This window comes from Streptomyces mutabilis, from assembly GCF_046628145.1.
GTDB lineage: Bacteria > Actinomycetota > Actinomycetes > Streptomycetales > Streptomycetaceae > Streptomyces > Streptomyces mutabilis.
Genome location: NZ_CP176874.1, coordinates 6,856,673 through 7,083,065, shown reverse-complemented (window position 1 = coordinate 7,083,065; position 226,393 = coordinate 6,856,673). Strand labels below are relative to the sequence as shown.

Below are 226,393 nucleotides of genomic sequence, written 5' to 3'. Positions count from 1 at the left end.
TCCACCTGCGCGACGTACGGGAGAACCTCGCGGGGCTGGCCCGGGAGGCGGGCGACGTCCTGCACACCGTGGCGGCCGGCCTGCCGGAGTCCGAGTGGGACGCGCAGACCGCGGCCGGCTGGTCGAACGACGCCGCGCGGCTTCAGCGGCGGCTGAAGGCCCTGGAGTCGGCCCGGTCCTGGAGCCAGGAGAGCCTGCGCCTGACCTCCGGTCCGCTGCGTGCCCTGCGCCGTGTGCCCACCGCCGACGTCCCGCCCGAGGAGGAGGACCAGCGCTGGAGCCGGGTCACCGGGAACATCTCCGCGCTGATCCGGACGCTCGCCGTGGCCGCCGACGAGAACCGGACACCGGCCCCGCCGCAGGGCCCGGTGCTGGACCTGTACGCACGCCTGCTCCGGCTGATCGGCGACTCCTGCCGTGCGGAGGCCGACCGCCTGCTGGGCGAGGCCACCGACCCCCGGCCCGAGGAGGCGACGGAGGCGACCATGGAGGAACTGCACCGGCGGCTTCAGGAGGGCCTGCGCGAACAGGCCGGGCAGGGGGCGGCGCGGACGGCGGTACTGGGCACGCTGCTGCTCCAGGCCGAGAACCTGTGGGCCGAGGTCGTTCCCGAGCCCAGTCGCGACAACCCACCCCGTGGCGCCGGCACACCATCGCAGTGACACACATCACCCCAAAACGCGACAGACGGTGGAACACCGGAAGACCCTCCCCCGTTGAAGAGGGCGTGGGTACGGATGGGACAGTGTCCCCGGGCCTCACCTATCGCCCACAGGGAAGATCGTTCGGCTGAAGCCCTGTGGAGCCCTTCGCCGAGAGGCGACCGCCATCCGTACCCATCTCGAACCGCCCCGACCGTGATTCCCCCGTCGCGGTCGGGGCTTCTTCTCGTTCGCCTCCTCCTTGGGCCGTCCTGCGTGCCCGGCCCGCCACGCGGGTACCCGGTGACGTCCGCACGGGCAAGTCGCCGAGAGGAGCGCAAGGTGAGCAGCACAACGGGCACGAGGATCGTGGTCACGGGCGCCACCGGCAACGTGGGCACCAGCGTGGTACGGCTGCTCTCGGAGGATCCGGAGGTCGCCTCCGTGCTGGGCCTGGCCCGGCGGATCCCCGAGTGGTCGCCCGCCAGGACGGAATGGGCCGCGGTCGACCTGGCCTCGGACCGGGCGGACCTGACCGGACACTTCGCCGGCGCCGACGCCGTGGTGCATCTGGCCTGGGCCTTCCAGCCGACGCACGACCCGGCGACGACCTGGCGCACGAACGTGCTCGGCTCCATCCGGGTCTTCGAGGCGGTGGCCGCGGCCGGAGTGCCGGCGCTGGTGCACGCCTCGTCGGTGGGCGCCTACTCACCGGGGCCGAAGGACCGCGCGGTGGACGAGTCGTGGCCGACGCACGGCTGGCCCGACGCCGCGTACTGCCGGGAGAAGGCCTATCTGGAACGGGCCCTGGACACCTTCGAGCGCGACCACCCGGGGATCCGGGTGGTGCGGATGCGGCCCGCCTTCCTCTTCAAGCGCGAGTCGGCCAGCGAACAGCGCCGGATCTTCGGCGGCAGGTTCCTGCCGGGCCCGCTGGCGCGGCCGGAACTCCTGCCGTTCCTGCCGGACGTCCCCGGCCTGCGGGTGCAGGCCCTGCACACCGACGACGCGGCGAACGCGTACCGGCTCGCGGTGCGCTCCGGGGACGCCCGGGGCCCCTTCAACCTCGCGGCCGAGCCTCCGGTCGACGCGGCGCTGCTGGGCGAGATGACGGGCGTACGCCCGGTGCGGCTGCCCCGCACCGCGGCCCGCTCCGCGATCGCCGCCGCCTGGGGGCTGCACCTGCTGCCCGCCTCCCCGCACCTGTTCGACGCGGTGCTGCGGCTGCCGCTGATGGACTGCACACGGGCCCGGGCGGAACTGGGCTGGCGTCCGGTCCGCACGGCCACGGAGGTGCTGGAGGAGTTCCTGCGGGGCTTCCAGGAGGGCGCGGGAGCCGCCACCGAGCCGCTGCGCGGGCGCAAGGTCGGCTGAGCGCCGCCCGCTGCGCGGGGACCGGGACCGGAGTCCTCAGCCGGAGGACTCGTCGGGCACCGGGTGCTCCGGGTGCACGGCGCCCGAGTGCGGGGCGCCCTGACGGCCCGTCCCCGCCTCGTCCGTGTCGGGTACGTCGGCGCCGGCGTCGTCGTCGGCCTCCTCTTCACCTTCGGGGCGCTGCCCCTGCTCCAACTGCTCCCGGGTGGGCGCGGCGGCCTCCCAGGGGTCGTCACCGGTCCCTGCCTGCTGGTCCGGCATGTCCCGGGGGACGGGGTCGCCGTTCTCCCCCGGTCCTTCGAGGCGGTGGTCGGTCACGGCGCACTCCCTTTCTGCGGTCGCTGCGGTCGCCGGTCGTTCCGGCCGTCCGAACGCCTGCGGGTACCACCCGCGCCGGCCTGCGAAACGTCGGGGTGACGCCCGTCGGCAAATTCACTGGCACGCCTCCCGCACGGCTATCTACGCTAGGTGGAAACCTAGGATTCCTAGGTTTCCAGTTCCGCCCTCCCGAACGCAGAAGGCATGGGAAGACCATGAGACCACTCACCGAGCAGGACGTCCGAGGCTCCTTCATCAACTGCTCGAAAGGCGAGGCCAAGCGCCTGGCCGTCCCCCGTGACCTCGACGAGCGCCCCTGGGACGATCTCGATTTCCTGGGCTGGCGTGATCCGGGAGCGCCCGACCGCAGCTATCTGGTCGTCGAGCAGGACGAGCGCCTCACCGGTGTGGCCCTGCGCTTCCAGCCGGGCCGGAGCGGCTTCTTCCAGCGCAGCCTGTGCGCGCTGTGCCTGACGACCCATCCGCGGGGCGGGGTGTCGCTGATGACGGCGCGCAAGGCGGGCCCGGCGGGCCGGGAGGGCAACTCGGTCGGTCTGTACATGTGCACCGACCTCGCCTGCTCCCTGTACCTGCGGGGCAAGAAGGCCCCGGAGGGCGGCGCCCGCTTCGAGGAGAGCCTGACCCTGGAGGAACAGGTCGCCCGGACCCTGGGCAACCTGTCCGCCTTCCTCGCCAAGGTGACGTCCTGACGATCACGGAAGCACGGCGGCGCACGGCGCGTGAGATCCCTTCCCACCCCCTTCGTCCGGTTACCGTCCTGTCCGGATACGTTCGAGGCGCCTGGGGAAGGGAACAGCCCGAGGATGCGCGATGTACGTGAGAGAGCCGCGTCGGCCCTGCGGCGGGTGAAGTGGCTCAGGGACCCCATGGTCGTGCAGGCGCTGCGCTCGGCCACCGCCGCGTCGATCGCCTATGTGATCGCCGTGCGGCTGACCCCCGACAAGTCGGCGGCGCCGCTCACCGCGCCCCTCACCGCGCTGCTGGTCGTCCAGGTCACCCTGTACGCCACGCTCAAGATGAGTTTCCGCCGGGTGAACGCCGTGGTGGCCGGCGTCCTGGTCGCCATCGCCTTCAGTCAGCTGGTCGGACTGAGCTGGTGGAGTCTGGCCCTGGTGATCGTGGCGGCGCTGGGCGTCGGACACCTGGTGCGGGCGCACGAGTTCGTGGCCGAGGTGGCGATCAGCGCGATGCTGGTGCTGGGCGTGACCTCACACGGGTCCCTGGCCTGGGCGCGGGTGGTGGAGACGCTGATCGGCGCGATCGTCGGCCTGGCCTTCAACCTGGTGCTGGCGCCGCCGGTGTGGGTGGAGCAGGCGGGCGAGTCGATCGAGGGGCTGGCCCGGCGGGTGCGGCAGCTGATGCTGCGGATGGGCGAGGAGGCCTCGGGCGCCACGGCGTTCCACGAGGCGGCGGCCCGGCTGCACGAGGCCCGCCGCCTCGACCACGAGATCGGCGAGGTGGACGAGGACCTCCGGCAGGCGGAGGACAGTCTGCGGCTCAATCCCCGTGTGCGCGAGGGGCTGCTCCACCGGGTGGTGCTGCGCTCGGGTCTGGACACGCTGGAGATCTGCACGGTGGTGATGCGGGTCCTCGCCCGCACCTTCACCGACCTCGCCAAGGAACGGGAGCCCGAGCCGCTGTTCCCGCCCGAGACGGGCGCCACCGTCGAGCAGCTCCTGTCCGAGATCGCCGACGCCGTCGTAAGCTTCGCGGTCCTGGTCACCACCAGCGTCAGCGATGACGCCGAGTCCGCCGAGGAGCGGCTCTCCGCCCAGCTGCGGCAGGCCGCGGTCACCCGCGACCGGCTGGCCGGGCTGCTCCTCGAAGAGGTCCGGCGCGACCAGCGGCAGTGGCAGTTGCAGGGCGCGGTGCTGACCGAGGTCAACCGCATCATCGACGAGATGGACACCGAGCACCGTTCGCGCCGGCTCCTGGAGGAACTGGACCGGCACACGCGCGAGCAGCGCGAACGCATGCCTCGGCTGACCCAACTGCGCGACCGGGTGCGGTCCCGGCTGCGGAAGCGCAAGCGCGGCACCGCTACGCGGCGTTCCCCCTGAGAACGCCGTACAACGACGGCCGTACAACGACGGTCGCAGAACGACGGCCGTACGAAGTAGCGCCGGCCGGAACAACGGGGGCCGCGGCTCGCGGTGCCGTGCCGCGGGGCTCGGGTCTCCCGGCGTCGTCGGCGCGTCCGCGGCGGCGGGGTGGCCCCGCCCGCCTCAGCCGTCGCCGTCGGCGCGCTGCCGTTGCAGGGTCCGGGGGCGGGAGGCCGCGCCGGCCTGGGCCAGAAGTACGTGCATCCGCTCCGTGAGCTGGGCGATGTCGTCGGCCGGCCTGTGGAAGGGCAGCCGTACGTCGCCGTGGGCGCGGACGCGCTCGATGCGCAGCGTCAGTCCGTGCCGGTCGACGGCGAGGGGCCGCACCCGGACCGCGCCGTGCAGGCTGTCGGCGTCGACGAGCCGGGTCAGCCGCTCCACCGCGTCGCCGTGGCAGTCGGCGAGATGGGTCAGCAGCCGGGCCTCGGCGAGCGCCAACGGATCGGGTGCGGCGGCGGCGAAGTCGTCGAGGTCGACGACCACGGCACCGGACGGCTGCCGCAGCACCACGCGCGTGGGCCGGAACGCCAGGTGACCGTCCTCCGGGGCGAACCAGCCCGCGAGCCAGAGCCGGGCCCTGATCCGGCCCCGGACCGGCACGGGCGCCACGTCGGCGAACTCCAGCACCGCGGACGGCTCCCCGCGGGGCGCGCAGATCGCCGCCGCGAGCAGTGCGCTGTCCTCGGGCACATGCAGCAGCACCCGGCCGTCGTCGGCGACGCCGTGCGCGCCGACGAACTCCTCGCGTCCGCCCTCCGCGGTCACCGCACAGGACCAGGCGGCGGCGAGCACGGAGCGGGCCCGTTCCGCAGCGGCAGGCGCGGCCGTCCAGGTGTGGCTGTCACCCATCCCCAACCTCCGTCGTCAATTCAATCGTTCAGTTCATTAGGTAAGGCTCACCTAACCTATCGGAGATCGGGGTGTGCGCCAACCAGGACGCCGGATCTTTGCGAGACTTCTCAGCGCGCCGGACGGCGCATTTCAGCGGCCTGACGGCGCGTTTCGGAGTGCAACGGGGGCGCTCACGGCGCGATGGCACCGAGCAGGGACCGTGCGCACAGGTCACGCACCTGCTCCAGGGCCGGCTCCGGGTCCCGCAGCCACTCCAGGCAGACCGCGGTGGTGAACGCCAGCCAGCCCCGCACCGCCAGCCGCACGTCGGCGCGCTCCCCGAAGGCCGGTCCGAACTCCGGGTCGGCGGCCAGGGCGGCGAGGATCTGCCGCTCCTGCGCGGCCAGCGCCTGCCGGTAGACCCTGCGCACCGCCTGGTCCCCGGTCGCGTCGGCGCGATGGAAGGCGCGGTAGCCGTGCGCGTGGGCCCGGACGTACTCCAGGTACGCGTCGAGGCCCGCGGCGAGTTGTTCCCGGACGGGCACACCGGGCACGGCCGCCGTCATCCGCAGCATCCGCTCGCTCTCGCGCTCGACGACCGCCGCGAAGAAGTCCCGCTTGTTCGGGAAGTAGTGGTACAGCAGCCCCCGGGAGACCCCGGCGATCTCGGCGACCCGCTCGATCCACACGTCGTCGTAGGGACTCTCCGAGAACAGCCGCGCGCCCACCGACAGCAACTGCTCCCGGCGCTCCTCGGTACTGAGCCTGCGGCGGGTGCGCTCGCCCTGGTTCGCGGCCATGTCCGCACCTTACTTGACGCCGATTCAACAACGGGACGAGACTGGGGCGCGCTATTGAATCCATGTACAACACGCCTGCCCGGCACGTGCAACACGCCGCTGCGTCAAGGGAGATCGCGTCATGGCCCGGACGACGGACCGACTGGCACCGGACGGACTGCCGAAGGGCTTCCGCAGCGCCGAGCTGGGCTGGCCCGAACTGCACCGCATCCCCCGCCCGCCCTACCGGCTCCCGCTGCTCGGGGACGTGGTCGGGGCGAGCCGGAGCACCCCGATGCAGGACTCGCTGCGCTACGCCCGGCGACTGGGGCCGATCTTCCGGCGGCGGGCGTTCGGCAAGGAGTTCGTGTTCGTGTGGGGCGCCGCGCTCGCCGCCGACCTGGCCGACGAGACGCGGTTCGCCAAGCACGTGGGGCTGGGCGTGGCCAACCTGCGGCCGGTCGCCGGGGACGGGCTGTTCACGGCGTACAACCACGAGTCCAACTGGCAGCTCGCGCACGACGTGCTGGCCCCCGGGTTCAGCCGGGAGGCCATGGCGGGCTACCACGTGATGATGCTGGACGTGGCCGCACGGCTCACCGAACACTGGGACCGGGCCGTGGCCGGGGGCCGGTCGGTGGATGTGCCGGGTGACATGACCAAACTGACGCTGGAGACGATCTCGCGCACCGGATTCGGGCACGACTTCGGTTCCTTCGAGCGCTCCCGCCCGCATCCCTTCGTGACCGCGATGGTGGGCACGCTCGGCTACGCACAGCGTCTGAACACGGTGCCCGCGCCGCTGGCCCCCTGGCTGCTGCGCCGCGCGAGCCGGCGCAACACCGCCGACATCGCCTACCTCAACCGCACGGTCGACGACCTCGTGCGCGCCCGCCGGACCGGCGGCGGGAGCGGCACGGGTGACCTGCTCGACAGGATGCTGGAGACGGCCCACCCGGAAACGGGCGAACGGCTGTCGGCGGAGAACGTCCGCCGACAGGTCATCACCTTCCTGGTGGCCGGCCACGAGACCACCTCGGGCGCGCTCTCCTTCGCTCTGCACTACCTCGCCCGGCACCCCGAGGTGGCGGCCCGGGCCCGCGCCGAGGTGGACCGGGTCTGGGGCGGCACCGAGGCGCCCGGCTACGAGCAGGTGGCCAAACTGCGCTATGTGCGCCGGGTGCTGGACGAGTCGCTGCGGCTGTGGCCGACCGCGCCCGCCTTCGCGCGCGAGGCCCGCCGGGACACCGTGCTGGACGGTACGCATCCGATGCGGCGCGGAGCCTGGGCGCTGGTGCTGACCGGCATGCTGCACCGCGACCCTCAGGTGTGGGGGCCGGACGCCGAACGGTTCGACCCGGACCGCTTCGAGGCCAAGGCCGTACGGTCACGCGCCCCGCACACCTTCAAACCGTTCGGCACGGGCGCCCGGGCGTGCATCGGGCGGCAGTTCGCGCTGCACGAGGCGACGCTGGTCCTCGGGCTGCTGCTGCGCCGCTACGAACTGCGCCCGGAGCCGGACTACCGGCTCCGGGTGACCGAGCGGCTGACGCTGATGCCGGAGGGGTTGCGGCTCCATCTGGAGCGGCGGCCCGCGACCGGCCGGCCCGCGGCGACGGACGGCGCGCCCCTGTCCGAGGACGCCGCCTCAGCCGCCCGCTGTCCAGTGCACCGGGTGGGTGACTGAGCCCGGCAGCCTGGTGCCGGCGCTGCCCCGGGCCGCGGTGAGCTGCGGCTGGGTCAGGAAGAAGGCTCCCGTCAGGTCCGCGTCCGTGAGGTCGGCGTCGCGCAGGTCCGCGCCGATCAGGTCGGCGCCCCGCAGGTCGGCGCCGGTGAGGTCGGCGGCGATGAGATAAGCGCCGCGCAGGTCCGCGCCGCTGAGGTCGGCGCCCTTGAGGCGGGCGCCCATCAGGTCCGCGCCCCGGCGGTTCTTCTTCTTGCCGCGGGTGCCGGCCCGCGCCAGCTCGCTGGTGCGCAGCAGGAGCACGTTGACCCGCTGCCGGTGCGCGGCCACGTCCAGGGTGGCCAGTTCCTCGGGGGTCCCCTCGGCGAGCCGCTCGGTGTCGGCCAGGAGCCGGCGCAGGTCGGCGTGGACGGGGCGGGCCGCGGGCAGGCTCAGCGCCTCGGTCAGGTACCAGAGCAGCTCGTGCAGCTGGCGGACGACCGGGAACACGTCGAACATGCGGCGGGTGCGCTCCGGCGGTCCGCTGCGCCAGTCCCGGCCGCCGAAGGTGACCTGCGAGACCCGCTGCCCGGCGCCGAAGCAGTCGTAGACCGTGCAGCCGGTGAAGCCGGTCTCCCGCAGCCGTGCGTGAATACCGCAGCGGTGGTCGTCCTGGAGGTTGGTGCAGGGCTTTCCGGCGTCCTTGTCGACCGCGAAGTCCCTGGACCGGGCGAAGGGCAGGGCCACGCAGCACAGGCCGAAGCAACGCTCGCAGTCGCCGCGCAGTTCCGCCTGGTCAGCCGTGTGATCTCGCATGACGTCGAGCATACGGCCCGCCGGAGAGGGCGCCTGCGGGCCCCGGTCCGGCCGGCGCTCGGTCAGGCTTCCAGGCCGGACACGTCCAGGCGGGCCAGCCGGTCCGGGTCGGCCAGGATGTACAGGCCGGTGATGAGACCGTCGACGACGGTGACGCAGGTGACCGACCGCGGACGTCCCTCCACCACGGCGGCGGTGCCGACCGTGCCGTTGACCAGGACGAGCCGTGCGAATCCGGCGAGGTGCCGGAAGTGGAACGCCCCGGTGGCGACCGTCCGGGCCCCCCGCAGCACCTTCGAAGCCGCCGCTCCGGAAGCCAGTGCGCCGGCGTCGGCCCGCAGCACCACGTCGGGGTGGAGCACGGACACCAAGGCGTCGAAGTCGCCGGCCCGGCTCGCCGCCAGGAAGGCCTCGACCACCCGGCGCTGTCTGCCGAGGTCGGGGTCGGCCGCCGGGGTGGCGTCCCGGACCCGGCGCCGGGCGCGGCTGGCCAGCTGCCGGGTGGCGGCCGGACTGCGTTCGAGGACCGGCGCGATGTCGTCGAAGGGCACGGCGAACATGTCGTGCAGCACGAACGCCAGCCGCTCGGCCGGCTCCAGGGTCTCCAGCACCACCAGCAGGGCCACCCCGACCGAGTCGGTGTGGAGGGCCTCCTCCTCCGGGTCGCCCTGCGGCAGCGCCCTCAGCACGGGGTCCGGTACGAAGGTGTCGAAGCCCTCGGTCATCGGCTCCTCGCGGCGCGCGGTGCGGGAGCGCAGCAGATCCAGGCAGACCCGGCCGGTCACCGTGGTGAGCCAGGCGCCGAGGTTGTCGATACCGTCGGCGCCGGCCCGGTCGAGCCGCAGCCAGGCCTCCTGAACGGCGTCCTCCGCCTCGGTCAGCGAACCGAGCATGCGGTAGGCCACGGCCTTCAGCTGCCCGCGGTGCTCCTCGAACCGCTCCGCGAGCCGCTGGTCCCCCTGCTTCCCCGCCATGTACTCCCCCGTCACGCTTTCCCCCACGTGCTACCGACCGAAGACTTCGAAGGTCACCGCGGGCTTCCCGCCGAACCGCTCCCCCGCGGACTCGGCGAAGCCGACGAGGAAACCGCGCACGTACGTCTCCGGGTCCTCGTCGGTCAGCGCCTCGATGTAGGTGCGGTGTTCCAGCAGGGAACGGACCGCTCGCTCCAGGCCCGGTGTGGCGTCCACGGCGTGCGTGGGCGAGGAGGAACCGGCGACCGCGACCCAGCGCACGCCGTCCCAGGGCTCGAGCCCCCGCTCGGTCAGCTCCGGGAAGATCCACCGGTTGCCGGCGTCCCCCGCGGCGTCGAGGGTGGCCCGCCCGACGGCGACGTGGTCCGGGGTGTTCCAGGCGACGCCGCCCCAGGTGTCGCGGTGGTTGAGGGTGATGACCAGCTCGGGCCGGTGCCGGCGGATCGCTGCGGCGATGTCCCGGCGCAGTGCGGTGCCGTACTCGATCACGCCGTCCCGGTGGTCGAGGAACTCCACCTCGCTCACCCCGACGACGGCCGCGCTCGCCCGCTGCTCACGCTCCCGCAGCGGGCCGGCCTCGGCCGGCGCCAGGGTGTCGATGCCCGCCTCGCCCCGGGTGGCGAGGACGTAGGCGACCTCGCGGCCCTCGTCGGTCCAGGCCGCGATCGCCGCCGAGCAGCCGTACTCCAGGTCGTCCGGGTGGGCGACGACGGCCAGGGCGCGCCGCCAGTCGCCGGGCATGGGCTCCAGTTGCGTGATCGTCGGCTCCGTCATGCCCGCACACTAACCCGTGCCGCCGACATCCCACCCGGAATTCGAACCCGGCGCCGTTCAGGCCTCGTCGCGGGCGAGGGCGAGCAGCCGGTCCAGGACGCGGGGGCCGCCGGCCCGGACGCCGTCGTGCTCGAACTCGTCGGTGACCCAGGTGCGCAGGCGGATCGTGCGGGCGGTGGTCAGCGCGTGGGCGGTGTCGACGTACATGTCGTCGTGGTAGACGGCCGCGGCGGCCGGCACCTCGTTGGCGGCGAGGCGGGCGGGGTCGTAGAGCGGGGTCCAGTCGGTGCGGGCGGCGAGCAGTTCGGCGGTCTCGCGCAGCGGGCGCAGCGCCGGGTCGCAGTCGAACATCCAGGGGTGGATCGACTCGCCGGTGAACAGCAGCGGTTCGTCGCCCGCGAGAGCCTTGGCGGCGTCGAAGCGCGGGAACTCGGCGCGGACGCGCTCGGCCGACCAGTTCGTGGGGCGTGCGTCCTGGCCGTAGATGGCCTCGTGGACGAGGGCGTACAGCGGGTGGCCCGCGTACGAGAGCAGGGACTGCGCCTGCTCCTGGAAGGCGTCGGACAGCTCGTGCCCGCGCGGGGTGCGGACGAAGGCGTCCTCCAGCAGGAAGTGCAGGCGGTGGCTGCCCTCGCTGCCGCCGAGCAGGATGCCCAGGGACTGGAAGGCCTCGACGGTGAGCCGGTAGCCGTTCGGCAGGACGACGTCGTGGGTGAGCAGGTGGTCGGCGATGCGGCGGGCGCGCTCGACGTCCTGCGGGTAGCGGGCGTAGTGCGCGGCGACCTTGCGCTCGATGCGGGGGTAGGCGGCCCGGTAGACGTCGTCGGCGTGGGCGTCCAGGGAGGGCAGGCCACCGGTGATCAGGGCGGTGCTCAGGCCCTCGGGGGCGAGCGACAGGTAGGCGACGGTGCAGAAACCGCCGAAGCTCTGGCCGAGGACGGTCCAGGGGGCGCCCCCGGTGATCTGCGGCCGGATGGTCTCGCAGTCGCGGACGATGGAGTCGGCGCGGAAGTGGGTGAGGTAGTCGGCCTGCTCGGCGGGACCACCGCGCAGCGGGAGCGTCTGGCGGTTGGCGGGCGTGGAGGCGCCGGTGCCGCGCTGGTCCAGGAGGAGGACGCGGTACTCCTTCAGAGCGCGGCCGAGCCATGCGGGACGGCCGATGAAACGGTTCGCCCCGAAGCCGGGGCCGCCCTGGAGGTAGACCAGCCACGGCAGGTCCCGGTCCGCCTTGTCGCTCGCGACGGCCTCGCGGGCGTACAGCTCGATCGTCTCCCCGCCGGGGTCGGCGTGGTCGAGGGGCACGGTGAATCGGCGGTCGGTGAGGACGACGCCGGGCTGGCGGTAGCTGACGCTCAACGGGGGCTCCCGGGACGGACGGATCGCACGGTCGGACCGTGCGAACGGATCTTTCGGCCGTGTCCCAGTTCAGCACACGTCCTTGCGGAGACCGACCCCCGGGACCGGGATTCGTGCTGAACGGACGGTCAGCGGGCGGCGAGACTGGAGCGCCGTACCACCAGTTCCGGCTGGAGGACCACCCGCCGGTGTGCGTGGGTACGGTCCGTGCCCTCCAGCTCCGTCTCCTCCAGGAGCAGTTCGGCGGCCATGGCGCCCATGGTGACGGCGGGCTGGCGCACGGAGGTGAGGGGGACGGCCGCGGCGGCGGCGAACTCGATGTCGTCGTAGCCCACGATCGCGAGGTCGTCGGGGACGCCGACGCCGGCCGCGTACAGGGCCTGGAGAACGCCGAGGGCGAGCAGGTCGTTGGCGCAGAAGACGGCGGTGGGCCGGTCGGCGAGGCCGAGCAGGCGGGCACCGGCGTCCCGGCCGGCGGCGACGTCGAGCCGTTCGGTGGGCAGCTCGCGCAGGGCGTCGGGGCCGAGGCCGGCCTCGGCGAGGGCGTTCAGGGCGCCGGTGCGGCGGTCGCGCACCTGATTGAGGCCGGGCGGGCCGCTGACGTACGCGATGGAGCGGTGCCCGGCGTCCACCAGGTGCCGCACCGCGAGGGCGCCGCCCGCGACGTCGTCCACGGAGACGGAGCACTCGGTGGTGCCCTCGGCGACCCGGTCGACCAGCACGAAGGGGATGTTGTGCCGGCGGAAGCCCTCGATGTTGCGGCCGGTGGCGTCGGCCGGGGTGAGCAGGACGCCCCGCACCCGCTGCTCGGCGAAGAGCGAGAGGTACTCGGCCTCCTCCCCCGGGTTCTGCGCGCTGTTGCAGACCATCACGCCGAGACCGGCGTCGCGTGCGGCCCGCTCGGCGCCGCGCGCGACGTCGACGAAGAAGGGGTTGCCCATGTCCAGGACGAGCAGCCCCATGATCCGGCTGCGGCCCGCGCGCAGCTGGCGCGCGGACTCGCTGCGGACGTAGCCGAGCCGGTCGATCGCGGACAGCACGCGCGCGCGGGTCTCGGTCGCGACGGTGTCGGGGCGGTTGATGACGTTGGAGACCGTGCCCACGGATACTCCGGCGGCGCGGGCGACGTCCTTGATACCCACCGAATGGGCCATCGGGCAGGGACCTCCAGGGTCGGGCTGGGGAGCGTGCGCCAGGGACGCGGGGCGGCCGGGAGACCTTCACATTACCCGCGCCGTCCTGGGAAGACCTTCGTGGGAGACCTCCGTGGGCAGACCTCCGCGGGAGACCTCCGTGCGCAGACCTCCGTCAGGCGGGCAGCCGGAAGTCGACGACGTGGAGCGCCGAGGGTGCGGTGCCGCTCGACCTCTCCTGGTACATGACCGAGAGCACGCCGTCCCGGGCGACGCGCGTCTCGTCGACCAGCACCTCGCCGAAGGCGTTCAGCCCGGACCCGTCGTACAGCAGCCGCCAGTCGGTGTACCCGGACGCCGCGGAGGCGCCGGCGATCCTGCCGTACGGGAACACCGCGTAGGCGTTGTCGTACCGGTCCAGGACCAGCCGGGTGCGCTGGCTGGAGTTGAGCGGTACCGGTATCTCGGTCTTGCGCCATGCGCCGGAGGCGTCCTTGCGGAGGTGGAAGGCGCGGCCGTGCGCGGTGCGGTCGGCGACGTAGTCGGTGGTGCACCGGCCGAAGCGGCCCGGGACGTAGGAGATGATCGCGTGCGGCCGGCCGGCGGAGTCGGTGCTCTGGCTCTCCTGGTTCATCAGGGAGTGATCGGGGCTCAGGGGGTCCACGACGAGGCCGGCGTCGGTGACGGAGACCCGGTCGGCTCCGCCGGTGGTGCCGACGACCGTGCCGGCGTCGTTGCGCCAGGTGCGGCCCCGGTCGTCCGAGTACACGTAGCCGGTGTCGTGGTTGGTGATGCCGCCGCCGGAGCACATCACGGCGCCGCTGCGCTCGCGCCAGGTGAAGAAGGCGTGCAGGCGGCCCCTGCGGTCGTAGTCGATGCCGTGCAGGTACATGTTGCGGGCGGTCGAGGAGCCGTGCTCGCTGCGGTAGGTGCCGGTGGAGCTGGACCACTCCCCCAGCTCGGTCCACCGGCGGCCGTCGTACTCGGCGAGCGCGTTGCGGCCGTCGCCGGAGACGCCGGCCCGGTAGCTGAGCTGGAGCCGTCCGTTCGGGGCGGCGACGAACTGGGGGTAGGTGAACTGCGGGGTGAGGGTGAGTCCGTCGAGGGTGGACCGCGGGGCGCCGAAGCGGCTCGCGGTCCAGCTGAGCCCGGTCGGGTCGTCCAGGAGGTGGGCGGCGGACTTGACGTAGGTGAAGCCGTCGCTGTGGGAGTCCATGTGGAGGTGCAGGCGGCCGTCGGTGCGGGAGACGCCCATGGAGATGACGTTGTGCGAGTCGTCGTACCGGAGGGTGTGACCGACCCGCACCGTCTGCCAGGTGCCCGCCCCGAGCGCGCGGCGGGCGACGACGGCGTTGCGGTCGGCGGTGTACCAGGCGGCGTACTGGTGGCCCTTGTGGGTGAGGATGCCGTTCTTCTGGAAGGAGTTGTTGTTGACCAGGCCGTCGTAGGAGACGAAGTAGATCGCCCGGCTGTCGAGCGTGGTGCGTCCGGCCGGGGTGACCGACGGGCCGGGGACGGCGGCTGCCCGCGCGGTCGTGCCGGCGGTCGCCAGGACGGGGACGGCGAGGGCGCCGGTGAGGAGGGTGCGGCGTCGCATGACGGGGGTGTCTCCGTTCTCGGGCAGGGTCTCGGGCGGGGACTCAGGCGAGGTGGAACACTTCGGTGAGCGGTTTCATCGCCTCGTCGGGGCGGTCGCCGTCGAGGGACTCGAAGAGGGGACCCATCTCGGCCTGCCAGCGGGCGTTGACCTCGGTGGCCTCCATCCCCGCCCGGGCGGCGGCGAAGTCCTCGGTCTCCAGGTAGCCGACGAGCAGGCCGTCGTCGCGCAGGAAGAGCGAGTAGTTGTGCCAGCCGGTGGCCGTCAGTGCCTCGCACATCTCCGGCCACACGGCGGCGTGGCGTTCGCGGTACTCCGCGATCCGGTCCTGACGGACCTTGAGCAGGAAACAGACGCGCTGCATGGAGTACCGCCCTCGTGTCGAAACGTATGTGTCAGAAGTCGTACTGGTCGATGTTCTCGGCGTTGAACACGGTCGGCTTGCCGAGGTCGATCACGCCGTCCTCGCCGATGGTGTACTCGCCCATGGCGCCGGCCTCGAAGGTCTCGCCCTCCTTGCCGGTGATCTGCCCGGAGGCCAGCGCGACGGCGGTGCGCGCGGCGAGTTCGCCGAGCTTGGCGGGGTCCCAGAGCTCGAAGGCCTCGACGGTGCCGTTCTTGACGTACTTGCGCATGTCGTTGGGGGTGCCGAGGCCGGTCAGCTTGACCTTGCCCTTGTACTTGGAGCCGGACAGGTACTGGGCGGCGGCCTTGATGCCGACGGTGGTCGGGGAGATGATCCCCTTCAGGTCCGGGTACTCCTGGAGCAGGCCCTGGGTCTGCTGGAAGGACTTCTGGGCGTCGTCGTCGCCGTAGGCGACCTTGACCAGCTTGATGTCCTTGTACTTGGGGTCCTTGAGCTCGTCCTTCATGATCTCGATCCAGGCGTTCTGGTTCGTCGCGGTCTGCGCGGCGGAGAGGATCGCGATCTCGCCCTTGTTCCCGATCTGCTCGGCGAGCAGCTGCACCTGGGTGCGGCCGAGGTCGTCGGCGGACGCCTGGGAGACGAAGGCGTTGCGGCACTCGGGGTTGGTGTCGGAGTCGTAGGTGACGACCTTGATGCCGTTCTTCATGGCCTGCTTGAGCGCGGTGCACAGGGCGCCGGGGTCCTGCGCGGAGACGGCCATGGCGTCGACCTGCTGCTGGGTGAGGGTGTTGACGTAGGAGACCTGGCCGGCGGTGTCGGTGCCGCTGGAGGGGCCGACCTCCTTGTAGCTGGAGCCGAGTTCCTTCAGGGCCTTCTCGCCGCCCTTGTCGGCGACGGTGAAGTAGGGGTTGTTGACCTGCTTGGGCAGGAAGCCGACGGTCAGGCCCTTCTTGATGGGGGCGTTCGGGTCGGCCTTGCCGGCGGTGGCGGCGGAGGCGTCCTCGTTCTTGACGTCCTCCTTGGTGGTGCCGCCGCAGGCGGTGGCGGCCAGGGCGAGGGAGGTGACTGCGGCGAGGGCCGCGCAGGTGCGGCTCAGGGACTGCTTGCGCATGGCGGATTCCTTACGGGAGCGGGCGGGGCCGGTTACGGGGTCGGCGCGGGCGCCTTGGACGGGGGCGCCGTTGCCGCCCGGCGTCCGGCCCGCGCGACGGAGATCTGCCGTGCGACCCGGGGGCCGAGCACGGAGAGCACGAGCAGGACGCCGGTGACGACGATCTGCGACTGGGCGGAGACGTCCTTCAGGCTCATCACGTTCTGCAGCGCCCCGAGCAGGAACACCCCGGCGATCGCGCCGCCGAGCGTGCCCTTGCCGCCGTCGAAGTCGATGCCGCCGAGCAGTACGGCGGCGACGACGGAGAGTTCGAGGCCGGTGGCGTTGTCGTAGCGGGCGCTGGCGTAGTGCAGGGCCCAGAAGACGCCGGTGAGGGCGGACATCAGGCCGGTGAGGGTGAACAGGATCAGCTTCTGCCGCCTGACCCGGATGCCGGCGAACCGCGCCGCCTCCTCGCCGGCGCCGATGGCGAACAGCGACCGGCCGAACGGCATGGCGTGCAGGGCGATGACGGCGATGGCGAACAGCACGAGGAAGGGCAGGAAGGCGTACGGGACGAAGGTGCCCTCGATGCGTCCGGCCGCGAAGTCCAGGTACTGGGAGGGGAAGTCGGTCACCGCGTCGGAGCCGAGCACGATCTGCGCGATGCCCCGGTAGGCGGCCATGGTGCCGATGGTGACGGCGAGGGAGGGCAGGCCGAGCCGGGTGACGAGCAGCCCGTTGACCAGGCCGCACACGACGCCGAGCAGCAGGCAGATCGGGATGATCGCCTCGATGGCCATGCCCTGGTTCCACAGGGCGCCCATCACGGCGCCGGACAGGCCCGCGGTGGAGGCGACCGACAGGTCGATCTCGCCGGAGACGACGAGCAGGGTCATCGGCAGGGCGATGAGGGCGATCGGCAGGGTGTTGCCGATCAGGAAGGACAGGTTCAGGGCGTTGCCGAAGCCGTCGACGAAGCCGAAGGAGAGCAGCAGGACGACGACGAGGAGCGCGCCCACGGCCCCGTCCCACCTCGAGGAGGCGGACCGGCGGACGGCGCGCATCAGGGAGCGGTCAGCCATGGCGGGCGTTCCTCTTCTTCAGGGCCTTGGCCACGCGCAGCGCGACGATCCGGTCGACGGCGATGGCGAGGATGAGCAGCGTGCCGTTGATGGCCAGCACCCACACGGAGCTGACGCCGAGGGCGGGCAGCACGCTGTTGATCGAGGTGAGCAGGAGTGCGCCGAGGGCGGCGCCGTAGACGCTGCCGGAGCCGCCGGTGAAGACGACGCCGCCGACCACGACCGCGCTGACGACGGTCAGTTCGTAGCCGTTGCCGGTGCCGGAGTCGACGTTGCCGAACCGGGCCAGGTAGAGGGCGCCGGCGAGTCCGGCGAGGGCGCCGCAGAAGGTGTAGGCGGTGAGGACGCGCTTGCGGACCGGGATGCCGGCCAGCCGGGCGGCCTCCGGGTTGGAGCCGAGCGCGTACAGTTCGCGTCCGCTGCCGAAGTGCTTCAGGTAGTACGCGGTGGCGACGAGCACCGCGAGGGCGATCAGCGCCAGCCACGGCACCGCGGAGACGCCTCCGGAGCCGAAGTCGACGAAGCCGCCGGGCAGGTCGGCCGCGGTGATCTGGCGGGAGCCGACCCAGATGGAGTCGATGCCGCGGATGATGTAGAGGGTGCCGAGGGTGACGACCAGGGCGGGCACCTGGCCGAGGCTGACCAGCAGGCCGTTGAGCAGGCCGAAGCCGACGCCCATCAGCACCGCGAGGAGGACGGCCACGGCACTGTTGCCGCCGCCCTGGAGGTAGGTGCCGGCGGCGAAGGCGCTGATGCCGAGGGTGGAGCCGACGGACAGGTCGACGTTGCGGGTGATGACGACCAGGGACTGGCCGGTGGCGACCAGGACGAGGATGGTCGCGTTGAGCAGCAGGTCCTTGATGCCCTGCTCGGACAGGAACTCGCTGTTGCCGGCCTGCGTGACGGCGATCATCACCAGGAAGACCAGGAGGATGGCCAGTTCGCGCATCTTGAAGATGCGGTCGACGAGCCGGGTGGCGCCGGCTTTCGGCACGCCGGTGACGGGGGCCTGGTCGGGTGCGGTGACCGTCATGCGGCGGCCCTCCCGGTGACGTGCGGGGGCGCGGGGGCGTCGGTCATGCGGCGGCCCTCCCCGTGGCTGCGGCCATCACGGTCTCCTCGGTGGCGTCGGTGCGGGCGATCTCCGCGGTCAGCCGGCCCTCGTGCATCACCAGGACGCGGTCGGCCATGCCGAGGACCTCGGGCAGGTCGGAGGAGATCATCAGGACGGCCACGCCGTCGGCGGCCAGCTCGCTCAGCAGCCGGTGCACCTCGGCCTTGGTGCCGACGTCGATACCGCGGGTCGGTTCGTCGACGATCAGCACCTTGGGGCCGGTGGCCAGCCACTTGGCGAGGACGACCTTCTGCTGGTTGCCCCCGGAGAGGGTGGCGACGGCGTCGGCGATGCGGGCGTACTTGACCTGGAGCCTGACGGCCCAGTCGAGGGAGCGGCTGCGCTCGGCGCCCCGGTCCATCAGCCCCGCCTTCACGGTCGTACGGAGCCCGGTGAGGCCGATGTTGCGCTCGATGGACATGTCCATCACCAGGCCCTGGGCGCGCCGGTCCTCGGGGACCAGGGCGAGACCGGCGGCCATGGCGATGGACGGGGCGCCGTTGACGAGGGGCTTGCCGTCGACCTCCACCTCCCCGGCGTCCCAGCGGTCCACGCCGAAGACGGCGCGGGCGACCTCGGTGCGGCCGGCGCCGACCAGTCCGGCGAGGCCGACGATCTCGCCGCGCCGCACCTCGAAGGAGACGTCGGTGAAGACGCCCTCCCGGGTCAGGCGGCGCACGCTGAGGGCGACCTCGCCGGGACTGACCTCCTGCTTGGGGTAGAGCTCGTCCAGGTCGCGGCCGACCATACGGCGGACCAGGTCGTCCTCGGTCATTTCGGCCAGCGGCTCACTGGCGATCCAGGCACCGTCGCGCAGCGTGGTGACCCGCCCGCAGATCTGGAAGATCTCCTCCAGGCGGTGGGAGATGAAGAGCACGGCGGCGCCCTGCTCGCGCAGGGTGCGCACCACGCCGAAGAGGCGGGCGACCTCGCTGCCGGTGAGGGCGGCGGTCGGCTCGTCCATGATCAGGACGCGGGCATCGAAGGAGAGGGCCTTGGCGATCTCCACGATCTGCTGGTCCGCGATGGACAGGCCGCGAGCGGGGCGGTCGGGGTCGAGTTCGACGCCGAGCCGCCGCATCAGTCCGGCCGTGGCGGCGTGGGTCGCCTTGTGGTCGATGCGGCCGAGGGCACGCCGGGGCTGCCGCCCCATGAAGATGTTCTCGGCGATCGACAGGTCGGGGAAGAGGGTCGGCTCCTGGTAGATCACGGCGATACCGGCGTCGCGGGCGTCGCCGGGCCCGTGGAAGACGACCGGCGCACCGTCGAGCAGCACCTGGCCGGCGTCCGGCCGGTGCACTCCGGCGAGCGTCTTGATGAGGGTCGACTTGCCGGCGCCGTTCTCACCGGCGAGGGCGTGCACCTCGCCGGGGAACAGTTCCAGGGAGACGTCCCGCAGGGCGCGGACCGCGCCGAAGGACTTGGAGACGTCCCTGAGCGCCAGAACCGGGGCCGTACCCGTGTCGGACGGGTGGGTCATGGGGGCTCCTCGACGACGCCGGGCGGGACGGCCCTCACGGCGTCGTGAAAGGTTTCAACTGGATTGCCGGGACGTTAGGCAGGCAGGGCATGTCACGTCAATGGGTCCGGGTCGAAAAAGTTTCGATAGCCGAAGGTCACGACCGAGTCACGGAAAGCCGGGATGAGCAGAAGGGTTGACACCCTTTCGGACGGCTCATAGCTTCACGTTCTGAATCGTTTCATACATGGTCGTGCACCGTCGGTCCCGGGACCGGCCGCGACCCGATGTCACAGGAGCGCCGAAGTGACCGAGCTCGCCGCGGTGAAGGCCGCGCTCAAGACCCAGGCAGTCGAGACGCCGTCGTGGGCGTACGGGAACTCCGGCACCCGGTTCAAGGTGTTCGCCCAAGCGGGCGTGCCGCGGGACCCGTTCGAGAAGCTGGACGACGCCGCGAAGGTGCACGAGTTCACCGGCGTGGCCCCGACCGTCGCGCTGCACATTCCGTGGGACAAGGTCGAGGACTACACCGCGCTGGCCGGGCACGCCGAGAAGCGGGGCGTGCGGATCGGCGCGATCAACTCCAACACCTTCCAGGACGACGACTACAAGCTGGGCAGCATCTGCCACCCCGACGCCGCCGTGCGCAGGAAGGCCGTCGGCCACCTGCTGGAGTGCGTCGGCATCATGGACGCCACCGGGTCGCGGGACCTGAAGCTGTGGTTCGCCGACGGGACGAACTATCCGGGACAGGACGACGTGCGCTCCCGGCAGGACCGGCTGGCCGAAGGGCTGGCCGAGGTGTACGAGCGGCTCGGCGAGGGCCAGCGGATGCTGCTGGAGTACAAGCTCTTCGAGCCGGCGTTCTACACGACGGACGTGCCGGACTGGGGCACGGCGTACGCCCACTGCCTGAAGCTGGGCGAGAAGGCGCAGGTCGTCGTCGACACCGGACACCACGCGCCGGGCACGAACATCGAGTTCATCGTGGCGACGCTGCTGCGGGAGGGGAAGCTCGGCGGGTTCGACTTCAACTCGCGGTTCTACGCGGACGACGACCTGATGGTCGGCGCGGCCGACCCGTTCCAGTTGTTCCGGATCATGTACGAGGTGGTGCGCGGGGGCGGGTTCACCTCCGACGTGGCGTTCATGCTGGACCAGTGCCACAACATCGAGGCGAAGATCCCGGCGATCATCCGGTCGGTGATGAACGTGCAGGAGGCGACGGCGAAGGCGTTGCTGGTCGACGCGGAGGCGCTGTCCGCCGCGCAGGCTTCGGGGGACGTGCTCGGCGCCAACGCCGTGTTGATGGACGCGTACGACACGGATGTGCGGCCGCTTCTTCGTGAGGTGCGGCAGGAGATGGGGCTGGACCCCGAGCCCCTCAAGGCGTACGCGGGGTCCGGGTACGGCGAGAAGGTTGTCGCCGAGCGCGTTGGTGGTCAGCAGGCGGGGTGGGGGGCGTGAGCGTCTGCCGGGTTCTGTGATTCGCGGGCTGCGGGCCGGGTGTGGCTGGTCGCGCAGTTCCCCGCGCCCCTTTTCAGGGGCGCTGTCTCCCACCTCGTTGAAAAGGACTGTCAGACATGGGCAACCACCCCTCGGCCGACGCCCTCCTCGCCCGCTCCCACCGGCTCGGCTCCGATCCCCGCAACACCAACTACGCCGGCGGGAACGCCTCCGCCAAAGGAACCGCCACCGACCCCGTGACCGGGGGTGATGTGGAGCTGATGTGGGTCAAGGGGTCCGGCGGTGATCTCGGGACGCTCACCGAGGCGGGGCTCGCGGTGCTGCGGCTGGACCGGATGCGGGCGCTCAAGGACGTCTACCCGGGCGTCGAGCGCGAGGACGAGATGGTCGCAGCGTTCGACTACTGCCTGCACGGCAAGGGCGGCGCCGCGCCCTCGATCGACACGGCGATGCACGGGCTCGTCGAGGCCGCGCACGTCGACCACCTCCACCCGGACTCCGGGATCGCGCTGGCCTGCGCGGCGGACGGCGAGAAGCTGACCGCCGAGTGCTTCGGCGACACCGTGGTGTGGGTGCCCTGGCGGCGGCCCGGGTTCCAGCTGGGGCTGGACATCGCGGCCGTGAAGGAGGCCAACCCGCGGGCGATCGGGTGTGTGCTCGGCGGGCACGGCATCACCGCCTGGGGCGACACCTCCGAGGAGTGCGAGCGCAACTCGCTGCACATCATCCGCACCGCCGAGGCCTTCCTCGCCGAGCGCGGCAAGGCCCAGCCGTTCGGCGCGGTGATCGACGGGTACGAGGCGCTGCCCGAGGCTCAGCGGCGGGAGCGGGCGGCGGCGCTGGCGCCGTTCGTCCGTGGCCTCGCGTCCCAGGACCGGCCGCAGGTGGGGCACTTCACCGACACGGACACGGTGCTGGACTTCCTCGCCCGTGCCGAGCACCCGCGGCTCGCCGCGCTCGGCACCTCCTGCCCCGACCACTTCCTGCGCACCAAGGTGCGGCCGCTGGTGCTCGACCTGCCGCCCACCGCGCCGCTGGACGAGACCGTCGCCCGGCTCAAGGAGCTGCACGCGGCCTACCGCGAGGAGTACGCCGCCTACTACCGGCGGCACGCCGAGCCGGACTCCCCCGCGATGCGCGGTGCCGACCCGGCGATCGTGCTGGTGCCGGGTGTGGGCATGTTCAGCTTCGGCAAGGACAAGCAGACGGCGCGGGTGGCCGGCGAGTTCTACGTCAACGCGATCAACGTGATGCGTGGGGCGGAGGCGGTGTCGACGTACGCGCCGATCGAGGAGTCGGAGAAGTTCCGCATCGAGTACTGGGCGCTGGAGGAGGCCAAGCTGCGGCGGATGCCGAAGCCCAAGGCGCTCGCCACGCGCGTCGCGCTCGTCACGGGTGCGGGCAGCGGGATCGGGAAGGCGATCGCGGGGCGGCTGGTCGCCGAGGGCGCGTGTGTGGTGGTCGCCGACCTGAACGCCGAGAACGCGGCGCGGGTGGCCGAGGAGCTGGGCGGGGCGGACAAGGCCGTCGCGGTGACCGTCGACGTCACGTCCGAGGAGCAGATCGCCGAGGCTTTCCGGGCGGCCGTCCTCGCCTTCGGCGGGGTCGACCTGGTGGTCAACAACGCGGGCATCTCCATCTCCAAGCCGCTGCTGGAGACCTCCGTCAAGGACTGGGACCTCCAGCACGACATCATGGCCCGCGGCTCCTTCCTCGTCTCGCGCGAGGCGGCCCGGGTGATGACGGCTCAGGAGATGGGCGGCGACATCGTCTACATCGCTTCCAAGAACGCCGTGTTCGCCGGTCCGAACAACATCGCCTACTCCGCGACCAAGGCCGACCAGGCCCACCAGGTGCGCCTGCTCGCCGCCGAACTGGGCGAGCACGGCATCCGCGTCAACGGGGTCAACCCGGACGGCGTGGTGCGCGGTTCGGGCATCTTCGCGGGCGGCTGGGGCGCGAAGCGGGCGGCCGTGTACGGGGTGCCGGAGGAGAAGCTGGGCGAGTTCTACGCGCAGCGGACGCTGCTGAAGCGCGAGGTGCTGCCCGAGCACGTCGCGAACGCCGTGTTCGCGCTGACCGGCGGCGACCTGACCCACACCACCGGCCTGCACGTCCCGGTCGACGCCGGCGTCGCCGCCGCGTTCCTGCGATGAGCACTGCCGTGGACGTCAAGACGTACGCCGCGGTCGACCTCGGCGCGTCCAGCGGGCGCGTCATGGTCGGCCGCGTGGACCCGGACCGGCTGGAGCTGACCGAGGCGCACCGTTTCCCCAACCGGCCGGTCCGTACGCCGGAGGGGCTGCGCTGGGACGTCCTGGCGCTGTACGCCGGTGTCCTGGACGGGCTGCGGGCGGCCGGGCCGGTGGACTCCGTCGGCGTGGACAGCTGGGCCGTCGACCACGGCCTGCTGGACGCCGACGGGGCCCTGCTCGGCAACCCCGTGCACTACCGCGACGCCCGCACCGAGGGCGTCGCGGAGAAGGTCTGGGCCACGCTGCCCGCCGGGGAGCTGTACGCGGCGACCGGGCTGCAGTACGCGCCCTTCAACACCCTGTACCAGCTCGTCGCCGCCCGCGGTACGGCCCAGTTCGCCCAGGCGCGTCGGCTGTTGCTGATCCCGGACCTGCTGACGTACTGGCTCACCGGCGAGCAGGGCACGGAGCTGACCAACGCCTCCACCACCCAGCTGATCGATCCGCGCACCCGCGACTGGTCGAGCGACGTCGCGGACCGGCTCGGGATCGACCTCGGCCTGTTCGCGCCGCTGCGGCGGCCCGGCGATCCGGCGGGCGTGCTGCGGCCGGCGGTGCTGGAGGAGACGGGGCTGCCGGGGCCGGTGCCGGTGACGGCGGTCGGTTCGCACGACACGGCGTCCGCGGTGGCCGCCGTGCCGGCCTCGGGCGAGCGGTTCGCGTACATCTGCACCGGGACCTGGTCGCTGGCCGGGCTGGAGCTGACCGCTCCGGTGCTGACGGAGGAGAGCCGCGCCGCCAACTTCACCAACGAACTCGGGCTGGACGGCACCGTCCGGTACCTGCGCAACATCATGGGGCTGTGGCTGCTCCAGGAGTGCGTACGGGCCTGGGGCGAGCCGGATCTGGGGGAGCTGCTGCTCGCGGCGGCCCGGGTGCCGGCGCTGCGGTCGGTGGTGGACGCGGGTGACGCGGCGTTCCTCGCGCCGGGTCGGATGCCGGAGCGGATCGCCGAGGCGTGCCGTGTCTCGGGGCAGCCGGTTCCCGCGTCGCCCGCCGAGGTGACCCGCTGCATCCTGGACTCGCTGGCGCTGGCCCACCGCAGGGCCGTCGAGGACGCGCAGCGGCTCGCCGGGCACCCGGTCGACGTCGTGCACGTGGTCGGCGGCGGCACCCGCAACGCGCTGCTGTGCCAGCTGACCGCCGACGCCTGCGGGCTGCCGGTGGTGGCGGGGCCGACGGAGGCCGCCGCGCTCGGCAACGTCCTGGTGCAGGCCCGCGCCCACGGGCTGGTCGGCGACCTCGCCGGGATGCGCCGGCTGCTGGTGCGCACCCAGTCGCTGACCCGGTACGAGCCGCGCGGCGACACGGCGCGCTGGCGGGCGGCCGAGGCCCGACTCGCCGACCGGTGACCGGGGTCTCCCCCGGCCTCCCCGTGCGGACTACCCTGCGTTTCATCCGATGATCAACAAGTTCCATCGATCACAAGGAGCCGCGATGCGTGTCGCCCTGTTCCTGACCTGCGTCAACGACACGCTCTATCCGGAGACGGGCCGTGCCGTCGTCAAGCTGCTGACCAGACTGGGCGTCGAGGTCGACTTCCCGATGGGCCAGACCTGCTGCGGGCAGGCGCACTACAACACCGGGTACCGGCACGAGGCGGAGCCGCTGGCCCGGCACTTCGCGGAGGTCTTCGGTGAGTACGACGCGATCGTGACGCCGTCGGGCTCGTGCGGGGCGATGGTGCGGGAGCTGTATCCGCGCATGGGCGAGCGGGCGCGGGCGGAGGGGCGCGGGGACACGCTGGCGGCCACGCTGGCGCCGGTGGTGCCGAAGACGTACGAGCTCACGGAGTTCCTGGTGGACGTGCTGGGGGTGACGGACGTGGGGGCGTACTACCCGCACACGGTGACGTACCACCCGACCTGCCACGGGCTGCGGAGCCTCGGTCTCGGTGACCGGCCGCGGCGGCTGCTGGAGGCGGTGAAGGGGCTGGAACTCGTGGAGTTGCCGGGGGCGCAGGAGTGCTGCGGATTCGGCGGCACCTTCGCCGTGAAGAACGCGGACGTGTCGGCGGCGATGGGCGCGGACAAGGTGCGCAACGCCGAGTCGACCGGCGCGGACGTGCTGTGTGCGGCCGACAACTCCTGTCTGATGCACATCGGCGGCACCATGGCGCGGCTGCGCACGGGCATGCGGCCGGTGCACATCGCGGAGATCCTGGCCGGCACGGAGGAGGCGGTGACCGTATGAGCGGCACGTTCGTGGGGATGCCGGCCTTTCCCGAGGCGGCGCGCACGGCGGTGCGCAATCCGACGCTGCGCGGCAATCTGCGCCACGCCACGCACACCATCCGGGACAAACGGGCCCGCGCGGTCGCGGAACTGGACGACTGGGCGGCGCTGCGCGAGGCCGGCAAGCGGATCAAGGACCACACGCTGCGCCACCTCGACCGCTACCTGGTGCAGCTGGAGGAGGCGGTCACGGCGGCCGGCGGGACGGTGCACTGGGCCGCCGACGCCCAGGAGGCCAACGCGATCGTCGCCCGCCTGGTCAAGGAGACCGGGGAGTCCGAGGTCGTCAAGGTCAAGTCGATGGCGACGCAGGAGACCGGTCTCAACGAGGCCCTGGAGGCGGAGGGCATCCGCGCCTACGAGACGGATCTCGCCGAACTGATCGTGCAGTTGGGCAAGGACCGGCCCTCGCACATCCTGGTCCCGGCCATCCACCGCAACCGGGGCGAGATCCGGGACATCTTCCGCGCCGAGATGAGCGAGTGGGGCCGCCCGGCTCCGGAGGGCCTGACCGACACACCGGCCGAACTCGCGGAGGCGGCGCGGCTGCACCTGCGGGAGAAGTTCCTGCGGGCCAAGGTCGGCGTCTCCGGCGCCAACTTCATGGTCGCCGAGACCGGCACCCTCGTGGTGGTGGAGTCCGAGGGCAACGGCCGGATGTGCCTGACCCTGCCCGAGACGCTGATCTCGGTCGTCGGCATCGAGAAGATCGTGCCGAAGTGGCAGGACCTGGAGGTGTTCCTCCAGACCCTCCCCCGCTCCTCGACGGCCGAGCGCATGAACCCGTACACGTCCATGTGGACCGGCACCACCGACGAGGACGGTCCGCGCACCTTCCACCTGGTGCTGCTGGACAACGGCCGTACCGACACCCTCGCCGACGAGGTCGGCCGCCAGGCGCTGCGCTGCATCCGCTGCTCGGCCTGCCTGAACGTCTGCCCGGTGTACGAGCGGGCCGGCGGCCACGCCTACGGCTCGGTGTACCCGGGTCCGATCGGCGCGATCCTCAGCCCGCAACTGCGGGGCACCGGCAGCGAGATCGACGCCTCCCTGCCGTACGCGTCCTCGCTGTGCGGAGCCTGCTACGAGGTGTGCCCCGTCGCCATCGACATCCCCGAGGTGCTGGTGCACCTGCGGGAGCGGGTGGTGCAGGGCGGGCCTGCCGTCCGGCAGGGCAACAGGGTGGTGCTGAAACCGGCCAGGGGACATGCCGCCGAGCGGGCGGCGATGCGGGCGGCGCAGTGGGTGTTCACGCACCCGGGCGCGCTGCGCACCGGCCAGCGGCTGGCTTCGCGGACCCGGCGACTCCATCCCCGTACGCTTCCCGGACCGGGCCGGGCGTGGAGCGGCAGCCGGGATCTTCCCGAGGTTCCCCCGGAGCCGTTCCGCGACTGGTGGCAGCGCACGCGCGGCGGTAAGGACGGAGCGAAGTGAGCAGCAGGGAACGCATCCTGGGCCGGGTGCGGCGCGCACTCGCGGACGTGCCGGCCGACGAGGCTCCGCTCGCCCGGGACTATCTGCGCGAGCACGGGCGGCGGAGTACCGAGGAGACGGTCGAGCTGCTCGCCGAGAACCTGGCGGACTACCGGGCGATCGTGCACCGGTGCACGGACGGGCAGTTGCCCGAGCTGCTGACGCGGCTCCTGGCGGCGCACGGCTCGGGGAGCGTGGTGGTCCCGCCGGAGCTGCCCGCGTACTGGCTCGAGGCGGTCGACGCGACCCGGGTCCACGACCGCGCGGTGAACACCCCGCAGGAACTGGACCGGGTCGACAGCGTGGTCACGGGCTGCGCCGTCGCCGTGGCCGAGACGGGGACGATCGTCCTGGACGGCTCCCCCGACCAGGGCCGCCGCCGCATCACCCTCGTGCCGGACCACCACGTCTGCGTCGTACGGGTGCCGGACCAGGTGGTCTCCTCCGTCCCCCAGGCCCTCGAACGGCTCGACCCGACGCGCCCGTTGACCTGGATCTCCGGCCCGTCGGCGACCAGTGACATCGAGCTGGACCGGGTCGAGGGCGTGCACGGTCCGCGCACCCTGGAGGTGGTGCTGGTGGAGGGGTGAGGGTGTCACTGGGTACACCTCCCGATACGGGTCCTGCGCCCAGTGTGCCCGAGGTCCGCGCTCCGTAGCGTCGTCGGCGAGGCACCGCACAGGGCGTGCCGTACGGAAGGTGATGACGATGTTCCGCACCGGCGCACGAGGCGACCACGACCCGGGCCCCGCCCGCGAGGCGCTCCGCCTCGTCAAGGTCACCAGGACCTACGGCACCGCCGAGAACGCCGTGACCGCGCTGGACGGGGTGACGCTGAGCCTGGGGCGCGGCACGTTCACCGCGGTGATGGGGCCGTCGGGCTCGGGCAAGTCCACGCTGTTGCAGTGCGCGGCGGGGCTCGACCGGCCGGACAGCGGGGTCGTGTGCGTGGACGGCAAGGAGCTGACGGGGGGCGGCGAGGCGGAGCTGACCAGGTTCCGGCGCGGCCGGGTCGGGTTCGTGTTCCAGCAGTACAACCTCTTGGAGACGCTGACGGTCGCGGAGAACACGGTGCTGCCGCTCAAGCTCGCCGGGCGCCGCGTCGACCGGAAGCGGGCGCGGGAGATCCTGACCACCGTCGGCCTCGGGGACCGGCTCGGTCACCGTCCCGACCAGCTCTCCGGCGGCCAGCGGCAGCGGGTGGCGATCGCCCGTGCCCTGGTCACCGAGCCCCGGGTGATCTTCGCGGACGAGCCGACGGGCGCGCTGGACACGCGCAGCGCGCGGCAGGTGATGCTGCTGTTGCGGGAGGCGGTGCGGGTGCACGGGCGGACCGTGGTGATGGTGACGCACGATCCGGTCGCCGCCTCGTACGCCGACTCGGTCGTCTTCCTCGCCGACGGGCGGCTCGCGGGGCGGATGGACGCCCCGACGCCGGACGCGGTCGCGGAGCGGCTGGCGCATCTCGGCGACGACGTGCCGGCGGGGGTGTGAGCGATGCTGGTACTGGCCCTGCGGTCGATCCGGCGGCGCCCGGGACGGTTCCTCGCCACGCTGCTGTCCGCCTTCCTGGGCGCGGCGATCATCATGACGTTCAACTCGATGCACGACACGGCCGGGCAGGGCGGGGTGGACCCGGTCAGCTCGGAGACGCTGGGCACGGCGGCGGGGGTGGTGGGCGGCTACGGGACGCTGCTGGTGTTCTTCGCGGTGGCCTCGACGCTGACGGTGAACGTGCGCCAGCGCACCGCCGAGCTGGAGCTGCTGCGCTGCTCCGGCGCGACCCCGGCGCAGATCAAGCGGATGGTGGTGGGTGAGGCGGTGGCCGTGGCCCTGGTGGGCGCGGCGCTGGCGATCGGCCCGGCGATGCTCGGTGGGCGTGCGCTGCTGGAGATGTTCCAGGACAGTGGCCAGGTGGCGGGGTCCGTGGAGTACTCCTTCGGGCCCGTCGCGCTGCTGAGCGGCGTGGACATCACTCTGCTGGCGTCGGCGGGCGCCGCGTTCCTGGCGGTGCGGCGGGTGACGCGGGGCGGCCGGGACCGGACCGGCGTCAAGCGGTTCCTGGCCTGTGCCGCGCTGGTCACGGGGGCCGTCGGCGCCGGCGCCACCTTCCTGTTCTCCGCGACCGACGAGGCGCTGATGGCACCGCCGGCCTACGGGGCGATCCTGCTGTCGGTGGGCTTCGCGCTGCTGTCCCCGCGGCTGCTGAAGGGCGTGCTCGACCGGCTGCCGCTGAACGGCGCGAGCGGCTGGCTGGCCGTGCGCAACCTGCGGGAGCGGGCGGATCACCTCGCCGGGATCCTGGTGTCGCTGATCCTTTTCACGGCGGTGTCGACGGCGACGGTCACCATGCAGGCGGTGGAGAGCGACACGGTGAAGGCGTCCGGCCTGGTCAAGTCGGTCGACGCCAAGAACCTGGAGACGCTGAACCTGACGGTGGTCGGCATCATCGCGGTGTTCGTCTGCGTGATGCTGGTCAACTCGCTGTACGCGGCGACGACGTACCGCTCCCGGGAGTTCGGGCAGCAGCGGCTGGCGGGTGCGGTCCCGGGGCAGGTGCTGGGCGTGGTCGGCGCCGAGGGCGTGGTCCTGACGCTCACCGGGGTGTTCTTCGGCTCGGTGGCCGCGCTCGCCGGGGTCGTGCCGTTCACGGTCGTGCGGACCGACGCGGTGCTGCCGGAGCAGTTCCTCCCGGTGTGGCTCGCGATGGTCGCGGTGTCGGCGGCGGTGACGCTGGGGACGAGCCTGGGGACGGCCCGGCGGGTGCTGCGCGCACCGGCGGTGGGGGCGGTGACCCTGGCCGCCTGAGCGATCGGGGGAAGGAGAGGAGGGGCGACCGGGGCGACGGTCGCCCCTCCTCGTCGTACGACTTGTCGTACCGCTCCTAGTCGGCCTTGGCGTACTCCTTCGCCATGGCGCCCGCGAAGTCGTACACGACGCACTGCGCGTCCCCGACGACCCAGGCGTCGTGGCCGGGCGAGCAGACGAAGACGTCGCCCGGGCCCACCTCGCTCTCGGCGCCGTCGTCCATGCGGACGCACATCCGCCCCTCCACCACGTAGCAGTTGTGGTGGATCATGCAGCTGTCGGTGCCCGCGATGGGCGCCACGGACTCCGACCAGCGCCAGCCCGGCTCGAAGGTCGCGACGGCGAAGTCGAGCCCTTCCATGTGCACGGCCTCGATGTGCCCGCGCGGGAAATCGCGCCGCTCGTCCGGCTTGTCGAGCGTCTTTGCCTCGAACATGACGCTCCTCCTTTCCCTGGCCCCACCACCCCATCGTCCGCCTGTCAACTCGGCGCCGCCATCCGGGGACATCGCCCGGACGGCGGCGCCGGGTCGACAGCCCCGTAGCACCCGATCACACTTGTACCAATGCATTAGTCAAAGCAGGGAAAGGTCGACGTGGTCGAGTACCGGATCGACCGGCGGAGCGGCGTACCCGCGTACGTGCAGATCGTGCGGCAGACCGAACAGGCGCTCCGGATGGGCGTGCTGCGGGCCGGGGACAGGCTCCCGACGGCCAAGGAGGTCGTCGCCGCCACCGCCGTCAACCCCAACACCGTGTTCCGGGCCTATCGGGACCTGGAGCAGGCCGGTCTGGTGCGGTCGCGGCGGGGGCTCGGCACCTTCGTGACGCGGTCGCTGGCGCGGCCCGGCGCGGAGGACGACTCGCCCCTGCGCGCGGACCTCGCCGACTGGGTCGCACGGGCCCGCTCGGCCGGACTGGAGCGGGACGACGTGGTCGCCCTGGTCACGGCGGCGCTGGACGCGTACGAGACCCACGGTCACGAGCGACACGAGCACGAGCCGCACGCGCAGGACCCGGGTGCCCCGGGGCGGAGACAGGAGGACGACGCATGACCGGTTCCGACTGTCGCTCCGCCGCCGGACCTGACACCCTGTCCGGCACCCTCCTGTCCGCCCCCAGCCCCTCAAGGGAGGCCGATCCGTCATGCCCGAGGACGCCAAGTCCCCGAAGAAGCTGCGCAGCAACCGTGCCGCGCTCGCCCACAAGGTCGGGTACGCGCTGCGCCACCCCGATCGCGTCGGCCCCTACGTCCGCCGCGCCGGCCGCGACACCTGGCTGCGGCTCAGGCACCCGGACCACGTCGGCTACTACCGGGCGGTGATGAGCTCCGACGCCCGCCGGAGCCCCGAGGCGGCGGTCGGCAGCCGGACGCACGACCGCTGGCTGGCGCTCGGACAGATGCAGTTCGACTACCTGATCGAGCACGGGCTGCGCCCGGAGCACCGCATGCTCGACATCGGCTGCGGCAACCTGCGCGGCGGACGGCACTTCATCGACCACCTCGACACCGGCCACTACTACGGCATCGACATCTCGCCGGACATACTGATCGCCGCGAAGAGGACACTGACCGAGCACGGTCTCCAGGCCAAGCTGCCCCACCTGACCCTCACCGGGGACCTCAGGCTGGACTTCCTGCCCGACGGCCACTTCGACGTCGTCCACGCGCACAGCGTCTTCTCTCACTCGCCGCTGAGCGTCATCGACGAATGCCTCGCGCACGTCGGCCGCGTCCTGACCGACACCGGATTCTTCGACTTCACCTTCGACCGCACCGAGGGCACGGAGCACCAGGTGCTCCGCGAGGACTTCTACTACCGCACCGACACGCTGCTCACGCTGGCCGCCCAGCACAATCTGCACGCACGGTTCATGGAGGACTGGGAGAAGCGGCCGCACGGACAGTCCAAGATCCGCGTCAGCCGCTCACCGCTGACGTCGTGACCCCGAGCCCGAGACCCTGGGCGGTGCCATGAGGACGCCGTCTAGGGCCTCGGGTCGATGTGCCGCCGCCGCGGCCGGTCACCCGCTCGCCCGCGGCCGGCCGCCGCCGCGCAGCGCGGGCAGACCCGGCGGACGGCGTCGGCCGCGCCGCCGGACTCCGGAAGGACGTCGGTCCAGTCGACGCCCGGGAACCTCAAGAGCTGCGAGCGGTGCAGGGACAGGCCGCACACGGTCTCGTTCATGCCCCGCTCCCACGCGTGCACCTCACCGGCCGGCAGCCGGCGGTTGTCCTCCTCGTCCCACCAGCGACCGGAGGCCGCCACCCCGTAGCGCTTGGTCCTGGCCATCGGCTCCGCCCACCGCCTTCCTCTCCGTACACCCCAGTCGCCCCCTCGCCGCCCGTCCCGAGTGCCCAGGGGGCCGGGCGTCCACACGCGCGTACGTCCTCCTGTGTGATCACTCCGCAAGCCCTGCCGGTTTCGGGCGTTTTGTCTGCTTAGCATGCGGGGTCCGCGCATCCCGGGCAGGACGCCCGCCCCGTACGAGAGGACACCAGATGGCGCCCACGGGCCGTCACCGCCGACTGGCCGAGCACGCCTTCTCCCCGCACGACGCCGTGATGGGCGCCGCCGCACGGCACCTTGCCCGCCGGCGTTTCCTCACCGTCACCGCGGCCGCCGCGGCACTCGCCTTCTCCACCAACATCCCGGCCCGCGGCGCGGTGGCCGCACCCGAGCGCACCGCCCGGATCACCAAGGACCCGTTCACCCTCGGCGTCGCCTCCGGCGATCCGCTGCCGGACTCGGTGCTGCTGTGGACGCGGCTCGCGCCCGAGCCGTTCCTGGAGGACGGCGGGATGGGCACGGAACGCGTCACGGTCGAGTGGGAGGTGGCCGTCGACGAGTACTTCGCGGCCGTCCTGTTCCGGGGCACCGCCGACGCCCACGCCGAGTACAACCACAGCGTGCACGTCGACGTGAAGGGCCTGACACCGGGCACGGTGTACTACTACCGCTTCCGGACCGGCGCCTGGATCAGCCCCACGGGCCGCACCCGCACCGCGCCGCCCGCCGACGACGAGACGGCCTCGCTGAAACTGGGCGCCGTCGCCTGCCAGGCCTACCAGGACGGCTACTACACCGTGCTGCGCCACCTGGCCCAGGACGACGTCGACGTGGTCTTCCACCTCGGCGACTACCTCTACGAGTACGCGGTGAACTCGGCGGGCGGCGAGCGCCGCTACACGGACATCGTGCTGCCCGACGTCTTCAACCGCGAGACCATGACCCTCGCGGACTACCGGCTGCGCTACTCGCTGTACAAGAGCGACGAGGACCTCAAGGCGGCCCACGCCGCGCACCCCTTCGTGGTCGCCTGGGACGACCACGAGACCGAGAACAACTACGCCGACGACATCCCGGAGAACGCCGTCCCGCCGGAGGAGTTCCTGCTGCGGCGGGCGGCCGCCTACCGCGCGTACTGGGAGAACCAGCCACTGCGCGCCGCCCAGTTGCCCCAGGGACCGGACGCCCGGCTGTACCGCAGGCTGCACTGGGGCACGCTCGCCCAGTTCGACATCCTCGACACCCGGCAGTACCGCTCCGACCAGGCCTACGACGACCGGCCGCACCCGCCCGGGCCCGAGTCGGACGACCCGGCGCGCACCATGACCGGCGCCGCACAGGAGCAGTGGCTGCTCGACGGCTGGCTGAGTTCGACCGCGCTGTGGAACGTGATGCCCCAGCAGGTGTGCTTCTCGCAGCGCAAGTTCGACGTGACCGCCGACGCCCCGCTCTCGATGGACGCCTGGGACGGTTACCGCGCCTCGCGCGCCCGGGTGGTCGCCGGGGCGCAGGCCACCGGGGTGGAGAACTGGCTGATCCTCACCGGTGACGTGCACGTGGGCTACGCCCTCGACGTCAAGGAGGACTTCGACGACCCTGAGTCCGCCACCGTCGGCACCGAGGTCACCTGCACCTCGGTGGCCAGCGGCCGGGACGGCGTGGAGCAGCCCGCCAACTGGGACCTGTACATGCGGGCCAACCCGCACATGAAGTTCTACAACGGCAAGCGCGGATACGTCCGCGTCGGACTCGACCGCGAGGCGGCGCGCCTGGACTTCAGGACGGTCTCCGCCGTCACCACGCCCGGCGCCCCCGTCACCACGGCCGCGTCCTTCGTCACCGAGGCGGGCAACCCGGGACTGACCCCCGCCTGAGACCGGCCCGTCCCGCTCCCCGCGTACTGCACTTGGCACCCACCGCGTCCCCCATCGCGCGAAAGACGCCCGGTCCGCACATGGCCGCGGAGCGTTCCGGCAAGGACTGTGACTTCGCCGCACGCACCGTGACCCACGGTCACCCACCGACACCCGCTGTCTCGCACAGCCCTCGAAGGAGGCACATCGCATGGTCGGCAGACATGCCGCGCGCAGCCGCCGCGCCGCCCTCACGGCGCTCGGCGCCCTGGTCCTGACCGCACTCCCCGCCGCCGCGTCGGCCGCCCCGCCGCCCGCTCCGGGACCGGTCTCCGCCGCCCGGACGCCCGGCGCGGAGAAGCCCCCGGCGCAGGTGCTGCGCGCCCTGCAACGGGACCTGAAGCTGACGCCGGACCAGGCGTCGGCCAGGCTGGTCAACGAGGCGGAGGCCGGCACCCGCGCGGGCATGCTGCGCAACACGCTGGGCGACCGCTTCGCCGGGGCCTGGGTGAGCGGCGCGACCTCCGCCCGACTGACCGTCGCCACCACCGACGCCGCGGACACGGCCGCCATCGAGGCCCAGGGCGCCGAGGCGGCGGTAGTCGAGAAGGGGCTGGCGGAGCTCCGCTCGGTCAAGGAGAAGCTGGACGCGGCCGCCGTCCGCACCGAGATGCGCGAGACGCCCGTCTGGTACGTCGACGTCAGGACCAACCGGGTCATGGTCCAGGCCACCAGCGGGTCGGCCGCGGCGGACCTCGTCGAGAGGGCCGGGCTGGAGGGCCGGGACGTCGGCGTCCGGATCTCCGCCGAGCGTCCGCGGGTCCTGAAGGACCTCGTCGGCGGCGACGCCTACTACATCAACGGTCAGGCCCGCTGTTCCATCGGCTTCTCCGTCACCAAGGACCAGCAGCAGGGCTTCGCCACGGCCGGCCACTGCGGCGAACCCGGCGCGACGACCACTGGGTCCGACGAGACCGAGCAGGGCACCTTCCAGGCGTCCACCTTCCCCGGCAAGGACATGGCCTGGGTCGGCGTCAACGCCGACTGGACCGCCACCCCGGACGTCTACGGCGAGGGCGGCCGGAAGGTGCAGGTCGCCGGCTCGGTGGAGGCGCTCGTGGGCGCGTCCGTCTGCCGCTCCGGCTCCACCACGGGATGGCACTGCGGCACGGTCCAGCAGCACGACACGAGTGTCAGCTACCCGGAGGGCACCGTCGACGGGCTGACCGAGACCACGGTGTGCGCCGAACCCGGCGACTCCGGCGGCCCCTTCGTCGCGGGGACCCAGGCGCAGGGCACGACGTCCGGCGGCTCCGGTGACTGCACGAACGGCGGGACCACCTTCTACCAGCCGATCAATCCGCTGCTCAGCGACTTCGGCCTCACTCTGAAGACCACCTCCGCCGCGGCCGGCACGCCCGCGCCGCAGGACAACGCGGCGGCGGACGCGTGGGCCGCGGGCCGGGTCTACGAGGTCGGGGCCACGGTGTCCCACGCGGGGCTGCGCTACCGGTGCCTGCAGAACCACCAGGCGCAGGGTGTCTGGTCGCCCGAGGTCACGCCGGCCCTGTGGCAGCGTGTCTGACCGACGGTGAGCCGTCGTGAGGCGTCGGCGCGGGGCCGTGCGGGATGCGGCGCCGCGCCTTCGTCATTGCTCGGCCAGGAGCGCGTAGGCGGTGGCGACGAACGGGTCCCGGGCGCGGAACCGCCGGGTGCAGACCGCGGCCAGGGCCGTGCCGGTGTCGGGCCGGAAGCCGAGGAACGCCTGCTGGCCGATGGTGGCACCGCTGTGGAAGTACATCGGCCCGCCGTCGGTGGGGTGCCGGAACCACGTCACGGTGTGCACGTGCCGGTGTCCCAGCCCGCGGCGGAGCACCGGCACGCGCACCGACCGCAGCGCGGCGGCGGCCGGTGAGCGGGCGGGGTCGAGGTGCGCTTCGAGGAACGTGAGCAGGTCGTGCGGGGTGGAGCGGACGGCGCCGGCCGCCTGGAAGCCGCCCGCGTCGAAGGGCGGGACCGGGGTCCGGCCGTCCTTGCGGTGGCCGGTGGCGTCGGTCTTCCCGTCCTCCGCGCGCAGGGCGGTGCCGCTCAGGCCGAGGGGGCGCAGGACCTGCCCGGTGATCAGGTCCTCCCAGGCCGTGCCGGTGGCGGCGGCGACGGCGTGTCCGAGGACGGAGACGCCGTAGTTGGAGTAGTGCCAGCGGGTCCCGGGGCGGTGCCTGGACCCGTGGCGCAGGAAGGCGGCGGTCACTCGCTCGGCCGGGTAGCGGGCGTAGGGGTTGGTGCGCCAGGCGGGCAGGGCGCGGGGGACGAAGTCGGCGGGCAGGGCCGGGAGTCCCGCGGTGTGGGTGATGAGGTGGGCGAGGGTCACGGGGTGCGGGTCGGCCGGGCGGCCCGGGTCCAGGCAGCCGGCGGCGGGTTCGGCGCCGGTGAGCACGCCGCGCCGGATCAGCACGGTCAGCAGCAGTCCGGTGAGGGTCTTGGAGGCCGATCCGATCTCGTAGCGGAGGTCTTCCCGGGGGACGGCGGGCGGCGGAGCGGTGCCGCCGCTGTGCAGGGTGCGCCGGCCGTACCGGGAGACGGCGAAGACGGCGTCGGGTGCGTCTGAGGCGTCGACGGCCTCGGCGAGCCGGTCCCGCAGGGCCGCCTCGTCGTCCGGCCCCGGCACGGGGGGCGGCGCGAGGGGTTCGTCTTCGGGATCGCCCGGCCAGGGCGCGGGACGGACCGTCATGACGCGGTGTGCGCCAGCTCGCTGAGGGCGCGGGAGGTGGCCAGCGCGGAGGCGAAGGCGGCGACCAGCGTCGGGTGGTAGATCATGTCGAACACCGTGTCGGGGTCGCCCTCGGGCATCGTCCGTACGGCGGGCATGGCGCCGTCGGGCTGCTGCGCTGCGGCGAAAGCCTGCCACGCGGGTTCGTCGAGGGTGGGCCGGGGCAGGCAGGCGTCCACGACGAGGAGTTCGCCGAGCAGGTCCCAGCGCTCCAGGTCCAGCCAGTCGTCGATCCACACCGGGAGCCAGGTGGCGAGGTAGTCGGCGATCGGGTCCGGCAGTCCGTCGGGCCGCTCGCCCCAGTCGGTGAGGTGGAAGACGGTGTGGGTGATGTCGTAGGCGGTGTGGCCCTCGACCGTCCACGGTTCGGGGGTGCCGGCCAGCCAGGTGTTGCCCACCAGGTCCGCCTCGGGCGGCCGGGCGGGCAGGCCGAAGCGGCGCTGGAAGGCGGACAGGCCCAGGCGCCGGGTGGCGTCCAGCGGGAAGCGTACCCAGCTGTCCAGCCGGTGGTTGAGCACGGTCGCCCGCTCGATCTCGGGCTGGCTGTAGCCCAGCTCCTTGAAGGGCAGGTACACCTCGAAGGGCACGGGTGAGAACGGTTCGATGCGCTGCCCGCGCACCAGCATGCGGCCGCCGTCCAGGGTGTCCCGCCAGACGTGGTCGAGCAGTTGGCGGGCCAGTCGTGCCTGCCGGGAGCCGGCGACGTCCTCCCGGAAGAGCACCTTGCAGATCAGGGCGAGTTCACCGATCGGCTTGAAGCGCTCCAGGAAGCCGATCTCGGGGTCCACGTCGGGCTCCAGTCGGAAGCCGTCGCGGTGGGCCCAGAGCCATTCCAGGGCGTCGACTCCGACGCGGTGGATCAGTCGGGTGTCCGTCATCCGGGCACTCCTTGTCCGGCGTGCTCGGCTTCTCTCGGCCGTGCCGTGGTGAGGGCCGCGGCGAACACGGCCATCAGGGTGGAGTGGTAGCAGTCGGTGAAGGCGTAGGGGTCGTCCTGCCCCGGTGGGGCGGCGTCCTGGGCGGAGCCCTCCTCGGGGATCGCGCCGCAGGCGTGCTGTGCCGCCGCGACGCGCTGCCAGGCGTCCTCCAGGACGGCAGGCTCGGGCGGGCTCGGCAGGCTCGCCGCCACCGCCAGGAGCTCGCAGCTCAGGTCCCACATGCGGGCCTCGAGGCAGGTGTCCAGCCAGGGCGGCAGCCAGTGCCGCAGGTAGTCCGCCAGGTCCGGTGGCACGCCCTGGGGCGTGCGCCCCCACTCGGTGAGGTGGAAGACGACGTGGGTCAACGCGTATCCGGCCGCGCGTTCGAAGGTCCACGGCTCGGGCAGGCCGCCCAGCCAGGTGCGGTCCAGCGCCTGCGGCACCTTGCCGTGCGGGCGCAGGCCGCTGCGCCGCTCGGCCTCGATGACGCCGAGCCGCCGGGTGGGGTACTGCTCGGTGAGCCGCCAGCCGCGGGTGCGGGCCACCACGGCGGCGGACGCCTCGTAGCCGGGGTGACGGTAGCCGGCCGAGGCGAAGGCCGCGTACACCTCCAGCGGGTAGGTGGCGAAGGGTTCCAGCGACTGCATGAGCGGGAACATCTCGCCCTTGTGCGTCTGCTGCCAGGCGAAGTCCAGCAGTTCGGTCACCCGGGCGTGCAGCGGGTCGGACCGCGGGGTGCCGACGGAGACGGACGCGCACACCTGGGCCAGTTCGCCCAGTGGCTTCCAGGTGTGATTGACCTGGCCGTCAGCCGCCAGCGCGTCCTCGCCGAGTGCGAAGCGGTCACGATGGGCGCACACCCAGTCCAGGGCGGCCTCCTCGACCAGCCGGGCGCTCACAGGAGCACCCCGGCCGGCATCAGGCGGGCCGCCTCCAGCTGGAGTGCCACCCGGGGGTCGCTGCCGCCCATGAGCCGCACGAAGTCCAGGCCGGCTTCGAGACCGAGGGTGGCGGGCACCCCCTCCAGGAGGGTGAGCCAGCGTCCGGCTCCGGCCGCCTGCTGCCAGTCACGGCGGCGTACCGCCCGTACGAAGCCGCGGGCGACGTCCACCGGCCGGCGCCGGGCGGCGCGCATCACCGCGCATTCCTCGCCGGGCAGCGCGAGCGGGGCGAGGACGGCGAGCTGGTGGGTCAGGTACTGCCAGCCGGCGTCGTCGAGCCAGCGGGCGTCGGGTTCCGTGCCCGCGTCGTCGGCGAGCGGGCCGGTCGGGGGTCGTCCCAGCCGGCGCAGGGCCCGGGTCATCGCCCAATGGCTCCATACGACGGTGGGGGCCGCGTCGTCGCGCGGCGGGTGGGCCGCCACGGCGTCCTGGAACACGGCGAGTTGATCGGGGGCGGGCTCAAGTCTCAGCAGGGTGGCGGGCAGCAGCAGGTCGGCGCCCAGGACGCGTACCGCCGCACGCGCGACGCCATCGCCCGCGCTCACTCCCGCAAGGGTGCCCCCCGCTCGCACGTGGTCTCCGCTCCGAAGAGCGGAGACCACGTCGGAAGCGAGGTCCAGCACCGTTCCCTGAAGAAGGGCTGACGTGCTCGACTGCTCCATCTCACTGCTCCCGTCGGTCCGTCAACCCTTCTTGGGGCGCGGGGTCGGCGGGGAAAGCAGCAGCTTGGTGGCTCCGGACTGCAGGGCGAGCGCGGCGCACTCGCGGCTGTCCCGGAAGACTCCGTCGGGCTCGACGGGGTCGAGTACTGCTTCGATGTCGATGTTCTCGGTGCGGACTTCCTCGAGCACCTTGTCCTTGGAAGGCATTTCACCATCTCCCTCTGGTAGCCAATGGCCTTCACACCACAGGTGTCCGGCGAGCCACAAAACATGCCTCTCTTCTCAAAATTCACAGGAGGTAACTTTTTCAACAAATCGGACATCTGTGGTGACGTTCGCCGCTCCAGCGCCTAGGGGCGGGCGCGGGCGGGCTCACACCCGGCGCAGGCGCCACACGTGGTCCTCGCGGAAGCCCTCCACACCCTCGGGCGAGACGCTCGGCCGGCGGACGGTCTCCTTGGTCTCGATCATCCACTCGCCGTCCGGCAGGGCGAGCTCGGCGAGGACCCCGTCCAGGGTGGGGAAGACGGCGTCGAACGGCGGCTCCGTCTGCCAGGAGGGCCAGCCGGCGTGCAGGACGAGCAGCAGGGTGCCGCCGTCCGCCACGGCCCGCGCGGCGTCGCGCAGCACCGCCCGCTGGTCGAGTTCGACCGGGGACTGCAGGAACTGTGCGCTCACCAGGTCGAAGGAACCCTCGGGGAACGACCGGCCCAGCTCGTGGCGTTCCCAGACGACACGGTCGCCGACCCCGGCGTCCGCGGCGTGTCCGGCGGCGCGTTCGAGTGCGGTGCCGGAGATGTCCACGCCGGTGACCCGCCAGCCGCGCGAGGCCAGCCACACGGCGTCCGCCCCCTCGCCGCAGCCCAGGTCCAACGCCGTACCCGGAGCGAGGTCGCTCGCCTCACGGACCAGCAGATCGTTGGGGCGGCCGCTCCAGACGCGGTCGGTGTCGCGGTACCGGGCTTCCCAGAACTCCGCCGCGGGAGCCGTCGCGGGGGTGTCGGTCATGATGCCTCCTGGGGCGGACGGGCCGTCTGCTCGGCCGGGCGCACGACGGTCGCGCGCCGTACGTGCAGGCTGCCCCCGCGAGAGCCGGAACGACAAAGAAGTTTGCCGTTCCGGCAACACGCCGCCCGGTGCGCCGGACGTCGGGCGGTCCGGTGCCCGGCGTCAGCGCGCCATGGCGTCGACCCCGGGCTCCCCGGCGTCCGTGCGTACCCAGACCGTCCGCTGCGGGAAGGGAATGTCGATGCCCGCCTCGTCCAGGGCCTCCTTCACGCGGCGGCGCAGCTCGCGGGTGACGCCCCACTGCTGGAGCGGCACGGTCTTGACCGCGAGCCGCACGACGACCCCGTCGGCGTCCAGGGACTGCACGCCCCACACCGCCGGGTCCTCGAGCAGTACGTCCGCGAAGTCCGGGTCCTGGCGCAGGGCGCGGCCGGTGTCCTCCAGGACGCGGTGGACCGTGTCGAGGTCGGCGTCGTAGGCCACGGCGACGTCGAGGACGGCGCGTGCCCACTCCTGGCTGTCGTTGCGGACCCGCAGGATCTCGCCGTTGCGGATGTGCCAGAGTCCGCCGTTGAGGTCGCGGACGTGCGTCAGCCGCAGACCGACGTGCTCCACCTCGCCGACGGCCTCCCCGAGGTCGACCGAGTCGCCGACGCCGTACTGGTCCTCGACCATGATGAGCAGGCCGGAGAGGTAGTCGGCGACCAGGCTCTGGGCGCCGAAGCCGATCGCCAGGCCCACCACTCCGGCACTGGCCAGCAGCGGGCCGAGCGCAATGCCCACCTGGTCGAGCACCATGGCCACGCCGATCATGAACAGGACGATGGTCACGGCGCTGCTGAGTACCGAGCCGATGGTGCGGGCGCGCTGTTCGCGCCGCTGCCGCGCCCGGGAGCGGTCGCGGTGCAGTACGGCGGCCCCACGGCCGGAACGCCGGGGCCGGCTGCTCTCGGTCTCGCCGGCCGACGGTTCCAGCACGCGCTGGACGACCCGGGTGATGGCCCGTTTGGCCACCGCGCGCAGCACCAGCAGGACCACGACGATGAGCGCGATGCGCAGCGGGATCCCGATCAGTGCCGCGGTGTGGTCGCCGATCCAGTCCGGCCAAGTGGCCGCCGACTGCGCGCCCGTGTCCGGGCCGGTGGGTGGTGCGGTGTGCGACATCGGCTCGAGTGCTCCGTTCTCGGGGGTTGCGGCTTCGCCGTCGGGCCCGCCTACCCACGGACGTCTCGAACATGACGCCCGGCACACTCATCCCCCTTTCTCCCGCTTGCCCCTTATGCCCGACGGTCGCGTCATCTTCACCCGTCGGCCGCCCATCACCGTCGCCGGTCCGGGCACCCGGAAGGGCATCATCCACAGCGGAGGGGGACTTGCGGCGTGGTTACCGTTGCCGTCCTGCTGCTGCCCGGACTGGGGCTGCTGTTGTTCACCATGACGTACCTGGAGGACCGGCTCTTCGGCGATCCGGAGCCGCCCCGGCACGCCCGGCGCCGGCATCTGCGGCTGATTCGGGGCGGCCGGGACACGGCCTCGCCGGCCCGGCGACCGAAGCCGGCCGAGAAGGACCGTTCACCGGGCCGGCACGCCGCCTGACGCCGGGCCGAGGCGCGGCCGAGGGCGGGGAAGGCCCAGCTCGGGCGCGTCGTAGGGTGTGGGAGTGCCCGAGGTGACCGGAGCGGGGGGACGGCGCCCCGCGGCTCGGGCCGGGAGAGTCGATGGACATGGACGAACAGCCCGACGGTGACGCCGAGTTCGTGGCCTTCTGGCAGGAACGCCGGGTGTGCTTCCTGTCCACGCCGCGCGCCGACGGCACCCCGCACCTGGTCCCGGTCGGGGTGACGTACGACCACGCCACCCGCACGGCACGGATCATCACGAGCCGTGGCACCGCGAAGGTGCGCAACGTCGAGCGGGCGGGCTCCTCCCCCGTCGTCGCCGTCGGCCAGGTGGACGGCAGGCGCTGGTCCACGCTGGAGGGCGTGGCGACCGTGCGCCACGACGCCGAGGCGGTCCGCGACGCCGAGACCCGCTACGCGGCCCGCTACCGGCGGCCCCGGGCGAACCCGGAGCGGGTCGTCATCGAGATCGCCGTACGACGCTTCCTGGGCACGGTGCGCCCTCTCGCGAGGATGCCGGAGGCCTGAGGGCCCCCGGCGGTTCCGTCACTCGCCCCGGGCCGGTGTGCGGTGGCCGAGCCTGCCGGGCCACCACGCGACGGCGCCGATGTCGCGGGCGAGCGCCGGAACCAGCAGCGAGCGCACCACGAGCGTGTCCAGAAGCACCCCGAAGGCCACGATGAAGGCGATCTGCACCAGGAAGGCCAGCGGGATCACCCCGAGGGCGGCGAAGGTCGCGGCGAGCACGACACCGGCCGAGGTGATGACGCCCCCGGTGGCGGTCAGCCCCCTCAGGATCCCCTCCCGTACGCCGTGCTCCAGCGACTCCTGCCGCACCCGGGACATGAGGAAGATGTTGTAGTCCACGCCGAGGGCGACGAGGAACACGAACCCGTACAGCGGGACGGAGGCGTCGGTACCGCTGAAGCCGAACACGTGGGTGAAGACGAGCGCCGAGACGCCCAGGGTGGCCACGAAGTTGAGGGCCACCGTCGCCACGAGCAGCAGCGGCATCAGCAGCGAGCGCAGCAGGGCGACGAGGATGACCAGGATGATGGCGAGGACGACGGGGACGATGAGCGCGCGGTCGTGCTCGGCGGTGCGCTGGGTGTCGTACTGCTGGGCGGTGTAGCCGCCGACGAGCGCGTCCGCGCCGGGCACGTCGTGGACGGCCGACCTGAGCCGGGCCACCGTGCTCTTGGCCGCGTCGCTGTCGGCCGGCGCCTGGAGCGTCGCGTCGATCCGCACCCGCCCGTCGACCACCTTCGGGTCGCCGCCTCCGGGACGGCCGGAAGCGGTCACCGCGTCGGCGGAGGCCACGCCGCGGGTGTCGCGGGCCGCCGCGAGGACGGGGTCGAGCCGGTCGGCGTCCGCGATGATCACGGCCGGGTTGCCTGAGCCACCGGGGAAGTGCCGCGCCAGGGTCTGCTGGGCGGCGACCGAGGGGGCGTCGTTCACGAAGATCTCGTCGAGCGGCACGCCCTTGGAGGTCAGGGTGGGGGCGAAGGCTGCGCAGGCGAGCAGCGCGGCGAGGGAGATCGCCCAGATGCGGCGCGGGGCCCGGTCCACCCGTTCGGCGACGCGGTGCCACAGGCGGTGGCCGGCCTCCGGGTCCCCGGCGCGGACGGGCTTGGCCGGCCAGTAGGCGGCCCGGCCGAGCAGGACCAGGACGGCGGGCAGGAAGGTGAGCGTGCTCAGGACCGCGCAGACGATGCCGATGGCGCCGACCGGTCCGAGGGCGCGGTTGTTGGTCAGGTCGCTGAGCAGCAGCGCAAGCAGGCCCAGGGCGACGGTCGCCGCGCTGGCGACGACGGCTCCCCAGGAGGCGCGCAGCGCGGCGCGCGCGGCGCCGAAGCGGTCCGGATGGCGGGGCAGTTCCTCGCGGAAGCGGGCGGTGAGCAGGAGCGCGTAGTCGGTGGCGGCGCCGATGACGAGGATGGAGAGGATGCCCTGGACCTGCCCGTCGACGCGGACGACGTCGCGGTCGGCGAGCGCGTAGACGACCGCGCAGGCCAGGCTCAGCGCGAACACGGCACTGATGATGATCACGAGCGGCAGCAGGACGCTGCGGTAGACGAGCAGCAGGATCACCAGCACCGTGACCAGTGCGACACCGAGCAGCAGCCCGTCGATGCCCGAGAACGCGTCGGAGAGGTCGGCCTGGGAGGCGGCCGGTCCGGCGAGCTGTGCCCGGGTGCCCGGCACCTTCCCGGCGGCCTCCTGGATGTGCTCCAGGACGTCGGGCAGCCGGTCGCCGAGCTCGGGGTCGACCTGGACGACGGCCTGGAGTGCCTCGCCGTCGCGCGAGGGCACGGCCGGGGAGCCGGGGCCGACGATGCCGGGCTCGCCCTCCAGACCCGCGACGGAGCGGGTGGCCGCTTCCCGGTGAGCGGTGGCGGCACCGTCACCGTCCGCGGTCCACACGACGATCACCGGAAGCGTCTCGTCCTGCTGGAAGGCCTTCTGCGCGTCGATGACCTGCGTCGACTCGGCGCTGCGGGGCAGGAAGGAGGCCTGGTCGTTGGTGGCGACCTCGCCGAGCTTCCCGGCGTACGGGCCGAGCGTGCCGCCGATGCCGAGCCAGACCAGGAGCAGGACGAGGGGGACGAGCCAGCGGGCCCGGCGGGAGGGGTTGGCCATCGGTTTCAGGTCTCCAGGTCCTCAGCGGCGCGGAAAAGTGGCTCGATCATAAACAATCTCAATGATTGAACTAATTCGGGGTCGTAGTCCGTGTCGTGCCATGCCTACTACTGCCCGGACCCGTCCGCCGGATGCGCCACGCGCCGGGCGATCAGCGGTCGTCCGACCGCACCAGGCCCAGTTCCTCGTTCATGGCCGCCAGGAAGCGCAGCACGAGGGCCAGTTCCTCGTCGTCGAAGCGTGCGCGGGCGGCGGCCGCCGCGTCGGCCAGCGGACGGAAGTACGTCCGGGCCGCGGCGCGGGCGTCGGGCACGTAGTGCAGATGGACGACCCTGCGGTCGGTGCTCTCCCGGACCCGGCGCACGTGCCCCGCCCGCTCCAGCCGGTCCACGCACGCCGTCACCGCGCCCGAGGTGAGCCCCAGGTGCTCGCGCAGCCGTCCCGGCGTCATGGGCTCCCGCGCGTCCAGGATCGCCGCGAGCGCCTGGACGTCGGTGGCGTGCAGGCCGTGGGTGCCGGCGAAGCTCTGCACGAGGCGGTTGATCTCGCCGTTCATCCGCCGCATCTGCACGGCCAGGGCCTGGAGGTCGCCCGCCTCGGACCCGGTGCCGGTCCCCCGCTCGCGCGCGTGCTGTCCGCGCTGGTTCGCTGTCGCCACGCGATCAGCGTATAGAAGCCGTCACCCTCCCCGCGGGGCTGCCCGGGACGTCAGGTGAACGGGCCGTTCGGCGGGCGGGTGCCGGGGCTGTCGGGGCGCGCGGTGTGGTCCGGGTGGCCGCGGGTGCGGCGGTCCTCCTTCATCTCCGCCTCGTACAAATGGTCGCGGCCCTCGGCGAGCCGGTCCACGGCCTCGCGTTCCAGGGTCTTGAACGCCTCGTAGTACGTCCGGTCGTACGCCTCGACGATCTGGAACGTCCAGTGGCCGGGGATGACGTTGCGTCCGAGGATCTCCCGCTCCACCCGCTCCGCCCACTCGGGGTGGCCCGCCTCGCGCAACAGCCGCACCGCGCGGTCCAGTTCCAGGTCGGCCGTGCCGGTGAGCTGGTGGAAGGAGAACAGGTGGCCCCGGGCACGCTCGGTCGTCTCCAGCGCCTTGGACAGGGAGCCGAGGGCCGCCACCGTGCCGTCGCTGACGCCCTCGGGACGCCGGTGCGGGTCTTCCATACGGGTGTTCTCCTTCCGGTCAGGCCAGCGGGTCGTGGCCCCAGTTCATGAGCGAGTAACGCCAGCGGGTGTCCTCGATGTCACCCGAGGGGCGCTGGGCCAGGTGGCGGCGGATGTAGCCGACGACCTTGCGCATGTGCCGGTGGTCGTCGTCCGAGAGGTCGCCCTTCTTCTTCCGCAGGATGTCCACGATGCGGCGTCCGGAGGCGTGCCCGGTGGACTCGCCGCCGTCCTTGTGCTGTCCGGCGTCCTCGGAGCGGTCGGAGGCCAGCCACTTCTCCAGGTCGGCCGCCGTCATGTTGACCAGTTCGCGGAACTCGTCCCAGGTCTTCTCGCGCTCATCGGCGTCCACGGCGCCTCACTTCTTCTTGAGCGCGGACGGCTTGTGCACCGCGGACTTGCCCGACTTGTCGCTGCGGACCTGGTACTGCGGGTCGTCGGAGGAGGCGTCGACGGTGCGGCCCGCGGCCTCGGTCCGCTCGGTGATCTTCTTCTCCACCTCGCCCTCGGTCTCGGTGCCGTGGGTGCTCCAGGCGACCTTGTCGCCCTTGCGGAGGCCGTCGCCGTCGTCGCGCTTCGTCGCCATCTCGGTGCTCCTTCGCTCGCGGATCGCTCGGGGTGGAGGGAGGGCGTCCTCACCTACGGCCGCCCCCAACAGCCTGAGCCCCGTGCGCGGGTCACACCACTCGGAGGGGGTCCGCGGGCCGTCGTGCACCGGTCGGCCCGGCGGGCACGGGCCCCCACGGGGGCGCCGAAACCGTCGTTCACGGCCGAACTATCCTGGCCCCGGTGCCGCGTCCACCGCCCCGCCCGTCGCCGCCGCCGTTCCAGGAGCAGCCCGTTGAACACCAGCACAGCCACCCCGGACAGCTACTACGAGCGCATCGACGAGCACCGGTACAAGCCCACCCCGCACGCGGGCGGCGCGTGGAGCGCGGACGAGCAGCACTTCAGCCCGCTCGGTGGCCTGATCGTCCACGCCTTGGACCGCCATCTGGCCGGACGTGCCGGTGCGGCCATGTCGCTGAGCCGGATCAGCTTCGACATCCTCGGCCGCCCGGCGCTGGACGAGTGCGAGATACGGGTGGAGACCCTCCGGCCCGGCCGCACCATCGAGCTGGTCGAGGCGACCGTGTTCATCGCGGGCCGCTCGGTGACGCGGGCCAGGGCCTGGCTGCTCGCCGACGTGGACACGGAAGCGGTCGCCGCGGGTGCCGCGGACCCGCTCACCCCGCCGCGGGATCTCGCGCCCTGGCCCATGGCCGCCCAGTGGCCCGGCGGCTACATCGCCTCCCTGGACGTACGCCCGCTCGCCCCGCCCCGGCCGGGCCGCACCACCGCCTGGGTCTCCACCGGCCTCGACCTTGTCGCCGGCGAGGCGGCGAGCCCGCTGGCGTCCTACGTGGCGCTGGTCGACACGGCCAACGGGATCGCGGTGCGGCAGTCGCCCGCGGAATGGATGTTCCCGAACGTCGACCTGACCCTGCACCTGCACCGCGCGCCGCGCGGTCGCTGGACGGGCCTGGACACCACCGTGGTCTTCGGCCCCACCGGCCAGGGCATCACCAGCACGGTGCTGCACGACCTGGACGGCCCCGTGGGTCACGCCCAGCAGATGCTCACCGTCCGCCCGCAGCCGTGAGCGAGGGGCGCCGGGGTCGACGCGGGACGTCGTCTCAGCCCCGGCCCGCGGGCGGGTCGGCGAAGACGCCCTCCAGCATGCCGGTGGCCTGGCCGACCTCGATCAGGTAGCCGTCCGGGTCACGCAGGTAGCAGCGGATCTCGGCCTTCCGGTCGATCGGCGGCGTGAGGAACTCGGCGCCCAGCGCGCTCCACTCGCGGTAGCAGCGGTCGATGTCGGCGACCCGGATGTTGAGGAAGCCGGTGGCCTTGCCCGAGTCGGAGGGCGGCGCCAGCGTGACGTCGGGTTTGTCCGGGGTCGGTCCGCCGCCCGGGTTCATGATGAGCCAGCTGTTGGCGAGCTTGACGATGCACGGGTTCTCGTCGAGCACCACCTCTCCGCCGAGCACGTCGGAGTAGAAGGCTCGCGAGCGCGGCACGTCGGCCACGGTGAGGAAGTGGGTGAGCAGCAGTCCCGATTCGGGTGCCGGCAGGTCTTCGCGGCGCATTCTTCGCATCCCCACGCTCGGTGACGGGTCTCCTCCATGGTGGGCCCCGGCCGCCGGACCCGAAAGACGATCAAGAGGGCATGAGGGCCCCCGGCCGCGCACCTCGCCGGCCTCCGGCCCCGCTGTGGGCGTCCGCTCCGGCGGCGCGGACCCGTCGCCGAACATCCGGACGGTGGATCGCGGTGCCGAAGTGCGGCGCCTTCACCCTTGAACCGAGCGGGACGGCACCTCGCGGGCACCGGCCCGGCGGGCGGATCCGGCCGACGGGCGCCCGGCCGACGCGCGCAGCCTGCGGCCACGCCGGGTGAGGCCCCATGGCTTGAGGAGCGAGATCACCGTCATGAAGACGTAGGCGGACAGCGAGACGACCGGCCCGAACAGTACGTCGCCGGCGTCGGGGAGCGGTCCCCCCGCGGCGACCTCGGCCACCGCCGCGTTCACCCCGGGGCGCAGTGCGAAGACGGTGGCGGTCGTCGTCGCCGGCGTGAGCCAGAACTTCGTGAACACCCAGCGGTGCCGGGCCAGGCCCCAGGGGGTCCCCAGGGCCAGCACCACACCGCTGACGAGGGTGAGGAGGGCGATCGGGAGCAGGAGCCAGTCGGCGAAGAGCTTCATGGCACGGACACCGGCCTCCACGGCCACCGGGGAGGCGGTGGTGGCGGCGGTGACTCCGAGCGCCAGCAGCCCGAGCGAGAGCCCGAGCCAGCCGGCGGAGGCGACGACATGGACGACGAGGAAGGCCCGGCGTGCGGGGCGGCTGAGTTTCACACCACCCACGCTGCCGGGCGAGGGCCGCTCGGGCGTCCCGCGACGGGAGTAACCGCGTGTACCGACGCGGGCGTACGCCACGGTGGGCGGCGTACGCCCCGGTGACCGTGCCGTGCCGGTCGGCGAGGTGACCGGGAGGACAAGGGGAAGCGTCTCCCGCATTAACCAGGAATTGCGGAATGCATAATGCTGCGCGATTCCGTTCGACCCGGCACGAAAAAGCTTCGGATCCCTACGGAAAACATCTGGAGATCATTATTCTGGGACCGCTTCGCCGAGGTGGCGCAGCCGCTGCCGATGCGCCCGGGGAGGGGCGCGGACGCGGTCGTCGGGGGGCAGAGAATTGGGGGGATCACGTCGCCGTGCACGGTTTGCGATTACCGTCCGCACGGCGCGGGCCCTTTCCTCGCCGCCCTGATTCCATATGAAGAAAGCCGAGGAATTCCCGTGAGACGCATGACCTCCGTCGTTCTGTCCCTCAGCGCCCTGCTGGCGGTCTCCGCCCTGTCCGCTCCGGTGGCCGCGGCGGCTCCGTCGGCCGACCGGCCGGCCGGCGTGCCCGCCGGCTGGGAGGCGGTGGACGCCGCCGAACTGGCGCGCATCGGCGAGGAGGCGGACGCGCGGCGGGCGCCGCTCGCCGCGGAGGACGCGGCCGCGGCCGCCGAGCCCGAGCTGCTGGCCGTGGAGTCGGTCGCCAACGGACGGTTCGCGGCCACCGAGGTGAACTACGCCGCCCCGAACACCGGTGTCCTGCGGGCCCGTTCGGCCGAGTTCGGCGGCTCCTGGGAGAGCTTCGCCTTCGAGTGGGACGAGACCACCCAGACGTACGCCCTGAAGTCCCTGGCGAACAACCGCTACGTGGCGGTGGAGAAGAACTACACGGGCAGCGCGCAGAACGTGCTGCGCGCCCGTTCCACGAGCGTGGGCGGCTGGGAGCGGTTCGTCCTGTACTACAACGAGAGCCTGGACCGCTACGCGCTCCAGTCCACGCTGAACGGCCTCTTCGTGACCATGGAGAACAGCTACACCGGGACGCTCCAGTACGCACTGCGCGCCCGCTCCGCCGACATCACCGGTTCCTGGGAGGAGTTCGTCCTGCACCCGCTCGCCGCCTGATGAGGCGGACCGGCCGGACCGCGGGTGCCCGCCACGGGGCACCGGCGGCCCGGCCGGCGTCAGACCGCGGGTGCCGCCCGTACGGTGATGCCGTTCCGCTCGAGCAGCGCGGCCGTCACCCCGTCCCCCGGCACCAGTTCCCCGGTGAACGAACCGTCGTACACACGGGCCCGTCCGCAGGACGGGCTGCGCGGCATCAGCAGGGCCTCGGTACAGCCGCCGCGCCGCGCCGCCTCGAGGGCGCGGTGGGCGCCGGCGACGAACTGCTCCGTCACATCGTTCCCCGTGTCCTCCACGACGCGTGCGGTGCCGTCCAGGACGTCGTGTCCGTCGCCGCCCACCAGTTCCGCGGGCCGCCGCGGCGTGGCGAGCCCGCCCGCGACCTCCGGGCAGAAGGACACGACCGCACGGCCGGCCACCGCCTCCTCGACCTCCGGCGACGCCTTGTGGCGACCGTCGAACCGGCAGGGCACCCCGCGCAGACACGCGCTGACCAGGATCGCTTCCATGCTGTCACTCTACGGTCCCGCCTCGGCCGCCCCCGTGCGCCCGCCGTCCGGCCTCGGCGTCACGGACGTGGGGCTCGTGGTGCGCGCGGGGCGTGAGTCTCGCCGCGTGCCTTCATCACCGCCTTGTTCAGCACCCACAGCGCGATGCCGATGGCCAGCAGCACGCCGGCCCGGATGTAGACGTCCGCGGGCCGGTCGGACAGGGGGCTGGCCAGGATCAGGGAGGTGATCGCGCCCAGCACCGGCAGGACGGTCGGCGTGCGGAAGTGCTTGTGCTCGACCCGGTCGCGGCGGAGCACCAGGACGGCGATGTTGACGACGGCGAAGACGCACAGGAGCAGGAACGCCGTGGTGTCGCCGAGGCCCGCGATCTCCCCGGTGGAGACCAGGCCGATGGCGAGGAGCGAGACGAAGACGATGCCGACGACGGGCGTGCGGCGCCGCGGGAGGACCCGGCCCAGGGCGCGGGGCAGGATGCGTTCGTTCGCCATGCCGTAGCAGAGCCGGGACGCCATCATGATGTTGATCAGCGCCGAGTTGGTGACCGCGAACAGGGCGATCAGCGCGAAGAGCTTCGGCGGGAAGTCCAGCCCGCCGGCCTTGACGACCTCCAGCAACGGGCCGCTGGAGCCCTCCAGGACGCGGTAGTCGACGAGCAGCGAGGAGACCAGCGCGACCAGGACGTAGATGGTCCCGGTGACGGCGACGCCGGTGAAGATGGCGCGCGGGAAGGTGCGCACCGGATCCTTGGTCTCCTCGGCCATGTTGACGGAGTCCTCGAAGCCGACGAAGGCGAAGAAGCCGAGGGCCGTGGCCCCCAGCACGCTGGTGATCAGCGCGTAGCCGGTGCCGCCCGCCTGGAACTCGCCGAGCCGGGAGGGCTCGCCCTCGCCGGTGAGGACCGCCCAGGCGCCGACGGCGAGGATGACGAACAGGCCGGTCAGTTCGACCACGGTGAGGACCACGTTCGTCTTCACCGACTCGGAGACGCCGCGCAGGTTGAGCGCCGCGAGGGCGAGGATGAAGAGGATCGCGACGAGGGTGGGCGGGAAGAGGTCCGTGAACTCGCCGAGGTAGTCGCCGCTGAAAGCGCGGGCCGCCGCGCTCGCCGACGACAGCCCCGAGCACATGACCATGAAGGCGACGATGAAGGTGAGGAACGGGACCTGGAACGCCTTCTGGGTGTAAAGCGCGGCCCCGGCCGCCTTCGGGTACTTGCCGACGAGTTCGACGTACGAGGCCGCCGTCAGGATCGCCACGACGAAGCCGATGACGAACGGCAGCCACAGCGCCCCGCCGACCTTGCCCGCGACCTGACCGGTGGTGGCGTAGATGCCGGTACCGAGGATGTCGCCGACCACGAAGAGGATCAGCAGCTTGGGACCGATGGCCCGGTGCAACGGGGTGTCGTCGGCACCCTCCGGCACGGCAGTGGCATCCCTTCCGCCTGTGGCCACGGACGCTCCCTCCTGAGGTGTTCGGCGTTGAACAACCTGTCCCCTGCCCGGTGAGCCCGTGGGACATGCCCTCGCATACTGCAATCGGAAGCACCCGCACCGTGCCGGGCACCTGCCCCGGGCCGCCGGAAGCCGTGAACACAGATGGTGGAATGTTCAACCACCCGGGGCGGTTGGAGTGGGTCGAAGGAGGTCACCAGTGGACACGACGTACTACGACCACGGAACGCCGGCGGAGCGCTGGGAGCGCGCCGGGATGTTCTTCGACGCCAAGGACTACGCCGCCGCCGCGCGCGTCCTGAGCGGGCTGGTCGAGGAGGTGCCCGAGCAGACCGGGCCGCGGCTGCTGCTGGCGCGCGCCTACTACCACTCGGCACAACTGCGGCGCGCGGAGACCGAGCTGAGGGCCCTGCTGGAGAGGGACCCCGTCGAGCGGTACGCCCGGCTGATGCTGGGGCGCACGCTCGAACGGCAGGGACGGCAGGAGGAGGCCGACGCGCAGCTGCGGATCGCCGCCGCCCTGGCGGGCGATTTCGCGGGGCTCTGAGCGGCCACGCCTCGGTGAAGCGGTGAGCGGTGAAGCGGTGAGCGGTGAGCGGTAAGTACGGTGGCGGTCCGGGCGGGGACCGTTTCCCCGCCCGCCGCTCACCGCTTCGCCGTGCGGCTCACTTCTTCGCCGTGACACCTCTCGGGTACGTCCGCCGCCCCCGCCGGTGGGCGATCTCGCCGAGTACGACGTCGGTGGCGACGAACGCGGCCAGGGGGATGCCGAGCAGCGGCACGAAGTAGCCGAGGACGGCGACCGCCGCCAGCAGCGGGACGAGGAGCGCGGGCGGGACCTGCTGCCACGCGCCGCGCGGGACGGGGCGGCCGAAGGCGGAACCCCGGCCGCGCTGCCACCACATGCGGTAGCCCCAGACGATGAGCAGGATCAGGGAGGCTGCCAGCAGCATCAGGGCGATCTGGTTGGGCAGGCCGAACAGGCTGCCGGTGTGCAGGTCGATGCCCCAGCGGCTGAGCTTGGCGAGCACCGGGTAGTCGGCGAAGCGGAGTACGTCGGTCACCTGGCCGGTCGCGGGGTCCACGGCGACCGAGTCCTGCTTCTCGGGCCAGCTGCGCTGCACCTGCTGGACGACGTACGCGGAGGACGCGTCGGCGGGCGGGACGATCTCCACGGGGTCGCCCAGGCCCTCGGAGCGCGCGGCCGCCAGGACCTTGTCGAGGCCGACTCCGTGCCCGGCGTCCCCGCCGGCGCCCGACGCCGCGCCGTGGCCCGCGTGCTCGCCTCCCCCGGTGGCCGACGCCGACACGGACGGGGTGGTCTGGCCGAGCGAGGCGCGCAGGTCCGCGATGTTCGCCCCGGCGTACGTCGACCAGGTGAGGCCGGTCGCCGACAGGAACACGAACCCGGCCGCCACCCAGGCGCCGACCGTGCCGTGCAGGCCCAGGGTGCGGCGCCGGCCACTGGTGCCGCGCAGCTTGCGGCGGGCCCGGCGGCGGGAGAACCACAGCACCAGGCCGCCGCCCGCGATCACCCACAGCCAGCTGGCGGCGAACTCGCTGTACAGGCGGCCCGGTTCGCCCAGGTGCAGGTCCCGGTGGAACTCGTCGATCCAGGTGCGCAGGGGCAGCGCGCCGGTCGAGCCGTACTGTTCGAGGGCACCGCGCACCTTCGCGGTGTACGGATCGACGAAGACCGCGAGCGTGTGGTCCGGGTCCACGCCCTCGACGCCGGACAGCAGCACCCTGGTGGTGGCGTCGGCCTCGGGCGAGGGGCGTACGGCGGACACCGTGCCCTCGGGATGCGCCTGCCGGGCCGCGGCGACCTGCTCGGAGACCGGCAGCTTGCGCTCGCCCACGTCGGGGACGGTCAGCTCGTGCGCGTAGACCGCCTTCTCCGCCTGGAACGAGGCGGCGTACAGGAGCCCGGTGACCGCCGCCACCAGCAGGAAGGGGGCCACGAACAGGCCGGCGTAGAAGTGCAGGCGCAGGACGAGCGGGCGCAGCGTGGACCATCCGCCGGGTCTCGGAGGCGGGGACCCCGCTCCTGGGGCCTCTTCCGTGGGGGTCGGGGAGGTGGTCGTCATCGATGGCGCTCCGGGGCGTCGTGGGGGACGGGGTGGTCCCAGTGGTCGGGATCGGAGCGCGTGAGGTTCCCGCCCTCAGAAGTGGCGTACGTCACACGCCGGGGAGTGAGAGGGCGTGCGCCATGGAATCCTGGCGTGATGGGAACTCCGAGTGATCGCACACCTCTTGCCGAGCGCGTCGAGGAACTGCTCGCCGTCGGTGGGCCGTTGCCGATCGTCGAGGCCGGTGATCCGGTGCTGCGGCGCGTGGCCGAGCCGTTCGACGGGCAGTTGGCGCCGCCGCTGCTGGCACGGTTCGTCGAGGCGCTGCGCCTGACCATGCACGCGGCGCCGGGTGTCGGTCTGGCGGCGCCCCAGGTGGGAGTGGGGCTGAGGATCGCGGTGATCGAGGATCCGGCGCCGGTGCCGGAGGAGGTGCGGGTGGCGCGGGGGCGGGTGCCGCAGCCGTTCCGGGTGCTGGTGAATCCGGCGTACGAGCCCGTCGGGGACGGACGGGCCGCGTTCTTCGAGGGCTGCCTGAGCGTGCCGGGCTGGCAGGCGGTGGTGGCGCGGCACGCCGAGGTGCGGCTGCGGGCGTGGGACGAGCACGGGCGTGCGGTGGACGAGGTGTTCGCGGGGTGGCCGGCGCGGATCGTGCAGCACGAGACGGATCATCTCGACGGTGTGCTGTATCTGGACCGGGCGGAGACGCGGTCGCTGGCGTCGTCGCGGGCGATGGCGGAGCTGTGGGGACAGGCCACGCCGGAGCGGGCGGCTGCCGCCCTGGGCTTCGGGCTGCCCGACCCGGCGTAGCGAGGTGCGGCTGGGGGCCGGGCGTTGTGCGACCCGGCGTCGCGAGGTGCGACTGGGGGGCCGATCGTTGCGCGGCCCGGCGTCGCGGGGTGCCGCTGGACTACGGGGTGGGCGCGCAGCCCGGCGTCGCGGGGTGCCGCTGGACTACGGGGTGGGCGCGCAGCCCGGCGTCGCGGGGTGCCGCTGCGCCCACCCGTGCCGCCCCAGCGGCACGACTGCCCGCAGCTGCGGCGGCGTGGTGGGGCGGAGCGACCGTGTCGTCAGTTGTCGCGGTAGGCCTCCAGCAGGCGCAGCCAGACCTCGCTGATCGTCGGGTAGGACGGGACCGCGTGCCACAGGCGGCTGATCGGTACCTGGCCGGCGACGGCGACGGTCGCGGAGTGGATCAGTTCGCCGACGCCGGGACCCACGAAGGTGACGCCTCGGACGATCTCGTCCTCCAGGTCGACGACCATGCGGGCGCGCCCCTTGTAGCCGTCGCCGTAGAGGCTCGCGCCGGCCACCGTCGCGAGGTCGACGTCCACGGCTCGGACCCGGTGCCCGGCCCGTTCGGCCTCGGCCAGGGACAGACCGACGGACGCCGCCTCGGGGTCGGTGAACACCACCTGGGGCACGGCGTCGTGGTCGGCGGTCGCCGCGTGCGCGCCCCACCGGCCGGACTCCAGGTCCGGGTCCCCGGAGGCACGCGCGGCGATGGCGGCGCCCGCGATGCGGGCCTGGTACTTGCCCTGGTGCGTGAGCAGGGCGCGGTGGTTGACGTCGCCGACGGCGTAGAGCCAGTCGTGGCCCTCGACCCGCAGGCTGTCGTCGACGGAGAGCCAGGAGCCGGGTTCCAGGCCGACGGTCTCCAGGCCGATGTCGGCGGTGCGGGGCACGCGGCCGGTGGCGAAGAGGATCTCGTCCGCCTCGACGCGGTCTCCGGCGTCCGTGACGACGACGACGGTGCCGTTCTCACGGGTCACGGACTCGACGGAGGTGCCGGTGCGGATGTCGACGCCGGCCTCGGTGAGCGCGTCCGCGACCAGCTCGCCGGCGAACGGCTCCATGCGGGCGAGCAGGCCCTCGTCGCCGCGTACCAGGAGCGTCACCCTGGAGCCGAGGGCCTGCCAGGCCGTAGCCATCTCGACGGCGACGACCCCGCCGCCGACCACGACGAGCCTGCCGGGCACGCTCTCGGCGGCGGTGGCCTCCCGGCTGGTCCAGGGACGTACCTCGGCGAGCCCGGGCAGGTTCGGCAGGGCGGCGCCGCTGCCGGTGCAGACGGCGACGGCGTGCCGGGCGGTCAGCACCCGGCGGGTGCCGTCGGGCGCGGCCACCTCGACCGTGCGCGGGCCGGCGAGCCGCCCCTGTCCGCGGTACAGGTCGGCCCCGATGCCCTCGACCCACCGGACCTGGCCGTCGTCCTTCCAGTGGTTGGTGAACTCGTCGCGGCGGCCGAGGACCGCCGCGGCGTCCAGGGGCTCTCGCGCCGCCCCGCTCAGGCCGGGCAGGCGGCGTGCGTCCGCGCGGGCGATGACGGGGCGCAGCAGGGCCTTGCTGGGCATGCACGCCCAGTAGGAGCATTCACCGCCGACCAGTTCGCTCTCCACGATCGCGGTGGTCAGCCCGGCCGCGCGGGTGCGGTCGGCGACGTTCTCCCCCACGGGGCCCGCGCCGATCACGACGACGTCGTACGCGATGGAATCCGTTTGCGTCATGGGGTCAGTCTGGTGGGTGGTGTGCGACGTGGCCACATGGGTACGTGCGCGGAATACCCACCAGGTCGGCAGTGTTGTGCCGACGGCTTACGCCCCGAACCCAGGAAGAGGGATCACCCATGACCAGCACCGTGGAGCTCACCAAGGAGAACTTCGACCAGACGGTCACGGACAACGAGTTCGTCCTGATCGACTTCTGGGCGTCGTGGTGCGGTCCGTGCAAGCAGTTCGCGCCGGTCTACGAGAAGGCGGCCGAGGCCAATCCCGACCTCGTGTTCGGCAAGGTGGACACCGAGGCGCAGCCGGAGCTGGCCCAGGCCTTCGGCATCCAGTCGATTCCGACGCTGATGATCGTGCGGGACCAGGTGGCCGTGTTCGCGCAGCCGGGTGCGCTGCCCGAGGAGGCGCTGACGGACGTGATCGGTCAGGCCCGACGGCTGGACATGGACGAGGTCCGCAAGGCGGTCGCCGAGCAGCAGGCGCAGGCCGGCGGTCAGGGCGGTCCGGCGGGCCAGTAGGGCACGGTCAGCTCGACTCCCGGTGCACCACCGCCGCGCCCAGCACCTCGTGCCGCTCGGGCGCGGCGCCGGGGTCGTGGACCGCGCGGTCGACCAGCGCGGCCAGGTCGCGGCCGGAGGGCAGCTCCAGGTGGACGGTGCTGAGGCGGGGCCGCAGCAGACGTCCCAGCATCAGGTCGTCGGCGCCGATCACGGCGGTGTCGGCGGGCACGCGGACGCCCTCGTCCTGCAGGGCGCGCATCAGCAGCATCGCGTACTCGTCGTTGTACGCGAAGACGGCGTCGAGGCCGAGTGCGTCCCAACGGGCGGCCAGCCGGGCGGCGGCCCCCTCGTCGTAGGCGAGGGGCAGTTCGGTGACGGTGGCGTCGGTGTCGCGCACCGCGCGGCGGGCACCGGCCAGGCGCGGCGCCGAGAAGACTTCCAGGCCGTCCTCCGCGGGCACGACGACGCCGATCCTGCGGCGTCCGCGGTCGTGGAGGTGGCGGACCGCGCTGTGCCCGACGATCGCGTGGTCCATGAGCAGGGCGTGCGCCCCCTCGACGGCCTCGTGGCCGAGGGTGACGACCGCGCGGGCGCCCGAGCGTTTGAGGATCTCCACCCCGCGTGGGCCCGGTCCGGAGCCTGGTACGAGTACGGCGACCGGGCGCAGTTCCGCCCAGGCACGGGCCGCCTCGTCGCCGCGCAGGCCGACGCTGCCGTACTGCACGACGGTGTAGTCGAGGCGGCCGAGGGCTCCCTGGAGTTCGTCGAGGAAGCGGCTGTAGAGGGGGCCGGCCGGGAAGGACGGCGCGGGCATCAGGACGGTTCGGCTGTGCCCGGCGCGCAGGGAGCGGGCGGCCGCGTGGGGGACGTAGCCCAGTTCGCTCGCGGCGTCGTGGACGCGGCGGCGGGTGGGCTCGCTGATCCGGACGGCGCTGGTGTTGTTGAGGACGTAGGAGACGGTCGCGCGCGAGACGCCGGCCAGGCGGGCCACATCGGCGCTCGTGGGGGCGGAGCGCGGTGCCAGGGGCTCGGGGGCGGGCGGTTTCGTTATCTGCACCATGACGTACGGCATCTTGGCAGAAGCCGGGTGCGGCGCGCCGGGCGGGGCGGCCCCGTCCGGACCGGACGAATTCCCCACCGCCGCAAGGGGGTTGGTCGTCGGCACCGCCGCAAGGGGGGTTGGCCGTCGGCTCAGGCCGGGCGCTCGGTGCGGGTCACCCGTGCGACCAGGTCCAGCCAGCCGGCCCGCAGCCGCTCCGGGGGCATCCCGCACTGTTCGGTGAGGTGGTGGACCAGGGCGGCGTCGAGGTAGGCCAGCAGGGTGTGGGAGAGCAGCTCGCTGTCCGCGTCCGGGACCGCCTGCCGCAGCAGCAGCGCCACGTGGCCGCGCAGGAAGCGGCGCGGTGCGGAGGTGTAGCGGCGTTCCGCGCTCGGCTCGGCGGCCAGTTGCAGTTCCAGTTCGTCGATGGAGCGGCGCAGCATCGCGCAGCCGAAGGCGCGCAGCCGCTCGACGGGCGGGGCCCCGGGGCCCAGGGGCGGCGGGCCGCCGAGGAGCGCGGCCTGGAACTTCTTCTCGGAGTGGTCGAGGAGCGCCATGAGCAGGCCGGTGCGGTCGCCGAAGCGGCGGAAGACCGTGCCCTTGCCCACCGAGGCGGCGGCGGCCACGGCCTCCATCGTGACGGCGGCGGCGCCGTGCTCGGCGACCAGCCGTGCGGCGGCCTCCAGCAGCCGGGCCCGGTTGCGCGCGGCGTCGGCGCGCAGGCAGGGCTCGTCCTCCTCGGTCCCCGTGCCGAGTTGCAGCAGCTCGGGCGGGCCGACGGTCTCCTCGGGGTGCGGGAAGGGCGGCGGGGCGGCGGACATGAAGCCAGCGTAAAGCATCGGGAAGAAAACTGGACCGCGGTCCGTTTGGGATGTTAGAAATTAAACGGACCCCGGTCCGGATCGTTACGGCAGTGTTTCAGCAGCGTCTGCTCCGCAGCGTCTGCTCCGTCAGTGGGAGTACTCATGTCTGTCCGCATCCTTGCGCTCGTCGGCAGCCTTCGCGCCGGTTCGCACAACCGCCAGCTCGCCGAGGCGGCCGCCAAGTTCGCACCGGAGGGCGCCGAGGTCCAGGTGTTCGAGGGGCTCGCCGACATCCCCTTCTACAACGAGGACATCGACGTCGAGGGCAGCGTCCCGGCCGCCGCGGTGAAGCTGCGCGAGGCCGCCCAGGCCGCCGACGCCTTCCTGTACTTCTCGCCCGAGTACAACGGCACCATCCCGGCCGTCCTGAAGAACGCCATCGACTGGCTGTCCCGCCCGTACGGCGCGGGTGCCCTCTCCGGCAAGCCGGCCGCCGTCGTCGGCACCGCCTTCGGCCAGTACGGCGGCGTGTGGGCGCAGGACGACACCCGCAAGGCCGTGGGTATCGCCGGCGGCAAGGTGATCGAGGACATCAAGCTGTCCATCCCGGGTTCGGTGACTCGTTTCGCCGAGACCCACCCGGCCGACGACGCCGAGGTCGCCGCCCAGCTGACCGAGGTCGTCGCCCGCCTGCACGGCCACGCCGGCGAGGCCGTCGCCGCCTGACGGCCGCGCCGCACGCCCATGGGACCGGAGCCGCGTACGGCTCCGGTCCCGACGTGCGTCAGGTGACCGCCGTGGCGGCCAGCGTGCGCAGCTCCTCCATCGCCGCCGCCACCGCCGGGCGCCGGTGGCCGCCGCTGCGGGTACAGGTCAGCAGCTTGCGGTGCGGCCGGCCGGCGCAGGGCACCCGCACGATCGGCAGCCGCGGGGCCAGCCGGGCGAGCCTCGGGACCAGCGCTACGCCGAGCCCGTGGGCGACCAGATGGGCGGTCACATTCCAGTCCCGCGCGAGATGGACCACGTCGGGCGTGAACCCGGCGGCGCCGCACGCCGAGATCATGTGCGTCCGGCAGGGGCTGTCGGCCATGGGGGCGATCCAGGGCTCGTGCGCGACATCGGCGAGGTCGGCGCCGTCCCTTCCGGCCAGCGGATGACCCTCCGGAACGACCAGGTCGAACGGGTCGTCCAGGAGCGGCCGCTGATCGAAGCGCGCGTCCGCGGCCGGCGGGTTGGCCGGGGTGGCCTCCACCACCGCCAGGTCCACCTCCCCCTCGAAGAGCAGGTCGAAGCTCTCCACCACCTCGACCTCCCTGATCAGGACCGACAGCCGCGGATGCCGCTCGCGCAGGCGCGCGGCCATCGGCGCCAGCAGCACCGCGACGGCCACCGAGAGCCCCGCCACCCGCAGCGGCCCGGCCGGCACCCCCTCCCCCGCCCGCAGATCGAACTCCGCCTCGTCCCAGCGGGCCTCGATGGCGTCGGCGTGCGCCAGTAGGCTCTCGGCGGCCGGGGTGAGCCGCACCCCACGGCCCTGCGGCTCCAGCAGGTCGACGTCCAGGTCGCGGGCGAGCGACCGGATCTGCTGGGACGCGGCGGAGGGCGTGAAGTGCAGGGCGCGGGCCGCGGCGGTGACCGTGCCGTAGTGGGAGACGGCCCTGAGGACGTGCAGCCTGCGCAGGTCAATCATGAAGTTCACGCTTCACGGTCGAGTCCGTGAAGTCAACCTGGACGTGAACGGACTCGGGGCCGCACCCTTGCGGTGACGGGACGGCCGATCAAGCGCCGCGCACCGGCCGTCCGACGTACCGCCCCCACGCGGCACCCCGACACACACGAGGAGAAGTCATGTCCAGCACGACCGGTGTCGCCTGCCCGCACTGCGGGTGGCCCGACGGTGCCGAGCCCTTCCAGGTACTGTCCGCGCACCCCACCGCGGCGGGCGGCACCCTGTGGACCCGGTGCGCCTGCGGCTCTCTGCAGGCCCGCGTCGTCGACGGCCACGGCACCCGCGTCGTCTCGCGCGGCAGGCCCACCCCGGCGGGCTGCTGAGGCGCATGCGCGCCGGGGTGGCGACCCCCGGCGCGCGTCGAAGCGGGCGAACGCGGGGAGGGCGACCCTGACACCTGCGAGGTTCACGCGGCAGCCGCCGCCCCGTTGACTGGTCGCGCAGTCCAAGTCGCACCACGACCTCACGGGAGTACGCATGCGCCGCACGAAGAACCTCGTCACCGCGGGCCTGGCCGCCACCGTCTCGGCCCTGGCCCTCACGGCCGCCGGCTTCGCCGTCCCCGCCCAGGCCGCCCCGGCCGCGGCCGGCGTGGACTGCGACGGCTGGGTGCACAACAACAATCCGGACCACGGCATCGCCGGCTGCAGCAACAACACCGACCGGACCATCACCTTCCGCGCCGAGGTGGTCTGCGGATGGGCGCCGGACGTGTCCGGCCAGTGGGTGACGCTGGCGCCCGGGCAGTACGGGGAGTCCTCGGGTGTCTGCGCGATCTACAGCTCGGGGGTCGGCAGCGTGGGCTGGACCATCCAGTAGGCGTGGGTCACACCTCCCGCTCCTCCTGCTTCCTCGCGGCCACCAGGCTGGTCACCGTGGTGACCGCGAGGACGAGCACGATGAAGCCCAGGGAGAACGGGATGCTGATCTCGGGGACGTGGACCCCGGACTCGTGCAGGGCGTGCAGCACCAGTTTCACGCCGATGAAGCCCAGGATGATCGACAGTCCGTAGGAGAGGTGGACCAGCTTCTTCAGCAGGCCGCCGATGAGGAAGTACAGCTGGCGCAGACCCATCAGGGCGAAGGCGTTGGCCGTGAAGACGATGTACGGGTCCTGGGTCAGGCCGTAGATCGCGGGGATGGAGTCCAGGGCGAACAGGACGTCGGTGGAGCCGATCGCCAGCATCACGACCAGCATCGGCGTCATGACGCGCTTGCCGTTCTCCTCGATCCACAGCTTGGTGCCGTGATAGCGGTCGGCGACGCCGAAACGGTGCTCGATCGACTTGAGCAGCTTGTTCTCCTCGTACTCCTCGTCGTGCCCGCCCTTGCGGGCGTCCTGGACGAGCTTCCAGGCGGTCCAGATCAGGAAGGCGCCGAAGATGTAGAAGACCCAGGAGAAGGCCGAGATGATCGCCGCGCCGGCCGCGATGAACGCGGCGCGCAGCACCAGGGCCACGATGACGCCCACCATCAGCACCCGTTGCTGGTACTGCGAGGGCACCGCGAACTTCGCCATGATCAGGACGAAGACGAAGAGGTTGTCGACGCTGAGCGACTTCTCGGTGATGTACCCGGCGAAGAACTCGCCGGCCGGAGCGCCACCGGCGGCCACCAGCAGCCCCACACCGAACAGACAGGCCAGGACCACCCAGACGGCCGTCCAGATCCCCGCCTCCCGGATCGACACGTCGTGCGGCTTGCGGCCGATGAAGAAGTCGGCGGCGACGAGGACGCACAGGCCCGCGACGGTCAGCAGCCAGGCCGTGAGCGATACGTTCACTGGTGCTCCTGATGCGGTGGGGGACGGACACGGTACGGGGGCGGGGCCACGAACGGGTTCTTCGACAGGGTGTTTCCGCGAGGCGGCACAGGCAACCCGGCACCGTGCCCGATCTGCGCGATCTGCGCACCGAGGCCGGCGGGCCGGCCCATCGCGACCTGACGGGAGCCCCCGGATGACCACTGCCCCCTCCCATCCGCACCCCGCCCGGCCGGGTCCACGCATCGGCGTGCTCGGTTCCTACGGCGGCTTCAACACCGGCGACGAGGCGATCCTCACCTGCGTCCTGAGCTGCCTGCGCGCCCAGCGGCCCGACGCGCGCCTCGTCGTCATGAGCCGCAACGCGGAGCACACCCGCGCCCATCACCCGGACGCCGACGAGGTGGTGCCCTGGGAGGGCGTCAGCCGCAACCACGTCCTGGACGTGCTGCCCGGCCTGGACCTGCTGGTGCTGGGCGGCGGCGGGATCCTCTACGACGGCGAGGCGCGGCGCTACCTGCGGCTGGTGCGGGCCGCGCAGACCCGCTCCGTGCCCACCTTCGCCTACGCGATCGGCGCCGGGCCGCTGACGGAGGCGGAGGACCGGGAGGCGGTGCGCACCGTGCTCGCCGACATGGACGACGTCGTGGTCCGGGACGAGGAGTCCCGGCTGGTGCTGGAGGAGGTCGGCCTGGAGCGCGAGGTCGCGGTCACCGCGGACCCGGCCCTGCTGCTGGGGCCCGAACCGTTCACCGAGACCATGATGCGCGACGAGGGCATCCCCGCCGGCGCCCGGCTGGTGGGGATGTCGGTGCGCGAACCGGGCCGGGCCGCCGAGAAGCTGGACGAGGGCGACTACCACGCGCTGCTCGCCGACGTCGCCGACTTCCTCGTGCGGCGGCTGGACGCGCACGTGGTGTTCCTGCCGATGGAGCGGCACGACGTACGGCACGCGCACGCCGTGCTCTCCCACATGACGGCGCCCGACAAGGGCCGGATCCTGCACGGCGACTACAGCCCCGGGCAGGTCCTCGGATTCATGCGCCACCTGGACGTGGCCGTCGGCATGCGGCTGCACTTCGTGATCTTCGCGGCGCTCAGCGGTGTGCCGGTGCTGCCGCTGCCCTACTCCGGCAAGGTCTTCGACTTCGCGCGCCGGCTGGGCGCCCCGGCGCTGGTGGGGGTCGCGCGGGAGCAGGCCGGGCTGCTGCTGGCGGAGGTGGACCGGATGTGGGACGAGTACCCGCGGCGCCGGGACGACCTGCGGTCGCGGATGCGGGAACTGTCCGCCGCGGCCCGCGAGACCTGCGTGCGCTGCGGCTCCCTGCTCGACGCCCTCGGCGAGGGCGGGGGGAGCGAAGACGGTACGGCGGCCGGGGATGCGCCGTACGTCGTCGAGCCGCGCCCCCTGCACGCCTGACCGCCCGAGGAGAGCGATGCCGGTACTGGAAGAGCCCCGCGAGCCCCGTGAGGTCACCCTGCCGCCGCGGTCCGCGCGGCACGGGGGCCGGTGCGACGTGCTGGTGGTGGGCGGCGGCCCCGCCGGGTTCGCCGCCGCGGTCGGCGCGGCCGACACCGGCGCCGACGTGGTCCTGGTCGAGCGGTACGGGTTCCTCGGCGGCAACGCGACGGCGGCGCTGGTGATGCCGCTGATGTCGTTCCACAACGAGCACAAGCAGGCGGCGTTCACCGAGGCCGGGGACACCTCCCGGCTGCTGCCCACCGACCACGGCGAGGGCGAGCCGGTCGTCGCGGGCGTGCTGTGGCAGCTGCTCGACCGGCTGATGGGCCGGGGCGGTTGCCTTCCGCCCTCCCCGAAGACCGGGTACACGGTCCCCTTCGACCCGGAGCTCTTCAAGTTCTCCCTGCTGGAGATGATGGACGAGGCGGGGGTGCGGATGCTCTTCCACTCCTTCGCGTCCGGCGCGCTGCCCCTGGACGACGGCTCCGGCTGGCGGGTCGTGTTCGAGACCAAGTCGGGGCCGGTGGTGATCGACGCCGGGGTGGTCGTCGACGGCACGGGCGACGGCGACGTGGCGACCGCCTGCGGGGCGCCGTACGAGATCGGCCGACCCGAGGACGGGCTGGTGCAGCCGATGACGCTGATGTTCCGCGTCGCGGACTTCTCCCGGCCGGACTTCGCGGACTACGTGCGGGAGAACCCCGACCAGTGGCGTGGTGTGCACGGGCTGTGGGACCTGATCGAGGAGGCCAGGGCGGCCGGCGAACTGCGGCTGCCGCGCGAGGACATCCTCTTCTTCGCGACCCCGCACCCGCGCGAGGTCGCCGTCAACAGCACCCGGGTCAACCGCGTCCTGGGCACCAGCGTGTGGAACCTCACCCGCGCCGAGTACGCGGCCCGGCGCCAGCTGGCCCAGATCGACCGCTTCCTGCGCACCCGCGTCCCGGGCTTCGAGGAGTCGTACGTCGTGCAGAGCGGCACCCACATCGGCGTGCGGGAGAGCCGGCGCGTCCTCGGCGACTACCAGCTCACCGGCCACGACATCCTGGCCGCGCGCACCTTCCCGGACGTGATCGCGCACGGCGCCTACCCGGTCGACATCCACAACCCGCGCGGCTCCGGCACCGTCCTCAAGCGGGTCCCGCGGGGCAGCTTCTACGACATCCCGCTGCGCTGTCTGGTCCCCCGGGGCACGGAGCGGCTGCTGGTGGCCGGGCGCTGCATCTCCGGGACGCACGTGGCGCACTCGTCGTACCGGGTGATGCCCATCGCGATGGCCACCGGTCACGCGGCCGGGGTCTGCGCGGCGCTGACCGTCCGGCACGGGCGCGGGCCGCGCGGCCTGCCCTACCGGATGGTCCAGCACGAGCTGCTGCGGCAGGGGGCGCGGCTGCGCACGTAGGGCCCCGGTCCGTCAACTCGCCCAGTCGAGGAGCCGGTCCCGGGTCTCGGGGGCGCGCAGGTGGTCGAGGGAGGCCTTTTCCAGCTGGCGGACGCGTTCCCGGGTCAGGCCCACGTGCTGGGCCACCTGGTGCAGGGTGCGCGGGCGGCCGTCGTGCAGGCCGTAGCGCAGGCTGAGGATCAGCGCCTCGCGGGGCGCGAGGGTGCCGACGGCCTCCCGCAGTTCCGCCGCCAGCGCCTGGAACTCGGCGACCTCGGGGGCCTGGAGCACCTCGGCGTCGGGGATGAGGTCGCCGACGACGGTCTCGCCGGTCTCGTCGACCGGGGTGTCGAGGCTGACGGCGTCCCGTCCGACGCGGCGCAGCCAGACGACCTTGTCCCCGTCGATGCCGCTCTCGGCGGCCACCTCGTCGGCGGTCGGCTCGCGGTCGAGGCTCGACCGCAGCTTCCGTTCGACCTTGGCGAGCTTCTGCAGCTGCTCCACGACGTGCACCGGCAGCCGTACCGTGCGCGCGTGCGTGGCCAGTCCCCGCTCGATGGCCTGGCGGATCCACCAGGTGGCGTACGTGGAGAACTTGAAGCCCTTGGTGTGGTCGAACTTCTCCACCGCCCTGATCAGGCCGAGGTTGCCCTCCTGGATGACGTCCAGCAGGGGCAGGCCGCGGTGGGCGTGCCGCTTGGCCATCGAGACCACGAGCCGCAGATTGGCCCGCACCATGTGGTCCTTGGCGGCCTGGCCGTCGTGGACGGTCTCCTCCAGTGCGCGGCGCCGGGCGGGCGTCGGGGCGGGTTCGCCGGTGTCGGCGGCCTCCAGTTCCTCCATGGCCAGGACGCCGGCCTCGATGCGCTTGGCCAGCCGCACCTCGTCCTCGGCGGTCAGCAGCGGGGTGGCGCCGATCTGGGCCAGGTACTGGCCGAGCAGGTCGGGTTCCTCGTCGGGTTCGGGGATGCGGCTGCGCAGCCGCGCGGTGCGGGCGGGGGCGCGGCGGTCCTCGGTGCCGGCCCCGGGCGTTCGTGCCAGGGGAGCCATGTCGCTTCCTCCTCCGTCCCCTCCTCGGGTTCTCGGATCAGTGCGGGACCGTCCCGGCGCGTTCGCGGCGCAACCGGCGGGCCACGACCAGCAGGTCCGATGCCGCGAGCAGGGCGAACGCCAGGCACACGACGGCGAGGACGACCAGACCGCCGCGCCCCGGGATGTCACCGGGACCGGCGTCCGCGGCCCACACGCCGAAGTACGCGGCACCGGCGAGGAACAGCGGCAGGAACACTGCCGACAGGAGCAGCCGGAGCCCCAGCGCGCTCTGTGCCGTGGCCGGTTCGGTGCCGGTGCGCGGGCGGCGGCGGCCGACCGCGCCGGAACTCGCGCGCGGGCCGCCTCCCGTGGCCCCGTGGGGGTGCCGTCGATCGCTCATGCCGTGCCTCCTGCGTGGCCGGGTCCGGGGACCGTCAGTGGTCCGGCGCGGCCCTGCTGATGTCCGCCAGGGCGGAGTGCGGGTCGTCGGCGGCGGCGAGGTCGCCGAGGGTGACCACGCCGACCGGGACGCCGCCGTGCTCGACGACCGGGAGCCGCCGGACGGCGTGGTGCCGCATCAGTTCGGCCGCGCGGTCGGTGGTGTCGTCCGGTTCGAGGGTGACGACGGGCGGGGGCGTGCACACCGAGCCGACCGTGGTGGTCTCGGGGTCGCGGCCGCCGGCGACGCCCCGGAGCACGATGTCGCGGTCGGTGAGCACACCGAACAGGTCGCAGTCGTAGGTCACCAGGATGTCGCCGACATCCTCCTCGCGCATCAGCCGGGCCGCCCGCGCCACGGTGGTCATGGGCTCGACGGCCACGGGGGCCGGTGACATCACGTCTCGGATGCGCCGTGTCATGGTCGCGCCTCCAGGTCGATCAGGGCGAGTCCGATCTCGGGTCGGTGGGTCTTGGCGAGTTCCGCCGGACTGTCCCGGACGACGACCTCCAGCGTGGGCCACACCCGGCCGGACAGCAGGTGGCCGCCGCGTGTGGAGCCGTCGGAGAGACCCACCACGGCGTGCAGGTGCGGGGTCGGTCCCTCGTCGGCGACGGCGATGTCCCCGATCAGGGACAGCACCTCGCACTGCTCCCCCACCGGGATGCGCCGGTAGTCCTTGGCGTCCCGGTCGAACCAGCCGACGACCGCCTCGGAGAAGGCGCCCACGGCGGTGACCTGGGACGCCCCGAGCGACCGGTCGCGAGCGAAGGCGGTGAGCTCGGTGACCGCGTCCTCGCCGGGGTCGAGCACCACCACGTACACCGCGGACGGTCCGTCCTGCACCTGCTGCCACTTCATGGGCGCCGGGTACCCGACGGGGGCCGGGGCAACCCGGTGCCGGCCGGCCCGGCGCCCTTTCCGTCCGACCGGGGGTTCACGGGCCGAGGGCGCGCCGGACCGCGGCGAGCCACGTGTCGACCGGCCCGAAGGTGAGCAGCCCGCTGCCCGCGCCCGCGATCTCGCCGGAGGCGGGCAGCAGCCTGTCGTACGTCCGCTCCAGGGCCGCGCGGTCTCCGAGTTCGAGGGCGAGTGCGGCCTCCGCGCAGCACAGGGCCTCGTACAGGAGGTCCGGCGGCGGCTGCGCGAGGGACCGCAGGGCCGTGCGGGCCTCGGCGGCCCGGCCGTCGGCGAGGAGGGCGAAGGGTTCGGCCCAGGGCCGGTACGGGCCCCAGTCGGCGCGCGGGTCGACGTCGGCCGGCCGGCCGCGGGACAGGCGCAGGCCCAGCAGGGCCAGCGGCAGCAGTCCGCGTTCCAGGCCCGGCATGCCCGCGCCTTCCAGGCGCGCGGCGGCGGACCGGTAGGCGGCCTCCGTACGGTCGTACGGGCTGCCGGTGACGGCGTGGCGCAGGGCGCGGTACCACGCGGTGAAGACGTTCACGAGCGGTCGTTCGTGGCGTTCGGCCAGCCGGTCCGCTGCGGCGGCGTGCTCGTCGGCGGTGGTGAGGTCGGCGAGGGCGGAGCGGGCCTGGAGCCGGATCAGGTGACCGAGGACCAGGTGGTTGACCAGGCCGTGCCGGGCGGAGAGCGCGAGGAGTTCGGCGCCGACGGCGTCGCGGCGGCGGGCCAGTCCGGCGGTGGTGCAGGACTGCATGAAGGTCCCGTTGAGGGCGAAGGCGAGCAGCGCGGGATCGTCGAGGCGGCGGGCGATGCGCTCGGCCTCGTGCGCCGCCCGCGGTCCGCGCGGGGACCTGACGCCCCGGGACTCGACGGCGACGGTGGCCAGCAGGCGGCAGCGGGCCGCGTCGGCGGTGGGGTCGTCCGGCAGGGCGGCGAGGGTGCGCTCGGCCGCCGCGACGATCCGCCGGGCCGCTTCGGGGTCGTCGCCGCGGGTCCAGTTGGCGGGTACGTCGTAGGCGCCGATCACCCGGGCGGTCAGTTCGGCGTCGCCCGTCTCCTCGGCCGCCGCGATCGCCGCCACGCGCTGTTCGCGGGCCGCCCGGAGGCCGCCGCCGCCGGTGACCGCGAGGCCCCGCAGCAGGCCGACGGTGGACTCCAGCCGGGCGTGGGCGCCCGCGGCGACCGTGCGGTCGTACGCCTCCGTCGCGCGGGCCCACAACCGGGCCGCCGCCTCGGCGGGCTCGCCGGGCGGGTCCAGGTCCGGGTCCTGCGCGAGGACGCGGGCCTCCAGGCGGCGCAGGCGGGGCCCGGGGTCGACGCCCAGCTGTCCGGCCAGCAGGTCGCGGGCGCGGCGCAGCACCGCGAGCGCGTCCGCCTGGCGTCCGGTCCGGTACAGGGCCAGGGCGAGCAGCCGCCAGGCCTCCTCGCGCCACGGGTGTTCGGTCAGGTGCGCGTCGAGGTCTGGGACCGCTTCGGCCTCCCGTCCCAGGTCCACCAGGAACTCCGCCCGGCGTTCGACCGCGCGCAGCCGCAGTTCGGTCAGGCGGGAGCGCTCGCCCCGTGCCCACGCCTCCCCGGCGAACTCGGCGTAGGCCGGTCCCCGCCACTGTCCGAGCGCCGCCTCGATCCGCTCCGGGGCCCGGTCGGCCGGCAGCCGGTCGGCCTCCGCGACGGCCGCCTCGAAGCGCCAGGCGTCCACGGCGTCCGGGGCCGCGCGCAGGGCGTATCCGGGGCCTTCGGTGACGAGCAGCCGGGCCGGGGCGCGCGGCGGACGGTCGGGCTCCAGTGCGCGGCGGAGGTCGCCGACGAAGGTCCGCACCGCGCCCACGGCCCGCGGCGGCGGTTCCTCCCACAGGTCCTGGACCAGGCGGTCGAGCGGGACGACGCGCCGCCGGGCCAGGATCAGCCGGGCCAGCACGGCGCGGTGCCTGGGTCCCTTGAGGGCGAGTCCGGCGCCGGCGCGTTCCGCGGTGACCGGCCCGAGCACACCGAACGTGACCGCTTCCATGTTCCGCCCGCTCCGATCCGTACCGCTGCCCACCGCCGCCCACGGTACGCGTGCTGATCCGTTGCTGATTCGCGCCCGGGAGGCTCGGAACCGTCACCAGCACGCCGTGGAAACAGGCTCGGCGTGCGACGAGAGGCACGGAGCAGCCATGGCACCGACCATCCCCGACTTCACCTACGACCGCTTCACGGTCGCCGACGGCGTCGCCCTGAACGCGGCCGTCGGCGGCTCCGGCAGCCCGGTCGTCCTGCTGCACGGTTTTCCGCAGACCCACCTGATGTGGCGGCACGTCGCCGCCGACCTCGCGGCCGACCACACGGTCATCTGCCCCGACCTGCGCGGCTACGGCGCCAGCGACAAGCCGGCCGACCCCGACGGCACCGCCTACGCCAAGCGGACCATGGCCGCCGACGTCGTCGCCCTCGCCCGCGCGCTCGGGCACGAGCGGTTCGCGCTGGCCGGGCACGACCGGGGCGCGCTGGTCGCGGTGCGGGCCGGGCTGGACCGTCCGGACGCGGTGACGCACCTGGCCGCGCTGGACGTGCTGCCGACCCTGGACATGTGGGACGTGCTGCGCGGCACGTCGGCGGCGGTGGGCTTCCACCTGTACCTGATGGCGCAGCCGCCCGGGCTGCCGGAGCAGCTGATCGGCGCGGCGCCGGACGCGTTCTTCGGTCACTTCCTCGACGTCTGGACCCGGGACCCGGAGGCCCTGCCCGCCGACGTCCGCGCCGCCTACCTGGAGGCGTCCCGCGCGGCGGTGCCGTCGATCGTGGCCGACTACCGGGCCTCGGCCGGCATCGACGTCGCCCACGACCGGGCCGACCGCGACGCCGGGAACCGGCTGCGGATGCCGGTCACCGTCCTCCAGCAGGACTGGGGCGCGGCCCTCGGCTACGACGCCGCCGCGCTGTGGCGGGCCTGGGCCCCGGACCTGAGCCACGAGACCGTCGGCTGCGGCCACTTCATGGCGGAGGAGGCGCCGGGCGAGGTCGCCGGGGCACTGCGGAAACTGCTCGTGCGGTAGGGGCGGGCGGGCGGCGTACAACGAAGGGTTGTACGCCGGCCCCGGCCCGTTGTTTGATCCGCGGGTACCGCGCTCGCTTGGATGTCGGGCGTGTCGGTGTCGGGTGCGGTGAGGGGCGGCAGGTCGCTGGGGCGGCCGTTCGGGTGGCTGTGGGCGGCGTACGCCGTCAGCACGTTCGGCACCCGGCTGGCGTTCGACGCCTTCCCGCTGATCGCGGTCGTGGTGCTGGGCGCCGGGCCGCAGCAGGTGGCGGCGCTCGCGGCGGCCGGGCTCGCGGTGGGCGCGGTGGTGGCGGTGCCGCTGGGGCCGTGGGTGGAGTTCCGGCGCAAGCGGCCGGTCATGGTCGCGACGGACCTGGTCCGGTGCGCGGTGCTGCTGAGCGTGCCCGTCGCGTACGCGTTCGGCCGGCTCTCCTTCGCCCAGCTGCTGGTGGTGTCGGTCGTCGTGGCCGCGGCCGACATCATGTTCAGGGCCGCCGCCGGGTCCTGTCTCAAGGCCCTGGTACGGCCGGAGGACCTGCTCACCGCGAACGGCCGGTTCGAGGCGACGACCTGGACCGCGACCATGCTCGGCCCCCCGGCCGGCGGGGCGGCGATCGGGCTCTTCGGCCCGGTGGTCACGGTGACGGTCGACGCGGTGAGCCACCTGCTGTCGGCGCTGGGCATCCGGGCCGTCGGCGGCGACGAGCCGCGCCCCGTCCGCACCGGCCCGGTCCGGCCCCGGGCGGGTGACCTGCTGGACGGCTGGCGGTACATCCTCACCTCCCCGGGGCTGCGTCCGCTGTTCCTCAACACGCTCCTGGTCAACGGTCTGATCATGGCGACCGCGCCGCTGCTCGCCGTGCTCATGCTGGGCGATCTGGGCTTCGCACCCTGGCAGTACGGTCTGGCCTTCGCGGTGCCGTGCGCCGGCGGGCTGCTCGGCTCGCGGCTGGCCCGTCGGCTCGTGACGCGGTTCGGCGAGCACCGGGTACTGGTCGGCAGCGGGGTGCTGCGCGTGTGCTGGTCGGTGGGGCTGGCCTTCGTGGGTCCGGGCACCGCCGGGCTCGTCCTCGTGATGGCCGTCGAGTTCGGGCTGATCGCCTGCGCGGGCGTGTTCAACCCGGTGCTCGCCACGCGCCGCCTCGAACTGACCCCGGCCGACCGGGTGGCCCGCACCCTGACCGCCTGGACCGTCAGCGCCAAGCTGGCGACCGCGGCGCTGACCGCGGTGTGGGGCCTGCTGGCCGGTCTCACGGGGCCGCGTACGGCGATCGCGCTGGCCGGGGTCCTCCTGCTGGCGACTCCCCTGCTGCTGCCCCGGCGGGACCGGCCCGCCGCCCGGGACGGCGGGCCCTGAACCGGCTGACCGGCGGCGCCCGAACCGCGCCGCCGGCCTCCCGGGGCGGTCAGCGGGCGCCGGGGACGTCCTCCGTGACGCCGTTGAGCGGTGAGGCCGGGTCGCTGCCGTAGGGGCGGGTGAAGGCCTCCATGCCGTGCCCGGACGGATCGCTGAAGTACACGCCCCGGCCGCCGTCGTTGCGGTTGATGCGGCGCGGGTGCCGGCCGTGCGGGTCGGCCTGGATGGGGACGCCGCCCTCGACGAGCCGGGCGAGGATCGCGTCGAAATCGTCCTCGGAGACGAGGAACGCGTAGTGCTGCACGGGGATGTCGATGTCGACGGTGGCGAAATCGAGGGTGACGCCGTTGGCGGTCGTCACCGGCAGGAACATTCCGGCGGGCTCGCCGACCTCCAGCCCCAGGACGGTGGCGAGGAAGCGGGCGGACTCCTCCCGGTTCCGGGAGAGAACGATGGTGTGGTTGAACTCGACTGACACGGTCAATGCCTCCACGGGCATCTCCACGGCGCCTCCATGCCTCACCCGGACGGTGACCGACACGCGATGCCGCGCGGTGGATCTTAGACGAGGCCCACGAAGCTGTCGATGCCTTTGAAATCCCGTGGAACGCCGCCCGGGCCCGGTGCTTTCATGGCGCGACGGTGACCCCGACCGTCTGCTCGCCTCCGCGGCGCTGTCGTTCCTGATCACCGTGATCCCGGGCCCCAGCGTGCTGTCCGTGGTCGGCAGGGCGCTGTCGCGGAGCCGCCGCGCCGGGCTCAGGCGCCGTCACGGAGCGCCCCCGCACCCGCGTCCGTGACGTACGGGCCCGATCGACCGTGGACGGGGCCCGGCCGGCGCGGGCCCGGAGGTCGGGACCGTCGCTCAGGTGGACGCCTGGTCGCTGTCCTTCATCGCGCCCCAGCCGTGCCAGCGCTCGACCTCGACCCAGGCGCTCACCCGGGGCCGGACGCGGTCCGGGTAGGGATTGCCCGTGTACTGCCTGGAGAGGCGGTCGATGCCGGCGAGGTCCTCGTCGTCGCGGATGTCGGTGACGCGGCCGATGAGGGTGACGTGCGTGTACCAGTCGTCGTCCGCGAGGACGGTGAGGGTGACGCGGGGGTCGCGGCGCACGTGCTTCAGGCGCACCCGGCCGGCGTCGAAGTTGATCAGGACCCGGCCGTCGTCCTCCCACAGGTACCAGGTGGCCGTGGAGACGGGGGCGCCGTCCGAGCGGACGGTGGCCATGACGCACGGGTTGGGGCGGCGCAGCAGTTCGACGGCCTCGGGCGGCAGTGGGGGCTTGGACATGGTGTGACTCCTTCGATCTCGGTCGGTGCCGAGGCTACGTCGGCGTTCCGCTTCTTCCGGTCACCCGGTACCCCGGGTGCGCTCAGTCGGACGCCTTCTCCTCGAAACTGGCGAAGTAGGCCGCCGCCATGTCCTCGTCGCCGTGCCCCTGCGCCGCGGCGCGCGCCAGTCGCCCGGCGCCGGCGGCGGCCAGGTCCAGGCGGACGCCGTTCGCCTCGCCGGCCTCGACGATGAGCCGGGCGTCCTTCTCGGCGGTGGTGACCGCGAACTGGGCCGGACTCAGCGCACCGTCCCGGATCATCGCCGCCTTGGCACGCAGGTACCCCATGTCGAGCGGGCCGCCGGCGATGGCGTCGAAGAAGCCGTCCGGGTCCACTCCCAGTGCCTTGGCGAGCGCCAGGACCTCGCCCGTCGCGTTGGTGGCGGCCAGGACCCAGCTGTTGGCCACCAGTTTCAGCCGGGTGGCGCTGCCGGCGGCACCGTCCTGACCGGTCCACACCGTGCGGGAGCCGACGGCGTCGAACACGGGCGTCACCGCTTCCCGGGCGTCGGCGGGTCCCGCGGCCAGCACGAGCAGTTGCCCGGCCTCGGCGGGCTGCCGGGTGCCCAGCACCGGCGCGTCGAAGAAGACCAGGCCGTGCTCGTCGGCGAAGGCCGCCAGGTCGGCGACCGCGTCGACGCCGGCGGTGGTCGACTGGACCCACGCGGTACCGGGGCGCAGACCGGGTGCGGCCCGCCGCATGACGTCGAGGGCGGCCGGACCGTCGTACAGCATGGTGAGGACGACGTCGGCGCCCCGCACCGCCTCCTCGGCGCTGCCGGCGACGTGCGCCCCGTCGGCGGCCAGCGGCTCGGCCTTGTCCGGACTGCGGTTCCAGACGCGGACGGTGTGTCCGGCGCGGGCGAGGTTGCGGGCCATCGCGGCACCCATGATGCCGGTGCCCAGGACGCTCACGGTGAGCTGGTCGGTCATGACGTCGGCTTTCTGTGCTCGTACGGCCGGTGGCCGGGGCCGGGGGTGCGGCGCCCGGTGATCAGCCTGCCACCCGGGCGGCGACGGCGCCGACCGGTACGGCCGCGGGTGCGTCGGGGCCGCGGTCCGTACCTCCCGCGGTCCGCCCGCCCCCGTCCCGTACGGTACGGCCGTGAGCTCCTTCATCGACCCCACGGACGACGCCGTTCCCGGCCGGTACGGCCCCTTCGCCACCACCGAGGCCGATCCCCGCTACGTGGGCCGGGTACGGACCGAGTACTCCCCCGCGCACGACGGCGACCCCGATCCCGGCGAGATCGTCTGGACCTGGGTGCCCTACGAGGAGAACGACGGGCGGGGCAAGGACCGGCCGGTGCTCGTCGTCGCCCGTGAGGCGGCCGGGACGGTGCTGGCGGTGCAGTTGTCGAGCAGGCGGCACGACGGCGCAGCAGGGGGCGCGGCGAAGCCGCTCCAGTGGAGCCGGGGCTCGCACCGGTGGGTGCCCATCGGGAGCGGGCCGTGGGACCGTTCCGGGCGGGACTCCTGGGTGGACGTCGACCGGGTGCTGCGTCTCCACGACGCCGGAATGCGCCGCGAGGCGTGCGCCCTGGACCGGATGCGGTTCGACCTCGTGCGCAAGCGGCTGCGGGAGCGCTACGGCTGGGCCTGAGCGGGACGGCCCGCGCCCTCCGGGAAGGCGCGCGCGAACGCCTGACGGACCGTGCCGCCCGGCGTGCGGTCCAGGATGCCGAACGTCACCCGTTCGAAGGCCGCCGAGAAGCGCCCGCCGGGGCCGAGCAGCGTCCGGAAGGCGCCCGCGACCTGCGCGGGGTCGTTGCGGAACACGCCGCACCCCCAGGCCCCGAGCACGAGCCGCCGGTACCCGTGGACGGTGGCCGTCTCCAGCACCCGCTCGGCGCGTGCGGCCAGGGCTGCGGGCAGTTCGGCGGCGCGCTCCGGGGCGGTGCGGAGCACCACGCCCGCGTTGGGCGCGGCGGCGGTGAGGAATCCGGCCGTGTACGGCTCGTCGAGCAGGTGGCCGCGGTCGTCACGGAAGACGGGGACGGCCGGCGAGTGGATGACGCGGTCCGTGTAGAACGGGTCGCGGTGGGCGCGGTGGTGGTCGTAGAACCCGCGGGCCCGCAACAGGCAGGTGTAGAGCGCGGAGGCCCGGCACAGGGCCTCCTCCTGGGCCCGGGCGCCGTTGAGGTAGCCGCCGCCCGGGTTGCGGGCGGAGGCGAAGTTGAGCACGGCGACCTCGCCGCCCAGGCGGCGGGCGGCCTCCAGGCTGCTCTCGCCGGTCAGCTCGAAGACCGTCCGCGCCGGGGTGTACCGGGGCGGCTCCACGGGCTCCGGCCCGTACATCCGGGTGCCCTCGCGTGCCTCGGCGACCGCGGCCGCGACGGACACCTCGCGCCCGTCGGACGCGCGGTAGTACCCCGCCGTCACGACCTGCTCGGTCTGCTGTGCGATGCCCCGCAGGCGCGCGCTCATGGCGACACCCCCGTGGACGCCATGGCCGCGCTCCGCGCGGTCTCCCCCGTCGTGCTCATGCGGTGATCCTGGGTGATGCTGGTGCTGCGGTGCAACGGAGTTTCCCGGCCGGGGAACGACGGGGAAAGCCCCCGGAAACGGACGGGACGCGAAGGTTGCCGAGCTGGAACGTCCCGTTATGCACCCTTGTGCGGAGCCCCACGAGGGTCTTGGGTGGGACGAGTGTGCCGACCCGGCCCGCTGTGAACGGGTCGGCGACATGGTGGAATCTCAGGAGGATCCCGACATGTCCGATGCGGTAAGTGGCTGTGTCCGGCCACGCACCACTGTCACCGAAGCAGAGGTCGAGGCGCTGGTCCACGGCATCTGCTTCAAGACCGGCCCGCCCCGGCGCCTCGGCGTCGAAGTGGAATGGCTCGTCCACGAGATGCACGCGCCACGGCTCCCCGTGGCGCCCGAACGGCTCGAAGCGGTCTACGCCGCCCTGCGGACCGTGCCCCTCAGGTCCGCGCTGACCGTCGAACCCGGCGGCCAACTGGAGCTGAGCTCGCTGCCCGCCGCCTCCCTGACGGAGTGCGTCGGCACCGTCTCCGGCGACCTCGACGCCGTCCGCGCGGTCCTGCGCGAGGACGGCCTCGCCCTCGTCGGCCTCGGCCACGACCCCTGGCACACGCCCCGCCGCTTCCTGCGGCAGCCGCGCTACGACGCCATGGAGGCGTGCCTCGACCGCACCGGCCCCGCCGGGCGCTTCATGATGTGCACCTCCGCCTCCGTGCAGGTGTGCCTGGACGCCGGGCACGAGGAGCCCGGCCCCCTCGGGCACGTGCGCCGGTGGTGGCTGGCCCATCATCTGGGCGCGGTCCTGCTGGCCGCGTTCGCGAACTCCCCGCTGGCCCGCGACCGGCCCACCGGCTGGCGGTCCACCCGTCAGCTGCGCTGGACGCAGATCGGCACCGGCCGGGCCGGCGGCCCCCCGCTGGACTCCGATCCCCGCGGTGCCTGGACCCGGCACGTCCTGGACGCCCCGGTGATGTGCGTACGCCGGGACGGCGGTCCCTGGGACGTGCCGGAGGGCATGACCTTCCGGGAGTGGACCCGCGAGCGGACGCCGAGAGCGCCCACGCGGGAGGATCTGGACTACCACCTCACGACGCTGTTCCCGCCGGTCAGACCGCGTGGCCATCTGGAACTGCGCATGATCGACGCGCAGCCGGGAGACGACGGCTGGATCGTGCCGCTCGCCGTCACGGCGGCGCTGTTCGACGACCAGGAGGCCACCGAGACGGCCTACCGGGCGGTGAAGCCCCTCGCCGAGCGCTCGCTCGGGCTGCCCGCCCCGCACAATCCGCTCTACCGGGACGCGGCCCGGTACGCGCTCACCGATCCGGAGCTGCGCGAGGCCGCCGTCACCTGCTTCACCGCGGCGCTCGCCGCCCTGCCCCGGCTCGGCGCCACCACCGGGATCACGGATGCCGTCGCCGGGTACCTGGAGCGCTACGTCCTGCGGGGCCGCTGCCCCGCCGACGACCTGCTGGACGCGCCGGACTTCGCGAGCCGTGGCCCGCACGGGAGGGAGACCCGCCCATGACCGAACCCGCCATGGACAACGCCACCGTCACCACCGCCGACACCGACACCGCCGCCGGGACCGCCGCCGGGCCGCCCGCCGACGCCGAGGCCCTGCGCGAGCGGGCCCTGGCCACGCTGGTCACCGCCCGCGACCGCACCACCCTGCTGACCAGTTGCGTCGAGGGCCCCGACCTGACCGCCCAGGTGTCGCCGCTGATGTCCCCGCTGGTGTGGGACCTGGCGCACATCGGCAACCAGGAGGAGCAGTGGCTGCTGCGCGCCGTCGCCGGGCACGAGGCGATACGCCCCGAGATAGACAGCCTGTACGACGCCTTCGAGCATCCGCGCGCCGAGCGGCCCAAGCTGCCGCTGCTCCCGCCCGACGAGGCCCGCCGGTACGCGGCCGACGTGCGCGGCCGGGCGCTGGACGTGCTGGAGAGCACCGCGTTCCACGGGACGCGGCTGACGGAGGCGGGCTTCGCCTTCGGGATGATCGCCCAGCACGAGCAGCAGCACGACGAGACCATGCTCATCACCCACCAGCTCCGCAAGGGCCCCCCGGCCCTGACCGCGCCGGACCCGGACCCGGTGCCGCTGTTCACCGGTCCCACCGAGGTCCTGGTGCCCGGCGGCCCGTTCGTGATGGGCACGTCGACCGAGCCGTGGGCCCTGGACAACGAACGCCCCGCGCACCGGCGCGAGGTGGCGCCCTTCCACCTCGACACCACGCCGGTGACCAACGGCGCGTACCAGGCGTTCATCGACGACGGCGGCTACGACGAACCGCGCTGGTGGGCACCGCAGGGCTGGGACCACATCCGGCGGCACTCCATCACCGCCCCGCTGTTCTGGCGCCGGGACGGCGGACAGTGGCTGCGGCGGCGCTTCGGGGTCACGGAGGTGGTGCCGGCCGACGAGCCGGTGGTGCACGTGTGCTGGTACGAGGCCGACGCGTACGCCCGCTGGGCCGGGCGGCGGCTGCCGACCGAGGCGGAGTGGGAGAAGGCCGCCCGGCACGACCCGGCGGGCGACCGCGTCATGCGCTACCCGTGGGGCGACGCGGACCCTGGCCCGGAGCACGCCAACCTCGGCCAGCGCCACCTGCGCCCGGCACCCGCCGGCAGCTACCCGGCCGGTGAGTCGCCGCTCGGGGTACGGCAGTTGATCGGGGACGTCTGGGAGTGGACGTCGAGCGACTTCGCCCCGTACCCGGGCTTCAGGGCGTTCCCGTACAAGGAGTACTCGGAGGTGTTCTTCGGGCCCGACTACAAGGTGCTGCGCGGCGGTTCCTTCGCCGTGGACGCGGTGGCCTGCCGGGGCACGTTCCGCAACTGGGACTATCCGATCAGGCGGCAGATCTTCTCCGGGTTCCGCACCGCCCGTTCGGCGGAGGGCTCCTGATGTGCCGTCACCTGGCTTACGTGGGACCGCAGGAACCGATCGGCCGACTCGTGGTGGCGCCGCCGCACGGTCTGTACCGCCAGTCCTGGGCGCCCCGGCACCAGCGGTACGGCACGGTCAACGCCGACGGGTTCGGCGTCGGCTGGTACGCCGGGGGCGACCCCGTGCCGGCGCGTTACCGGCGGGCCGGGCCGATCTGGGCGGACCAGTCCTTCGCCGACCTGGCCCGGGTGGTGCGGACCGGCTCGCTGCTGGCCGCCGTGCGGGACGCCACGCTCTCGGGTGCCGACGCGGAGGCCGCCGCCGCCCCGTTCGCCTCGGGGGCCTGGCTGTTCAGTCACAACGGTGCGGTGGCGGGCTGGCCGGGGTCGCTGGCCCGGGTGGCCGGGACGCTGCCGCCCGAGGACCTGCTGGCGCTGGAGGCCCGCAACGACTCGGCGCTGGTGTGGGCGCTGGTGCTGGCCCGGCTGCGGGCCGGGGACGACCCGGGCAGGGCGCTCGCCGAGACGGTGACGGAGGTCGCCGCGGCGGCCCCCGCCTCCCGCCTCAACCTGCTGCTGACCGACGGCGCCGGCGTCACGGCCACCACCTGGGGCGACACCCTGTGGTACCTGACGCGGCCCGGCGGCGGCACGGTCGTCGCCTCGGAGCCGTACGACGACGACCCGCACTGGCGGGAGGTCCCCGACCGCACCCTGCTCGCGGCGAGCGGCACCGACGTGCTGCTCACCCCGCTGAAGGACCCGGGCGGCGACGCCCTCGCAGACGCTTTCGCCTCCCCGAAGGAGCCCCGCACGTGAGCCCGTTCCGCCTCACCCGCACGCTGCCCGAGGACGCCGCGGACGCCGCCCTGCGCGACGACGTCCTGGCCGGGCTGACGAGCACGCCGAAGTGGCTGCCGCCGAAGTGGTTCTACGACGCGCGCGGCAGCGAGCTGTTCGAGGAGATCACCGCGCTGGACGAGTACTACCCGACCCGGGCCGAGCGGGAGATCCTCGTCGACCGGGCCGGCGAGATCGCCGCGGCGACCGGCGCCCGCACCCTGGTGGAGCTGGGCTCGGGTTCCTCGGAGAAGACGCGGTTCCTGCTCGACGCGCTGACCGGACTGCGCGGCTACGTGCCGGTCGACGTCAGCGAGAGCGCCCTCACCCAGGCCGGCCGGGCGCTCGTCGCCGAGCGGCCGGACCTCCAGGTGCACGCCCTGATCGCCGACTTCACCGCGGGGCTGGTGCTGCCCGACACGCCGGGCCCCAGGCTGGTGGCGTTCCTCGGCGGCACGATCGGCAACCTGCTGCCCGACGAGCGGGCCGCGTTCCTGGCCGCCGTCCGTGCCCTGCTCTCCCCCGGCGACGCCCTGCTGCTGGGCACGGACCTGGTCAAGGACGAACAGGTGCTGGTCCGGGCGTACGACGACGCGGCCGGGGTCACGGCCGCGTTCAACAAGAACGTGCTGTCCGTGATCAACCGGGAGCTGGTGGCCGACTTCGCGCCCGCCGCCTTCGAGCACGTGGCGCTGTGGAACGCGGAACGGGAGTGGATCGAGATGCGGCTGCGCTCGCGCACCGCGCAGACGGTCAAGATCCAGGCGCTCGACCTGGTCGTGGACTTCGCGGCCGGGGAGGAGCTGCGCACCGAGGTGTCCGCGAAGTTCCGGCGGGACGGCGTGCGCGCCGAACTGGCGGGGGCCGGGCTGGAGCTGACCCACTGGTGGACGGACGGCGGGGACCGGTTCGCGCTGTCGCTGAGCGTGGTGCGCTGACCCGCGGGGCGCGGGTCAGGCGTCCAGGTCCAGCAGCCCGGTGATGCGGTCGGAGGCCTTTCGGGCCTCCGACTCCGCGTCGCCCCCGGTGAGCACCTTCGTCATGTACTCCTTGATCGGGTTGTCCGCCTCCACCGCGCCCCACCGGGGCGTACCGGGGGTCGCCCGGCCCTGTGCGGCACCGGCCGCCATGGCGGCGACCCCCTCCTCGCCCGCGACGGCGTCGGCGAGGGACTTCTTGTTCGGGACGTAGTTCATGGTGCGGGCCAGGTCGGTGTTCCACTTGCTGCCGACCAGCGCCTCGACGACGGCGAGGGCGCCGTCGTGCTCGTCGGTGTTCTTCGGTACGACGAGGTCGGAGCCGCCGGTGAAGACGGCGCCGGGCTTGTCGGCGGTCTTGCCGGGCACCGGGAAGAAGCCCAGTCTGCCCTCGAGTTCGGGGTTCTCGCGGACGATGGACCGGGCGAGTCCCGGCACCGCGACGATCTGTGCGACGCGCTCCTTCGCGAACACCCCGGACTGCGGCGGGTGTTCCTCGTCGGCGTCGACCGGTCCGTCGCCCAGGGCCTGCAGCTCGCGGTAGAAGTCCATCCCGCGCAGGGCGGCCTCGGAGTCCAGGGCGCCCTTCCAGGTGCCGCCTTCCTCCTCGGCCAGTTCGCCGCCCTCGTCCCAGATGAAGCCGGAGAGCGTGTACCAGTCCTGTCCGGCCAGGTAGATGCCCTGGTCACCGCCCGAGTCGAGCTTCTCGGTGGCGGTGAGCCACTCCTCGCGGGTGCGGGGCGGCTCGGTGATCCCGGCCTGCTCGAAGAGGTCCGTGCGGTAGATGACCACGCGGTTGGCGGCGTACCAGGGGATGCCGTACTGCTGGGACATCCACTGCCCCGGTTCGGCGAGGCCCGGCAGCCAGTCCTCCATGCCCCAGTCCCGCATCGACTCCAGCGTCAGATCCTGGAGCCGGCCGCCCTCGGCGTACTGCGGGACCTGCGTGTTGCCCACCTCGATGACGTCGGGCCCGTCGGTGCCGTCGGCCTTCAGGGCCGTCTGCACCTTGTCGCCGATCCCGGTCCACTCCTGGATCCGGATGTCGAGGTCGAGGTCGGGGTGTTCCCGCTCGAATCCCTCGGTGAACCGCTTCAGGAAGTCCTGGGAGGCGCTGTCCTTCATCAGCCAGACGGTGACGGTGCGCCGCTCGCCCGCGCCGTCCTCGGACATCAGGCCGCAGCCACTGGCGAGGGAGGCGGACACACAGACGAGGGCGAGGAGACGACGACTCACGGAGGGTCCTTCTGTCTGACGGACAGGGGGCGCACGCGGACGGGGATGTCCGGCGCACGCGAGGGGAGACCCGACGTGGGGGGACGAGCCCGAGGCTCGAACGGGTGTCTGGAATTTTGGTATGGACCAATGCCGAGGTCAAGGGGTGACGGTCGGTTGCTCCGCCGGTTCTCGACGCCTCGCGCCACGTCGCGGCTTGGGGCACGGTGGAATGACACGGCACACCGCCGCCCGCGGAAGGGAGCACCCGCATGTCGAACCACACCTACCGGGTCACCGAGATCGTCGGCACCTCGCCCGACGGCGTCGACCAGGCCATCCGCAACGGCATCACCCGTGCCTCGCAGACCCTGCGCAATCTGGACTGGTTCGAGGTGACCCAGGTGCGCGGCCAGATCGAGGAGGGCGAGATCGCGCACTGGCAGGTCGGCCTGAAGCTCGGCTTCCGCCTGGAGGAGACGGACTGACACCGGCGAGGCCCCGGGCGGTCAGGTGCGGCCCTCCCGCTCCTGCGCCACCCGCAGCTCGGCCGACCGGGCCGCCCAGCGGGCCCGCACCACGGCGAACCCGGCCCGTTCGGCGTCGTCGCAGACCAGTTCGTCGTCGTCCACCAGGACCCTGACCTCGCGGGTCCGGGCGAGCCGCCGGAGGATCTCCAGCTTGGTGCGCCGGGCGGGCCGCCGGTCGGCGTTGCCCCGCATGTGCACGGGCCCGTCCGGCAGGCCGTGCGCGGCCAGCCAGTCGAGCGTATCGCGCCGGCAGCGTTCGGGCCGCCCGGTCAGATAGACGATCTCGCACTCCTCGGCGCTCTCCCGCACCAGCGCGATGCCCTCGGCGAGCGGCGGGTCGTGCGGCGCGGCGGCGAAGAAGGCGTCCCAGTCACGGGGCCGGCGCTCCAGGTACCGCTGCCGGTGCGCGGTGTCGGCGAGGGTGTTGTCCAGGTCGAACACGGCCACCGAGGGCTTCTCGCTGCGGGTCACCCGCCCACCCTAGAACGCGCCGCGGGAATCCTGGCGCCGCCCAGGCGTTGAACCGGGTGTGAGCTCAGTGATCGCGTCCACCCGCTTCTCCGTACTCGACCGTTCCCGCATCCGCGAGGGACACACCGCCGCCGAGGCGCTGCGCGACACCGTGGAGCTGGCGCGGGAGGCGGAGCGGCTGGGCTACCACCGGTTCTGGGTGGCGGAGCACCACGGGGTGCCCGGGGTGGCGGGCTCGGCGCCGACCGTGCTGGCCGCCGCGGTCGCCGGCGCCACGCGCGCCATCCGGGTAGGCACCGGCGGCGTGATGCTGCCCAACCACCGGCCGCTGGTCGTCGCCGAGCAGTTCGGTGTGCTGGAGTCGCTGTTCCCCGGACGGATCGACATGGGGTTGGGCCGCTCGGTGGGCTTCACCGACGGCGTGCGCAGGGCACTGGGCCGGGGCAAGGACGACGCCGACGACTTCGACGCCCAACTGGCCGAGCTGCTCGGCTGGTTCCGGGGCACCTCCCCGACCGGTGTGCACGCCCGCCCGGCGGAGGGGCTGACCGTGCCGCCGTTCGTGCTGGCGATGGGCGAGGGCGCGGCCGTCGCGGCCCGGGCGGGGCTGCCGATGGTCATCGGGGACCTGCGCGACCGCGACCGCATGCTGCGCGGCATCGACCGCTACCGCGCCGCGTTCCGCCCCTCCGAGTGGAGCCGGGAGCCGTACGTCGTCGTGTCCGGCACGATCGCCGTGGCCGACAGTCCCGAGGCGGCCCGGCGGCTCCTGGTCCCTGAGGCCTGGTCCATGGCGCAGGCCCGAACCCGCGGCTCCTTCCCGCCCCTGCCCCCGGCCGAGGAGGCCCGGGCCCGGACGATGACGGCCAAGGAACGCGACCTGTACGAGTCCGGTCTCGCCGGTCATCTCGCCGGCACCGAGGATCAGGTCGCCGAAGAGCTGGAGTCGCTCGTCGAGGACACGGGCGCGCAGGAGGTGCTGGTGACCACGAGCACGTACGACCGCGAGGCCCTGCTGGACTCCTACCGGCGGCTCGCCCGCGTCACCGGCGCGGAGCCGGTGGCCGTACCGGCGTAGAATCGCGGGGTTTGTCCCCCCTCCCCGGGCCCCGCCCGGGGCCGCAGACGGTACGGAGTTCCCCGCGATGCACAGCCCCCACGACCCGTACGTCCGGGTGCGCGACGCCCGTGAGCACAACCTCAAGGGTGTGGACGTGGACATCCCACGGGACGTGGTCGCCGTGTTCACCGGCGTCTCGGGTTCGGGCAAGTCGTCGCTCGCGTTCGGGACGGTGTACGCGGAGGCGCAGCGGCGCTACTTCGAGTCGGTCGCGCCGTACGCGCGCCGGCTGATCCATCAGGTCGGCGCCCCGAAGGTCGGCGAGATCACGGGGCTCCCGCCCGCCGTGTCGTTGCAGCAGCGCCGTACGGCCCCGTCCTCCCGCTCCTCGGTCGGCACGGTCACCAACCTCTCCAACTCCCTGCGGATGCTGTTCTCCCGCGTGGGTGACTACCCGCCGGGCGCGCCCCGGCTCGACTCCGACGCCTTCTCGCCGAACACGGCGGCCGGGGCGTGCCCGGAGTGCCACGGCCTCGGGCGGGTGCACCGCACCACCGAGGAACTGCTGGTCCCGGACCCGTCGCTGTCGATCCGGGACGGCGCGATCGCCGCGTGGCCGGGCGCCTGGCAGGGCAAGAACCTGCGGGACGTCCTCGACGCGCTCGGGTACGACGTGGACCGGCCGTGGCGCGAGCTGCCGGCCGAGCAGCGGGAGTGGATCCTGTTCACGGACGAACAGCCGGTGCTCACGGTGCATCCGGTGCGGGACGCGGGTCGCATCCAGCGGCCGTACCAGGGCACGTACACGAGCGCCCGGCGGTATGTGATGAAGACCTTCTCGGACACGAAGAGCGCCACGCTGCGGGCAAAGGCGGAACGGTTCCTCACCAGTGCGCCCTGCCCGGTCTGCGGCGGCGGCCGGCTGCGGCCCGAGGCGCTGGCGGTGACCGTCGGCGGGCGCACCATCGCCGAGCTGGCCGCACTGCCGCTCACCGAACTCGCCGAGGCGCTGCCGACGGACGGCGAGACGGCCCGGGTGCTCACCTCCCGCATCGCGCCGGTCGTCGAGCTGGGCCTCGGTTATCTGAGCCTGGACCGCGCGACGCCCACGCTGTCGGCGGGCGAGCTGCAACGGCTGCGGCTGGCGACGCAGCTGCGCTCCGGCCTGTTCGGTGTCGTCTACGTCCTGGACGAGCCGTCGGCGGGGCTGCACCCGGCGGACACCGAGGCGCTGCTGACGGTGCTGGGGCGGCTGAAGGCGGCGGGCAACTCGGTGTTCGTGGTGGAGCACCACCTCGGCGTGATGCGCGGCGCGGACTGGATCGTGGACGTCGGTCCGCGGGCGGGCGAGCACGGCGGGCGGGTGCTGTACAGCGGTCCGGTCGACGGGCTGGCCGGGGTCGGCCGGTCCGCGACGGCCCGTCATCTCTTCGACCGCTCCCCCGCACCCGCCCGTGCGCCGCGCACGCCGCGGGGCTCAGTGACGGTCGGTCCGGTCACCCGGCACAACCTGCGCGAGGTGACCGCCCGGTTCCCGCTGGGCGCGCTCACCGCGGTGACGGGCGTGTCCGGCTCCGGGAAGTCGACGCTCATCGGCGGGATCACCGAGGACCTGCCGGGAGTGGGCCGGCTGGTCTCCGTCGACCAGCGGCCGATCGGACGCACCCCGCGCTCCAACCTGGCCACGTACACCGGCCTGTTCGACGTGGTGCGCAAGGTCTTCGCGGCCACCGACCAGGCGCGGGAGCGGGGTTACGGCGTGGGCCGCTTTTCCTTCAACGTGTCCGGAGGGCGCTGCGAGACCTGCCAGGGCGAGGGTTTCGTCAGCGTGGAGCTGCTGTTCCTGCCGAGCACGTACGCGCCGTGCCCGGACTGCGGCGGCGCGCGCTACAACCCGGGGACGCTCGAAGTGACGTACCGGGGACGGAACATCGCCGAGGTGCTGGACCTGACGGTGGAGGGCGCGGCGGACTTCTTCGCGGACACTCCGGCGGTGGCCCGCAGCCTGGCCGCGCTGCTCGACGTGGGGCTCGGCTATCTGCGGCTCGGCCAGCCGGCCACCGAACTGTCCGGCGGGGAGGCGCAGCGCATCAAGCTGGCGAGCGAACTCCAGCGGGGGCGGCGCGGCCACACGCTGTACCTGCTCGACGAGCCGACGACCGGGCTGCACCCGGCCGACGTCGAGGTGCTGATGCGCCAGTTGCACGGGCTGGTGGACGCCGGGCACACCGTGGTCGTCGTCGAGCACGACATGACCGTGGTGGCGGGCGCCGACCACGTGATCGACCTGGGGCCGGGCGGCGGCGACTCGGGCGGCCGGATCGTCGCCGCGGGAGCGCCGGCCGACGTGGCGCGGGCGGCGGGCAGCGCCACGGCGCCGTACCTGGCCGAGGCGCTGCACGGCGGGGGGCGCCGGTGAAGGCGGTCCACCGGCGCCCCGCCGGGCGGTGAGGGGCCGGTACGACTACTCGCGGCCCCGCCGCGTCTCGTCGTCGGTGAATCGCTCGGTCTCGGCCTCGATCCGCTCCTTGCGCACCTGACCGCGCACGACCTCGTCCTCGGTGTGCTCCTCGGTGGTCATCCGGACGCGCTCCACCGGAACCGTCTCCGTCTCCACGACGGGGCGTTCCTCGTGCAGCGTGACCTCGTGCTCGGCCTCACTGATCTCCGGGCCGGCCAGGGCGTCACCACGGTTGGCGTCCGTGATCGGCTCGCGCTCCACCCGGACTTCCTCGTGGCTCACCGGAACGGTCTGCTGGACCTCCTCCGTGACCACGTACTTGCGCAGCCTGGCCCGGCCGGACTCACGCCGCTCGACGCCGACGTGCATCTGCTCCTCGGAGCGGGTCATGGCCTCGTCGCCGCGCATGCCGGTGCGGTCCGCGCCCTCCCGACGGCCGGCCGTGCCGCCCGCCGTGCCGGCGGTGCCGGCCGTGCCGGCCGCACCCGCGGCTCCCGCCGCCTGGGCGGTGCCCGCCGGTCCCGGGCCGGCGGCGAAGCGGCCGTCGTCGGTGCGCTCGGCCTCCGAGAGCACGCTGTCCCAGTTGATGCCGTAGTAGTCGTAGAGCCGGTGCTCCTCCGACTCGGACAGATGGCCGCCCGCGTCGACGTCGACATTGGGTGCGTCCTTGACCTGGTCCTTGCGGTAGGGGACCTCGAGGTGGTCCTGCACCACCGCGGCGTCACGGATGGGGATGAAGGACTCGTTGGAGCCGAACATCCCCGTCTTGACGCTCACCCATTCGGGGCGCCCCGTCATGTCGTCGAAGAAGACGTGCTTGGCGTCGCCGATCTTGTTGCCGTCCCCGTCGTAGACCGGATGGTCCAAGACGTTGGCGATCTCTTCACGGGTGATCATCTGGCATCACCCTCCTTCCGGAGTGCCTGCCTCCCGGATGTCCGCATCAGCCGTATGAAAACGGAACATACGTCACAAAGTGCGCATACTTTTCGAATGTGCTTTCCCGGAGTGGCCGTGCCGGACCGCCGACGCCACCCGGCCCGGCGGCTCCGCGGCCCGGGCGAGGGAGCGGCGGTCGTGGTGCCGGCCCGGCGGGATCGCGGGGCGCACCTCCACCTCGGCGGTCAGCCCCCGGGCCGACGCGACCCGCCACAGGGAGGCGAGCAGGGTGTCCTCGCCCACGAACGCGGCGGCCGTGCCCACCGCCCGTTCCCCGCTCAGGTAGCGGATGCGGACCGGCTGGACCGGCACCCCGGCGTCCAGCGCGGCCTGGAAGACGGCCCGGCGGAAGCGGCCCCGGGCGCGTCCGCACCAAGTGCTGCCTTCGGGGAAGACGGCTACCGCGGCGCCCGCGCGCAGTGCCCGCGCGATCACGGCGACCGTGTCGGGCAGCGCCCGCAGCCGGTCCCGTTCGATGAACAGCACGCCCGAGCGCGCGGCCAGCGGTCCCGCCACCGGCCAGCACCCGACCTCGCTCTTGGCCAGCATCCGGGCGGGGCGCACGGCGGCGAGCAGCGGGACGTCGAGCCAGGAGACGTGGTTGGCGACGAGGAGCAGTCCGCCCTCGGGCGGGGCGGCACCCGTGAAACGGACCCGGACACCGGCGGCCCGCACGATCCAGCGGCACCAGAACCGCACCAGGACGGCCGGGACGCGGGTGCGCAGCGGCGTGAGGACGACCGCGACGCCGGCGAGGAGCAGCACGGCGACCGCCGTGAGCCGCAGGACGGCGCGCGGCAGGGCCCTCGCGGCCGTGGACGGCTCCACGCACGTCCCCGGTGTGCAGGGCGCGCTGGGCAGCCAGGCGCTCATCAGGCCGGGGCGAGCGAGAGGAAGTGCCGCAGGTAGCGCGGGTCGACCCGGTTCATCGGCAGCAGCACGTACAGGTCGGCGACGCCGAAGTCCACGTCGTGGGCGGGCTCGCCGCAGACCCAGGCGCCGAGGCGGAGGTAGCCGCGCAGCAGGGCCGGCAGTTCGCTGCGGCCGACGGGCGCCGAGGCGCGCGGGACCCAGGGGAGCAGCGGCCGCACCCGGTACTCCTCGGGCGCCAGGTGCTTGGCCCGGACCCGGTCCCAGGTGCCGGCGGCGAGGGCGCCGCCGTCGGCGAGCGGGACGGAGCAGCAGCCGGCCAGCCACTCGTGACCGCGTTCGGTCATGTAGCGGGCTATGCCGGCCCAGATGAGCCCGACGACGGCACCGTCGCGGTGGTCGGGGTGCACGCAGGAGCGGCCGACCTCGACCAGGCCGGGCCGGATGGCGTCCAGCGCCGTGAGGTCGAACTCGGACTCCGCGTAGAGCCGTCCGGCGATGGCGGCACGCTCGGGCGGCAGCAGCCGGTAGGTGCCGACGACCTGCCCGGTCGTCTCCTCGCGCACCAGCAGGTGGTCGCAGTACGCGTCGAAGGGATCGATGTCGTGTCCGGGCTGCGGGCTCGACAGCAGGGCGCCCATCTCCCCGGCGAAGACGTCGTGCCGCAGCCGCTGCGCGGCCCGCACGTCCTCCTCGTCCCGGGCGAGGGCGACGGTGTAGCGGTGGGGCGCTGCGGGCTTCGGGGGGCGGTCAGCGGTCAGTACGCCGGTCATGGGTGCTCTCCTGGTCGCGGGGCGGGGCCGTGGGCCGCGGGGCGGGTCCGCCACAGTTCTTCCGATGCCGGCTGTACTGCGCGTGACCAGTGCCGGGAGAGCGGGTGTGCGCTTGCTGAATGCCGGGCGCGCAAGCGAGACGGGGCCGGGAGGAGCACCTCTCCCGGCCCCGCCCGTCCGCACCTCCGGCGAACGTTCGGTCGTACTCGGTCGTGCTAGCGCTTCGCCGCCTTCCGGGTGGCACGCAGCCATTCCTTGTTCATGCCGGTGATGGACATCAGTGGAATGCCCTTCGGGCAAGCGGTCGCGCACTCGCCGGTCAGCGTGCAGCCGCCGAAGCCCTCGTCGTCCATCTGCGCCACCATGTCCAGCACCCGCGTCTCCCGCTCGGGCGCGCCCTGCGGCAGCACGTTCAGGTGGTTGACCTTCGCGGACGTGAAGAGCATCGCCGCGCCGTTCGGGCAGGCGGCGACACACGCGCCGCAGCCGATGCACTCGGCGTGCTCGAATGCGAAGTCGGCGTCCGGCTTGGGCACCGGTGTGGCGTGGGCCTCGGGGGCGGCACCGGTCGGCGCGGTGATGTAGCCGCCGGCCTGGATGATCCGGTCGAAGGCCGACCGGTCGACGACCAGGTCCTTCACGACCGGGAAGGCGGCGGCCCGCCACGGCTCGACGTCGATGGTGTCGCCGTCCTTGAAGGACCGCATGTGCAGCTGGCAGGTGGTGGTGCGCTCGGGTCCGTGGGCGTCGCCGTTGATGACCAGGGAGCAGGCGCCGCAGATGCCCTCGCGGCAGTCGTGGTCGAAGGCGACCGGCTCCTCACCCTCGAGGATGAGTTCCTCGTTGAGGGTGTCGAGCATCTCCAGGAAGGACATGTCGGGCGAGATGCCGTCCACCTCGTACGTGGACATGGCGCCTTCGGCGTCGGCGTTCTTCTGCCGCCAGACGCGCAGGGTGAGCTTCATGCGTAGCTCCGCTGGGTGGGGTGGACGTACTCGAAGACCAGGTCTTCCTTGTGCAGGGTGGGGGCCTCGCCGGTGCCGGTGAACTCCCAGGCCGCCGCGTAGCCGAACTCGTCGTCCTTGCGGGCCGCCTCGCCGTCGGGGGTCTGGGACTCCTCGCGGAAGTGGCCGCCGCAGGACTCGGCGCGGTGCAGCGCGTCGAGGCACATCAGCTCGGCGAGCTCCAGGTAGTCGACGATGCGGTTGGCCTTCTCCAGCGACTGGTTGAACTCCTCGCCGGTGCCCGGGACCTTGATGCGCCGCCAGAACTCCTCGCGGATCTGCGGGATGCGCTCCAGCGCCTTGCGCAGTCCGGAGTCGGTGCGCGCCATGCCGCAGAACTCCCACATCAGCTCGCCGAGTTCGCGGTGGAAGGAGTCCGGGGTGCGGTCGCCGTCCACGGACAGGAGCAGGTTGAGCCGGTCCTCGGTCTCGGCCAGCACCTCCTGCACCACCGGGTGGCCGTCGTCGACCTCGTCCTTGTGGGGGTTGCGGGCGAGGTAGTCGTTGATGGTGGCCGGCAGGACGAAGTAGCCGTCGGCCAGGCCCTGCATCAGCGCGGAGGCGCCCAGCCGGTTGGCACCGTGGTCGGAGAAGTTGGCCTCGCCGATGGCGAACAGGCCCGGGATCGTGGTCTGGAGGTCGTAGTCGACCCACAGACCGCCCATCGTGTAGTGCACGGCGGGGTAGATCCGCATCGGTACCTTGTACGGGTCCTCGTCGGTGATCCGCTGGTACATGTCGAAGAGGTTGCCGTACTTGGCCTCGACCGCCGCCCGGCCCATGCGCTTGATCGCGTCGGCGAAGTCCAGGTACACGCCCTGGCCGCCCGGTCCCACTCCCCTGCCCTCGTCGCAGACGTTCTTGGCGGCGCGGGAGGCGATGTCGCGGGGGACGAGGTTGCCGAAGGACGGGTAGATGCGCTCCAGGTAGTAGTCGCGCTCGTCCTCGGGGATCTTGTTCGGCGGCCGGTCGTCGCCCTTGGCCTTCGGCACCCAGATCCGGCCGTCGTTGCGCAGCGACTCGCTCATCAGCGTCAGCTTGGACTGGTGGTCGCCGGTGCGCGGGATGCAGGTGGGGTGGATCTGCGTGAAGCAGGGGTTGGCGAAGTACGCGCCGCGCCGGTGCGCCCGCCACACGGCGGTCGCGTTGGAGTTCATGGCGTTGGTCGACAGGTAGAAGACGTTGCCGTAACCACCGCTCGCCAGGACGACCGCGTCCGCGAAGTACGTGTCGATCTTCCCGGTGATCAGGTCCCGGGCGACGATGCCGCGCGCCCGCCCGTCGACGACGATCAGGTCGAGCATCTCGGTGCGCGGGTGCATCTCGATGTTGCCGGCCGCGATCTGCCTGCTGAGCGCCTGGTAGGCGCCGAGCAGCAGCTGCTGCCCCGTCTGGCCCCGGGCGTAGAACGTGCGGGAGACCTGGACGCCGCCGAAGGAGCGGGTGTCGAGCAGGCCGCCGTACTCCCGGGCGAACGGCACGCCCTGCGCCACGCACTGGTCGATGATCTCGACCGAGATCTGCGCGAGGCGGTGCACGTTGGACTCGCGGGAGCGGAAGTCGCCGCCCTTGACCGTGTCGTAGAACAGCCGGTGGATCGAGTCGCCGTCGTTGCGGTAGTTCTTCGCGGCGTTGATGCCGCCCTGCGCGGCGATGGAGTGGGCCCGGCGCGGGGAGTCCTGGTAGCAGAACTGGACGACGCGGTAGCCCTGTTCGGCGAGGGTCGCGCCCGCGGAGCCGCCCGCGAGGCCGGTACCGACGACGATGACGGTCTGCTTGCGCCGGTTGGCGGGGTTGACCAGCTTCGCCTCGAAACGGCGCGTGTCCCAGCGCTCGTTGACCGGCCCGGCGGGGGCCTTGGTGTCGGCGACCGGCTCTCCGGTCGTGTAGTCGGCATAGGTTGTCATGTCAGCTCACCACTCCGGTCATGACGCCCACGGGTACGGCGACGAAGCCCACCGTGAGCAGCAGCGCGAGGACGTTCGCGACGGTCTTCAGGGCGCGGTCGCGGGTGCGGCTGCCGGCGCCGAGGGTCTGGGCGGCGGACCAGAAGCCGTGCCGGACGTGCATGCCGACGGCGAGCACGGCGACGATGTAGATGACGTTGCCGTACCAGGTGGAGAAGGTGTCCACGACGTTCTGGTAGGGCTTGCCCGTCTCGAAGCCGCCGGAGTGCACGGTGCCGGTGGTCAGGTCCAGGATGTGCCAGACGATGAAGAGGCCGAGGATGATCCCGCCCCAGCGCATGGTGCGGGTCGCGTAACTGGCCCGCTTCTTCTTGTGCACGTACTTGCTGGGCCGCGCCTTGATGTCGCGGCGGCTGAGCTGGTACGCGGACACGGCGTGGGCGACGACGGCGACGACCAGCACCACGCGGACCAGCCACAGCGTCCACTCGTAGTGCATGAACGGCTCGCCGACCGTGCGCAGCCAGTGGGCGTACCCGTTGAACTCGCTGGTCCCGAAGAAGATCTTCAGGTTCCCGATCATGTGGGCGACCAGGTAGAGCAGCATGACGAGACCGCTGACCGCCATCACTGTCTTCTTGCCGACGGTCGAGTCCCACACGGTGCGCGCCATGGACGGCCGTCGGTCCGTCCGCGTTGCCAGAGCCATGTCACAAGACGCTACGGGGGCGAGGTGCCATCGGTCCAAGACATGGTCCGCCTCGTTTCCATAGGCTGTGGCTATCGCAGACGTAAGGTGGTCGCATGCAGTTGCAGCAGCTCCAGTACTTCGTCGCGGTCGCCGAGACCCGGCACTTCACCCGGGCCGCCGAGACGGTGCACGTGGCCCAGCCGTCGTTGTCCCAGCAGATCAAGGTGCTGGAGCGGGAGCTGGGCGCGGATCTGTTCCAGCGCGCACGCGGCAACATCACCCTCACCGATGCCGGGGAGGCCCTGCTCCCGCTGGCCCGGCGCATCCTCGCCGACGCGGACACCGCCCGGCACGAGGTGCTGGAGCTGGTCCAGCTGCGGCGCGGGCGGGTACGGCTGGGAGCCACGCCGAGCCTGTGCACCGGGCTGCTGCCGGACGTGCTGCGCGCCTTCCACGACCGGTACCCCGGCATCCGGCTCATGATCGAGGAGGGCGGCTCGCACGATCTGGTGCGGGAGCTGGCGCGGGGCGCGCTGGACCTGGCGCTGGTGGTGCTTCCGCTGCCCACCGCGTCACCTGCCCTGACGACGGTGGAGCTGCTGCGGGAGGACCTGGTGGTGGTGTCGTCCCCGGAGGCGCCCCGGCCGGGCGACGGGCGGCGCGCCGTACGCATCGCCGACCTGGAGGGCGAGCGTCTGGTGATGTTCCGGCACGGCTACGACCTGCGGGAGCTGACGGTGGCGGCCTGCCGCGCGGAGGGCTTCGAGCCGGACTTCGCCGTGGAGGGCGGGGAGATGGACGCGGTGCTCGGGTTCGTGCGGGCGGGGCTGGGGATGGCGGTGGTGCCGCGGATGGTGGCGGCGCGCTCCGGACGCGGGCTGCGGGTCACTCCGTTGGCCCGTCCCGGGCTGCACCGGACCATCGCGCTGGCGCACCGCAGCGATGTGGCTCCGCCCCGGGCGGCTCGGGAGTTGCAGCGGATGCTGTTGGAGCGGTAGCGGCGCCTTCGGCGCACAGCCCCGGTGACGCCGTTGCAGATCAGCGCCGTCCGGGGGTGCGGATTCGCCGTGGCCGGCCGCGCCTACGCGGCGGAGCCGCTCATCGAAACAGCCCCGCGCCCCTAGAGGCCCGCTGCGTCCACCAGCGTCAAGTCGTGCAGCCGCTCCGGTGGCCCCGGGCGGGCGTAGTACCAGCCCTGGGCGGTGTCGCAGCCGAGTATGCGCAGTTGCTCGGCCTGGGCGCCGGTCTCCACGCCCTCCACGGTGACCGTGAGGTCGAGGCTGTGGGCCAGGGCGACGATGCCTTCGACGATCTTGAGGTCGACGGGGTCGGCCGGGAACTGCTGCATGCTCTGGGTGAAGGAGCGGTCCAGCTTGAGGACGCTCACCGGGAGCCGGCGCAGGTTGGCGAGGTTGGAGTAGCCGGTGCCGAAGTCGTCGAGGGCGATGTCCACGCCCAGCTCGGCCAGCCGGCGCAGCGGCTTCAGGAGGTCGTCGTCGGCGCCGATGAGGGCCGACTCCGTCACCTCCAGGCACAGCGCGTCGGGGGCGATGCCCGTCCGCTCCAGGATGTCGACGGTGTCCTGGACCAGGCCGGGGTGGGTGAGCTGGCAGGGCGAGAGGTTGACGTTGATGCGCAGCGGCCCGGCCGTGGTCGTACCGCCGTTGCGCTCCCGCCAGTCGCGGGCCTGCCGCACGGACTGTTCCAGGACCCAGCGGCCGAGCGGCACGATCAGCCCCGTGTGCTCGGCGAGGGGGATGAAGCGGTCCGGGCCGAGCACGCCGTGCTGCGGGTGCAGCCAGCGCACCAGTGCCTCGGCGCCGCGCACGCTGCCGTCGCCGAGGTGGACCAGCGGCTGGTACTCGATGAAGAACTCACCGCGTTCCAGGGCCGCGGGCAGTGCGGTCGTCAGACCGTGGCGGGTGATGACCCGGGCGTCGGCCTCCGGGTCGGCCAGCTCGAAGCGGTTGCCGCCCGCCGACTTGGCCCGGTACATGGTGATGTCGGCGCTGCGCAGCACCTCCGCGGGGCTGCGCTCGCCCGCCGGACCCTCGACGACGCCGATGCTGCCGCGCACGGTCAGTTCGCGGCCGTCGACGCTGACCGGGGCGAGCAGCGCGTTCATGATGCGCCCGGCGAGTTCGTCGACCTCGTGCCGGGTGTCGGGGCCGGTGGTCAGCGCCACGAACTCGTCGCCGCCTAGCCGGGCGACCATCTCGCCGGGCGCGGTGGCACAGGCCTGGAGCCGGTCCGCCACTTCCACGAGGAGGCGGTCGCCGGCCGCGTGGCCGAGGCTGTCGTTGACGGCCTTGAAGCCGTCGAGGTCGAGGTAGCACAGGCCGAAGCGCTGTCCGGGACCCGCGTTCAGGGCCTTCTCCAGGCGTTCGAAGAAGAAGCTGCGGTTGGGCAGGCCGGTCAGCGCGTCGTGCGTGGCCTCGTAGCGCAGCCGCAGGTTGAGCAGCCGGCGCTCGGTGGTGTCCTCCATCAGCGCGAGCTGGTACTGCGGGGCGCCGTCGGCGTCGCGCAGGAGGGAGACGGTGAGGTTGGTCCACAGCACGGTGCCGTCGGGCCGGTAGAAGGCCTTCTCCACGTGGTAGTGCTCGCGCTCGCCGCGCACCAGCTCGTCGTAGAGCCGCCAGGTCTGGGGCGCGTCGTCGGGGTGCGACCACTCCCGGACCTTTCGGCCGCGCATCGTCCGGTCGGTGATGCCGAACATGCGCATCAGCGCATCGTTGACCTGGAGGACGTTGCCTTCCAGGTCGGCGATGCCGATGCCTATGGCGGCCCCCTCGAAGACCGCGCGGAAGCGGGCCTCGCTGGCGTGCAGGGCCTCGGCCACCACGCCCTGCGCCTTCAGCGCGGCCTGGGCGATGGCCTCCTGTTCGGCCAGGGTCCGGGCGCGCAGCGCCCCGGCGAACCCGGCCGCCATGGCGTGCTGGAGCCTGGCCGAACGGGCCCGCAGGTCCTCGGGGTCGCCGTCCTCGCCGCAGTAGAGCACCAGGTAGGCGTCCACGCAGTCCAGGGTCCGGGCGAGCGCCTCGGGGTCGGTGCAGTGGGCGTCGACGAGCGCGGCGCCGACCGCTTTGGCCTCGTCGGCGTCGAAGCTCCGGGCCCGCAGCACTCCGCACAGCCTGCGGGCCAGCGGCAGCAGCTGCTCCTCGAACTCGGGCCGGGTCGACGACGTCGAGGTCACCGGGAAGACCGCCCGGCTCCAGATCGTCGCGAACCGTCGCAGTCTGTCCTCCGGCCCGCCCGGCTGTGCCGTCACGCCGTACGCCCCACGCCGGCGAACCCGGAGAACGCGTACGGGTCCTCGTCCTCCGGCGCCCCCTCCGGCCGCCAGCGCGGCATCGGCACCAGCCCGGGTTCCACCATGTCGTACCCCTCGAAGAACCGCGCGATCTCGTCGCGCGAGCGCATGATCAGCGGATTGCGGATGTCCTTGTACACGTCCACCGCGCCCCCGGCCCGCTCGGCGGGCAGGGGGATCCCCTCGTACGAGGCGTGCGTGAGGACGAGCAGGCTGCCGGGTGCGAGCGCGTCGCTCAGCTCGGCCACCGCCCCGTACGGGTCGTCCGCGTCTTCCACGAAGTGCAGTATGGCAACCAACAGCAGCGCCACCGGCCGATTCAGGTCGATCAGCCGCTCCACCTGGGGACTGGAGAGGATCTCCCGCGGCTTCAGGAGATCGGCGGCCACCACGTCCGCGTCGTCGTTGCCCGCCAGCACCGCCTGGCTGTGCGCGACCGCCACCGGATCGTGGTCGACGTAGACGACGCGGGAGCCGGGGCGGCTGCCCGCGGCCACCTCGTGGACGTTGCCGAAGGTGGGGATGCCGGAGCCGATGTCCAGGAACTGGTCGATGCCCTCGGCGGCGGCGAAGCGCACGGCGCGGCGCATGAACGCCCGGTTCGCCTGCATGATCTTGGGGAGACCCGGCATGAACTCCATGGCCTTGCGGGCCGCTTCCCGGTCGACCTCGAAGTTGTGCGAACCGCCCAGGTAGAAGTCGTAGATCCGGGACACGCTGGGCACCGAGATGTCGATGCTGCGAGGGGCCCAGGCGGGACGCTCCATCTAGCTCTCCAAGGCATAGGCGATCCGGTGTTCGAGCTGAGGCTACTGATCGTCCGCCAAACGGGCGAGCCCAACCGGAAATTGACCGTCCGTTCCCGGTCACTGCCTGGGGCACGTGCCACGCGCCAAGGCACGCGGAAGCACGCGAACGGGGCCGTCCCCTCCGCCTGGGTGCGGAGGGGACGGCCCTCGGTCGCGCGCCGGAGGGCGGCGGGCGGGAGGCCGCTACTTCTTCGGCGCGCCGACCGGCTTTCCGTCGGGCGAGACGGCGTACCAGGTGCCGCCGACGCCCTGACCGTTGGTGTCGCCGGGCTTCTTGTCACCGGCGAAGGTGTAGATGGGCCAGCAGTCGACCGTCTGCTGCTCGGCCCCGTCGGGCCGGGTGAAGGTCATCAGGTCCTTCTTCACGACGCCCTCGGTGTCGTTGGGTTCCACGGGCGCCACGACCGGCCACTTCTCCAGGCACTCGCCGGTGCACGCCGACACCGGCTCCGGCCACGCCTCGTCCTTCATGAAGCGGTAGACGGTCATGCCGTTCTCGTCGACGACGATCTCGCCGAGCTTCGGATCGTCGCGGGTGGACAGTCCGGGCAGGTCGTCCGCCTCGGCCTTCTTGCCGTCGGCGGCGAGCGCGTACCACTTGCCGCCCACGCCCTGGCCCTTGACATCGCCGGCTGCCGCGTCCTTGGCGTAGCGGTAGGCGGGCCAGCCGCCGATGGTCAGCTGCTTGGTGCCGTCGGGCCGGGCGACCTCGCCGAGCAGCGCCTTGTCGATGCCCTCGCCGGCCAGCGCGTCGTCGGCGGGCACGGGCGGCCAGGCGGTGGCGCAGTCGCCCTCGCACGTCGTCTTGGGCGGCTTGGCGGTGTCCTCGTCGAAACGGTAGAGGGTGCGTCCGGCTCCGTCGGTCACCAGCTCGCCGATCTCGGCGTCGGTGGAGACGGACAGCTTGCCCGCGGGCTCCGGCGCGTTCGCCGACGCCTGCGCGCCCGCTCCGGTGCCGGTGCCCAGCCCCTCGCCGGCCCCTGCGCCGATGTCGCCGACGTCTCCGGGCGCCGCCGTGGCGCCCACGTTCTGGCTGCCGGTGGCACCGCCGCCGTCCTGGCCGCACGCCGTCGTCAGCGCCAGCACCGCCGCAGCGCTCGCCACGAGTGAGGCGCTCCGCCAGGAGGTCTTCATCGTCAATCCCCGATCGTCACGAAGGTGTTGGGGGCGGCGCCGCGCCGCCGCACGACACTGGGTACGCACGCCGGCGCCGGTTGTGTTCAATCGGGCGCGGTTTTCTTTCCCGGGCCGGCCCGGCCCGCCGGCGCCGTACACGGGTACGACCCGGGCGCGCGGACCGAGCTCCGCTGGTCAAACCCCCGGCCGTCCCGCTTACCCCCTTCGGGTCAATCGTCCGGTAATCGGGACTGTTCCGGCTCGCGCAAGCCTCATGATCTGCTCGTGCATGGACCCGAACCGACCCGATCCGCCTGTGCCGGACGCGTGTTGGCCCTGGTGACGCTGACGTTCACGCTCGTCGGCACACCGGTCGGCCCGGCGCAGGCGGACGCCTGCGCCTACGCCTCGACGGGGCCGGGCGGCGTCGACGCCGTGGCGATCGCCGGGAGCGGCACCTGGCCCACCTTCCCGGCGTGCCCCGAGCCCTCACCGACGCCTCCGCCCGCCCCGCCGCCGACACCCGCGCCACCACCGCCGAAGCCCACTCCCCCGCCACCGCCCGCCCCGGAGCCCGAACCGGAGCCACCGGCGCCGCCCGCCCCGAGACCCGAGCCGCCGCCTCCCGCGCCGCCCCCTCGACCGGCACCGCAGCGGCCCACGCCGACGCCCGCACCGCCCCCTCCGCCGGTCCCCGTCCCCGTACCGGAGCGGCCGGCGCCGCCCGCGCCCACCCCGTCGGTCACGCCCACGCCCCGGCCGTCACTGAGCCCGGTGCACTACCCGCGCTACCGCGCCGCCCGGCCGCAGCAGCGGTCCTCCCGCGGGGCCACCTCGCCGCTCGTCTTCGTCCTGCTCATCACGGTGCCCGCGGTGGTCGCCGTGGCCGCGCTCCGTGCGCGCTGATTCCCTGGAGCCTGTCTTGCCGGAATGGCTTGTTCTCACCCTCGCGATGGTGGCCGCCGGTGTCGTGGTGGTCATCATCACCGTCGTGCGGCACCGCAGGGCGTCCGACGACGAGGACATCACCGAGACCCCGGACGTCATCGAGTACATGACGATGTGGATCGGGGTGGTGTACGCCATCGTCCTGGGCCTGGCCATCGCGGGTGTCTGGGAGGCGCGCAGCGCCGCCCAGGACCACGTCCAGGCGGAGGCGGTCGCGCTGCACGAGATCTCGGAACGCGTCCGGGTCTATCCGCCCGACGTCCGTGACCGCATCCGGGAGGATGTCAACGCCTATGTCGGACACGTCGTCACCACCGAGTGGAAGGTGATGGACGACCGGGGCGAGGTGACCGAGCGCGGCACCGAGCTCCTCGACCGCGTCCGCGCGGACGTCACGGACTACGAGCCGAAGTCGGACTTCGAGGCCCAGGCGTACCAGCCGCTCGTCGACCAGGTGACCGCCGCGGACCAGGCCCGCATCGCCCGGGCGGAGTCGACCGGCGCGACGATGCCGGGCGTGGTGTGGTTCGGCCTCATCACGGGGGGCGTCGTCACGGTCGGGATGGTCTTCGCCCTGCAGATCCGGCGCACGGCACGCGAGCTGATCCTCGCCGGACTGTTCTCCGCGCTGATCGCCTTCCTGCTCTTCCTCATCTGGGACTTCGACGCGCCGTTCAGCCGCGGTGTGGCGGCGTCGACCGACCCGTTCCTGAACCTCTTCCCCGGAGTGAAGGACTGAGGCCCGGCACCGGGGAACCGCCTGGGGACACCCGACACGCCGTCGGTGTCCCCTGAGCGGCCCACACGTCTGCCCCATTCGCGCGACTGCGATCGCGCCGGCCCCTCCGGCTTCCTAGCGTTTCGGGCATCGAGGTGCATTCCTGGCGCGAGCGGAACAGGTCCGCCCGCTGCTCCTCGGGGACCCGGAGGATTCACCATGCGCGCGATACCCGCCGCCTCGGTCGCACTGCTGGGCGTCGCCGCCCTCTCCGCCTGCGTACCGGCCGGGGCGGCCCCGGGCGGCACGTACGGCTTCACCCTCTCCCCGGCCACCGTGGCACCGGGCGGCGAGGTGACGCTGGGGGTGGGCCGCGCGGCGGGCGGCTGCAAGGGGCGCGTCACCGTGTCGTCGCCGGTCTTCGACACGGTCACCATCCCGCGGCACGAGTACTCGGCGACGGCGCGGGTCGACCGGGACGCGAGGCGCGGGGCGGTCTACGAGGTGAAGTTCGCCTGCGACGGCAGGTCCGAGACCCTGGACCTGACCATCGCGGGCGGCCACTCCGGCCACCCCACGCACCACCCCCGCCACCCCGACAAGGGCGTCCACGCCGGCGAGGGCGGCAGCGTCGCCGGGCTCGACGTGAAGGAGATCGGGCTCGGCGCCCTGCTGATCGCGGGCTCGGTGGGCGCGGCGTACCACCTCTCGCGCCGCCGCTCCGGCGAGGACGCGGCCTGAACGTGCCCCACAGGAGTGCGCCCCGGACCCGCGAAGGGCCCGGGGCGCACTCCTGTCGGTGCGGGAAGGGCCCGGGGCGCACTCCTGTCGGTGCGGTGCGCGAACCGGCCGTGCGACGCCGGCGCGCGGTGGGAAGGGGAGACCGGACGGGCCCGCCCCCCGAAGGCGGGTCCCGTACGGTGACGTGCCGGGCGGGTCAGATGCGGCGCTCGGCGCGGCGGCGCATCCAGAACAGGCCGCCGCCGGCGACGGCCGCGGCGACGAGCCCACCGCCGATCGCGATGTCGGCCGACGTCGCCCCGCTGGTGCTGCTGCCGCCGATGCCCCCGCGGACGCCGCCGATGACGGTGAAGGCGGCCGGACGCGTCAGGCGCCTGCCCGAGCAGTTGACGGTGATGTCGTACGAGCCGGGGCGGGCGTCCTGCTTGATGGTGGCGGTGCCCTTGGACGTCTCGTTGGCTCCCCTGACCGGGGTCAGGTGGGTCGTCCGGAAGGCGTCCGAGGTCATCGTGCCGCCCTGGGGGCAACCGTCGACCGTGACGGTCATCTGGCCGCCGCGGGCGATCACGCTGGGCAGGGCGACGATGTTGCTCGGCTGGTTGTGGTCGCCGCCCGCGGTGGCCGTGGGGGCGGCCAGCCCGAGGACAGCGACCGCGGCGCCGGCGGCCGCGAGGGCACGAGTGTTGCGCATGTGATCCTCCGCGGAAGACGCCCCGGGACCCGTCCCCGGTCGATCGGCGAGAAAGCGCCTCCCGGAATGACCCTCAGTTGCCGTGCCCGGGGCCGCATTTCGGGAATGGTCCGTCCTGGTGAGCGGCGTACGGGGCCGAAACCGCGCGGGCCGATATCGCCGCAGGTCACGCACCGTCAGCGAATTCCATTCGGCCGCATCCCGGATGGCTCACCGAAGGACGCTCCCGCCACCCGTTCGCCACCGCCCCGTCGCCGGTCGGGCGTGCGGCGCTTAGCGTGCCCGTATGCGCGAACGACACGGCGACGGCCGGGTCGAGAGGGGATGGCCAATGGACGCGTCCGAGTGGGCCGAAGAGGAGGAGCGGCGCAGGAAGCGCGCTCCCTGGGGCGTGATAGCGCTTGTTCTGCTGACCGGGCTCGCGCTCATCCGGAACGGTTCGGGGGAGTTCGACCAGGGTCCGCCGCAGCCGGCGTCGGCCGCCGCCTCGGACACCCGCGTCGCGGCCGGCGACGGCGCGGCCACGGGTCTCGCCCCGCTGCCGTACTCGGTGCCCGACCGGGTCGGCATCCCCGCCATCCAGGTCGACGCCCCGGTCATGTCGGTCGGTCTCGACGCCGAGGGCTGGGTGGACGCGCCGCCCCCCGAGGACCCGAACCTGGCGGGCTGGTTCACCGGCGCGGTCACTCCGGGCGAGAAGGGCACCGCGGTCGTGGTCGGCCACGTCGACAACCAGCAGGGGCCCGCCGTCTTCTACGGACTCGGGGCCCTCAAGAAGGGGAACAAGGTCGAGGTGCACCGCCAGGACGGGAAGACGGCGGTCTTCGAGATCTACGGCATCGAGGTGTTCGCGAAGGACGACTTCCCCGGCGACCGGGTGTACGCGTCCAAGGGAAGCCCCGAACTGCGGGTCATCACCTGCGGCGGGGGTTTCTCCAAGCAGAACGGTTACGAGGGGAACGTCGTCGCCTTCGCCCGCATGACCGAGGTCCGCTGAGCGGGCCCCGGCCAGCGGGCGTGGCGGGCGTCAGACGAACCGGCGGCGGGGGACGGTGAGGTGGTAGCCGGAGTCCAGCAGCTCGGGAAGGTACCTGCGCAGCGCCCGGACGCTCTGTGAGCGGTCGCCCCCGGCGTCGTGCGAGAGCACCACGACGCCGGGGGCGGCGCCGTCCTCGACCCGCTCGACGATGGTGCCGGTGCCGGGGGTGGTCCAGTCGAGGGTGTCCACGGTCCAGGCGAGCGGTTCCATGCCGAGTTCCGCGCCGAGTTGGAAGGCGGCGCGGTTCCACGCCCCGTAGGGGGCCCGGAACCAGCGGGGCGGTTCGCCGTAGGCCTGCTCGACGACCTCGCTCGTGCGCTCCATCTCGGTGCGGATGCGGCGCCGGGTCAGCCGGGTCAGCAGGGGGTGGGACCAGGTGTGGTTGCCGACGACGTGTCCCTCGTCGGCCATGCGGGACAGCAGGTCCCGGTTGTAGTCCGCCATCTCCCCGCAGACGAAGAACGTGGCGCGCACGTCGTACTCGGCCAGCGTGTCCAGGATGTCCGGGGTGTAGCGGGGGTCGGGGCCGTCGTCGAAGGTGAGCATCATGACGCGGCCCCGGCCGGAGATGCGCAGGATCGGCTCGCTGCGCACCGGTGGCCGCCGGAGCGCGTCCCGGGGCGCGCCGTATCCGGTCAGGGGCTGGAGGCGGTAGGCGGACGGCTTGAGCGGGCGGTGCGCCGCGGGGCCCGGGGCGGGCGCGGCCGAGGGGGCCGGTCCGCTTCCCGAGCCCACCGCGAGCGCGCCGGCGGTGCCGGCCGCTCCGACGGCCGTGACGCCGGCCAGCAGTGCGCGACGCCGGGTGAGCAACTGATCCTTCTGCATGACTCATCAGTCGCCCGGCGGGGGTCCGGCGCACCTGAGAAACACCGGTGCGGCGGCACGGAACCACCCGCACGGGCCAAGGCCGGGAGTGGCTCCGATAACCTCGCCGCGTGACGGAACAGCACGCCCAGCGGTTCGAGCGGGGCACGGACGGGCCGAAGGTCATCGTCGTCGGGGTGGACGGCTCCGACTCCTCGCTGCGGGCCGCGGCCTACGCCGGCGGCCTGGCCCGGCGGCAGCACGCGCTGCTCGCCGTGGTGTACGTGCAGCCGGTGCTGGCGGCGGGTACGGCGCTCGGGGCGCCGGTGGCGGAGACGACCGACGAGATCGCCGAGGACCTGGTGGCGCACATCCGGGAGGCGGCCGAACGGGTCAAGGGGATATTCGACGTGCGCTGGGAGTTCCACACCTTCCGCGGCGACCCGTACAACGGCCTGGTGAAGGCGGCCGACGACCTGAAGGCGGACGCCGTCGTCGTGGGCGCCTCCGAGCAGGCCGGGCACCGGATCGTGGGCTCGGTCGCGGTGCGGCTGGTGAAGGCGGGGCGCTGGCCGGTGACCGTGGTGCCGTGACTCCTGTCGGAGTGGCGTGTGCGTCGTGGCTTCCGTCGCGGGCGTGTGTGAGTCATCATGATCCACCGTCAGCCGTTTGCCGTTCACAAAGAGGTGAGGCGCATGGCCGGGTTCCGTATGGGCGAGGGCGTTCTCCGCCGCAAACCGATCGAGCAGGTCGAGGAAACCGAGGGCGGCGGGGGAACCGGCCTGCAGCGGACGCTGGGGCTGTGGCAGCTGACCGCGATCGGCGTGGGCGGCATCATCGGGGCGGGGATCTTCACCCTGGCCGGCACGGTGGCGAACGGCACGGCGGGACCGGCGGTCCTCGTCTCCTTCCTCATCGCGGGCGTCGCGAGCGCCGCGGCGGCCCTGTCGTACGCCGAGTTCGCCGGGATGATCCCGAAGGCGGGCTCCGCCTACACCTACGGTTACGTGGTCCTCGGTGAGCTGGCGGGCTGGTTCATCGGCTGGGACCTGCTCCTGGAGTACACGGCGATCGTGGCGGTGGTCGCGATCGGCATCTCCGGCTACTTCAGCTTCCTGGTCGGGGAGATGGGCGCCGACATCCCCAACTGGATGCTGGGCGCGCCCGGCACCGGCGACGGTCACAAGGTCGACCTGTTCGCCGCGCTGCTCTGCCTGCTCATCGCGTACCTGCTGAACCTGGGCATCAAGAACGCGGCCCGGTTCGAGATGGTCGTGGTGGTGCTGAAGGTGCTGGTGGTGCTGCTGGTGATCGCGGTCGGCGTCTTCCACATCGACACGACGAACTACAACCCGTTCTTCCCGTACGGGGTCGGCGGGGCGTTCACGGGCGCGGCGACGGTGTTCTTCGCGGTCTTCGGCTACGACGCGATGTCGACGGCGGCGGAGGAGTCGAAGGACGCGCAGCGCCACATGCCGAAGGCGATCATCTACTCGCTGATCATCTCGATGGTGCTGTACGTGGCGGCCTGTCTGGTGCTGACCGGCATGCAGAACTACAGGGAAGTCGACCCGGAGAGCGGCTTCTCGACGGCGTTCAAGTCGGTAGGGCTGAGCGGTCTGGCGGACGTGATCGCGGTGGGCGCGATCATCGGCATCCTGACCGTGATGTTCACGTTCATGCTGGGCGTCACCCGCGTGTGGTTCGCCATGTCGCGTGACGGGCTGCTGCCCAAGTGGTTCGCCAAGACCCACCCGACGCGGCACGTGCCGACCCGGGTGACCTGGATCGTCGGGGTCGCGTCGGCGCTGATCGCCGGGTTCCTGCCGATCGGCGAGGCGGCGGAGCTGACCAACATCGGCATCCTGCTGGCGTTCGTGGTGGTGTGCGCGGCGGTGATCGTGCTGCGCTACCGGCAGCCGGAGCTGCCGCGCACCTTCCGGACGCCGTGGATGCCGTTCGTGCCGGCGCTGGGCATCGTCTTCTCGATCTGGCTGATCACGTTCCTGCAGTGGCAGACCTGGGCGCGGTTCGCCGTGTGGTTCGCGGTCGGCCTGGTGATCTACTTCGGGTACTCGTACCGGAAGTCGGAACTGGCGCGGCGGCGTTAGAGGCTGCCGAGGAAGCCGGTGACGATCTCGTTGAAGGCGTCCGACCGCTCCATGTTGGGGTAGTGCGCGGTGCCTTCCACGGTGGCGGAGCGGCCGTCCGGGACCGTGCGGGCGAGCCGTTCCGCCTCGGCGATCAGGTCGGGCGCGTCCAGCGCGCCGTTGACCGTGAGGACGGGCACGTCGATCTTCGGGACGCGGGGCCAGGTGTCGGTCATCGGCACGTGGTGGTTCTCCTCGTCCGGGGTGTGCTTGGCGAGGGTGCCGAGGGCCATCTCGCGCAGCCGGGTCAGGACGGCGGGGTCGACGTCGTCGAGGGTGCGGTGCTCGCCGGGCACGAAGCGCAGGAAGGCGGTGACCCAGCCCTCTACGTCACCCGCCCCCAGCGCGCGGGCCTGCTCGGCCTGCACCTGCCGCACCCAGGGGTCGGTGTACTCGAACTCGCTGGTGGCCGCTCCCGAGACCACCACCGCACGCACCAGCTCCGGGTACTCCAGCACCGTGTCGGTGGCGATGGCCCCGCCCATGGAGACACCGACCAGCGCCGCGGGCCCGGCGTCGAGGTGGCGCAGCAGCGCGGCGAGGTCGTCGGCCCAGCGGAACGGCCGGGTGGCGTTGGCCGAGGCACCGTGGCCCCGGACATCGGGCGCGATCACGCGGTACCCGGCGGCGAGGGCCGGGATCTGGGCCTCGAAGACGCGGTGGTCGACGAATCCGGAGTGCAGCAGGACGACCAGGTCCCCGGCCCCGGCGTCACGGTAGGCGAGTTCCCCGTCCGAGGAGGTGAAGAAGCGCAGATCCGAAGCAGCTATCATGACAACCAAGGTGTCATCTTGACCTCGGTTTGGCAACCCAGGTGTCATGATGGCGGGGTGAAGGACACCGACACCCCCCTCCCGCCGGACGCGCTCGCCCGGCGCCTCACCGAGGTCTACGACCTGGTCGGCCCCCTCTACCGGCGCGCGCAGCGCAGTGTCGAGCAGGGCCTGGCCGCCGACGGCCTGTCCGTCGGGGTCCGCGCCGTGCTGACGCTGCTGCACCGCAACGGACCGATGACCGTGCCGCAGATGGGCCGGGCCCAGGCGATCAGCCGTCAGTTCGTGCAGCGCATGGTCAACGAGGGCGCGGCGCTGGGCCTGGTGGAGAGCATCCCGAACCCGGCGCACCGGCGGTCCTCGCTGATCCGGCTGACCGGGCCCGGGCAGGACACCATCGCCGCCGTACTGGACCGGGAGCACCGGCTGCTGCGCGACGTCCGCGGCGACCTCACCGACGCCGACGTCGCCACCTGCCTGCGGGTGCTCGGGGCGATGCTGACGGCGCTGGACCACGTGGACGACGCCTGACACACGCGGTGGCCCCGCCCTACTCCCCCATCACCAGCCCGTCCTCGGCCGCACCCCGGCTGAGCACGACGTCGCGGATGCGGTCGCGCACGGCCCGCACCTCGGCGCCCTCCTCCAGCGCGCGGTTGAGGTTCACCACCCGTCCCGCGTCGACGTCGAAGAGCTGCGGGACGAACTCGGCCTTCGTCACCCGCCAGCGTTCGCCGGGCCGGGCGGGCGGGGTGAAGGTGAAGCGGCCGATGGTCGACTGGTTGCCGCGCGGGTCGCGTTCGCCCACGTCGTTGATCATCTCGCCCGCGATCTGGTCGCCCATCCCGTAGACCACCCAGGTGCCGTTGACCTTCTCGTACGCCTGGGGGACGTGGGCGTGGGTGCCGAGGATCAGGTCGACGGCGGGGCGGTCGCCGGTGCGGGCGGCGGTCAGGCTCCGGGCCAGCGTCAACTGGTCCTGGTCGGGCTCGTCCTGCCATTCGGTGCCCCAGTGCAGGGACACGACGACGACGTCCGCGCCGGCCTCCCGGGCGGCCCGGGAGTCCTCGACGATCCGTTCCTCGTCGATCATGTCGACCGCCCAGGGCTGCCCGTCGGGCAGCGGGTGGCCGTTGGTGTGGAGGGTGTAGGCGAGGTGGGCGACCTCGGCCCGGCCCGCGCGCAGGACGGTGGTGGTGTGCGCCTCGGTCTCGGAGCGGGCCGTCCCGGCGTGCCGCACACCGGCGCGGTCGAGGGCGTCCAGGGTGCGGCGGATGCCGTCGGCCCCGTCGTCGACGCTGTGGTTGGAGGCGGTGGAACAGCCGTCGTAACCGGTGGCGGCCAGCGCCTTGGCCACTTCCGGCGGGGACTTGAAGAGGGGGTAGCCGCTGTAGTCGCCGTTCGCGCCGTACACGGTCTCCATGTGGCACAGGGCCAGGTCGGCGCGCGAGACGACGGATCGGGCGCCGGCCAGCATGGGGCGGAAGTCGTAGCCGCTGCCGCCCGCGTCGAAGCGCGCACGGTCGATGATCGAGTCGTGGGGCAGGACGTCGCCGGAGGCGACCAGGGTGAAGGCGCCGGTGTCCGCGGCGGACGGAGCCGGGGCCGGTGGTTTCGGCGGTTCGTGGTCGCGGGCCTGACAGGCCGCGCCCGCGGTGAGAAGGGCGGTCAGGGCCAGGGCCACCTGCCGACTGCGTGTGATCATCCGTTCACTCCGCTGGGGTCGCACACACCGAGGAAAAGTCACATTTACCTACAAACAGGTAATGGTCTCGCGGTGTCCCGGACGGCTCCGACACGCTCATTAGCCCGTCCGGCGTGCGCAACGGGGTGTCCCGGCCGCTCGGACCGGGTACGCCGACCACGCGAACGGCGTGCGTGGATTGTCCGGACGGCCTGCGCCGACCGTTCGTCGAACCGTTCGTCGACGCGATCGACCGTCCGTCGCACACCCGTGCGCGCGCCCTGTCCCCGGACGGCCCCCTGCGGTGCCATACGGCCATGACGGCCGGAACCACCCTGATCGACAGGACGAGCAAGACGACCGCCGAGCACGAGCTCGCCGCACTGCAGCGCGAGCACGGCCGGCCGCTCTTCGCGCTGCTGCTGCGGCTCAGCGACGGAGACCGGCAGCGCGCCGAGGATCTCGTGCAGGAGACCCTGGTGCGCGCCTGGCAGCACCCCGAGGCCCTGCGCGCCGACGACTTCGACTCCGTACGGCCCTGGCTGCTCACAGTGGCCAGGCGCCTGGCGATCGACGCGCGCCGGGCCCGGCAGGCGCGGCCCGCGGAGGTCGGCGACGCCGTGCTGGAGAACGCCCGGGTCTGCGCCGATCACGCCGAACGGGCCGCCGCCGCCCTGGATGTGCGCGAGGCTGTGAAGACACTCACTCCGGAACACCGTGAAGTCCTGGTGCTGGTGTACTTCCAGGGGGCGAGTGTGGCGGAAGCCGCGGCGGCCCTGGGCATCCCACCCGGTACCGTGAAGTCCCGCGCGTACTACGCGCTGCGAGCCCTGCGCAGGGTGCTACCGGGATACGCCGCCGACCTGCGGTGAAACCGACCGAATGGTCAAACCTCCGTAAAGCGCCTTGCCCGGGACCCCGGTTGAGTAATCGGCTGTCCTCATCCGTGTTCCGGACGGGGGCCCATGACCCGGGTCGGGCGACGCGAACGCACCGGAGGAAGGCAGGAAGGGATGCTGCACAGAGGCCAAGAGAGCACGGACGGCGCCGGCGGGGGCGAACTGACCGTCCCCATGGCGTGGTTGTACGCCGAGTACATCGCCGACGAGCTGCTGCGGACCGGCGACCTGATGCCGCCCACGTCCTTCGAGTTCCGCGCCGGACGCGACGCGCTGGCGCTCACCGTCTTCCTGTCCGACACCGACGACGAGCTCAGCGGCATCCGGGTCATCACCCGGCTGGAGACCTGGCTGTCGCTGACCGCCTACGACCAGCCGTGGCAGGAGTGGGTGCGCGAGCGCCTCGCCGAGGTCACGGCCGACGCCGTCGCCGCCGGGCGGCACTCGCCGGACCTGGACCTGGCCCGGGCCGCCTGGCGCTGGCTCGAGGAGACCGAACTGCTCGCCCCGGACCTGAACGCGGTGCCCGGCGGGGCGTCCGTGACCGGCGAGGACGAGGGGCCCAAGGTGTGGACGCCGGCCTGGCAGCTGGGGCTGCCGCTCGGCCACCTCGCCATCCACCTCTTCTAGACGACCGGCCGGTACCCCCGGGACCGGCCGGCGCGGGAAAATCTTTCCGCGCGGACCAAACCGCCGGCGCCGCCGCTCCGAACCCCTTGGTTGCGATTCCGTACGTGGCTTGAGTGATTCGGCTGTCCGGTGCGTACGGGTGGGAGCAACGAGTAACCCCACCCGCACCCAACGGCACGAGGATTCGGCATGAGGTCCCTGGAAAGGCATCGTGACGTCGGCGCCTACGCGCTCGGCGTGCTGGACGAGGCGGACGCGTTCCGCTTCGAGGACCACCTCATGGAATGCCCGCGGTGCGCGACGCAGGTGACCGAATTCGGCCCCGCCACCCGCCAGTTGATGCTGTACCGGCAGGCGACGCCACGTCTCGTCCACCCCATGACCAGGCCCGGCCCGCGCCTGCTGGACCGGCTGCTGACCGAGATCGCCACGCGTCGGCGGGCGGGCCGCAGGCGCCTGCTGTACGCCGTGGCCGCGGCGGTCGTGTGCGCCGTGGCCGGTCCCGGTGCCGTGCTCTACGCGGGCGGGGCCGACCCGTCGGCGGTGCGGGTCACCGCGACCGACGAACGGTCCGGGGTGTGGGCGCAGCTCTCGGCCGAGGACGAGGCGTGGGGCACCGGCGTGGAGCTCACGGTCAAGGACGCGGCGGGCCCGCGGCCCTGCCGGCTGGTCGCCGTCGGCCGCGACGGCACGGAGCAGACGGTCACCAGCTGGATGGTCCCCGGGCGCGACGCGCGGCCGAGCACCATGCGCGGCGGGGCCGCCCTGCACACCGACCAGATCGCCCGCTACGAGGTGCGGACGGCGGACGGGGAGCGTCTGGTGACTCTCCCGACCGGCTGACCGTCGCGGGACGAGCGCAGATCGGCCTCTGGAACGACCGTCGTAGAAGGACCGTCGTAGAAGGACCACCGGAGCACGCCGTCGAAGGACGACCGTCGAGGGGCACCCGTCACTTCAGCAGCCGGGACAGCCTCCGGTCCGCCAGCGGCTTGCCGCCGGTCTGGCAGGTCGGGCAGTACTGGAGCGAGGAGTCGCTGAAGGACACCTCGCGGACGGTGTCGCCGCACACCGGGCAGGGCTCGCCGGTACGGCCGTGGACGCGCAGCCCGCTCTTCTTCTCGGACTTCAGCCGGCCGGCCGCGACGCCCCGGGAGCGCTCGACGGCCTCGGTGAGCGTGCCGCGCAGGGCCGCGTACAGCCGCGCGGTCTCCTCGTCGGTGAGGGACGCGGCCAGCTTGAACGGGGACATCCTCGCCGCGTGCAGGATCTCGTCGCTGTACGCGTTGCCCACGCCCGCGATCAGGCTCTGGTCGCGCAGGGCTCCCTTGAGCTGCCGCCGCTCGGTCCGGAGGAGGCCGGCGAAGCGCCTTTCGTCGAAGTCGTCGGCGAGCGGGTCGGGGCCGAGCCGGGCCACGCCCGGCACCTCCCGCGGGTCGGCCACGACGTACACGGCCAGCCGTTTCTGCGTGCCCGCCTCCGTCAGGTCGAAGCCGGCCCCCGTCTCCAGGGCGACGCGCAGGGCGAGCGGACCCTTGCCCGGGCGGGGCAGCCCGCCGGGGAGGCTGTCCTTCCAGTGCAGCCAGCCGGCGCGGGCCAGGTGGGTCACCAGGTGCGGGCCGCCTGCGGTCTCGACGTCGAGGAACTTGCCGTGCCGGTGCACGGCGGCCACCCGGTGGCCCTCCAGGGCGGTGAGCGGAGGGTCGTACGTCTTCAGGACGCTGATGGCCACCGGCAGCACGCGGACGATCTCGCGGCCGGCCAGGTTCTCGGTCAGGAAGTCCCTGAGCGCCTCGACCTCGGGCAGTTCTGGCATACGTCCAGAGTGCCACCGGTGACCGGCGGTGCCAGTGGGACCCGGCCGGGGCTCAGCCCGCGGGGCGGGACACCAGGAACTCGGACCACACGCACTTGCCCCCGCCGCGCGCCTCCACGCCCCACACGTCGGCGAGCGTCTCGACGAGCAGCAGTCCGCGTCCGGAGACGCCGTCGTCCCCGGCCTCGCGGCGGCGCGGCAGCGCGCTCGAGGAGTCCTCGACCTCGACCCGGAGCCGGCGGTCGGTGCCGGTGAGCAGCCGCAGGGTGACGATCGCGGAGCCCTCGGTGTGCATGAGGGCGTTGGTGACGAGTTCGTCGGCGACCAGTTCGATCTCGTCGCTCTGCCGTGAGGCCCCCCAGGCGCGGACGGCGGCGCGGATCATGTGCCGGGCCTCGGTCAGTGCCTCGGGGTCGCCCGGGGGCACGTGCTGCTGGAGCCGGCCGAAGGTCCTCGGGGCGCCCACCGTGTGGCGGCGCAGCAGGAGCAGCGCCACGTCGTCGTCGCCGCGGCGCTCCTCCGCCACGTCGATGAGCCGGTCCGCCAGGTCCCGAACGTCCTGCGGGCCGGAGGCGACGAGCGCGGTGAGGACCTCGATGCCCTCGTCGAGGTCGGCTCCGGGCTGCTCCACCAAGCCGTCGGTGCACAGCAGCAGGGTGTTTCCGGGGTCCAGCTCGACGGTGGAGACCGGGTAGGCGAGGCGCCCGAACTCGGCGGACAGTCCGAGCGGCAGTCCGCCCTCCACCGGGACGCGGCGGCAGCTTCCGTCGCCGAACCGCAGCAGGGGGTCGATGTGCCCGGCGCGGACCACCTGGACCACTCCGGTGGCCAGGTCGGCCTCCGCGTACAGGCAGGTGGCGAAGCGGTCGGTGTCCAGCTCGTGGAGGAAGACGGAGGCCCTGGCCATCACCGTGGCCGGCGGGTGGCCCTCGGCCGCGTAGGCGCGCAGCACGATGCGCAGCTGGCCCATGACGGCGGCGGCGTGGGTGTCGTGGCCCTGTACGTCGCCGATGACGGCGCCGACCCTGCCGCCGGGCAGCGGGATCAGGTCGTACCAGTCGCCGCCGATGTCGCGTCCGAAGGCGCCGCCGATGGTGGCCGCGCGGTAGCGGACGGCGACGTCGCAGCCGGGCACGCTCGGGATGGTGCGCGGCAGCATGGCCTGCTGGAGTCCCTCGGCGAGGTCCATCTCCTGCTCGTAGAGCATGGCCCGCTGCAGGCTCTGCGCGATGCCGCTGCCGAGCGCGACGAGGACGTTGCGGTCCTCCGGGGAGAAACCGTGCCGGTCGCTGTACAGCAGACCGATCGCGCCGATCGGCCGGGCCTGGGCGATCAGCGGCAGGTAGGCGGCCGCGGTGATGTTCAGGTGCGTGATGTTCCGCCACAGCAGGGGGTAGCGCTCGGCGAACTCCTCCGGTGACTCGATGAAGCGAGGGCTGAGGGTCCGTACGGCCTCGCTCATCGGGTAGGGCTCGTCTATCCGGGTGACGCGGGTGCCGGGGACGAAGCTGTTGTCGGGGCCGTCGGCGACCAGCCGGATGCGGCCGGCTTCCACCAGGCCCATCACGAGGCTGGTGGCGCCCAGCCGGGTGAGGCCGTGGGTGTCGCGCAGGACCTCGATGACCTCGTCCACCGTGCGGGCGTGCGCGAGGGCGGCCGTGGCGAGCTGGACGACGTTGGTGAGCCGGCGGCGGGCCTCGTCCTGCGCGGCCTGCTCCCGGTGGGCCTCGATGTCGGCGACCTCCTGGGTCGCGTCGCGGACGATGCCGATGATGCGGCGGGGGCGGCCGGTCTCGTCCCGGCGGATGTAGCCCTGGGTGCGGGTCCAGCGCAGGGTGCCGTCGCGGCGGCGCAGGCGGAAGTAGGTGCCGTAGTTCTCGCTGCCGTCCTTCATGGCCTGGGCGACGATCGTGTCCAGGCGCCGGCCCTCGGCCGCGGGCACTCGCACCGACAGCGACTCGGGGCGCCCGTCATACTCCTCGGGGCGCAGGTCGAACACCTCGTGGGCCTGGGCGTCCATGTGGAACAGTCCCGTGTCCAGGTCCCAGTCGAAGCTGCCCATGCGGTTGAGCGCCAGGATCGGGTCCGGGTGGGCGGGCCAGTCGTCCGGGAGTGACAGGGCACTCGCTGCCCGATCAGCCATGGGCCCTACCTTGCCAGGATTCGCCCGATTCTTCGACTCCTGGTCCGCCGCCCGTGGGCAGGGGCGGGGGCCGGTGGCCGAGCGGGGTACACAGAGCGTGATCGTACGAGAGGAGCGCGGCCGTGGAGTGGTTCACCGCACCCGACTACTGGTCGGCCCGGCTGGTGTTCCAGCGGGGTCTGGCCGTCATGTACCTGGTCGCGTTCCTGACGGCGGCCCTGCAGTTCCGCCCGCTGATGGGCGAGCGCGGCCTGACGCCGGTGCCGCGCTTCGTGGAGCGGGTGCCGTTCCGGAGGGCGCCGAGCCTGTTCCAGCTGCGCTACTCGGACCGCCTCTTCGCGGTCGTGGCGTGGACGGGCTGCGCGGTGTCGGCGGCGCTGGCGGCGGGGCTGGACTCGCTGCTGCCGCTGTGGGGCGCGATGCTGCTGTGGCTGCTGCCGTGGGTGCTGTACCTGTCCATCGTCAACGTCGGGCAGACCTGGTACTCGTTCGGCTGGGAGTCGCTGCTGCTGGAGACCGGGTTCGTCGCCGTCTTCCTCGGCAACGACGAGGTGGCGCCGCCGATCGTCGTGCTGTTCCTGCTGCGCTGGCTGCTGTTCCGCGTGGAGTTCGGGGCGGGGCTGATCAAGATGCGGGGCGACGAGTGCTGGCGGAAGCTGACGTGTCTGGACCACCATCACGAGACCCAGCCGATGCCGGGACCGCTGAGCTGGTTCTTCCACCGTCTCCCCCGGCCGCTGCACCGGGTCGAGGTGGCCGCGAACCACGTCACGCAGCTCGTGGTGCCCTTCCTGCTGTTCACCCCGCAGCCCGTCGCCTCGGCCGCCGCGGCCCTGATGATCGTGACCCAGCTGTGGCTGGTGCTCTCGGGCAACTTCTCCTGGCTGAACTGGATCACCATCGTGCTGGCCCTGTCGGCGGTGCGGTTCCCGGCCGATCCGCCGTCCGTGGCCGCCGCGCCGCTCTGGTACGAGGTCGTGGTCCTGGCGGTGGCGGCGCTGCTGGTCTTCCTGAGCCACCGGCCGGTCCGCAACATGATCTCCCGGCGCCAGGTGATGAACCGCTCCTTCGACTCCCTCCACCTGGTCAACACCTACGGCGCCTTCGGGACCGTCAGCCGGATCCGGCACGAGGTGGTGATCGAGGGCACCGCCGACGAGGTGGCCCGTGCGGACGGGGACTGGCGGGAGTACGAGTTCAAGGGCAAGCCCGGCGATCCACGGCGCTGGCCGCGCCAGTTCGCGCCGTACCACCTGCGGCTGGACTGGCTGATGTGGTTCGTCGCGCTGTCGCCCGCGTACGCCGGGTCGTGGTTCGGCACCTTCGTGGAGCGGCTGCTGGAGAACGACCCGGCGACGCTGAAGCTGCTGCGCCGCTCGCCGTTCCCGCCCGACGCGCCGCCGCGCTTCGTGCGCGCCAGGCTGTACCGCTACCGGTACACGACCTGGCGCGAGCTGCGCGAGACGGGCGCGTGCTGGGAGCGGACGTACGTGCGGGAGTTCCTGCCGCCGACGCGGCTGACGTGAACCGCTCGGCGACCGTGACGAGGGCCCGGACCGGCCGACGGCGCGGTCCGGGACCTCGTCGAGGCGCTACGCGCGCTCGAGCCTCAGCGTCATCATCTGGAACGGGCGCAGCCGCACGCCGATCCGGTCGCCGTCCGCCTCGACCGCCGTCTCCTCCTCCCCGGCGAGCGGACGTTCCAGCAGGTCGGTGACCGCCACGCCCGCGACCGGGAAGCCGGCCGTCAGCGTGGACCGCACCCGGCCGCCGTGGGCCTCGTGGAAGCGGACGACGACGTCGCCGCTGCCGTCGTCGGCGAGCTTGACGGCGGTGATCACTACCGCGTCCCGGTCGGCCGTGACCAGCGGCGCGACCTCCCCGGCACCGGTGTGACGCCGCTCGGGGAGGTTGATCCGCCAGCCTTCGCGCACGGCGTCGCCAATGCCCGCGCCCGGCACCAGCGCGTGCCGGAAGCGGTGTACGCCCTGGTCGGTCTCGGGGTCGGGGAAGCGCGGGGCGCGCAGGAGGGAGACACGCACGGTGGTGGTCGTACCGGCATCGCCCTCGGTGCGGACGGTGCGGGTGACGTCGTGCCCGTACGTCGAGTCGTTGACGACGGCCACGCCCCAGCCGGGCTCCTCCAGGTGGACGAAGCGGTGGTTGCAGGCCTCGAACTTGGCCGCCTCCCAGCTGGTGTTGGTGTGCGTGGGCCGGTGGAAGTGCCCGAACTGGGTCTCGGACGCGTACCGCTCGGCGTGCACGTCGAGCGGGAAGGCGAGCTTGAGGAACTTCTCCGTCTCGTGCCAGTCGACCTCGGTGTCCACCTCCAGCCGCCGCTCCCCCGGCGCGAGGGTCAGCACCTGGGTGACGCGGGAGGAGCCGAAGGAGCGGGTGATCCGTACCGAGGCGCCGTCGTCGCCGGGCGCGACCTCGTCGGCGTCGGTGAGGTCGGTGACCGTGTTGCGGTAGAACTCGTCGACGTCCCAGGCGTCCCACATGTTCGGCAGGTCGGGGTGGAGCTGGAGCAGGTTGCCCGCCGCGCCGGGCGCGATGGTCTCGCGGTCGGCGGCGAGGTCGTACGCCGAGACGACCAGTCCGCGTTCGTCGATCTCGACGCGGAGCAGGCCGTTGTCGAGGACGTGTCCGCCGTCCGGGCGCGGGGTGAGGCCGGTGCGGCCTTCGGCGGCGGGGACCGCGGCCGCGCCCGCCTCGACGCCGGCCCGGCTGTGCGGGGCGGAGTTGAAGAGCAGCGGGGTGTCGCCCGCGCCGGCCAGGGTGCGCTGGGCGGCGTCGATGATGCCGTTCAGTTCGGCGGCGACCCGGTCGTAGGTGGCGCGTGCCTCGCGGTGCACCCAGGCGATGGAGGAGCCGGGCAGGATGTCGTGGAACTGGTGCAGCAGGACCGTCTTCCAGAGGCGGTCCAGGTCCTCGTACGGGTAGGGGAACCCGGCGCGGACGGCCGCCGTCGCCGCCCACAGCTCGGCCTCCCGCAGCAGGTGCTCGCTGCGGCGGTTGCCCTGCTTGGTCCTGGCCTGGCTGGTGAGGGTGGCGCGGTGGAGCTCCAGGTAGAGCTCGCCGACCCAGACGGGCGGCCGGGGGTTCTCGGCCTCGGCCTTCTCGAAGAAGGCCTGCGGGGTCTCCCACTCGACCGTCGCCGAGCCTTCGAGGTCGCGCAGCCGGGCCGCCTTGGCGACCATCTCGCGGGTGGTGCCGCCGCCTCCGTCGCCCCAGCCGGTGGGGGCGAGGGAGTGCCGGGCGACGCCCTTGTCCTTGAAGTTCCTCACCGCGTGGGCGATCTCGCTGCCCTTCATGGAGCAGTTGTAGGTGTCGACGGGCGGGAAGTGCGTGAAGATCCGGGTGCCGTCGATGCCCTCCCAGCGGAAGGTGTGGTGCGGGAACTTGTTCGTCCGGGACCAGGAGATCTTCTGCGTCAGCAGGTACTTGGCGCCGGCCGCCTTGATGATCTGCGGCAGGCCCGCCGCGAAGCCGAAGGTGTCCGGAAGCCACGCTTCGTCGTTCTCGACGCCGAACTCGTCGAGGAAGAACCGCTTGCCGTGCACGAACTGCCGGGCCATCGCCTCCGAGCCGGGCATGTTGGTGTCCGACTCCACCCACATGCCGCCGGCCGGCACGAACCGCCCGTCGGCCACGGCCTTCTTCACCCGCGCCCACACCTCGGGCCGGTGGTCGCGCACCCACGCCCACTGCTGGGCCTGCGACATGGCGAAGACGAAGTCGGGCTCGTCCTCCAGGAGGGCGGTCATGTTGGCGGTGGTGCGGGCCACCTTGCGCACGGTCTCGCGCAGCGGCCACAGCCACGCCGAGTCGATGTGCGCGTGACCGACGGCGCTGATGCGGTGCGCGGAGGGGACGGCGGGGGCGGACAGCACCCCGGTGAGGCGGGAACGGGCGGCTTCCGCCGTGCCGTTCACGTCCTGGAGGTCGATGGCGTCCAGGGCCTTGTCGACCGCGCGGAGGATCTCCCAGCGGCGCGGTGACTCCACCGGCAGCTCGGCCATCAGCTCGCCGAGGACCTCCAGGTCGAGCACGAGGTTCCACACCGTCTCGTCGAGGACGGCGAGGTCCATGCGCGCGAGGGTGTACTGCGGCTCGCTGCCCGCGGTGTCCTTGTCGCCCAACTGGGTGGGCACGAAGGGGCGGGGGCCGAAGATGACGGGGTTGGACGCCGCCTCGACGTGCAGGCGGACCTCCTCGCCGCCTTCGGCGGGGGCGCCGATCCGCACCCACTGGTTGCGCGGGTTGATGCCCTTCACGGGAGTGCCGTCGGGGCGGTAGACCAGGCCCTCGCACTGGAAGCCGGGCATGTTCTCGTCGAATCCGAGGTCGAGGACCGCCTCGACGGTCCTCCCGGCCCACCTCTCGGGCACGGTGCCGGTGACGCGGAACCAGCTGGTGCCCCAGGGTGCGCCCCAGCGGGCGCCCACCTCGATGGGTTCGGGTTCGGCGGCGAGTCCCTCCTCGACCGGCACGGGCTCTCCGGGCGCGTGCCAGACCGCCACGTCCAGGGGTACGGACTCGGGGTACACGGCGGGGCGGACACGCTCGTCGAGGACACGCTCGAGGCGGGCTTCGACCAGGTTGCGGTCGTCATGCATGCGGGTGCTCCGGGGTCGGTGGGGCGGGTGGTTACCGGGGGTGCGTGACGGTTGCGGGAGCGGACGTGGTGTACAGCTCCCCAACGGCGCGTGCTTCGAACCGTGCGGCCCGGACGGTCCGGGTCACGGTGCGGCGGCTGATCGGGCGGGACGGCACGGGGCCGGCCCGGCGGGGTGGCGCGGGTCCGTGGTCGCCGCACCCTCGACGCGGGGGTGTCAGGGCGGGCAGAGTGCTCCCTGCGTACTCGTGAGTAATCCCGTCCCATCGCACCCCGAGGAGCCCCCTGTGACCGACTGGGCCGGCCGGACCGCCGCCGAGATCGCCGCCGCCGTACGCGAGAAGAGGGCCACGCCCCGCGAGGTGGTCGCGGCGCACCTGGCCCGGATCGAGCGGCTCGACGGACGTGTCGGCGCCTTCCGCGCGGTGCGGGCCGAGGCGGCGCTCGCCGAGGCCGACGAGGTGGGCGCCCGGGGCGATCTGGGCGAACTCCCGCTGGCCGGGGTGCCGGTGGCGGTCAAGGACAACCTCGCCGTGCGCGGCGAGTCCGTCCGGGTCGGCTCCGCCGCGACGCCGGACACGCCGGCCGGGGCCGACCACGTCACCGTGGCCCGGCTGCGGGCGGCCGGCGCGGTGGTGGTGGGGCTGACCAACGTGCCCGAACTGTGCGTGTTCGGCACCACCGAGGGCGTGCACGGCACCGCCCGCAACCCGTGGGACCCGGCCCGCTCAGCGGGCGGTTCCTCGGGCGGCAGCGCGGCCGCGGTGGCCGCCGGGATGGTGCCGTTGGCGCTCGGCAACGACGGCATGGGCTCGCTGCGCATACCGGCGGCCAACTGCGGCCTGGTGACCATCAAGCCGGGCCACGGCGTGGTGCCGGCCGGCATCGGCGACGGCGACTGGTTCGGCATGTCCGAGAACGGGCCGCTGGCCACGACGGTGGCGGACACCCGGCTGATGCTGGCGGTCCTCGCGGACGGCGGGCCGGCGCCCCGCGAGGACTCCGGCGCCCTGCGGGTCGCCGCCTCCCTGCGCAGCCCCCTCGCCGGTGTCACCGTCTCCCGCCCGTACGCGGACGCCGTCCGGGAGGCGGCCGGGGTGCTGATGCGGGCGGGGCACCAGGTGCGGCGGGCGGACCCGCCCTACCCGGCGTCGCTGGGCGTGACCGCCCTGACCCACTGGACGGCCGGTACGTCCGTGGACGCGCGCGACCTGGACCGGCGGCTGCTGGCCCGGCGGACGCGGGTGCACGCCGCCCTCGGTCGGCACTTCGTGCGTACCGCCGCCTCCGGAGCCGGCCGGCGGGCGCTGCGCGAGCGGCTGGAGCCGTTCTTCGCCGAGTACGACGTCCTGCTCACTCCGGCACTGGCCCGCCGCTCCCCCGAGGCCGGCCCCTGGCACGAGCGGGGCTGGCTGCGCAACGTCGTGGCCGACTCGGCGTACTCGCCCTTCACACCGCCGTGGAACCTGACCGGCTGGCCCGCGCTGACGGTGCCGGTGGGCACCCTGCCCTCGGGCGCCCCCACGGCCGTACAGCTGGTGGGCCGCCCCGGCTCGGAGGCGGCACTGCTGGAGCTGGCGGAGCGGATCGAGGCGCTGCGCCCCTGGCGGCGGACGGCGCCCCTGGACTGATCGGCGTCCTACAGCGCCCGGTACATGATGTGCAGGCCCACCCGCCCGTGCCGCGGGTGTTCGAAGGCGTCCGGCACCGTGCCGAGGATCGTGAAGCCGAGGGAGGTCCACAGCCGCACGGCCGGGTTGGTCTCGACGACCGCGTTGAAGACCATGCCCCGGTACCCGTCGTCCCTGGCGGCGGCCAGGACGTGCTCGGCGAGGGCGCGCCCGGTGCCGCGGCCGGCCCGGTCGGGGTCGACCATGAAGCCTGCGTTGGCGATGCGGGCGGCGGGACCGCCGTAGTTGGGGGTGACGTAGGCGGAGGCGACGACGGCGCCGGTGTCGTCCTCGGTGACGTAGACGCGTTTGGCGGGGTTCATCCACAGGGCCCGGGCGTCCTCCTCGGACGTGTCCGGGTCCCAGGCGTACGTCTCGCCCGCCGCGACGATGCGGTGCCAGAACGGCCAGATGTGCGGCCAGTCGTCGGCCGTCGCTTCCCTGATCAGCATGGGCGTGAGTCTCGCACGCCCATGCTCGCGGCGGGCGTGGCGGGTCAGTCCACGCTGGGCAGGATGTGCGGCTCGGCGAGGTCCTCCTCGTAGCCCGCGAGGCGGATGGGGGCGGACCTGGCCCACACGTCGAGGCTGCCGATCTCGCCGGGCCGGCGGCCCGTACGTTCGGCGCGTTCCCTGGGGCGTTGTTCTGGACTCGTCGTCGTCTCCGGTGTCACCGCGCACTCCTTATGTGTCGGGTCACCCTCGGGGCCTGCCGGCCAGTCTCGGTCCGGCACCTTGGCGTCCGCTCGGGTGTGGGTCGAATGCAGTTCGGACGCGGTGGCGCCGGCAACTCGTGCGAGAGCAGGCCGCTGTGAACCGGCTCGTCCCGTGACGGACCCTGGGTGTGGGTTGGACCCTGTACTGACGTCCGTCCGCTCCAGATTAACCAAATGAGCGGGGGTGCGCTCTATGGGGCTCAAAACATGGGGGAACCATTGCCCTTCATTCTTCGGACAGTTGACCCCGATATGCCCCGTCATGTCCACTTGTGCACCGCACGTAACTCACCCGTTCGGCCCATATCGGCGACCGTACCTTCGAATGTCGGCGGTGCCGGGTCGCGCAGTTAAGTTGCCGTTGGCTGCGGCGCAAGCTGGCCATGGTCTGCTGCCGGTCGGCAACGGCTGTCTCGTGGGAGGACCGAGGCATGGAACTGCGCAGCGTCGAGGAGCTGATGGACCTGCTGTACGCCTGCCGGGGCGAACGGCCCGCCGCGGGGTACGACAGCGGGCCGGTGGACCTGCACGGGCACGCGCTGCGCACCGCCGCGCTGCTGCGCCGGCGCCGCCCCGCTGACAAGGAGCTCCAGGTGGCCGGTCTGGTCTCGCCCGTGGGACGGTTGCTGTGGCCCGGAAATCCGTCCGGGCGGACCGCCGAGGCGGTGCGCCCCCTGCTCGGCGCCCGCGTCGCCCGACTGCTGCGCCGTCACGCCCGTCCGGAGGCCTGGGCCCACGACGACGACCTGGTCACTCTCCGCCAGGCCGACGAGGAGGCCCGCACGGCGGTGTTCGACGCCGGGGTCCTGGAGGACTGGCGCACGGTACTGGAGCTTGTGGCGGCGCGGAACTCGCGACTGGGGGCCGTCGACTGAGGCGCGCGGAGGGCCGTGCGTGCGGTGCCCGGGGGTTCAGGGGGCCGTGCGCGCAGTGACCAGCGGTCCGGGAGGCCGTGCGCGCCGTGCCCGGAGGTCCTGGAGGCCGTGCGCGCGGTGTGCCCGAGGTCCGGGAGGTCGCGCGGTGCCCCCGACGGGCGGCAGGCCCTCGTGGCGGGCCTGTACGGGATCGAACCACGAAGTACGCGTGACCGGCGCACCGGGCACACCGGCGCTCGCCCCACGGTAGCCGCGGCCGGGGCGGACGGGCCAGGGAACTGACGCCGCCCGCCCGTCGCCGCGCTCACCACTTGCCGGGCGCGTAGTCCTTCAGAAAGACGCCGTACAGGTCCTCGCCCGCCTCACCGCGCACGACCGGGTCGTAGACGCGGGCGGCGCCGTCGACCAGGTCGAGCGGGGCGTGGAAGCCGGCTTCGGCCAGGCGCAGCTTGTCGTAGTGAGGGCGCTCGTCGGTGATCCAGCCGGTGTCGACCGAGGTCATCAGGATGCGGTCGGTGTCGAACATCTCCTGGGCGCTGGTCCGGGTCACCATGTTCATGGCCGCCTTGGCCGCGTTGGTGTTCGGGTGGCCGGCGCCCTTGTAGCCGCGGGCGAACACCCCTTCCATCGCCGACACGTTGACGACGTAGGCGCGCCCGGAGGCCGCCCTGCGCGCCGCCTCGGCCATCGCCGGCCGCAGCTTGCTGATGAGGATGAACGGCGAGGTGTAGTTGCACAGCTGGGTCTCGAGCAGTTCCACCGGGGAGATCTGCTCGATCGTCTGGACCCACGTGTTGGTGTCGACGACGTCGGGAACCAGTCCGCCCGCGTCGATGGCGGTGCCCTCGCGGTGCCGGACCACGCTGGCGTTGCCGGCGACCAGCGCGAGATCGGCCACCTTCTGCGCGTCCAGGCCCGAGGTGCCGACGGGCAGCGCGGCCAGGCCGTCCACCGCGCCGGAGTTGAAGGCGCCGATGACGTGGTGGGCGGGCAGTTCGCCGGCCGGCAGCGGGGCGCTCTCGCCCTCGACGAGCGCGGCGTAGGCGGACGGCAGGCGGCGCACGGTCTGGGTGGCGTTGTTGATCAGGATGTCGAGCGGTCCCTGCTCGGTGACCTGGTCGGCCAGGGCCACAGCCTGGGCGGGGTCGCGCAGGTCGATGCCGACGACCTCCAGGCGGTGGATCCAGTCGGCGGAGTCGTCCATGGCCTTGAAGCGGCGGATGGCGTCCTTGGGGAACCGGGTCGTGATCGTGGTGTGGGCGCCGTCGCGCAGCAGCCTGAGCGCGATGTACATGCCGATCTTGGCGCGGCCGCCGGTGAGCAGCGCGCGCTTGCCGGTGAGGTCGGCGCGCGCGTCGCGGCGGGCCCGGTTCTCGGCGGCGCAGTCCTGGCAGAGCTGGTGGTAGAAGTAGTCAACCTCGGTGTACCGCTTCTTGCAGACGTAGCAGGAGCGGGGGCGCTGGAGTATCCCCGCGATCGTGCCCTCCTCCGTGCGGGAGGAGGGCAGGATGCCCTCGGTCTCGTCGTCGATGCGCTGGGCGGAGCCGGTGGCGGTGGCCTCGGTGACCGCCTTGTCGTGGGCGGTCTTGGCGGCCCGGCGCTCCTGGCGGCGGCGCTGCTTGACCATGCGGTAGATGTGCGAGGTGGCCCGGCGGACCTCGATCGCGTCGGGGTGGTCGACGTCCAGCTCGTCGAGTTCCTTCAGTACGTCGAGGCAGACGGCGAGCCGTTCGGGGTCGATGCCGGGGCCGTGTGCGGACGCGGTCACCTCGTCCGTGGTCGCCGAATCGTCCTGTGTCACCGTCATCGCCGTCGCCGTTCCCTGATCACCGTCGCGGCGCTCCGGGAGGCGACCGCTGTCGAACAGCGGATTTTATTCAGCGCCGGGCCCGGATCCAAACCCGCCGGGGTCAGGGACGGCAGGCCGTGAGCAACGTCTCCACCTCCTCGGCCAGGGCCCGGGCGAACCGGTCGAGGTCCGGCACGGCCTTCGCGTCGGCGACCAGGCCGTAGTGGACCTGCCCCCGGTACGTCGAGACGGCCACCGCCAGGGCATGGCCGCGGGCCAGCGGCGCGAGCGGGTAGACCTCGGTGAGCGGGTGGCCGCCCAGGCGCAGGCCGAGGCTGGGCAGGGGCACGCTGGTGACCAGGATGTCGAACCAGAGCCGGGCGGCCCCCGAGACCAGCGGTCCGCCGAGCCGGTGGCCGAGCGCCGGCACGTGGTCGGCGAGCAGGGCGACGGCGCCGGCTCCGCGGCCGGGCCCCGCGTCCTTGTTGCGGTCCATGGCGGCGCGGACCGTGCCGAGGCGGGACAGCGGGTCGGGGTCGCCGACCGGAAGCCGTATCAGGTAGCCGGAGAGCCGGTTGCCCTGTGGGTGGGCGGTGCGCGGGCGGCGCTTGGAGACGGGGATCAGGGCGCGGGGCGCGACGCCCTCGCTGCAGTCGCCGCGCTCGTCCAGCCAGCGGCGCAGGGCACCGGCGACGACCGCGATCAGGACGTCGTTCACGGTGCCGCCGGTGGTCTTGCGCACGTGGTGCACGTCGTCGAGGTCCACGGCGACGCCGGCGGTGCGGCGGGTGCCGGAGGGGGCGGCGACGAGCGCGGGCGCGGAGCGCACGTCGAGGCCGGACAGGGCCGCGGCGGCGCCGAGGTAGACGTGGGAGATCTCGGCGCGGACAGGGCCGCGGCGGCGCCAATGTCGAGGGCACGGCCTGCGTCGGACAGGGCGCCGCGCAGCCGTCCGGGCAGTTCCCGCACGTCCGGCACCAGGCGGCGCGGCGGCTCCGCCGGGCGGGGCCGGGGGGCGGGGAGATCCATCGGGTCGAGGACGCCGGCGGCGAGGGTGAGGGCCCGCAGTCCGTCGGCCAGGGCGTGGTGGAACTTGAAGAGCACGGCGAAGCGGTCGCCGTCCGCGCCGGGCAGCACGTGCGCCTCCCACGGCGGCCGGCCGCGTTCCAGCGGGCGTTCCATGAGGCGGCCCGCCCGGGCGTGGAAGTCCGTCGTCGGGGCGTGCAGCCGGACGTGGTCGAGCGGGTCGAAGTGGGGATCGGGTTCCCGGGTCGCGCCGCCGAAGGCGAACGGACGGCGCAGCGCGAGGGGTGGCTGCCAGGTGTCCCGGATCCGCATCCGCAGGCCGGGCACCGCGGGGGCGCGGGCCGCGAGCAGGTCCGCGGCGTGGGCGCCCGCGGCGGGCGAGTGGGCCGTGAAGACCCCGAGCGCGCCGAGGTGCATGGGGTGCTCGGCGGACTCGATGTTCCAGAACGCCAGGTCGAGCGGAGCGAGCGGTTCGGAAGTCAAGGGCGTGCCTCGCAAGGACGTCGGGTGAACAAGCAGTCAATCGCCCTTCGCCGATTACGGTCAAGTACGATCAGGCTACGCACAGTTAACAGCAGATTAAAGTCCCGCCCGGTGTGAGGGGCGGGACTGAGGTGACACATGGGGTCGAGGCGCTCAGGCCGGCGGGGGTGGTGCCGGCCGCCGCGGAGTTCCCCACCCGGTCGGCCGTGCGAGCCGACCGTGGACCGGGCACGCCGGTCCACGGTCGGCCGTGCGAGCCGCTCAGGCGGTCGGGCATCCCGCGGGAGCGGGCTGGGACGCGTCGTGGATCAGGACCTCGTGGGCGGCCTTCACCCGCTCCACGTCCGGCTTGAGGACCTTGCGGTCGTAGGTGGTCAGGCCGTTCAGCTCGCCCTCGACGTCCGAGATCTGGGTGTAGACGGCGCCGTTGCTGCCCCGGCAGACCAGGGCGCGCACCTCGTCGAGCTTGGTGAGGTAGTCGTCGGTGTACGTCTGAGGGTCGACGTCGACGTACGACTGCTGCACGGACCAGGCGTGTCCGGGCACCGCGAGACCGAGGCCGCCGTACTCGCCGGTGACCAGGGCGCGTTCGCCGTCCGGGGAGGGCGGCAGGGCGGGGCTCGGGTAGCCGTGCTCGTCCATGATGTCGCCGGCGCCGCCGTCGGCCCCGAGGTTCAGGCCGGACTGGTTGTTGACGAGGCGGGTCGGGTCCCAGGCCTTGGCCTGTTCGGCGACGCGCTTGATGTCGTACTGGCCCCAGCCCTCGTTGAAGGTGACCCACATGACGATCGACGGGTGGCTGACGTGTTCGTCGATCATCTCCTTCATCTCACGCTCGAACTCGGCCCGGGAGGCGGCGTTCGGGTTCACCCCCGGAGTCATGGAGGGCATGTCCTGCCACACCATCAGGCCCAGCTTGTCGGCCCAGTAGAACCAGCGGTCCGGCTCGACCTTGATGTGCTTGCGCACGGAGTTGAAACCGAGCTGCTTGTGCAGCTTCAGGTCGTGCGCCAGGGCCTCGTCGGTGGGCGCGGTGTGCAGGCCGTCCGGCCAGAAGCCCTGGTCGAGGGTGGCCATCATGAAGACCGGTTCGCCGTTGAGCATCGTGCGCGGCACGCCGTTCACCTTCTCGACGGCGATGGAGCGCATCCCGAAGTAGCTCTCGACCCGGTCGTGTCCGACGGTGACCTTCAGGTCGTACAGGAACGGGTCGTCGGGCGACCACAGGCGCGGATCGTGGATCTTCAGGGTCAGCGGTTCGCCGGTGCGTCCGCTCGCCGTGGCGACCTTGCGGTGTCCGGCGTACGCCGTCGCCTTGACCCGTACGCCGTCGCGTACGCCCTTCGGCTCGACGGTCAGGGTGCCCGCCGCCCCGTCGAGGTGCGGGGTCAGCTTCAGCGAGTCGACGTGGTCCCGGGCGACCGGCTCCATCCAGACCGTCTGCCAGATGCCGGAGCTGGGCGTGTACCAGATGCCGCTCGGGTCCAGGCTCTGCTTGCCGATCGGCGGGTTCTCGGCGCCGCGCGCGTCGGTCGGGTCGTAGACGCCGACGATCAGCTCCTGGGTGCGGCCGGGCCTGAGCGCGTCGGTGACGTCGGCGCTGAACTTGTCGTAACCGCCCTTGTGGTCGGCGACCTTGACGCCGTTGACGTACACCTCGGACTGCCAGTCGACGGCGCCGAAGTTGAGCTTGAGGCGCTGACCGCGGCCGATGTGCCAGTCGCGGGGCACGGTGAAGGTACGGCGGTACCACATGCGGTCCTCGTGCCGCTGGATGCCGGAGAGCTGGGACTCCACCGGGTACGGGACGAGGATGCGCTCCTTCAGGTTCTTGCCGACCGGCGGCTGCTCGCCGGCCTCGGCGGCGGCGAACTGCCAGCGGCCGTTGAGGTTCTGCCAGTCGTCGCGGGTCAGCTGCGGGCGCGGGTACTCGGGGTGGGCGTTGTCCGGGCCCACCTCGTCGGCCCAGTCGGTGCGCAGTTCGTAGGTGGACTTGTTGCCGCCGCTGCTCCAGAAGGCGTTGACAACGTTGCCCTCGGCGTCGGTGAGGCCGCCCTCGCCGTCGTAGCGGACGTCGGCGGTGCCGGGCGCGTCGCCGTTCTTGTTGCCGACGACCGGCTGGTCGAGGGCGACGAGGAGGGCGGTGGGGTCGGCGGGGTCGACCTTCGCCTCGCCCAGGGGCCACTGGGCGCCGCCGATCACCGCTTCGAGGTGGTCGGTGAGGCCGGCGGGCGCCGCGGCGAGCGGGCGGGGGAAGTCGAGCTTGAGGGTGCGGCCGGTGCCGAGGACGGTGGTCGCGGTGGCGCCGTCGTAGTCGAAGCCGTCCGGCAGGCGGAACGCGGACTGCGGGACGGGCTCCTTGCTGCCACCGGGCTCGGTCCAGCGCAGGTGCAGGTTGGAGCCGCCGTAGTGCTCGAAGTACTCCAGCTTGATGTCGTAGGACCGGCCCGCCGTCAGCTCGACGGGCTCGGCGAACTGTTCGCGGTCCCAGTCGTCGACCCAGTGGTCGATGGCGAGCCGGCCGTCGATCCACAGGCGGAAGCCGTTGTCGCCGATGATCGAGAAGGTGTGGGCGCCCGTCTTCTCCGGCACCAGCTTGCCGGTCCAGCGGACGCTGACGTCGTCCGACTGTCCGGTGGCGAAGCTCAGGCGCGGCTCCAGGGTGTCGAAGTCGAGCTGCGGGTCGAAGCCGGTGGCCTTGAGTTCGTGGAAGTCGAAGGCGCCGGGGGCGGACTGGGTGTAGTACTCGCCCTTGAGGCCGTGGATCTCGGCGGCGCCGTCGTCGGCCGCGCTCGCGTTCGGCACGGCGGCGAGCCCGGCGACGCCGAGTGCGGCGGCGAGCAGTAATGCCAGTCGGTCTCTGAGTCGTTTGGTGCGCACTGACCCTCTCCTCGAGAACGGGTGGTGGCTGGTGGCCCAGGACATCGATGTCATACATCGATGCAACACAGCGGTGCAGAGGCATGACAGCACGGATTGCGCCGGGCGTCCAGGGACATGACAAGGACCCCGGCATCAACGCGCGTATCGCGCGACCCGGGGCTCGTCGTACGTCCCCCGGCGCACCCGACGCCCGGCCGTGTCAGCGGACCCGACGCCCGGCCGTGTCAGCACACCCGTCACCCGCCCGTGTCAGCGCGCCCGGCGCCCGGCCGTCAGCCGACTCGCTGCCCTTTGCCCAGCGCGATCACACCGCCCTTGGAGACCGTGTACAGCTCGGCGTCCCGCTCCGGGTTGACGCCGATCGTCGCGCCCGGCGGCACGTCCACGTTCTTGTCCAGCACCGCCCCGCGCACGACCGCGCCCCGCCCGATGTGCACGTTGTCGTGCAGCACCGACCCCTGGACGACGGCGCCGGGGTCGACCACCACGCCCGGCGAGAGCACGGACCGGGTGACCTGCCCCCGCACCAGGCAGCCCGCGCTGATGATCGACTCGCCCGCGATGCCGCCCGCGTTGAAGCGGGCCGGCGAGAGCTGGGCGGAGTGGGTGTAGAGGGGCCAGTCCCGGTTGTACAGGTTGAAGGCGGGCCGCTCGGCGATCAGGTCCATGTGGGCGTCGTAGTAGGCGTCGAGGGTGCCCACGTCGCGCCAGTAGCCCTGGTCCCGGCTGGTCTCCCCCGGGACGTGGTTGGCGCTGAAGTCGTACAACGCGGCCTCGCCCCGGTCGGTGAGCTGCGGCAGGATCGAGCCGCCCATGTCGTGCACGGAGTGTCCGTCCTCGGCGTCCCGGTGCAGCGCCTCGACGAGGGCCTTGGTGGTGAAGACGTAGTTGCCCATCGAGGCGAAGACGCACTCGGGGTCGTCCGCCAGTCCGGGCGGGTCGGCGGGCTTCTCCAGGAAGCCGGTGACGGTCCGCCCGTCGGAGCCCGGGGTGATGACGCCGAAGGACGAGGACTCGGTGCGCGGGACGCGTATCCCGGCGACGGTCACGCCCGCGCCGGACTCGATGTGCTGGGCGAGCATCTGGCGCGGGTCCATCCGGTAGACGTGGTCGGCGCCGAAGACCGCGACGTACTCGGGCCGCTCGTCGTGGACCAGGTTCAGCGACTGGAGGATCGCGTCGGCGCTGCCCAGGTACCAGCGCGGGCCCAGGCGCTGCTGGGCGGGGACCGGCGTGACGTAGTTGCCGAGCAGGCTGGACATCCGCCAGGTGGTGGTGATGTGCCGGTCCAGGGAGTGCGACTTGTACTGGGTGAGCACGCAGATCCGCAGGATGTCGCCGTTGACCAGGTTGGACAGCACGAAGTCGACCAGCCGGTACGTGCCGCCGAAGGTGACCGCGGGTTTGGCGCGGTCCGCGGTCAGGGGCATCAGACGCTTGCCCTCCCCGCCCGCCAGCACGATCCCGAGCACCGAAGGACCTCCACGACGCATGGCCGCTCCCCTCACCCTCGTTCACCCCGGCCGCCCCGGACGGGGCGGCCTAAGCCTGCTTGAGGATCTCCTCGTAGAGCCGGACGGTCCGGCGGGCGACCGCGTCCCAGCCGAACTCCTCCACCGCGCGGGCCCGGCCCGCCTCGCCCATCCGCCGGGCGGCCTCCGGGTCGCCGAGGACGGAGTCCAGGGCCCGCGCGAGGCCCGCCTCGAAGTCGCGGTCCCCGTCCCCGCTGCCGTCCCTGGGGACGAGTACGCCCGTCTCACCGTCCGCCACGACCTCGGGAATGCCACCGACCCGGGACGCCACGACGGGCGTGCCGCAGGCCATCGCCTCCAGGTTCACGATGCCGAGCGGCTCGTACACGGACGGGCAGACGAAGACGGCCGCGTGGGTCAGCAGCTGGATCACCTCGGGACGCGGCAGCATGCGCGGGATCCAGTGCACGCCCTCGCGGGCCCGGCTCAGTCCGGCGAAGAGGTCGCGGAACTCCTGGTCGATCTCGGGGGTGTCCGGGGCGCCGGCGCACAGCACGACCTGCACGGCCGGATCGATGTCCCGCACCGCGCGCAGCAGGTGGGGCACGCCCTTCTGGCGGGTGATGCGGCCGACGAACAGGACGTACGGGCGGGAGCGGTCCAGGCCGATCCGGTCCAGGGCGTCGGTGCCCGGGTCGGGACGGTACAGGGCGGTGTCGATGCCGTTGTGCACGACGTGCACGCGGGTGGCGTCCAGCGCCGGGTAGCAGGCGAGGACGTCCTCGCGCATGGCGCCGGAGACGGCGATCACGGCATCGGCGGCCTCGATCGCGGTGCGCTCGGCCCAGCTCGACAGCGCGTAACCGCCGCCCAACTGCTCGGCCTTCCAGGGGCGCAGGGGCTCCAGGGAGTGGGCGGTCAGCACGTGCGGGACGCCGTACAGGAGCTTGGCGAGGTGGCCGCCGAGATTGGCGTACCAGGTGTGGGAGTGGACGAGCTCGCGGCCCTGGAGGGCGGCGGCCATGGCGAGGTCCACGGAGAAGGTGCGCAGCGCGTCGTTCGCCCCGTCGAGCGCGGACCAGGGACGGTGGCGCAGCACTGCGTCGGTGCGGCCCTCGCCCCAGCAGTGCACGTCCAGGTCGACCAGGCGGCCGAGTTCACGCGCGAGGAACTCGACGTGGACGCCCGCGCCGCCGTACACGTCCGGCGGGTACTCGCGGGTCAGCAGTCCCACACGCACCCGGAACCTCCCGTGCTCGGCGGCTGGTTCCCTCATGGTCACCCAGACGCGGCGCCCGGGGAAGGGCGCGGGGGCGATGATGACCGGCAGGGCTCGGGCGGCCGGGAGAAGCAGCAGTCGCCGCAGACCCCCGCGCCCGGCACCCGGTAGTACAGGCAGCAACTGCGGCGCCGGAAGGCGGTGCCGGTGAGGGTGCCGGTTCCGGCGAGCAGTGGGTGCGCGAGGAGATCGGCGGTCAGGGCACGGGCGCGGTCCGCGGTGTCCGTACGGCCGTTGCGGCGGGCCCAGCGGTCCAGTTCCCGGCCGGCGCCCGCGAGCGCGGAGGCCGCGTTGCCCCACAGCAGCCCGGTCGCCACGCGGTACCGGGCGTGCACGGCCGCCGTCAGCGGGGCGAGGTGGGTGCGGAGGACGACGTCGGCGACGGTTCCGGCGTCGCCCGGGAGGGGGTGCACCTGTTCGAGCCACAGGTCGTCGGGGGCGGTGGCGTCGGGGTCCCAGTGGAGCAGCCGCGGAGCGAGGTCGGGGACGTGGCCGTGGAGTGCGGCGCACCCGAGGGCCACCGACCACAGGCGGGCCGCGAGCCCCTGGTGGGCCACGGAGGCGGCGACGCGGGTCTCGGGGACGCGGAGCGCGGCGGCGACCTTCCGGACGCGGAAGGCCAGCGGGTCCTTCGCGAGCCGGGGCCGAGGGTCCGGCCCCGGGTGCTCGTCACCGGGCGCGTAGGCGTCCGCGAGGGTGGGGAGCGGCCTGGGCGGCACCGGCCGCGACGTGTGCAGCGGGAAGAAGCCGCCGAGCGGACGGAGGGCGGTCGGGGCGGGGCCGGGGTCCGGGGCGGCGCCGGGGTCCGAGGCGGGGCCGGTGTCCGAGGAGGGGGCGGGGTCGAAGTCCGGGGCGGGGTTCACAGAGCAGTGATATCAAGGCCCTTAGGGGTGCGGGGCAGGGGTCGGGGCCCTTGGTCGCCCACCCAGGGGAGGACAGGGCCTCCGCCGTACTCCATCGGCAGTATGACCCAATGAATGCTCAGGGACGACGACGGGAAGCTCCCGGGACGGCATCGTGTTGTCCATGGAAGACGACCGTTCGCCGCGCCGGGCCGAGAGCCCTCGCCTCACGCAGAGGAGCAGCCGATGAGCGCCCTCGCGTTGTCCGTGCTGCTGTCGCTCGTCTCCGCCGTGGCGTACGCGGGCGGAGCGATCGTGCAGGAGCAGGTGGCGGCGTCCTCCCCGGGTGCCCAGTACGCTCCGCTGCGCCGCCTCGACTGGTGGGCGGCGGTCGCGCTCAACGGTCTCGGCGGCCTCCTGCACGTCGTGGCCCTCGCCCTCGGTCCGCTGAGCCTGGTGCAGCCGCTGGGCGCGCTCACCATCGTGTTCGCCCTGCCCATGGCGGCGCTGTTCGTGGGCCGCAAGGCCGGTGCGACGGCCTGGCGGGGCGCGCTCATGGCGACGGTCGGTCTCGCGGGTCTGCTCTCCCTGGTCGGCGCGTCCGACACGCAGTCGTTGGACACGGCGCAGCGGGTCGTCACGGCCGGTGTCACCGGCGGTGTGATCGTCGCGCTGATGATCGCCGGCCGGGCCGCGCACCGGCATCCGGCGGTGCGCAGCATCCTGCTGGCCACCGCGTCCGGCATCGCCTTCGGCATGTCCTCGGTCTTCACCAAGACCGTCGCGGTCGACTGGGCCGGTGGCGTCTCGGTCGCGGACCTGCCGTCCCTGGCCGTCATCGGCGTGCTCGCGACGGCGGGCATGCTGCTGTCGCAGGCCTCCTACCGGGGCGCCGGCCTCGCCGCGCCGCTGGCCACGCTGACGGTCGTGAACCCGGTGGTGGCCGCGGTGGTCGGCATAACGATGTTCGGCGAGACGTTCCGCTACGGCACGACCGGCACCGTGCTCGCCCTGAGCTGCGGCGTGGTGGCCGCGGGCGGGCTGATCCTGCTGACGACGGAACGGATCGCGCGGGAAGCCTCCGAGGGGGCCGAGGCCGCCGTTGAGGCGGTGGCCGGGGCGGGGCCGGTGGCCGAGCCGCCGGACGCACCGCCGGCCGGCAAGATCCTGCTGCCCGCCCCGGCGGTGGCGCGGGTTGCGGAGACGGTCCCGGTCCCCGCCGAGCAGCCGTACGAGGTCCGGGAACCGGCCGGGTGCGACAACCCACCCCCGCTCGCCCCGCAACTCTCGTACGGCCCCTTCTACGGTGGCCCGTTCGTCCCGCCGCCGGCGCTCGACCGGCACCGGGTGCGGATCAGATCCTGACCCCGCCGGCCCGCAGGTACGCCACAGGGTCGACGTCCGAGCCGAAGCCGGGCCCCGTCCGCACCTCGAAGTGCAGATGCGGGCCCGTGCTGTTGCCGGTGGAGCCCGAGCGGCCGATCCGCTGACCGGCGGCCACCGACTGGCCGTCCTTCACGGAGATCGCCGACAGGTGGGCGTACTGCGAGTAGCGGCCGTCGTCGTGCCGGACGACCACCTGATAGCCGTAGGAGTCGCCCCACCCCGCGCTGACCACCCGGCCCGCCGCGACCGACTTGACCGAGGTGCCGGTGGGCACGGGGAAGTCGACGCCGGTGTGGTAGCCCTTCGACCAGGAGGAGCCCGCCTGGCGGTAGGGCGTGCCGGTGGAGGCGTCGACGGGGGCGACGACACCTTGGCGGGTGGTGGCCTTGCCGGACTTGGCCGCCTTCTGGGTGCCACTGCCGGAGGACGGCTTCTCCGGCGACTTCTTCGGCTGCTGCTCGGTCCGCTGCCGTTGCTTCGGCTGCTTCTCCCGCTGCTGCTTCTGCTTCTCCCGCTGCGGCTCGGCGCGGGGCGCCGTGGTGGTTCCCTGCCCGCGAAGCGACAGTCGCTGGCCGGGCATGATCAGGTCCGGGTCCGCTCCGATCTCGGAACGGTTGGCCTCGTACAGGCCGTGCCATCCGCCACGCACCTGCTGGGAGTCGGCGATGCCGGACAGGGTGTCGCCGGTGATGACCGTGTACATCCTGGCCTGGCCCGCGCGGGACTGCGGCGTGGTCTGGGGCTTGACGTCCTTCACCGGGTCCGACTTGCCGGTGCCCCGGGCGGAGGACTGCCCGGTGGCCTTGTCGGCGGACTGCCCGGACGGCTTCGCGGCCGGCCCGTCGGAAGACGGACGGATGTCGGGCGTGGCGCCGCCCCGGGTCAGTCCGGCCCGCTGCGAACACACCGGCCAGGCGCCGGGGCCCTGCCCGTCCAGCACCTTCTCGGCGATGGCGATCTGCTGGTCCTTGGTGGCCAGGTCGGCGCGCGGTGCGTACTCGGTGCCGCCGAACGCCTCCCAGGTGGACTGGGTGAACTGCAGCCCGCCGTAGTAGCCGTTGCCGGTGTTGATGTCCCAGTCGTTGGTGGACTCGCAGGCGGCGACCTTGTCCCAGGTCTCCACGTCGGCCGCGTGTGCCGTGCCGGTGCCGACGAGCGGGAGCGCCAGTCCCGCGCCGCCCGCCGTGACGGTCAGGGAGGCGCGGTTGATCCTGTTCGGCTGGTACCGGCGGTGCCGGCCGCGTACGGCCATGGGTATCCCCCTCGACATTGCGTCAGGAGGGGCAAAAGTAAGCGCCGGTAACAGGCCATGACAAGACGGCAATCGGCCGGTTGGTCACGGCAAGTGGCGGATAAGAGGCAGTGGTTGGCCGGATGAGCCGTCCGCCCGCTGAGACACCGGGCCCCTTCCGAGCGTACTGGAGCCCGCCGGGCCGTGAAGTGCGACCGGCGTACGGGCACGTCAGGATGGTCGGGCGGGGAAACCGGCCATACTGGCGGGCACGACCGGCACCACGGACACCAAGGCCACGCACGGACACCAGCGTCACGCACGGACACCAGGATCACCGCACGGACACCAAGGTCATCAGGTCATTAGGAGTCAGCCCCATGAGCACTACAGCGCAGATCGGCGTCACGGGCCTCGCGGTCATGGGCCGCAATCTCGCCCGCAACTTCGCCCGCAACGGCTACACGGTCGCGTTGCACAACCGGACGGCGTCCCGCACGCACGCGCTGGTGGAGGAGTTCGGGAGCGAGGGCGATTTCGTCGCCACCGAGACCGCCAAGGAGTTCGTGGCGGCACTGGAGCGGCCCCGGCGCCTGGTCATCATGGTGAAGGCCGGCGACCCGACCGACGCCGTGATCCGGGAGTTCGCCCCGCTGCTGGAGCCCGGCGACATGATCATCGACGGCGGCAACGCCCACTTCGCCGACACCCGGCGCCGGGAGCGCGAGCTGCGCGAGCAGGGCATCCACTTCGTCGGCACCGGCATCTCGGGCGGCGAGGAGGGCGCGCTGCACGGCCCGAGCATCATGCCGGGCGGATCGAAGGAGTCGTACGACTCGCTCGGCCCGATGCTGGAGAAGATCTCCGCCAAGGCGGCGGACGGGGCGCCCTGCGTGACGCACGTCGGCCCCGACGGCGCCGGGCACTTCGTGAAGATGGTCCACAACGGCATCGAGTACGCCGACATGCAGCTGATCGGCGAGGCGTACCAGCTGCTGCGGGACGTCGCCGGGTACTCGCCCGCCCAGATCGCGGACATCTTCCGCACCTGGAAAACCGGCCGCCTGGACTCGTACCTGATCGAGATCACCGCCGAGGTGCTGTCGCACGTGGACGCGGCGACGGGCAAACCGTTCGTGGACGTCGTGGTCGACCAGGCGGAACAGAAGGGCACCGGTCGCTGGACCGTGCAGATCGCCCTGGACCTGGGGGTCCCGGTGTCGGGTATCGCGGAGGCCGTCTTCGCCCGCTCCCTGTCCGGTCACGCGGCGCTGCGCGACGCCTCGCGGGGGCTGGCGGGCCCGAAGGCGTCGCCGCTCGGCGACTCGGAGGCGAGCGCCTTCGCCGACCGGGTGGAACAGGCGCTGTACGCGTCGAAGATCGTGTCGTACACGCAGGGCTTCCACGAGATCGCGGCCGGCAGTGAGGAGTACGGCTGGGACATCGACCTCGGCGCGGTCTCCTCGATCTGGCGCGGCGGGTGCATCATCCGCGCGGCCTTCCTGGACCGCATCCGCGCCGCCTACGACGCCCGGCCGGAGCTGCCGAGCCTGCTGTCGGACGAGACGTTCGCGCAGGAGATCGCCGAGGCCCAGGACGACTGGCGCGAGGTCCTGGTCGCCGCGACCCGCCAGGGCGTACCGACGCCCGGTTTCGCCGCGGCCCTCGCCTACTACGACGCCCTGCGCGCCGAGCGGCTGCCGGCCGCGCTGACGCAGGGGCAGCGGGACTACTTCGGGGCGCACACGTACCGGCGCACCGACCGGGACGGCGCGTTCCACACGCTGTGGGGCGGGGACCGGTCGGAAGTCGACGCGTAGTCGTAGGGGGGCCGGACGGGTCGTAGGGGTCGTACGGGTTGGAGAGAGTCCCACCGGTGGGCGGGGGGGTGTGGCGGGGCGGCGTTCACGCCGGTCGCCGCGCCGCGCTCCGTCCGTTCCCGTACCCGGGCTCAGCACGCTCTGCTCCCCGCGGTGTCATGCTCCGTCCGTCCCGTGGCGTGTCACGTGAGCGGTGGTCCCGGTTCCGGGTTGGGCACCGGCTCCGGCCCCGGCGGGATCGGCGACGGCGAGGGCTCGGGCGGGCCCGGGTGCGGTGGCGGCGGGGTCGGCTGGGGGCCTGGTCCCGGGGGCTGGGGAGTCGGTTCCGGCCCGGGCCCCGGGGGCGGAGGCGGAGGGGTCGGTTGCGGGCCGGGGCCGGGGGTCGGTACCGGGTCCGGGTGCGGCTGGGGTTCCGGGTCCGGACCGGGCGTGGGTCCCGGGGTGGGACCGGGCGGGACGGGATCCGGATACGGGTTCGTCATGACTGCTGTCCTCCGGCCAGTCGGTCGACATCGGCTCTGGACTTGTCCCCCGCCTACCCGAGGGTCGCCTCCCCACTCACTCCTCTGCGGGAACACGCTGGGTCCAGGTGGCGCAGGACGGGCCGGGACCGGCTCGGGAGGCGCTCCGGGGACGCCCCGGCGGCGACCGAAGAGCGGCCGCCAGGGCCACCCGACGACGGCGGCCGGAAGGCGGCCGGCCCCGGCAGGCGGCCGGAGCCTGCCTACCCGAGCCCTGCTGCCGCCGCCCCCGCGGCCAGTCCCGGCGCAGGGCTGGCCAGTACGGGGACGGTGGCCTCGGCCGACTCCCGGGCGGGCGCCATCGAGGCCTGGGCCAGGACGATCGCGTCGGCGCCGGTGACGGCTTCTGCCGCCTCGGCCACCAGCCGCAGGTAACCCTCGGTGTCACCTGCCTCGAACCGCGACCAGGCGCCCTCGACGAGACTGACCCGCACGTCGACGGCACGCCCCGCGCGCCGGGCCTCCTCCCGGATCAGCTCCGCCGTCGGCGCGAGCGTGCTCTCCAGGGCGGCGAGGACCACGACACGCGAACCGGCGGCCACCGCGGCGGCGGCCATCGGCCGGTCCACCCGCAGCACCGGCACCCCGGCGTCGGCGGCGACCGACTCGGCGACACCGCCGATCGTCGAGCAGGTGCACAGAACGGCCCGTGCCCCCTCGGCGACGGCCCGCCGCACCACGGCCCGGACGGCGTCCGTCACCGCCCGGGGCCCCTCGCGCCGCGCCCGGTCCAGCAGCTCGGCCTCGACGTGATGCCGCAGCTCCAGACCCGGATGTGCCTCGTCACGCAGGGCGTCGAAGACCGGGACGTGCACGGCCGAGGTGTGCAGCAGCGCCAGCACGTCTCCCCCTGGATATTTCCGGCTCGTCGCTCTCGTGGCCCGCGTCAGAACCGCTCGGGATGCGCCACGAGCCATTCCTTCGCGGCACGCAGCAGCTCGGGGTCGGCCGCGGGAGCCTCGTCCGGGTGACGCTCCGCCCACTTCACGACGTACGGGCACAGCGGGGCGACGACGGCACCCTCGCGCCCGGCGAGGGCGTACAGCTCACGCGCCAGCGAACCCGCGATGCCCCGGCCCTCGTGGGCCGGCTCGACGACGGTGTGCACGGGGACGAGGGCGCGCTCGGGGGCGTCCAGGACGAAGTACTCGATGCGGCCGACGACCTCACCGCCGCCGATCGCCTCCAAGCGGCCCGCCGCCCGGTCGTCACGGATCTCGATGTCGCTCACGGCCACGCTCCTCGTCCGCGCAGTTCAGTGGGTCAGGCCGACACGGCCTGGGGGCTGCGCTCCTGGTCCGATCCCGGCACCGGCTCGGACGGGTCGGCGCCGAGGGCGACGATACGGTTGTCGCCGTCCACGTGCACGACCCGCGGCTTCAGCGCCCGTGCCTCGGCGTCGGTGACCTGAGCGTAGCTGATGATGATCACCAGGTCGCCGGGGTGGACGAGGTGGGCCGCGGCCCCGTTGATCCCGATCACCCCGGATCCCCGCTCGCCCTCGATGACGTAGGTCTCGAGCCGGGCCCCGTTGGTGATGTCGACGATGTGCACGAGCTCACCGGGCAGCAGGTCGGCGGCGTCCAGCAGATCGGCGTCGATGGTCACCGAGCCGACGTAGTGCAGGTCGGCCTGGGTGACGGTGGCGCGGTGGATCTTGGACTTGAACATGGTGCGCAGCATGTTGGACTCCTGGAAGACGGCTCCCTGCCTGCTTTATGCAGGTCAAGGGCGTTGTTCACTCTACACGGCGCGGGTCGGACTCGAACGGTCGTCGTCCCGCGCCCGGCACGGCGGCCGGAGCGCGGGACGAGGCGGCTCAGCCGCCGCTCTTGCGCCGGAACGACCGCTGGCTGGCGGCCGGGCCGTGCGTCGCGCGCACCTTCGGCGCGTTGGCGTTGGCGGCGCCCTCGGCCGTGTCCGCCTGCGCGCCGCGCTTGCGGGCCAGGGCTTCGCGGAACTTGCGCTTGAGGTCGTAATTGCCCTCGTCGTCCGGCGTCAGAGGGGACGTCCCGGGGGCGGCGGGTTCCGAATCCTCCGTAGGTACGGGCTCTGCGCTCATGGTGACCTCCTGGGTTTCGGTGGCTGGGCAGGCACAGCTTGTCATGCCGGTCGCCGTACGGGCGCCGACTGCGACTCCGCTGCCGGGGCAGCGGCTCTCAGCCGCCGCGACGCACCCGGGCCGCCTTGCGGGCCTCGGCGAGCTTGCGGGCCTCACCGGCCTTCCGGGACCTGCCGCCGCCGGCGCCGCGAGCGGTGTCCTTGCTGGTGCCGAGGCCGCGGAAGGGAGCGTTGGTGTTCTTGGGCCGGGGGACGGCGGGCCCGCCGTCGAGCGGGGTGCCGGAGGGTGCCTTGGCGCCGGTGATCCGGCTCAGCTCCGCCTCGCCGGAGCGCACCTTGGTGACGGTCGGCGCGATACCGGCCTCGGCCAGCATGCGGCTCGTCTCGCGGCGCCCGCCCGACAGTACGAGCGTGACCACGCTGCCGGACTCTCCGGCGCGGGCGGTGCGGCCGGCCCGGTGCACATAGTCCTTCGGGTCGGTGGGCGGGTCGACGTTGACCACGAGATCGAGGTCGTCGACGTGCAGGCCACGGGCCGCGACGTCGGTCGCCACCAGAGCGGTGATCCGGCCGTTCTTGAACTGCTCCAGGGTCCGTGTGCGCTGCGGCTGGGACTTGCCGCTGTGCAGGGCCCCGGCGTGCACCCCGCTCGCCCGCAGGTGCCGGGTGAGCTGGTCGACGGCGTGCTTGGTGTCGAGGAAGAGGAGTACGCGGCCGTCGCGGGCGGCGATCTCCGTGGTGACGGCGTAGCGGTCGGGGCCGTGGACGACCAGGACGTGGTGCTCCATCGCCGAGACCGTGCCCTCGGCCGGGTCGACCGAGTGGACGACGGGGTCGTGGAGGTAGCGGCGGACCAGCTGATCGACGTCGCTGTCGAGGGTGGCCGAGAACAGCAGCCGCTGGCCATCGGGGCGCACCTGGTCGAGCAGGTCGACGACCTGCGGCAGGAACCCCAGGTCGCACATCTGGTCGGCCTCGTCCAGCACGGTGATCCTCACCCGCCCCAGGCGGCACGCCCGGCGCTCGATCAGGTCGTGCAGGCGTCCGGGGGTGGCGACGACCACCTCGGCTCCGTCGCGCAGCGCGGCGATCTGCCGGCCGATCGACGTGCCGCCGACGACCGTGGCCATCCGCAGCCGCAGCGCCTGGGCGTACGGCTCCAGCGCCTCGGTGACCTGTTGGGCCAGCTCCCGGGTGGGAACGAGGATCAGGGCGAGGGGCTGCTTCGGTTCGGCGCGCCGCCCGGCCGTGCGCGTCAGCAGCGGCAGGCCGAAGGCGAGCGTCTTGCCGGATCCGGTGCGCCCGCGCCCCAGGACATCGCTCCCTCGCAGGGCGTCGGGCAGTGTGGCGGCCTGGATCGGAAAGGGTTCGCGCACTCCGAGTCCGCTCAGGGTCCGCACCACTTCCACCGGCAGTTCCAGGTCGGCGAAGGAGAGGGCCGGGGACGGCGACGGGGTCGCGTTCCCGGGCCGGGCGGGACCGCGGTGAGCGGTGCCGGAGTCGTCGAGGTGCTTCATGGACAGCCTTCCGCAGGGACACGTACCGAGGAAGGCCCGGCGGGGCTGAACGGTCCGCGTACGAGCAGGACCGAACAGGCAGAATCGCCCACCGCGACGACCACGCAAACGCATAAGACTAACACGAGGTGGATGATCCGCGCGCGGGCCGGGGTGGTTCCTCGTGGAGCTGTCGGCCCGGCACGGTCGTCAGGAGACGGGGCGGCGCCGCACGCGGTAGTGGAGGTGGACGACCTTCGAGTCGAAGGTGCGGGTCCCGGCGAGTTCGAGGTCCACCCGGCGCTCGTGCCGAGGGAAGAGCGGGGTGCCACCGCCGACCAGCACCGGGTAGACCATGACCCGGTACTCGTCGATCAGCCCCGCCGCTGCCACCTCGGCGGCCAGCGTCGCGCCGCCGACCGCGATCTCGCCCTCGCCCGGCTCGGTCCGCAGCCGCTCGATCTCCTCCGCCGGGCTGCCGGATGCCAGGCGGGCGTTGCTGCCCCGCACCGCCGTCAGCGTGGTGGAGAACACCACCTTCGGAAGCGCCTTCCAGATCGCGGCCCACTCACGCATCGGGGCGTCGAGGGACGGGTCCTGGTCGGCGGTCTCCCAGTACAGCATCGTCTCGTACAGCCGTCGTCCCAGCAGGTGGACGCCGACCTGTTGGATCTCGTCGGTCCAGAAGGCGAAGACCTCCTCGTCGGGCTCCGTCCAGTCGAAGCGGCCGTCCGGCCCGACGATGTAGCCGTCGAGTGAGGCACTCATCGAACAGGTCACGCTGCGCATCTGCCGTCCTCCTCGCCAGGGGGCTTCGACAGTACGGCCGCCGCTCGCCGGGGGCACCGCACCGCGCCGGGCTCCTCTCTGGTCGGGAGGAACCCGGCGCGGGTGTCAGGGTGCGGTGGGCGGCCGCGTGGTGCGACGACGTACGGGGGGCGAGGTTCTTCGGGCGGGCTGCCGCTGCACGGCACCGGCCCAGGGGGGAGAGAGACGGCGACGGCCGGCACGGGTTACCCGTCACCCGCCTCGAACCGGCCAAGTCCGTTGGAGCAACGTGACATTGTATGGTGAGGCTGATCGGACCGAGGCTCCAAGGAGCGCGCATGCCTCATCTCACTTCGCGGGCGATTCCGGTCCAGGCCCATCTGCGTGACCAGGTCGCCGACGCGCTCCGGGCTGCGCTCATCGCCGGCGAGCTCCGTCCCGGCGTCGTCTACTCCGCGCCCGCCCTGGCGGCGGAACTCGGCGTCTCCGCGACCCCGGTGCGCGAGGCCATGCTCGATCTGGCCCGGGAGGGCCTGGTCGAAGCGGTCCGCAACAAGGGCTTCCGCATCACCGAGATGACCGACCGGGACCTCGACGAGTTCACGGACATCCGTACCCTCATCGAGGTGCCCACCGTGGGCCGGGTCGCCAGGACGGTGCCGGCCGAGCAGTTGGAGCGGCTGCGTCCCCTCGCGCAGGAGATCGTGACGTCGGCCCAGAAGCACGACGTCCTCAAGTACCTGGAGGCCGACCACCGCTTCCATCTCGAACTGCTGTCGCTCGCCGGGAACCGGCGCCTGGTCGAGGTGGTGGCCGACCTGCGCAAGCGCTCACGCCTGTACGGTCTGGGCGACCTCGACGAATCCGGACGCCTGGTGGCTTCGGCGCGGGAGCACATCGAGCTCCTCGACCTGATCGTGGCCGGCCGGGCCGAGGAGGCGGAGGCGTGCATGCGCCGCCACCTCTCCCACATCCGCACGCTGTGGGCCGACGGCTCGGCGGGCGCGGAGGACGGGGAGCCGACGCCGCGGTGACGGGCCGCTCAGAGGGTGAAGCCCGCCGGGTAGGGATCCGACGGATCGAGCAGGTACTGGGCGGTTCCGGTGATCCAGGCCCGGCCGGTGACCGACGGGAGGACGGCCGGGCGGTCGCCGACGGCCGTCTCGCCGAGGACCCGGCCGACGAACCGGGAGCCGATGAAGGACTCGTTGACGAAGTCCCGGCCGACCGGCAGCAGCCCGCGGGCGTGCAGTTGTGCCATACGGGCGCTGGTGCCCGTGCCGCACGGTGAACGGTCGAACCATCCGGGGTGGATCGCCATGGCGTGCCGGGAGTGCTCCGCGGTCGACCCCGGCGCTTCGAGATACACGTGGTGGCACACGTCGATCGCGGGGTTCTCCGGATGGGCCACCGGGTTCTGCGTGTTGATCGCGTCCATGACGGCCAGGCCGGCGTCGAGCATCCGCTGCTTCTCCGCCCGTTCGAACGGGATCTTGAGGTCCTCGAGCCGGACGAAGGCGTAGAAGTTGCCGCCGTAGGCGACGTCGTAGCGCACCGGCCCGTACCCATCGACCTCGACGACCTGGTCGAGGGCGTGGCAGTACGACGCGACGTTCTCCAGGGTCACCGACTCGGCGTGGCCGTCGCGCACGCGCACCCTGGCCGTGACCAGTCCCGCGGGTGTGTCGAGGCGTACCGGGGTCTCCGGTTCGACGGCCTCGACCATGCCCGTCTCCACGAGGACCGTGGCGACGCCGATGGTCCCGTGTCCGCACATCGGCAGGCAGCCGGACACCTCGATGAAGAGCACGCCGAAGTCGGCGTCCGGCCGGGTCGGGGGCTGGAGGATCGCCCCGGACATCGAGGCGTGCCCGCGCGGCTCGCACATGAGCAGGGTGCGCAGGTCGTCGCGTTCAGCGATGAAGCGCTGCCGTCGTTCGAACATCGTCGACCCGGGGAGGACGCCGACGCCGCCCGTGATCACGCGGGTCGGCATCCCCTCGGTGTGGGAGTCGACGGCGTGGTAACAGACCTTCGAGCGCATCGTCAGCTGACCCCCGCGTCGATGAGGGCCTGGGTGGCGGCGCGTACGACGGCCTCCGTCTCAGGGGTGAGCGGCTGCCTCGGCGGACGGCAGACACCGCCGCGCCGGCCCGTCATCTCCTGGCCGAGCTTGATGGCCTGGACGAACTCCGTCCTGCTGTCCCAGCGCAGGACCGGATGGAGTCGGCGGTAGAGCGGCCGGGCCGTCTCCAGGTCGCCGGCGAGCGACGCCTCGTAGAGCGCGAGGCAGGCGCGGGGGAAGACCTGCGGGTACCCGGCGACCCAGCCCTTGGCGCCGGCGATGCCGACCTCCAGGACCGTGTCGTCCGTGCCGATCATGAGGTCGAGGCCGGGGGCGAGTTCGGAGATCTCGTAGCAGCGCCGGACGTCTCCGGAGAATTCTTTGACGCCGACGATGAACCCCTCGGCGTGCAGTTTGGCGAGCAGGTCGGGGCGCAGGTCGACCTTGGTGTCGATGGGGTTGTTGTACGCGGTGACGGGGAGGCCGGCCGAGGCCACCAGCTCGAAGTGCTCGAGGACCGCGCGGTCGTCGGCCCGGTAGGAGTTGGGCGGCAGGCACATGACCGCCCGGCAGCCCGCGTCCTTGGCGAACCGGGCGTGCCGCCTGGCCTCGACGCCGCCGTAGGCGCCGACACCCGGCATGACGGTGAACCCTTCGGGGGCGGCGGCGAGGGCCGTCTCGACGACCCGGTCGCGCTCCTCGTACGTCAGCGTCTGGTACTCGCCGAGCGACCCGTTCGGCGCGACACCGTGCATGCCCTGCTCGGCGAGGAAGGCGACGTTCTCCGCGTAGGCGCCGTAGTCGATGGTGAGATCGGCGTTGAAGGGCAGGCCGGTCGCGACGATGACGCCGTGCCAGGGCTTGCGGTGCTCACTCATGTGCTGCTCCTTCGGTGTTCTCGCCGGCGCCGTCCAGGTCCGCGAGGACGCCGAGAGTGACGGGGGTCGCGATGAGCCGTTCGGTGGGTGCGTAGGGCCGGTGCGGTGCCACGAGGCAGTGCACGGCGGGACCGCAGATCCGGCCCTGGCACCACCCCATGCCGGCCCGGGTCAGTTGTTTGACCTGCCGGTGGTCGCTCGCCCCGCCGTCGGCTCGGGCGGCCCGGACCGCGCCCGCGGTCACCTCCTCGCACCGGCACAGGAGGGTGTCGTCGGTCAGCCACTTCGCCCAGCCCGGTGGGATCGGGTGGGCACGGGCCATGGCGCGGGCGAAGGCGCGTTGCCCGGTCACCGTGGCGCGTGTCGCGGCCAGGCGCCGCCTCCCGAGGACGGGGGCGGTTCCCTGGTCGGCGAGGACCGACTCGGCGGCGAGGCGGCCCTCGGCGAGCGACAGGCGCGCTCCGCCGACCCCGCACACCTCGCCCGCCGCGTAGAGCCCGGGTACGGTGGTGCGCTGCCCGGTGTCGACGGCGACGACCGCGTTGCCGTCGCCGGAGTCGGTGAGGTCGCAGCCGAGCGGGAGGAGCAGGTCGAGTTGGGGTGCGAAGCCCCATCCGACCCCCACGGCGTCGACCTCCACACGTCGCTCCGTGCCCGGGCGGGGGCTGCCGTCGGGCGCCAGGGAGGCGATCCGGACCGAGGTGACGCGGTCGGTGCCGTCGGCGGCGACGATCGCCGTGCGGGGGCGGAGCCGCACGCCGTGGCGGGCCAGAGTGAGGCCGTACCGCGCTCCTTCGGCCCACTTGGCGGGGTTGCGCAGCAGCGGGCCGGGCTGCCGCAGCCAGGCCGAGGGGCCGGCCGCCTCGCAGACCGCGACCACCTCGACTCCGCGGGATGCGAGTCCGGCTGCGACCGGCAGCAGGAACGGGCCGGTTCCTCCCAGTGCCACGCGGCGGCCCGCCGCCACTCCCCCGCCCTTGAGCAGTGCCTGCAGGCCGCCGACGGTGAGCACGCCGGGCAGGTCCCAGCCGGGGAAGGGCAGTTGGCGGTCGTAGGCCCCGGTCGCCACCAGCAGGCGTGGCGCGCGCAGGGCGACGGCGGTCTCCTCGGGCGCCCGGCGCCGGTCGACGGCGTGCACCGTGAAGCCGTCGTCGTCGGGGGTCACGGACCAGACGTGGTGGGCCGGGCGCAGGTCGAGCCGCCCTCGCGCGCGGGCCGTCGACAACGCCCGGTGCAGGGCCCGGTATGCGCGCAGTCGGTGGTGGAGGTCGGCGGTCGGGATCGTCGGTCGCGCGTGGTCGGGCGGATGCCGCCAGTACTGGCCGCCCACGGCGGTGCCCGAGTCGACGAGCGCGACGCTCAGCCCTCCGGCCAGGGCCGTCACCGCCGCGGCCAGGCCGGCCGGTCCCGCGCCCACGACGACGAGGTCCGGCGTCTCACTCATCGTCGTCCTCCTGCGTCGTGACGGTCATTCCCGCACGGGCCGGGATCAGGCAGGCCCGCTGCCCGGCCGCTCCGTCGATGGTCACCAGGCAGTCGAAGCAGACGCCGATACCGCAGAAGACGCCGCGCGGACGGCGTCCGACGCGGGTGGTCCGCCAGGCGACCCGGCCGGCGGCCACGAGGGCCGCGGCGACGGTCTGTCCCTCGGTGAACTCCAGCGGTTCGCCGTCGACGCTGAACCGGCTCACCGGACGGCACCTTTCGGGATGAGGAAGCGGTCGGGCAGCAGTGCGGTGTGTGCCGCCGGATCGGCTCCCCGCCAGGGACGGCCGAGCAGGTGCGCCGTCACCAGGGCGCCGGTCGCGGGGGCGAGCCCGATGCCGGCGCCTTCGTGACCGCAGGCGTGGACGACGCCCGGGGCTCGCGGGTCCGGGCCGACGACCGGCAGGTGGTCCGGGCAGTAGGGCCTGAATCCCCGGTAGGTCCGGATCAGGTGGGTGTTCCGCAGGAAGGGGAACAGCCGGCACGCCTGGGCGGCGAGCCGGGTGACCACGGCCGGGTTCATCGTCGTGTCGAAGCCGACGCGTTCCCGGCTGGCGCCGATGAGGATCGTGCCGCCGCGGGTCCCCTCGACGACGCACGAGGTCTCCAGGCCCGCGTCGGACGACGCGACGTTCGCGACGTAGTCCGCGGAGTAGACCTTGTGCCGGACCATCGGCGGCAGTGGTTCGGTCACGAGGACGAAGCCCCGGCGCGGCAGCACGTCCACGGGTGCGCCGAGCCGGCGGCCGACCTCGCCGCCCCAGGTGCCGGCGGCGTTGACGACGGCGTCGGCGGGCAGCGTCTCACCGGCCGCCGTCCGGACACCGGTGACCTCGCCGTTCCGGCCGGTCATCGCGGCGGCGACCTCGGCGGTGCGCGTACGCGCTCCGCGTTCCACTGCCGCGCGCAGCAGGGCTGCCGCCGCCAGCACGGGCTGCACCTGGGCGTCCTGCGGGTAGTGCACGCCGCCGGGGATGCCGCGGGCGATGTGGGGTTCGAGCTCCTGGACGTGGTCGACCCGCTCGACGCGGACACCCGCCCGTGCCTGCCGCGCGGCGAACTCGCCGAGTGCCGCGAGTCCTTCGCCCGTGCTCGCGACGACCAGGCCTCCCTTGGGCTCCAGTTCGAAGGAGGCCGCCCCGAGCTCGTCCCCGGCCTCGTCCCACAGTGCACGGCTCAGGCGGGCCAGGTCCAGCTCGGGGCCGGGTTCCTTGTCGGACAGCAGTACGTTGCCCTCGCCGCGGCTGGTCGTCCCGGCACCGACGGGTCCGCGGTCGACGACCGTGACGTCCAGGCCCGCCGAGGCGGCGTGGAAGGCGCACGCGGCACCGACCGCACCCGCGCCCACGACGACGACCTTCAGGGCCAACACCCCCCTGTGCAATGTCACATGCCACCGCTCAAGCTATTACCCGGCCCGCTGGAGCACAACGCCTCGGCACCGGCCGGAGGTCCTCGGCGGCACCACGCGACGGCACCACGGGGACCTCAGGGCACCCCTTGGCAGAATTCATAAATTCACATTTAATGCGGGGCAGGTCCACGTCCCGAGCCAGGAGGGCCCCTTGAAGATCACCCGCATCGAGACGTTCGCCGTACCGCCCCGTTGGCTGCTGTGCCGGGTCGAGACCGACGAGGGCGTCGTCGGCTGGGGCGAGCCCGTCGTCGAGGGCCGGGCGGCCACCGTCCGCACGGCGGTGCACGAACTGGCCGAACTCCTCCTCGGCCGGGACCCGTCGCGCATCGAGGACCACTGGCAGGTCATGACGAAGGGCTCCTTCTACCGGGGCGGCCCGGTCCTCTCCAGCGCCGTCGCGGGCCTCGACCAGGCCCTGTGGGACATCGCGGGCAAGCGGTTCGGCGTCCCCGTCCACGTACTGCTCGGCGGGCCGGTGCGCGACCGGGTACGGGCCTACAGCTGGGTGGGCGGCGACGAGCCCGGCGAGGTGTCGGACGCCGTCGCGGCCCAAGTGGAGGCCGGCTTCACGGCGGTCAAGATGAACGCGTGCGGCAGGATGAACCGCCTGGCCACGACCCGCGACATCGACGACTTGGTGGGGCGGGCGACCGCGGCCCGCGAAGTGCTGGGGCCGGACCGGGACTTCGCCGTCGACTTCCACGGCCGGTTCACGCCGGGCAACGCACGCAAGGTGCTGCCGCACCTGGCCCCGCTCAATCCGCTGTTCGCCGAGGAGACCGTGCTGCCGGAGTACACCCACCTGCTGGGTGACCTCGTGGCCTGCTCGCCGGTGCCCCTCGCCACCGGCGAGCGGCTGTACTCCCGCACCGACGTGCTGCCGGCCCTCCAGGCCGGGATCGCCGTCCTCCAGCCCGATCTCTCCCACGCGGGCGGGATCTCCGAGGTGCGCCGCATCGCCGCGCTCGCGGAGACCTTCGACGTCCCCGTCGCACCGCACTGCCCCCTCGGCCCGGTCTCCCTGGCGTCCAGCCTGCAGATCGCCTTCAGCACCCCCAACTTCCTCATCCAGGAACAGAGCATCGGCATCCACTACAACCAAGGTGCCGAAGTCCTCGACTACGTCGTCGACCCCGAGGTGTTCCGCTTCCACGACGGATGCTTCCTGCGCCCGACCGCGCCCGGCCTCGGCATCGAGGTCGACGAGAAGGCCGTACGGGCGGCCGACAACAGCGCACCCGACTGGCGGGGCCCCGTCTGGCGGCACCCGGACGGCTCGTTCGCCGAGTGGTGAGGGCCCGTCGGCCGTCGCACCCGCACCCGCCGTACCCCCCACAGGAGAGGTTCTATGGAACTCACCGACTTCACCACCAGGCTGAGCCGTGACAGGCTCGCCGCCATCGTGCGCGGACGCTCGGCGGATGCCGCCCTGCGCACCGTGCTGACGCTCGTCGAGGAAGGTGTCGGCCTCGTCGAGGTCTCCCTCAACACCGAGGACGCCTGCAGCGTGATCGCCAGGGCCGTCCGCGAGGTCGGCCGGGACGCCTTCGTCGGCGCGGGGACGGTCGTCACGCCCGACGATCTGCGGCGTGCCCGGGACGCCGGCGCCACCTGGGTGGTCACCCCGTCCGGCGGTGAGGCGGTCGCCGCCGCGGCACGGCAGGGGGTGCCCGTGGTGGCGGGCGCCCTGACCCCCACGGAGGCGGTCGCCGTCATGGCCGCGGGCGCCACCGCGGTCAAGCTCTTCCCCGCCTCGCTGGGCGGACCCGCCTACCTCCGTGCCCTCAAGGACCCCTTCCCCGACATGCCGCTGGTGCCGGTCGGCGGGGTGGACGCGGACCTCGTACCGGAGTACTTCGCGGCGGGTGCCGTCGCGGTCGGGGTCGGGTCGCCCCTCGTGGGCGACGCCGCGCACGGGGGTGACCTGGGCCGGCTCCGCGACCGGGCCCGCCTGTTCCGTTCGGTGTGCCGGGCGGAGGGGGGCGGCGCATGACGGCGGATGTCCTGACCTTCGGCGAGACGATGCTGTCCCTGCAGACCGAAGGCCCGCTGAGCACCGGGGCCCCGGCCCGCACTGCGGTGGCCGGCGCCGAGTCGAACGTCGCCGTCGGCCTGGCCCGGCTTGGCCACCGCGTCGCCTGGGCCGGCCGCCTCGGCGCGGACGAACCGGCCCGCCTGGTCCTGCGGACCCTGCGCGGTGAAGGCGTCGACGTACGGCACGCCACCACCGACCCCGAGGCACCGACGGGTGCCCTGATGCGGGAACGCCTCGTGGGCGACGTGGCGCGCGTGCACTACTGGCGCGCCGGGTCGGCCGCCTCCCGTCAGCGGCCCGAGCACCTCACCGCCGCGCTGGCCGAAGGCGCCCGCGTCCTGCACGTCACCGGAATCACCTGTGCGCTGGGGCCCGGTCCGCTCTCCGCGGTGACCGGGGCGGTCGAGTACGCGCGCGCACACGGCTGGACGGTGGCGCTGGACGTCAACCACCGGGCCCGCCTGTGGAGCGGGAAGGAGGCGGCGGCCGTCCTGCGCCGGCTGCGCGGCAGCGTCGACCTCCTGATCGCCTCCGACGACGAACTGCCCCTGGTCGCCGGGGACGACGACGCCGACGAAGCCGCGCGGGTGGCGGAGTTGCTGGAAGCCGGCGTCCGTGAAGTGGTCGTCAAGCGGGGCGCGGACGGCGCGGGCCGCTACGGCGCCGACGGGCACCGCCTCCACCAGCCCGCCCCGCGGGTACCGGTGGTCGACACGGTCGGTGCCGGGGACGCCTTCTGCGCCGGCTACCTCTCGGGTCTCCTGGACGGGCTCGCGCCGGCCGACCGTCTGGGCCGCGCGGTCACCACCGGCGCCTTCGCGGTCGCCACCCGGGGCGACTGGGAGGGCCTGCCGCACCGCGACGAACTGGCCGTGCTCAACGCCCCGCCGGGCAGCGCCATACGCTGAGCCCCGGCGAGCGCCCCCGCGAGCCTTTTCCCCGACGAGTCACCACCAGGAGAACCGCATGACGTCCTACTCCGGCCGCGGCGTGCACGGGCAGGTCGTGCAACGGCTGGGCGCGCGCATCGTGGGCGGAGACATCGCCGAGGGCGAGATCCTGGACATCGGCGCACTCGGGGCGGAGCTGGACGTGAGCCTGACCGTCATGCGGGAGGCGCTGAAGGTGCTCGCCGGCAAGGGGCTGACCGACGCGCGGCAGAAGCGCGGTACGTACGTCCGGGAGCGCGCGCACTGGAACCTCCTCGACGCCGATGTGATCCGCTGGCGGATGGAGACCGGCGACGCGGTACCGCTGCTGCGCGACCTCGCCGACGTGCGCTCCATCGTGGAGCCCGCCGCGGCGCGCCGGGCCGCCCTGCACCGTACGGATGCCGACCTGGCGGCCCTGGAAGGCGCCCTCGACGCCATGGGGCGGTCCCGGCAGGTCCCCTCCGCGGCGGCCGAGGCGGACGCGGCCTTCCACCGGGCCCTGCTCGCCGCCACCGGCAACGAGCTGCTGCGCAGGATGGACATGCTCCTGGAGCCGGGGCTCAGGGAGCGCGACCGTCTGGTCCACGCGCGGGACGACGCCGACGACCCCGTCCCCAGCCACCGCGCGGTCCTGGACGCCGTCCGCGACCGGGACCCGGCAGGGGCCGAGTCCGCGATGCTGGCCCTGCTCGCCAAGGCCGCGGCGGACCACGACCAGCTCACGCTCGGCCCGCGGGATCTCGCCTGACGGGAACCTGATCCACTGGGTGACTCGTCCTGACGGGCGAGGACGAGTGGACGGACTGCGAATGGCGGAGCAGGCGGAGGCCCGGCGGCGACCGGGGCCGGCGACATGGGTGCGGGGCCGCACGGCCCCGGTGCGGAGCCTTGCGGCCCGGTTGCTCAGTCGTCCGCCCCGTGCGCGGGGCCGCGTGGTCGCGGGGGCCTCGGTGCTGACGGCCGGCCTGCTGGTGTTCCACGGGGCGGTTCCCGACGCGGCGGTCGGGCTGGGCAGTCTGCTGGAGACGTTCCTGCCGTGGCTCGGTGCGGTGGTCCCGGTGCTGTTCGTCCTGGCGCTGGTGCGCCGGTCGCCGGTCGCGCTGGTGGCCCTCCTGCTCCCGGTCGCGGCCTGGACGTACCTCTTCGGCGGACTGCTGCTGCCCGCGCCGGAACCCGGCCCCGACGACCTGGTCGTGGTCCAGCACAACGTCAGCGACGAGAACGACGACCCCGCGGGCACGGCCCGTGCGCTGGCCGACGCGGCACCCGACCTCATCGCCCTCCAGGAACTGGTGTCCCCGGCGCTCGACGTGTACGCGCGGACGCTCGCCGCCGACTACCCGTACCGGACGGTCCAGGGCACGGTCGGGCTCTGGTCGAAGCACCCGCTCGCCGAGGCCGGTCCGCTCGACATCAAGCCCCGGGGCATCACGGAGGAGTGGAACCGCGGCCTGCGCACGGTGGCCCGCACCCCGCACGGTGAGATCGCGGTGTACGTCGCGCACCTGCCCTCGGTCCGGGTCGGCGCGAGCGGCCTGGCGTCGGCCTGGCGGGACGAGAGCGCCGGGCTGCTGGGCGATGCCGTCGCGGCCGAGGAACTGGGCCGGGTGGTGCTGCTGGGCGACCTCAACGGCACGGTCGACGACCGTGCCCTCGATCCCCTGACCACCCGGCTGAACGTGGCCGAGCGGGGCGTCGCGCTCAGTTTCCCCGCCGCCTTCCCGGTGGCCCGGATCGACCAGGTCATGGCCCGGTCCGCCACCGTCGGTCACATCCGCACCCTGCCCGCCACCGGCAGCGACCACCTCCCGGTCGCCGCGCGCATCACCCTGGACTGAGGGCGGGGGCGTACGCCCGTACGTCCCGCCACCGGACGCAACGGCCGCAACGGCCGCAATCCGGCACGAGAGCAAGTCGCTTGCGGGGCTTGCGTTAGCCTTTCGCTGTGACGCGACGACTTGCTCAGGTGGCGAAGAAGGTTGGGGTCAGCGAGGCCACGGTCAGCCGGGTCCTCAACGGCAAGCCGGGGGTCTCGGAGGCGACCCGGCAGTCCGTACTGAGCGCGTTGGACGTGCTGGGGTACGAGCGGCCGACCCAGCTGCGGGGGGAGCGGGCGCGTCTGGTGGGGCTGGTGCTGCCGGAGCTGCAGAACCCGATCTTCCCGGCGTTCGCCGAGGTCATCGGCGGCGCGCTGGCCCAGCAGGGGCTGACGCCGGTGCTGTGCACCCAGACCAAGGGCGGCGTCTCCGAGGCGGACTACGTCGAACTGCTCCTCCAGCAGCAGGTGTCCGGCGTCGTCTTCGCCGGCGGGCTGTTCGCCCAGGCCGACGCACCCCACGACCACTACCGGCTGCTCGCCGAACGCAACATCCCCGTCGTGCTGATCAACGCGTCGATCGAGAACCTCGACTTCCCCTGCATCGCCTGCGACGACGCCGTGGCCGTCGAACAGTCCTGGCGGCACCTGGTCTCCCTCGGCCACCGGCGCATCGGCCTGGTCCTCGGCCCCTCGGACCACATCCCCTCGCGCCGGAAGTCGGCCGCCGCTCAGGAAGCGGCCGACGCGATGAACGCCGAGCTGCCCGAGGAGTTCGTGGAGCGGTCGATGTTCTCCCTGGAGGGCGGCCAGGCAGCCGCCTCCCGGCTGCTGGAACGCGGCGTCACCGGCATCATCTGCGCCAGCGACCCCCTCGCCCTCGGCGCCGTACGCGCCGCGCGCCGCCGCGGACTGGCCGTACCCCGCGACGTGTCGATCGTCGGCTACGACGACTCCGCCTTCATGACCTGCACCGAACCCCCGCTCACCACCGTCCGCCAGCCCATCGAAGCCATGGGACGCGCCGCCGTCGACCTCCTGTGCGCACAGATCCAGGGCACCGAAGTCCCGCACGGGGAACTCCTCTTCGAGCCGGAACTCGTCGTCCGCGGCTCCACCGCACAGGCATCCGCCGAGTAGCGGCACCGCCATAGTGCGCAATTTCTTGCGGTACATGACAGCGACTTGCGGCTGTCCGACGTAGCCCGCGAAAGTCCCTGATCCGAGGCATGTCCCGGCCCCCTCATCTCCCCCAGGGGGCCCGCCACGGTTACCTGCGTGCCAATTTCCGCTGCCCTGACCGTGGACGACTAAACAATTCTCTGCAACTCTCTGAGCGCTCAGCGTAAATGTCAGAGAACCGAGGCGGAGATCGGGGACAAATGAGAAACCGGAACTGGAGATCCCGTGCCCTGTGCACCGTGGTCGCGACCAGTCTCCTGGCGTTGGGGGGACCATTGCTGTCGGCCACGGCAGCCGGTGGCCCCAACATCGCCCTGGGGGACCCCACGGCGGCGAGCAGCTCGCACGGCGAGTACGGCGCCGCCAACATCACCGACGGCAACCAGGGTTCGTACTGGCAGAGCGGCGGCGACAGTCTGCCCCAGTGGGTCCAGACCGACCTCGGTACCACCGAGCGGATCGACGAGGTCGTCCTGAGACTGCCCGCCGGCTGGGAGAGCCGCGACCAGACGCTCTCCGTGCAGGGCAGCGCGGACGGCACCGGCTTCAGCACGCTGAAGAGCTCGGCCGAATACACCTTCAGCCCGGGGTCGGGCAACACGGTCACCGTGAGCTTCCCCGCCACGCAGACGCGCTACGTGCGGATCGACATCACCGCCAACACCGGATGGCAGGCGGCCCAGCTCTCCGAACTGGAGGTGCACGCGGCCGGGGAGTCGTCCGCGAACCTCGCCGCCGGACGCACGCTGACGGCGAGCGGTTCCACCGGGCAGTACACCGCGGGCAACGCCAACGACGGGAACAAGGCCACCTACTGGGAGAGCGCCAACAACGCCCTGCCGCAGTGGCTCCAGGCGGACCTCGGCTCCTCCCGCCGCGTCGACCGCGTCGTGCTGCGCCTGCCGGACGGCTGGCCGACCCGCAGCCAGACCCTCAAGGTCCAGGCCAGTGACAACGGCTCGGACTTCACCGACCTGACCGCCTCCAGGACCTACGCCTTCGACGCGGCGGGCGGTCAGTCGGCCACGATCACCTTCGACGCCACCACCACGCGCCACGTGCGCGTCCTGGTGATGGCCAACACGGGCCATCCGGCCGCCCAGGTCTCCGAGCTGGAGGTCTACGGCCCGGCGACCGGTGACACCCGGGCCCCGACCGCGCCGGCGAACCTCGCCCTCACCGAGCCCGCGACGGGTCAGATCAGACTGACCTGGAACAAGGCCACCGACGACACGGCGGTCACCGGCTACGACATCTACGCCAACGGCGACCTGCTGACATCGGTCGCGGGCGACGTCACCACGTACACCGACACCCGGCCGGCCGGCACGACCGTCACCTACTACGTGCGGGCCAAGGACGCGGCGGGCAACCAGTCGGCGGACAGCAACTCGGTCACCCGGCGCGCCGACACCGGCGACACCCAGGCGCCCACCGCGCCCGCGAACCTCGCCCTCACCGAGCCGGCCGCCGGAAAGATCAAGCTGACCTGGGACGCCTCGACGGACGACAAGGGCGTCACCGCCTACGACATCTACGCCGACAACCAGCTCCGCCAGAGCGTCGCCGGTGACGTGACCACCTACACCGACACCCAGCCGGCGTCCGCGAACGTGACCTACTTCGTGCGGGCCAAGGACGCGGCCGGCAACGTGTCGGGCGAGAGCAACTCGGTGACCCGTACCGGCACCGGGGACGGCTCGAACATGGCCGTCGGCAAGCCGATCAGCGCCTCGTCCGTCGTCCACACCTACGTCGCCGAGAACGCCAACGACAACAGCACCTCGACCTACTGGGAGGGGGCGGCGGGCAGCTACCCGAACACGCTCACCCTCGAGCTGGGCGCCGACGCGGACGTCGACCGCGTCGTCCTCGGGCTGAACCCGGACAACAGCTGGTCGAAGCGCACCCAGAGGATCGAGGTGCTCGGCCGCGCGCAGGACGCGTCCGGCTTCAGCAGCCTGGTGGCCGCGAAGGACTACGTCTTCGATCCGGCGAACGGCGGCAACAGCGTCTCCGTACCCGTCGGCGACCGGGTCGCGGACGTCCAGCTCAGGTTCACCGCCAACAGCGGGGCCCCGGCCGGGCAGATCGCCGAGTTCCAGGTGATCGGCACACCCGCGCCCAATCCCGACCTCGAGGTGACGGAGCTGACCACCTCGCCCGCCTCCCCCGTGGAGTCGGACGAGATCACCGTGTCCGCCACCGTGCGCAACAGCGGCCCGGCGGACGCCCCGGCGAGCGAGGTCGCCCTGCGCCTCGGCGACACCGAGGTAGCCACCGCCGAGGTCGGCGCGCTGAAGGCCGGTGCGCAGGACACGGTCAGCGCCTCCGTCGGGGCCCGCGACGCCGGCTCCTACGAGCTCAGTGCCGTCGCCGACGAGGCCGACGAGATCATCGAGCGGAACGAGACGAACAACACCTACACCCGGCCCGAACCGCTGGTGGTCGAGCCGGTCCGGAGCTCCGACCTGGTGGCCGCCGCGGTCAGCACCTCCCCCTCCAGTCCGGCCGCCGGTGACGACGTGGCCTTCGAGGTCGCGCTGAGGAACCAGGGCACCCAGGACTCGGCGGGCGGCAGCCACGCCGTGCGGATCGGCATCGTCGACGACGAGGGCACGACCGTCAAGACGCTGACCGGCGCGCACGACGGCGTCATCGCCGCCGGTACGACGAGCCCCGCGGTGAGCATCGGCACCTGGAAGGCGGCCGACGGCTCGTACACCCTCAGGGTCGCGGTCGCCGACGACGCGAACGAGCTGCCGGTCAAGCGGGAGAACAACACCTCCACGCAGCCGCTGTTCGTGGGGCGCGGCGCCGACATGCCGTACGACATGTACGAGGCCGAGGACGGCACCGCGGGCGGCGGGGCGAAGGTGGTCGGTCCCAACCGGACCATCGGCGACATCGCGGGCGAGGCGTCCGGCCGCAAGGCCGTCCATCTCGACGAGACCGGTGAATACGTCGAGTTCACCACCCGGGCGGAGACCAACACCCTGGTGACCCGCTTCTCCATCCCGGACGCCCCGGGTGGCGGCGGCATCGATTCCACCATCAACGTGTACGTCGACGGGGTCATGAAGAAGGCGCTCCCGCTCACGTCGAAGTACGCCTGGCTCTACGGCGCCGAGGCATCGCCCGGCAACGCGCCGAGCGCGGGCGCGCCGCGTCACATCTACGACGAGGCGCACATCATGCTGGGCGAGACCGTCCCGGCCGGGAGCAAGGTCCGGTTGCAGAAGGACGCCTCGAACAACACCGACTACGCGATCGACTTCGTCAACCTGGAGCAGGTCGCGCCGGTGCCCAACCCGGACCCGGCGGCGTACGCCGTGCCCACCGGATTCACGCACCAGGACGTGCAGAACGCGCTCGACCGGGTCCGCATGGACTCCACGGGCAAGCTCGTCGGCGTGTACCTGCCGCCCGGCGACTACCGGACGTCGAGCAAGTTCCAGGTGTACGGCAAGGCGGTCAAGGTGGTCGGCGCGGGGCCGTGGTTCACGCAGTTCCACGCGCCCGCCACGCAGGACAACACCGACGTCGGCTTCCGGGCCGACGCGAGCGCCAAGGGTTCGTCGTTCGCGGACTTCGCGTACTTCGGCAACTACACCAGCCGCATCGACGGGCCGGGCAAGGTGTTCGACTTCTCCAACGTGTCGGACATCGTGATCGACAACATCTGGAACGAGCACATGGTGTGCCTGTACTGGGGCGCCAACACGGACCGGGTCACGATCAAGAACTCCCGGATCCGCAACATGTTCGCCGACGGGGTCAACATGACCAACGGCTCGACGGACAACCTCGTCTCCAACAACGACGCCCGGGCCACCGGCGACGACAGCTTCGCGCTCTTCTCGGCGATCGACGCGGGCGGCGCGGACATGAAGAACAACCTCTACGAGAACCTGTCGACGACGCTGACCTGGCGCGCCGCGGGGCTGGCCGTCTACGGCGGCTACAACAACACCTTCCGCAACATCCACATCGCCGACACCCTCGTCTACTCCGGCATCACCATCAGCTCGCTGGACTTCGGCTACCCGATGAACGGCTTCGGCACCGATCCGACGACCTTCGAGAACATCTCGATCGTCCGGGCCGGCGGGCACTTCTGGGGCAACCAGACCTTCCCGGGCATCTGGGTGTTCTCGGCGTCCAAGGTGTTCCAGGGCATCCGGGTCAGCAATGTCGACATCGTGGATCCGACCTACAGCGGCATCATGTTCCAGACGGACTACGTGGGGGGACAACCGCAGTACCCCATCAAGGACACCGTCTTCACCGACGTCTCGATCACGGGCGCCCGCAAGAGCGGTGACGCCTACGACGCCAAGTCCGGCTTCGGGCTGTGGGCCAACGAGATGCCGGAGGCGGGCGAGGGCCCGGCGGTCGGCGAGGTCGTCTTCAACAACCTGACGCTCGACGACAACGCCGTCGACATCAGGAACACGACGTCCACCTTCAAGATCGTCCGAAACCCCTAGACCTGCTCTGACCTTGTCGGACGCTTCGCTGACTGGCGCAAGTCCCTTGCGGGAGTTGCGCTAGTCTTGCGTATGTGACGCGACGACTTGCTCAGGTAGCGAAGAAGGTTGGGGTCAGCGAGGCCACGGTCAGCCGGGTCCTCAATGACAAGCCGGGGGTCTCGGAGGCGACCCGGCAGTCCGTGCTGAGCGCGTTGGACGTGCTGGGGTACGAGCGGCCGACCCAGCTGCGGGGCGAGCGGGCGCGTCTGGTGGGGCTGGTGCTGCCGGAGCTGCAGAACCCGATCTTCCCGGCGTTCGCCGAGGTCATCGGCGGCGCGCTGGCCCAGCAGGGGCTGACGCCGGTGCTGTGCACCCAGACCAAGGGCGGCGTCTCCGAAGCGGACTACGTCGAACTGCTCCTCCAGCAGCAGGTGTCCGGCGTCGTCTTCGCCGGCGGGCTGTTCGCCCAGGCCGACGCACCCCACGACCACTACCGGCTGCTCGCCGAACGCAACATCCCCGTCGTGCTGATCAACGCCTCCATCCCGGATCTCGACTTCCCCTGCATCGCCTGCGACGACGCCGTGGCCGTCGAACAGTCCTGGCGGCACCTGGCCTCCCTCGGCCACCGGCGCATCGGCCTCGTGCTGGGTCCGGGCGACCACATCCCCTCCCTGCGCAGGCTCCAGGCCGCCGTTCAGGCCGCGGGCGGTGCGATGGCCGACGAGTTCGTGGAGCGGTCGATGTTCTCCCTGGAGGGCGGCCAGGCAGCCGCCACCCGGCTGCTGGAACGCGGCGTCACCGGCATCATCTGCGCCAGCGACCCCCTCGCCCTCGGCGCCGTACGCGCCGCCCGCCGCCGCGGACTGGCCGTACCCCACGACGTATCCGTCGTCGGCTACGACGACTCCGCCTTCATGACCTGCACCGAACCCCCGCTCACCACCGTCCGCCAGCCCATCGAAGCCATGGGACGCGCCGCCGTCGACCTCCTGTGCGCACAGATCCAAGGCACCGAAGTCCCGCACCGGGAACTCCTCTTCGAACCGGAACTCGTCGTCCGCGGCTCCACCGCACAGGCCACCGCCAAGTCGTCCGCCGAGTAACCGGCTCTCAACATCTTCGGCAGACTGTCAAACAATTACGAAATCAGCGCGAGATATTGCGTCCACTTGTTCACGGTGGTTGAGTGAGCGGCGCCCCACAACGCATCGGCGGTGGGGCGCCTTCCACGTTCATGCCCGAAGGGGACCACCCATGAGAAGTGCTCGGTTCCGCCGTACCCGTCGTGCCGGCGCCATCACGCTCGTCTCCGCTCTCACGCTGACCGCTCTGGCCGCCTGCGGCACGAGCAGCAGCGACGACGGCGGCGGTTCCGAAGGCGGGAGCGGTTCCTCCGACCCGGCCGCTCCGCTGGACCCGAAGACCAAGGTGACCATCACCATCGACTGCATGCCCCCGGCGGCGAAGGCGGCCGAGCTGAAGGAGTGGAAGGAGGACGTCAAGGAATTCAACAAGAAGTACCCCAACGTCACCGTCGACGGCCGCTCCACCCCCGGCCAGTGCCTCGAACCGCCGCGCTTCACCGCGATGCTGAAGGCCAAGTCGCAGCCCGACGTCTTCTACACCTACTTCACCGACCTGCCCCAGGTGCTGGACAACGACGGCGCCGAGGACATCACCGCGTACGTCAACGACAAGACCGTCCCCGCGTTGAAGGACATCGACCCGAACGTCCTGGGCCAGCTCAAGCACGAGAACAAGCTCTACGGCCTGCCGACCAGCAACTACACCATGGGTCTGCTGATCAACCGCAAGCTCTTCGAGAAGGCCGGACTCGACCCGGACAACCCGCCGCGCACCTGGGGCGAGGTGCGCACCGCCGCCAAGAAGATCTCCGACCTGGGCGACGGCATCGCCGGCTTCGGCGAGTACAGCGCCGGCAACACCGGTGGCTGGCACTTCACCGCCCAGATGTACAGCCTCGGCGGCGACGTCGTGGACCCGAGCGGCAAGAAGGCCGCGTTCAACGACGAGCTGGGCAAGCAGGTCGCCGAGAACCTCCACGCGATGCGCTGGGAGGACGAGAGCATGGGCAAGACCCAGCTGCTCAAGTGGGGTGACCTGCAGAAGCAGATCGCCACCGACAAGCTCGGGATGTTCCTCGCCGCGCCCGACGACATCACGTACATGGTCCAGCAACTCGGCGCCGATTACGAGAACTTCGGCATGGGGCCGATCCCGGGTGAGAAGAACACCCTCGCCGGCGGCAACAGCTACATGATCAAGAAGGGCATCTCCCCGGACAAGGTCAAGGCCGCGATCGCCTGGCTCGACTTCCAGAACCTCACCGTCGGCGAGGGCCAGTTCAACTGGGAGCGGAAGAAGAAGGACGACCTGCCGGTCGGCCTCCCCCAGCCCAACTTCTGGCTGAACGAGTCGAAGACGAAGGACGACGCGGCCCGGATCGAGCACGCCACCATGCCGGTCGAGAACTTCAAGGCGTTCATGGACGCCCCGGTCCCGGGCAAGGCCGAGCCGCCGAAGGCGCAGGAGGTCTACAAAGTCCTGGACAACGTGATGTCCGGCATCCTCACCAACAAGGACGCCGACATCGACAAGCTGCTCGACACGGCCGAGCAGCAGGTCAACCAGGTTCTGGCCACGCAGTGACCGGCTCCCTCGGGGGGCGGGCCGCACCGCCCCCCGGGGCCCAGGAGATCAGTACCGAGGAGCGACGATGTCGGCCCCCAGCCTCACCCCGAGCAAGGCGGCGAGTGCCCGCCACGCCCAGCCGCCGCCGGACGGCCCGCCCCCGCCCGGCGGCTCCTTCGCCCGGAGCCTGAAGCGCAACCTCACCGCGCACGGCTTCCTGATCGGCGCGGTCCTCTGCTTCGCGTTCTTCTCCTGGTACCCGATGGTCCGGGAGTTCCTCCTCGCCTTCCAGAAGACGGACCAGGGCGAGGTCTCCTGGGTCGGCCTGGACAATCTGCGCACGGTCTTCAACGACCCGGCCTTCTGGCAGGCCTGGCGCAACACCCTGCTGTTCACCGTGCTGGCGCTGGTCCTCGGCTTCGCGGTGCCGTTCGTCGTCGCGCTCGTCATCAACGAACTGAGGCACGGCAAGGGCTACCTGAGGCTGCTGGTCTATCTGCCGGTGATGCTGCCGCCGGTCGCCGCCGTCCTGCTCTTCAAGTACCTCTACGACCCCGGCTACGGCCTGCTCAACGAGTTGCTCGGCTCCGTCGGGCTCCCCGAGCAGCAGTGGCTGCAGGATCCCGACCTGTCCATGCTCTCCGTGGTGATCGCGTCGACCTGGATGAACATGGGCGGCGCGGCCCTCATCTACCTGGCCGCGCTCCAGGGCATACCCGGCGAGCTCTACGAGGCGGCGGAACTGGACGGCGCCGGACTGCTCCGCAAGATCTGGCACGTGACGATCCCGCAGACCCGGCTGATCCTTTCGCTGCTGCTGCTGATGCAGATCATCGCCACCATGCAGGTCTTCGTGGAACCCTTCCTGCTCACCGGCGGCGCCGGTCCCGAGGGCTCGACCACCACGGTCGTCTACCTGATCTACCAGTACGCCTTCAACTTCAACAACTACGGCGCCGCGGCGGCCCTCGGTCTGCTGCTCCTCGTGCTCCTCGCCGGCTTCTCGGCGGCGTACGTGAAGCTCAACCGCGCCGAGGACGAGTAGGCCGGGGGAATCCACCGATGTCCACACGCACGCTCATCTCGCCGGCCCAGCTCGCCCGGCCGCGCGGCAAGCGCCTGTACTGGGCGACGTTCGCCCTGGTCGTCACGGTGTTCACCGTGGTCTTCCTCGGCCCGATGTACTGGATGGTCTCCAGCGGCTTCAAGGACACCCAGGAAGCCGTCGCGACCCCGCCGACGCTGGTCCCCGAGTCCTTCCAGCCGGACAACTACTCACAGGCCTGGAACGTCATGGACCTGGCCGGCCTGCTGGGGAACACGCTGTACTACGCGTTCGGCGCGCTCGCCTTCCAGCTGGTGCTGGACGTGGCAGCGGCCTACTCGCTGTCCAAGCTCCGCCCGGTCTTCGGCAAGGCCATCCTCGGCATGATGCTGGCGACGCTGATGATCCCGGCGACCGTGCTGGTCGTGCCGCAGTACCTGACGGTGCTCGACGTGCCGATCTTTGAACGCAACCTGCTCAACACGCCGTGGGCGATCTGGCTGCCCTCGGTGACCAACGCCTTCAACATCTTCCTGCTGAAGCGGTTCTTCGACTCGATCCCGCGGGAGCTGCTGGACGCCGCGTCCATGGACGGCGCCTCGCCGATGCGGACCCTGTGGTCCATCGTCCTGCCCATTTCCCGGCCGATCCTCGGCGTGGTGTCCATCTTCGCGATCGTGGGCGTCTGGAAGGACTTCCTCTGGCCGATGCTGACGCTGCCCGACCCGGCCAAGCAGACCCTGAACGTCGGCATCTACTCCTTGTCCAACGGTGTGCCCGTCAACGTGCTGATCGCCGCGCTCACCATGGCCTCGCTGCCGACCCTGATCATCTTCCTGATCTTCCAGCGCAACATCATGAGCGGACTCACCGCCGGCGGACTCAAAGGCTGAGGCGCCCCGCGCCGCCCCCTCCCCGGCCCGTCCCCGTCAACCTTCGCCGCCGGCCCGTCCGACCGCCCCGCCCTGTCCGGGCCGGCGGCGAAGATCCGACCTGCCCGAAAGGACCGTCACGTGGCAGCCCCCAACTCGCACCGCACCGCCAACTGGTGGCGCGACGCCGTCATCTACCAGGTGTACCCCCGCAGTTTCGCCGACGGCGACGGCGACGGCACCGGCGACCTCGCGGGGGTCCGGGCGAGACTGCCCTACCTCGCCGAACTCGGTGTCGACGCCGTCTGGTTCACCCCCTGGTACGTCTCGCCGCTCGTCGACGGCGGCTACGACGTGGCCGACTACCGGACCATCGACCCTGCCTTCGGCACCCTCGGCGAGGCCGAGAAGCTGATCGCCGAAGCACGGGAGCTCGGTATCCGCACCATCGTCGACATCGTCCCCAACCACGTCTCCGACCAGCACGCCTGGTTCCGGGCGGCGCTCGCCGCCGGCCCCGGCAGCGCGGAGCGCAAGCGCTTCCACTTCCGCCCGGGGCACGGGGAGAACGGCGAACTGCCGCCCAACAACTGGCCCTCCCAGTTCACCGGCCCCACCTGGACCCGGGTCCCGGACGGCGAGTGGTACCTGCACCTGTTCACCCCCGAGCAGCCCGACCTCAACTGGGCCCACCCCGAGGTGCGCCGGGAGCACGAGGACGTGCTGCGCTTCTGGTTCGAGCGCGGCGTCGCGGGCGTGCGCATCGACTCCGCCGCCCTGCTCGCGAAGGACCCCGCGCTCGCGGACTTCGAGGAGGGCGTCGACCCGCACCCCTACATCGACCAGGACGAACTGCACGACATCTACCGCTCCTGGCGGGCCGTCGCCGACGAGTACGGGGGCGTCTTCGTGGGCGAGGTGTGGCTGCCCGACGCCGAGCGCTTCGCCCGCTACCTGCGCCCCGACGAGCTGCACACCGCGTTCAACTTCAACTTCCTGTCCTGCCCCTGGGACGCGGAACGGCTGCGCCGCACCATCGACGACACGCTCGCCGAGCACGCCCCCGTCGGGGCCCCCGCCACCTGGGTGCTCTGCAACCACGACGTGACCCGTACCGTCACCCGGTACGGCCGCGAGGACACCGGCTTCGACTTCGCCAAGAAGGCCTTCGGCACCCCCACCGACCCGGTGCTCGGCACGCGGCGTGCCCGGGCCGCGGCGCTGCTGACGCTGTCCCTGCCCGGGTCCGTCTACCTCTACCAGGGGGAGGAACTGGGCCTGCCCGAGGCCGACGTCCCGCTCGACCGCATCCAGGACCCGATGCACTTCCGCTCCGGGGGTGTCGATCCGGGCCGGGACGGCTGCCGCGTGCCGCTGCCGTGGTCGGCCGACGCCCCGTACTGCGGTTTCGGCTCCGAGACGGAGCCTTGGCTGCCGCAGCCCGCGGGCTGGTCGGCGTACGCGGCGGACCGCCAGGGGGCGGACCCGGAGTCGATGCTCAGCCTCTACCGCGAGGCACTGCACCTGCGACGCACCACCGACGGATTCGGTGACGGCCCGCTCGACTGGCTGCCCGCGCCGGACGGCGTGCTCGCGTTCCGGCGGCCGGGCGGCCTGATGTGCGTCGTCAACCTGTCACCCGGGCCGGTCGTCCTGCCCGAGCACAGCACACTCCTGCTCGGCAGCGGGCCGCTCGACGGGGACGGCCGGCTGCCGCGGGACACGGCGGTGTGGCTGCGCGCCTAGGCGCGCCCCAGTCGGCCGGCGGCCCGGCCGGCGCTCCGGTCGGCGGGCCCGCAGATCGAAGCGCTGCCGTCGCCGCGCGCCCGCCGGCGAGGCAGAATCGGGGCAGAAGGGCGTGGGAGGAGGCGACGCGTGCGGGAGCGACCGTGGCGGCGCGGGGTGCGCCCCCGTCCGAGCCCCCTCGTCGGCGGGCGCCGGGCGCTGCGCGGGGCTCTGCGCCCGATGACGGAGGCACTGGGCGCGCGGCGCCGGCTGGCCTGGCTGAACGAGGCCGGTACGCGGATCGGCACCACGCTGGACCTGCGCCGTACGGCCGAGGAGCTGGCCGAGTTCACCGTCCCGGAGCTGGCGGACGGCACGGCGGTGGACCTCCTGGACCCCGTGCTGCGGTTCCAGGAGGGGGACCGCGTCCGGGGGAGCGAGCCCCCTAGGCTCAGGGCCATGGCGGTGTCGGAGATCGACGGCCTGGACCTCGCGCCGGACCCGGTCGGCGAGCTGTCCGTGCACAGTGCCGACCGGCTGGGCCTGCGGTGCCTGATCACCCGCGAGCCGGTGCTGATAGCCCGGATGACGCGGTCGGACTTCGCCGTCGTCGCCCCCACCCCCGAGTCGGCCGACATCATGCGCCGCGCGGGGGTCCACTCCTATCTGGTGGTCCCGCTGATCGCCCGCGGAGTGCTGCTGGGGCTGGCCGACTTCGTCCGGGCCGGCAGCCGGGCGCCGTTCACCGAGGGCGACGTGGCGCTGGCCGTGGAGCTGGCGTCCAAGGCGGCCGTGTACATCGACAACGCCCGGCTCTACGGGAGGGAGCGCGAGCACGTGGTCACCCTGCAGCGGGCGCTGCTCCCCCGGTCCAGCCCGAGCACGCCGGGACTCGACGTGTCCTCGTGCTACGACCCGGCCGCCGATCCGGCCGCGGTGGGCGGCGACTGGTTCGACGTCGTCGCGCTGCCCAGCGGGCGCACGGCGCTGATGGTGGGCGACGTGATGGGGCGCGGGCTGGCCGCCGCCGCGACCATGGGGCGGCTGCGCACGGTGGCCCGCACGCTGATGGCGCTGGACATCGCGCCGGAGCGGCTGCTGGCCCGGCTGGACCTGGCCGCCCGCGACCTGGAGGAGGACCAGTGCGCCACCTGCCTGTGCGCGGTCTACGACCCCTGCGGCTCCACCTTCCGCATCGCCAGCGCCGGTCATCCGCCGCCGCTGCTCACCTCGCCCGACGGCACCGCCGCGTACCTGGACGTGCCCGCCGGTGCGCCGCTGGGCGCCGGGGTGATCCCGTACGACCCGGTGGACTGCGCCGCGCCCGAGGGGAGCCGGCTGACGCTGTACACGGACGGTCTGATCAGGTCGCGCACCGTCGGCCTCACCACGCGGATGGACCGGCTGCGGGAGGCGGCCGGCGGCGCCGTGCCCGCGGGCGGCGCGGTGTGCCGGGCGGTCACCGAGCGGGTGGGGGGCGACCGGTCCGACGACGCGATCGTCCTGGTCGCCGGGGCCCGGCCGCTGGGTCCGGAGGGTGACGTGTTCGTGCGGACGCTGCCTCCGGACGGCAAGGCCGCCGGGCAGGCGCGGACGACGGTGCGCGAGCAGTTGGTGAAGTGGGGGCTCGAGGAGCTGGTCGACACGACGGAGCTGGTCGTCAGCGAGCTGGTGGGCAACGCCCTGCGGTACGGGAACGCCCCCGGTGAGCTGCGGCTGCTGCGGAACGAGCGGCTGTCGGTGGAGGTCTCCGACACCGGGCCGGACCTGCCGCAGATCCAGCACGCGGACGTGAGCGACGAGAGCGGGCGCGGTCTCCAGCTGATCAACATGCTGTGCCGGCGCTGGGGGTCGTGCCGTACGCCTTCGGGGAAGGTCGTCTGGGCCGAGCAGGATCTGCCCGTGCGGGCCGGTCCGGCCGGCCCGCACGGGCAGTAGCCCTCCCCCGTCCCCGTCCGTCACGCCGCCTTCTCCAGCGTCCGCCGGCCGAACTGGGTGCGGTGCAGCTGGGCGTAGCGTCCGCCGGCCGCGAGGAGTTCGTCGTGGGTGCCGCGTTCCACGATGCGCCCGGCCTCGACCACCAGGATCTGGTCGGCCGACCGGACGGTGGACAGCCGGTGCGCGATGACCACGGCGGTCCTGCCCTCCAGTGCCTCGGTCAGGGCCTCCTGGACGGCCGCCTCGGAGGTGTTGTCGAGGTGGGCGGTGGCCTCGTCGAGGATGACGACGCGCTGGCGGGCCAGCAGCAGCCGGGCGATGGTCATGCGCTGGCGCTCCCCGCCGGAGAGCCGGTAGCCGCGCTCGCCGACCACGGTGTCCAGGCCGTCGGGCAGGGACCGTACGAGGTCGGTCAGGCGGGCGCGGCGCAGCGCGTCCCACAGTTCGGGGTCGGAGGCGTCGGGCCGGGCGAGCAGCAGGTTGGCGCGGACGGTGTCGTGGAAGAGGTGGCCGTCCTGGGTGACCATGCCGACGGTGTCGCGCAGGGACCGGGCGCTCAGGTCGCGGACGTCGACGCCGCCGATCCGCACGGTGCCGCCGTCGGTGTCGTACAGGCGCGGCAGGAGCTGGGCGATGGTGGACTTGCCGGCGCCGGAGGAGCCGACCAGGGCAACGGTCTGGCCGGGTTCGGCGCGGAAGGAGAGGCCGTGCAGGACCTCGTCGCCGCCCCGGGTGTCGAGGGATGCGACCTCCTCCAGGGAGGCCAGGGAGACCTTGTCGGCGGACGGGTAGCCGAAGCGGACGTCGTCGAACTCGACGGCGACCGGGCCGTCGGGGACCGGGCGGGCGTCGGGCTTCTCGTCGATGAGCGGGGTCAGGTCCAGCACCTCGAAGACCCGCTCGAAGCTGACGAGGGCGCTCATGACCTCGACGCGGGCGCCGGCGAGCGCGGTGAGCGGTGCGTACAGGCGGGTGAGCAGCAGGGCCAGCGCGACGACGGCGCCCGGGTCGAGGGTGCCGCGCAGGGCGAAGAAGCCGCCGAGGCCGTAGACGAGGGCCAGGGCGAGCGCGGAGACCAGGGTGAGGGCGGTGATGAAGGCCGCCTGGGCGGTGGCGGTGCGCACGCCGATGTCGGCGACGCGGCGGGCGCGGTCGGCGAACTCGGCCGACTCCTCCTCGGGGCGGCCGAACAGCTTGATCAGCGTGGCGCCGGGTGCGGAGAAGCGCTCGGTCATACGGGTGCCCATCGCGGCGTTCAGGGTGGCGGCCTCGCGCTGCATGCGGGCCATGCGGCGGCCCATGCACCGGGCCGGGAGCACGAAGACGGGCAGCAGGACGAGGGCGAGCAGGGTGATCTGCCAGGACAGGGTGAGCATCACGGCGAGGGTGAGCACCAGTGTGACCAGGTTGGTCACCACGCCGGAGAGGGTGTTGCTGAAGGCGCGCTGGGCGCCGATGACGTCGTTGTTGAGACGGGACACCAGCGCGCCCGTACGAGTGCGTGTGAAGAACGCGACCGGCATGCGCTGCACATGATCGAACACAGCCGTGCGCAGATCGAGGATCAGTCCCTCCCCGAGCATGGCCGACAGCCTCCTGGAGAGGATGCCGAGGCCCGCCTCCGCGACCGCGATCAGTGCGATCAGCAGGGCGAGCCGGACCACCGTGCCGTCGTCGCCGCCCGACACGATCGTGTCCACGACGCGTCCGGCCAGCACGGGCGTGGCGACGGCGAGCAGTGCGGTCACCACGCCGAGCAGGACGAACCGGGTGATGCGGCGGCGGTGCGGACGGGCGAAGGCGCCGATGCGGCGCAGCGTCGCGCGGGCGAGGGGGCGGCGGTCCTGCTCGGCGTTCATGACGCTGTGCAGCTGGGTCCAGGCTGTGGTCTCCATGCTCATGCGAGTGACGGTAGAACCTCAAGCTTCCTTGAGGTCAACAGTGAGGGAGTGGACCGGCCGCCCGCGGTCCGTAAGCCGTCGTCCGCGCGTCGGCCATCCGTAGTTGGCGCGGCTCGGGGAATCTCTTGTGGTGTGACAGCGGTAGAGCTCCCCCAGGAGTCCGTCCCCGACCGGCCCCGCACCGAGGGGCCTGCCCTCGAGGCGTCCGTCCCCGGCCCCGCGCCCTCCCCCGCATGCTCCCCCGCCTCCTCCCCCGCCTTCGCCCGCCGGAACGGCCGTGCCCGCCTGGTGCGCCGGGTCTGCTGCGTGCTTCCGCTGCTGCTGGTCGCCGTGGTCGCGGTGCGGCACCGGTCGGTGCTGTCCGAGGGTTTCGGCCATCTCGCCACGGCACGGTGGCCCTGGCTGCTGGCCGCAGCCTGTGCCACCTGTCTGACCTGGGTCGCGGCTGCCTGCACCCGGCAGGGCGCGGTGGTCCAGCGGTTGCCCCTGCGGCGGCTGCTGGCCACGCAGTTCGCGGCGGGCGCGGCCAACCACCTGCTGCCGACGGGACTGGGCGCGAGCGCGGTCAACCTGCGCTTCATGGCGGTGTGCGGGCTGCCGCTCGCCCGCTCCTCGGCCGCCCTCGCCCTGTACCTGCTGGCGGAGAGCGTCGGCCGCGTCGCGCTGCTGGGCGCCCTGCTGCTCGCGTTCCCCGGGGCGCTGCGGCTCGGCACGCTGCTGCCCGAGGGCGCCGTGGGGCCGTTGCTGATCGCCGCCGGCGCGGTGCCGGTCGTCGCGGCGGGCGTACTGGCTCTGGTGCCACGGCTGCGCGGGGCGGTGGAGTCCTTCCTGCGGACGGCGCTCGGCGAGGCCCGCTCGGTGCACGCCCGCCCGGCGCGGGCGCTGGCCCTGTGGGGCGGCGCGCTGGCCTTCCCGGCGCTCCAGGCGGCGGCGCTGGTGCTGGTGGGCAAGTCGCTGGCGCTCGGCGTGCCCGTCGGGCACATGGCGGTGGCGTACCTGGCGGCGACGATCGCGGTCGCGCTGGTGCCCACGCCGGGCGGTATCGGTTCGGTCGAGGCGGCGCTGGTCGTGGCGCTGGTGGCGGCGGGCGGCCCGGCCGCCGTGGCCACGGCGGTGGTGCTGGCCTTCCGGCTCCTGACCGTGTGGCTGCCGCTGCTGCCGGGAGCGCTGACGCTGGCGGCGCTGGTGCGGATGCGGGTGATCTGAGCCTCACCACCGCGGACCGCCCCGCCCTGCCCGACGGCGCGGTACGGAGCACCTCTCGGCATACGGCAGGATGAACGCTCGCGCCGGTCGAACTTCCTTGCGGACCGGCGCAGTCGTGCATCCCGACATCCTGAGGTGACCGGTGACGGAAGACCTGACCATGGACCACCTGGTGCCGGCCGGCATCGCGCTGGCGGCCGGCCTGGTGGCGGCGTTCCTGCTGCGCGTGCTGCTGCGCTGGCTGGCGGGGCACGCCGGGCGCACCCGCTGGAGCGGCGACGACGTGATCGTGGCCGCGCTGCGCACGGTGGCGCCCTGGGCGGCGGTCGCGGGCGGCGTGGCGGGCGCCGCGGCGGCGCTGCCGCTGACGCGGACCGTGCAGCACAACGTCAACCAGGTCCTGACCGTCCTGCTGATCTTCGTGACGACCGTCTCGGCGGCCCGGGTGATCGCCGGTCTGGTGCGGACGCTGACCACGTCCCGCTCCGGTGTCGCCGGATCTGCGACGATCTTCGTCAACATCACCCGCGTCCTGGTGCTGGCCATCGGCTTCCTGGTGATACTCCAGACGCTGGGGGTCTCCATCGCGCCGATGCTCACCGCGCTCGGCGTCGGCGGTCTGGCGGTCGCGCTGGCCCTGCAGGACACGCTCGCCAACCTCTTCGCGGGCATCCACATCCTGGCTTCCAAGACCGTGCAGCCAGGTGACTACATCCAGCTCGACAGCGGTGAGGAGGGCTACGTCGAGGACATCAACTGGCGGCAGACCACCGTCCGTGAGCTGTCCAACAACCTGGTCGTCATCCCGAACGGGCAGCTCGCGAAGTCGAACATGACCAACTTCATGCGGCCCGAGCAGAAGCTCACCATCCTGGTGCAGGCCGGCGTCGCCTACGACAGCGACCTGGACCATGTGGAGCGGGTCACCACGGAGGTGGTCGCCGAGGTGATGACGGAGATCGCCGGTGCCGTGCCGGACCACGAGCCCGCCGTCCGCTTCCACACCTTCGGCGACTCCCGGATCGGCTTCACGGTCATCCTGGGCGTCGGCGAGTTCAGCGACCAGTACCGGATCAAGCACGAGTTCATCAAGCGCCTGCACAAGCGGTACCGCGCGGAGGGCATCCGCATCCCGGCGCCCGCCCGGACGGTCGCGCTCCAGCAGGGCGGTGCGGCGTTCCCGCAGCAGCGCACGGGTGAGGACGCCGCCGCACACCTGTGATCGGCCCCCTCCCCGGCAGGGGTCGCGCGGCCGGTTGTCCGGAATCTCCGCACGACCCCTGTCGAGCCGAGGTCGATCACGAGATATCTTGATGTCGAGCAATGTTGCAGACGTGGAGCGGAGCACCCGGTGACTGACTCGACCATCATCTATACACACACTGACGAGGCCCCGGCCCTGGCGACGTACTCGTTCCTGCCGGTGATCCGGGCGTACGCCTCGCAGGCGGGTGTCCCCGTCGAGACCCGCGACATCTCGCTGGCCGGCCGGATCATCGCCGTGTTCCCGGAGTACCTCACCGAGGACCAGCGCATCCCGGACGCCCTCGCGGAGCTCGGCGAGCTGGCCAAGACCCCCGCCGCCAACATCATCAAGCTGCCGAACATCTCGGCCTCCATCCCGCAGCTCAAGGCCGCCGTCGCCGAGCTGCAGGCCCAGGGCTACGCCCTGCCGGACTACCCGGACGACCCGAAGACCGACGAGGAGCGCGACATCCGCGCCCGTTACGACAAGGTCAAGGGCTCCGCGGTCAACCCGGTCCTGCGCGAGGGCAACTCCGACCGCCGCGCCCCGGCCTCGGTGAAGAACTACGCCAAGAACCACCCGCACCGCATGGGCGCCTGGACCGCCGAGTCCAAGACCAACGTGGCGACCATGGGCGAGAACGACTTCCGCTCCACCGAGAAGTCCGTGGTGATCGCCGAGGACGGCGCGCTGCGGATCGAGCTGGTCGGCGACGACGGCACCACGACGGTGCTGCGCGAGTCCGTGCCGGTGAAGAAGGACGAGGTCGTCGACGCCTCCGTGCTGCGCGTCGCCGCGCTGCGCGAGTTCCTGACGGCGCAGGTCGCCCGCGCGAAGGCCGAGGGCATCCTGTACTCGGTGCACCTGAAGGCCACGATGATGAAGGTCTCCGACCCGATCATCTTCGGCCACGTGGTGCGCGCCTTCTTCCCGAAGACCTTCGCGAAGTACGGCGAGACCCTCGCCGCGGCCGGTCTGACCCCGAACGACGGTCTGGGCGGCATCTACAAGGGCCTTGAGTCCCTGCCCGAGGGCGCCGAGATCAAGGCGTCCTTCGACGCCGAGCTCGCCGAGGGCCCGGAGCTGGCGATGGTCGACTCCGACAAGGGCATCACCAACCTGCACGTGCCCTCGGACGTCATCATCGACGCCTCCATGCCGGCCATGATCCGCACCTCCGGCCACATGTGGGGCCCGGACGGCCAGGAGCACGACGCCCTCGCCGTCATCCCGGACTCCTCGTACGCCGGCGTGTACCAGGCCGTCATCGACGACTGCCGCGCCAACGGCGCCTACGACCCCTCCACCATGGGCTCGGTGCCGAACGTCGGCCTCATGGCGCAGAAGGCCGAGGAGTACGGCAGCCACGACAAGACCTTCGAGATCCCCACCACGGGCACGGTCCGCCTGGTCGACCAGAACGGCACCGCCCTCATCGAGCAGGCCGTGTCCGCCGGTGACGTCTTCCGCGCCTGCCAGACCAAGGACGACCCGATCCGCGACTGGGTGAAGCTGGCCGTCACCCGCGCCCGCGCCACCGGCGACCCGGCCGTCTTCTGGCTGGACGAGACCCGCGCCCACGACGCCAACCTCATCGCCAAGGTCAAGGCGTACCTGCCGGAGCACGACACCGAGGGCCTGGACATCCGGATCCTCAACCCGGTCGAGGCGACCAAGCTGTCCGTCGAGCGCATCCGCCGCGGCGAGAACACCATCTCCGTCACCGGCAACGTGCTGCGCGACTACCTGACCGACCTCTTCCCGATCCTGGAGCTGGGCACCAGCGCCAAGATGCTGTCGGTCGTCCCGCTGATGGCGGGCGGCGGCCTGTTCGAGACCGGCGCCGGCGGCTCCGCGCCCAAGCACGTGCAGCAGCTGGTCAAGGAGAACTACCTGCGCTGGGACTCCCTCGGCGAGTTCTTCGCGCTGGTCCCGTCCCTGGAGCAGTACGCGGCGGCCACCGGCAACACCAAGGCCAAGGTCCTCGCCGACACCCTCGACCGCGCCACGGCGACCTTCCTCAACGAGGACAAGTCCCCGACCCGTCGCGTCGGCGGCATCGACAACCGCGGCAGCCACTTCTACCTGTCCCTGTACTGGGCGCAGGAGCTGGCCGAGCAGACCGACGACGCGGACCTGGCCAAGGCCTTCGCCCCGCTCGCCGAGAAGCTGACCGCCGACGAGCAGAAGATCGTCGACGAGCTGAACGCCGTCCAGGGCAAGCCCGCCGAGATCGGCGGCTACTACCAGCCCGACCCGGCCAAGGCCGCCGAGGTCATGCGCCCGTCGGTCACCTGGAACGAGGCACTGGCGTCCCTCGCCTGATCCTCACCGGGCCCGCGATGGGCTCACCACCGTGACACCCCGTCTCCGAGCACCGGAGGCGGGGTGTCCGTCTTGTCCCACCCCTGTGTCCCCTGCTTGCGAGGCACCCCATGAGCGACGCCCCGGCGTCCTTCGAACTCGTCCCCGGCGCCCCCGCGTCCCCCGTGATCCTCCACGTGCCGCACTCCTCCCGGCACATCCCCGCCGATGTCCGCCCCGGCATCGTCCTGGACGACGCGGCCCTGGAGCGGGAGCTGGACCACATCACCGACTCGCACACCGCTCGGATCGCCGATGTGGCGGCCGGGCTCGCCGGCCTCACCCCCTGGCGGTTCGTCAACCGGGCGTCCCGGCTGGTCGTCGACCCCGAGCGGTTCCCGGACGACCGGGAGGAGATGACGGCCGTCGGGATGGGCGCCGTGTACACGCGGACCACCCACCGCGAGGTCCTGCGGGCCGACGGCACCGACCCGGAGCCGCTGATCGAGCGGTACTTCCGGCCGTACGCGCGGGCCATGACCGAGGCGGTCGCGGACCGGCTCGCCGTCACCGGCCGGGCGGTGATCGTCGACGTGCACTCGTACCCCACCGAGCCGCTGCCCTACGAGCTGCACGGCGAGGGTCCGCGTCCGCCGGTCTGCCTGGGCACGGACGGCTTCCACACGTCGCCCGAACTGCTCGCCGCGGCCCGGGAGGCGTTCGCGCCGTGCGGGGAGACGGGGCTGGACAGCCCGTTCAGCGGGACGTACGTACCGCTGGACTTCTACGGGAAGCGGGCCGACGTCGGCGCACTGATGGTGGAGATCCGCCGGGACACCTACATGGCCGAGCCTGGCGGACCGGCCGGCCCCGGGCTCTCCCGCCTCGCGGAGTCGCTGGCGGCGCTCGTCGACGCCGTGTCGGGCTGACCGGACGCCACCGCCCCCGCAGACCCACCGCACACCGCCCACCGCCTGGAGCACTCCCGCGCGACGACCGCCCCGAGGTGCGGGGCGCCCTCCTGGACGAACTGTTGCGCTGGATCCCGCACCGCACCTCGGTGGGGCTCGCCCGCATCGCCCTGGAGGACGTCGACGTGCACGGGGTGCGCATCAGCGCCGTCGACCCCGTGTACGTCTCCTGCCTGGCCGCGAACCGGGACCCGGACGTCTTCCCCGACCCGGACCGGACCGACCCCGGCCGGGACCCCGACCCGCACCTGTCCTTCGGCAACGGGCACCACTACTGCACGGGCGCCGTCCTCGCCCGGATGCAGACCGAGCTGCTCGTCGACACGCTGCTGGAGCGGCTGCCGGGGCTGCGCCTCGCGGTTCGGGCGGAGCAGGTCGAGTGGCGCCGCAGGACCATGATCCGCGGGCCGCGGACCCTGCCCTGCACCTGGTGGAACCGGCGGATTCAGGCGCGCAGCCACTCCGTCACGACCACGCCCCCACCGGTCCGCAGCCGCAGCGCGAACGGGCCGGAGGGCGGGGCCTCGCCCGTGAACCGGCCCAGTTCGTCCGCCGTCAGCGGGGCCGGGGCCCGCGGACCGCTCAGGACCTCGATGCGGGCCGGTCCCGGCGGCAGCACCTGGCCGATCAGGCCGTCCGCCGTCACCTCGACGTCGACGGTCACCTCGTCCGCCTGGAAGGTCAGCATCCGCGGCGGGTCCGCCGCTCCCCTGACCGGGATGGCGTCGACCAGCGAGTCGAAGGTGAGCTCGGCGACGCGGGCGTCCAGGTCGCGCAGCGCGAAGGCGTCGACGGCGATCCGGCGCAGCTCGGCCGGGACCGGGTCCAGGATCGCGGCGGCCTGCCGCAGCTCCTCCTCCAGGAGGTCGGTGCCGAGTTCGTCGTCCGTGAAGGCCCCGCCGGGCCCGTCGTCCCCGTCGTCCTCGAAGCCGTCGTCGTGCATGTCGCTCATGATGTCGTCCCCCGTGCCTCTAGCCGGGCCCGCAGCCGGCGCAGACAGCGCTGACGCATCGGCCCGATGCTGCCCACCGCGATTCCCAGCGCGGCGGACACCTCCTGATAGCTGGGCGGTGGCGAGGAGATCAGTACCCGCAGCAACTGGCGGCACCGCTCGCCCAGTTCCTCGAACTCCTGCCACAGCCGCCGTACGCGCTCGGTCTGCGCGGCGGCCTCCTCGGAGTCGAGCACCGACTCCTCGGGCGTACGGTCCTCGCTCGGCCGGTCGAGCAGCTGCGGGTCGTCGGTCGGTGTCCACCTCTTCGACGCCCTCAGCAGTTTCAGGCACTCGTGCCGTGCCGTGCTCGCCAGCCAGGAACCGGTCTTCTCCGGTTCGCGGATCCGCCCCAGGTGCTGGGCGAAGCGGAACCAGGCGGTCTGGTACACCTCGTGCGCGTCGGCGTCGGACAGCCCGTGCGACCGCGCGACGGACCACACCAGCGGGCCCAGCCCGTCCACCAACTGCTTCCAGGCCGCCGCGTCCCCGTCGGCGGCCAACTGGACGAGCACCCCGACATCTGCACGGTCCACGGTCCCACCCCTCGTGTACGACACGCCATCGTACGCCGTGGAGTGGGTGGTTCCGGCGGCCATCGGGCCGCTCACGCCCCGCCGGCCGGCACCTCGACGGTGACGGGGCGCCAGGTGGGCGGCAGCAGCGCCGGCACGTGCGCCCCGCGCACCTCCGCGTACTCGGTGTTGGCGGCGAGCAGCTGCTTGCGGGCGGCGCGCGGGTCCCGTTCCTTGGTCTCCGTCATGTGCGAGGCGACCAGTCCCGCGACGACGGGGGTGGCGAAAGAGGTGCCGCTCCACTGCGCGTGTCCCTCGAACATGACCTGGTCCGGCTTGGCGGGGGCCTCGCCGGGCTCGCTGAGCACCCCGTTGTGCCGGGGGTACTGACAGGTGCAGGCGTAGCCGAAGCCGTAGCGGCAGGTGTCGTAGGTGGAGTGCTGGTAGACGTACGGCACGGGGGTGCCGAAGCCGGTGAGGGCGCTGGTGAGGCGTTCGCCGGGGGCGTAGGCCTTGACCCAGCCGCCGTGGTTGCTGAAGCAGGCACCGAACTCGCCGTCGGCGCGCAGCGCGCCGACCGACAGCACGGACTTCTCCCAGCCGGGGAGTTCGGCGTAGGCGGCGGGCCAGAAAGGGGTGGCGCTGCCGTTGTTGCCGGCGGCGGCGACCAGCAGGGTGCGCTGGTCGCGCAGTTCCTCCATGAAGGCGTGCACGCCGAGCAGTCCGTCGGTGCGGCCGTTGGAGGTGCCGGCGGAGAGGCTGAGGATCTCGGGCCAGCCGTCGCGGTCGACGGCCTCGAAGAGCTTCTCGCCCAGCTCGGACTCCAGGATGGCGCCCGCGTCGTTGAGGGTGTTGCGGACGGTGACGCGGGTGTTGGGGGCGACGGCGGCGACGAGGCCGGCGATGAAGGTGCCGTGGCCGACGTACTGCCGGAGGACGCCGTCCTCGTCGCACTCCCTGATCTGGGCGTCGCCGTCGGTGTGGGCCAGCAGCGGGCAGGAGCGGTAGTCGTGCATGAGCCCGGTGTCGATGACGAGGACGCCGACCGCGGTCCCCTCGTCGTACGGCGTGTCGGCGGCGGCCGGGTTCGGCGGCTCGCTGAGCGGGACGGGCACGGGTTCGTCGCCGGGGCAGGCGTTCACGGCGATGGAGACGACGTGGTTGCGGCTGATCAGCCGGCGGCCCGCGCGGCCCTCCATGGTCCGCAGGGAGCGCAGGGCGTGCGCGACGTTCGGGTCGCCGCTGCCGTCGCCCTCGCCGGGGTCTCCGACCTGGATGCGGGTGATGCCGGTGCGGTTGGTCCGGGGGCTCGCCCGGCGTACGTGGTCCGGGGACAGGCCGGCCATCGTGGTGAAGTGGTCGCGCACGGTGTCCTCGACGAGGCGGGCCTCGTCGCCGTCGCGGGCCAGGACGACGCCCTTCTCGTACAGGAACTCGGCGGAGTCGTCCGGCCCCATCACCAGCGGGACGTCCGGCATCGAGCGCTGGATCTGGTCGAACTGCTCGCGGAATCTCTGTGGTGCCATGGCGTGTCCTCCACTGAGGCGGCGGTGTGACGGCGGTCGTGGCCACGGTGGTGGCGGCAGTCGTCAATCAGAGTCCGGGGGTGGCCGATTGATACAGACCCGAACCTGTGGGGCGTGGTTCCGGACCACTACCATCCGTGGGGTGACAGCGGGAAGCGACTCGGTTCTCCAACTGCTGCCGATGGTGTTCGCCGCCCCCAACGAAGCGCTGGCCCGGGCGGAGGAGCTGCTCGGGGCCGATCCCTCACCGCTGCACGCCTCGGTCGCCCATCAGGTGATCGGCATCTGGCAGCGGGACTTCGGCGACACCCGGCGGGCGCTGGCGCACCTGCGGCGTGCCCGGGAGCTGGCGGCCCGCGCGGACTCGGCCGAGCGGGAGGCGGACGTCCTGGCCACCCTCGGGGTGGCGCTGGTGCACGCCGGGCGCACCCGGGAGGGTCTGGCCGCGTTCGAGCGGGGGGTGGCGCGCGGCACCGGGCACACCAGGGCGCGGGTGCTGTACCGGCGGGCGTACGTCTGGTGGGTGCTGGGGCGGCACGGCGAGGCGCTGGAGGACGTACGCCGGGCGGTCCCGGTGCTCCGGCAGGCCGACGACGTGATCTGGACGGCGCGGGCTCTGACCCTGCGGGCGACCGTGCATCTGGCGCTCGGGGCGGTGGAGCGGGCGGACGCCGACTTCACGGCGGCGGAGGCGCTGTGGGACACCACCGGCCAGGAACACGACAAGGCCGACGCGGTGGAGAGCCGGGGGCTGGCGGCGTTCCGGTCGGGTGACGTGCCGGCGGCGCTGAGGCTGCTGGACGAGGCGGAGGAGCGGTACGGGAAGCTGGGTACGCCGACCTTCATGCTGTCCGTCCGGCGCTGCGAGGTGCTGATGGCGGCGGGGCTGGCCACGGAGGCGCTGGCCGAGGCGGACGGGGCGATCGCGGCGCTGGACGGGATCGGCGGGCAGTCCACCCGCAAGGCGGAGCTGCTGCTGGTGGCGGCGCGGGCGGCCCGGCTGGCGGGCGATCCGCAGACCTCGCTGGCGCGCGCGGCACTCGCGGTGCGGCTGTTCGCCGGGCAGCGGCGCTCCTGGTACGAGACGCACGCCCGGCTGGTGCTGCTGGAGGCGCGGGTGGCGACGGGGCGCGCTTCGGGCCGGCTGGTCGCGGACGCGGCGGCGGTGGCGGAGCGGCTGGCCGCCTTCGGGGCACCGGCCGCGCCCGAGGCCTCGCTGCTGGCGGGCCGGATCGCGCTGGACCTCGGCTGGACGGCGGACGCGGAACGGCATCTGGCGGTCGCCGCGCGCAGCCGGCACGGCGGGCCGCCGCTCGCGCGGATGACGGGGTGGGCGGCGCAGGCGCTGCGGGCGCGGGCGGCGGGGTCGGCGCGGGGTGTGCTGGAGGCGTGCCGGCGGGGCCTGGACGTCCTCGACGACCACCGGATGACGCTGGGCGCCTCGGAGTTGCGGGCGCGGGCCACCGCGCAGGGCGCGGAGCTGGCGGCGCTGGCGCAGCGGGCGAGCCTGGTGTCGGGCGGGCCGCGGCGGCTGCTGGTGTGGAGCGAGCGCTGGCGGGCGACGGTGCTGTCGGCGCCGCCGACCCGTCCCCCGGCCGATCCGGTGCTGCTGAGCACCATGACGGCGTTCCGGGAACTGGCCGCCCGCGCGGAAGAGGCCCGCACGGACGGTGGCCGTCCCGCCCCCGCGCTGGAGCGCGAACAGCGGCGCCTGGAACGGGAGATCCGTTCCCGCACCCTGCACATGCGGGGCGAGGGGTCCGGGGACGGCGACCGGTTCGACGTCGGGCGTCTGCTGGACCGGCTCGGTGACGACCTGCGTCTGGTGGAACTGGCCGTGCTCGACGGGCGCGTGCACGTACTGCTGTGCGGGCAGGGGCGGGTGCGGCGGTTCGAGGCCGGGCTGCTGGCCGAGGCGGAGCGGGAGGCCGAGCACGTGCAGGCCGGTCTGCGGCGGCTGGCCCACCCCGGCGGCGAGGCCCGGCTGCCCCTGGTGGAAGCGGCGGGCGCCCGCCTCCAGGAACTCCTCCTCGGTCCCGCCGCGGCCCACCTCGGCAACGGCCCGGTCGTCGTCGTACCCCCCGGCCGGCTGCACCGCGTGCCGTGGACCCTGCTGCCCGCGTTGCGCGAACGGGTCCTGAGTGTCTCCCCGTCGGCGAGCAGCTGGCTCCGGGCCAAGGAGACCGCCCCGCCGCCCGGCGGACGCCAGGTCCTGGTACGCGGTCCGGGGCTGGCCAGCGGTGGCGCCGAGGTACCTCAGCTCGCGGACCGGCACCCCGCGCGGGGCGGTGCGGTGCCGGCGTCCGCGCCCACCGAGCGGGGCGGGGAAGCCGCCTGCGCGGAGGGCGACGGCGGGCGGACGGCGGAGCCGGACGACGGGTACGAGTCGCGGGCCGACGCGCGGCCCATCGTGCTGGAGGGGGACGAGGCGCGGGTGCCCCGGGTGCTGCGGGAGCTGGACGGGGCGGCGCTGGCGCACATCGCCGCGCACGGCACGTTCCGGGCGGACAGTCCCTTGTTCTCGTCGCTGCGGATGGCGGACGGGCCGCTCATCGTGCACGACTTCGAGCGGCTGGACCGCAGCCCGTACCGGATCATCCTGTCCTGCTGCGACACCGCCCGCTTCGCCTCGGTCGGCGCCGACGAGCTGCTCGGGCTGGTCACCGCGCTGCTGCCGCTGGGCACGGCCGGGGTGGTGGCGTGCAGCGCGCCGGTCAACGACGCGGCGGTGGTGCCGTTGATGCTCGCGCTGCACAAGGGCCTGGACGCGGGGCTGTCCCTCGCGGAGGCGCTGCGCGACGCGCGGGCGGCCCTGCCGGGCGACGCGGTGCACCAGGCGACGGGGTGGGCGTTCTCCGCGTTCGGGGCGGCCTGACGCCGCGTGGTGTTCTCGAGCCGGGTACGGCCGGACACTCCGCGATGACCGCCGTGTTCGAGGTGGCCGGGCTTCCCACGGGGACCGCCGTACGCGGATCGGCGGCCTCCCCGCAGTCGGCCGCCCCCGCTCGGCCGGGCACCCGTGGTCACCGCCGTCCACAAGGCGGCCGGACATCCCGTGATGACCGCCCCCTCTCCCGGCCCGCCCTCCACCCCGCGGTGTGCCGCCGTGCCGGACACCCCGTCGCGAGCCCGTGGTCACGGCCGCAGGACCCCGGGCGCCGTGACCGCAGGGCGCGGCCCCGCACGCCCGTTCCTCACGCCGGCTGGGGTTCGGGCAGTTCCATCAGCCAGGTCAGGGCGCCTCGGTCGCCGGCGCCGAGGCGGGTGTAGGCGCCGTAGAGGTGGTTGCCGACGGTCCGGACGGACAGGGTGAGTCTCTCCGCGATCTGCCGGTTGCTGAGGCCGGCGGCGGCGAGCGTGACGATCTGCCGCTGGCGGGCGGTGAGTTCGCCGAGCACCAGCCCGGACAGTGCGGGGGTGCGGGCCCCCTCGCAGCGTCGGGTGAGGGCGGCGGCGCGGGTGCGGGCGGTGCGGGCGGCACTCGGGTCGCGGTGGGCGCGTACCGCCTGGGCGTACGCCTCGGCCGCGAAGAGCAGGAAGCCACGCCGCTCCAGTCGCCCGGCCACCTCGTCCAGCGCGGGTCCGTCGCCCCGCGCGAGGGCGTCGGCGTGCGCGGCGAAGACGCCGGTCAGCCGGCCGGCCGCCCGCTCGGGCGCGCCGAGCCGGACGGCGTCGTACGGGTCGCCCGCGGCGGCCGAGCGGACCGCCTCGTCCAGGTCGCCGCGAGCGGCGGCGGCCCAGGTGGCGACCGCACCCGTGCCCTGGGCCCTCGCGCCGTCCCCGGCCGCCGCGTCGCCCGACTGAGCCGCGGCCAGGGCTAGTTCGTCACGGCAGGACGGGTCCTCGGGGCTGGTCCGCAGGCCCTCGCCGGCCCAGGCCGCCGCCTCGGCCAGCCGTCCGCCGAGACGGGCGAACCGGGCGCGCAGTGCCGCGTACCCGGCGGGCAGCGGCGCCCCCTCGGCCACCAGCCACTCCCCCACGGGCGTCACCGGGTCCCGTACGTCCGCCTGCTCGATGCGGCGGGCCAGGGCCGCCGCCTCCGCCGCGAGGGCGGGCTCGCACCGGTCGGGCGTCCGGGCCAGGCGCCGTGCCCGCAGCCGGCCCGCGGCGGCCCGCAGCACCGGGCCGTGCAGGGGATGGGTGAGACGTGTGGCGCCGTGGTCGTCGACGGCGACCAGTCCCTCGGCCTCCAGGCGCTCCAGGACGCGTACGTCGAAGTCCTCCAGGCCGAGGGGCAGCGGTTCCGCGAAGGCGAGGCGTTCGAGCGCCTCACGCTCCTCGGGGCGGGCGCGGTCCAGGACGTGGGCGGTGCGCTCCCGCACGGCCTCGGTGACCGGCACCGGCCCCCGCCAGGCCGGCCGGTCCGTGCCCGGTACCCGCGTGAGCAGGCCCCGTTCGCGCACGGCGGTCAGCAGTTCGCGCAGCAGCCGCAGGTCGCCGCCGCCGAGGCGGTGCAGCCGGCCGGCGGTGAGCGGCTCCAGGGCGACGCCCGCACCGGCCGTGAGCAGTTCGGCGGTGTCCTCGCGGGGCAGCGGCCGCAGGGCGAGGCGCGGCAGCAGTTCCCCGGACCACAGCCGGGACACCGCGCCCGGCACGGGCACGCCCTCCGTGGCGACGACCAGGAGCCGGGTGCGGCCGTGCACGGCGAGCTGGTGCACGAGGGCGGCGGAGGCGGCATCGAGCAGGTGGGCGTCGTCGACCGTCAGCAGCCGGACGCCGGACAGGAGTTGAACCGCCCGGTGCAGGGTGACCGTCTCGGGCAGCAGGTGGGCGAAGGCGGCGAAGGGGATGTCCCGGGTCTCGGGCGTCCCGGCCGCCCTGGCGCAGTCCGTGCCGCGCACCGCCTCGGTCACCAGCCGGGTCTTGCCGCAGCCGGCCGGCCCGGTCACCACGATGCCGCCGCGTCCGGCGGTCACCGACCTGCGTACCAGCTCCAGTTCGTCCGCCCGTCCGGTGAACGGCCACGGCGCCCCGAGTGTCCTCACGTCCCGCTCAGAAGTCGTCACGACAACATGAGTCGGCATACTCATCCCTGATACAGGGCGACTTGAGTACCCCTCGACTCAGGCGCCCGCAGCCGCGCGGACGGCATTCTGGTGGCCATGACCGCACGCTACTGCTCCCTGGCGCGGCAGCCGGATCCCGTGTTCGCGCCGGGACTGGCCGCCGAGCGCCTCGCCGCGCTCGTCGGCGGGCAGCGGATGTGGGTCAACGGCACCGTGCTGCACTACTGCTTCCTCGGCGGGGACACGGACTCCTCCGTCGTTCCGATGCCGGGCACCGGACGTCCGCGGCGGGGGTCGTGGGTGGGGACCGAGGAGCAGCGGGACGTGGTGCGCGACTGCTTCCGGGAGTGGCAGGACCTCGGCATCGGGCTCGTCCTCACCGAGGTCGGCGACCGCTCGGAGGCCGAGCTGCGCATCGGTTTCCAGCCCGGCGACGGGTCGTGGTCGACGGTGGGCAAGGACGCGCTCGGCGTCGGTCTCAACGACCGCACGATGAACTTCGGCTGGGACCTGACCGCGCCCGGGGAGCGTGCGACGGCCCTGCATCAGATCGGGCACGCGCTCGGCATGCTGCACGAGCACCAGAGTCCGTACGCCGGCATCCTCTGGGACGACGAGGCGGTCTACGCCGAGCTGGCGGGCCCGCCGAACCACTGGAGCCGGGAGCGGACCTTCCACAACATCCTGCGCAAGCTCGACGGCGACGAGGCCAACGGCCCTGTCTGGGACCCGCAGTCGATCATGGAGTACCCCTTCCCGTCGGGACTGATACTGGAGCCGGAGCACTACCGCTCGGGTCTGCACCCGCCCGGCACCCTCTCCGCCGCCGACAAGGAGTTCGCCCTGCGCTGGTACCCGCCCACCGGCCGTCCGGGCCCCCTGGTGCCGTTCCGTTCGGTGCCGCTCGGGCTCGGACCGGGCGAGCAGGCCGACTTCCGCCTCGACCCGCCGGAGACCCGCGAGTACACCGTGGGCACCTTCGGCGACAGTGACGCCGTCGTCGTGGTCTTCGAGGTGCGGGACGGGAAGCCCCGCTACCTCGCCGGACACGACGACGGGGGCACACCCCGCAACGCCACGATCAGGGCCCGTTTCGTCAAGGGCCGCCGCTATGTCGTCCGGGTGCGCCTGTACTCCTCCTGGGGTGCGGGCGAGACGGCGGTCATGTGCTGGTGACCGCGCGGCTCACAGGCACCCGGGCGCCGCGGCCACAGTCCGGCGCCGGGGGCGGCTGAGGACGTCACCGTCGGGGGACGGTGTCGCTCGGACACCCGGGTGACGTCCCAGCCCGCCGGGCCCGCTTCTTCGGGGGAGGAAGCGGGCCCGGCCTTTTCCGCAGCCGCCGGCTGGGCGGGCGTGATGACCACGGTGACCGTCCGGTTCCTCGCGGGCTCGGCGTACGGCGCGTCGCGCTGGTCCGCGCTGGCCGTGGTGAAGGCGGTGAGGGGCATGCCGGTGGCGGCGCTCAGCTCGCGGGCCGCGATGAGGGCGCGCCAGAGGGCGACGACGGATCCGCCGCCGGTCGGGGCGCCGGGGACGGTGGCCGCGTGGCCGCGGATCTCGACATGCAGCCGTCTTCCGGCCAGGCGTTCGCCGAGGACGGCGAGCCGTCCGGCGCCGGACGGAGTCAGCTCGGCACCCTCGGAGAACAGTCCGTCGGCGAAGGCGACTTCCACGGAGTCGCCGTGGGCCTGTGGCCGTATGCCCGGTGCCCGCAGCGCGCGGGCAAGTGCCTCGGCCGCTTCCGCCCGGCGGGTGGCCGCACGGTCCCGGTCGCGTGCCTGTTCCGCCCGGCGTTCGGCGGCGAGCTGCCGGGCCCGTTGTTCGACCAGGTCGGCCTGGGAGGGGCCCGACCGCTCCGGCCGCCCGCCGGCGCCGTCCGCGAGGACGGCGGTGCCGGCCGTGACGGCGGCCAGCGCGCAGACCGCGGCGGCCAGGGCCGTGGCGGTACGGTGCCGGGCCAGCGCGGCTCGTGGACCGCGTCCGGCGAGCCGGTCGATCCTCGCCAGCCCGGCGGACGCGGCGGAGTCTTCCGGGTTCAGCTCCAGCGCCCGACGCCAGCAGGCAGCGGCCTGCTCGGGCTCTCCGCGCTGGGCGTGGATCCGGGCGAGCAGGTCGAGTACGTCCGGATGACCGGCGACGTCGGGAGCGTCCGGGTCCGTCTCGTCGTGTCCGCGTCGGTCGTCCGCGCCGGTCCGCGTCCCCGTCCCCGTCCCCGTCCCCGTCCTCACGGTGTCCGCGTCACGCAGCATCCGCAGGGCCCCGTCCAGGTCGCCCGCGCGGGCCGCCGCACGGGCGCGCGAGACGAGCAGGGCCACCCGGAGCGAGTCGGCGGCGGACGGCGGCCCTCCGGAGTCGGGGACGCCGGACGCGGTACCGCCGTACTCCGCACCGCCGGTCCGGGCGGCGCCGGGTGCCGTTCGGTCCGACCGGGTGCCGTCGGCCTCCGTGCCGCCTCCGCCCGCGGACAGGACCGCGCCGGGCGGGGGGCCCGGCGGGATTCTGGATGTGGCCACCTTCGACTCCTCGTTCCCGTTGACTGGTTGATACCGCGGCGGTTCCCGGCCGGTAGTTCCCAGCGGTTCCCACTGACCGGTGGATCCGGCAGTTCCCGCCGGCCGGTGGACCTCGCAGTTCCCGTTGCCTAGTTGATCCCGCCGGACAGCCGGCCGGCCTCGTCCGCGGCCCCGGGCGGCAGCAGTCGCCGCAGCCGCTCGTTGACAGCGGCGAGAGCCCGGCGGTCGCCCGCGGCGACGGCCCGGCGGCCCTCGAGGATCGCGGCGTCCGCCTGTGCGCGGGAGAACATGTCGTCGCGCACCTCGACCAGCGCGTTGAAGACCACGTACTCCCACTGGTCCGTGCGGCGCAGCAGCTCGACGTGGAACTCCCCGGCCCGCTTGACCAGCCGCCGCAGGTCGGCCGGTGAGGCGTCCTCGCCGAGCGCGCCGGCGCGGTCGCGCATGCTCTGCAGTTCCCGCCGGTCCGACGGGCCGCCCCCGACCTGCTCGACGACGTCCTCGCAGGCGCTGAGCAGGTCCCACAGCTCGCGTTGCAGCCCGGGCACCTCGATCGCCTCCTCGATGTCGTCGAGCAGCGCCTCCACGTCGCGGATGCGGCGGTCGCTGGTCACGGCGGCACCCGTGTCGACGGCCGCCGCGTCGACCTCCTTGCGCAGCTGCGGGACGGTCTTCTGCTCCTCGAGGTCGTCGAGCCGTGCCTGCGCCTGCTCCGCGAAGACGTTCCCGGCCTGGTCCTGGAGGAGGTGCACGCGCTGCTCCAGGTCGTGCAGCCGGTCCACGAGTTCGCCGTGTTCGGGGGCGAGCAGTTCGGAGCGGTTGATCGTCGCCTCGAACTGCTGCTCCAGCAGCGGGATGTCGGCGGTGACGAGGACGTCCCGGCTGCTCGCCTGGATCTCGAAGGTCACCTCGACCTCGCTCTGGGCCGGCAGGTCGATGCGGATGTCGCGCGGGCGGACCTCGATCAGCCCGACCCGGGTGTTGCGGTCGGCGCGCCTGCGCTCCCCCTCCAGCAGCGGGATGCGGATGACGGCGTCGGGCTGGGAGCGGCGCAGCGGGATGGTCGTCCGGTACGGCTTGGTCACCTGGGCCGGCAGGGTGGTGCCCTTGCGCAGCAGCGGGTCGAAGGTGCCGTCGGCCTTGCCGATGCCGAGCGTGCCGGTGAGTACCGCGTCGCCGGGGAGGACCGAGGCGTGGGCGATGGAGAAGGTGCCCCCGGCGAGGTCGCGCCGGGTGCCGGAGGTGTCGGTGAGCTCGACGGTGAAGCGGGACCGGGTGTCGGTGTCGATGGCCACCTCGGTGTAGAAGGTGCCGTCCGGGCCGAGTTCGGTGCGCGGGCCGCGGAAGGGCGGGCGGCCCTCGGGGTTGGTCAGGGTGACGGTGTACCGCGTCCAGTCGACCGCGCCGCCGCTGCTGACCTTTCCGGAGACCGGGATGCCGGTGGTGTCGACGGACTGCGCCGGATAGTGCAGTTCGATCGCGAACTCGCCCGGCGCCGCCCGCTGCGGCTTCCTGGGCAGCCGGACCGTGCGGGCGAACACGGCGGCGCCGCGCGCGACCACGGTGGTGGGGTCCTGGCTGTGGTCGAGGGGGATGCCGGGGCCGTCGACCGGGTCGGCGAGCAGTTCGCGCAGGCCGGGGCTGAGGGTGGCGCCGCCGACCAGGAGCAGGCGGTCGATGTGGTCGGGGCGCAGGGAGCTGTCGGCCAGTGCCTCGCGGCACAGGCGGACCGCGCGGGTGTAGAACGGCAGCGCGAGGTCGTCGAGGGCGCCGCGGGTCAGGGTGTATTCGAAGGGTTCGGTGCCGCCGTTGCCGTCGTCGAGGTCGACGGAGATCTCGACCGAACCCGCGCGGGACAGCGCGATCTTGGCGTTCTCCGCCTCCAGCTTGAGCTTGGCGAAGTTCTTGCGCCAGCGGCCGCGGTTGTTGCGGTTGAAGTCGGCGAGGCCGAGGTCCCGCCGGACCGCGGGGGCCAGCAGGTCGTCGACGAGGGCCCAGTCGATGAGTTTGCCGCCCAGGTAGGGGTCGCCGGCGTGCTGGATGAGCTGGAGCTCACCGTCGCGCTTGCTCATCAGGGCGGCGTCGAAGGTGCCTCCGCCCAGGTCGAACACCATCCAGTGCGCCGATTCGGACGCGTCCTGCACGCCGTAGGCGATGGCGGCTGCGGTCGGCTCCTGCACCAGCGGGCAGTGCTCGCCGAGTCCGGCGAGGGCGGCGGCCGAGCCGGTGGCGTTGTTCTGGTTCAGCGCGAAGGAGGCGGGGGACGGTGATCACGGCCGCCGCCGGCTGGTGGCCGTACTCGTGTGCGGCGTCCTGCCGCAGGGACTTGAGCACCTCCGCGGACAGTTCCTCGGGCGTGAGCGTCACACCGGTGCGTTCGAAGAGCCGGCCCGCGCCCGCGGCGCCCATCTCCAGCTTGAACTCCGCGTACGCGTTGCCCGGGTCGGTCTCCGTGCGTTCCCTGGCCCGCCTGCCCACGTGGATCACCCCCTCCTTGGGGATCCACACGGCGGAGGGGGTGAAGTCCCAGCCGTCGTTGTTCTTGATGACGCGTACGCCGTCGTCCTCCGCCACCGCGATGGCGCTGTTGGTGGTGCCGAGGTCGATTCCGAAGTCGATGGTCTCGCGCATGGTCGCGTGGTCTCCTTGGTGGTTCACGGGGTGGGGGGCACGGGCCTGCCGACGATGACCTGGCCCATCTGGATCCGTTCGCCGCGGAAGTAGACGGTGGGCCGGACGGTCTCCAGCACGGTCTCCCGGTCGAGCCCCGGCTCGTCCTGGATCACCAGGGCCTCCAGGGACTGGCCGGAGTCGAAGGGCATGCCGTCGTGCTCCTGGATCTCCAGCCCGTCGTCGGCGAGCGCCTGGCGGCTCGCGTGGACCTGGCGGCGTACCTGCCGCAGGTCGGCCGCCGAGAGGGGGCCGCTCCCCTTGTCGAGCTTGCGCAGGGCGCGCCAGAGGCCGATGGCCGCCCCCAGCAGCGCGTCGGTTCCGGCGCCGGGCCGTTTCGCCAGGGCTTCGGCGGCCTCCGCCTCGGCCAGCACGGTCGCGGCCCAGTCGGCCTGGTCGGGCGTCAGGAGCGGGCGGGGGACGCGGAACTCGGGTGGGTGTCGGAGCTGGCGGAGCGCGGCACGTACGTCGTGCACGCGGCGGCGGACCGGGGACGTCACAGGCGGAACCTCCTTCTGTTCCTGTAGTCCTGGATTTGGCGGCACCAGTCGACGATCCGCTCGGCGGCGGCGACCACGAAGCCCAGGCCCAGGAAGGCTCCCGCCGCCCACTCCCAGCCCTTGACCGTCCACAGCACGACCAGCCCGACGATCGTCAGGACTGCCAGCCAGCAGCCCACCCAGTCGAGGAAGGCCGACCTCTCACGCGACCGTGCCGGGGCCGAGCGTGCGGTGACGGTCCGCCGGGACCACTCGTAGATGACGTCCCAGTTCTCCGCGAACGCCCGTACATGGGCTTCCGGGGCGATCTCGTACGCCTTCTCCGCGAGCTCGACCACCGTCTGCTTCTGTCTGCGGGTCGGCGCCTTGAACCGGTGATGGCCCAGCATCGCCACGGCCAGGTTGCCGACGCCCACGGCGACGGCGTGCGAGACGTCGTCGTACCGCCAGTCCGACACGAACGCCCGGAGTTCACCGATCCGGTCGAACGCGGGCAGCACCTCCCGCCGCAGGATCATTTCGGCGTCGCCGAACAGCCCGGCTTCCTTCTTCGCGTTCGCGGACCGCAGTCCGTCGGTGATCTCCTGGACGGTCTCCTCCACCATCTCCTCGAACAGCCCGGCGAAGAGGTCCGTGAAGACCGCGTACTCCGCCCAGCCCGTGCAGACGGGGGCGAGCCGGGGCCGGAAGTCCGGGTCGGCGGCGAGGTCCCGGAACGGGGACACCAGGAGGCGGGGAAGGGCGGTGAGGAAGTCGTCCGCCGAGTGTCCGCCGAGCCGGGGATCGTCCAGTTCGCCGATCCGGTGGGCGATGTGCCGCCGGAACTCCGGGCGTTCCAGCAGGCGTCCCCAGGCGGCGGCCGCGCCCCGCCACAGGGTGTCCCGCCCGTCCGGTGCGGTGGTGATCCGGCCGGCCTCCGCCTCCAGCACCATGGCGTGCAGGCGCACCGCCTCGTCGTGCTCCTCGTGCACGGAAGGGGGACAGCCGCATTCGGGGCCCGGCTCCCCCCACCGCCACAGCAGCTCGTCGACGAGCCGCCGCCGCGGGTCCTGGAACTCCTCGAACGCGGCCCGGACCTCCTCCTTGCCGCGCCGTCCCGCCAGCGGCGAGTCCGGGCCCGGGGGGAGGTGGTCCTGCACCGCGAGCCGGGCCTCCAGCCGCTGTCTGTGCTGCCGTACGGCGCGTCCGTGCGCGGTCACCGGGAGCCCGGTGACGGCGAAGGCGTTGTCGTGGTAGAGCCGCGCGCCTGCCAGGTCAGCGAAACGCGACAGCTTGCCGGTGCCGCGCCGGACGGCGGACGGCTCGTCCGTCCGGTCGCCCGCAGTGGTGTTGTCCATCCGCTCTCCATACGTCCGCTGCCGGTACGCCCGTGCCTTGTGCGTCGTGCGCGTCGTGCCGTTCACATGACCACCCCGCGGCGCCAGGTCGTCAGCCGTGCCATGTGCCGTTCCCTGAGCCGGGGGTGACGGCTGACGGCCTCTTCCAGCTGGTTCGCGGCCTCGGCCAGCCGGCCCGGCGTCCGGGAGAGTGCGACGGCGGCCCGTACCTGCTCCTCGACGGCCCGCTCCACCGCCGCCGGCGCGTCGCGGGCCGGCGGCGGACCCGGTGAGGTCCGCAGGGAGACGGCCCGTTCGGCGACCTCGCGGGCCGTGGCGGGCCGCTCGGCCGGGTCCGTGCGCAGCATGTCCGTGACCAGGCGGTCCAGTTCGGGTGCCACCGCGTCGTTGAAAGTGCTCGGCGGCGGCAGCGGGCGGTTGAACCGCTCCAGGGAGAAGGACTGCACCGGATCACCGCCGTCGTACGGAAAGTGGGAGGTGAGCAGGAAATACGCGATGGTGCCCAGCGCCCACACGTCACCGGCGCACGAGTATCCGGTGCCCCGGCGCAGCACCTCCGGCGGCATGTAGGCGACCGTCCCCTGGGCGCTGGCCGCCATCGTGCCCGGGTCGGTCTCCTTGGCCAGCCCGAAGTCGCTCACCTTCACCCGCAGCCCGGACTCGTCATAGGTGATCAGCACGTTGGCCAGGGACAGGTCGCGGTGCACGATCGGGTGCTGGCGCTCGTGCGCGACGGCGAGTCCGTCCGCGGCCTGGCACAGCACGGCCGCGGCCTCACCGACCGGGACCGCGCCGGAGTGGGAGGCGACCAGCCGCTCCAGGCTGCCGCCCGCGACGTATTCCATGGTGATATAGCCGCGCACGCCCTCGGAGGTCTGCACGGTGCCCGCGTCGAACACCCGGATGATGTTGGGGTGGCCCAGCGTGGAGAGGATGCGCGCCTCGTCGAACATCCTGGACGTGGCCTCCAGCGAGGCCACGTGCTTGAAGAGCTTGAGCGCCTGCCAGCCGAGGATGTGGTGGCGCACCCGGTACACCTCGGCGAAGGCCCCCTCGCCCAGCCGCCGATCCACGACGAGCGCCGAGTTGATCCGCTGCCCACGGGTGAGCAGGGTCCCCTCCGCGCCCGTCGTGTCCCCCGTCATCGGCTCCCCCTTCCGTTCCCCCGTGCCCGGACACCGTGGCACGGGTCCGCCGGGACCCCTCCCGGACGCCGGCGCCGCCCGGTCGCGGTACGCCGGTCAGGAATGGGTGACCCGGATGTGGGAGATGCGGACCTCGCCGTGGTTCCGTTCGGTGCACGGCTCGGAGTTGTCGCAGTTGGCCTGTGTGTAGGCGCCCGCCTTGAAGTAGTTGGTGTCGCCGTCGTGGGAGACGGTGGTCTGCAGCCGGCCGTTGTAGTACGCGTCGATCTCCCCGTCCTTCGCGACGAACCCGGCCTCGAACTCGGTGCCCAACTCGTAGTCGTCGGTCACGAGGTGGTGGTGGCGGTCGTCGCCGTCGGTGACGTAGAGGCGGCTGCCTTCGAGACGGAAGACGGTGACGTCGTCGTCGCCGCCGTGGACCTGGGCGCCGACCACGTAGGGCCGTTCCTCGGGCAGGGCCGTGAACGCCTCCCTGACCACGAGGGTGTGGGTGCCGTCGGTGGTGGACCAGGCGGCCTCGTCCTCGCCGCCCTCGGTCATCTCCCGCAGCTCGGCGCGCGGGTAGCTCGAACCTCCCGTGGTGACTCCGTTGACGGCGGCCCGGAAGCGCACCGCGTCGCAGCCGGTCTCGGCCCGGAACCAGGGGGCGGCGGAGAAGGCGGCCAGCTCGGGTTGGGTTATCTCGGCGGGGTCCTCTTCCTCACCGGTGGGCAGGGTCAGCTTCCAGTTCGTCAGGTCGAGGACGTCGGCGGGGTTCGCGCACCGGGCGGCCGGCCGGTCGTGCGGGGCGGGGGCGCCGGCGTGGGCGGACGGTCCGAGCGCGGTGGTCGAGACGGCCGCCGTGAGGCCGGCCAGCACGAGGGTCGGGGTACGTGGCATGGAGGGCCCTCCTGTCGGGGTGTGCGGTCGGTGCGCCGCGTACCGTAGGCGACGCGTGCGGGACGGGTCCCGGAGCCCGCGACCGGGCCGCTGCCGGGCATGAGTGCGACTGATGGAGGCTCTGGGCAGACGATGCGCGCGGTCCGCTCCACGCAGTAGGTTCGTTCCGTACGCGCGGCCTGGGCCGTGTGGGGTTCCGGAGTCGACCGAGGGGGAAGATCCGTGCGTTCCGGGGACCGGTTCGCCGACCGCTATGTCCTCAAGGAGGTCATCGGCGCGGGACGGGGCGGCGACGTGTGGCTGGCCCACGACACGGTGGTGGGTCAGGACGTCGCGCTCAAACCGGAGCGGGCGGACGGCGAGAGCGACACCGCGGTGCGGCGGCTGCTGGGTGAACCGCGTGCCATGGCCAAGTTCCGCGGCCATCCCCACGTGGTGACGCTGTTCGACGTCGTGACCGTGCCACAGGACGAGGACGGCGCCGGGGCAGGGGGCGGGGTCGGCGGACCGACGTACTGGTTCGTCATGGAGTACGTGACCGGTGGCGGCCTGGACCGGCGGCCGGCGGTCTCCCCGCGGCGGGCGGCGCGCATCGGTGCCCAGCTCGCCGACGCCCTGACCGCCCTGCACGAATCGGGCGTCGTGCACTGCGACGTCAAGCCGGCCAACATCGGCCTCACCCGGCAGGGTGACGCGAAGTTACTGGACTTCGGCGCCGCCTACCGGATCGGCGGCACGGAGACCATCACCGTCAACGGTCCCTTCAGCTTCACCCCCGACTACGCCGCCCCCGAACTGGCCCGGGGCAATGTGCCCCGGCCGGCGTCGGACGTGTTCTGCCTGGCCGCCACCCTGCACGCCCTGGTCACGGGTGCGCCGCCACGCGGTGGCGCACCCGTGGAGGACCCGGCGTCCTCGGAGACCGGGGACGACGGCGAGGAGGCCGAGCGGCTGAGGTACTGGAAGGCCGAGCAGGGCGTCGTCGAGGTGGACGCCGCCGTGGGCCCGCTGTATCCCGTGCTCGCCGCCATGCTGCGCCGCGATCCCCGGCAGCGCCCCGACGCCGCCGAGGCAGGGCGGCTGCTGGAGGAGATCGCCGGGGCCGATCCGAGGACGGCCGGGGGCGACGCCGCCGCGGACACGGTCACCGGACGCCGGCGCCTGCGCCGGCCGCTGATCGCGGCAGCCGTCGGCCTCAGCGCCGTACTGGCCCTGGGGCTCGTCGTCCTCCCCGGCACCGGCGACGACGGGAAGGCCGACCCCGGTGCCGGGCCGAGCCGGCTGGAGACGCACGCCTCGGACGGCGAACGGCGGGCCCTGATCGGCGACCCGCACACGGCCGACGTGTGCGCCCTGGCCGACCCCGCCGCCCTGGAGGGGTTCGGTGACGGGGACGTCCATGTGGACGTGGACTACGGGAACTTCGACCGCTGCGACGTGCTCGTCGACATCGACGACCGGACCCGGATCGACGTGTCGGTCAGTCTCCTTCAGGGGTCCCCGCCGGAGGGGACGAAACCCTCCCGCACCGTCGGGCGGGTGGGCGTCCGCGAGGACGAGGCGGAGAGCGACGAGTGCCGGCTGCTGCTGACGTCCGGGAGCGACACGGACGGCACCCTGGTCGGCATCCGCGTCAACATGGGCAAGGGCACCGTGGTCGGCGGCAGGGCGACCCTGTGCACGGTCGCCGACAGGGCCGCCACCGGCGCGGCCGAGGTGCTGAACCGGGGTCCGGTCCCGCGGCGCTCCCCGGGCTACCCGCGCACGTCGCTGGCGTGGAAGGACGCCTGCGAACTCCTGGACGCCGAGGCGCTGTCCGCCGTGCCCGGCCTCAAGGCCGACGTACCGGAGGTCGGGGTCGCGAACTGGAGCTGCGAGTGGTCGAGCGACGTCGACGAGCTGGACGTGGAGGTGAGCTTCTTCCGCGACCAGCCCAAGTCCGCGGAGGGCGGCGCCACCGCCACCGAGCTGAGCGGGTACCGCACGATCGTCGAACCGGACGACGACGGCGACACCTGCGCGGTCTTCGTCGAGTACCGCAGATACAGCGGCCAGGGCGCCGAGACGGCCGCCGAGATGGTCCGCCTGGACGTCGGCGGGCAGCGGCCCGCGGACCGGCTCTGCACGACGGCCACCGGCCTCGCGGCCTCGGCCGCCGCCGCACTGCGCGCACAGTGACCTCGCGCTCGCCGCACGGTCCGACGAGCCGGCGGACGCCGTCGCCTCCTCAGAGCGGCGGATCCGGCCAGGCCTCGTCGTCCTCCATCAGTTCCAGGTCCGGCGGCACGAGGGTCGTCGACTCCACGAGCCCCCTGATCAGGTTGTGCAGCAGACGGTTGTCGGCCGGCCGGCCCTCGGACCTGTCGTGCAGCAGCGGGTACTTGAACCCGGTGCCGTGCAGCCGGCGGCGCACGGCCTCGATCCGGAACTCGATCCTGCGCTCGTTCCACCTGGCGTCCGGGCACAGGTAGGCGAGCCGCTCGGCGGCCTGACGGTAGGTGAGGGGACGGGGGTCCTCCTCGTAGAGCAGGTACCGCTGACCGAGGACCACCAGCAGCAGCCGTTCGTCGTCGTCCAGCGACCACGTCTCCGGCCGTACGGTCTCGGCGCGCCGTCGGGACACCGGCCCCTGGTCGTCGTGGCCCGCCACGTACAGCTCGACCAGGTGCTCGCGGTAGCCCGAGCCCTTGACGAACAGCGGGGTGTATCCGGTGGCGAGCGGGAGGGGGTCGGTGCTGAGGTGCAGCATCCGGCCGCGCGGCAGCCGGACGAGTTGCTGCCCGGTGTTGCGCAGCCACCACTGTCCCCGGCGGTAGGTCAGCTCGCCGTGCCGCCGGCTCACCCGCAGGTCGTCCACACCGACCCCGAGGTCCACGTCCGGCCTTTCACCGCGCCCGAAGCGGACGGTCAGCCCCTGGCGGGGCGGCGCGCTGAGTTCACCGGCGACCGTACGGGCGTGCAGGGTTCCTGGCGTGGTGGGCGCCACACCACGAGCGAGGCTGGTGGAGAGGGTCATCGCTGGTCTCCTCCGTTCGTGACCTTGGCGTACGGCAGCCGCTCGGCGGGCGTCCGGCGTACCGGCCAGTATCCGCGCCCGCCCCGGGACCCCTCCCGCCCCAGGTGGAGGGCGTGTGACGGCGTCCCGGCCTCGGGGGCGGCAGGAGGCGTGGTTCAGCGGGCTTCGGCAGTGGTGCTCGGTGGCCGTGGTCCGGGGCCTGCGGCCCACAGCGTGGGTCATCGCGGACTCGTGGCACCCGTGAGAGCCGCCTGCGCCGCTGACGACGACGCGACCGCACCGGGGCGGAACGGATGGGTCCACAGGCCCTGGGCCCGAAGCCTCGGCAGCACGCCCTCGCCGAACCAGTACGCCTCCTCCAGATGCGGACAGCCGGAGAGGACGAACTCGTCGATGCCGAGTCGGTGGTATTCGGCGATCCGTGCGGCGACCTCGTCGTGACTGCCGACCAGCGCGGTGCCCGCGCCACCCCGCACCAGCCCGATCCCGGCCCACAGGTTGGGGTGGATCTCCAGGTCGTCCCGGCTCCCTCCGTGCAGGTCCAGCATGCGCCGCTGTCCCTCGGACTCGCTGCGGGCGAGGCCGGCCTGCACGGCCCGTACGGTGCCCTCGTCGAAGCCTTCGAGGAGCCGGTTCGCCTCGGCCCACGCCTGCGCGGAGGTGTCGCGGGTGATGACGTGCAGGCGGATGCCGAAGCGGATGCGGCGACCTTCCCCGTCGGCCAGCGCCCTGATCCAGGCGATCTTCTCGGCGACGGCGGCGGGTGGCTCGCCCCAGGTGAGGTAGACGTCCGCATGGCGTGCCGCGACCTCGCCTGCGACGGGTGAGGAGCCACCGAAGTACACCTCGGGCAGGGGGTCGGGCAGCCGGGCGAGCCGGGCTCCCTCGACCTGGAGGTGTTCCCCTCGCAGGCCGACGGTCCCGCCCTCCCACAACCCGCGTACGACCTCCAGGAACTCTCCGGTACGGCGATACCGGGCGTCCTTGTCGAGGAAGTCGCCGTACGCCCGTTGCTCGACGCTCTCACCGCCCGTGACCACGTTCAGCGAGAGCCGCCCACCGGTCTGCCTCTGGAAGGTGGACGCCATCTGCGCGCCCAGGGTCGGCGAGACGAACCCCGGGCGGAAGGCGACCAGGAACTTCAGGCGTTCGGTGTGCTGGCTGACCATGGCGGTGGTCAGCCAGGCGTCCTCGCACCAGGCGCCGGTCGGGGTGAGCGCGCCGACGAAGCCCAGGTCCTCGGCGGCGCGGGCGATCTGGGTGAGATAGGCGACGGTGGGCGGCCGGTCCCGGCCGGACGACGTGGCGGGGGTGCCATGACCGCCGCCGACGACGTGGCGGCTGTCTCCGTTGGTGGGAAGGAACCAGTGGAACGTGAGGGGCACCTGGGTCTCCGATCAGGGACGCACTCGCAACGGTGCGGGAGGACTGGGCAAGGGGGTCACGCACGCGGTGCTCATCCGGTGGCCGCCAACAAGGGCGTTCGCCCACCCAGCGCTGCGGAGAAGAGGTCCGACACCTGGGCCAAGGGCTCGGCCGCGCTCGGGGCGAGGGTCAGCGCGCCGTCGTCGCCGGCGGTGATGTCCTTGTCGAGCGTGAACCAGCCGGGGACGATGTGCGCGGCGCCCATGGAGCTCAGCACGGGGCGCAGGGCGTAGTCGATGGCCAGGACGTGGGCGATGCTGCCCCCGGTGGCCAGCGGGAGGACGGTCTTGCCGGCCAGCGCGTACTGCGGGAGCAGGTCGAGCAGCGCCTTGAGCAGCCCGGAGTAGGCGGCCTTGTAGACGGGCGTGCCGATCACGACACCGTCCGCCCGGTCGAACAGGGCGGTGGCCTCGACGATCGCGGGGTGCCGGAAATCGGCACCGAGCAGCGCGTCGGCGGGGAGGGTGCGGACGTCGAGCGCGATCACCTCGTGCCCCTGCGCGATGAGCCGTTCGTCCAGGTGGCGCAGCAGCCGTGCGGTGCGGGAGGTGGCGGAGGGACTTCCGGAGACGGAGAGGACGGTGGCCATGGTGGGTGAACCTTTCGCGGGTACCGGGTGGGTGGGCGGTTCGCCCGGTGACGAGGTGACGGCCGGGGTCGGGCTCGTCGAGGCCGTCGGGCTCGTCGAGGTCGTGGCGCTCGTCGAGGTCGTCGGGCTCGTCGGGCTCGTCGGGCGAGGAGGTCACGCCTTCCGTGGTGGGGAGGAGTGGCCCCGGCGGTGCCGCTGCGCGGGGCAGGCGGACTTCACGACGCCGCCCGCCGCTCGCCGCGTGGGTCGTCGGGGTGGGCGAGGCCGAGCTGGTGCCGCAGGGTCGGGCCCTCGTACTCCGCGCGGAAGACGCCCCGTTCCTGGAGGAGGGGGACCACCTTGTCCGCGAAGACGTCGAGGCCGCCCGGTGTGATGTGGGGGACGAGGATGAAGCCGTCGGAAGCGTCGGCCTGCACGAAGTGGTTGATGTTCCTGGCGACGGTCTCCGGGGAGCCCACGAAGTTCTGGCGGTTGCCGGTGTTGATGACGAGATCGCGGATGGACCAGTTGTTGGCCGCGGCGAGCGCGCGCCATTCCCGGGCCGTGGCCAGCGGGTCGCGGTACATCCGTACCTGGGCACGGCCCTCGGCGATGTGGTGGTCGCCGACGTCCGGGTCGATGTCGGGAAGCGGCCCCTCGGGGTCGTACGACGACAGGTCCCGGTTCCAGACGAACTCCAGGTGCCTGAGGGCGGTGGCACCGCTGACCTGCCGGCGGCGCACCTCCTGTGCCAGTTCCTCCGCCTCCGCGTCGGTGTCGCCGAGCACGAAGGTGGCGGCGGGCAGGACGAGGAGCTCCTCGGGGCGGCGGCCGTACGTGGCGAGGCGGTGCTTGACGTCGGCGTAGAACGCCTGGCCCGCCTCCAGGGTGGCGTGCCTGCTGAAGATCGCGTCGGCGCCCGCCGCGGCGAACTCACGGCCCTCGTCGGAGTCTCCCGCCTGGAAGATCACCGGGCGCCCCTGTGGGGAGCGCGGGACGTTGAACCGGCCGTGGATGTCGAAGTGCTGCCCCGTGTGGACGAAGGAGCCGACCTTCGCATCCCGCAGGAAGGTACCGGTGACCTGGTCGGCGACGATCTCGTCGCCGTGCCAGGAGTCGAGGAGTTCGTTCGCCGTGGCGAGGAACTCCTCGGCACGGCTGTAGCGCTCCTCCTGCGGGAGGAAGCCGCCGCGACGGAAGTTCTCGCCGGTGAAGGCGTCCCAGGAGGTGACCACGTTCCAGGCTGCGCGGCCGCCGGAGAGGTGGTCGAGGCTGGCGAACTGACGGGCGACCTCATAGGGCTCGTTGAACGTGGAGTTGATGGTGCCGGTCAGCCCGAGGCGCTCGGTGACGGCGGCGAGCGCGGCCAGGACGGTGAAGGTGTCGGGGCGGCCGACGACGTCCAGGTCGTAGATCTTTCCGCCCTGTTCGCGCAGTCTGAGCCCCTCGGCCAGGAACAGGAAGTCGAACTTGGCACGTTCGGCGGTCTGCGCGAAGTGCACGAACGAACCGAAGTCGATATGACTGCCGGCCTCCGGGTCGCTCCACACGGTGGTGTTGTTGACGCCCGGGAAGTGGGCGGCCAGGTGGATCCGCTTCAGCGGCTTGCTCATGACGTGGTGTCCTTCCGGCTCAGGCGGCGTAGCGGTTGGCGGGCCGGACCAGTCCCAGCAGCCCGCGCAGGGTGTCGGTCTCGTAGGCGAGGCGGAAGGCTCCCCTGCGCTGGAGTTCGGGAACCAGGCTCCGGGTGATCGCCGGGAGGTCGTGCCCCAGGACGGCGGGACGCAGCCGGTAGCCGGTGAGACCGGCCGACCGCCACTCAAGGAGCAGATCGGCGAGTGCGGCGGGCGTGCCGGTGAAGACGCGGGCGTCACTCGTGTACGACTCGCCCGCGAGGGCGTCGAGCCGCTCACGTCGGGCCGCCGCGGTACCGGGGTCGTCGTCGAGGAAGACCACGAGATCGGCGAAGACGTGCAGCGGCTGTCCGGCCCGGCCGGCCGCTTCCTGCTCGGCACGGATCTCCGCGACGATCGCGCGGGCCTGCCCGATGTCGTGGGGGGTGACGTAGCCGACGTCGGCCTGCCGGGCGACCAGCCGGTACGGAACGGTCCGGTGGGCGAGGGCGGTGACGACGGGCTGGCCCTGGGGCGGGCGTGGGGTGATGGACGGGCCTCTGACGCTGAAGTACCGCCCCTCGAAGTCGATGTGGTGCAGCTTGTCGCGGTCGACGAACCGACCGGTGGCCACGTCCCGGATCTCCGCGTCGTCCTCCCAGCTGTCCCAGAGGCGACGTACGACCTCGACGTAGTCGGCGGCCTCGTCGAAGAGGTCGGTCGTCACCTCTCGCGCGGCCGGGCTGTCGTAGGCGTCGATGCGGGGGATCGTGCGGCGGCCGAAGTGCGCGGCCTCGTTCGGGCGCGCGGTGATCTGCGCGCGCAGACCGGCCCGGCCGTTGCTGACGTGGTCGAGCGTGGCGATCGCCTTGGAGAGGTGGAAGGGCTCCGTGTGGGTGACGACCGCGGTCGGGACCAGGCCGATGTGCCGGGTGAGGGGCGCGACCCGGGCCGCTGTCTGGACGGCGTCCAGGCGGCCCCGGACCTGGTCGGTGCGGTCGTCCGGTTCGAGGAAGTGGGAGGACTGCGGGCCGAGACCGTCCTCGATGGTCACGAAGTCGAGCAGCCCGCGCTCGGCCTCGGTGACCAGGTCGGCCCAGTAGCGGGCGGTGAAGAGCTCCCGGGGGCGGGCGGTGGGCTCCCGCCAGGAGGCCGGGTGCCAGCCGGTGCCGTCCAGGGCGACGGCGAGGTGCAGCGGGGTGGACAGGGCTGAGGACACGAGTGGGTACCTTCCTGGCAGAGGGCGAGTGCGCGGGAACGGTCGGCGGCCGGACGACCGCCGACGGGGCTACGTGGTGGTTCTCGGCAGGCCGGGCGGGTTGATCTCCGAGTTCGTGACGGCCTCGTCGGCCAGGCCCCAGCGCTCGAGCACCTTGGCGTACGTTCCGTTGTCGATGATGTGGTCGAGCGCGTCGGCGAGCGGCTCGACCAGGCCACTGCCGTTCTTGGTAGTGGTCGCGATCAGTCCCTGGAGGGTGGCGCCGGCGCCGGAGTAGGTGCCGACGACCTCGATCTCCCCGGTGGTCGCCGCGTGGTAGGCGGCCGTCGGGTTGGGGCCGAGGTAGAGGTCGATGCGGCCGGACCGGAGGGCGAGGTAGACGTCGCTGTCGTTCTGGTAGTACTTGATGTCCACCGGCTCGCGGCCGGCCTTCTCGTTCTCCTCGCTCCACTCGATCAGCAGCTTCTCCTGGTTGGTGCCGCTGCCCACGGCGACCGTCCTGCCCGCCACGCTCTCGGGCCCGGTGACCCTCAGGCCGCTGTCCTTCTTCGCCTCGAAGCCCAGGTTGTCCTCGCGGTAGGTGGCGAAGTCGTACTTCTCCTTGCGCTCCTCGGTGACCGTGATGTTGCTGAAGCCGACGTCGTACTTGGCGCCGTCCAGGCCGACGAAGACGTTCTCCCAGGAGACCGTGTTGACGTGCGGTTCGAGGCCGAGCACGTCGGCGACCAGGTACGCCATGTCGGACTCGACGCCGATGACCGTCTTGTTGTCGGTGGCGTAGAAAGTCAGCGGTGCCGCGGAGCCGGACGAGGAGACGAGTTCCAGGGTGCCTCTCTCGCGGATCTTCTCCGGGACCTCGGCGGCTACGGAGTCGACCTTGCCGGTGGTGACGCGGTGCTGCTGCGGACTCAGGTTGATCTTCGCATGGGCGCCCTCGGTGGCCGCGGCCTCGATGATGCCGCCGTCGGAGGGGTTGCCGCAGGCGGCGAGGACGAGGGCGGAGACGAGTCCGAGCGCGGCAACGGCGGTACGGCGGGGATTCGAAGGGGACACGGTCGTGCTCCTCGCGCGGCGGAAAGGGGTGAAGTGCGGTCAGAGGACTTTGGAGAGGAACGCGCGGGTGCGCTCGTGCTGCGGGGCGTCGAGTACGGCTGCCGGCGGGCCCTGCTCCACGACGACGCCGCCGTCCATGAACACCACGGTGTCGGCGACCTCGCGGGCGAAGCCGATCTCGTGGGTGACGACGATCATGGTGGTTCCGGTACGGGCCAGATCCTTGATGACGTCGAGGACTTCGCCGACGAGTTCCGGGTCCAGTGCCGAGGTGGGCTCGTCGAAGAGCAGCACCTTCGGTTCGAGGGCGAGTGCACGGGCGATGGCCACGCGCTGCTGCTGGCCGCCGGAGAGCTGCCGCGGATAGGCGTCGGCCTTGTCGGCGAGGCCGACTCGCTCCAGCAGGCGACGGGCGGTCTCCGCCGCCTCCTTGCGCGGGCGTCGCAGGGCGGAGACGGGGGCCTCGACGAGGTTGTCCAGCACGGTCAGGTGCGGGAAGAGGTTGAAGTTCTGGAACACGAACCCGATGTGGGTGCGCTGCTTCAGGACCTCCTTCTCCTTCAGTTCGTACAGCTTGCCGCCGGAGCGGCGGTAGCCGATGAGCTCGCAGTCGATGCTGATCCAGCCGCGGTCGACCTTCTCCAGATGGTTGATGGTGCGCAGCAGTGTGGACTTCCCGGAGCCGGACGGGCCGAGGACGACGGTGACCTCGCCGGCGCGGACCTGGAGGTCGGCACCGCGGAGCACCTGCAGCGGTCCGAAGCTCTTGTGGACGTCGTGGACGTCCACCATCACATCGCTCATCGGCTGTCTCCCGAGTGCTTGAGGGGTATGACGGGCTGGTCGGGCCGCGCTGCCGCCGTGCGCAGGTCGCGGACGAAGCGCCGGGCGCGCTGGAACGGCGTGGGTGGCGGGGTGCGGTTGGTTCCCCGGGCGAAGTGCCGCTCCACGTAGTACTGGGCGACCGACAACAGCGAGGTCAGTACGACGTACCAGGCGGTGGCGACGAGCAGCAGCGGGATCACCCGGCCGTTGCGGCCGTAGATGACCTGTACCTGGTAGAAGAGTTCACCGATGGCCATCACGTGGACCACCGAAGTGCCCTTGAGCAGGCCGATGATCTCGTTGCCGGCGGTGGGCAGGATGGCGCGCATGGCCTGGGGCAGCACGATCCGGCGGATCTGCCGCAGCCGGGGGATGCCCAGGGCTGCGGCTGCCTCCGACTGCCCGTGGTCGACGGAGACGACTCCGCCGCGCACGATCTCGGCGGCGTAGGCGGCCTGGTGCAGCGTCAGTCCGATGACGGCGGCGCCGATGGTGCCGGTGAGGCTGTTGCTGGGGCCGCCGGGCGGTACGGCCGGGGCCGGCGGCGTGGTGCCGGTGACGAGGTTCATGGTCGAGGTCCCTGCTTGCTCACGGGTGTTCGGGCGGGTTGACCCGCGACGCCTCGATCGCGGAGGCGGAGGTGCCCCACTTCTCGAGGATCCGGGCGTACGTACCGTCCTTGATCAGCTCGTTGACCGCGGCCTGGAACGCCTCGGTGAGCGGAGAGCCCTTCTTGAAGGTGAAGCCGACGTCGAGGCGGTGGAACTCGCCGAGGAACGTGGTGTGGGCGGCGGGCTGTGACGCTTGGTACCGCAGGCCGTTGATGGTCGACATGATCACGTCGATCCGGCCCTGTTGGAGCGCGGTGACGGTCGCGCCGTTCTCCGAGTAGACCTTCACGTCGTAGGGCTTCTTGCCGGCCTTCTCGCACACCCCCTTGTTCGCGTCCAGTGTCGCCTCGAAGGTGGTCCCGGCGCCGATGCCCACCGTGCGTCCGCACAACTGGACGAGGTCCGTGACCTTCTTGCCGAAGGACGTGTCGCCCTCCTTCACCGCGAAGCCCTGGCCGTCGTTGATGTAGGTGACGAAGTCGAGGGTCTTCAGGCGCTCGGTGGTGACTCCGAAGTTGCCGGTGCCGAAGTCGTACTTGCCGCTGCGCAGGGCGGGCAGGATCGTCTCGAAGGAGGCGTCCTGGCGTTCCAGTTCGACGCCGAGGACCCTGGCGACGGCGTCGGCGATGTCGATGTCCTGGCCCTCGGGCCGCTTGTCCGACCCGTTCGGGTAGTACGCCGCGGGCGGAGTGGCGACGGAGCTGCCGACCCGGAGTGTGCCCGACTTCCTCACGTCGGCGGGGAGCAGGGCGGCGATGGAGTCCACCTTGCGTACGTCGGCGACCGGGTCGTCGGTGGGCGCGGGAGAGTTCTGCGCGCCGGCCGCGGCGATGTGGTCGGGGTCGCCGGAGCCGCACGCGGTCAGGAGCAGCAGGGGCGCGAGGGCGGCAGCGGCCAGGGCGGGACGCAGGCTGCCCCGGAGGGCGGGTGGCTTCACTGGACGGTGGCCTTTCCGGTGTCGGGTGCGACAGTGAGGTGCTTCTCGAAGGGCAGGGGGCCGATGGCTTCCGGATCGGCCTCCGGGTCGAACAGCGGTGTGTAGCCGGCGGCGAGGTACAGGCCGAGGGCCTCGGGCTGGCGTGGACCCGTGGTCAGGTAGATCCGCCGGTAGCCGCGCATGCCCGCTTCGTGCTCCAGTTCGGCGACGACCCGGCGCGCCAGGCCGCGACGCCGGTGGCTGGAGTGGGTCCAGATCCGCTTCAGCTCGGCCGTCTTCACGTCGTACCGGCGGAAGGCACCGCCCGCGACCGGCTCGCCGCCCGCCAGGAGCAGGAGCAGCAACCCGCCGTGCGGGGCGGTGAACTCCTCGTCCGGGTAGCGTGCGAGTTCGGTACGGGCGTCGCCGCCGTACCGGGCGGAGTACTCGTGGCCGAGTTCGCGCAGCAGCGGTGCCACACGCGGGTCGGAGACGGGCACGTGGACGACCGAGAGGTCGAGGAGCGAAGCTCGGGCGACGGAACTCACTCGCCCACCGCCGCCGGGCAGGCGGCAACGGAACGGGGCCTGGTTCCGGAGCCGTTGTGGGTGGCGGCGATGCCGAGGAACACCACGGGCATGGCAAGGGCCTTTCGTGATGAAGTCACCTGCGGGCACGGCGGAGGAGCCCGCCGTGTGCGGGGACGAGGGTCGTCAGGACGACGGGTGACTACAGGTGTGACGACGCCGGTACGTCGGGAGAGGCAGTGCCGCGGCAGCTCACGCAGGGACGGATTCCGGCCCGCAACGGGTCACCGAGGGAGGGAAAGGGCCGGTCCTGCGGCCTGCTGCCGAGTCAGGCGCGACACGCGGCGGACCACACCCGACCGAAGTCGATGTGGTCGCGCGAGACCAAGCGTTCCTGGGCAGCCATGCCCTTCATTCAGCCGTGCGGACGGCCCGGCGTCAAGCGCGGACCGCATGCCGTCCCGCACCTTGGGACCGCGTGACGGCAGCGTGTACGGGCCATTGCAACTTCACGGCGGCCATTGACCGTTCGCGCTCTTCGACGGCTAATCTCGGCGGCGGATCAGCCACCCGCCGTGCGCGGTGGCAGCTCCGGCCGCGTTGAGGGACGCGACATGTGTGACGACGCGCATGCCCGTACTCATCCTCCCGCTGGAGCTCTTCTCGATGGTCACGTCTTCCGATGTCACGTCCGCTCCCGCTCCAAAATCCTGGAGAGGAAACGAGCCGCACGAGACCGACGCGCCACGGATCGTGCCGCGCCGGAACGTCGGCCGGCTGCTGTCGGCCGCCGTGGCGCTGCTGCTCTTCGCCATGGCGGTCGATTCCGTCATCCGCAACAGCGCCTTCCAGTGGAACGTGGTGGGCCAGTACCTCACCACGAGTGCCGTGCTCAACGGGCTGCTGCTGACGCTCTGGCTCACCGCGGCGGTGACGGCACTCGGCTTCCTGCTCGGCATCCCGCTGGCGGTGATGCGCCTGTCCGCGAACCCGGTGCTGCGCACGCTGAGCTGGGGTTTCGTCTGGATCTTCAGGTCCACTCCGCTGCTCGTGCAGTTGCTGTTCTGGTTCAACATCGGAGCCCTCTACCCCACTCTCGGACTCGGCCTCCCGTTCGGTCCCGAGTTCGTGACCGTCAAGACGGTGAACCTGCTGGGTCCCACCCTCACCGCCGTGATCGGCCTCACCCTGCACGAGGCCGCGTATGCCGCCGAAGTGGTGCGCGGCGGCATCCTGTCGGTGGACGCGGGCCAGACGGAGGCCGCCCAGGCCCTGGGCCTCGGCAGGCGGCGCACGCTGCGCCGGATCGTCGTACCGCAAGCGATGCGCTCGATCGTGCCGACGGCCGGGAACATGCTGATCGGCACGCTCAAGGGAACGAGCATCGTCAGTGTGCTGGCCGTGCACGACCTGCTGTTCTCGGTACAACTGATATACAACCGCACGTACCAGGTCATACCTCTGCTGCTGGTCGCCACGCTCTGGTACATCGCGGTGACGACCGTGCTCAGCGTCGGCCAGTACTACGTCGAGCGGTACTACGCGCGCGGTGCCGCCCGCGCCCTGCCTCCCACCCCACTGCAACGGCTCCGTGCCGGCCTGACCCTCTCGCGTACCCGGCTGAACCGGGCGACCGCCCCGAACGCCCGCTTCACCCTGGGCGGTGGCCGGTGAGCGCCACGCCCTTTGAGGCCGTCCTCGTCATCGTGGGCGCGGGACCACGCGCCACCGGACTGCTGGAGCGCATCGCCGCCAACGCTCCCGAGCTGTGGGACGACGGCAGGAAACTGACCATCCATCTCGTGGATCCGCACCCGCCGGGACCTGGCCGGATCTGGCGGGACGGGCAGTCGCCGCTGCTGCGCATGAACTCCATGGCCGAGGACGTCACCATGTTCACCGACGAGACGTCCACCATCGAGGGGCCCGTGCGACCGGGTCCGTCCTTGGCCGAGTGGGCCGCTTCGGTCTCCGAAGGAACGGAGGCGCCGCGCCACGCGCCGCCGGACGTGCTCGCCGAACTGCGCACCCTCGCCGCCACGGACTTCCCCACCCGCCGGGCTCAGAGCGCCTACCTGGACTGGGTGTTCCGCCGAGTGCTGACCGAGCTGCCCGCTTCGGTCACGGTGGAGTGGCACCGCGCCACGGCGACCGCCGTCTCCGACGCCCCGGACGGACGTCAGCACGTGCGCCTGTCCGGCCGCACCGCCCCGCTCAGTGCCGACCGGGTGGTTCTGGCCCAGGGTCATCTGGGCTCGGCCCCCACCGTCGAACACCGCAGCCGCGCCGCCTTCGCCCGCCGCCACGGCCGCTTCCACCTGCCACCGAGCTTCTTGGACGACGCCGACCTGTCCGCGCTGCGGCCGGGTGAGCACGTCGCCCTGCGCGGGTTCGGGCTCGCCTTCATCGACCTGATGGTGCTGCTCACCGAGGGCCGCGGCGGCGCTTACCGCACCGCGTCCGACGGCACGTTGACCTATCTCCCCTCCGGCCGGGAGCCGGTTCTCCACGTCGGCTCGCGACGCGGGGTGCCCTACCACTCCAAGACCCGGTACCGCCTCCTGGGCCCCCGGCCCCCGCTGCCCCGCTACTTCGGCCCCGGGGCCGTCGACGCGCTGGTCTCCGAGGGCCGGCCGCTGGACCTGCGCCGCGACGTGTGGCCACTGATGGCCAAGGAGATCGGCTTCGGCCACTACCACGAACTGTTCCACGCCCACCCCGATCGCACGGCACTGTCCTGGCCTGAGTTCCTCACCGCCTACGACCGCTTCGGCTGGTACTCCGACGAGATGACGGCTCTCACCACCAGGGCCGTGCGGGACCCGGCGGACCGCCTGGACTTCGAGGCCCTGGACCATCCGCTGAGAGGGCTGGCCTTCGCGACGCCCGAGGCCTTTCGGAGCCACATGCGCGACCACATCGCACGGGACGTCGCCCGCCGCGAGGACGCGACCCACAGTGCGGACCTGGGCGCCTTCCTCGCGCTGCTCTCGGTCTACGGGCAGTTGCCCCCGCTGGTCACCGCCGGACGGCTGACGGCCCGCTCCGTCGCCGACGATCTCGACGGCTGGTGGCAGGGCTTCTTCAGCTTCCTCGCCTCCGGCCCGCCGGGTTTCCGGCTGCGCCGGCTCCTGGCCCTCTCCGAGGCCGGGCTCGTTCACTTCCTCGGCGCGGACCTCCGCGTCGGCACGGACGAGACCACCGGAACCTTCACCGCCACCAGCCCCACGGTGCCCGGCCACACGGTGCACGCCACGGCGCTGATCGAGGCGTACCTGCCGGGCCCGAACCTCGACCGCACGCGGGATCCCCTGCTGCGGCACCTGTACCGCCGCGGCACGCTCACGGAGGAGGTCGTCTCCGATCACACGCACACGCACCGCTCGGGCAGGCTCAGGGTCACCCCGGCGGACGGCCGCGTCATCGACGCGGGACTGAACGGTCCCCACCCCCGCCTCGTCGCGCTCGGCGCACCGACCGACAGCCGCGCCCAGGCCGCGTTCGCCCGGCCCCGCACCAACGCCCCCGCCTTTCGGCACAACGACGAGGTGGCCCGCACCCTGCTGCGCTCCCTGAGCACCGTTCCGCCCGGCAGGCCCGAGTGCCACGAGGGCAGCCCCGTCGGCCTTCAGGCGCGTGTCGGGGGTTGACGCGCGTCGGGATCGCCGAGCCCGAGGGCCACGACCGGAGGGAGATGAGCCGGGAGGGGCCGTTCCCGCTGTCCTCGCGTCCGGCTCGCGGGCCCGCAGGGCGCTCGGGGCAGCGCACCTCAGCCCCGTCGAGTGCGCCGGTCCCCGAACGGGCCCCAGAAACCATGAAGAGGCCGTTTCAGATCTCCTCTGAAACGGCCTCTGATCCGCGACTCCGAAAAGTCGGGACGACAGGATTTGAACCTGCGACCCCTTGACCCCCAGTCAAGTGCGCTACCAAGCTGCGCCACGTCCCGTTGCGCGTCCACGCCTCCGTGTGATCGCGCTGGTCAAGCCTACCTCATCCCACGGGACGGGCGCGCCGCCCTGCGCGGTCCCGGGCGGATCGGCGAAGGCGGGCCCTTCAGGAGACCGAGGGGTCGTCCACCGGGCCCACCTGCGCGAACCGTCCCGATGATCACATCGCGAGACGGCGTTGCGTCGGGCCGTCCACCGGGCGTTACCTCGCACGGTGCGAACCGAACGACCCGAACACCTCAGCAACGACGCCGACGGCGACCGCTCCGCGCGGCGCGCCGTGACCGTCTTCCCCGTCCTCGTCCTCCTGGCCGGCGCCCTCGGTCTGCTGTTCCCCGGCGGTTTCACCGGGTGGAGCGAGTCGGTGCCGTACCTGCTGGGTGTCGTGATGTTCTGCATGGGCATCACCATGACCCCGGAGGACTTCCGGGGGGTCGTCAAGCGTCCCTGGGCGGTGGCCCTCGGCCTCGTCGCGCACTACGTCATCATGCCGGGGCTCGGCTGGGCCGTCGCCCACCTGCTGGACCTCCCGCCGCAGCTCGCGGCCGGTGTGATCCTCGTCGGCTGCGCCCCCAGCGGCACGGCGTCCAACGTGGTGACGTACCTGGCGCGGGGCGACGTCGCCCTGTCGGTCTCCGTCGCCACCGTATCGACGCTGGTCGCTCCTCTGGTCACCCCGCCGCTGACGCTGCTGCTGGCGGGTGAGTACCTGCCGGTGGACGCCGGTTCCATGGTCGCCGACATCCTCAAGACGGTGCTGCTGCCGGTTCTCGCGGGGCTGGCCGTGCGGCTGCTGGCGGGGCGTCACGTGGAGCGGGCGCTGCCGGCGCTGCCCTGGCTGTCCGCGGTGACGATCTCGGTGATCGTGGCGGTGGTGGTGGCGGGCAGCGCCGACGCCATCAAGTCGGCCGCGGCGATGGTGTTCCTCGCGGTGGTGCTGCACAACGGCCTCGGGCTCGCGCTGGGTTACGGCGCGGGCCGCCTCGGCCGCCTGGGCGAACCCGCGAGCCGCGCGATGGCCTTCGAGGTCGGCATGCAGAACTCCGGCCTCGCGGCTTCTTTGGCCACTGCCCATTTCAGCCCCCTGGCGGCCCTGCCGGCCGCGGTCTTCTCCGTCTGGCACAACGTCTCCGGCGCGGTGACGGCGGCGTGGCTGTCGCGCCGGGGGCGGTGAGGCGACCTGCGGTCGGCCGCTGAGGCGGCTAGCCCGCCGCACGCGGCTCCGGCAGGCCGTCGGGCGGCCCCGCCCGCCCCGAGGCCCGGGACGGAGCCGCCGGTGGCCTTCACGGTCCCTTGCGCGCAGACGGCCCGGGACCAGGCGGCGAAGCCGGGCCATGGGTCCGTGGGCGGGACCTGGGCCGGGGCCCGCCGTGCGATCGGCGGCCGGGGGGGCGCCGTTGCCGTTCCGGCTTTCGAGCCTGGACCCGAACGACGCGGGCCGGTCCCGGACTTTGTCCTGTCAAAAGGTTGACATGATGCCGACGCTCCGCAGAGGGTGGGCGGGACAGAGCAGGGACCGGTCCGAAGAGGGGCTCTCATGGTGGACGCACTCGGTGTCGCCGTCGTCGGTTTCGGCTGGATGGGCCGGGTGCACACCCAGGCGTACGCCCGGGTCCGCCACCACTATCCGCAGCTCGCCCTCCGTCCCGAGCTGGTGACGGTCGCCGAGGAGGTGCCGGGGCGGGCCGAGGAGGCCGCCGCGCAGTTCGGCTTCGCCTCGACGACCCGTGACTGGCGGGAGGTGGCCGCGGACCCCCGGGTCCGCGCGGTCAGCATCACCGCCCCGAACTTCCTGCACCGTGAGATCGCCGTCGCGATGGCCGAGGCGGGCAAGCACATCTGGATCGAGAAGCCGGTCGGCCTGTCCCTCGACGACGCGCGGGCCGTGGCCGACGCCGTCGCCAAGGCCGGCGTGCAGGGCGCCGTCGGCTTCAACTACCGCAACGCGCCCGCCGTGGAGGCCGCCCGCGAGCTGATCGCAGCCGGGGAGATCGGCACTGTCACCCATGTCCGCATCCGCCTCTTCAGCGACTACGCCGCCCACCCCGAGTCCGCGCTGACCTGGCGCTACGAGCGCGAGCGCGGCGGCAGCGGGGTGCTCGGCGACCTGGCCTCGCACGGCGCGGACCTGGCCCGGTTCCTGCTCGGCGACATCGCGTCCCTGACCGCCGACACGGCGATCTTCCTGCCGGAGCGGGCCCGCCCGACCGCGGCCACCGCCGGTCACGCGCGGGCCTCGGGCGGCGAGTCGGGCCCGGTCGAGAACGAGGACTACGTCAGCTGCCTGCTGCGCTTCGCCTCCGGTGCCCGCGGTGTCCTGGAGGCCTGCCGGGTCTCGGTCGGCGAGCAGAACAACTACGGCTTCGAGGTGCACGGCACCACCGGCGCGGTGTTCTGGGACTTCCGCCGCATGAACGAGCTGGGCGTCAGCCGCGGCTCGGCCTACCAGGACCAGCCCGTCAGCACGGTCTACGTCGGCCCCGCGCACGGCGAGTTCGCCGCCTTCCAGCCGGGGGCCGCCAACGCCATGGGCTACGACGACCTCAAGGTGGTGGAGGCCCACCGCTTCCTGCGCTCGATCGCCGAGGCGACCCCGTACGGCGCCACCCTCCCGGACGCCGTGCACAGCGCGGCCGTGCTGGACGCGATGGCGCGGTCGGCGGCGCGCGGCGCCTGGGTGGAGGTACGCCCCGAGGAGTGACGGTGGAGGTCCCGGCTGGACGCTGCCGGACCGCCCTCTCCCCGTTCTCCCTGCCCCGCCGGTCGGCACCGCTCCGCTCCTCCCCGCCCCGTCACCGAAGGGACGACGATGTCCTCCGTTCCCCGCCGCACCCCCCGCGCCCGGTTCTCCGAACAGGACTGCGACCTCGACGCCTTCCGCGCGCTCGTCGAGCGGCCGACCGACCCCGACGACCATCCACGGGCCGCCTCCGTGGAGCAGAACGTCCCCGTGTACGACGCCGGCGGGCTGCCCGACGACCCGGGGACGGCGGCCGAGCTCGTCCACGCCCTCGCCGAGGGCCCCGGCATCGTCGTCCTCAAGGGCGCCTTCCCCGACCCGGCGGTCGTCGACCGGGCCACCGCCGTGTTCGACGCGCTGATCGCCGAGCAGCGCGCCTCGGGCGCCACCGCCGGTGACCACTTCGCCGCACCCGGAGCCAACGACCGGGTGTGGAACGCGCTGGAGAAGGCCGCCCTGCACGACCCCGAGGCGTTCGCCGACTACTACGCCAACGGCGCCCTCGCCCTGGTCGCCCGGGCCTGGCTCGGCCCCGGCTACCAGGTCACCTCCCAGATCAACGTGGTCAACCCGGGCGGCGCGGCCCAGACCGCGCACCGCGACTACCATCTCGGCTTCCTCTCGAACGAGGCCGCGGCGGCCTACCCGGCGCACGTGCACCGCCTCTCCCCCGTGCTCACGCTCCAGGGCGCGGTCGCGCACTGCGACATGCCCGTGGAGTCGGGCCCCACGATGTACCTGCCGCACTCCCAGAAGTACGAACCGGGCTACCTGGCCTGGCGGCTCCCGGAGTTCCGGGCCTACTTCGAGGCCCACCACGTGCAGCTTCCCCTGGCCAAGGGCGACGCGGTCTTCTTCAACCCGGCCCTGTTCCACGCGGCGGGCACCAACCGCTCGTCCGGCATCCGCCGCATGGCCAACCTGCTGCAGATCTCCTCCGCGTTCGGCCGCGCGATGGAGAGCGTGGACCGGGAGGCGGTGGCGAACGCCGTCTTCCCCGTGCTGCTGAAGCGCAAGGCCGAGGGCGTGGACGAGCGGTGCCTGGAGAACGTGATCGCCGCGAGCGCCGAGGGCTACCCCTTCCCCACCAACCTCGATCGCGATCCGCCCGTGGACGGTCTGGCCCCGCCCTCCCAGGCGGACGTCGTGCGGCGGGCGCTGCGCGAGGAGTGGACGCCGGACGTGCTCCAGACCCGGCTGCGGGCCGGCGCCGGACGCCGGGAGACACGATGACACTGCTCGACGACAAGGTCGTCCTCGTCAACGGCGGCAGCCAGGGGGTCGGCGCGGCGATCGCGCGCGCCGCCGTGCGGGAGGGCGCGACCGTGGCCGTCACGGGGCGGCGCCCGGAACCCGGCGAGGCCCTGGTGGCCGAGCTGACGGCGGCGGGCGGCAAGGTGCTGTTCGTACGGGCCGACCTGGCGGACGCCGGGCAGGCGAAGGCCTCCGTCGGCCGGGTGGTGGAGTCGTACGGCCGCGTCGACTGCCTCGTCAACTCGGCGGGGCTGACCTCGCGGGGGACGCTGCTGGACACCACGCCCGAGCTGTTCGACCAGCACATCGCGATCAACCTCAGGGCGCCGTTCTTCGCCATGCAGGCGGCGGTCGCGGACATGGTGGGCCGGGGCGCGCCCGGCACCGTCGTCAACATCATCACGTCGTCGGCGCACGGCGGGCAGCCGTTCCTGGCGCCGTACGTCGCCGCCAAGGCCGGTCTGGTGGGGCTGACCAGGAACGCCGCGCACGCGCACCGCTTCGACCGGGTGCGGATCAACGGCCTGAACATCGGCTGGACGGCGACGGAGGGCGAGGACGCGACCCAGCGGGCCTTCCACGGCGCCGGGGACGACTGGCGCGAGCGGGCCGCCGCCCGGCTGCCGATGGGGAAGCTGGGGCAGCCGGACGAGATCGCCGACTTCGTGGTCCTGCTGCTGTCGGACCGGTCGGGGGTGGTCACGGGCTCGGTGATCGACTGGGACCAGAACGTCCTGGGCGGCCTGGACTGAGGACGGACGACCGGCAACGGCACCGCGGGCCGGGCGCGCACGGCAGCCACGCACCACGTGCCCGGCACACAGGGCAGCCACGCACCGCACACCCGGCGCGTCCACCACGCACGGCGGGCCTGACACGGCAACCACGCACAAGGAGCAACGAAACCATGCGCATCGGAATCCTGGGCCTCGGCCGCATCGGCGCCTTCCACGCCGAGACCCTCGCCTCGCTGGACGCCGTCGACTCGCTCGTCGTCGCCGACCCGTTCGCCGACGCCGCGAGGTCGGCCGCCGAGCGGTTCGGCGCCGAGATCGTGGACTTGCCCGAGGCGGTGCTGGCCGCCGGGGTGGACGGTGTGGTGGTCGCGGCGGCGACCGACGCCCACCCGAGCCTGATCCTGGCCGCCGTCGAGGCCGGCGTGCCCGTCTTCTGCGAGAAGCCCGTCGCCCGCACCATGGCGGAGGGCGTCGAGGTGCTCAAGGCGATCGCGGGTCGTGACGTGCCGGTGCAGATCGGCTTCAACCGCCGCTTCGACGCCGCCTTCGTCGCGGCGCGGGCGGCCGTGCGGCGGGGCGAGCTGGGCAAGCTGCACACCGTGCGGTCGACCACCCTCGACCCGGCGCCGCCGCCGGCCGCGTACATCGCCGCCTCCGGCGGCATCTTCCGCGACTGCTCGGTGCACGACTTCGACGTGATCCGCTGGGTGACGGGCCGCGAGGTGAGCGAGGTGTACGCCGTCGGCGGCAACCGGGGTGCCGACTTCATCCGGGAGGCGGGCGACGCGGACACCACCGGCGCGATCCTCACCCTGGACGACGGCACGATCGCCGTGGTCTCCAACAGCCGTCACAACGCGCGCGGTTACGACGTCCGCATGGAGATCCACGGCTTCACGGACTCCATCGCCGTCGGTCTGGAGGACAAGCTGCCGCTGCGCTCGGTCGAGCCCGGCGCCACTTTCCCGGCCGGTACCCCGCACGACTTCTTCATGGACCGCTTCGCCACCGCCTACCGCACCGAGCTGACCGCGTTCACCGAGGTCGTCGCGGGTGCCCGTCCCTCCCCCTGCACGATCGAGGACGCGCTGGAGGCGGGCTGGATCGCCGAGGCGTGCACGCTCTCGCTGCGGGAGCACCGTCCCGTGACGGTCGCGGAGGTGCGGCGGGGCTGAAAGCGGACCGGGATGCCCGGCGGGCCGGCGGACCGAGCGGTCAGCCCGCCGGCTCGCCGATGTCCACCATCCAGGGGACGCCGAACCGGTCCGTACACATGCCGAAGACGTCCCCCCACATCTGCCTCTCCAGCGGCACGGCGACGGAGCCGCCCGCGGACAGCTTCTCCCAGTAGCCGCGCAGCTCCGCCTCGTCGTCGCCGCTGAGGCTCACCGCGAAGTTGGTGCCCGGGGTGTACTCCATGCCCGGCGGGGTGTCGGCGCCCATGAGGGTGAAGCCGCTCGGCGTCTCCAGCATGCCGTGCATGATCTTGTCGGCCTCCGGGGCGTCGGCGTCGCCGAAGGCTCCGAAGGTGTTGAGCGCGAGCGTTCCGCCGAAGACCTGCTCGTAGAACTCCATCGCCTGGCGGGCGTCGCCGTCGAAACTGAGATACGGGTTGAGGCGCGAGGCCATGTCAACCTCCCCGGACGGGATGAACGGTCTGTGCCTTGCACGCTAACGCGCGGCACTGACAACGGCTCGCCGAGCGGGGACGCACGCGGACGACCCGGCCCCCGTGGCTCGTGGCGGGAGGGCCGGGTCAGGTGCCCGCGTGTGCGCCGTCAGGCCCCGCAGGAGCGCAGGAACCTGCGCGTGCGGACGGCGATGGGCAACGGCTTGTCGGGCTCGCAGGGGTACATGTCCTGCTCGACGATGGCGAAGAGGTCGACGTCGAGCTTCTGGGCCGCGGTGAGCACCGGGCCCAGCTCGGGCACTCCGGCGGGCGGCTCGCACATCACCCCGCGCTGCACGGCCGGCCCGAACGGGACGCCGTTCGCGCGCACGTCGGCGAGGATCTCCGGGTCGACCTGCTTGAGGTGGAGGTAGCCGATGCGCTCGCCGTAGGTCTCGATCAGCTTGACGCTGTCGCCGCCGCAGTAGGCGTAGTGACCGGTGTCCAGGCAGAGGCTCACCAGGTCGGAGTCGGTGGCGTCGAGAAAGCGCTCGACGTGCTCCTCGGTGTCGATGTGGGTGTCGGCGTGCGGGTGGACGACGATGTCCAGGCCGTAGGTCTCCTTCACCTCGTGGCCGAGGCGTTCCATGCCCTTGGTCAGGTGCCCCCACTGCTCGCCGGTCAGCTCCGGCGGCTCCAGGATCTCGGCGGTCTTGTCGTCGCGCCAGAAGGACGGGATGACGACGAGGTGCTTCGCGTCCATCGCCTGGGTGAGGGCGGCGACGCGGCTGACCTGCTCCCAGGTGCCGTCCCATTCGGAGGGGCCGCGGTGCAGCCCGCAGAAGATGGTGCCCGCCGAGACCTTGAGTCCGCGCCGGGTCACCTCGTCGGTGAGGCGGGCCGGGTCGGTGGGGAGGTAGCCGTAGGGGCCGAGTTCGATCCACTCGTAGCCGGCCTCGGTGACCTCGTCCAGGAAGCGTTCCCAGGGGACCTGCTTCGGGTCGTCGGGGAACCAGACGCCCCAGGAGTCGGGGGCCGATCCGACGCGGATGCGGTCCAGGGCAGCGGGCATGTCAGGCCTTCCCTTCGGCGGGTGCGGCGGTGTCGGACGCGGGGGTGTCGGACGCCGGGGTGTCGCCGGCCGGGTCGGGTACGCCGGCCGCGGGGACCTCCGGCTCTTCCGGGAGCGCCGCCACGTCCACCCCGCCGACCTGCGCCAGTTCGTGCTTGAGGGCGGCGAGTTCGGCACCGCCCGCCATGTGGTTGGTGAGTTCCTCGAGGGTGATGTCGGCGCGGGCGGCGCTGAGTTCGAGGGTGCCCAGGCGCAGCACGCTGAAGTGGTCGCCGACCAGGTAGGCGTGGTGGGGGTTGTGGGTGATGAAGATGACGCCGAGGCCGCGTTCCCGGGCGGCGGCGATGTACTTGAGGACGACGCCGGACTGCTTGACGCCGAGGGCCGCGGTGGGCTCGTCGAGGATGAGGACGCGGGCGCCGAAGTAGACGGCGCGGGCGATGGCGACGCACTGGCGCTGGCCGCCGGAGAGGGTGCCGATGGGCTGTTCCAGGTCGTCCAGGACGATGCCCATGTTGCGCAGTTCCTCGTCGGCGGTCCGCTTCATGCGGGCGATGTCGAGGCGGCGCACGGGCCAGGGGCCCTTGGTCATCTCGGATCCGAGGAAGAAGTTCCGCCACACCGGCATCAGCGGGATGGTGGCGAGGTCCTGGTAGACGGTGGCGATGCCGCGGGCGAGGGCGTCGCGCGGGGTGCCGAAGCGCACCGGTCCGCCGTCGACGAGGAAATCGCCCTCGGTGTGCTGGTGCAGCCCGGAGATGATCTTGATGAGGGTGGACTTGCCGGCACCGTTGTCACCGAGGACGCAGGTCACCCGCCCGGGGTGGACGGCGAGGTCGACGCCGTGCAGGGCGCGGATGTTGCCGTAGGCCTTGCCGGCGCCGCGCAGTTCGACGATCGGCCGGCCCTCCCGCTCGGGTGCGGGGTCCGCGAGGACGGCGCCGTGGGTGCCGGTGGTCTTGCTGGTCATCGCTGTCACCTCCGGGTCGCCGCGCGGCGGACGTACAGGTTGATGAGGACGGCTCCGAGCAGCATCACGCCGAGGAAGGCCTTGAACCAGTCGGGGTTCCAGCCGGCGTAGACGATGCCCTGGTTCACCATGCCGAACATGAAGGCGCCGAAGACGGGGCCGATGGCGGAGCCGTAGCCGCCGGTGAGCAGGCAGCCGCCGATGACGGCCGCGGCGATGTAGATCAGCTCCTGGCCGACGCCCTCGCCGGACTGCACGGTGTTGAAGGAGAACAGCTGGTGCATGCCGACGAACCAGGCGCCGAAGCCGACCAGCATGAACAGCGTGATCTTGGTGAAGGTGACGGGGACGCCGACCGCGCGGGCGGACTCCTTGCTGCCGCCGACCGCGAAGATCCAGTTGCCGTACTTGGTGCGCAGCAGCACCCAGGTGGCCAGCGCCGCGAAGGCCAGCCACCACACGACCGTGATCTTCACCTGGACGCCGCCGACGTCGAAGGAGGAGGCGAAGAGGGCCTTGGCCTGGTCGAAGCCGTCCATGTCGCTGATGTCGTCGGTGGCGACGTTGCCGGTGACCAGCTTGGTGACGGCGAGGTTCACGCCCTGGAGGATCAGGAAGGTGCCGAGCGTCACCAGGAAGCTCGGCAGGCCGGTCTTCACCAGCACCCAGCCGTTGAACGCGCCGACCGCGAGGGAGACCACGAGGGCGACGATCACGCCCATCCAGACGTTCATGGTCAGCTGGTAGCTGAGCATGCTCGCGGTGAGCGCGGAGGTGACCACGGCGACACCGGCCGACAGGTCGAACTCGCCGCCGATCATCAGCAGCGCGACCGGCAGCGCCATGATGCCGATGGTGGACGACTGGTAGAGCACCGTCGCCATGGAGCTGCCGTCGCGCACCGAGGGCGCGGCGATCAGGAAGAAGACGAACACGGCGACGGCGCCGAGGAAGACCCCGACCTCGGGCCGGGCGAGCAGGCGCAGCGTCAGGGAGCGCTGCCTGGTCCGCCCGTCGGTCTCCTTCGGGCCGGGGGCCGGCGGTGCGGTCACCGCCGGCTCAGCCTGTCGGGTCATGCTCATCACCGGGTGCCCTTCGCGGCGAACTCGGCGACGGCCTTCACGTTGGACTCGTCGACGAAGGCCGGGCCGGTCAGCACCGGCTGCTCACCGCCGCCGCTGTAGTTGCCGTTGTTCTTGTACAGCCACAGGCCGTCGACGGCGAGGTAGCCCTGGAGGTAGGGCTGCTGGTCGACGGCGAACTCGATGTCGCCCTTCTCGATGGCGCCGGTCAGTTCCTTGTTGAGGTCGAAGGTGGCGATCTTCGCCTTGCTGCCGGTCTCGTCCACCGACTGCACAGCGGTCATCGCGAACGGGGCGCCGAGGGTGACCAGGTGGTCGATGTCGCCCGTCTGCTTGAGCTTGGCGGTGATCGTCGACTTCACCGAGGGCATGTCGGTGCCGTTGACGTAGAGGTTCTCGATGGAGCCCTCGAAGGTCTTCTTCACGCCGTCGCAGCGCTGGGTGAGGCCGACGTTGCCCTGCTCGTGGATCACGCACACGGCCTTCTCGGCACCGTCGTCGTTCAGCCGCTTGCCCAGCGCCTCACCCGCCACCGTCTCGTCCTGGCCGAAGAACTCCAGCAGGCCGAGCTCCTTCCAGTCCGCCAGACCGGAGTTGAGCCCGACCACGGGTATCCCGGCCTTCTCGGCCTTGCCTATGACGCCGCGCAGGGCGTCGGGCTTGGCGAGGGTGACGGCGATGCCGTCGACCTTCTGGTCGATCGCGTTCTGCACCAGGTTGGCCTGGTTGCCCGCGTTCGGGTCGGCGGAGTAGACGAGCTTGATGTTGTCCTTGGCGGCGGCGGCTTCGGCGCCCTTGCGGACGATGTCCCAGAACGTGTCGCCGGGCGCCTGGTGGGTCACCAGGGCGACGGTCATGCGCGGGGTGTTCGCCTTGCCCGCGGAGGCACCCGAGTCCCCTTCCTCGTCGGCCTTCTTGCCCCCGGAGCTGCTGGAGCAGCCGGCGAGGGTGAGCGCCGCGGCGGCGGCGAGGGCCACGGCGGGGGCGAATCCGCGGGAGCGGGCGTGCGAAGAGCGGTCCATCTTTCCTGCACCTCACTGTGCGACTGTGCGACGGGAAGCCGTGTGCCAGACCAGAGAAGAACGGCTGTTGCTGCGCTGGGACCGGATACAAGTCCTTGAGGCGCCCGCTGTCAATACTTTGTTAAGACATCATTTCACAAGCAGGTCCGAATGTAAGTACAAAGTATTGACATGGTCGCCCGGGAGTCATACACCTGGGAGGCGGCAGGCCCCCGCCCAGCCAGAGGAGCGTCGCACATGGCCGAGTCAGTCCCGCGTTTCGATCTGATCACGATGGGCCGCATCGGGGTCGATCTCTATCCCTTGCAGACCGGTGTACCCCTGGCGGAGGTTGAGACCTTCGGCAAGTTTCTCGGCGGGTCGGCCGCCAACGTCGCGGTCGCGGCCGCCCGGCTCGGCCTTGCCACGGCCGTCATCACCCGCACGGGCGACGACCCGTTCGGCGGCTATCTGCACGGGGCGCTGAAGGAGTTCGGCGTCGACGACCGCTGGGTCACCCCGGTCGCCGCGTACCCGACTCCCATCACGTTCTGCGAGATCTTCCCGCCGGACGACTTCCCGCTGTACTTCTACCGCCGCCCCAAGGCTCCCGACCTGGAGATCCACCCCCGGGAGCTGGACCTCGACGCGATCCGCGCCGCCGCCGTCTTCTGGATGACCGGCACCGGACTGAGCGAGGAGCCGAGCCGCACGGCGACGCTCGCCGCCCTCGCCCACCGCGCCAAGTCCGGCACGACCGTCTTCGACCTGGACTGGCGCCCCATGTTCTGGACCGACCCCGACCAGGCCCGCCCCCACTACGCCGAGGCCCTGCGGCACGCGACCGTCGCGGTCGGCAACCTCGACGAGTGCGAGATCGCCACGGGCGTGCGCGAACCGCGCGCCTGCGCGGAGGCGCTGCTGGCGGCCGGGGTCGAGCTGGCCGTCGTCAAGCAGGGCCCGAAGGGCGTCCTGGCCGTGCACCGCGACGGACGCAGCGCAGAGGTGGAGCCGGTACCGGTCGAGGTGGTCAACGGCCTCGGCGCGGGCGACGCGTTCGGCGGCTCGCTCTGCCACGGCCTGCTCTCCGGCTGGGACCTGGAACGGACCATGCGGTACGCCAACGCGGCCGGCGCCCTCGTCGCCTCCCGCCTCGCCTGCTCCTCCGCGATGCCCACCGGGGCGGAGGTCGACGACCTCCTCGCGCGAGCCACTCCCTGAACGGAGCTACGCCTTGTCCCTCAGCATCCCCGACCTCACCGCGGTCAGAGCCCGGCACCCGGAAGCGATCGCGGAGGCGGCGGCCCGCCGGGTGCGCCGCCCACTGGTCGGCGACTCCGGCCGCCTGATGATCGTGGCCGCCGACCACCCGGCGCGCGGCGCGCTCGGCGTCGGTGACCGCCGGCTCGCCATGGCCAACCGCGCCGACCTGCTGGAACGCCTGTGCACCGCGTTGTCCCGGCCCGGCGTGGACGGCGTGCTCGCCACCGCCGACGTGCTGGAGGACCTGCTGCTGCTCGGGGTGCTGGAGAACAAGGTCGTCATGGGCTCGATGAACCGCGGCGGCCTCGCCGGCGCCGCCTTCGAGATGGACGACCGCTTCACCGGCCACCGGGCGGAGGACATCGCCCGGCTGCGCTTCGACGCGGGCAAGCTGCTGCTGCGCATCGACTACGACGACCCCGGCTCGCTGACCACCATGGAGGCCACCGCCCGCGCGGTGGACGCGATGGCCGCGCGGGAACTGCCCGTCTTCGTCGAACCGTTCATCTCCCGCCGCGTCGACGGCCGGGTCCGCAACGACCTGTCCGCCGAGGCCGTCACCCGCTCCATCGCCATCGCCTCGGGTCTGGGCGGCACCTCCGCCTACACCTGGCTGAAACTGCCCGTCACCCATGACCCGGACGACATGGGCGAGGTGCTGGAGACCTCGACGCTGCCCGCCGTCCTGCTCGGCGGTGACATAGGCGGCTCCCCCGCGGACCAGGCCGCCGCCTACGAACGCTGGCGCAAGGCGCTCCGGCTGCCCACCGTGCAGGGCATGGTCGTCGGCCGCTCACTGCTCTACCCGGCCGACGGCAGCGTGGAGCAGGCGGTGGACACGGCCGTCGGACTGCTGTGATCCACGAGTGTGACCCACGAGGACGCTCACGAAGGCACTCACGAAGGCACTCACGAGAAGAAGGACGAGGAGAAGGACGAGGAGATGACGTATCACCTTCCGGCGGGCAAGGCGGTGGACGGCGCGCTGGCCGTCGACGTGACACCCGAGAAGGCCGGCTGGGACCACTCCAGCCTGCGCGTGCTCCACCTGCCGCCCGGCGGCAGCCACACCTTCGACAGCGGCGACAGCGAGTGGATCGTCCTCCCGCTCAGCGGCGGCTGCACCGTCGCCACGGCCGACGACTTCGGCCGGGAGACCTTCGAACTCACCGGCCGCGAAAGCGTGTTCAGCGGCGTCAGCGACTTCGCGTACGTACCGCGCGACGCCCGCACGACCGTGACCTCCCACGGCGGGGGCCGGTTCGCCCTCACCGGCGCCCGCTGCACCCGCCGCCTGCCCGCCCGCTACGGCCCGGCGTCCTCGGTGCCGGTGGAACTGCGGGGCACCGGGAACTGCTCGCGGCAGGTCAACAACTTCGGCGCGGCGGGGACGTTCGAGTGCGACAAGCTGATCGCTGTCGAGGTCATCACCCCGGGCGGCAACTGGTCGTCCTTCCCGCCGCACAAGCACGACGAGCACCGCCCCGGCCGGGAGTCGGTGCTGGAGGAGATCTACTACTTCGAGTTCGCGGACCACGACGGCACCCCCGGCCTCGGCTACCAGCGGGTCTCCCCGTCCGGTCAGGGGCAGGGCACCGACGTGCTCGCCGAGGTGCGCGACGGGGACGTCGTGCTGATCCCCGACGGCTGGCACGGACCGTCGATGGCCGTCCCCGGTCACCACATGTACTACCTCAACGTCATGGCCGGCCCGGGGGACGAACGCGCCTGGCTGATCTGCGACCACCCCGACCACGCCTGGATCCGCGACACCTGGCCCGACCGGCCCGTCGACGACCGGCTCCCCCTCTACACCGCACCGGAGAGGTCCGCATGAGCGCCGCCGCCACCCGCCGACTGACCACCGCCCAGGCCCTGGTGCGCTTCCTGGCCGCCCAGTACACCGAACGCGACGGCGTACGGCGCCGCCTGATCGCGGGCACCTGGGGCATCTTCGGCCACGGCAACGTGGCCGGGATCGGCCAGGCCCTGGTCGAGTACGCGGACGTCATGCCGTACCACCAGGGCCGCAACGAACAGGCCATGGTGCACGCGGCCGTGGGCCACGCCCGCCACCTCAACCGCCTGTCCGCGCAGGCGGTGACGACGTCCATCGGTCCCGGCGCCACCAACCTGGTCACCGGCGCCGCACTCGCCACGATCAACCGCCTCCCGGTCCTGCTCCTGCCCGGCGACTACTTCGCCTCGCACGCCGCCGACCCGCTGCTCCAGCAGCTGGAGCACCCGACCGAGGCCGACGTGTCGGTCAACGACACCCTGCGCCCCGTCTCCCGCTACTTCGACCGGATCACCCGCCCCGAGGCCCTCGTCGCCTCCGCCCTCCAGGCGATGCGCGTGCTCACCGACCCGGCCGAGACCGGCGCCGTCACCCTCGCGCTGCCCCAGGACGTGCAGGCGGAGGCGTACGACTGGCCCGAGGAGTTCTTCGCCGACCGCGTCTGGCGGGTGAGGCGCCCGGCACCCGACCCGGTGGAACTGGCCGAGGCGGTCCGGACGATCCGCGCCGCCGAGCGGCCGCTGATCGTCGCGGGCGGCGGCGTCCACCACAGCGAGGCCGAGGAGGCGCTGAGGGCGCTGGTGGACGCCACCGGCATTCCCGTCGCCTCCACCCAGGCCGGCAAGGGCGCGCTGCGCCACGACCACCCGGCCGACCTCGGCGGCATCGGCCACACCGGCACCACCGTGGCAGACGACCTCGCCCGCACCGCCGACCTGGTGATCGGCGTCGGCACCCGCTACACGGACTTCACCACGGCCTCCGGCACCCTCTTCCAGCACCCGGACGTCCGCTTCCTGAACGTCAACATCACCGCCTTCGACGCCCACAAGCTCGCCGCCCGCACCCTGGTCTGCGACGCGCGGACCGGGCTCACGGCCCTGGCGGAGGGACTGTCCGGGCACCGGGTGGACGCGGCGTACGAGTCCGGGTACCGCACCGGCAGGTCCCGCTGGGACGAGGTCGTGCGGGCCGCCTACCGCGCCGACGACGACAGCGCCGTGCCCACCCAGACGCAGGTGCTCGGCGCGCTGGACGCGGTCGTCGGCGACGAGGACGTGGTGATCAACGCGGCCGGCTCGCTCCCCGGCGACCTGCACAAGCTGTGGCGGGCCCGCTCGCCGCGCCAGTACCACCTGGAGTACGGCTACTCCTGCATGGGCTACGAGATCCCGGCCGCGCTCGGCGTCCAGCAGGCCGCGCCCGGCACCCCGGTGTGGGCCCTGGTGGGCGACGGCACGTACCTGATGAACCCGACGGAGATCGTCACCGCCGTGCAGGAGAATCTGCCGGTGAAACTGCTCCTGGTCCAGAACCACGGTTACGCCTCGATCGGCGGCCTGTCCGAGTCGGTGGGCGCCGAGCGTTTCGGCACCGCCTACCGCCACCGGGTGGCCGACGGCACCTTCACCGGCGCTCCCCTCCCCGTCGACCTCGCCGCCAACGCGGCCAGCCTCGGCATGGAGGTGCTGCGCGCGAAGACCGTACGGGAGCTGCGCGAAGCCCTGCGGACGGCCCGCGCGTCGGACCGGCCGACGTGCGTCTACGTGGAGACCGACCCCACACCGACCGCGCCGGCCGCCGAGGCGTGGTGGGACGTTCCGGTGGCCGAGGTGTCCGCCAGGGCGGCCGTCCCCGACGCCCGTGCGCGGTACGAACGCGCCGTCGCCGACCGCCGCCGCCACCTCTGACAGCCCGTCACCCACGCAAGGGAGGTACGTCCATGGCGAGAACCGGCGACCGGGCACGTGCCGTGACCGCCCCCGCGCTCGGCACCCTGGACTTCGCCCTGGACCGGAGCAGTCCCGTGCCGCTGTACTACCAGCTCGCCCAGCAGCTGGAGTCGGCGATAGAGCACGGCGTCCTCGCCCCGGGCAACCTCCTGGGCAACGAGGTCGACCTGTCCGTCCGCCTCGGCCTGTCCCGGCCCACCGTCCGCCAGGCCATCCAGTCCCTCGTCGACAAGGGACTCCTGGTCCGGCGGCGCGGGGTGGGCACGCAGGTGGTACACAGCCAGGTCAAACGTCCGCTGGAGCTGAGCAGTCTCTACGACGACCTGGAGGCCGCCGGGCAGGGCCCCACCACTCGGGTGGTGCGCAACGAGGACGTCCCGGCCCCGGCGGACGTGGCGGCGGCCCTGGGTGTCGCGGAGGGCGGCGAGGTCACCGTCCTGGAGCGGCTGCGCCTCACCCACGGCCAGCCGGTGGCGCTGCTGTGCAACTACCTGCCGGCGGGGCTGCTGGACCTGGACAGCGCCCGGCTGGAGTCGACGGGCCTGTACCGGTTGCTGCGCGCGTCCGGCATCACCCTGCACAGCGCCCGCCAGACCGTCGGCGCCCGCACCGCCACCGGTGAGGAGGCCGCGCGCCTCGACGAGAAGGAGGGCGCCGCCCTGCTGACCATGCAGCGCACGGCGTACGACGACACCGGCCGGCCGGTCGAGTACGGGACGCACGTCTACCGGGCGTCCCGGTACGCGTTCGACTTCCAGTTGCTGGTCAGGGGCTGACGGGCTTGCGCGCCCAGAAGAGGGCGTGCCCGGAGTCGCCCTCCGGGACGTACTCCTCGCGTTCGACGGCCAGGCCGGCCCGGGTGATCCACTCCCGGTAGCCGGCGGCGTCCGTGTGGCTCCACCACATCGGGACGCCGCCGCCGAGCCAGTCCTCCTCCACACCGGTCCATGCACCGTGCCCGGTGGTGGCGACGAACCGGCCGCCGGGCCGCAGCCATCGGGCGACCCGGCGCAGCAGCGGCGGCTGTTCGGCCGACGGGAGGTGGATGAGGGCGTAGAAGCAGACCACGGCGTCGAAGGAACCGGCCTCGAAGGCGACGTCCGTGATGTCGGCGCGGTGGAACTCGGCGCCCGGAACCCGCTCGCGCGCCCTGCGGATCTGCACCTCGCTGATGTCGACGCCGGTGACCGGGTGCCCGGCGTCGGTCAGGGCGCGGGCGACCGGCACGCCGCTGCCGCAGCCGAGGTCGAGGACGGTACCGCCGGGCGGGAGCAGCCGGCGGAGTTCGCCGAGCCACGGCCCGTACTTGGTGTCACTGCCGTACGCCTCGTCGTAGCGGGCCGCCACGGCGTCGTAGCCGCGCCGCACGATGTCCTTCGGGTCCGTGGTGTCCACCCGGGTGACGGTAGTCACCGGGGTCCGGGCGGGCCATTCCATTTCCCTGCCGCGCCGTCCTCGGCGCGGCGGTCGAGGGCGGCGAAGGGGCCCTCCAGCGCCGCCCACTGGAGCAGCATGATGGTCTTCGCGTCGGCGATCTCGCCGGTTCGGATCATCTCCAGCGCCCGGCGGAAGGGCAGTTCGAGGGTCTCGATGTCCTCGCCCTCCTCGTCCAGTCCGCCGCCCTCGTGGGTGCGGGTGGCGGGGCCGTAGGCGGCGGCGTAGAAGCTGACGCGCTCGGTGACCGAACCGGGACTCATGTAGACGTCGAAGACGTGCCGGACCTCGCCGACGGTGTGCCCTGTCTCCTCCACGACCTCGCGCCGCACCGCGACCTCGGGGTGTTCGTCCTCGTCGTCGAGCAGCCCGCCGGGGGTCTCGATCAGCATGCCGTCGGGGTGGCCGTTGACGTAGACGGGGAGGCGGAACTGCCGGGTGAGGAGGACGGTTTCGCGTGCGGTGTCGTAGAGCAGCACGGTGGCGCCGTTGCCGCGGTCGTGGGTCTCGCGTTCCTGGGTGCTCCAGGTGCCGTCGGCGCGCTGGAAGGCGAAGGTCGTGGTGCGTTCGACGTACCAGTGGCTGGAGAGGAGCCGTACGTCCGTGATCTTGACCCGGGGGTTGCCGGTCAGGTCCTGGCCTGCCCGGTCGAGTCCGGTGCGGCCCCGGCGGTCCGGGGTGTCGATACCTGCGGTCATCGGCGGCCGTCCGGGCGTACGGGCTGGGGCGAAATGGTCATGCCCGCTTCTATCACGTCACGCGGTGGGCGCGGGCGGGCGGGAGTGGGCGACGGGGGCGGGGGCGGGGGCGGCGGACACCGGCGGTCGGGGCGGGGCTTCATGTCGACGTTCTCGGCCTGCCCGGACTCCATGGACCGGTCGGCAGCGTCGGTGATGGCGGTCGCGGCGCAGCTGTCCCAGCGGACGGCCCGGTGGGCTCCCCGCCGGCCGCGAGGCCCGCGATCCACTCGCGGGACTCGGTGTCGAAGGCGTCCGTGAACCGGTCATTCCTGGTGGACCGCCGTGCCGTGCCGCCCGGCGCCGTGCACGGCCGCGGTGGCCGGGTCCGGCGGCGCAGCCGCACCAGCCCGTTCTCTCCCCCCCCCCCGGTCTCGCACTGGATGTCGTGGCCGCACCGGCAGTTGATGAAGACCACGAGGTCGACGCGGACCCCGTCGGCGGTCTCGAAGAGCATGATCCGCGGGTCGGTGAGATGGGGGAAGCGGCGGCTGGAGAACGCGGATCTGAGGCCTCGGGAGGCGGCGTTGGACCCGAAGCCGGTGGCACGGGGGACCAGCGGAGCGCCTCGGCAGGCCTGAACTGCCCGTCTCCCCCCACTGAGAGCCTGTGGAAACGCCCGCTTCACACGGGAAGTACGCGGGCTTAACGGCTCCTGCTTAGCGTCACCGGTCATGGACACGACGTGTGGTGCCGCCTGACGTCCTCCGCGTCGGTCCCCGATCCGCAGCGAGGAGGCGCGGCATGAGCACCGAGCAACGACTGCTGGACACGGAACCCGTGCCCGGGGCAGTACCCGGACCCGACCAGGCAGCGAAAGAGACGCTGGAGGACTACACCCTCCGCTTCGCGCCCCGCAGTTACCGGCGCTGGTCCCCGATGGTGGTGGCGACGACCGCCCTGGGCGGCATCGCCTACATGGCCGACTTCTCCATCGGCGCCGGCATCGGCCTCGCCCACGGCACCGGCAACGCGCTGCTCGCGATCGCCGTCGCCGCGGTCGTCATCTTCGTCACCGGTTTCCCGCTGGCGTACTACGGAGCGCGCTACAACATCGACCTGGACCTGATCACGCGCGGTTCCGGCTTCGGCTACTTCGGCTCGGTCCTCACCAGCGTCATCTTCGCCAGCTTCACCTTCATCTTCTTCGCGCTCGAAGGCTCGATCATGGCGCAGGGCCTGGAACTGGGCCTCGGGATGCCGCTGTGGCTGGGCTATCTGGTCTCCACGCTCATGGTGATCCCGCTGGTGATCTACGGCATGAAGGCGCTGAGCAAGCTTCAGGTGTGGACCACCCCGATCTGGCTGCTGCTGATGGTCGGCCCGCTGGTCTACCTGGTCGCCGCCGACCCGGGCACCGTGGACCGGTTCCTGGGGTACGCGGGCACCGACGGCGATGGCGGTGTCGACTCCGCATCCGTGCTGCTCGGCGCCGGCGTGTGCCTGTCGCTGATCGCGCAGATCGGCGAGCAGATCGACTACCTGCGCTTCATGCCTCCCAAGACCGAGGAGAACAAGCGGAGTTGGTGGGCCGCGGTGGTCATGGCCGGCCCCGGTTGGGTGGTGCTGGGCGCACTGAAGCAGGCCATCGGCGTCTTCCTCGCGGTCTACATCCTCGCCGAGGTCGGCCCGGCCGCCGCCCCCGAGCCTATCCAGCAGTTCAAGGGCGCCTTCGACACGATGATGCCGTCCTGGCTAGTCGTCCCGCTCGCCGTGGTCCTCGTCGTGATCAGCCAGATCAAGATCAACGTGACGAACGCGTACTCCGGTTCGCTCGCGTGGACCAACTCCTTCACCCGCGTCACCGGCCGCTACCCGGGCCGCATGGTGTTCGTCCTGGTCAACCTGGGCTTCGCGCTGGCCCTGATGGAGGCCGACATGTTCAGCTTCCTCAACAGCCTGCTGGGCTTCTACTCGAACTGCGCGATCGCCTGGGTGGTCACCGTGGCCACCGACATCATGGTCAACAAGTACCTGCTGAAACTGTCCCCGCACGCGCCCGAGTTCCGGCGGGGCATGCTCCACGCCGTCAACCCGGTCGGTGTCGTGGCCTTCGTCGCCGCGTCCGGACTGTCCATAGCCATGTACTTCCACGCCCTGGGGGACGCCCTCCAGCCGTACTCCCCCGTGGCCGCCGCGGTCATCGCGTTCGTCCTGACCCCGCTGATGGCCATCGCCACCAAGGGCAGGTACTACCTGCGGCGCACCGACGACGGCATCGACGAACCGCTGCTCGACACGGACGGCAATCCGAGCGCCGCCACGTACCGGTGCCACGTTTGCCGACAGGAGTTCGAGCGGCCCGACGTGACCGCTTGTCACGCGCACGACGCGGTGGTCTGCTCGTTGTGCCTGAGCACCGACCGGGTCGGCGACCACGTGCTGCCGGCGACGCCCGCCGCCGGGTGATGCCGGTCCCTCTCGGAACCGAGGCAGAAACAGAGGGCGCCGGGTGTGATGCCGGCGCCCTGCGCTGTGTCGCCGACAAGCATGGCGTCGTAGCCCTGTTGTGCCGGCAGCGTTTCACCGACGCAATGTCGATCGCGGCGCCCCGGTGGACTGGGCTGCGGTGTTCCTGTCCGTCCGGTGCCATGAGGCTACGACGGGCGCGGTCGGCCACGTCGAAGGTGAGCTGAAAAGGCTGCCGCAGGCCGAACCGGATCCCCGCTGGGACCGGGAGCGTGACGACCGGGATGCCCCGCCGTACCGCCCGCGCCGTTCGGCGGTGTCGGCGTTTCGGCCATTGTCTGCCCACAGCCGGTCCGTGCCAGACCAGGGATCCCGCGCCCGAGGGTCCGCTGACGCGGGAAAGGGCGGGCTCCCCAGCACGGCCGAATGACGTGTGTTCGATATCGCGGCCGTGTCGTTGGATCCAGCGACGCTTCCGCAGCGACCGTCCTAGGGGGAACGATGACCTCGGCCTTTACGCAGGACCAGCCGCCACAACCGCCCGAGGGGGCCGCGCCGGACGAGGGACCTGAGGCTGCCGGTGTTCGAGAGGAGGAATACCTCTACCGCGACGAGTCGGGGCTTCAGGCCGGCTCCCTGCTGACCTGCCGCACCATGGCTCGGCGCCTGCCCGCGCTCGTGCGGCGCTCGGTGCAGATGACCTGGCGGAGGGGATACGGCTGACCCGAACGACCAGCCGGCCTCGACGCGTCCCGCTCCACGTCCCTCTGGAGGCAGCACCATGCCGTTGTCGCACGATCACATCCGCACCACCGTCGAGACCTACCTCGCTCGCCATCCTCACGAGCGCGCGCAGCTCGGCGGACTCCTGGCCGCCCTCGACCGTCCCACCGACATCGCCGGCCGCTCCACCTTCACCGGACACGTCACCTGCGGCGCGATCGTCGTCGACCCGCTCGGCCGTGTCCTGCACGTTCTGCACCTGGCGAGCGGGAAGGTCCTCGCTCCCGGCGGACACACCGAGCCCGTGGACGAGTCCCTGGCAGCGACGGCGCTTCGGGAGTTGCACGAGGAAACCGGGATCCCGCCCCAGGCAGTGGCACCGTGGCCCGGCTACGAGACCGTGCCGTTCGACATCGACACCCACGACATCGACGCCCACCCGGGCAAAGGCGAACCCGGCCACCAGCACTTCGACCTCCGCTTCCTCTTCCGCCTGCACACCGCGGCCGAGGTGCCGATGGTGCCGCAGGAAGAAGAGGTCGGCGGCATCGAGTGGCGTCCCATGAACAGGGTGGCCTCCCCCTCCCTGCGCGACAAGCTGCTCAAACTCCCGACCGAGACCGAACCGGAGCCGGCCAATGCCTCCGCCCTGATCTACAACGACCGCGGCGAGTACCTGCTCCACCTGCGCGACTACTTCCCCGGTCGGATCTGGGAGCCGGGTATGTGGTCCCTGCTGGGCGGCGGCCGAGAGCCCCAGGACGCCACCCTCGAACACACCGTGCGGCGCGAGCTGGCCGAGGAAGCCGGCCTCGACCTCACCGAACTGGCCCCGTTCGACACCGAGTACGCCTGCGACGCCACCGGCGCGCGCGTGCCCATCGCCGTCTACGCCGGCCGTTGGAACGGCGACCCCCGTGACCTCCGTCTGACGGAAGGGGTGATGCTGGCCTGGTTCACCCCCGACGACCCCCACCGCCTGCGCATCGCGGACACCACCAGCGACCTCGTACGCCGCCACGCCGCCGGCCGCCTCACCGACACCGCGCGGAGCGGGCGCTCCTCGCACGAGAAGCGCCGCCCCCAAAACCCGGACGGCCATCGCGGAGATCCGGAACGGGGAGCTGTACAGCGAGACGGGCTGGCCCGCATGACCGGCACACCGAGCGGCGCACACCGCCGTGTGTCCACCGCAACCGCGGCCGGCCGTGAGGACACCCGCCTCGTGGTGATCCGCGGCAACTCGGCGTCAGGCAAATCAAGCGTGGCCCAGGGCCTGCGAGACCACTACGGCCGCGGAATCGCGATCGTGGGCCAGGATGTGATCCGCCGGAACGTCCTCAGGGAGCACGACACCGCACGCGGCGCCAACATCGCCCTGCTGGGCAGGATCGCGCGCGAAGCACTGAACGCAGGCTTTCACGTGGTCCTCGAAGGGA

At 72.8% G+C, this 226,393-nt stretch carries 202 protein-coding genes, 1 tRNA gene and 5 pseudogenes (2 of these 208 cut by a window edge); 92 read left to right on the top strand and 116 right to left on the bottom strand.

Going from position 1 to position 226,393, the window contains the following annotated elements; all coding sequences use genetic code 11:
* A protein-coding gene (locus ACLIN4_RS31710; protein WP_382052614.1) for an FUSC family protein crosses the window boundary here: on the top strand, positions 1–662 show its 3' portion. The gene continues 565 nt to the left of window position 1, outside the view; 662 of the gene's 1,227 nt are visible here — the last part of the coding sequence; its start codon lies off the left edge, out of view; the stop codon is at positions 660–662.
* A gap of 321 nt (positions 663–983) precedes the next feature.
* The gene (locus ACLIN4_RS31705; protein WP_382022037.1) at positions 984–2,015 is read left to right on the top strand and encodes an SDR family oxidoreductase; all 1,032 of its coding nucleotides are present in this window, start codon (positions 984–986) and stop codon (positions 2,013–2,015) included.
* A gap of 36 nt (positions 2,016–2,051) precedes the next feature.
* Here ACLIN4_RS31705 and ACLIN4_RS31700 read toward each other — a convergent pair whose 3' ends face one another.
* Positions 2,052–2,333, bottom strand: coding sequence for a hypothetical protein (locus tag ACLIN4_RS31700; RefSeq protein ID WP_107478750.1), 282 nt, complete (start codon positions 2,331–2,333; stop codon positions 2,052–2,054).
* A 215-nt stretch (positions 2,334–2,548) separates the two neighbouring features.
* Between ACLIN4_RS31700 and ACLIN4_RS31695 the strand changes: the two genes are divergently transcribed.
* Complete coding sequence (locus tag ACLIN4_RS31695) at positions 2,549–3,043, top strand: FBP domain-containing protein (RefSeq protein ID WP_269958644.1); 495 nt, start codon at positions 2,549–2,551, stop codon at positions 3,041–3,043.
* A 114-nt stretch (positions 3,044–3,157) separates the two neighbouring features.
* Positions 3,158–4,414: an FUSC family protein gene (locus tag ACLIN4_RS31690; RefSeq protein WP_107478749.1), complete on the top strand. Its 1,257-nt coding sequence runs from the start codon at positions 3,158–3,160 to the stop codon at positions 4,412–4,414.
* 165 nt (positions 4,415–4,579) lie between these two features.
* Here the strand turns inward: ACLIN4_RS31690 and ACLIN4_RS31685 are convergent, their stop codons facing one another.
* Both ACLIN4_RS31685 and ACLIN4_RS31680 read right to left on the bottom strand, forming a co-directional pair.
* Positions 4,580–5,305 (bottom strand): DUF2470 domain-containing protein, encoded by a 726-nt coding sequence (locus ACLIN4_RS31685; RefSeq protein ID WP_107478748.1) that lies wholly within the window; start codon positions 5,303–5,305, stop codon positions 4,580–4,582.
* Between the two features lie 173 nt (positions 5,306–5,478).
* A complete protein-coding gene (locus ACLIN4_RS31680) occupies positions 5,479–6,087 on the bottom strand; it encodes a TetR/AcrR family transcriptional regulator (protein ID WP_107478747.1) in 609 nt (202 codons plus the stop codon).
* A 121-nt stretch (positions 6,088–6,208) separates the two neighbouring features.
* Between ACLIN4_RS31680 and ACLIN4_RS31675 the strand changes: the two genes are divergently transcribed.
* On the top strand, positions 6,209–7,753 hold the full coding sequence (locus ACLIN4_RS31675) for a cytochrome P450 (protein WP_107478746.1): 1,545 nt from the start codon (positions 6,209–6,211) through the stop codon (positions 7,751–7,753).
* Here ACLIN4_RS31675 and ACLIN4_RS31670 read toward each other — a convergent pair.
* From ACLIN4_RS31670 to ACLIN4_RS31620, 11 genes are all read right to left on the bottom strand, one after another.
* Positions 7,715–8,545 (bottom strand): pentapeptide repeat-containing protein, encoded by an 831-nt coding sequence (locus tag ACLIN4_RS31670; protein ID WP_373428971.1) that lies wholly within the window; start codon positions 8,543–8,545, stop codon positions 7,715–7,717. The two genes, ACLIN4_RS31675 and ACLIN4_RS31670, sit on opposite strands and share 39 nt — an antisense overlap.
* 62 nt (positions 8,546–8,607) lie before the next feature.
* Positions 8,608–9,519, bottom strand: coding sequence for an RNA polymerase sigma factor SigJ (sigJ, locus tag ACLIN4_RS31665; protein ID WP_289909151.1), 912 nt, complete (start codon positions 9,517–9,519; stop codon positions 8,608–8,610).
* Positions 9,520–9,549: 30 nt separating this feature from the next.
* Positions 9,550–10,293, bottom strand: coding sequence for a PIG-L deacetylase family protein (locus ACLIN4_RS31660; RefSeq protein WP_107477491.1), 744 nt, complete (start codon positions 10,291–10,293; stop codon positions 9,550–9,552).
* Between the two features lie 57 nt (positions 10,294–10,350).
* Entirely contained in the window at positions 10,351–11,649 is a 1,299-nt protein-coding gene (locus ACLIN4_RS31655) for an alpha/beta fold hydrolase (RefSeq protein ID WP_411576473.1), read from the bottom strand.
* 128 nt (positions 11,650–11,777) lie between these two features.
* Positions 11,778–12,803, bottom strand: coding sequence for a LacI family DNA-binding transcriptional regulator (locus tag ACLIN4_RS31650; protein ID WP_289909153.1), 1,026 nt, complete (start codon positions 12,801–12,803; stop codon positions 11,778–11,780).
* Between the two features lie 154 nt (positions 12,804–12,957).
* Positions 12,958–14,379, bottom strand: a complete 1,422-nt coding sequence (locus tag ACLIN4_RS31645) for a BNR repeat-containing protein (RefSeq protein ID WP_290011959.1) — start codon at positions 14,377–14,379, stop codon at positions 12,958–12,960.
* A gap of 43 nt (positions 14,380–14,422) precedes the next feature.
* Positions 14,423–14,743: an L-rhamnose mutarotase gene (locus ACLIN4_RS31640; protein ID WP_100045777.1), complete on the bottom strand. Its 321-nt coding sequence runs from the start codon at positions 14,741–14,743 to the stop codon at positions 14,423–14,425.
* Positions 14,744–14,774: 31 nt separating this feature from the next.
* Positions 14,775–15,857 (bottom strand): rhamnose ABC transporter substrate-binding protein, encoded by a 1,083-nt coding sequence (gene rhaS / locus ACLIN4_RS31635; protein ID WP_100045776.1) that lies wholly within the window; start codon positions 15,855–15,857, stop codon positions 14,775–14,777.
* 32 nt (positions 15,858–15,889) lie between these two features.
* Positions 15,890–16,921: an ABC transporter permease gene (locus tag ACLIN4_RS31630; RefSeq protein ID WP_290011958.1), complete on the bottom strand. Its 1,032-nt coding sequence runs from the start codon at positions 16,919–16,921 to the stop codon at positions 15,890–15,892.
* Positions 16,914–17,954, bottom strand: a complete 1,041-nt coding sequence (locus ACLIN4_RS31625) for an ABC transporter permease (RefSeq protein ID WP_100045774.1) — start codon at positions 17,952–17,954, stop codon at positions 16,914–16,916. Before ACLIN4_RS31625 ends, ACLIN4_RS31630 begins: the two co-directional genes overlap by 8 nt.
* A gap of 43 nt (positions 17,955–17,997) precedes the next feature.
* Positions 17,998–19,515 carry a sugar ABC transporter ATP-binding protein gene (locus ACLIN4_RS31620; protein ID WP_107477494.1) on the bottom strand — a complete coding sequence of 506 codons (1,518 nt, stop codon included), beginning with the start codon at positions 19,513–19,515 and terminating at the stop codon, positions 17,998–18,000.
* Positions 19,516–19,800: 285 nt separating this feature from the next.
* Between ACLIN4_RS31620 and rhaI the strand changes: the two genes are divergently transcribed.
* The 8 genes from rhaI (at position 19,801) to ACLIN4_RS31580 (ending at position 29,731) form a co-directional block, all read left to right on the top strand.
* Entirely contained in the window at positions 19,801–20,961 is a 1,161-nt protein-coding gene (gene rhaI / locus ACLIN4_RS31615; protein WP_411576472.1) for an L-rhamnose isomerase, read from the top strand.
* 116 nt (positions 20,962–21,077) lie between these two features.
* Positions 21,078–23,117, top strand: a complete 2,040-nt coding sequence (locus ACLIN4_RS31610; protein WP_411576471.1) for a bifunctional aldolase/short-chain dehydrogenase — start codon at positions 21,078–21,080, stop codon at positions 23,115–23,117.
* The gene (locus ACLIN4_RS31605) at positions 23,114–24,568 is read left to right on the top strand and encodes a rhamnulokinase (RefSeq protein WP_290011956.1); all 1,455 of its coding nucleotides are present in this window, start codon (positions 23,114–23,116) and stop codon (positions 24,566–24,568) included. The genes ACLIN4_RS31610 and ACLIN4_RS31605 overlap by 4 nt, the downstream gene beginning before the upstream one ends.
* Positions 24,569–24,653: 85 nt before the next feature.
* Positions 24,654–25,409 carry a (Fe-S)-binding protein gene (locus ACLIN4_RS31600; protein ID WP_411576470.1) on the top strand — a complete coding sequence of 252 codons (756 nt, stop codon included), beginning with the start codon at positions 24,654–24,656 and terminating at the stop codon, positions 25,407–25,409.
* Positions 25,406–26,884: a lactate utilization protein B gene (locus ACLIN4_RS31595; protein ID WP_411576469.1), complete on the top strand. Its 1,479-nt coding sequence runs from the start codon at positions 25,406–25,408 to the stop codon at positions 26,882–26,884. The genes ACLIN4_RS31600 and ACLIN4_RS31595 overlap by 4 nt, the downstream gene beginning before the upstream one ends.
* Entirely contained in the window at positions 26,881–27,513 is a 633-nt protein-coding gene (locus ACLIN4_RS31590) for a LutC/YkgG family protein (RefSeq protein WP_107477497.1), read from the top strand. Before ACLIN4_RS31595 ends, ACLIN4_RS31590 begins: the two co-directional genes overlap by 4 nt.
* Before the next feature lie 118 nt (positions 27,514–27,631).
* Positions 27,632–28,417 carry an ABC transporter ATP-binding protein gene (locus ACLIN4_RS31585; RefSeq protein ID WP_179342404.1) on the top strand — a complete coding sequence of 262 codons (786 nt, stop codon included), beginning with the start codon at positions 27,632–27,634 and terminating at the stop codon, positions 28,415–28,417.
* 3 nt (positions 28,418–28,420) lie between these two features.
* Positions 28,421–29,731, top strand: a complete 1,311-nt coding sequence (locus tag ACLIN4_RS31580) for an ABC transporter permease (protein ID WP_290011954.1) — start codon at positions 28,421–28,423, stop codon at positions 29,729–29,731.
* 76 nt (positions 29,732–29,807) lie between these two features.
* Here the strand turns inward: ACLIN4_RS31580 and ACLIN4_RS31575 are convergent, their stop codons facing one another.
* The gene (locus ACLIN4_RS31575) at positions 29,808–30,167 is read right to left on the bottom strand and encodes a cupin domain-containing protein (RefSeq protein ID WP_100045764.1); all 360 of its coding nucleotides are present in this window, start codon (positions 30,165–30,167) and stop codon (positions 29,808–29,810) included.
* A gap of 159 nt (positions 30,168–30,326) precedes the next feature.
* Between ACLIN4_RS31575 and ACLIN4_RS31570 the strand changes: the two genes are divergently transcribed.
* Both ACLIN4_RS31570 and ACLIN4_RS31565 read left to right on the top strand, forming a co-directional pair.
* Positions 30,327–30,785, top strand: coding sequence for a GntR family transcriptional regulator (locus ACLIN4_RS31570; RefSeq protein WP_107477499.1), 459 nt, complete (start codon positions 30,327–30,329; stop codon positions 30,783–30,785).
* A gap of 91 nt (positions 30,786–30,876) precedes the next feature.
* Entirely contained in the window at positions 30,877–31,677 is an 801-nt protein-coding gene (locus tag ACLIN4_RS31565) for a class I SAM-dependent methyltransferase (RefSeq protein ID WP_289909160.1), read from the top strand.
* Positions 31,678–31,718: 41 nt separating this feature from the next.
* Here the strand turns inward: ACLIN4_RS31565 and ACLIN4_RS31560 are convergent, their stop codons facing one another.
* Positions 31,719–32,024, bottom strand: a complete 306-nt coding sequence (locus ACLIN4_RS31560) for a hypothetical protein (RefSeq protein ID WP_107477501.1) — start codon at positions 32,022–32,024, stop codon at positions 31,719–31,721.
* Between the two features lie 209 nt (positions 32,025–32,233).
* On the opposite strand from ACLIN4_RS31560, the gene ACLIN4_RS31555 reads away from it, so the two are divergent.
* Both ACLIN4_RS31555 and ACLIN4_RS31550 read left to right on the top strand, forming a co-directional pair.
* Positions 32,234–33,895, top strand: a complete 1,662-nt coding sequence (locus tag ACLIN4_RS31555) for an alkaline phosphatase D family protein (RefSeq protein WP_411576468.1) — start codon at positions 32,234–32,236, stop codon at positions 33,893–33,895.
* Positions 33,896–34,085: 190 nt separating this feature from the next.
* Entirely contained in the window at positions 34,086–35,459 is a 1,374-nt protein-coding gene (locus ACLIN4_RS31550) for an alpha-lytic protease prodomain-containing protein (protein ID WP_411576467.1), read from the top strand.
* 63 nt (positions 35,460–35,522) lie between these two features.
* Here the strand turns inward: ACLIN4_RS31550 and ACLIN4_RS31545 are convergent, their stop codons facing one another.
* The 7 genes from ACLIN4_RS31545 to ACLIN4_RS31515 form a co-directional block, all read right to left on the bottom strand.
* Positions 35,523–36,605 carry a serine hydrolase domain-containing protein gene (locus tag ACLIN4_RS31545; RefSeq protein WP_411576466.1) on the bottom strand — a complete coding sequence of 361 codons (1,083 nt, stop codon included), beginning with the start codon at positions 36,603–36,605 and terminating at the stop codon, positions 35,523–35,525.
* Positions 36,602–37,522, bottom strand: a complete 921-nt coding sequence (locus ACLIN4_RS31540; protein WP_107477505.1) for a DUF6895 family protein — start codon at positions 37,520–37,522, stop codon at positions 36,602–36,604. The genes ACLIN4_RS31545 and ACLIN4_RS31540 overlap by 4 nt, the downstream gene beginning before the upstream one ends.
* Positions 37,519–38,460, bottom strand: coding sequence for a DUF6895 family protein (locus tag ACLIN4_RS31535; protein WP_107477506.1), 942 nt, complete (start codon positions 38,458–38,460; stop codon positions 37,519–37,521). The genes ACLIN4_RS31540 and ACLIN4_RS31535 overlap by 4 nt, the downstream gene beginning before the upstream one ends.
* On the bottom strand, positions 38,457–39,164 hold the full coding sequence (locus ACLIN4_RS31530; protein ID WP_107477507.1) for a hypothetical protein: 708 nt from the start codon (positions 39,162–39,164) through the stop codon (positions 38,457–38,459). The genes ACLIN4_RS31535 and ACLIN4_RS31530 overlap by 4 nt, the downstream gene beginning before the upstream one ends.
* A gap of 21 nt (positions 39,165–39,185) precedes the next feature.
* On the bottom strand, positions 39,186–39,371 hold the full coding sequence (locus ACLIN4_RS31525) for a hypothetical protein (RefSeq protein WP_100049010.1): 186 nt from the start codon (positions 39,369–39,371) through the stop codon (positions 39,186–39,188).
* Positions 39,372–39,536: 165 nt separating this feature from the next.
* A complete protein-coding gene (locus tag ACLIN4_RS31520) occupies positions 39,537–40,172 on the bottom strand; it encodes a class I SAM-dependent methyltransferase (protein ID WP_107477508.1) in 636 nt (211 codons plus the stop codon).
* A gap of 162 nt (positions 40,173–40,334) precedes the next feature.
* Entirely contained in the window at positions 40,335–41,336 is a 1,002-nt protein-coding gene (locus ACLIN4_RS31515; RefSeq protein ID WP_411576465.1) for a mechanosensitive ion channel family protein, read from the bottom strand.
* Between the two features lie 216 nt (positions 41,337–41,552).
* On the opposite strand from ACLIN4_RS31515, the gene ACLIN4_RS31510 reads away from it, so the two are divergent.
* On the top strand, positions 41,553–41,768 hold the full coding sequence (locus ACLIN4_RS31510; protein ID WP_100049013.1) for a hypothetical protein: 216 nt from the start codon (positions 41,553–41,555) through the stop codon (positions 41,766–41,768).
* A 122-nt stretch (positions 41,769–41,890) separates the two neighbouring features.
* Positions 41,891–42,319, top strand: a complete 429-nt coding sequence (locus ACLIN4_RS31505; protein WP_107477510.1) for a TIGR03618 family F420-dependent PPOX class oxidoreductase — start codon at positions 41,891–41,893, stop codon at positions 42,317–42,319.
* A gap of 18 nt (positions 42,320–42,337) precedes the next feature.
* On the opposite strand, the gene ACLIN4_RS31500 is transcribed toward ACLIN4_RS31505, so the two are convergent.
* The 5 genes from ACLIN4_RS31500 to ACLIN4_RS31480 all read right to left on the bottom strand — a co-directional run bounded on the left by ACLIN4_RS31500 (position 42,338) and on the right by ACLIN4_RS31480 (position 46,181).
* Positions 42,338–44,431 (bottom strand): MMPL family transporter, encoded by a 2,094-nt coding sequence (locus ACLIN4_RS31500; RefSeq protein ID WP_289909165.1) that lies wholly within the window; start codon positions 44,429–44,431, stop codon positions 42,338–42,340.
* Between the two features lie 151 nt (positions 44,432–44,582).
* Positions 44,583–45,089, bottom strand: coding sequence for a MarR family winged helix-turn-helix transcriptional regulator (locus tag ACLIN4_RS31495; RefSeq protein WP_381913013.1), 507 nt, complete (start codon positions 45,087–45,089; stop codon positions 44,583–44,585).
* A 50-nt stretch (positions 45,090–45,139) separates the two neighbouring features.
* Positions 45,140–45,595: a hypothetical protein gene (locus ACLIN4_RS31490; RefSeq protein ID WP_107477513.1), complete on the bottom strand. Its 456-nt coding sequence runs from the start codon at positions 45,593–45,595 to the stop codon at positions 45,140–45,142.
* A gap of 19 nt (positions 45,596–45,614) precedes the next feature.
* On the bottom strand, positions 45,615–45,947 hold the full coding sequence (locus tag ACLIN4_RS31485; RefSeq protein ID WP_107477514.1) for a DUF3140 domain-containing protein: 333 nt from the start codon (positions 45,945–45,947) through the stop codon (positions 45,615–45,617).
* A 6-nt stretch (positions 45,948–45,953) separates the two neighbouring features.
* On the bottom strand, positions 45,954–46,181 hold the full coding sequence (locus tag ACLIN4_RS31480) for a DUF2945 domain-containing protein (RefSeq protein ID WP_100049017.1): 228 nt from the start codon (positions 46,179–46,181) through the stop codon (positions 45,954–45,956).
* Between the two features lie 255 nt (positions 46,182–46,436).
* Between ACLIN4_RS31480 and ACLIN4_RS31475 the strand changes: the two genes are divergently transcribed.
* Positions 46,437–47,237 carry a thioesterase family protein gene (locus ACLIN4_RS31475; RefSeq protein WP_107477516.1) on the top strand — a complete coding sequence of 267 codons (801 nt, stop codon included), beginning with the start codon at positions 46,437–46,439 and terminating at the stop codon, positions 47,235–47,237.
* Between the two features lie 34 nt (positions 47,238–47,271).
* Here ACLIN4_RS31475 and ACLIN4_RS31470 read toward each other — a convergent pair whose 3' ends face one another.
* Both ACLIN4_RS31470 and ACLIN4_RS31465 read right to left on the bottom strand, forming a co-directional pair.
* Positions 47,272–47,724 carry a VOC family protein gene (locus ACLIN4_RS31470; RefSeq protein ID WP_289909167.1) on the bottom strand — a complete coding sequence of 151 codons (453 nt, stop codon included), beginning with the start codon at positions 47,722–47,724 and terminating at the stop codon, positions 47,272–47,274.
* Between the two features lie 201 nt (positions 47,725–47,925).
* Positions 47,926–48,492 (bottom strand): DUF2269 domain-containing protein, encoded by a 567-nt coding sequence (locus ACLIN4_RS31465; RefSeq protein ID WP_307651726.1) that lies wholly within the window; start codon positions 48,490–48,492, stop codon positions 47,926–47,928.
* A gap of 456 nt (positions 48,493–48,948) precedes the next feature.
* Between ACLIN4_RS31465 and ACLIN4_RS31460 the strand changes: the two genes are divergently transcribed.
* Positions 48,949–49,608 (top strand): fascin domain-containing protein, encoded by a 660-nt coding sequence (locus ACLIN4_RS31460; protein ID WP_290011949.1) that lies wholly within the window; start codon positions 48,949–48,951, stop codon positions 49,606–49,608.
* Between the two features lie 59 nt (positions 49,609–49,667).
* Here the strand turns inward: ACLIN4_RS31460 and ACLIN4_RS31455 are convergent, their stop codons facing one another.
* Both ACLIN4_RS31455 and ACLIN4_RS31450 read right to left on the bottom strand, forming a co-directional pair.
* Complete coding sequence (locus ACLIN4_RS31455; protein ID WP_107479842.1) at positions 49,668–50,117, bottom strand: DUF523 domain-containing protein; 450 nt, start codon at positions 50,115–50,117, stop codon at positions 49,668–49,670.
* 59 nt (positions 50,118–50,176) lie between these two features.
* Positions 50,177–51,574: an APC family permease gene (locus ACLIN4_RS31450; RefSeq protein WP_107479843.1), complete on the bottom strand. Its 1,398-nt coding sequence runs from the start codon at positions 51,572–51,574 to the stop codon at positions 50,177–50,179.
* A 199-nt stretch (positions 51,575–51,773) separates the two neighbouring features.
* On the opposite strand from ACLIN4_RS31450, the gene ACLIN4_RS31445 reads away from it, so the two are divergent.
* Complete coding sequence (locus ACLIN4_RS31445) at positions 51,774–52,121, top strand: tetratricopeptide repeat protein (protein ID WP_382022008.1); 348 nt, start codon at positions 51,774–51,776, stop codon at positions 52,119–52,121.
* Positions 52,122–52,239: 118 nt separating this feature from the next.
* On the opposite strand, the gene ACLIN4_RS31440 is transcribed toward ACLIN4_RS31445, so the two are convergent.
* Positions 52,240–53,661, bottom strand: coding sequence for a PepSY-associated TM helix domain-containing protein (locus ACLIN4_RS31440; RefSeq protein WP_107479845.1), 1,422 nt, complete (start codon positions 53,659–53,661; stop codon positions 52,240–52,242).
* Positions 53,662–53,799: 138 nt separating this feature from the next.
* Here ACLIN4_RS31440 and ACLIN4_RS31435 point away from each other — a divergent pair, with 138 nt between their 5' ends.
* Positions 53,800–54,453, top strand: a complete 654-nt coding sequence (locus ACLIN4_RS31435; RefSeq protein ID WP_355564134.1) for a peptide deformylase — start codon at positions 53,800–53,802, stop codon at positions 54,451–54,453.
* A gap of 260 nt (positions 54,454–54,713) precedes the next feature.
* On the opposite strand, the gene ACLIN4_RS31430 is transcribed toward ACLIN4_RS31435, so the two are convergent.
* The gene (locus tag ACLIN4_RS31430; protein ID WP_289909323.1) at positions 54,714–56,150 is read right to left on the bottom strand and encodes a dihydrolipoyl dehydrogenase family protein; all 1,437 of its coding nucleotides are present in this window, start codon (positions 56,148–56,150) and stop codon (positions 54,714–54,716) included.
* A gap of 119 nt (positions 56,151–56,269) precedes the next feature.
* On the opposite strand from ACLIN4_RS31430, the gene trxA reads away from it, so the two are divergent.
* Positions 56,270–56,668 (top strand): thioredoxin, encoded by a 399-nt coding sequence (gene trxA, locus ACLIN4_RS31425; protein ID WP_100049401.1) that lies wholly within the window; start codon positions 56,270–56,272, stop codon positions 56,666–56,668.
* A 7-nt stretch (positions 56,669–56,675) separates the two neighbouring features.
* Here the strand turns inward: trxA and ACLIN4_RS31420 are convergent, their stop codons facing one another.
* Both ACLIN4_RS31420 and ACLIN4_RS31415 read right to left on the bottom strand, forming a co-directional pair.
* Complete coding sequence (locus ACLIN4_RS31420; protein WP_289909324.1) at positions 56,676–57,710, bottom strand: LacI family DNA-binding transcriptional regulator; 1,035 nt, start codon at positions 57,708–57,710, stop codon at positions 56,676–56,678.
* Positions 57,711–57,841: 131 nt separating this feature from the next.
* Positions 57,842–58,510 (bottom strand): TetR/AcrR family transcriptional regulator, encoded by a 669-nt coding sequence (locus ACLIN4_RS31415; protein WP_107479849.1) that lies wholly within the window; start codon positions 58,508–58,510, stop codon positions 57,842–57,844.
* 144 nt (positions 58,511–58,654) lie between these two features.
* Between ACLIN4_RS31415 and ACLIN4_RS31410 the strand changes: the two genes are divergently transcribed.
* Positions 58,655–59,218: an NAD(P)H-dependent oxidoreductase gene (locus tag ACLIN4_RS31410; protein ID WP_100047686.1), complete on the top strand. Its 564-nt coding sequence runs from the start codon at positions 58,655–58,657 to the stop codon at positions 59,216–59,218.
* Between the two features lie 58 nt (positions 59,219–59,276).
* On the opposite strand, the gene ACLIN4_RS31405 is transcribed toward ACLIN4_RS31410, so the two are convergent.
* Entirely contained in the window at positions 59,277–60,182 is a 906-nt protein-coding gene (locus ACLIN4_RS31405; RefSeq protein WP_411576797.1) for a LysR family transcriptional regulator, read from the bottom strand.
* Positions 60,183–60,340: 158 nt separating this feature from the next.
* Between ACLIN4_RS31405 and ACLIN4_RS31400 the strand changes: the two genes are divergently transcribed.
* Together ACLIN4_RS31400 and ACLIN4_RS31395 are read left to right on the top strand one after the other, a co-directional pair.
* Positions 60,341–60,544 (top strand): hypothetical protein, encoded by a 204-nt coding sequence (locus ACLIN4_RS31400; RefSeq protein WP_100047687.1) that lies wholly within the window; start codon positions 60,341–60,343, stop codon positions 60,542–60,544.
* 154 nt (positions 60,545–60,698) lie between these two features.
* Positions 60,699–61,040: a hypothetical protein gene (locus tag ACLIN4_RS31395; RefSeq protein WP_100047688.1), complete on the top strand. Its 342-nt coding sequence runs from the start codon at positions 60,699–60,701 to the stop codon at positions 61,038–61,040.
* 7 nt (positions 61,041–61,047) lie between these two features.
* Here the strand turns inward: ACLIN4_RS31395 and ACLIN4_RS31390 are convergent, their stop codons facing one another.
* The gene (locus ACLIN4_RS31390) at positions 61,048–62,004 is read right to left on the bottom strand and encodes a TerC family protein (RefSeq protein ID WP_289909326.1); all 957 of its coding nucleotides are present in this window, start codon (positions 62,002–62,004) and stop codon (positions 61,048–61,050) included.
* Positions 62,005–62,179: 175 nt separating this feature from the next.
* On the opposite strand from ACLIN4_RS31390, the gene ACLIN4_RS31385 reads away from it, so the two are divergent.
* Positions 62,180–63,403, top strand: a complete 1,224-nt coding sequence (locus ACLIN4_RS31385; RefSeq protein ID WP_290011944.1) for a polysaccharide pyruvyl transferase family protein — start codon at positions 62,180–62,182, stop codon at positions 63,401–63,403.
* Positions 63,404–63,419: 16 nt separating this feature from the next.
* Positions 63,420–64,847 (top strand): FAD-dependent oxidoreductase, encoded by a 1,428-nt coding sequence (locus ACLIN4_RS31380; RefSeq protein ID WP_411576464.1) that lies wholly within the window; start codon positions 63,420–63,422, stop codon positions 64,845–64,847.
* Positions 64,848–64,859: 12 nt separating this feature from the next.
* Here the strand turns inward: ACLIN4_RS31380 and ACLIN4_RS31375 are convergent, their stop codons facing one another.
* The 5 genes from ACLIN4_RS31375 to ACLIN4_RS31355 all read right to left on the bottom strand — a co-directional run bounded on the left by ACLIN4_RS31375 (position 64,860) and on the right by ACLIN4_RS31355 (position 69,205).
* Positions 64,860–65,876, bottom strand: a complete 1,017-nt coding sequence (locus ACLIN4_RS31375) for a sigma-70 family RNA polymerase sigma factor (protein ID WP_107479751.1) — start codon at positions 65,874–65,876, stop codon at positions 64,860–64,862.
* 37 nt (positions 65,877–65,913) lie between these two features.
* Positions 65,914–66,258 carry a hypothetical protein gene (locus ACLIN4_RS31370; RefSeq protein WP_179342698.1) on the bottom strand — a complete coding sequence of 115 codons (345 nt, stop codon included), beginning with the start codon at positions 66,256–66,258 and terminating at the stop codon, positions 65,914–65,916.
* 34 nt (positions 66,259–66,292) lie between these two features.
* Positions 66,293–66,718, bottom strand: a complete 426-nt coding sequence (locus tag ACLIN4_RS31365; protein ID WP_100047693.1) for a CBS domain-containing protein — start codon at positions 66,716–66,718, stop codon at positions 66,293–66,295.
* A complete protein-coding gene (locus ACLIN4_RS31360; protein WP_107479752.1) occupies positions 66,715–67,158 on the bottom strand; it encodes a PPC domain-containing DNA-binding protein in 444 nt (147 codons plus the stop codon). The genes ACLIN4_RS31365 and ACLIN4_RS31360 overlap by 4 nt, the downstream gene beginning before the upstream one ends.
* A 76-nt stretch (positions 67,159–67,234) precedes the next feature.
* The gene (locus ACLIN4_RS31355) at positions 67,235–69,205 is read right to left on the bottom strand and encodes an AfsR/SARP family transcriptional regulator (protein ID WP_290011942.1); all 1,971 of its coding nucleotides are present in this window, start codon (positions 69,203–69,205) and stop codon (positions 67,235–67,237) included.
* A gap of 148 nt (positions 69,206–69,353) precedes the next feature.
* Between ACLIN4_RS31355 and ACLIN4_RS31350 the strand changes: the two genes are divergently transcribed.
* Positions 69,354–70,232, top strand: coding sequence for an alpha/beta fold hydrolase (locus ACLIN4_RS31350; RefSeq protein ID WP_290011941.1), 879 nt, complete (start codon positions 69,354–69,356; stop codon positions 70,230–70,232).
* An 81-nt stretch (positions 70,233–70,313) separates the two neighbouring features.
* Complete coding sequence (locus ACLIN4_RS31345; protein WP_411576463.1) at positions 70,314–71,570, top strand: MFS transporter; 1,257 nt, start codon at positions 70,314–70,316, stop codon at positions 71,568–71,570.
* A 49-nt stretch (positions 71,571–71,619) separates the two neighbouring features.
* On the opposite strand, the gene ACLIN4_RS31340 is transcribed toward ACLIN4_RS31345, so the two are convergent.
* From ACLIN4_RS31340 to ACLIN4_RS31330, 3 genes are all read right to left on the bottom strand, one after another.
* Positions 71,620–72,048: a VOC family protein gene (locus ACLIN4_RS31340; protein WP_100047710.1), complete on the bottom strand. Its 429-nt coding sequence runs from the start codon at positions 72,046–72,048 to the stop codon at positions 71,620–71,622.
* A gap of 387 nt (positions 72,049–72,435) precedes the next feature.
* Positions 72,436–72,861, bottom strand: a complete 426-nt coding sequence (locus ACLIN4_RS31335; RefSeq protein ID WP_107479755.1) for a PPOX class F420-dependent oxidoreductase — start codon at positions 72,859–72,861, stop codon at positions 72,436–72,438.
* A gap of 82 nt (positions 72,862–72,943) precedes the next feature.
* Entirely contained in the window at positions 72,944–73,834 is an 891-nt protein-coding gene (locus tag ACLIN4_RS31330; RefSeq protein WP_290011939.1) for an NAD(P)-dependent oxidoreductase, read from the bottom strand.
* A 172-nt stretch (positions 73,835–74,006) separates the two neighbouring features.
* On the opposite strand from ACLIN4_RS31330, the gene ACLIN4_RS31325 reads away from it, so the two are divergent.
* A complete protein-coding gene (locus ACLIN4_RS31325) occupies positions 74,007–74,504 on the top strand; it encodes a type II toxin-antitoxin system PemK/MazF family toxin (protein WP_107480007.1) in 498 nt (165 codons plus the stop codon).
* On the opposite strand, the gene ACLIN4_RS31320 is transcribed toward ACLIN4_RS31325, so the two are convergent.
* The gene (locus tag ACLIN4_RS31320; RefSeq protein ID WP_307651729.1) at positions 74,489–75,328 is read right to left on the bottom strand and encodes a TIGR02452 family protein; all 840 of its coding nucleotides are present in this window, start codon (positions 75,326–75,328) and stop codon (positions 74,489–74,491) included. The genes ACLIN4_RS31325 and ACLIN4_RS31320 overlap by 16 nt on opposite strands.
* A 286-nt stretch (positions 75,329–75,614) precedes the next feature.
* Here ACLIN4_RS31320 and egtA point away from each other — a divergent pair, with 286 nt between their 5' ends.
* Genes egtA through egtD form a run of 4 tightly spaced genes read left to right on the top strand, consistent with a single transcriptional unit; the run spans position 75,615 to position 80,057 of the window.
* Positions 75,615–76,916: an ergothioneine biosynthesis glutamate--cysteine ligase EgtA gene (gene egtA / locus ACLIN4_RS31315; RefSeq protein WP_107480003.1), complete on the top strand. Its 1,302-nt coding sequence runs from the start codon at positions 75,615–75,617 to the stop codon at positions 76,914–76,916.
* Positions 76,913–78,298: an ergothioneine biosynthesis protein EgtB gene (gene egtB, locus ACLIN4_RS31310; RefSeq protein WP_290011937.1), complete on the top strand. Its 1,386-nt coding sequence runs from the start codon at positions 76,913–76,915 to the stop codon at positions 78,296–78,298. The genes egtA and egtB overlap by 4 nt, the downstream gene beginning before the upstream one ends.
* Positions 78,298–79,098, top strand: a complete 801-nt coding sequence (gene egtC, locus ACLIN4_RS31305) for an ergothioneine biosynthesis protein EgtC (RefSeq protein WP_107480004.1) — start codon at positions 78,298–78,300, stop codon at positions 79,096–79,098. Before egtB ends, egtC begins: the two co-directional genes overlap by 1 nt.
* Entirely contained in the window at positions 79,095–80,057 is a 963-nt protein-coding gene (gene egtD / locus ACLIN4_RS31300; RefSeq protein ID WP_107480005.1) for an L-histidine N(alpha)-methyltransferase, read from the top strand. The genes egtC and egtD overlap by 4 nt, the downstream gene beginning before the upstream one ends.
* Before the next feature lie 15 nt (positions 80,058–80,072).
* Here the strand turns inward: egtD and ACLIN4_RS31295 are convergent, their stop codons facing one another.
* A complete protein-coding gene (locus ACLIN4_RS31295) occupies positions 80,073–81,332 on the bottom strand; it encodes an extracellular solute-binding protein (protein WP_107480006.1) in 1,260 nt (419 codons plus the stop codon).
* Positions 81,333–81,583: 251 nt separating this feature from the next.
* Here ACLIN4_RS31295 and ACLIN4_RS31290 point away from each other — a divergent pair, with 251 nt between their 5' ends.
* The gene (locus ACLIN4_RS31290) at positions 81,584–81,799 is read left to right on the top strand and encodes a dodecin (RefSeq protein ID WP_100047704.1); all 216 of its coding nucleotides are present in this window, start codon (positions 81,584–81,586) and stop codon (positions 81,797–81,799) included.
* 21 nt (positions 81,800–81,820) lie between these two features.
* Here the strand turns inward: ACLIN4_RS31290 and ACLIN4_RS31285 are convergent, their stop codons facing one another.
* On the bottom strand, positions 81,821–82,312 hold the full coding sequence (locus tag ACLIN4_RS31285; protein WP_381912990.1) for a hypothetical protein: 492 nt from the start codon (positions 82,310–82,312) through the stop codon (positions 81,821–81,823).
* 58 nt (positions 82,313–82,370) lie between these two features.
* On the opposite strand from ACLIN4_RS31285, the gene ACLIN4_RS31280 reads away from it, so the two are divergent.
* Together ACLIN4_RS31280 and ACLIN4_RS31275 are read left to right on the top strand one after the other, a co-directional pair.
* The gene (locus ACLIN4_RS31280) at positions 82,371–83,390 is read left to right on the top strand and encodes an LLM class flavin-dependent oxidoreductase (RefSeq protein WP_411576462.1); all 1,020 of its coding nucleotides are present in this window, start codon (positions 82,371–82,373) and stop codon (positions 83,388–83,390) included.
* Between the two features lie 67 nt (positions 83,391–83,457).
* Complete coding sequence (locus ACLIN4_RS31275) at positions 83,458–85,791, top strand: ATP-binding cassette domain-containing protein (protein ID WP_411576461.1); 2,334 nt, start codon at positions 83,458–83,460, stop codon at positions 85,789–85,791.
* Between the two features lie 45 nt (positions 85,792–85,836).
* On the opposite strand, the gene ACLIN4_RS31270 is transcribed toward ACLIN4_RS31275, so the two are convergent.
* The 6 genes from ACLIN4_RS31270 to ACLIN4_RS31245 all read right to left on the bottom strand — a co-directional run bounded on the left by ACLIN4_RS31270 (position 85,837) and on the right by ACLIN4_RS31245 (position 91,999).
* Entirely contained in the window at positions 85,837–86,730 is an 894-nt protein-coding gene (locus tag ACLIN4_RS31270) for a PRC and DUF2382 domain-containing protein (RefSeq protein WP_307651732.1), read from the bottom strand.
* Positions 86,731–86,802: 72 nt separating this feature from the next.
* Positions 86,803–87,645 carry a lysophospholipid acyltransferase family protein gene (locus tag ACLIN4_RS31265; protein WP_107479925.1) on the bottom strand — a complete coding sequence of 281 codons (843 nt, stop codon included), beginning with the start codon at positions 87,643–87,645 and terminating at the stop codon, positions 86,803–86,805.
* On the bottom strand, positions 87,645–88,415 hold the full coding sequence (locus tag ACLIN4_RS31260) for a GNAT family N-acetyltransferase (protein ID WP_107479926.1): 771 nt from the start codon (positions 88,413–88,415) through the stop codon (positions 87,645–87,647). The genes ACLIN4_RS31265 and ACLIN4_RS31260 overlap by 1 nt, the downstream gene beginning before the upstream one ends.
* Positions 88,416–88,630: 215 nt before the next feature.
* Positions 88,631–89,380 carry a succinate dehydrogenase/fumarate reductase iron-sulfur subunit gene (locus ACLIN4_RS31255; protein WP_289909340.1) on the bottom strand — a complete coding sequence of 250 codons (750 nt, stop codon included), beginning with the start codon at positions 89,378–89,380 and terminating at the stop codon, positions 88,631–88,633.
* Positions 89,377–91,326, bottom strand: coding sequence for a fumarate reductase/succinate dehydrogenase flavoprotein subunit (locus ACLIN4_RS31250; protein WP_107479927.1), 1,950 nt, complete (start codon positions 91,324–91,326; stop codon positions 89,377–89,379). The genes ACLIN4_RS31255 and ACLIN4_RS31250 overlap by 4 nt, the downstream gene beginning before the upstream one ends.
* A gap of 1 nt (position 91,327) precedes the next feature.
* Complete coding sequence (locus ACLIN4_RS31245; RefSeq protein ID WP_107479928.1) at positions 91,328–91,999, bottom strand: succinate dehydrogenase; 672 nt, start codon at positions 91,997–91,999, stop codon at positions 91,328–91,330.
* Positions 92,000–92,130: 131 nt separating this feature from the next.
* Here ACLIN4_RS31245 and ACLIN4_RS31240 point away from each other — a divergent pair, with 131 nt between their 5' ends.
* Positions 92,131–93,015 (top strand): LysR family transcriptional regulator, encoded by an 885-nt coding sequence (locus ACLIN4_RS31240; RefSeq protein WP_381912980.1) that lies wholly within the window; start codon positions 92,131–92,133, stop codon positions 93,013–93,015.
* 122 nt (positions 93,016–93,137) lie between these two features.
* Here the strand turns inward: ACLIN4_RS31240 and rmdA are convergent, their stop codons facing one another.
* The 4 genes from rmdA to ACLIN4_RS31220 all read right to left on the bottom strand — a co-directional run bounded on the left by rmdA (position 93,138) and on the right by ACLIN4_RS31220 (position 97,998).
* Positions 93,138–95,285 (bottom strand): cyclic Di-GMP phosphodiesterase RmdA, encoded by a 2,148-nt coding sequence (gene rmdA / locus ACLIN4_RS31235; RefSeq protein WP_107479929.1) that lies wholly within the window; start codon positions 95,283–95,285, stop codon positions 93,138–93,140.
* Complete coding sequence (locus ACLIN4_RS31230) at positions 95,282–96,094, bottom strand: SAM-dependent methyltransferase (RefSeq protein WP_219181553.1); 813 nt, start codon at positions 96,092–96,094, stop codon at positions 95,282–95,284. Before ACLIN4_RS31230 ends, rmdA begins: the two co-directional genes overlap by 4 nt.
* Before the next feature lie 225 nt (positions 96,095–96,319).
* On the bottom strand, positions 96,320–97,270 hold the full coding sequence (locus ACLIN4_RS31225) for an SCO0930 family lipoprotein (protein WP_289909399.1): 951 nt from the start codon (positions 97,268–97,270) through the stop codon (positions 96,320–96,322).
* A gap of 383 nt (positions 97,271–97,653) precedes the next feature.
* Positions 97,654–97,998 (bottom strand): hypothetical protein, encoded by a 345-nt coding sequence (locus tag ACLIN4_RS31220; RefSeq protein WP_307651733.1) that lies wholly within the window; start codon positions 97,996–97,998, stop codon positions 97,654–97,656.
* A gap of 28 nt (positions 97,999–98,026) precedes the next feature.
* Between ACLIN4_RS31220 and ACLIN4_RS31215 the strand changes: the two genes are divergently transcribed.
* From ACLIN4_RS31215 to ACLIN4_RS31205, 3 genes are all read left to right on the top strand, one after another.
* Positions 98,027–98,158 carry a hypothetical protein gene (locus tag ACLIN4_RS31215; RefSeq protein WP_019330432.1) on the top strand — a complete coding sequence of 44 codons (132 nt, stop codon included), beginning with the start codon at positions 98,027–98,029 and terminating at the stop codon, positions 98,156–98,158.
* A 16-nt stretch (positions 98,159–98,174) separates the two neighbouring features.
* Positions 98,175–98,939 carry a DUF4239 domain-containing protein gene (locus ACLIN4_RS31210; RefSeq protein WP_100049425.1) on the top strand — a complete coding sequence of 255 codons (765 nt, stop codon included), beginning with the start codon at positions 98,175–98,177 and terminating at the stop codon, positions 98,937–98,939.
* Positions 98,940–99,137: 198 nt separating this feature from the next.
* On the top strand, positions 99,138–99,659 hold the full coding sequence (locus ACLIN4_RS31205; RefSeq protein ID WP_107480447.1) for a hypothetical protein: 522 nt from the start codon (positions 99,138–99,140) through the stop codon (positions 99,657–99,659).
* A gap of 196 nt (positions 99,660–99,855) precedes the next feature.
* Here the strand turns inward: ACLIN4_RS31205 and ACLIN4_RS31200 are convergent, their stop codons facing one another.
* The gene (locus ACLIN4_RS31200) at positions 99,856–100,350 is read right to left on the bottom strand and encodes a hypothetical protein (protein ID WP_179342814.1); all 495 of its coding nucleotides are present in this window, start codon (positions 100,348–100,350) and stop codon (positions 99,856–99,858) included.
* Between the two features lie 331 nt (positions 100,351–100,681).
* Here ACLIN4_RS31200 and ACLIN4_RS31195 point away from each other — a divergent pair, with 331 nt between their 5' ends.
* The gene (locus ACLIN4_RS31195) at positions 100,682–101,347 is read left to right on the top strand and encodes a class F sortase (protein ID WP_364903097.1); all 666 of its coding nucleotides are present in this window, start codon (positions 100,682–100,684) and stop codon (positions 101,345–101,347) included.
* 30 nt (positions 101,348–101,377) lie between these two features.
* Here ACLIN4_RS31195 and ACLIN4_RS31190 read toward each other — a convergent pair whose 3' ends face one another.
* A complete protein-coding gene (locus ACLIN4_RS31190; RefSeq protein WP_100049422.1) occupies positions 101,378–102,214 on the bottom strand; it encodes a polysaccharide deacetylase family protein in 837 nt (278 codons plus the stop codon).
* A 110-nt stretch (positions 102,215–102,324) separates the two neighbouring features.
* Here ACLIN4_RS31190 and ACLIN4_RS31185 point away from each other — a divergent pair, with 110 nt between their 5' ends.
* Together ACLIN4_RS31185 and ACLIN4_RS31180 are read left to right on the top strand one after the other, a co-directional pair.
* The gene (locus tag ACLIN4_RS31185) at positions 102,325–102,786 is read left to right on the top strand and encodes a universal stress protein (RefSeq protein ID WP_100049421.1); all 462 of its coding nucleotides are present in this window, start codon (positions 102,325–102,327) and stop codon (positions 102,784–102,786) included.
* Positions 102,787–102,888: 102 nt separating this feature from the next.
* Positions 102,889–104,304: an amino acid permease gene (locus tag ACLIN4_RS31180; protein ID WP_290011933.1), complete on the top strand. Its 1,416-nt coding sequence runs from the start codon at positions 102,889–102,891 to the stop codon at positions 104,302–104,304.
* Here the strand turns inward: ACLIN4_RS31180 and ACLIN4_RS31175 are convergent.
* The gene (locus ACLIN4_RS31175; RefSeq protein ID WP_290011932.1) at positions 104,301–105,116 is read right to left on the bottom strand and encodes an alpha/beta fold hydrolase; all 816 of its coding nucleotides are present in this window, start codon (positions 105,114–105,116) and stop codon (positions 104,301–104,303) included. The two genes, ACLIN4_RS31180 and ACLIN4_RS31175, sit on opposite strands and share 4 nt — an antisense overlap.
* A 57-nt stretch (positions 105,117–105,173) precedes the next feature.
* Between ACLIN4_RS31175 and ACLIN4_RS31170 the strand changes: the two genes are divergently transcribed.
* On the top strand, positions 105,174–105,647 hold the full coding sequence (locus ACLIN4_RS31170) for a MarR family winged helix-turn-helix transcriptional regulator (RefSeq protein ID WP_100049418.1): 474 nt from the start codon (positions 105,174–105,176) through the stop codon (positions 105,645–105,647).
* Positions 105,648–105,666: 19 nt separating this feature from the next.
* On the opposite strand, the gene ACLIN4_RS31165 is transcribed toward ACLIN4_RS31170, so the two are convergent.
* On the bottom strand, positions 105,667–106,821 hold the full coding sequence (locus ACLIN4_RS31165) for a CapA family protein (protein WP_289909344.1): 1,155 nt from the start codon (positions 106,819–106,821) through the stop codon (positions 105,667–105,669).
* 296 nt (positions 106,822–107,117) lie between these two features.
* On the opposite strand from ACLIN4_RS31165, the gene ACLIN4_RS31160 reads away from it, so the two are divergent.
* The 3 genes from ACLIN4_RS31160 to ACLIN4_RS31150 all read left to right on the top strand — a co-directional run bounded on the left by ACLIN4_RS31160 (position 107,118) and on the right by ACLIN4_RS31150 (position 109,172).
* On the top strand, positions 107,118–107,672 hold the full coding sequence (locus ACLIN4_RS31160; protein WP_043386308.1) for a sigma-70 family RNA polymerase sigma factor: 555 nt from the start codon (positions 107,118–107,120) through the stop codon (positions 107,670–107,672).
* Between the two features lie 141 nt (positions 107,673–107,813).
* Positions 107,814–108,329 carry a hypothetical protein gene (locus tag ACLIN4_RS31155; RefSeq protein ID WP_107478862.1) on the top strand — a complete coding sequence of 172 codons (516 nt, stop codon included), beginning with the start codon at positions 107,814–107,816 and terminating at the stop codon, positions 108,327–108,329.
* 189 nt (positions 108,330–108,518) lie between these two features.
* Complete coding sequence (locus ACLIN4_RS31150; protein ID WP_307651737.1) at positions 108,519–109,172, top strand: zf-HC2 domain-containing protein; 654 nt, start codon at positions 108,519–108,521, stop codon at positions 109,170–109,172.
* 109 nt (positions 109,173–109,281) lie between these two features.
* Here ACLIN4_RS31150 and ACLIN4_RS31145 read toward each other — a convergent pair whose 3' ends face one another.
* Both ACLIN4_RS31145 and ACLIN4_RS31140 read right to left on the bottom strand, forming a co-directional pair.
* Positions 109,282–110,145 carry an Fpg/Nei family DNA glycosylase gene (locus tag ACLIN4_RS31145; protein ID WP_290011929.1) on the bottom strand — a complete coding sequence of 288 codons (864 nt, stop codon included), beginning with the start codon at positions 110,143–110,145 and terminating at the stop codon, positions 109,282–109,284.
* Positions 110,146–110,197: 52 nt separating this feature from the next.
* Positions 110,198–112,288: a SpoIIE family protein phosphatase gene (locus ACLIN4_RS31140; RefSeq protein WP_100048093.1), complete on the bottom strand. Its 2,091-nt coding sequence runs from the start codon at positions 112,286–112,288 to the stop codon at positions 110,198–110,200.
* Positions 112,289–112,410: 122 nt separating this feature from the next.
* On the opposite strand from ACLIN4_RS31140, the gene ACLIN4_RS31135 reads away from it, so the two are divergent.
* Complete coding sequence (locus ACLIN4_RS31135; RefSeq protein WP_107478865.1) at positions 112,411–113,814, top strand: lipase maturation factor family protein; 1,404 nt, start codon at positions 112,411–112,413, stop codon at positions 113,812–113,814.
* Positions 113,815–113,880: 66 nt separating this feature from the next.
* Here ACLIN4_RS31135 and ACLIN4_RS31130 read toward each other — a convergent pair whose 3' ends face one another.
* Positions 113,881–116,907, bottom strand: a complete 3,027-nt coding sequence (locus ACLIN4_RS31130) for an alpha-mannosidase (RefSeq protein ID WP_290011928.1) — start codon at positions 116,905–116,907, stop codon at positions 113,881–113,883.
* 286 nt (positions 116,908–117,193) lie between these two features.
* Between ACLIN4_RS31130 and ACLIN4_RS31125 the strand changes: the two genes are divergently transcribed.
* Positions 117,194–118,537, top strand: a complete 1,344-nt coding sequence (locus ACLIN4_RS31125) for an amidase (RefSeq protein ID WP_290011927.1) — start codon at positions 117,194–117,196, stop codon at positions 118,535–118,537.
* Positions 118,538–118,545: 8 nt separating this feature from the next.
* Here the strand turns inward: ACLIN4_RS31125 and ACLIN4_RS31120 are convergent, their stop codons facing one another.
* Together ACLIN4_RS31120 and ACLIN4_RS31115 are read right to left on the bottom strand one after the other, a co-directional pair.
* Positions 118,546–119,028 carry a GNAT family N-acetyltransferase gene (locus ACLIN4_RS31120; protein ID WP_107478867.1) on the bottom strand — a complete coding sequence of 161 codons (483 nt, stop codon included), beginning with the start codon at positions 119,026–119,028 and terminating at the stop codon, positions 118,546–118,548.
* Between the two features lie 44 nt (positions 119,029–119,072).
* On the bottom strand, positions 119,073–119,249 hold the full coding sequence (locus tag ACLIN4_RS31115) for a hypothetical protein (protein ID WP_107478868.1): 177 nt from the start codon (positions 119,247–119,249) through the stop codon (positions 119,073–119,075).
* Positions 119,250–119,722: 473 nt separating this feature from the next.
* On the opposite strand from ACLIN4_RS31115, the gene ACLIN4_RS31110 reads away from it, so the two are divergent.
* Entirely contained in the window at positions 119,723–120,166 is a 444-nt protein-coding gene (locus tag ACLIN4_RS31110; RefSeq protein ID WP_289909350.1) for a hypothetical protein, read from the top strand.
* A gap of 304 nt (positions 120,167–120,470) precedes the next feature.
* On the opposite strand, the gene ACLIN4_RS31105 is transcribed toward ACLIN4_RS31110, so the two are convergent.
* From ACLIN4_RS31105 to ACLIN4_RS31080, 6 genes and pseudogenes are all read right to left on the bottom strand, one after another.
* Entirely contained in the window at positions 120,471–121,973 is a 1,503-nt protein-coding gene (locus ACLIN4_RS31105) for an SDR family NAD(P)-dependent oxidoreductase (protein WP_289909351.1), read from the bottom strand.
* Between the two features lie 103 nt (positions 121,974–122,076).
* A pseudogene (locus tag ACLIN4_RS31100) lies at positions 122,077–123,464 on the bottom strand (wax ester/triacylglycerol synthase family O-acyltransferase).
* Between the two features lie 261 nt (positions 123,465–123,725).
* Positions 123,726–126,344 (bottom strand): PA14 domain-containing protein, encoded by a 2,619-nt coding sequence (locus ACLIN4_RS31095; protein ID WP_411576460.1) that lies wholly within the window; start codon positions 126,342–126,344, stop codon positions 123,726–123,728.
* Positions 126,345–126,619: 275 nt separating this feature from the next.
* Positions 126,620–127,840: a glucose-1-phosphate adenylyltransferase gene (gene glgC / locus ACLIN4_RS31090; RefSeq protein WP_107480232.1), complete on the bottom strand. Its 1,221-nt coding sequence runs from the start codon at positions 127,838–127,840 to the stop codon at positions 126,620–126,622.
* Between the two features lie 49 nt (positions 127,841–127,889).
* Entirely contained in the window at positions 127,890–129,059 is a 1,170-nt protein-coding gene (glgA, locus tag ACLIN4_RS31085; protein WP_290012140.1) for a glycogen synthase, read from the bottom strand.
* Between the two features lie 38 nt (positions 129,060–129,097).
* Complete coding sequence (locus ACLIN4_RS31080; protein ID WP_289909401.1) at positions 129,098–129,835, bottom strand: (2Fe-2S)-binding protein; 738 nt, start codon at positions 129,833–129,835, stop codon at positions 129,098–129,100.
* Between the two features lie 351 nt (positions 129,836–130,186).
* Between ACLIN4_RS31080 and ACLIN4_RS31075 the strand changes: the two genes are divergently transcribed.
* Complete coding sequence (locus ACLIN4_RS31075) at positions 130,187–131,305, top strand: DMT family transporter (protein ID WP_307651741.1); 1,119 nt, start codon at positions 130,187–130,189, stop codon at positions 131,303–131,305.
* Here ACLIN4_RS31075 and ACLIN4_RS31070 read toward each other — a convergent pair.
* Positions 131,295–132,578: a transglycosylase family protein gene (locus ACLIN4_RS31070; RefSeq protein WP_290011922.1), complete on the bottom strand. Its 1,284-nt coding sequence runs from the start codon at positions 132,576–132,578 to the stop codon at positions 131,295–131,297. The two genes, ACLIN4_RS31075 and ACLIN4_RS31070, sit on opposite strands and share 11 nt — an antisense overlap.
* 359 nt (positions 132,579–132,937) lie before the next feature.
* Here ACLIN4_RS31070 and gndA point away from each other — a divergent pair, with 359 nt between their 5' ends.
* A complete protein-coding gene (gene gndA, locus ACLIN4_RS31065; RefSeq protein WP_411576459.1) occupies positions 132,938–134,377 on the top strand; it encodes an NADP-dependent phosphogluconate dehydrogenase in 1,440 nt (479 codons plus the stop codon).
* Positions 134,378–135,101: 724 nt separating this feature from the next.
* On the opposite strand, the gene ACLIN4_RS31060 is transcribed toward gndA, so the two are convergent.
* The 6 genes from ACLIN4_RS31060 to ACLIN4_RS31035 form a co-directional block, all read right to left on the bottom strand.
* Entirely contained in the window at positions 135,102–135,740 is a 639-nt protein-coding gene (locus tag ACLIN4_RS31060; RefSeq protein WP_107476695.1) for an aspartate/glutamate racemase family protein, read from the bottom strand.
* Positions 135,741–135,784: 44 nt separating this feature from the next.
* Entirely contained in the window at positions 135,785–136,129 is a 345-nt protein-coding gene (locus ACLIN4_RS31055; RefSeq protein WP_289909357.1) for a GNAT family N-acetyltransferase, read from the bottom strand.
* A gap of 32 nt (positions 136,130–136,161) precedes the next feature.
* The gene (panD, locus tag ACLIN4_RS31050) at positions 136,162–136,581 is read right to left on the bottom strand and encodes an aspartate 1-decarboxylase (RefSeq protein WP_100048175.1); all 420 of its coding nucleotides are present in this window, start codon (positions 136,579–136,581) and stop codon (positions 136,162–136,164) included.
* A 136-nt stretch (positions 136,582–136,717) separates the two neighbouring features.
* A complete protein-coding gene (locus tag ACLIN4_RS31045; protein WP_411576458.1) occupies positions 136,718–136,960 on the bottom strand; it encodes a DUF5302 domain-containing protein in 243 nt (80 codons plus the stop codon).
* Between the two features lie 97 nt (positions 136,961–137,057).
* Complete coding sequence (locus ACLIN4_RS31040; protein WP_411576457.1) at positions 137,058–138,476, bottom strand: DEAD/DEAH box helicase; 1,419 nt, start codon at positions 138,474–138,476, stop codon at positions 137,058–137,060.
* Between the two features lie 189 nt (positions 138,477–138,665).
* A complete protein-coding gene (locus tag ACLIN4_RS31035) occupies positions 138,666–139,244 on the bottom strand; it encodes a dihydrofolate reductase family protein (protein ID WP_107476673.1) in 579 nt (192 codons plus the stop codon).
* Positions 139,245–139,561: 317 nt separating this feature from the next.
* Here ACLIN4_RS31035 and ACLIN4_RS31030 point away from each other — a divergent pair, with 317 nt between their 5' ends.
* Positions 139,562–140,257 (top strand): GntR family transcriptional regulator, encoded by a 696-nt coding sequence (locus ACLIN4_RS31030; RefSeq protein WP_107476672.1) that lies wholly within the window; start codon positions 139,562–139,564, stop codon positions 140,255–140,257.
* A gap of 8 nt (positions 140,258–140,265) precedes the next feature.
* On the opposite strand, the gene ACLIN4_RS31025 is transcribed toward ACLIN4_RS31030, so the two are convergent.
* The 5 genes from ACLIN4_RS31025 to ACLIN4_RS31005 are packed head-to-tail and all read right to left on the bottom strand — an operon-like array spanning position 140,266 to position 145,014.
* The gene (locus ACLIN4_RS31025; RefSeq protein ID WP_411576456.1) at positions 140,266–141,267 is read right to left on the bottom strand and encodes a proline racemase family protein; all 1,002 of its coding nucleotides are present in this window, start codon (positions 141,265–141,267) and stop codon (positions 140,266–140,268) included.
* A 2-nt stretch (positions 141,268–141,269) separates the two neighbouring features.
* On the bottom strand, positions 141,270–142,166 hold the full coding sequence (locus tag ACLIN4_RS31020) for a dihydrodipicolinate synthase family protein (RefSeq protein WP_107476670.1): 897 nt from the start codon (positions 142,164–142,166) through the stop codon (positions 141,270–141,272).
* Positions 142,159–143,610: an NAD(P)/FAD-dependent oxidoreductase gene (locus tag ACLIN4_RS31015; protein ID WP_289909364.1), complete on the bottom strand. Its 1,452-nt coding sequence runs from the start codon at positions 143,608–143,610 to the stop codon at positions 142,159–142,161. Before ACLIN4_RS31015 ends, ACLIN4_RS31020 begins: the two co-directional genes overlap by 8 nt.
* Complete coding sequence (locus ACLIN4_RS31010; protein WP_289909365.1) at positions 143,603–143,857, bottom strand: (2Fe-2S)-binding protein; 255 nt, start codon at positions 143,855–143,857, stop codon at positions 143,603–143,605. Before ACLIN4_RS31010 ends, ACLIN4_RS31015 begins: the two co-directional genes overlap by 8 nt.
* Positions 143,854–145,014: an NAD(P)/FAD-dependent oxidoreductase gene (locus tag ACLIN4_RS31005; protein WP_411576796.1), complete on the bottom strand. Its 1,161-nt coding sequence runs from the start codon at positions 145,012–145,014 to the stop codon at positions 143,854–143,856. The genes ACLIN4_RS31010 and ACLIN4_RS31005 overlap by 4 nt, the downstream gene beginning before the upstream one ends.
* A 202-nt stretch (positions 145,015–145,216) precedes the next feature.
* On the opposite strand from ACLIN4_RS31005, the gene dgoD reads away from it, so the two are divergent.
* The 13 genes from dgoD (at position 145,217) to ACLIN4_RS30940 (ending at position 163,740) form a co-directional block, all read left to right on the top strand.
* Positions 145,217–146,362 carry a galactonate dehydratase gene (gene dgoD / locus ACLIN4_RS31000; RefSeq protein ID WP_107476666.1) on the top strand — a complete coding sequence of 382 codons (1,146 nt, stop codon included), beginning with the start codon at positions 145,217–145,219 and terminating at the stop codon, positions 146,360–146,362.
* A 54-nt stretch (positions 146,363–146,416) separates the two neighbouring features.
* A complete protein-coding gene (locus tag ACLIN4_RS30995) occupies positions 146,417–147,061 on the top strand; it encodes a bifunctional 4-hydroxy-2-oxoglutarate aldolase/2-dehydro-3-deoxy-phosphogluconate aldolase (RefSeq protein ID WP_290011915.1) in 645 nt (214 codons plus the stop codon).
* Positions 147,058–148,011 carry a sugar kinase gene (locus tag ACLIN4_RS30990; protein ID WP_382087311.1) on the top strand — a complete coding sequence of 318 codons (954 nt, stop codon included), beginning with the start codon at positions 147,058–147,060 and terminating at the stop codon, positions 148,009–148,011. The genes ACLIN4_RS30995 and ACLIN4_RS30990 overlap by 4 nt, the downstream gene beginning before the upstream one ends.
* Before the next feature lie 58 nt (positions 148,012–148,069).
* Entirely contained in the window at positions 148,070–148,783 is a 714-nt protein-coding gene (locus ACLIN4_RS30985; RefSeq protein ID WP_107476664.1) for a FadR/GntR family transcriptional regulator, read from the top strand.
* A gap of 61 nt (positions 148,784–148,844) precedes the next feature.
* Complete coding sequence (locus ACLIN4_RS30980; protein ID WP_382019428.1) at positions 148,845–149,873, top strand: endonuclease/exonuclease/phosphatase family protein; 1,029 nt, start codon at positions 148,845–148,847, stop codon at positions 149,871–149,873.
* A 107-nt stretch (positions 149,874–149,980) separates the two neighbouring features.
* A complete protein-coding gene (locus ACLIN4_RS30975; protein WP_289909368.1) occupies positions 149,981–150,991 on the top strand; it encodes a LacI family DNA-binding transcriptional regulator in 1,011 nt (336 codons plus the stop codon).
* 242 nt (positions 150,992–151,233) lie between these two features.
* On the top strand, positions 151,234–155,523 hold the full coding sequence (locus tag ACLIN4_RS30970; protein ID WP_411576455.1) for a discoidin domain-containing protein: 4,290 nt from the start codon (positions 151,234–151,236) through the stop codon (positions 155,521–155,523).
* A 74-nt stretch (positions 155,524–155,597) separates the two neighbouring features.
* A complete protein-coding gene (locus ACLIN4_RS30965; protein ID WP_289909370.1) occupies positions 155,598–156,611 on the top strand; it encodes a LacI family DNA-binding transcriptional regulator in 1,014 nt (337 codons plus the stop codon).
* Between the two features lie 151 nt (positions 156,612–156,762).
* Entirely contained in the window at positions 156,763–158,178 is a 1,416-nt protein-coding gene (locus ACLIN4_RS30960) for an extracellular solute-binding protein (protein WP_289909371.1), read from the top strand.
* 67 nt (positions 158,179–158,245) lie between these two features.
* Positions 158,246–159,205: a carbohydrate ABC transporter permease gene (locus tag ACLIN4_RS30955; protein WP_100049430.1), complete on the top strand. Its 960-nt coding sequence runs from the start codon at positions 158,246–158,248 to the stop codon at positions 159,203–159,205.
* Positions 159,206–159,222: 17 nt separating this feature from the next.
* Entirely contained in the window at positions 159,223–160,098 is an 876-nt protein-coding gene (locus ACLIN4_RS30950; RefSeq protein WP_107480358.1) for a carbohydrate ABC transporter permease, read from the top strand.
* A gap of 120 nt (positions 160,099–160,218) precedes the next feature.
* A complete protein-coding gene (locus ACLIN4_RS30945; protein ID WP_290011910.1) occupies positions 160,219–161,823 on the top strand; it encodes a glycoside hydrolase family 13 protein in 1,605 nt (534 codons plus the stop codon).
* Positions 161,824–161,952: 129 nt separating this feature from the next.
* Positions 161,953–163,740, top strand: a complete 1,788-nt coding sequence (locus tag ACLIN4_RS30940) for an ATP-binding SpoIIE family protein phosphatase (protein ID WP_289909374.1) — start codon at positions 161,953–161,955, stop codon at positions 163,738–163,740.
* A 20-nt stretch (positions 163,741–163,760) separates the two neighbouring features.
* On the opposite strand, the gene ACLIN4_RS30935 is transcribed toward ACLIN4_RS30940, so the two are convergent.
* Positions 163,761–165,635 (bottom strand): ABC transporter ATP-binding protein, encoded by a 1,875-nt coding sequence (locus tag ACLIN4_RS30935; RefSeq protein WP_411576795.1) that lies wholly within the window; start codon positions 165,633–165,635, stop codon positions 163,761–163,763.
* A gap of 312 nt (positions 165,636–165,947) precedes the next feature.
* Between ACLIN4_RS30935 and ACLIN4_RS30930 the strand changes: the two genes are divergently transcribed.
* The 5 genes and pseudogenes from ACLIN4_RS30930 to ACLIN4_RS30910 all read left to right on the top strand — a co-directional run.
* Positions 165,948–166,847, top strand: a complete 900-nt coding sequence (locus tag ACLIN4_RS30930; protein ID WP_307653530.1) for a lysylphosphatidylglycerol synthase transmembrane domain-containing protein — start codon at positions 165,948–165,950, stop codon at positions 166,845–166,847.
* Positions 166,848–167,007: 160 nt separating this feature from the next.
* Positions 167,008–168,069 carry a mechanosensitive ion channel family protein gene (locus ACLIN4_RS30925; protein WP_373429094.1) on the top strand — a complete coding sequence of 354 codons (1,062 nt, stop codon included), beginning with the start codon at positions 167,008–167,010 and terminating at the stop codon, positions 168,067–168,069.
* A gap of 129 nt (positions 168,070–168,198) precedes the next feature.
* Positions 168,199–170,418, top strand: coding sequence for an NADP-dependent isocitrate dehydrogenase (locus ACLIN4_RS30920; RefSeq protein WP_290011909.1), 2,220 nt, complete (start codon positions 168,199–168,201; stop codon positions 170,416–170,418).
* Between the two features lie 110 nt (positions 170,419–170,528).
* A complete protein-coding gene (locus ACLIN4_RS30915) occupies positions 170,529–171,326 on the top strand; it encodes an N-formylglutamate amidohydrolase (protein ID WP_290011908.1) in 798 nt (265 codons plus the stop codon).
* A gap of 65 nt (positions 171,327–171,391) precedes the next feature.
* A pseudogene (locus ACLIN4_RS30910) lies at positions 171,392–171,799 on the top strand (cytochrome P450); the annotation flags it as partial.
* A gap of 14 nt (positions 171,800–171,813) precedes the next feature.
* On the opposite strand, the gene ACLIN4_RS30905 reads toward ACLIN4_RS30910, so the two are convergent.
* The 3 genes from ACLIN4_RS30905 to ACLIN4_RS30895 are packed head-to-tail and all read right to left on the bottom strand — an operon-like array spanning position 171,814 to position 174,400.
* Positions 171,814–172,320: a hypothetical protein gene (locus ACLIN4_RS30905; RefSeq protein WP_100049208.1), complete on the bottom strand. Its 507-nt coding sequence runs from the start codon at positions 172,318–172,320 to the stop codon at positions 171,814–171,816.
* On the bottom strand, positions 172,317–172,958 hold the full coding sequence (locus tag ACLIN4_RS30900; protein WP_179342757.1) for an RNA polymerase sigma factor: 642 nt from the start codon (positions 172,956–172,958) through the stop codon (positions 172,317–172,319). Before ACLIN4_RS30900 ends, ACLIN4_RS30905 begins: the two co-directional genes overlap by 4 nt.
* An 8-nt stretch (positions 172,959–172,966) precedes the next feature.
* Positions 172,967–174,400 carry a S8/S53 family peptidase gene (locus ACLIN4_RS30895; RefSeq protein WP_382019365.1) on the bottom strand — a complete coding sequence of 478 codons (1,434 nt, stop codon included), beginning with the start codon at positions 174,398–174,400 and terminating at the stop codon, positions 172,967–172,969.
* A gap of 181 nt (positions 174,401–174,581) precedes the next feature.
* Between ACLIN4_RS30895 and ACLIN4_RS30890 the strand changes: the two genes are divergently transcribed.
* The gene (locus tag ACLIN4_RS30890) at positions 174,582–177,275 is read left to right on the top strand and encodes a CHAT domain-containing protein (RefSeq protein ID WP_411576794.1); all 2,694 of its coding nucleotides are present in this window, start codon (positions 174,582–174,584) and stop codon (positions 177,273–177,275) included.
* Positions 177,276–177,594: 319 nt separating this feature from the next.
* Here the strand turns inward: ACLIN4_RS30890 and ACLIN4_RS30885 are convergent, their stop codons facing one another.
* Positions 177,595–179,430, bottom strand: coding sequence for a LuxR C-terminal-related transcriptional regulator (locus ACLIN4_RS30885; RefSeq protein WP_411576454.1), 1,836 nt, complete (start codon positions 179,428–179,430; stop codon positions 177,595–177,597).
* Positions 179,431–179,502: 72 nt separating this feature from the next.
* Here ACLIN4_RS30885 and ACLIN4_RS30880 point away from each other — a divergent pair, with 72 nt between their 5' ends.
* Positions 179,503–180,582 (top strand): hypothetical protein, encoded by a 1,080-nt coding sequence (locus ACLIN4_RS30880; protein ID WP_100047112.1) that lies wholly within the window; start codon positions 179,503–179,505, stop codon positions 180,580–180,582.
* Here the strand turns inward: ACLIN4_RS30880 and ACLIN4_RS30875 are convergent.
* The 7 genes and pseudogenes from ACLIN4_RS30875 to ACLIN4_RS30845 all read right to left on the bottom strand — a co-directional run bounded on the left by ACLIN4_RS30875 (position 180,516) and on the right by ACLIN4_RS30845 (position 188,453).
* The gene (locus ACLIN4_RS30875) at positions 180,516–181,922 is read right to left on the bottom strand and encodes a tetratricopeptide repeat protein (protein ID WP_289909379.1); all 1,407 of its coding nucleotides are present in this window, start codon (positions 181,920–181,922) and stop codon (positions 180,516–180,518) included. The two genes, ACLIN4_RS30880 and ACLIN4_RS30875, sit on opposite strands and share 67 nt — an antisense overlap.
* 128 nt (positions 181,923–182,050) lie before the next feature.
* Positions 182,051–184,168, bottom strand: coding sequence for an Hsp70 family protein (locus tag ACLIN4_RS30870; protein ID WP_411576793.1), 2,118 nt, complete (start codon positions 184,166–184,168; stop codon positions 182,051–182,053).
* A gap of 214 nt (positions 184,169–184,382) precedes the next feature.
* A pseudogene (locus ACLIN4_RS30865) lies at positions 184,383–184,553 on the bottom strand (Hsp70 family protein); the annotation flags it as partial.
* 23 nt (positions 184,554–184,576) lie between these two features.
* Positions 184,577–185,092, bottom strand: coding sequence for a hypothetical protein (locus ACLIN4_RS30860; RefSeq protein WP_107477442.1), 516 nt, complete (start codon positions 185,090–185,092; stop codon positions 184,577–184,579).
* Complete coding sequence (locus ACLIN4_RS30855) at positions 185,089–186,429, bottom strand: hypothetical protein (protein ID WP_289909380.1); 1,341 nt, start codon at positions 186,427–186,429, stop codon at positions 185,089–185,091. Before ACLIN4_RS30855 ends, ACLIN4_RS30860 begins: the two co-directional genes overlap by 4 nt.
* Positions 186,430–186,491: 62 nt before the next feature.
* Complete coding sequence (locus ACLIN4_RS30850; protein WP_269959542.1) at positions 186,492–187,574, bottom strand: serine/threonine-protein kinase; 1,083 nt, start codon at positions 187,572–187,574, stop codon at positions 186,492–186,494.
* Between the two features lie 96 nt (positions 187,575–187,670).
* Positions 187,671–188,453: a polysaccharide lyase family 7 protein gene (locus ACLIN4_RS30845; RefSeq protein WP_307651757.1), complete on the bottom strand. Its 783-nt coding sequence runs from the start codon at positions 188,451–188,453 to the stop codon at positions 187,671–187,673.
* 222 nt (positions 188,454–188,675) lie between these two features.
* On the opposite strand from ACLIN4_RS30845, the gene ACLIN4_RS30840 reads away from it, so the two are divergent.
* On the top strand, positions 188,676–190,631 hold the full coding sequence (locus ACLIN4_RS30840; protein WP_289909382.1) for a serine/threonine-protein kinase: 1,956 nt from the start codon (positions 188,676–188,678) through the stop codon (positions 190,629–190,631).
* A gap of 49 nt (positions 190,632–190,680) precedes the next feature.
* Here the strand turns inward: ACLIN4_RS30840 and ACLIN4_RS30835 are convergent, their stop codons facing one another.
* The 10 genes and pseudogenes from ACLIN4_RS30835 to ACLIN4_RS30790 all read right to left on the bottom strand — a co-directional run bounded on the left by ACLIN4_RS30835 (position 190,681) and on the right by ACLIN4_RS30790 (position 200,247).
* Positions 190,681–191,469, bottom strand: a complete 789-nt coding sequence (locus ACLIN4_RS30835) for an FHA domain-containing protein (protein ID WP_289909383.1) — start codon at positions 191,467–191,469, stop codon at positions 190,681–190,683.
* Positions 191,470–191,687: 218 nt separating this feature from the next.
* Complete coding sequence (locus ACLIN4_RS30830; RefSeq protein ID WP_307651758.1) at positions 191,688–192,854, bottom strand: LLM class flavin-dependent oxidoreductase; 1,167 nt, start codon at positions 192,852–192,854, stop codon at positions 191,688–191,690.
* Between the two features lie 71 nt (positions 192,855–192,925).
* Positions 192,926–193,483: an NADPH-dependent FMN reductase gene (gene ssuE / locus ACLIN4_RS30825; RefSeq protein WP_100047107.1), complete on the bottom strand. Its 558-nt coding sequence runs from the start codon at positions 193,481–193,483 to the stop codon at positions 192,926–192,928.
* A 215-nt stretch (positions 193,484–193,698) separates the two neighbouring features.
* Positions 193,699–195,075: an NtaA/DmoA family FMN-dependent monooxygenase gene (locus tag ACLIN4_RS30820; protein ID WP_289909386.1), complete on the bottom strand. Its 1,377-nt coding sequence runs from the start codon at positions 195,073–195,075 to the stop codon at positions 193,699–193,701.
* A gap of 19 nt (positions 195,076–195,094) precedes the next feature.
* A complete protein-coding gene (locus ACLIN4_RS30815) occupies positions 195,095–196,294 on the bottom strand; it encodes an LLM class flavin-dependent oxidoreductase (protein WP_381913481.1) in 1,200 nt (399 codons plus the stop codon).
* A gap of 69 nt (positions 196,295–196,363) precedes the next feature.
* Positions 196,364–197,347 carry an ABC transporter substrate-binding protein gene (locus ACLIN4_RS30810; protein ID WP_289909388.1) on the bottom strand — a complete coding sequence of 328 codons (984 nt, stop codon included), beginning with the start codon at positions 197,345–197,347 and terminating at the stop codon, positions 196,364–196,366.
* Positions 197,348–197,386: 39 nt separating this feature from the next.
* Positions 197,387–198,151, bottom strand: a complete 765-nt coding sequence (locus ACLIN4_RS30805) for an amino acid ABC transporter ATP-binding protein (RefSeq protein ID WP_289909389.1) — start codon at positions 198,149–198,151, stop codon at positions 197,387–197,389.
* Positions 198,148–198,684, bottom strand: a pseudogene (locus ACLIN4_RS30800) (amino acid ABC transporter permease); the annotation flags it as partial. The gene ACLIN4_RS30805 and the pseudogene ACLIN4_RS30800, both read right to left, overlap by 4 nt.
* Positions 198,685–198,760: 76 nt before the next feature.
* Positions 198,761–199,720 carry an ABC transporter substrate-binding protein gene (locus tag ACLIN4_RS30795; protein WP_373428975.1) on the bottom strand — a complete coding sequence of 320 codons (960 nt, stop codon included), beginning with the start codon at positions 199,718–199,720 and terminating at the stop codon, positions 198,761–198,763.
* Entirely contained in the window at positions 199,717–200,247 is a 531-nt protein-coding gene (locus ACLIN4_RS30790; RefSeq protein WP_290014376.1) for a GNAT family N-acetyltransferase, read from the bottom strand. The genes ACLIN4_RS30795 and ACLIN4_RS30790 overlap by 4 nt, the downstream gene beginning before the upstream one ends.
* A gap of 645 nt (positions 200,248–200,892) precedes the next feature.
* Here ACLIN4_RS30790 and ACLIN4_RS30785 point away from each other — a divergent pair.
* Complete coding sequence (locus ACLIN4_RS30785) at positions 200,893–201,900, top strand: amino acid ABC transporter permease (RefSeq protein WP_290014394.1); 1,008 nt, start codon at positions 200,893–200,895, stop codon at positions 201,898–201,900.
* Positions 201,897–203,876: an FAD/NAD(P)-binding protein gene (locus ACLIN4_RS30780; RefSeq protein ID WP_290014373.1), complete on the top strand. Its 1,980-nt coding sequence runs from the start codon at positions 201,897–201,899 to the stop codon at positions 203,874–203,876. Before ACLIN4_RS30785 ends, ACLIN4_RS30780 begins: the two co-directional genes overlap by 4 nt.
* 222 nt (positions 203,877–204,098) lie before the next feature.
* Here ACLIN4_RS30780 and ACLIN4_RS30775 read toward each other — a convergent pair.
* Positions 204,099–204,172: transfer RNA gene (locus ACLIN4_RS30775), tRNA-Pro, on the bottom strand.
* Positions 204,173–204,387: 215 nt separating this feature from the next.
* Here ACLIN4_RS30775 and ACLIN4_RS30770 point away from each other — a divergent pair.
* The 5 genes from ACLIN4_RS30770 to ACLIN4_RS30750 all read left to right on the top strand — a co-directional run bounded on the left by ACLIN4_RS30770 (position 204,388) and on the right by ACLIN4_RS30750 (position 210,079).
* Complete coding sequence (locus ACLIN4_RS30770) at positions 204,388–205,347, top strand: bile acid:sodium symporter family protein (RefSeq protein ID WP_107477454.1); 960 nt, start codon at positions 204,388–204,390, stop codon at positions 205,345–205,347.
* 363 nt (positions 205,348–205,710) lie between these two features.
* On the top strand, positions 205,711–206,874 hold the full coding sequence (locus ACLIN4_RS30765) for a Gfo/Idh/MocA family protein (protein WP_100047098.1): 1,164 nt from the start codon (positions 205,711–205,713) through the stop codon (positions 206,872–206,874).
* A 108-nt stretch (positions 206,875–206,982) separates the two neighbouring features.
* Complete coding sequence (locus tag ACLIN4_RS30760) at positions 206,983–208,146, top strand: phytanoyl-CoA dioxygenase family protein (protein ID WP_289909393.1); 1,164 nt, start codon at positions 206,983–206,985, stop codon at positions 208,144–208,146.
* The gene (locus ACLIN4_RS30755) at positions 208,143–208,919 is read left to right on the top strand and encodes an SDR family oxidoreductase (protein WP_107477456.1); all 777 of its coding nucleotides are present in this window, start codon (positions 208,143–208,145) and stop codon (positions 208,917–208,919) included. Before ACLIN4_RS30760 ends, ACLIN4_RS30755 begins: the two co-directional genes overlap by 4 nt.
* A 155-nt stretch (positions 208,920–209,074) precedes the next feature.
* Positions 209,075–210,079: a Gfo/Idh/MocA family oxidoreductase gene (locus ACLIN4_RS30750; RefSeq protein ID WP_411576453.1), complete on the top strand. Its 1,005-nt coding sequence runs from the start codon at positions 209,075–209,077 to the stop codon at positions 210,077–210,079.
* A 40-nt stretch (positions 210,080–210,119) separates the two neighbouring features.
* Here the strand turns inward: ACLIN4_RS30750 and ACLIN4_RS30745 are convergent, their stop codons facing one another.
* From ACLIN4_RS30745 to ACLIN4_RS30725, 5 genes are all read right to left on the bottom strand, one after another.
* Positions 210,120–210,533 (bottom strand): VOC family protein, encoded by a 414-nt coding sequence (locus ACLIN4_RS30745; protein WP_107477458.1) that lies wholly within the window; start codon positions 210,531–210,533, stop codon positions 210,120–210,122.
* Between the two features lie 149 nt (positions 210,534–210,682).
* Positions 210,683–211,585, bottom strand: a complete 903-nt coding sequence (locus tag ACLIN4_RS30740) for a sugar phosphate isomerase/epimerase family protein (RefSeq protein ID WP_107477459.1) — start codon at positions 211,583–211,585, stop codon at positions 210,683–210,685.
* A gap of 1 nt (position 211,586) precedes the next feature.
* Positions 211,587–212,555, bottom strand: coding sequence for an ATP-binding cassette domain-containing protein (locus tag ACLIN4_RS30735; RefSeq protein WP_107477460.1), 969 nt, complete (start codon positions 212,553–212,555; stop codon positions 211,587–211,589).
* A 5-nt stretch (positions 212,556–212,560) separates the two neighbouring features.
* Positions 212,561–213,637 carry an ABC transporter permease gene (locus ACLIN4_RS30730; protein ID WP_290014358.1) on the bottom strand — a complete coding sequence of 359 codons (1,077 nt, stop codon included), beginning with the start codon at positions 213,635–213,637 and terminating at the stop codon, positions 212,561–212,563.
* Positions 213,637–214,659: a sugar ABC transporter substrate-binding protein gene (locus ACLIN4_RS30725; RefSeq protein WP_100047090.1), complete on the bottom strand. Its 1,023-nt coding sequence runs from the start codon at positions 214,657–214,659 to the stop codon at positions 213,637–213,639. The genes ACLIN4_RS30730 and ACLIN4_RS30725 overlap by 1 nt, the downstream gene beginning before the upstream one ends.
* 237 nt (positions 214,660–214,896) lie before the next feature.
* Between ACLIN4_RS30725 and iolC the strand changes: the two genes are divergently transcribed.
* The 5 genes from iolC (at position 214,897) to ACLIN4_RS30700 (ending at position 220,427) form a co-directional block, all read left to right on the top strand.
* Positions 214,897–215,859, top strand: coding sequence for a 5-dehydro-2-deoxygluconokinase (gene iolC, locus ACLIN4_RS30720; protein ID WP_107477462.1), 963 nt, complete (start codon positions 214,897–214,899; stop codon positions 215,857–215,859).
* Positions 215,860–215,872: 13 nt separating this feature from the next.
* The gene (locus ACLIN4_RS30715) at positions 215,873–216,760 is read left to right on the top strand and encodes a Cgl0159 family (beta/alpha)8-fold protein (RefSeq protein WP_100047088.1); all 888 of its coding nucleotides are present in this window, start codon (positions 215,873–215,875) and stop codon (positions 216,758–216,760) included.
* An 84-nt stretch (positions 216,761–216,844) separates the two neighbouring features.
* Positions 216,845–217,738: a 5-deoxy-glucuronate isomerase gene (gene iolB, locus ACLIN4_RS30710; protein ID WP_100047087.1), complete on the top strand. Its 894-nt coding sequence runs from the start codon at positions 216,845–216,847 to the stop codon at positions 217,736–217,738.
* Complete coding sequence (iolD, locus tag ACLIN4_RS30705; protein ID WP_290014355.1) at positions 217,735–219,609, top strand: 3D-(3,5/4)-trihydroxycyclohexane-1,2-dione acylhydrolase (decyclizing); 1,875 nt, start codon at positions 217,735–217,737, stop codon at positions 219,607–219,609. Before iolB ends, iolD begins: the two co-directional genes overlap by 4 nt.
* A 32-nt stretch (positions 219,610–219,641) precedes the next feature.
* Positions 219,642–220,427 (top strand): GntR family transcriptional regulator, encoded by a 786-nt coding sequence (locus ACLIN4_RS30700; protein ID WP_107477465.1) that lies wholly within the window; start codon positions 219,642–219,644, stop codon positions 220,425–220,427.
* On the opposite strand, the gene ACLIN4_RS30695 is transcribed toward ACLIN4_RS30700, so the two are convergent.
* Together ACLIN4_RS30695 and ACLIN4_RS30690 are read right to left on the bottom strand one after the other, a co-directional pair.
* On the bottom strand, positions 220,417–221,046 hold the full coding sequence (locus ACLIN4_RS30695; RefSeq protein ID WP_107477469.1) for a class I SAM-dependent methyltransferase: 630 nt from the start codon (positions 221,044–221,046) through the stop codon (positions 220,417–220,419). The two genes, ACLIN4_RS30700 and ACLIN4_RS30695, sit on opposite strands and share 11 nt — an antisense overlap.
* A gap of 14 nt (positions 221,047–221,060) precedes the next feature.
* Positions 221,061–221,783, bottom strand: coding sequence for an NUDIX domain-containing protein (locus ACLIN4_RS30690; RefSeq protein ID WP_107477466.1), 723 nt, complete (start codon positions 221,781–221,783; stop codon positions 221,061–221,063).
* Positions 221,784–222,566: 783 nt separating this feature from the next.
* On the opposite strand from ACLIN4_RS30690, the gene ACLIN4_RS30685 reads away from it, so the two are divergent.
* From ACLIN4_RS30685 to ACLIN4_RS30675, 3 genes and pseudogenes are all read left to right on the top strand, one after another.
* A complete protein-coding gene (locus ACLIN4_RS30685) occupies positions 222,567–224,231 on the top strand; it encodes a purine-cytosine permease family protein (RefSeq protein WP_107479131.1) in 1,665 nt (554 codons plus the stop codon).
* A gap of 501 nt (positions 224,232–224,732) precedes the next feature.
* Positions 224,733–224,936 (top strand): annotated as a pseudogene (locus tag ACLIN4_RS30680) (ABC transporter); the annotation flags it as partial.
* A gap of 76 nt (positions 224,937–225,012) precedes the next feature.
* Positions 225,013–226,393: the 5' portion of an NUDIX domain-containing protein gene (locus ACLIN4_RS30675; RefSeq protein WP_411576452.1), read on the top strand. The gene runs 980 nt beyond the window's last position; 1,381 of the gene's 2,361 nt are visible here — the first part of the coding sequence; its start codon is at positions 225,013–225,015; its stop codon lies off the right edge, out of view.

Coding starts and splice junctions, on each gene's coding strand:
- ACLIN4_RS31695 (WP_269958644.1), top strand. CDS start 2,549: ATGAGACCACTCACCGAGCAGGACGTCCGAGGCTCCTTCATCAACTGC.
- ACLIN4_RS31690 (WP_107478749.1), top strand. CDS start 3,158: ATGCGCGATGTACGTGAGAGAGCCGCGTCGGCCCTGCGGCGGGTGAAG.
- ACLIN4_RS31685 (WP_107478748.1), bottom strand. CDS start 5,305: ATGGGTGACAGCCACACCTGGACGGCCGCGCCTGCCGCTGCGGAACGG.
- ACLIN4_RS31680 (WP_107478747.1), bottom strand. CDS start 6,087: ATGGCCGCGAACCAGGGCGAGCGCACCCGCCGCAGGCTCAGTACCGAG.
- ACLIN4_RS31675 (WP_107478746.1), top strand. CDS start 6,209: ATGGCCCGGACGACGGACCGACTGGCACCGGACGGACTGCCGAAGGGC.
- ACLIN4_RS31670 (WP_373428971.1), bottom strand. CDS start 8,545: ATGCGAGATCACACGGCTGACCAGGCGGAACTGCGCGGCGACTGCGAG.
- sigJ (WP_289909151.1), bottom strand. CDS start 9,519: ATGGCGGGGAAGCAGGGGGACCAGCGGCTCGCGGAGCGGTTCGAGGAG.
- ACLIN4_RS31660 (WP_107477491.1), bottom strand. CDS start 10,293: ATGACGGAGCCGACGATCACGCAACTGGAGCCCATGCCCGGCGACTGG.
- ACLIN4_RS31650 (WP_289909153.1), bottom strand. CDS start 12,803: ATGGCCCATTCGGTGGGTATCAAGGACGTCGCCCGCGCCGCCGGAGTA.
- ACLIN4_RS31645 (WP_290011959.1), bottom strand. CDS start 14,379: ATGCGACGCCGCACCCTCCTCACCGGCGCCCTCGCCGTCCCCGTCCTG.
- ACLIN4_RS31640 (WP_100045777.1), bottom strand. CDS start 14,743: ATGCAGCGCGTCTGTTTCCTGCTCAAGGTCCGTCAGGACCGGATCGCG.
- rhaS (WP_100045776.1), bottom strand. CDS start 15,857: ATGCGCAAGCAGTCCCTGAGCCGCACCTGCGCGGCCCTCGCCGCAGTC.
- ACLIN4_RS31630 (WP_290011958.1), bottom strand. CDS start 16,921: ATGGCTGACCGCTCCCTGATGCGCGCCGTCCGCCGGTCCGCCTCCTCG.
- ACLIN4_RS31625 (WP_100045774.1), bottom strand. CDS start 17,954: ATGACGGTCACCGCACCCGACCAGGCCCCCGTCACCGGCGTGCCGAAA.
- ACLIN4_RS31620 (WP_107477494.1), bottom strand. CDS start 19,515: ATGACCCACCCGTCCGACACGGGTACGGCCCCGGTTCTGGCGCTCAGG.
- ACLIN4_RS31610 (WP_411576471.1), top strand. CDS start 21,078: ATGGGCAACCACCCCTCGGCCGACGCCCTCCTCGCCCGCTCCCACCGG.
- ACLIN4_RS31605 (WP_290011956.1), top strand. CDS start 23,114: ATGAGCACTGCCGTGGACGTCAAGACGTACGCCGCGGTCGACCTCGGC.
- ACLIN4_RS31600 (WP_411576470.1), top strand. CDS start 24,654: ATGCGTGTCGCCCTGTTCCTGACCTGCGTCAACGACACGCTCTATCCG.
- ACLIN4_RS31595 (WP_411576469.1), top strand. CDS start 25,406: ATGAGCGGCACGTTCGTGGGGATGCCGGCCTTTCCCGAGGCGGCGCGC.
- ACLIN4_RS31585 (WP_179342404.1), top strand. CDS start 27,632: ATGTTCCGCACCGGCGCACGAGGCGACCACGACCCGGGCCCCGCCCGC.
- ACLIN4_RS31580 (WP_290011954.1), top strand. CDS start 28,421: ATGCTGGTACTGGCCCTGCGGTCGATCCGGCGGCGCCCGGGACGGTTC.
- ACLIN4_RS31575 (WP_100045764.1), bottom strand. CDS start 30,167: ATGTTCGAGGCAAAGACGCTCGACAAGCCGGACGAGCGGCGCGATTTC.
- ACLIN4_RS31565 (WP_289909160.1), top strand. CDS start 30,877: ATGCCCGAGGACGCCAAGTCCCCGAAGAAGCTGCGCAGCAACCGTGCC.
- ACLIN4_RS31560 (WP_107477501.1), bottom strand. CDS start 32,024: ATGGCCAGGACCAAGCGCTACGGGGTGGCGGCCTCCGGTCGCTGGTGG.
- ACLIN4_RS31555 (WP_411576468.1), top strand. CDS start 32,234: ATGGCGCCCACGGGCCGTCACCGCCGACTGGCCGAGCACGCCTTCTCC.
- ACLIN4_RS31550 (WP_411576467.1), top strand. CDS start 34,086: ATGGTCGGCAGACATGCCGCGCGCAGCCGCCGCGCCGCCCTCACGGCG.
- ACLIN4_RS31545 (WP_411576466.1), bottom strand. CDS start 36,605: ATGACGGTCCGTCCCGCGCCCTGGCCGGGCGATCCCGAAGACGAACCC.
- ACLIN4_RS31540 (WP_107477505.1), bottom strand. CDS start 37,522: ATGACGGACACCCGACTGATCCACCGCGTCGGAGTCGACGCCCTGGAA.
- ACLIN4_RS31530 (WP_107477507.1), bottom strand. CDS start 39,164: ATGGAGCAGTCGAGCACGTCAGCCCTTCTTCAGGGAACGGTGCTGGAC.
- ACLIN4_RS31525 (WP_100049010.1), bottom strand. CDS start 39,371: ATGCCTTCCAAGGACAAGGTGCTCGAGGAAGTCCGCACCGAGAACATC.
- ACLIN4_RS31520 (WP_107477508.1), bottom strand. CDS start 40,172: ATGACCGACACCCCCGCGACGGCTCCCGCGGCGGAGTTCTGGGAAGCC.
- ACLIN4_RS31515 (WP_411576465.1), bottom strand. CDS start 41,336: ATGTCGCACACCGCACCACCCACCGGCCCGGACACGGGCGCGCAGTCG.
- ACLIN4_RS31505 (WP_107477510.1), top strand. CDS start 41,891: ATGGACATGGACGAACAGCCCGACGGTGACGCCGAGTTCGTGGCCTTC.
- ACLIN4_RS31500 (WP_289909165.1), bottom strand. CDS start 44,431: ATGGCCAACCCCTCCCGCCGGGCCCGCTGGCTCGTCCCCCTCGTCCTG.
- ACLIN4_RS31490 (WP_107477513.1), bottom strand. CDS start 45,595: ATGGAAGACCCGCACCGGCGTCCCGAGGGCGTCAGCGACGGCACGGTG.
- ACLIN4_RS31480 (WP_100049017.1), bottom strand. CDS start 46,181: ATGGCGACGAAGCGCGACGACGGCGACGGCCTCCGCAAGGGCGACAAG.
- ACLIN4_RS31470 (WP_289909167.1), bottom strand. CDS start 47,724: ATGCGCCGCGAAGACCTGCCGGCACCCGAATCGGGACTGCTGCTCACC.
- ACLIN4_RS31460 (WP_290011949.1), top strand. CDS start 48,949: ATGACCTCCGTCGTTCTGTCCCTCAGCGCCCTGCTGGCGGTCTCCGCC.
- ACLIN4_RS31455 (WP_107479842.1), bottom strand. CDS start 50,117: ATGGAAGCGATCCTGGTCAGCGCGTGTCTGCGCGGGGTGCCCTGCCGG.
- ACLIN4_RS31440 (WP_107479845.1), bottom strand. CDS start 53,661: ATGACGACCACCTCCCCGACCCCCACGGAAGAGGCCCCAGGAGCGGGG.
- ACLIN4_RS31435 (WP_355564134.1), top strand. CDS start 53,800: ATGGGAACTCCGAGTGATCGCACACCTCTTGCCGAGCGCGTCGAGGAA.
- ACLIN4_RS31430 (WP_289909323.1), bottom strand. CDS start 56,150: ATGACGCAAACGGATTCCATCGCGTACGACGTCGTCGTGATCGGCGCG.
- trxA (WP_100049401.1), top strand. CDS start 56,270: ATGACCAGCACCGTGGAGCTCACCAAGGAGAACTTCGACCAGACGGTC.
- ACLIN4_RS31420 (WP_289909324.1), bottom strand. CDS start 57,710: ATGGTGCAGATAACGAAACCGCCCGCCCCCGAGCCCCTGGCACCGCGC.
- ACLIN4_RS31415 (WP_107479849.1), bottom strand. CDS start 58,510: ATGTCCGCCGCCCCGCCGCCCTTCCCGCACCCCGAGGAGACCGTCGGC.
- ACLIN4_RS31410 (WP_100047686.1), top strand. CDS start 58,655: ATGTCTGTCCGCATCCTTGCGCTCGTCGGCAGCCTTCGCGCCGGTTCG.
- ACLIN4_RS31405 (WP_411576797.1), bottom strand. CDS start 60,182: ATGATTGACCTGCGCAGGCTGCACGTCCTCAGGGCCGTCTCCCACTAC.
- ACLIN4_RS31400 (WP_100047687.1), top strand. CDS start 60,341: ATGTCCAGCACGACCGGTGTCGCCTGCCCGCACTGCGGGTGGCCCGAC.
- ACLIN4_RS31395 (WP_100047688.1), top strand. CDS start 60,699: ATGCGCCGCACGAAGAACCTCGTCACCGCGGGCCTGGCCGCCACCGTC.
- ACLIN4_RS31385 (WP_290011944.1), top strand. CDS start 62,180: ATGACCACTGCCCCCTCCCATCCGCACCCCGCCCGGCCGGGTCCACGC.
- ACLIN4_RS31380 (WP_411576464.1), top strand. CDS start 63,420: ATGCCGGTACTGGAAGAGCCCCGCGAGCCCCGTGAGGTCACCCTGCCG.
- ACLIN4_RS31375 (WP_107479751.1), bottom strand. CDS start 65,876: ATGGCTCCCCTGGCACGAACGCCCGGGGCCGGCACCGAGGACCGCCGC.
- ACLIN4_RS31370 (WP_179342698.1), bottom strand. CDS start 66,258: ATGAGCGATCGACGGCACCCCCACGGGGCCACGGGAGGCGGCCCGCGC.
- ACLIN4_RS31365 (WP_100047693.1), bottom strand. CDS start 66,718: ATGACACGGCGCATCCGAGACGTGATGTCACCGGCCCCCGTGGCCGTC.
- ACLIN4_RS31360 (WP_107479752.1), bottom strand. CDS start 67,158: ATGAAGTGGCAGCAGGTGCAGGACGGACCGTCCGCGGTGTACGTGGTG.
- ACLIN4_RS31355 (WP_290011942.1), bottom strand. CDS start 69,205: ATGGAAGCGGTCACGTTCGGTGTGCTCGGGCCGGTCACCGCGGAACGC.
- ACLIN4_RS31350 (WP_290011941.1), top strand. CDS start 69,354: ATGGCACCGACCATCCCCGACTTCACCTACGACCGCTTCACGGTCGCC.
- ACLIN4_RS31345 (WP_411576463.1), top strand. CDS start 70,314: ATGTCGGGCGTGTCGGTGTCGGGTGCGGTGAGGGGCGGCAGGTCGCTG.
- ACLIN4_RS31335 (WP_107479755.1), bottom strand. CDS start 72,861: ATGTCCAAGCCCCCACTGCCGCCCGAGGCCGTCGAACTGCTGCGCCGC.
- ACLIN4_RS31330 (WP_290011939.1), bottom strand. CDS start 73,834: ATGACCGACCAGCTCACCGTGAGCGTCCTGGGCACCGGCATCATGGGT.
- ACLIN4_RS31320 (WP_307651729.1), bottom strand. CDS start 75,328: ATGAGCGCGCGCCTGCGGGGCATCGCACAGCAGACCGAGCAGGTCGTG.
- egtA (WP_107480003.1), top strand. CDS start 75,615: ATGTCCGATGCGGTAAGTGGCTGTGTCCGGCCACGCACCACTGTCACC.
- egtB (WP_290011937.1), top strand. CDS start 76,913: ATGACCGAACCCGCCATGGACAACGCCACCGTCACCACCGCCGACACC.
- egtC (WP_107480004.1), top strand. CDS start 78,298: ATGTGCCGTCACCTGGCTTACGTGGGACCGCAGGAACCGATCGGCCGA.
- ACLIN4_RS31290 (WP_100047704.1), top strand. CDS start 81,584: ATGTCGAACCACACCTACCGGGTCACCGAGATCGTCGGCACCTCGCCC.
- ACLIN4_RS31275 (WP_411576461.1), top strand. CDS start 83,458: ATGCACAGCCCCCACGACCCGTACGTCCGGGTGCGCGACGCCCGTGAG.
- ACLIN4_RS31270 (WP_307651732.1), bottom strand. CDS start 86,730: ATGATCACCCGTGAAGAGATCGCCAACGTCTTGGACCATCCGGTCTAC.
- ACLIN4_RS31265 (WP_107479925.1), bottom strand. CDS start 87,645: ATGAGCGCCTGGCTGCCCAGCGCGCCCTGCACACCGGGGACGTGCGTG.
- ACLIN4_RS31260 (WP_107479926.1), bottom strand. CDS start 88,415: ATGACCGGCGTACTGACCGCTGACCGCCCCCCGAAGCCCGCAGCGCCC.
- ACLIN4_RS31255 (WP_289909340.1), bottom strand. CDS start 89,380: ATGAAGCTCACCCTGCGCGTCTGGCGGCAGAAGAACGCCGACGCCGAA.
- ACLIN4_RS31250 (WP_107479927.1), bottom strand. CDS start 91,326: ATGACAACCTATGCCGACTACACGACCGGAGAGCCGGTCGCCGACACC.
- ACLIN4_RS31245 (WP_107479928.1), bottom strand. CDS start 91,999: ATGGCGCGCACCGTGTGGGACTCGACCGTCGGCAAGAAGACAGTGATG.
- ACLIN4_RS31240 (WP_381912980.1), top strand. CDS start 92,131: ATGCAGTTGCAGCAGCTCCAGTACTTCGTCGCGGTCGCCGAGACCCGG.
- ACLIN4_RS31230 (WP_219181553.1), bottom strand. CDS start 96,094: ATGGAGCGTCCCGCCTGGGCCCCTCGCAGCATCGACATCTCGGTGCCC.
- ACLIN4_RS31225 (WP_289909399.1), bottom strand. CDS start 97,270: ATGAAGACCTCCTGGCGGAGCGCCTCACTCGTGGCGAGCGCTGCGGCG.
- ACLIN4_RS31205 (WP_107480447.1), top strand. CDS start 99,138: ATGCGCGCGATACCCGCCGCCTCGGTCGCACTGCTGGGCGTCGCCGCC.
- ACLIN4_RS31200 (WP_179342814.1), bottom strand. CDS start 100,350: ATGCGCAACACTCGTGCCCTCGCGGCCGCCGGCGCCGCGGTCGCTGTC.
- ACLIN4_RS31195 (WP_364903097.1), top strand. CDS start 100,682: ATGGACGCGTCCGAGTGGGCCGAAGAGGAGGAGCGGCGCAGGAAGCGC.
- ACLIN4_RS31190 (WP_100049422.1), bottom strand. CDS start 102,214: ATGCAGAAGGATCAGTTGCTCACCCGGCGTCGCGCACTGCTGGCCGGC.
- ACLIN4_RS31180 (WP_290011933.1), top strand. CDS start 102,889: ATGGCCGGGTTCCGTATGGGCGAGGGCGTTCTCCGCCGCAAACCGATC.
- ACLIN4_RS31175 (WP_290011932.1), bottom strand. CDS start 105,116: ATGATAGCTGCTTCGGATCTGCGCTTCTTCACCTCCTCGGACGGGGAA.
- ACLIN4_RS31165 (WP_289909344.1), bottom strand. CDS start 106,821: ATGATCACACGCAGTCGGCAGGTGGCCCTGGCCCTGACCGCCCTTCTC.
- ACLIN4_RS31160 (WP_043386308.1), top strand. CDS start 107,118: ATGACGGCCGGAACCACCCTGATCGACAGGACGAGCAAGACGACCGCC.
- ACLIN4_RS31155 (WP_107478862.1), top strand. CDS start 107,814: ATGCTGCACAGAGGCCAAGAGAGCACGGACGGCGCCGGCGGGGGCGAA.
- ACLIN4_RS31150 (WP_307651737.1), top strand. CDS start 108,519: ATGAGGTCCCTGGAAAGGCATCGTGACGTCGGCGCCTACGCGCTCGGC.
- ACLIN4_RS31145 (WP_290011929.1), bottom strand. CDS start 110,145: ATGCCAGAACTGCCCGAGGTCGAGGCGCTCAGGGACTTCCTGACCGAG.
- ACLIN4_RS31140 (WP_100048093.1), bottom strand. CDS start 112,288: ATGGCTGATCGGGCAGCGAGTGCCCTGTCACTCCCGGACGACTGGCCC.
- ACLIN4_RS31130 (WP_290011928.1), bottom strand. CDS start 116,907: ATGCATGACGACCGCAACCTGGTCGAAGCCCGCCTCGAGCGTGTCCTC.
- ACLIN4_RS31120 (WP_107478867.1), bottom strand. CDS start 119,028: ATGCTGATCAGGGAAGCGACGGCCGACGACTGGCCGCACATCTGGCCG.
- ACLIN4_RS31110 (WP_289909350.1), top strand. CDS start 119,723: ATGGAACTGCGCAGCGTCGAGGAGCTGATGGACCTGCTGTACGCCTGC.
- ACLIN4_RS31105 (WP_289909351.1), bottom strand. CDS start 121,973: ATGACGGTGACACAGGACGATTCGGCGACCACGGACGAGGTGACCGCG.
- glgC (WP_107480232.1), bottom strand. CDS start 127,840: ATGCGTCGTGGAGGTCCTTCGGTGCTCGGGATCGTGCTGGCGGGCGGG.
- ACLIN4_RS31075 (WP_307651741.1), top strand. CDS start 130,187: ATGAGCGCCCTCGCGTTGTCCGTGCTGCTGTCGCTCGTCTCCGCCGTG.
- ACLIN4_RS31070 (WP_290011922.1), bottom strand. CDS start 132,578: ATGGCCGTACGCGGCCGGCACCGCCGGTACCAGCCGAACAGGATCAAC.
- gndA (WP_411576459.1), top strand. CDS start 132,938: ATGAGCACTACAGCGCAGATCGGCGTCACGGGCCTCGCGGTCATGGGC.
- panD (WP_100048175.1), bottom strand. CDS start 136,581: ATGCTGCGCACCATGTTCAAGTCCAAGATCCACCGCGCCACCGTCACC.
- ACLIN4_RS31045 (WP_411576458.1), bottom strand. CDS start 136,960: ATGAGCGCAGAGCCCGTACCTACGGAGGATTCGGAACCCGCCGCCCCC.
- ACLIN4_RS31040 (WP_411576457.1), bottom strand. CDS start 138,476: ATGAAGCACCTCGACGACTCCGGCACCGCTCACCGCGGTCCCGCCCGG.
- ACLIN4_RS31035 (WP_107476673.1), bottom strand. CDS start 139,244: ATGCGCAGCGTGACCTGTTCGATGAGTGCCTCACTCGACGGCTACATC.
- ACLIN4_RS31030 (WP_107476672.1), top strand. CDS start 139,562: ATGCCTCATCTCACTTCGCGGGCGATTCCGGTCCAGGCCCATCTGCGT.
- ACLIN4_RS31025 (WP_411576456.1), bottom strand. CDS start 141,267: ATGCGCTCGAAGGTCTGTTACCACGCCGTCGACTCCCACACCGAGGGG.
- ACLIN4_RS31020 (WP_107476670.1), bottom strand. CDS start 142,166: ATGAGTGAGCACCGCAAGCCCTGGCACGGCGTCATCGTCGCGACCGGC.
- ACLIN4_RS31015 (WP_289909364.1), bottom strand. CDS start 143,610: ATGAGTGAGACGCCGGACCTCGTCGTCGTGGGCGCGGGACCGGCCGGC.
- ACLIN4_RS30995 (WP_290011915.1), top strand. CDS start 146,417: ATGGAACTCACCGACTTCACCACCAGGCTGAGCCGTGACAGGCTCGCC.
- ACLIN4_RS30990 (WP_382087311.1), top strand. CDS start 147,058: ATGACGGCGGATGTCCTGACCTTCGGCGAGACGATGCTGTCCCTGCAG.
- ACLIN4_RS30985 (WP_107476664.1), top strand. CDS start 148,070: ATGACGTCCTACTCCGGCCGCGGCGTGCACGGGCAGGTCGTGCAACGG.
- ACLIN4_RS30980 (WP_382019428.1), top strand. CDS start 148,845: ATGGCGGAGCAGGCGGAGGCCCGGCGGCGACCGGGGCCGGCGACATGG.
- ACLIN4_RS30970 (WP_411576455.1), top strand. CDS start 151,234: ATGAGAAACCGGAACTGGAGATCCCGTGCCCTGTGCACCGTGGTCGCG.
- ACLIN4_RS30960 (WP_289909371.1), top strand. CDS start 156,763: ATGAGAAGTGCTCGGTTCCGCCGTACCCGTCGTGCCGGCGCCATCACG.
- ACLIN4_RS30955 (WP_100049430.1), top strand. CDS start 158,246: ATGTCGGCCCCCAGCCTCACCCCGAGCAAGGCGGCGAGTGCCCGCCAC.
- ACLIN4_RS30950 (WP_107480358.1), top strand. CDS start 159,223: ATGTCCACACGCACGCTCATCTCGCCGGCCCAGCTCGCCCGGCCGCGC.
- ACLIN4_RS30935 (WP_411576795.1), bottom strand. CDS start 165,635: ATGGAGACCACAGCCTGGACCCAGCTGCACAGCGTCATGAACGCCGAG.
- ACLIN4_RS30925 (WP_373429094.1), top strand. CDS start 167,008: ATGGACCACCTGGTGCCGGCCGGCATCGCGCTGGCGGCCGGCCTGGTG.
- ACLIN4_RS30915 (WP_290011908.1), top strand. CDS start 170,529: ATGAGCGACGCCCCGGCGTCCTTCGAACTCGTCCCCGGCGCCCCCGCG.
- ACLIN4_RS30905 (WP_100049208.1), bottom strand. CDS start 172,320: ATGAGCGACATGCACGACGACGGCTTCGAGGACGACGGGGACGACGGG.
- ACLIN4_RS30900 (WP_179342757.1), bottom strand. CDS start 172,958: ATGGCCGCCGGAACCACCCACTCCACGGCGTACGATGGCGTGTCGTAC.
- ACLIN4_RS30895 (WP_382019365.1), bottom strand. CDS start 174,400: ATGGCACCACAGAGATTCCGCGAGCAGTTCGACCAGATCCAGCGCTCG.
- ACLIN4_RS30890 (WP_411576794.1), top strand. CDS start 174,582: ATGGTGTTCGCCGCCCCCAACGAAGCGCTGGCCCGGGCGGAGGAGCTG.
- ACLIN4_RS30885 (WP_411576454.1), bottom strand. CDS start 179,430: ATGAGTATGCCGACTCATGTTGTCGTGACGACTTCTGAGCGGGACGTG.
- ACLIN4_RS30880 (WP_100047112.1), top strand. CDS start 179,503: ATGACCGCACGCTACTGCTCCCTGGCGCGGCAGCCGGATCCCGTGTTC.
- ACLIN4_RS30855 (WP_289909380.1), bottom strand. CDS start 186,429: ATGGACAACACCACTGCGGGCGACCGGACGGACGAGCCGTCCGCCGTC.
- ACLIN4_RS30850 (WP_269959542.1), bottom strand. CDS start 187,574: ATGACGGGGGACACGACGGGCGCGGAGGGGACCCTGCTCACCCGTGGG.
- ACLIN4_RS30845 (WP_307651757.1), bottom strand. CDS start 188,453: ATGCCACGTACCCCGACCCTCGTGCTGGCCGGCCTCACGGCGGCCGTC.
- ACLIN4_RS30835 (WP_289909383.1), bottom strand. CDS start 191,469: ATGACCCTCTCCACCAGCCTCGCTCGTGGTGTGGCGCCCACCACGCCA.
- ssuE (WP_100047107.1), bottom strand. CDS start 193,483: ATGGCCACCGTCCTCTCCGTCTCCGGAAGTCCCTCCGCCACCTCCCGC.
- ACLIN4_RS30820 (WP_289909386.1), bottom strand. CDS start 195,075: ATGAGCAAGCCGCTGAAGCGGATCCACCTGGCCGCCCACTTCCCGGGC.
- ACLIN4_RS30805 (WP_289909389.1), bottom strand. CDS start 198,151: ATGAGCGATGTGATGGTGGACGTCCACGACGTCCACAAGAGCTTCGGA.
- ACLIN4_RS30785 (WP_290014394.1), top strand. CDS start 200,893: ATGGTCACGTCTTCCGATGTCACGTCCGCTCCCGCTCCAAAATCCTGG.
- ACLIN4_RS30765 (WP_100047098.1), top strand. CDS start 205,711: ATGGTGGACGCACTCGGTGTCGCCGTCGTCGGTTTCGGCTGGATGGGC.
- ACLIN4_RS30760 (WP_289909393.1), top strand. CDS start 206,983: ATGTCCTCCGTTCCCCGCCGCACCCCCCGCGCCCGGTTCTCCGAACAG.
- ACLIN4_RS30755 (WP_107477456.1), top strand. CDS start 208,143: ATGACACTGCTCGACGACAAGGTCGTCCTCGTCAACGGCGGCAGCCAG.
- ACLIN4_RS30750 (WP_411576453.1), top strand. CDS start 209,075: ATGCGCATCGGAATCCTGGGCCTCGGCCGCATCGGCGCCTTCCACGCC.
- ACLIN4_RS30745 (WP_107477458.1), bottom strand. CDS start 210,533: ATGGCCTCGCGCCTCAACCCGTATCTCAGTTTCGACGGCGACGCCCGC.
- ACLIN4_RS30740 (WP_107477459.1), bottom strand. CDS start 211,585: ATGCCCGCTGCCCTGGACCGCATCCGCGTCGGATCGGCCCCCGACTCC.
- ACLIN4_RS30735 (WP_107477460.1), bottom strand. CDS start 212,555: ATGACCAGCAAGACCACCGGCACCCACGGCGCCGTCCTCGCGGACCCC.
- ACLIN4_RS30730 (WP_290014358.1), bottom strand. CDS start 213,637: ATGAGCATGACCCGACAGGCTGAGCCGGCGGTGACCGCACCGCCGGCC.
- ACLIN4_RS30725 (WP_100047090.1), bottom strand. CDS start 214,659: ATGGACCGCTCTTCGCACGCCCGCTCCCGCGGATTCGCCCCCGCCGTG.
- iolC (WP_107477462.1), top strand. CDS start 214,897: ATGGCCGAGTCAGTCCCGCGTTTCGATCTGATCACGATGGGCCGCATC.
- iolB (WP_100047087.1), top strand. CDS start 216,845: ATGACGTATCACCTTCCGGCGGGCAAGGCGGTGGACGGCGCGCTGGCC.
- iolD (WP_290014355.1), top strand. CDS start 217,735: ATGAGCGCCGCCGCCACCCGCCGACTGACCACCGCCCAGGCCCTGGTG.
- ACLIN4_RS30700 (WP_107477465.1), top strand. CDS start 219,642: ATGGCGAGAACCGGCGACCGGGCACGTGCCGTGACCGCCCCCGCGCTC.
- ACLIN4_RS30690 (WP_107477466.1), bottom strand. CDS start 221,783: ATGACCGCAGGTATCGACACCCCGGACCGCCGGGGCCGCACCGGACTC.
- ACLIN4_RS30685 (WP_107479131.1), top strand. CDS start 222,567: ATGAGCACCGAGCAACGACTGCTGGACACGGAACCCGTGCCCGGGGCA.